The organism is Methylacidiphilum kamchatkense Kam1 (genome assembly GCF_007475525.1).
GTDB lineage: Bacteria > Verrucomicrobiota > Verrucomicrobiia > Methylacidiphilales > Methylacidiphilaceae > Methylacidiphilum > Methylacidiphilum kamchatkense.
Genome location: NZ_CP037899.1, coordinates 692,058 through 922,743, shown reverse-complemented (window position 1 = coordinate 922,743; position 230,686 = coordinate 692,058). Strand labels below are relative to the sequence as shown.

At 39.9% G+C, this 230,686-nt stretch carries 216 protein-coding genes, 7 tRNA genes and 8 pseudogenes (1 of these 231 running past the window's edge); 77 read left to right on the top strand and 154 right to left on the bottom strand.

The window, feature by feature from the left end; translation table 11 throughout:
* Positions 1-1,325 carry the 3' portion of a phosphoketolase family protein gene (locus kam1_RS04355; protein WP_143958276.1) on the top strand. It extends 1,045 nt beyond the left edge of the window, so only the last 1,325 of its 2,370 coding nucleotides appear in the window; the start codon falls outside the window, past its left edge; its stop codon occupies positions 1,323-1,325.
* A gap of 18 nt (positions 1,326-1,343) precedes the next feature.
* On the opposite strand, the gene kam1_RS04350 is transcribed toward kam1_RS04355, so the two are convergent.
* Entirely contained in the window at positions 1,344-2,705 is a 1,362-nt protein-coding gene (locus kam1_RS04350) for an MFS transporter (protein ID WP_244946170.1), read from the bottom strand.
* Between the two features lie 481 nt (positions 2,706-3,186).
* On the opposite strand from kam1_RS04350, the gene kam1_RS10520 reads away from it, so the two are divergent.
* From kam1_RS10520 to kam1_RS04330, 6 genes are all read left to right on the top strand, one after another.
* Positions 3,187-4,035: an MFS transporter gene (locus kam1_RS10520; RefSeq protein ID WP_244946169.1), complete on the top strand. Its 849-nt coding sequence runs from the start codon at positions 3,187-3,189 to the stop codon at positions 4,033-4,035.
* Positions 4,036-4,097: 62 nt separating this feature from the next.
* Entirely contained in the window at positions 4,098-4,430 is a 333-nt protein-coding gene (locus kam1_RS10515) for an MFS transporter (RefSeq protein WP_244946168.1), read from the top strand.
* Complete coding sequence (locus kam1_RS10510) at positions 4,427-4,753, top strand: hypothetical protein (protein ID WP_244946167.1); 327 nt, start codon at positions 4,427-4,429, stop codon at positions 4,751-4,753. The genes kam1_RS10515 and kam1_RS10510 overlap by 4 nt, the downstream gene beginning before the upstream one ends.
* 98 nt (positions 4,754-4,851) lie before the next feature.
* A complete protein-coding gene (locus tag kam1_RS04340) occupies positions 4,852-6,336 on the top strand; it encodes an efflux transporter outer membrane subunit (protein WP_039721757.1) in 1,485 nt (494 codons plus the stop codon).
* Positions 6,320-7,612, top strand: coding sequence for an efflux RND transporter periplasmic adaptor subunit (locus tag kam1_RS04335; protein WP_039721758.1), 1,293 nt, complete (start codon positions 6,320-6,322; stop codon positions 7,610-7,612). Before kam1_RS04340 ends, kam1_RS04335 begins: the two co-directional genes overlap by 17 nt.
* A gap of 81 nt (positions 7,613-7,693) precedes the next feature.
* Positions 7,694-8,584, top strand: coding sequence for a hypothetical protein (locus tag kam1_RS04330; RefSeq protein ID WP_039721759.1), 891 nt, complete (start codon positions 7,694-7,696; stop codon positions 8,582-8,584).
* A gap of 21 nt (positions 8,585-8,605) precedes the next feature.
* Here the strand turns inward: kam1_RS04330 and glcF are convergent, their stop codons facing one another.
* The 3 genes from glcF to kam1_RS04315 are packed head-to-tail and all read right to left on the bottom strand — an operon-like array spanning position 8,606 to position 12,440.
* Positions 8,606-9,853: a glycolate oxidase subunit GlcF gene (gene glcF / locus kam1_RS04325; RefSeq protein WP_143958275.1), complete on the bottom strand. Its 1,248-nt coding sequence runs from the start codon at positions 9,851-9,853 to the stop codon at positions 8,606-8,608.
* Between the two features lie 8 nt (positions 9,854-9,861).
* Positions 9,862-10,938, bottom strand: coding sequence for a glycolate oxidase subunit GlcE (gene glcE / locus kam1_RS04320; protein WP_052250506.1), 1,077 nt, complete (start codon positions 10,936-10,938; stop codon positions 9,862-9,864).
* 17 nt (positions 10,939-10,955) lie between these two features.
* Positions 10,956-12,440 (bottom strand): FAD-linked oxidase C-terminal domain-containing protein, encoded by a 1,485-nt coding sequence (locus kam1_RS04315; protein WP_039721760.1) that lies wholly within the window; start codon positions 12,438-12,440, stop codon positions 10,956-10,958.
* A gap of 234 nt (positions 12,441-12,674) precedes the next feature.
* Between kam1_RS04315 and kam1_RS04310 the strand changes: the two genes are divergently transcribed.
* Positions 12,675-13,145: a hypothetical protein gene (locus kam1_RS04310; RefSeq protein ID WP_039721858.1), complete on the top strand. Its 471-nt coding sequence runs from the start codon at positions 12,675-12,677 to the stop codon at positions 13,143-13,145.
* Positions 13,146-13,262: 117 nt separating this feature from the next.
* Here kam1_RS04310 and kam1_RS04305 read toward each other — a convergent pair whose 3' ends face one another.
* From kam1_RS04305 to kam1_RS04290, 4 genes are read right to left on the bottom strand one after another with little or no spacing between them, the layout of a single operon-like run.
* Positions 13,263-14,807 carry a malate synthase gene (locus tag kam1_RS04305; RefSeq protein WP_143958274.1) on the bottom strand — a complete coding sequence of 515 codons (1,545 nt, stop codon included), beginning with the start codon at positions 14,805-14,807 and terminating at the stop codon, positions 13,263-13,265.
* A 3-nt stretch (positions 14,808-14,810) separates the two neighbouring features.
* The gene (gene aceA, locus kam1_RS04300) at positions 14,811-16,031 is read right to left on the bottom strand and encodes an isocitrate lyase (RefSeq protein ID WP_039721860.1); all 1,221 of its coding nucleotides are present in this window, start codon (positions 16,029-16,031) and stop codon (positions 14,811-14,813) included.
* Positions 16,032-16,051: 20 nt separating this feature from the next.
* On the bottom strand, positions 16,052-18,253 hold the full coding sequence (locus tag kam1_RS04295) for an amylo-alpha-1,6-glucosidase (RefSeq protein ID WP_052250508.1): 2,202 nt from the start codon (positions 18,251-18,253) through the stop codon (positions 16,052-16,054).
* Complete coding sequence (locus kam1_RS04290) at positions 18,243-19,271, bottom strand: glycosyltransferase family 4 protein (protein WP_143958273.1); 1,029 nt, start codon at positions 19,269-19,271, stop codon at positions 18,243-18,245. The genes kam1_RS04295 and kam1_RS04290 overlap by 11 nt, the downstream gene beginning before the upstream one ends.
* A gap of 148 nt (positions 19,272-19,419) precedes the next feature.
* On the opposite strand from kam1_RS04290, the gene pckA reads away from it, so the two are divergent.
* Positions 19,420-20,973, top strand: coding sequence for a phosphoenolpyruvate carboxykinase (ATP) (gene pckA / locus kam1_RS04285; RefSeq protein ID WP_039721761.1), 1,554 nt, complete (start codon positions 19,420-19,422; stop codon positions 20,971-20,973).
* A gap of 352 nt (positions 20,974-21,325) precedes the next feature.
* On the opposite strand, the gene kam1_RS04280 is transcribed toward pckA, so the two are convergent.
* The 8 genes from kam1_RS04280 to atpD are packed head-to-tail and all read right to left on the bottom strand — an operon-like array spanning position 21,326 to position 27,639.
* The gene (locus kam1_RS04280) at positions 21,326-22,210 is read right to left on the bottom strand and encodes a F0F1 ATP synthase subunit gamma (protein WP_039721762.1); all 885 of its coding nucleotides are present in this window, start codon (positions 22,208-22,210) and stop codon (positions 21,326-21,328) included.
* Entirely contained in the window at positions 22,207-23,721 is a 1,515-nt protein-coding gene (locus tag kam1_RS04275) for a F0F1 ATP synthase subunit alpha (RefSeq protein WP_039721763.1), read from the bottom strand. The genes kam1_RS04280 and kam1_RS04275 overlap by 4 nt, the downstream gene beginning before the upstream one ends.
* Positions 23,718-24,464 (bottom strand): F0F1 ATP synthase subunit delta, encoded by a 747-nt coding sequence (locus kam1_RS04270; protein WP_039721764.1) that lies wholly within the window; start codon positions 24,462-24,464, stop codon positions 23,718-23,720. The genes kam1_RS04275 and kam1_RS04270 overlap by 4 nt, the downstream gene beginning before the upstream one ends.
* A gap of 18 nt (positions 24,465-24,482) precedes the next feature.
* Complete coding sequence (atpE, locus tag kam1_RS04265; RefSeq protein WP_039721765.1) at positions 24,483-24,749, bottom strand: ATP synthase F0 subunit C; 267 nt, start codon at positions 24,747-24,749, stop codon at positions 24,483-24,485.
* Between the two features lie 32 nt (positions 24,750-24,781).
* Positions 24,782-25,438, bottom strand: a complete 657-nt coding sequence (locus kam1_RS04260; RefSeq protein ID WP_039721766.1) for a F0F1 ATP synthase subunit A — start codon at positions 25,436-25,438, stop codon at positions 24,782-24,784.
* Positions 25,439-25,452: 14 nt separating this feature from the next.
* The gene (locus tag kam1_RS04255) at positions 25,453-25,731 is read right to left on the bottom strand and encodes an AtpZ/AtpI family protein (protein ID WP_039721767.1); all 279 of its coding nucleotides are present in this window, start codon (positions 25,729-25,731) and stop codon (positions 25,453-25,455) included.
* A 23-nt stretch (positions 25,732-25,754) separates the two neighbouring features.
* The gene (locus tag kam1_RS04250; RefSeq protein ID WP_039721768.1) at positions 25,755-26,162 is read right to left on the bottom strand and encodes an ATP synthase F0F1 subunit epsilon; all 408 of its coding nucleotides are present in this window, start codon (positions 26,160-26,162) and stop codon (positions 25,755-25,757) included.
* Positions 26,163-26,175: 13 nt separating this feature from the next.
* On the bottom strand, positions 26,176-27,639 hold the full coding sequence (gene atpD, locus kam1_RS04245; protein WP_039721769.1) for a F0F1 ATP synthase subunit beta: 1,464 nt from the start codon (positions 27,637-27,639) through the stop codon (positions 26,176-26,178).
* An 89-nt stretch (positions 27,640-27,728) separates the two neighbouring features.
* On the opposite strand from atpD, the gene kam1_RS04240 reads away from it, so the two are divergent.
* From kam1_RS04240 to tatC, 3 genes are read left to right on the top strand one after another with little or no spacing between them, the layout of a single operon-like run.
* On the top strand, positions 27,729-29,075 hold the full coding sequence (locus kam1_RS04240; protein ID WP_039721770.1) for a nicotinate phosphoribosyltransferase: 1,347 nt from the start codon (positions 27,729-27,731) through the stop codon (positions 29,073-29,075).
* Between the two features lie 58 nt (positions 29,076-29,133).
* Positions 29,134-29,829, top strand: a complete 696-nt coding sequence (locus kam1_RS04235) for an epoxyqueuosine reductase QueH (protein ID WP_039721771.1) — start codon at positions 29,134-29,136, stop codon at positions 29,827-29,829.
* Positions 29,830-29,840: 11 nt separating this feature from the next.
* Complete coding sequence (gene tatC / locus kam1_RS04230; protein ID WP_039721772.1) at positions 29,841-30,623, top strand: twin-arginine translocase subunit TatC; 783 nt, start codon at positions 29,841-29,843, stop codon at positions 30,621-30,623.
* Positions 30,624-30,627: 4 nt separating this feature from the next.
* Here tatC and kam1_RS04225 read toward each other — a convergent pair whose 3' ends face one another.
* From kam1_RS04225 to kam1_RS04205, 5 genes are all read right to left on the bottom strand, one after another.
* Positions 30,628-30,924, bottom strand: a complete 297-nt coding sequence (locus kam1_RS04225) for a hypothetical protein (RefSeq protein ID WP_039721773.1) — start codon at positions 30,922-30,924, stop codon at positions 30,628-30,630.
* 59 nt (positions 30,925-30,983) lie between these two features.
* Positions 30,984-31,469 carry an HNH endonuclease signature motif containing protein gene (locus kam1_RS04220; RefSeq protein ID WP_039721774.1) on the bottom strand — a complete coding sequence of 162 codons (486 nt, stop codon included), beginning with the start codon at positions 31,467-31,469 and terminating at the stop codon, positions 30,984-30,986.
* Positions 31,462-31,683 carry a hypothetical protein gene (locus kam1_RS04215; RefSeq protein WP_172616755.1) on the bottom strand — a complete coding sequence of 74 codons (222 nt, stop codon included), beginning with the start codon at positions 31,681-31,683 and terminating at the stop codon, positions 31,462-31,464. Before kam1_RS04215 ends, kam1_RS04220 begins: the two co-directional genes overlap by 8 nt.
* 162 nt (positions 31,684-31,845) lie before the next feature.
* Positions 31,846-35,034, bottom strand: coding sequence for a UvrD-helicase domain-containing protein (locus kam1_RS04210; RefSeq protein WP_143958271.1), 3,189 nt, complete (start codon positions 35,032-35,034; stop codon positions 31,846-31,848).
* Between the two features lie 2 nt (positions 35,035-35,036).
* Positions 35,037-37,835 (bottom strand): PD-(D/E)XK nuclease family protein, encoded by a 2,799-nt coding sequence (locus tag kam1_RS04205; protein WP_039721780.1) that lies wholly within the window; start codon positions 37,833-37,835, stop codon positions 35,037-35,039.
* A 141-nt stretch (positions 37,836-37,976) separates the two neighbouring features.
* On the opposite strand from kam1_RS04205, the gene kam1_RS04200 reads away from it, so the two are divergent.
* Positions 37,977-38,049 (top strand) — tRNA-Gly (locus tag kam1_RS04200).
* A gap of 185 nt (positions 38,050-38,234) precedes the next feature.
* Here kam1_RS04200 and kam1_RS04195 read toward each other — a convergent pair.
* The 8 genes from kam1_RS04195 to kam1_RS04160 all read right to left on the bottom strand — a co-directional run bounded on the left by kam1_RS04195 (position 38,235) and on the right by kam1_RS04160 (position 47,808).
* Positions 38,235-39,305 carry a hypothetical protein gene (locus tag kam1_RS04195; RefSeq protein WP_039721781.1) on the bottom strand — a complete coding sequence of 357 codons (1,071 nt, stop codon included), beginning with the start codon at positions 39,303-39,305 and terminating at the stop codon, positions 38,235-38,237.
* 70 nt (positions 39,306-39,375) lie between these two features.
* Entirely contained in the window at positions 39,376-40,215 is an 840-nt protein-coding gene (locus tag kam1_RS04190) for a hypothetical protein (RefSeq protein ID WP_039721782.1), read from the bottom strand.
* A 62-nt stretch (positions 40,216-40,277) separates the two neighbouring features.
* Positions 40,278-42,068 carry a tetratricopeptide repeat protein gene (locus kam1_RS04185; protein ID WP_039721783.1) on the bottom strand — a complete coding sequence of 597 codons (1,791 nt, stop codon included), beginning with the start codon at positions 42,066-42,068 and terminating at the stop codon, positions 40,278-40,280.
* A gap of 292 nt (positions 42,069-42,360) precedes the next feature.
* Complete coding sequence (locus tag kam1_RS04180) at positions 42,361-42,927, bottom strand: hypothetical protein (RefSeq protein WP_039721784.1); 567 nt, start codon at positions 42,925-42,927, stop codon at positions 42,361-42,363.
* A gap of 188 nt (positions 42,928-43,115) precedes the next feature.
* Positions 43,116-44,141, bottom strand: a complete 1,026-nt coding sequence (locus tag kam1_RS04175; protein ID WP_052250509.1) for an OmpA family protein — start codon at positions 44,139-44,141, stop codon at positions 43,116-43,118.
* Positions 44,141-46,501 carry a tetratricopeptide repeat protein gene (locus tag kam1_RS04170; RefSeq protein WP_039721786.1) on the bottom strand — a complete coding sequence of 787 codons (2,361 nt, stop codon included), beginning with the start codon at positions 46,499-46,501 and terminating at the stop codon, positions 44,141-44,143. Before kam1_RS04170 ends, kam1_RS04175 begins: the two co-directional genes overlap by 1 nt.
* 46 nt (positions 46,502-46,547) lie before the next feature.
* On the bottom strand, positions 46,548-46,976 hold the full coding sequence (locus tag kam1_RS04165; RefSeq protein WP_039721787.1) for an ExbD/TolR family protein: 429 nt from the start codon (positions 46,974-46,976) through the stop codon (positions 46,548-46,550).
* 25 nt (positions 46,977-47,001) lie between these two features.
* The gene (locus kam1_RS04160; RefSeq protein ID WP_143958270.1) at positions 47,002-47,808 is read right to left on the bottom strand and encodes a MotA/TolQ/ExbB proton channel family protein; all 807 of its coding nucleotides are present in this window, start codon (positions 47,806-47,808) and stop codon (positions 47,002-47,004) included.
* A 178-nt stretch (positions 47,809-47,986) separates the two neighbouring features.
* On the opposite strand from kam1_RS04160, the gene kam1_RS04155 reads away from it, so the two are divergent.
* Complete coding sequence (locus kam1_RS04155) at positions 47,987-48,559, top strand: adenylate kinase family protein (RefSeq protein ID WP_039721862.1); 573 nt, start codon at positions 47,987-47,989, stop codon at positions 48,557-48,559.
* A 3-nt stretch (positions 48,560-48,562) separates the two neighbouring features.
* Here the strand turns inward: kam1_RS04155 and kam1_RS04150 are convergent, their stop codons facing one another.
* Positions 48,563-49,330 (bottom strand): glycosyltransferase family 2 protein, encoded by a 768-nt coding sequence (locus kam1_RS04150; protein ID WP_039721788.1) that lies wholly within the window; start codon positions 49,328-49,330, stop codon positions 48,563-48,565.
* Between the two features lie 82 nt (positions 49,331-49,412).
* Positions 49,413-50,543 carry a DNA polymerase III subunit delta gene (holA, locus tag kam1_RS04145; RefSeq protein ID WP_039721789.1) on the bottom strand — a complete coding sequence of 377 codons (1,131 nt, stop codon included), beginning with the start codon at positions 50,541-50,543 and terminating at the stop codon, positions 49,413-49,415.
* A gap of 25 nt (positions 50,544-50,568) precedes the next feature.
* Between holA and kam1_RS04140 the strand changes: the two genes are divergently transcribed.
* The 7 genes from kam1_RS04140 (at position 50,569) to kam1_RS04110 (ending at position 56,443) form a co-directional block, all read left to right on the top strand.
* A complete protein-coding gene (locus kam1_RS04140; RefSeq protein WP_039721790.1) occupies positions 50,569-51,078 on the top strand; it encodes an HIT family protein in 510 nt (169 codons plus the stop codon).
* Positions 51,079-51,191: 113 nt separating this feature from the next.
* The gene (hisG, locus tag kam1_RS04135) at positions 51,192-52,070 is read left to right on the top strand and encodes an ATP phosphoribosyltransferase (protein ID WP_039721863.1); all 879 of its coding nucleotides are present in this window, start codon (positions 51,192-51,194) and stop codon (positions 52,068-52,070) included.
* Between the two features lie 421 nt (positions 52,071-52,491).
* Positions 52,492-53,433, top strand: coding sequence for a D-alanyl-D-alanine carboxypeptidase family protein (locus kam1_RS04125; RefSeq protein ID WP_039721791.1), 942 nt, complete (start codon positions 52,492-52,494; stop codon positions 53,431-53,433).
* A 45-nt stretch (positions 53,434-53,478) separates the two neighbouring features.
* Positions 53,479-54,285: an undecaprenyl-diphosphate phosphatase gene (locus kam1_RS04120; protein WP_039721792.1), complete on the top strand. Its 807-nt coding sequence runs from the start codon at positions 53,479-53,481 to the stop codon at positions 54,283-54,285.
* A gap of 366 nt (positions 54,286-54,651) precedes the next feature.
* Complete coding sequence (locus kam1_RS10505) at positions 54,652-54,885, top strand: hypothetical protein (RefSeq protein WP_244946166.1); 234 nt, start codon at positions 54,652-54,654, stop codon at positions 54,883-54,885.
* 86 nt (positions 54,886-54,971) lie between these two features.
* Positions 54,972-55,760 (top strand): hypothetical protein, encoded by a 789-nt coding sequence (locus kam1_RS04115; RefSeq protein ID WP_244946165.1) that lies wholly within the window; start codon positions 54,972-54,974, stop codon positions 55,758-55,760.
* 14 nt (positions 55,761-55,774) lie between these two features.
* Positions 55,775-56,443: a YrhA family protein gene (locus tag kam1_RS04110; RefSeq protein WP_039721794.1), complete on the top strand. Its 669-nt coding sequence runs from the start codon at positions 55,775-55,777 to the stop codon at positions 56,441-56,443.
* Between the two features lie 161 nt (positions 56,444-56,604).
* Here the strand turns inward: kam1_RS04110 and kam1_RS11230 are convergent.
* The 3 genes and pseudogenes from kam1_RS11230 to kam1_RS04100 all read right to left on the bottom strand — a co-directional run bounded on the left by kam1_RS11230 (position 56,605) and on the right by kam1_RS04100 (position 58,636).
* Positions 56,605-57,865, bottom strand: a pseudogene (locus tag kam1_RS11230) (glutamate-5-semialdehyde dehydrogenase).
* Complete coding sequence (locus kam1_RS10485; protein ID WP_244946161.1) at positions 57,825-58,088, bottom strand: hypothetical protein; 264 nt, start codon at positions 58,086-58,088, stop codon at positions 57,825-57,827. Before kam1_RS10485 ends, kam1_RS11230 begins: the two are co-directional and overlap by 41 nt.
* On the bottom strand, positions 58,085-58,636 hold the full coding sequence (locus kam1_RS04100; protein ID WP_244946160.1) for an amino acid kinase family protein: 552 nt from the start codon (positions 58,634-58,636) through the stop codon (positions 58,085-58,087). Before kam1_RS04100 ends, kam1_RS10485 begins: the two co-directional genes overlap by 4 nt.
* 117 nt (positions 58,637-58,753) lie before the next feature.
* On the opposite strand from kam1_RS04100, the gene kam1_RS04095 reads away from it, so the two are divergent.
* Both kam1_RS04095 and kam1_RS04090 read left to right on the top strand, forming a co-directional pair.
* Positions 58,754-59,593 (top strand): NAD-dependent epimerase/dehydratase family protein, encoded by an 840-nt coding sequence (locus kam1_RS04095; RefSeq protein ID WP_039721797.1) that lies wholly within the window; start codon positions 58,754-58,756, stop codon positions 59,591-59,593.
* 16 nt (positions 59,594-59,609) lie between these two features.
* A pseudogene (locus kam1_RS04090) lies at positions 59,610-60,498 on the top strand (bifunctional 5,10-methylenetetrahydrofolate dehydrogenase/5,10-methenyltetrahydrofolate cyclohydrolase).
* 69 nt (positions 60,499-60,567) lie between these two features.
* On the opposite strand, the gene rpoC reads toward kam1_RS04090, so the two are convergent.
* The 17 genes and pseudogenes from rpoC to glgP form a co-directional block, all read right to left on the bottom strand.
* Complete coding sequence (gene rpoC, locus kam1_RS04085) at positions 60,568-64,740, bottom strand: DNA-directed RNA polymerase subunit beta' (protein ID WP_039721798.1); 4,173 nt, start codon at positions 64,738-64,740, stop codon at positions 60,568-60,570.
* Between the two features lie 22 nt (positions 64,741-64,762).
* Complete coding sequence (rpoB, locus tag kam1_RS04080; RefSeq protein WP_039721799.1) at positions 64,763-68,632, bottom strand: DNA-directed RNA polymerase subunit beta; 3,870 nt, start codon at positions 68,630-68,632, stop codon at positions 64,763-64,765.
* A gap of 27 nt (positions 68,633-68,659) precedes the next feature.
* Entirely contained in the window at positions 68,660-69,049 is a 390-nt protein-coding gene (gene rplL, locus kam1_RS04075) for a 50S ribosomal protein L7/L12 (protein ID WP_039721800.1), read from the bottom strand.
* Between the two features lie 277 nt (positions 69,050-69,326).
* Positions 69,327-69,863: a 50S ribosomal protein L10 gene (gene rplJ / locus kam1_RS04070; RefSeq protein WP_039721801.1), complete on the bottom strand. Its 537-nt coding sequence runs from the start codon at positions 69,861-69,863 to the stop codon at positions 69,327-69,329.
* A 13-nt stretch (positions 69,864-69,876) separates the two neighbouring features.
* A complete protein-coding gene (rplA, locus tag kam1_RS04065; protein WP_039721864.1) occupies positions 69,877-70,575 on the bottom strand; it encodes a 50S ribosomal protein L1 in 699 nt (232 codons plus the stop codon).
* A gap of 46 nt (positions 70,576-70,621) precedes the next feature.
* Positions 70,622-71,047 carry a 50S ribosomal protein L11 gene (gene rplK / locus kam1_RS04060; protein WP_039721802.1) on the bottom strand — a complete coding sequence of 142 codons (426 nt, stop codon included), beginning with the start codon at positions 71,045-71,047 and terminating at the stop codon, positions 70,622-70,624.
* A 63-nt stretch (positions 71,048-71,110) separates the two neighbouring features.
* The gene (gene nusG / locus kam1_RS04055) at positions 71,111-71,713 is read right to left on the bottom strand and encodes a transcription termination/antitermination protein NusG (protein WP_143958269.1); all 603 of its coding nucleotides are present in this window, start codon (positions 71,711-71,713) and stop codon (positions 71,111-71,113) included.
* 55 nt (positions 71,714-71,768) lie between these two features.
* The gene (locus tag kam1_RS04050) at positions 71,769-72,071 is read right to left on the bottom strand and encodes a preprotein translocase subunit SecE (RefSeq protein WP_039721803.1); all 303 of its coding nucleotides are present in this window, start codon (positions 72,069-72,071) and stop codon (positions 71,769-71,771) included.
* Positions 72,072-72,081: 10 nt separating this feature from the next.
* Positions 72,082-72,154: transfer RNA gene (locus kam1_RS04045), tRNA-Trp, on the bottom strand.
* Between the two features lie 35 nt (positions 72,155-72,189).
* A complete protein-coding gene (tuf, locus tag kam1_RS04040) occupies positions 72,190-73,374 on the bottom strand; it encodes an elongation factor Tu (RefSeq protein ID WP_039721804.1) in 1,185 nt (394 codons plus the stop codon).
* A gap of 51 nt (positions 73,375-73,425) precedes the next feature.
* A tRNA-Thr gene (locus kam1_RS04035) sits at positions 73,426-73,498 on the bottom strand.
* 175 nt (positions 73,499-73,673) lie between these two features.
* Positions 73,674-75,026 (bottom strand): exodeoxyribonuclease VII large subunit, encoded by a 1,353-nt coding sequence (gene xseA / locus kam1_RS04030; RefSeq protein ID WP_143958268.1) that lies wholly within the window; start codon positions 75,024-75,026, stop codon positions 73,674-73,676.
* Positions 75,027-75,050: 24 nt separating this feature from the next.
* Positions 75,051-75,659: a phosphoribosylglycinamide formyltransferase gene (gene purN / locus kam1_RS04025; RefSeq protein ID WP_039721805.1), complete on the bottom strand. Its 609-nt coding sequence runs from the start codon at positions 75,657-75,659 to the stop codon at positions 75,051-75,053.
* Between the two features lie 27 nt (positions 75,660-75,686).
* Entirely contained in the window at positions 75,687-76,208 is a 522-nt protein-coding gene (locus kam1_RS04020) for an adenylyltransferase/cytidyltransferase family protein (RefSeq protein WP_039721806.1), read from the bottom strand.
* A 14-nt stretch (positions 76,209-76,222) separates the two neighbouring features.
* Positions 76,223-77,613 (bottom strand): annotated as a pseudogene (gene fumC / locus kam1_RS11030) (class II fumarate hydratase).
* A 37-nt stretch (positions 77,614-77,650) separates the two neighbouring features.
* Positions 77,651-78,502 carry a polyphosphate kinase 2 family protein gene (locus kam1_RS04010; protein WP_039721807.1) on the bottom strand — a complete coding sequence of 284 codons (852 nt, stop codon included), beginning with the start codon at positions 78,500-78,502 and terminating at the stop codon, positions 77,651-77,653.
* Positions 78,503-78,510: 8 nt separating this feature from the next.
* Positions 78,511-80,229, bottom strand: coding sequence for an alpha-glucan family phosphorylase (glgP, locus tag kam1_RS04005; RefSeq protein ID WP_172616754.1), 1,719 nt, complete (start codon positions 80,227-80,229; stop codon positions 78,511-78,513).
* Positions 80,230-80,379: 150 nt separating this feature from the next.
* Here glgP and kam1_RS04000 point away from each other — a divergent pair, with 150 nt between their 5' ends.
* Positions 80,380-81,549, top strand: a complete 1,170-nt coding sequence (locus tag kam1_RS04000) for an exo-beta-N-acetylmuramidase NamZ family protein (RefSeq protein WP_244946158.1) — start codon at positions 80,380-80,382, stop codon at positions 81,547-81,549.
* 120 nt (positions 81,550-81,669) lie between these two features.
* Here kam1_RS04000 and kam1_RS11020 read toward each other — a convergent pair whose 3' ends face one another.
* Positions 81,670-82,029: a CHAD domain-containing protein gene (locus tag kam1_RS11020; RefSeq protein ID WP_268747086.1), complete on the bottom strand. Its 360-nt coding sequence runs from the start codon at positions 82,027-82,029 to the stop codon at positions 81,670-81,672.
* A gap of 74 nt (positions 82,030-82,103) precedes the next feature.
* Complete coding sequence (locus kam1_RS11015; protein ID WP_276507657.1) at positions 82,104-82,550, bottom strand: CHAD domain-containing protein; 447 nt, start codon at positions 82,548-82,550, stop codon at positions 82,104-82,106.
* Between the two features lie 125 nt (positions 82,551-82,675).
* Between kam1_RS11015 and rpmG the strand changes: the two genes are divergently transcribed.
* Positions 82,676-82,843: a 50S ribosomal protein L33 gene (gene rpmG, locus kam1_RS03990; protein ID WP_009059060.1), complete on the top strand. Its 168-nt coding sequence runs from the start codon at positions 82,676-82,678 to the stop codon at positions 82,841-82,843.
* A gap of 28 nt (positions 82,844-82,871) precedes the next feature.
* Here rpmG and ispD read toward each other — a convergent pair whose 3' ends face one another.
* From ispD to kam1_RS03970, 4 genes and pseudogenes are all read right to left on the bottom strand, one after another.
* Positions 82,872-83,567 carry a 2-C-methyl-D-erythritol 4-phosphate cytidylyltransferase gene (gene ispD / locus kam1_RS03985; protein ID WP_039721809.1) on the bottom strand — a complete coding sequence of 232 codons (696 nt, stop codon included), beginning with the start codon at positions 83,565-83,567 and terminating at the stop codon, positions 82,872-82,874.
* A 5-nt stretch (positions 83,568-83,572) separates the two neighbouring features.
* On the bottom strand, positions 83,573-84,388 hold the full coding sequence (locus tag kam1_RS03980; RefSeq protein WP_039721810.1) for an MlaD family protein: 816 nt from the start codon (positions 84,386-84,388) through the stop codon (positions 83,573-83,575).
* Position 84,389: 1 nt separating this feature from the next.
* A complete protein-coding gene (locus tag kam1_RS03975) occupies positions 84,390-85,136 on the bottom strand; it encodes an ABC transporter ATP-binding protein (RefSeq protein WP_039721811.1) in 747 nt (248 codons plus the stop codon).
* Positions 85,137-85,327: 191 nt separating this feature from the next.
* Positions 85,328-85,980: pseudogene (locus kam1_RS03970) on the bottom strand (MlaE family ABC transporter permease).
* A 345-nt stretch (positions 85,981-86,325) separates the two neighbouring features.
* Here kam1_RS03970 and kam1_RS03965 point away from each other — a divergent pair.
* Positions 86,326-86,401 (top strand) — tRNA-Arg (locus kam1_RS03965).
* 212 nt (positions 86,402-86,613) lie between these two features.
* Here kam1_RS03965 and kam1_RS03960 read toward each other — a convergent pair.
* The 5 genes from kam1_RS03960 to kam1_RS10215 form a co-directional block, all read right to left on the bottom strand.
* On the bottom strand, positions 86,614-86,979 hold the full coding sequence (locus kam1_RS03960) for a hypothetical protein (RefSeq protein ID WP_039721813.1): 366 nt from the start codon (positions 86,977-86,979) through the stop codon (positions 86,614-86,616).
* 410 nt (positions 86,980-87,389) lie between these two features.
* Positions 87,390-88,436: a cytochrome d ubiquinol oxidase subunit II gene (gene cydB, locus kam1_RS03955; protein ID WP_039721814.1), complete on the bottom strand. Its 1,047-nt coding sequence runs from the start codon at positions 88,434-88,436 to the stop codon at positions 87,390-87,392.
* Positions 88,437-88,448: 12 nt separating this feature from the next.
* Complete coding sequence (locus kam1_RS03950) at positions 88,449-89,777, bottom strand: cytochrome ubiquinol oxidase subunit I (RefSeq protein ID WP_039721865.1); 1,329 nt, start codon at positions 89,775-89,777, stop codon at positions 88,449-88,451.
* A gap of 318 nt (positions 89,778-90,095) precedes the next feature.
* Positions 90,096-90,620 carry a peroxiredoxin gene (locus tag kam1_RS03945; RefSeq protein ID WP_235277491.1) on the bottom strand — a complete coding sequence of 175 codons (525 nt, stop codon included), beginning with the start codon at positions 90,618-90,620 and terminating at the stop codon, positions 90,096-90,098.
* 348 nt (positions 90,621-90,968) lie between these two features.
* Positions 90,969-91,322 carry a hypothetical protein gene (locus kam1_RS10215; RefSeq protein WP_200885783.1) on the bottom strand — a complete coding sequence of 118 codons (354 nt, stop codon included), beginning with the start codon at positions 91,320-91,322 and terminating at the stop codon, positions 90,969-90,971.
* A 289-nt stretch (positions 91,323-91,611) separates the two neighbouring features.
* Between kam1_RS10215 and kam1_RS03935 the strand changes: the two genes are divergently transcribed.
* Positions 91,612-92,085 (top strand): hypothetical protein, encoded by a 474-nt coding sequence (locus kam1_RS03935; RefSeq protein ID WP_039721815.1) that lies wholly within the window; start codon positions 91,612-91,614, stop codon positions 92,083-92,085.
* A gap of 684 nt (positions 92,086-92,769) precedes the next feature.
* Positions 92,770-92,898 (top strand): hypothetical protein, encoded by a 129-nt coding sequence (locus kam1_RS11010; protein WP_276507656.1) that lies wholly within the window; start codon positions 92,770-92,772, stop codon positions 92,896-92,898.
* 518 nt (positions 92,899-93,416) lie between these two features.
* On the opposite strand, the gene kam1_RS03930 is transcribed toward kam1_RS11010, so the two are convergent.
* The gene (locus kam1_RS03930; RefSeq protein WP_235277520.1) at positions 93,417-94,298 is read right to left on the bottom strand and encodes a hypothetical protein; all 882 of its coding nucleotides are present in this window, start codon (positions 94,296-94,298) and stop codon (positions 93,417-93,419) included.
* Between the two features lie 1,772 nt (positions 94,299-96,070).
* On the opposite strand from kam1_RS03930, the gene kam1_RS03920 reads away from it, so the two are divergent.
* Positions 96,071-97,090: a class I SAM-dependent methyltransferase gene (locus kam1_RS03920; RefSeq protein WP_039721818.1), complete on the top strand. Its 1,020-nt coding sequence runs from the start codon at positions 96,071-96,073 to the stop codon at positions 97,088-97,090.
* Positions 97,091-97,202: 112 nt separating this feature from the next.
* Here the strand turns inward: kam1_RS03920 and kam1_RS11225 are convergent, their stop codons facing one another.
* The 9 genes from kam1_RS11225 to kam1_RS03865 all read right to left on the bottom strand — a co-directional run bounded on the left by kam1_RS11225 (position 97,203) and on the right by kam1_RS03865 (position 110,082).
* Entirely contained in the window at positions 97,203-97,343 is a 141-nt protein-coding gene (locus kam1_RS11225) for a hypothetical protein (protein ID WP_370657540.1), read from the bottom strand.
* Positions 97,344-98,039: 696 nt separating this feature from the next.
* Positions 98,040-99,245 (bottom strand): SIS domain-containing protein, encoded by a 1,206-nt coding sequence (locus tag kam1_RS03910; protein WP_039721819.1) that lies wholly within the window; start codon positions 99,243-99,245, stop codon positions 98,040-98,042.
* The gene (gene hypE, locus kam1_RS03905) at positions 99,239-100,255 is read right to left on the bottom strand and encodes a hydrogenase expression/formation protein HypE (RefSeq protein ID WP_052250510.1); all 1,017 of its coding nucleotides are present in this window, start codon (positions 100,253-100,255) and stop codon (positions 99,239-99,241) included. The genes kam1_RS03910 and hypE overlap by 7 nt, the downstream gene beginning before the upstream one ends.
* A gap of 54 nt (positions 100,256-100,309) precedes the next feature.
* Complete coding sequence (gene hypD, locus kam1_RS03900; protein ID WP_039721820.1) at positions 100,310-101,416, bottom strand: hydrogenase formation protein HypD; 1,107 nt, start codon at positions 101,414-101,416, stop codon at positions 100,310-100,312.
* A 9-nt stretch (positions 101,417-101,425) separates the two neighbouring features.
* A complete protein-coding gene (locus kam1_RS03895; RefSeq protein ID WP_216363795.1) occupies positions 101,426-101,827 on the bottom strand; it encodes a HypC/HybG/HupF family hydrogenase formation chaperone in 402 nt (133 codons plus the stop codon).
* Positions 101,824-104,163, bottom strand: a complete 2,340-nt coding sequence (gene hypF / locus kam1_RS03890; protein WP_039721870.1) for a carbamoyltransferase HypF — start codon at positions 104,161-104,163, stop codon at positions 101,824-101,826. Before hypF ends, kam1_RS03895 begins: the two co-directional genes overlap by 4 nt.
* Positions 104,164-104,218: 55 nt before the next feature.
* Positions 104,219-104,929, bottom strand: coding sequence for a nickel transporter (locus tag kam1_RS03885; RefSeq protein WP_143958266.1), 711 nt, complete (start codon positions 104,927-104,929; stop codon positions 104,219-104,221).
* Positions 104,930-104,973: 44 nt separating this feature from the next.
* On the bottom strand, positions 104,974-105,759 hold the full coding sequence (hypB, locus tag kam1_RS03880; RefSeq protein ID WP_052250511.1) for a hydrogenase nickel incorporation protein HypB: 786 nt from the start codon (positions 105,757-105,759) through the stop codon (positions 104,974-104,976).
* Between the two features lie 1,485 nt (positions 105,760-107,244).
* Complete coding sequence (locus tag kam1_RS03865; protein WP_143958265.1) at positions 107,245-110,082, bottom strand: HypC/HybG/HupF family hydrogenase formation chaperone; 2,838 nt, start codon at positions 110,080-110,082, stop codon at positions 107,245-107,247.
* Between the two features lie 66 nt (positions 110,083-110,148).
* On the opposite strand from kam1_RS03865, the gene kam1_RS03860 reads away from it, so the two are divergent.
* The 3 genes from kam1_RS03860 to kam1_RS03850 are packed head-to-tail and all read left to right on the top strand — an operon-like array spanning position 110,149 to position 112,573.
* Entirely contained in the window at positions 110,149-110,784 is a 636-nt protein-coding gene (locus kam1_RS03860; protein WP_052250512.1) for a DUF6084 family protein, read from the top strand.
* On the top strand, positions 110,781-112,025 hold the full coding sequence (locus kam1_RS03855) for a hypothetical protein (protein ID WP_039721823.1): 1,245 nt from the start codon (positions 110,781-110,783) through the stop codon (positions 112,023-112,025). Before kam1_RS03860 ends, kam1_RS03855 begins: the two co-directional genes overlap by 4 nt.
* Positions 112,022-112,573 carry a hydrogenase maturation protease gene (locus tag kam1_RS03850; protein ID WP_052250513.1) on the top strand — a complete coding sequence of 184 codons (552 nt, stop codon included), beginning with the start codon at positions 112,022-112,024 and terminating at the stop codon, positions 112,571-112,573. The genes kam1_RS03855 and kam1_RS03850 overlap by 4 nt, the downstream gene beginning before the upstream one ends.
* A gap of 29 nt (positions 112,574-112,602) precedes the next feature.
* On the opposite strand, the gene kam1_RS03845 is transcribed toward kam1_RS03850, so the two are convergent.
* From kam1_RS03845 to kam1_RS03835, 3 genes are all read right to left on the bottom strand, one after another.
* Positions 112,603-114,417, bottom strand: a complete 1,815-nt coding sequence (locus kam1_RS03845) for a nickel-dependent hydrogenase large subunit (protein WP_039721824.1) — start codon at positions 114,415-114,417, stop codon at positions 112,603-112,605.
* A gap of 1 nt (position 114,418) precedes the next feature.
* Positions 114,419-115,474 (bottom strand): NADH-quinone oxidoreductase subunit B family protein, encoded by a 1,056-nt coding sequence (locus kam1_RS03840; RefSeq protein ID WP_039721825.1) that lies wholly within the window; start codon positions 115,472-115,474, stop codon positions 114,419-114,421.
* 606 nt (positions 115,475-116,080) lie between these two features.
* A tRNA-Ser gene (locus kam1_RS03835) sits at positions 116,081-116,169 on the bottom strand.
* A gap of 136 nt (positions 116,170-116,305) precedes the next feature.
* On the opposite strand from kam1_RS03835, the gene kam1_RS03830 reads away from it, so the two are divergent.
* From kam1_RS03830 to kam1_RS03820, 3 genes are all read left to right on the top strand, one after another.
* Complete coding sequence (locus tag kam1_RS03830; protein WP_039721875.1) at positions 116,306-116,938, top strand: 2OG-Fe(II) oxygenase family protein; 633 nt, start codon at positions 116,306-116,308, stop codon at positions 116,936-116,938.
* 79 nt (positions 116,939-117,017) lie between these two features.
* The gene (locus tag kam1_RS03825) at positions 117,018-119,006 is read left to right on the top strand and encodes a GNA1162 family protein (RefSeq protein ID WP_172616753.1); all 1,989 of its coding nucleotides are present in this window, start codon (positions 117,018-117,020) and stop codon (positions 119,004-119,006) included.
* 65 nt (positions 119,007-119,071) lie between these two features.
* Positions 119,072-120,004: an HlyD family secretion protein gene (locus kam1_RS03820; protein ID WP_235277499.1), complete on the top strand. Its 933-nt coding sequence runs from the start codon at positions 119,072-119,074 to the stop codon at positions 120,002-120,004.
* Here the strand turns inward: kam1_RS03820 and secY are convergent.
* From secY to kam1_RS03695, 25 genes and pseudogenes are all read right to left on the bottom strand, one after another.
* Positions 119,994-121,483 (bottom strand): annotated as a pseudogene (gene secY / locus kam1_RS03815) (preprotein translocase subunit SecY). The gene kam1_RS03820 and the pseudogene secY sit on opposite strands and share 11 nt — an antisense overlap.
* A gap of 125 nt (positions 121,484-121,608) precedes the next feature.
* Entirely contained in the window at positions 121,609-122,052 is a 444-nt protein-coding gene (gene rplO / locus kam1_RS03810; RefSeq protein ID WP_039721828.1) for a 50S ribosomal protein L15, read from the bottom strand.
* A 43-nt stretch (positions 122,053-122,095) separates the two neighbouring features.
* Complete coding sequence (gene rpsE, locus kam1_RS03805; RefSeq protein ID WP_052250516.1) at positions 122,096-122,734, bottom strand: 30S ribosomal protein S5; 639 nt, start codon at positions 122,732-122,734, stop codon at positions 122,096-122,098.
* A gap of 4 nt (positions 122,735-122,738) precedes the next feature.
* Positions 122,739-123,098 (bottom strand): 50S ribosomal protein L18, encoded by a 360-nt coding sequence (gene rplR, locus kam1_RS03800; RefSeq protein ID WP_370657539.1) that lies wholly within the window; start codon positions 123,096-123,098, stop codon positions 122,739-122,741.
* A 9-nt stretch (positions 123,099-123,107) separates the two neighbouring features.
* Positions 123,108-123,647 (bottom strand): 50S ribosomal protein L6, encoded by a 540-nt coding sequence (gene rplF, locus kam1_RS03795; RefSeq protein WP_039721830.1) that lies wholly within the window; start codon positions 123,645-123,647, stop codon positions 123,108-123,110.
* A 13-nt stretch (positions 123,648-123,660) separates the two neighbouring features.
* A complete protein-coding gene (gene rpsH / locus kam1_RS03790) occupies positions 123,661-124,047 on the bottom strand; it encodes a 30S ribosomal protein S8 (protein WP_039721831.1) in 387 nt (128 codons plus the stop codon).
* 15 nt (positions 124,048-124,062) lie between these two features.
* A complete protein-coding gene (locus kam1_RS03785) occupies positions 124,063-124,248 on the bottom strand; it encodes a type Z 30S ribosomal protein S14 (protein ID WP_039721832.1) in 186 nt (61 codons plus the stop codon).
* 30 nt (positions 124,249-124,278) lie between these two features.
* Positions 124,279-124,869 (bottom strand): 50S ribosomal protein L5, encoded by a 591-nt coding sequence (gene rplE, locus kam1_RS03780; protein WP_079254274.1) that lies wholly within the window; start codon positions 124,867-124,869, stop codon positions 124,279-124,281.
* 64 nt (positions 124,870-124,933) lie between these two features.
* Positions 124,934-125,248 (bottom strand): 50S ribosomal protein L24, encoded by a 315-nt coding sequence (rplX, locus tag kam1_RS03775; RefSeq protein ID WP_052250517.1) that lies wholly within the window; start codon positions 125,246-125,248, stop codon positions 124,934-124,936.
* A complete protein-coding gene (rplN, locus tag kam1_RS03770; protein ID WP_039721833.1) occupies positions 125,245-125,610 on the bottom strand; it encodes a 50S ribosomal protein L14 in 366 nt (121 codons plus the stop codon). Before rplN ends, rplX begins: the two co-directional genes overlap by 4 nt.
* A 22-nt stretch (positions 125,611-125,632) precedes the next feature.
* Positions 125,633-125,926: a 30S ribosomal protein S17 gene (rpsQ, locus tag kam1_RS03765; protein WP_079254275.1), complete on the bottom strand. Its 294-nt coding sequence runs from the start codon at positions 125,924-125,926 to the stop codon at positions 125,633-125,635.
* A gap of 13 nt (positions 125,927-125,939) precedes the next feature.
* Positions 125,940-126,152, bottom strand: coding sequence for a 50S ribosomal protein L29 (gene rpmC, locus kam1_RS03760; RefSeq protein ID WP_039721834.1), 213 nt, complete (start codon positions 126,150-126,152; stop codon positions 125,940-125,942).
* The gene (gene rplP, locus kam1_RS03755) at positions 126,149-126,574 is read right to left on the bottom strand and encodes a 50S ribosomal protein L16 (RefSeq protein WP_009061269.1); all 426 of its coding nucleotides are present in this window, start codon (positions 126,572-126,574) and stop codon (positions 126,149-126,151) included. The genes rpmC and rplP overlap by 4 nt, the downstream gene beginning before the upstream one ends.
* 22 nt (positions 126,575-126,596) lie before the next feature.
* Positions 126,597-127,244 (bottom strand): 30S ribosomal protein S3, encoded by a 648-nt coding sequence (rpsC, locus tag kam1_RS03750; RefSeq protein ID WP_039721835.1) that lies wholly within the window; start codon positions 127,242-127,244, stop codon positions 126,597-126,599.
* Positions 127,245-127,264: 20 nt separating this feature from the next.
* Positions 127,265-127,602, bottom strand: a pseudogene (gene rplV / locus kam1_RS03745) (50S ribosomal protein L22).
* 9 nt (positions 127,603-127,611) lie between these two features.
* Positions 127,612-127,887 carry a 30S ribosomal protein S19 gene (gene rpsS / locus kam1_RS03740; protein ID WP_009061276.1) on the bottom strand — a complete coding sequence of 92 codons (276 nt, stop codon included), beginning with the start codon at positions 127,885-127,887 and terminating at the stop codon, positions 127,612-127,614.
* A gap of 15 nt (positions 127,888-127,902) precedes the next feature.
* Positions 127,903-128,753: pseudogene (gene rplB / locus kam1_RS03735) on the bottom strand (50S ribosomal protein L2).
* An 11-nt stretch (positions 128,754-128,764) separates the two neighbouring features.
* Positions 128,765-129,049, bottom strand: a complete 285-nt coding sequence (gene rplW / locus kam1_RS03730) for a 50S ribosomal protein L23 (protein ID WP_039721837.1) — start codon at positions 129,047-129,049, stop codon at positions 128,765-128,767.
* Positions 129,050-129,067: 18 nt separating this feature from the next.
* Complete coding sequence (gene rplD / locus kam1_RS03725; protein ID WP_039721838.1) at positions 129,068-129,703, bottom strand: 50S ribosomal protein L4; 636 nt, start codon at positions 129,701-129,703, stop codon at positions 129,068-129,070.
* A gap of 69 nt (positions 129,704-129,772) precedes the next feature.
* Positions 129,773-130,378: a 50S ribosomal protein L3 gene (gene rplC, locus kam1_RS03720; RefSeq protein WP_244946156.1), complete on the bottom strand. Its 606-nt coding sequence runs from the start codon at positions 130,376-130,378 to the stop codon at positions 129,773-129,775.
* 103 nt (positions 130,379-130,481) lie between these two features.
* Positions 130,482-130,787: a 30S ribosomal protein S10 gene (gene rpsJ / locus kam1_RS03715; RefSeq protein ID WP_039721840.1), complete on the bottom strand. Its 306-nt coding sequence runs from the start codon at positions 130,785-130,787 to the stop codon at positions 130,482-130,484.
* A 20-nt stretch (positions 130,788-130,807) separates the two neighbouring features.
* Complete coding sequence (gene fusA, locus kam1_RS03710) at positions 130,808-132,979, bottom strand: elongation factor G (RefSeq protein ID WP_039721841.1); 2,172 nt, start codon at positions 132,977-132,979, stop codon at positions 130,808-130,810.
* 71 nt (positions 132,980-133,050) lie between these two features.
* Entirely contained in the window at positions 133,051-133,524 is a 474-nt protein-coding gene (gene rpsG / locus kam1_RS03705) for a 30S ribosomal protein S7 (protein ID WP_172616772.1), read from the bottom strand.
* Positions 133,525-133,735: 211 nt separating this feature from the next.
* Entirely contained in the window at positions 133,736-134,161 is a 426-nt protein-coding gene (rpsL, locus tag kam1_RS03700) for a 30S ribosomal protein S12 (RefSeq protein ID WP_039721842.1), read from the bottom strand.
* A 205-nt stretch (positions 134,162-134,366) separates the two neighbouring features.
* On the bottom strand, positions 134,367-135,248 hold the full coding sequence (locus kam1_RS03695) for a diacylglycerol/lipid kinase family protein (RefSeq protein WP_039721843.1): 882 nt from the start codon (positions 135,246-135,248) through the stop codon (positions 134,367-134,369).
* Positions 135,249-135,377: 129 nt separating this feature from the next.
* On the opposite strand from kam1_RS03695, the gene kam1_RS03690 reads away from it, so the two are divergent.
* From kam1_RS03690 to kam1_RS03670, 5 genes are all read left to right on the top strand, one after another.
* A complete protein-coding gene (locus kam1_RS03690) occupies positions 135,378-136,640 on the top strand; it encodes an AsmA-like C-terminal region-containing protein (RefSeq protein WP_039721844.1) in 1,263 nt (420 codons plus the stop codon).
* Between the two features lie 27 nt (positions 136,641-136,667).
* Positions 136,668-137,216, top strand: a complete 549-nt coding sequence (locus kam1_RS03685; RefSeq protein ID WP_039721845.1) for an RsmD family RNA methyltransferase — start codon at positions 136,668-136,670, stop codon at positions 137,214-137,216.
* A 563-nt stretch (positions 137,217-137,779) separates the two neighbouring features.
* Positions 137,780-138,451, top strand: coding sequence for a L,D-transpeptidase (locus tag kam1_RS03680; protein WP_143958262.1), 672 nt, complete (start codon positions 137,780-137,782; stop codon positions 138,449-138,451).
* A gap of 87 nt (positions 138,452-138,538) precedes the next feature.
* Positions 138,539-139,843, top strand: coding sequence for a molybdopterin-dependent oxidoreductase (locus tag kam1_RS03675; RefSeq protein WP_052250519.1), 1,305 nt, complete (start codon positions 138,539-138,541; stop codon positions 139,841-139,843).
* Entirely contained in the window at positions 139,836-140,291 is a 456-nt protein-coding gene (locus kam1_RS03670) for a hypothetical protein (protein WP_039721849.1), read from the top strand. The genes kam1_RS03675 and kam1_RS03670 overlap by 8 nt, the downstream gene beginning before the upstream one ends.
* Before the next feature lie 82 nt (positions 140,292-140,373).
* Here kam1_RS03670 and ahcY read toward each other — a convergent pair whose 3' ends face one another.
* From ahcY to kam1_RS03610, 12 genes are all read right to left on the bottom strand, one after another.
* Positions 140,374-141,678 (bottom strand): adenosylhomocysteinase, encoded by a 1,305-nt coding sequence (gene ahcY, locus kam1_RS03665; protein ID WP_039721884.1) that lies wholly within the window; start codon positions 141,676-141,678, stop codon positions 140,374-140,376.
* Between the two features lie 107 nt (positions 141,679-141,785).
* Complete coding sequence (metK, locus tag kam1_RS03660; RefSeq protein ID WP_039721850.1) at positions 141,786-142,976, bottom strand: methionine adenosyltransferase; 1,191 nt, start codon at positions 142,974-142,976, stop codon at positions 141,786-141,788.
* Between the two features lie 62 nt (positions 142,977-143,038).
* Positions 143,039-143,500 (bottom strand): acetolactate synthase, encoded by a 462-nt coding sequence (locus kam1_RS03655; protein WP_009061316.1) that lies wholly within the window; start codon positions 143,498-143,500, stop codon positions 143,039-143,041.
* A gap of 65 nt (positions 143,501-143,565) precedes the next feature.
* Positions 143,566-144,801: a pyridoxal phosphate-dependent aminotransferase gene (locus kam1_RS03650; protein ID WP_079254276.1), complete on the bottom strand. Its 1,236-nt coding sequence runs from the start codon at positions 144,799-144,801 to the stop codon at positions 143,566-143,568.
* Between the two features lie 9 nt (positions 144,802-144,810).
* Positions 144,811-145,320 carry an Lrp/AsnC family transcriptional regulator gene (locus kam1_RS03645; RefSeq protein WP_200885785.1) on the bottom strand — a complete coding sequence of 170 codons (510 nt, stop codon included), beginning with the start codon at positions 145,318-145,320 and terminating at the stop codon, positions 144,811-144,813.
* Between the two features lie 10 nt (positions 145,321-145,330).
* Positions 145,331-146,299, bottom strand: coding sequence for a ribose-phosphate diphosphokinase (locus kam1_RS03640; protein ID WP_143958261.1), 969 nt, complete (start codon positions 146,297-146,299; stop codon positions 145,331-145,333).
* A gap of 120 nt (positions 146,300-146,419) precedes the next feature.
* Positions 146,420-147,253, bottom strand: a complete 834-nt coding sequence (locus tag kam1_RS03635) for an MBL fold metallo-hydrolase (RefSeq protein WP_039721853.1) — start codon at positions 147,251-147,253, stop codon at positions 146,420-146,422.
* 75 nt (positions 147,254-147,328) lie between these two features.
* Positions 147,329-147,889, bottom strand: a complete 561-nt coding sequence (gene efp / locus kam1_RS03630) for an elongation factor P (RefSeq protein WP_009061321.1) — start codon at positions 147,887-147,889, stop codon at positions 147,329-147,331.
* Between the two features lie 11 nt (positions 147,890-147,900).
* Entirely contained in the window at positions 147,901-148,872 is a 972-nt protein-coding gene (locus tag kam1_RS03625; protein WP_039721854.1) for a KpsF/GutQ family sugar-phosphate isomerase, read from the bottom strand.
* A 162-nt stretch (positions 148,873-149,034) separates the two neighbouring features.
* On the bottom strand, positions 149,035-151,806 hold the full coding sequence (gene mgtA / locus kam1_RS03620; protein ID WP_079254277.1) for a magnesium-translocating P-type ATPase: 2,772 nt from the start codon (positions 151,804-151,806) through the stop codon (positions 149,035-149,037).
* 140 nt (positions 151,807-151,946) lie between these two features.
* Positions 151,947-152,327, bottom strand: a complete 381-nt coding sequence (locus kam1_RS03615) for a cupin domain-containing protein (RefSeq protein WP_039721855.1) — start codon at positions 152,325-152,327, stop codon at positions 151,947-151,949.
* Between the two features lie 94 nt (positions 152,328-152,421).
* Positions 152,422-153,702, bottom strand: coding sequence for an RNA-guided endonuclease InsQ/TnpB family protein (locus kam1_RS03610; RefSeq protein ID WP_143958260.1), 1,281 nt, complete (start codon positions 153,700-153,702; stop codon positions 152,422-152,424).
* Between the two features lie 18 nt (positions 153,703-153,720).
* Here kam1_RS03610 and tnpA (kam1_RS11220) point away from each other — a divergent pair, with 18 nt between their 5' ends.
* Entirely contained in the window at positions 153,721-154,131 is a 411-nt protein-coding gene (gene tnpA, locus kam1_RS11220; protein WP_039722343.1) for an IS200/IS605 family transposase, read from the top strand.
* A gap of 797 nt (positions 154,132-154,928) precedes the next feature.
* Here tnpA (kam1_RS11220) and kam1_RS03600 read toward each other — a convergent pair.
* Positions 154,929-155,011: transfer RNA gene (locus tag kam1_RS03600), tRNA-Leu, on the bottom strand.
* A 411-nt stretch (positions 155,012-155,422) separates the two neighbouring features.
* Here kam1_RS03600 and kam1_RS03595 point away from each other — a divergent pair.
* Positions 155,423-155,698: a hypothetical protein gene (locus kam1_RS03595; protein WP_039722288.1), complete on the top strand. Its 276-nt coding sequence runs from the start codon at positions 155,423-155,425 to the stop codon at positions 155,696-155,698.
* Between the two features lie 70 nt (positions 155,699-155,768).
* Here the strand turns inward: kam1_RS03595 and kam1_RS03590 are convergent, their stop codons facing one another.
* Both kam1_RS03590 and kam1_RS10470 read right to left on the bottom strand, forming a co-directional pair.
* The gene (locus tag kam1_RS03590; protein WP_244946155.1) at positions 155,769-156,800 is read right to left on the bottom strand and encodes a hypothetical protein; all 1,032 of its coding nucleotides are present in this window, start codon (positions 156,798-156,800) and stop codon (positions 155,769-155,771) included.
* 125 nt (positions 156,801-156,925) lie between these two features.
* On the bottom strand, positions 156,926-157,135 hold the full coding sequence (locus tag kam1_RS10470) for a hypothetical protein (RefSeq protein WP_244946154.1): 210 nt from the start codon (positions 157,133-157,135) through the stop codon (positions 156,926-156,928).
* Between the two features lie 260 nt (positions 157,136-157,395).
* Here kam1_RS10470 and kam1_RS03585 point away from each other — a divergent pair, with 260 nt between their 5' ends.
* Positions 157,396-159,855 (top strand): glycogen/starch/alpha-glucan phosphorylase, encoded by a 2,460-nt coding sequence (locus tag kam1_RS03585; RefSeq protein ID WP_039722290.1) that lies wholly within the window; start codon positions 157,396-157,398, stop codon positions 159,853-159,855.
* A gap of 21 nt (positions 159,856-159,876) precedes the next feature.
* Here kam1_RS03585 and kam1_RS03580 read toward each other — a convergent pair whose 3' ends face one another.
* The 3 genes from kam1_RS03580 to moeB form a co-directional block, all read right to left on the bottom strand.
* The gene (locus tag kam1_RS03580; protein ID WP_039722291.1) at positions 159,877-160,386 is read right to left on the bottom strand and encodes a DUF2017 family protein; all 510 of its coding nucleotides are present in this window, start codon (positions 160,384-160,386) and stop codon (positions 159,877-159,879) included.
* On the bottom strand, positions 160,383-160,688 hold the full coding sequence (gene clpS, locus kam1_RS03575; RefSeq protein WP_009061339.1) for an ATP-dependent Clp protease adapter ClpS: 306 nt from the start codon (positions 160,686-160,688) through the stop codon (positions 160,383-160,385). The genes kam1_RS03580 and clpS overlap by 4 nt, the downstream gene beginning before the upstream one ends.
* A 643-nt stretch (positions 160,689-161,331) precedes the next feature.
* Positions 161,332-162,519, bottom strand: a complete 1,188-nt coding sequence (gene moeB / locus kam1_RS03570) for a molybdopterin-synthase adenylyltransferase MoeB (RefSeq protein ID WP_039722292.1) — start codon at positions 162,517-162,519, stop codon at positions 161,332-161,334.
* Positions 162,520-162,700: 181 nt separating this feature from the next.
* On the opposite strand from moeB, the gene kam1_RS11005 reads away from it, so the two are divergent.
* The 5 genes from kam1_RS11005 (at position 162,701) to kam1_RS03550 (ending at position 167,763) form a co-directional block, all read left to right on the top strand.
* The gene (locus kam1_RS11005; RefSeq protein WP_276507653.1) at positions 162,701-163,099 is read left to right on the top strand and encodes a ribonuclease D; all 399 of its coding nucleotides are present in this window, start codon (positions 162,701-162,703) and stop codon (positions 163,097-163,099) included.
* Positions 163,018-163,836, top strand: coding sequence for a ribonuclease D (locus kam1_RS03565; protein ID WP_276507652.1), 819 nt, complete (start codon positions 163,018-163,020; stop codon positions 163,834-163,836). The genes kam1_RS11005 and kam1_RS03565 overlap by 82 nt, the downstream gene beginning before the upstream one ends.
* Before the next feature lie 98 nt (positions 163,837-163,934).
* Positions 163,935-164,681: a YebC/PmpR family DNA-binding transcriptional regulator gene (locus tag kam1_RS03560; RefSeq protein WP_039722294.1), complete on the top strand. Its 747-nt coding sequence runs from the start codon at positions 163,935-163,937 to the stop codon at positions 164,679-164,681.
* Between the two features lie 30 nt (positions 164,682-164,711).
* Entirely contained in the window at positions 164,712-167,459 is a 2,748-nt protein-coding gene (gene alaS / locus kam1_RS03555; RefSeq protein WP_039722295.1) for an alanine--tRNA ligase, read from the top strand.
* Between the two features lie 91 nt (positions 167,460-167,550).
* Positions 167,551-167,763: a DUF2905 domain-containing protein gene (locus kam1_RS03550; RefSeq protein WP_039722296.1), complete on the top strand. Its 213-nt coding sequence runs from the start codon at positions 167,551-167,553 to the stop codon at positions 167,761-167,763.
* A gap of 60 nt (positions 167,764-167,823) precedes the next feature.
* Here kam1_RS03550 and rpoN read toward each other — a convergent pair whose 3' ends face one another.
* Positions 167,824-169,209: an RNA polymerase factor sigma-54 gene (gene rpoN, locus kam1_RS03545; RefSeq protein ID WP_039722297.1), complete on the bottom strand. Its 1,386-nt coding sequence runs from the start codon at positions 169,207-169,209 to the stop codon at positions 167,824-167,826.
* Positions 169,210-169,302: 93 nt separating this feature from the next.
* On the opposite strand from rpoN, the gene kam1_RS03540 reads away from it, so the two are divergent.
* Positions 169,303-170,091 carry an MBL fold metallo-hydrolase gene (locus tag kam1_RS03540; protein WP_039722298.1) on the top strand — a complete coding sequence of 263 codons (789 nt, stop codon included), beginning with the start codon at positions 169,303-169,305 and terminating at the stop codon, positions 170,089-170,091.
* A 29-nt stretch (positions 170,092-170,120) separates the two neighbouring features.
* Here kam1_RS03540 and kam1_RS03535 read toward each other — a convergent pair whose 3' ends face one another.
* The gene (locus kam1_RS03535) at positions 170,121-170,417 is read right to left on the bottom strand and encodes a hypothetical protein (protein WP_143958258.1); all 297 of its coding nucleotides are present in this window, start codon (positions 170,415-170,417) and stop codon (positions 170,121-170,123) included.
* Positions 170,418-170,538: 121 nt separating this feature from the next.
* Here kam1_RS03535 and kam1_RS03530 point away from each other — a divergent pair, with 121 nt between their 5' ends.
* The gene (locus kam1_RS03530; protein ID WP_039722299.1) at positions 170,539-171,234 is read left to right on the top strand and encodes a DsbA family protein; all 696 of its coding nucleotides are present in this window, start codon (positions 170,539-170,541) and stop codon (positions 171,232-171,234) included.
* Positions 171,235-171,274: 40 nt separating this feature from the next.
* Here the strand turns inward: kam1_RS03530 and kam1_RS03525 are convergent, their stop codons facing one another.
* A complete protein-coding gene (locus kam1_RS03525; protein WP_143958257.1) occupies positions 171,275-172,555 on the bottom strand; it encodes an RNA-guided endonuclease InsQ/TnpB family protein in 1,281 nt (426 codons plus the stop codon).
* An 18-nt stretch (positions 172,556-172,573) separates the two neighbouring features.
* Here kam1_RS03525 and tnpA (kam1_RS11215) point away from each other — a divergent pair, with 18 nt between their 5' ends.
* Positions 172,574-172,984: an IS200/IS605 family transposase gene (gene tnpA / locus kam1_RS11215; protein ID WP_039722343.1), complete on the top strand. Its 411-nt coding sequence runs from the start codon at positions 172,574-172,576 to the stop codon at positions 172,982-172,984.
* A gap of 154 nt (positions 172,985-173,138) precedes the next feature.
* On the opposite strand, the gene kam1_RS03515 is transcribed toward tnpA (kam1_RS11215), so the two are convergent.
* Positions 173,139-174,173, bottom strand: coding sequence for a glycosyltransferase family 4 protein (locus kam1_RS03515; RefSeq protein ID WP_039721100.1), 1,035 nt, complete (start codon positions 174,171-174,173; stop codon positions 173,139-173,141).
* A gap of 212 nt (positions 174,174-174,385) precedes the next feature.
* On the opposite strand from kam1_RS03515, the gene kam1_RS03510 reads away from it, so the two are divergent.
* The 7 genes from kam1_RS03510 to kam1_RS03485 all read left to right on the top strand — a co-directional run bounded on the left by kam1_RS03510 (position 174,386) and on the right by kam1_RS03485 (position 179,470).
* Complete coding sequence (locus kam1_RS03510) at positions 174,386-174,766, top strand: DUF302 domain-containing protein (protein WP_143958256.1); 381 nt, start codon at positions 174,386-174,388, stop codon at positions 174,764-174,766.
* 67 nt (positions 174,767-174,833) lie between these two features.
* A complete protein-coding gene (locus tag kam1_RS03505) occupies positions 174,834-176,669 on the top strand; it encodes a ribonucleoside triphosphate reductase (RefSeq protein WP_039721101.1) in 1,836 nt (611 codons plus the stop codon).
* Positions 176,650-177,342, top strand: coding sequence for an anaerobic ribonucleoside-triphosphate reductase activating protein (locus kam1_RS03500; RefSeq protein ID WP_039721102.1), 693 nt, complete (start codon positions 176,650-176,652; stop codon positions 177,340-177,342). The genes kam1_RS03505 and kam1_RS03500 overlap by 20 nt, the downstream gene beginning before the upstream one ends.
* Positions 177,343-177,367: 25 nt before the next feature.
* On the top strand, positions 177,368-177,808 hold the full coding sequence (locus tag kam1_RS03495) for an SRPBCC domain-containing protein (protein ID WP_039721103.1): 441 nt from the start codon (positions 177,368-177,370) through the stop codon (positions 177,806-177,808).
* 63 nt (positions 177,809-177,871) lie between these two features.
* Positions 177,872-178,006 (top strand): hypothetical protein, encoded by a 135-nt coding sequence (locus kam1_RS11000; protein ID WP_268747062.1) that lies wholly within the window; start codon positions 177,872-177,874, stop codon positions 178,004-178,006.
* A 309-nt stretch (positions 178,007-178,315) separates the two neighbouring features.
* Complete coding sequence (locus kam1_RS03490) at positions 178,316-178,744, top strand: hypothetical protein (RefSeq protein ID WP_143958255.1); 429 nt, start codon at positions 178,316-178,318, stop codon at positions 178,742-178,744.
* A 141-nt stretch (positions 178,745-178,885) separates the two neighbouring features.
* Positions 178,886-179,470, top strand: a complete 585-nt coding sequence (locus kam1_RS03485; RefSeq protein WP_039721106.1) for a beta-class carbonic anhydrase — start codon at positions 178,886-178,888, stop codon at positions 179,468-179,470.
* Positions 179,471-179,961: 491 nt separating this feature from the next.
* Here kam1_RS03485 and kam1_RS03480 read toward each other — a convergent pair whose 3' ends face one another.
* On the bottom strand, positions 179,962-180,810 hold the full coding sequence (locus tag kam1_RS03480) for a class I SAM-dependent methyltransferase (RefSeq protein WP_161792027.1): 849 nt from the start codon (positions 180,808-180,810) through the stop codon (positions 179,962-179,964).
* A 593-nt stretch (positions 180,811-181,403) separates the two neighbouring features.
* Positions 181,404-181,476, bottom strand: a tRNA-Gln gene (locus tag kam1_RS03475).
* A gap of 113 nt (positions 181,477-181,589) precedes the next feature.
* On the opposite strand from kam1_RS03475, the gene ku reads away from it, so the two are divergent.
* Both ku and ligD read left to right on the top strand, forming a co-directional pair.
* Entirely contained in the window at positions 181,590-182,435 is an 846-nt protein-coding gene (gene ku, locus kam1_RS03470; RefSeq protein ID WP_039721107.1) for a non-homologous end joining protein Ku, read from the top strand.
* Positions 182,432-183,394, top strand: a complete 963-nt coding sequence (gene ligD, locus kam1_RS03465; protein ID WP_052250446.1) for a non-homologous end-joining DNA ligase — start codon at positions 182,432-182,434, stop codon at positions 183,392-183,394. The genes ku and ligD overlap by 4 nt, the downstream gene beginning before the upstream one ends.
* A 26-nt stretch (positions 183,395-183,420) precedes the next feature.
* Here ligD and kam1_RS03460 read toward each other — a convergent pair whose 3' ends face one another.
* The 13 genes from kam1_RS03460 to kam1_RS03405 form a co-directional block, all read right to left on the bottom strand.
* Positions 183,421-183,723: a GYD domain-containing protein gene (locus kam1_RS03460; protein ID WP_009060748.1), complete on the bottom strand. Its 303-nt coding sequence runs from the start codon at positions 183,721-183,723 to the stop codon at positions 183,421-183,423.
* Positions 183,724-183,806: 83 nt separating this feature from the next.
* Complete coding sequence (locus tag kam1_RS03455; RefSeq protein WP_039721108.1) at positions 183,807-184,499, bottom strand: endonuclease V; 693 nt, start codon at positions 184,497-184,499, stop codon at positions 183,807-183,809.
* Positions 184,500-184,501: 2 nt separating this feature from the next.
* Entirely contained in the window at positions 184,502-184,843 is a 342-nt protein-coding gene (gene hypA / locus kam1_RS03450) for a hydrogenase maturation nickel metallochaperone HypA (RefSeq protein WP_039721109.1), read from the bottom strand.
* A gap of 4 nt (positions 184,844-184,847) precedes the next feature.
* A complete protein-coding gene (locus kam1_RS03445; protein WP_039721110.1) occupies positions 184,848-185,327 on the bottom strand; it encodes a hydrogenase maturation protease in 480 nt (159 codons plus the stop codon).
* A gap of 38 nt (positions 185,328-185,365) precedes the next feature.
* A complete protein-coding gene (gene mdoH / locus kam1_RS03440) occupies positions 185,366-187,444 on the bottom strand; it encodes a glucans biosynthesis glucosyltransferase MdoH (RefSeq protein ID WP_039721111.1) in 2,079 nt (692 codons plus the stop codon).
* A gap of 22 nt (positions 187,445-187,466) precedes the next feature.
* Positions 187,467-187,844: a hypothetical protein gene (locus tag kam1_RS03435; RefSeq protein WP_143958254.1), complete on the bottom strand. Its 378-nt coding sequence runs from the start codon at positions 187,842-187,844 to the stop codon at positions 187,467-187,469.
* 11 nt (positions 187,845-187,855) lie between these two features.
* The gene (locus tag kam1_RS03430) at positions 187,856-189,313 is read right to left on the bottom strand and encodes a glucan biosynthesis protein (RefSeq protein WP_244946153.1); all 1,458 of its coding nucleotides are present in this window, start codon (positions 189,311-189,313) and stop codon (positions 187,856-187,858) included.
* A gap of 71 nt (positions 189,314-189,384) precedes the next feature.
* Positions 189,385-190,914 (bottom strand): glucan biosynthesis protein D, encoded by a 1,530-nt coding sequence (locus tag kam1_RS03425; protein ID WP_039721114.1) that lies wholly within the window; start codon positions 190,912-190,914, stop codon positions 189,385-189,387.
* Between the two features lie 149 nt (positions 190,915-191,063).
* Complete coding sequence (locus kam1_RS03420; protein ID WP_039721115.1) at positions 191,064-191,873, bottom strand: hydrogenase expression/formation C-terminal domain-containing protein; 810 nt, start codon at positions 191,871-191,873, stop codon at positions 191,064-191,066.
* Positions 191,874-192,105: 232 nt separating this feature from the next.
* Complete coding sequence (locus kam1_RS03415; RefSeq protein ID WP_052250469.1) at positions 192,106-192,876, bottom strand: Mut7-C RNAse domain-containing protein; 771 nt, start codon at positions 192,874-192,876, stop codon at positions 192,106-192,108.
* 23 nt (positions 192,877-192,899) lie between these two features.
* Positions 192,900-193,088, bottom strand: coding sequence for a hypothetical protein (locus tag kam1_RS10465; RefSeq protein ID WP_244946152.1), 189 nt, complete (start codon positions 193,086-193,088; stop codon positions 192,900-192,902).
* Entirely contained in the window at positions 193,088-194,038 is a 951-nt protein-coding gene (locus kam1_RS03410) for a DsbA family protein (protein ID WP_244946151.1), read from the bottom strand. Before kam1_RS03410 ends, kam1_RS10465 begins: the two co-directional genes overlap by 1 nt.
* Positions 194,039-194,074: 36 nt before the next feature.
* On the bottom strand, positions 194,075-194,689 hold the full coding sequence (locus kam1_RS03405; RefSeq protein ID WP_039721117.1) for a hypothetical protein: 615 nt from the start codon (positions 194,687-194,689) through the stop codon (positions 194,075-194,077).
* Between the two features lie 154 nt (positions 194,690-194,843).
* On the opposite strand from kam1_RS03405, the gene kam1_RS03400 reads away from it, so the two are divergent.
* Positions 194,844-196,142: a M48 family metallopeptidase gene (locus kam1_RS03400; RefSeq protein ID WP_039721118.1), complete on the top strand. Its 1,299-nt coding sequence runs from the start codon at positions 194,844-194,846 to the stop codon at positions 196,140-196,142.
* Here kam1_RS03400 and kam1_RS03395 read toward each other — a convergent pair.
* Entirely contained in the window at positions 196,139-197,974 is a 1,836-nt protein-coding gene (locus kam1_RS03395) for a bifunctional homocysteine S-methyltransferase/methylenetetrahydrofolate reductase (RefSeq protein WP_039721119.1), read from the bottom strand. The two genes, kam1_RS03400 and kam1_RS03395, sit on opposite strands and share 4 nt — an antisense overlap.
* 28 nt (positions 197,975-198,002) lie before the next feature.
* Here kam1_RS03395 and kam1_RS03390 point away from each other — a divergent pair, with 28 nt between their 5' ends.
* Complete coding sequence (locus tag kam1_RS03390) at positions 198,003-199,046, top strand: LOG family protein (protein ID WP_143958252.1); 1,044 nt, start codon at positions 198,003-198,005, stop codon at positions 199,044-199,046.
* A gap of 31 nt (positions 199,047-199,077) precedes the next feature.
* Positions 199,078-199,707 carry an HAD family hydrolase gene (locus tag kam1_RS03385; RefSeq protein ID WP_143958251.1) on the top strand — a complete coding sequence of 210 codons (630 nt, stop codon included), beginning with the start codon at positions 199,078-199,080 and terminating at the stop codon, positions 199,705-199,707.
* Here the strand turns inward: kam1_RS03385 and kam1_RS03380 are convergent.
* The 7 genes and pseudogenes from kam1_RS03380 to kam1_RS03350 form a co-directional block, all read right to left on the bottom strand.
* Complete coding sequence (locus kam1_RS03380; protein ID WP_039721120.1) at positions 199,704-200,570, bottom strand: metal ABC transporter permease; 867 nt, start codon at positions 200,568-200,570, stop codon at positions 199,704-199,706. The two genes, kam1_RS03385 and kam1_RS03380, sit on opposite strands and share 4 nt — an antisense overlap.
* Before the next feature lie 8 nt (positions 200,571-200,578).
* A complete protein-coding gene (locus kam1_RS03375; RefSeq protein WP_143958250.1) occupies positions 200,579-201,340 on the bottom strand; it encodes a metal ABC transporter ATP-binding protein in 762 nt (253 codons plus the stop codon).
* Positions 201,321-202,297, bottom strand: a pseudogene (locus tag kam1_RS03370) (metal ABC transporter substrate-binding protein). The gene kam1_RS03375 and the pseudogene kam1_RS03370 overlap by 20 nt, the downstream one beginning before the upstream one ends.
* Before the next feature lie 101 nt (positions 202,298-202,398).
* A complete protein-coding gene (locus tag kam1_RS03365) occupies positions 202,399-202,839 on the bottom strand; it encodes a hypothetical protein (RefSeq protein ID WP_039721122.1) in 441 nt (146 codons plus the stop codon).
* 92 nt (positions 202,840-202,931) lie between these two features.
* The gene (locus tag kam1_RS03360) at positions 202,932-203,747 is read right to left on the bottom strand and encodes an MBL fold metallo-hydrolase (RefSeq protein WP_039721123.1); all 816 of its coding nucleotides are present in this window, start codon (positions 203,745-203,747) and stop codon (positions 202,932-202,934) included.
* 373 nt (positions 203,748-204,120) lie between these two features.
* Entirely contained in the window at positions 204,121-205,137 is a 1,017-nt protein-coding gene (locus tag kam1_RS03355; protein ID WP_235276980.1) for a biotin--[acetyl-CoA-carboxylase] ligase, read from the bottom strand.
* The gene (locus tag kam1_RS03350) at positions 205,118-207,055 is read right to left on the bottom strand and encodes a UDP-N-acetylglucosamine--LPS N-acetylglucosamine transferase (RefSeq protein WP_039721124.1); all 1,938 of its coding nucleotides are present in this window, start codon (positions 207,053-207,055) and stop codon (positions 205,118-205,120) included. The genes kam1_RS03355 and kam1_RS03350 overlap by 20 nt, the downstream gene beginning before the upstream one ends.
* Positions 207,056-207,927: 872 nt before the next feature.
* Between kam1_RS03350 and kam1_RS03345 the strand changes: the two genes are divergently transcribed.
* From kam1_RS03345 to accB, 7 genes are all read left to right on the top strand, one after another.
* On the top strand, positions 207,928-208,710 hold the full coding sequence (locus kam1_RS03345) for an enoyl-ACP reductase FabI (protein ID WP_039721126.1): 783 nt from the start codon (positions 207,928-207,930) through the stop codon (positions 208,708-208,710).
* Positions 208,711-208,744: 34 nt separating this feature from the next.
* On the top strand, positions 208,745-209,437 hold the full coding sequence (locus kam1_RS03340) for an HAD family hydrolase (RefSeq protein WP_039721127.1): 693 nt from the start codon (positions 208,745-208,747) through the stop codon (positions 209,435-209,437).
* A 41-nt stretch (positions 209,438-209,478) separates the two neighbouring features.
* Positions 209,479-210,900: a dihydrolipoyl dehydrogenase family protein gene (locus tag kam1_RS03335; RefSeq protein ID WP_039721128.1), complete on the top strand. Its 1,422-nt coding sequence runs from the start codon at positions 209,479-209,481 to the stop codon at positions 210,898-210,900.
* Between the two features lie 47 nt (positions 210,901-210,947).
* Complete coding sequence (gene cysS, locus kam1_RS03330; RefSeq protein WP_039721129.1) at positions 210,948-212,354, top strand: cysteine--tRNA ligase; 1,407 nt, start codon at positions 210,948-210,950, stop codon at positions 212,352-212,354.
* On the top strand, positions 212,342-212,983 hold the full coding sequence (tmk, locus tag kam1_RS03325; protein WP_039721130.1) for a dTMP kinase: 642 nt from the start codon (positions 212,342-212,344) through the stop codon (positions 212,981-212,983). Before cysS ends, tmk begins: the two co-directional genes overlap by 13 nt.
* A complete protein-coding gene (locus kam1_RS03320; protein ID WP_039721131.1) occupies positions 212,967-213,833 on the top strand; it encodes a DNA replication protein in 867 nt (288 codons plus the stop codon). Before tmk ends, kam1_RS03320 begins: the two co-directional genes overlap by 17 nt.
* A gap of 300 nt (positions 213,834-214,133) precedes the next feature.
* The gene (gene accB / locus kam1_RS03315) at positions 214,134-214,577 is read left to right on the top strand and encodes an acetyl-CoA carboxylase biotin carboxyl carrier protein (RefSeq protein WP_039721133.1); all 444 of its coding nucleotides are present in this window, start codon (positions 214,134-214,136) and stop codon (positions 214,575-214,577) included.
* Positions 214,578-214,607: 30 nt separating this feature from the next.
* On the opposite strand, the gene kam1_RS03310 is transcribed toward accB, so the two are convergent.
* Positions 214,608-215,192, bottom strand: coding sequence for a D-sedoheptulose-7-phosphate isomerase (locus kam1_RS03310; protein ID WP_039721349.1), 585 nt, complete (start codon positions 215,190-215,192; stop codon positions 214,608-214,610).
* A 61-nt stretch (positions 215,193-215,253) separates the two neighbouring features.
* On the opposite strand from kam1_RS03310, the gene kam1_RS03305 reads away from it, so the two are divergent.
* Positions 215,254-216,363 carry an LptF/LptG family permease gene (locus kam1_RS03305; protein ID WP_039721134.1) on the top strand — a complete coding sequence of 370 codons (1,110 nt, stop codon included), beginning with the start codon at positions 215,254-215,256 and terminating at the stop codon, positions 216,361-216,363.
* A 6-nt stretch (positions 216,364-216,369) separates the two neighbouring features.
* Here the strand turns inward: kam1_RS03305 and kam1_RS03300 are convergent, their stop codons facing one another.
* Complete coding sequence (locus tag kam1_RS03300; protein WP_039721135.1) at positions 216,370-217,896, bottom strand: peptidylprolyl isomerase; 1,527 nt, start codon at positions 217,894-217,896, stop codon at positions 216,370-216,372.
* 119 nt (positions 217,897-218,015) lie between these two features.
* Here kam1_RS03300 and lnt point away from each other — a divergent pair, with 119 nt between their 5' ends.
* Positions 218,016-219,599: an apolipoprotein N-acyltransferase gene (lnt, locus tag kam1_RS03295; protein WP_143958249.1), complete on the top strand. Its 1,584-nt coding sequence runs from the start codon at positions 218,016-218,018 to the stop codon at positions 219,597-219,599.
* 124 nt (positions 219,600-219,723) lie between these two features.
* On the top strand, positions 219,724-220,203 hold the full coding sequence (locus kam1_RS03290; RefSeq protein ID WP_039721350.1) for a phosphate-starvation-inducible PsiE family protein: 480 nt from the start codon (positions 219,724-219,726) through the stop codon (positions 220,201-220,203).
* 114 nt (positions 220,204-220,317) lie between these two features.
* Here kam1_RS03290 and hpt read toward each other — a convergent pair whose 3' ends face one another.
* The 5 genes from hpt to ribH all read right to left on the bottom strand — a co-directional run bounded on the left by hpt (position 220,318) and on the right by ribH (position 224,015).
* The gene (gene hpt, locus kam1_RS03285) at positions 220,318-220,881 is read right to left on the bottom strand and encodes a hypoxanthine phosphoribosyltransferase (protein ID WP_052250448.1); all 564 of its coding nucleotides are present in this window, start codon (positions 220,879-220,881) and stop codon (positions 220,318-220,320) included.
* Entirely contained in the window at positions 220,878-221,942 is a 1,065-nt protein-coding gene (ribD, locus tag kam1_RS03280) for a bifunctional diaminohydroxyphosphoribosylaminopyrimidine deaminase/5-amino-6-(5-phosphoribosylamino)uracil reductase RibD (RefSeq protein WP_039721136.1), read from the bottom strand. The genes hpt and ribD overlap by 4 nt, the downstream gene beginning before the upstream one ends.
* A gap of 10 nt (positions 221,943-221,952) precedes the next feature.
* Complete coding sequence (ftsY, locus tag kam1_RS03275; RefSeq protein WP_039721137.1) at positions 221,953-222,801, bottom strand: signal recognition particle-docking protein FtsY; 849 nt, start codon at positions 222,799-222,801, stop codon at positions 221,953-221,955.
* Between the two features lie 25 nt (positions 222,802-222,826).
* On the bottom strand, positions 222,827-223,270 hold the full coding sequence (gene nusB / locus kam1_RS03270; protein ID WP_079254237.1) for a transcription antitermination factor NusB: 444 nt from the start codon (positions 223,268-223,270) through the stop codon (positions 222,827-222,829).
* A gap of 310 nt (positions 223,271-223,580) precedes the next feature.
* Complete coding sequence (gene ribH, locus kam1_RS03265; protein WP_039721138.1) at positions 223,581-224,015, bottom strand: 6,7-dimethyl-8-ribityllumazine synthase; 435 nt, start codon at positions 224,013-224,015, stop codon at positions 223,581-223,583.
* A gap of 95 nt (positions 224,016-224,110) precedes the next feature.
* Between ribH and kam1_RS03260 the strand changes: the two genes are divergently transcribed.
* The 4 genes from kam1_RS03260 (at position 224,111) to kam1_RS03245 (ending at position 226,979) form a co-directional block, all read left to right on the top strand.
* Positions 224,111-225,076: an acetyl-CoA carboxylase carboxyltransferase subunit alpha gene (locus kam1_RS03260; RefSeq protein WP_039721139.1), complete on the top strand. Its 966-nt coding sequence runs from the start codon at positions 224,111-224,113 to the stop codon at positions 225,074-225,076.
* Between the two features lie 81 nt (positions 225,077-225,157).
* Entirely contained in the window at positions 225,158-225,997 is an 840-nt protein-coding gene (locus kam1_RS03255) for a CPBP family intramembrane glutamic endopeptidase (protein ID WP_244946150.1), read from the top strand.
* Entirely contained in the window at positions 225,934-226,632 is a 699-nt protein-coding gene (locus tag kam1_RS03250) for a ComF family protein (RefSeq protein ID WP_039721141.1), read from the top strand. Before kam1_RS03255 ends, kam1_RS03250 begins: the two co-directional genes overlap by 64 nt.
* 5 nt (positions 226,633-226,637) lie before the next feature.
* Entirely contained in the window at positions 226,638-226,979 is a 342-nt protein-coding gene (locus kam1_RS03245; RefSeq protein WP_039721142.1) for a hypothetical protein, read from the top strand.
* Between the two features lie 241 nt (positions 226,980-227,220).
* Here kam1_RS03245 and kam1_RS03240 read toward each other — a convergent pair whose 3' ends face one another.
* Both kam1_RS03240 and kam1_RS03235 read right to left on the bottom strand, forming a co-directional pair.
* The gene (locus tag kam1_RS03240; protein WP_039721143.1) at positions 227,221-227,808 is read right to left on the bottom strand and encodes a hypothetical protein; all 588 of its coding nucleotides are present in this window, start codon (positions 227,806-227,808) and stop codon (positions 227,221-227,223) included.
* 16 nt (positions 227,809-227,824) lie between these two features.
* Positions 227,825-230,491: a TonB-dependent receptor plug domain-containing protein gene (locus tag kam1_RS03235; RefSeq protein ID WP_235276994.1), complete on the bottom strand. Its 2,667-nt coding sequence runs from the start codon at positions 230,489-230,491 to the stop codon at positions 227,825-227,827.
* Between the last annotated feature and the right edge of the window lie 195 nt (positions 230,492-230,686).

The following is a 230,686-nucleotide window of genomic DNA, read 5'->3' as shown; positions in this document are numbered from 1 at the left end:
AGGGAAGCCTTCGAATGGGTGCAAGTCCCTATGCCAATGGGGGTAGTCTTTTAGTCGATCTGGTTTTGCCTGATTACACTGAATACCAAGTTGGTGTCAAACAACCTGGAAATACTGTATCCGAACCCACCCATGTTCTAGGAAAGTATCTTCGCGATGTGCTTCGAAGAAATCCAACGAACTTTCGTATCTTTTGTCCTGATGAAACGGATTCGAATCGGCTTTCAGCGGTTTTCGAGGTAACAAATCGCTGTTTTGTAGCCAAGACCAATCCAGATGACGATCATCTATCTGCTGATGGAAGGATCATGGAAATTTTGAGCGAACACTGCTGCCAAGGTTGGCTCGAAGGCTACCTTCTTAGCGGCAGGCATGGACTGTTGGTTTCTTACGAAGCTTTCGCCATGATTCTTGATTCAATGGCAAGTCAACATGCCAAGTGGCTAAAACTGTACAGGGAAATACCGTGGAGAAAACCTATCGCTTCTCTTAATTATCTATTGTCTTCCCATGTATGGCGTCAGGAATATGATGGATATACCCATCAAGGCCCTGGATTTATCGATACACTGATTAACAAAAAAGGACACGTAATCAGAATCTATCTGCCACCAGATACAAACACATTGCTTTCGGTCATGGATCATTGTTTAAGAAGCAGAAATTATGTTAATCTGATCATAGCTGAAAAGCAGCCAGCTCTTAATTGGCTGAATATGGAAGAAGCCCGTGCTCATTGTGCCCGTGGGGCTTCTATTTGGACCTGGGCAAGTAATGATGAAGGAAGCCCTGATATTATTCTTGGCTGTGCAGGAGATGTCCCAACATTGGAAACAGTGGCTGCTTCTTGGCTCCTACAAAGACATTTTCCTGAGCTTAAAGTTAAAGTGGTGAATGTTGTCGATCTGATGACCCTTTCCCCTCCAGCCTATCATCCTCATGGAATGGATGAACAGAGGTTTATTCATCTTTTTAGTGCAACCCAACCTGTGCTTTTTGCTTTTCATGGATATCCTAGAATGGTCCACGACCTTATTCATGGACGACCTAATCCGGCCAGGTTCCACGTCCGTGGCTACCAGGAAGAGGGAACAACAACAACCTCTTTTGACATGGTCGTTCTCAATAAGATGAGCCGGTACAATCTGGCTATTGATGCAATCAAATATGCTTTAAAAGGAGTCCCCCATCTCCGGACAAAAGGAGAAAATATGATCGCCTTTTTTGAAAGAAAAATAGCTGAACACACTACCTATGTTCGAACTCATCTAGATGATATGCCAGAAATTAAAAATTGGACCTGGAGCGATCCTTCAGCTAGTTAAGGTCCATTTGTGTCAAGCTTATGTTTTTTTAATCTTGGCAAACCATATGAGAAAAGTGATAAACAAATAGAGGATGGCACAAAACCGAAAGGTGTCATCAACCGCTAAAATATAGCTTCTTTGGCTAACTAAGTTCCCATATACTTTTAATGCCTGCATGGAATCAAGTCCCCAATCCCTAAGTCTTTGGAGAAATTCAACCACCTGAGGATCAAACAAGCTACGGGTTTCGACAAGACAAACTTGCTGGAAAGCAGTTCGATGTTCTAAGAGTGTGCCTAAAAGTCCTCCGCCAATAGAAAAAGAAAAAGTCCTTAGCAAAATACCCTCGTTTATCGCCTTTTGCTGATTGCGCTGCGAAAGGCCTTCAATACTTATCCGATTGATTGCTGGCAGTAGCCCAACCATGCCTCCTAATAAGATTTGGGAGAGTAGAATTGTCTGAATAAAAAAAGATCGACGATTGAAAAAGTCATAATTACTTGTCATGTAGCAAAAGAGGGATAACATGGCAAAGCAGAGGCTTGCCACGGGCCTAGGATCAGAACGATTAGAAAGAAACACAGACAGAGGATAAAGAAAAGGAAGGCAGAAAAGCATAGGGAGAAGAGGCAGACTAGAAAGAAATGAGGTATAACCTAATTGCTGGAGTGCTCCAATAAGCACAGAAAAGGCACCATATAGAAGGCCGAAAGAAATCGGCCCAAGCAAGTTCGCGATGGAAAAGTTGGGTTTTAGAAAATGTCGGACATCAAAGAATGGTTTTTTTTCTCCCAATTCCCAGACAATAAAATAAATGAGAGAACTCACCCCTAAAAAAAAGAAACAATTAATAAAAAATGAATTATACCAATCTTCATCCTGACCCCTTGAGACAACTATCTGGAAGGAGAAAAAACAAGTAGTAAGCAATGAAAGACCGATCCAATCCAAAGGAACCCTACGAGTTGTGTCATTCTTTTTTCTTAGAAAAACAAAGAGTACCCAGAAAAGGATCGTGTGCAAAAGGAGGTTAATTAAAAAATAATCTCTCCAATTCCATCGGTATTCTTGCAACACGCCCCCAAAGGGAGGTCCAAAGCCAAATGTTGTCAACAGAAGAAACCCAAAAAGAGTCGTCACAAATGGCCATTTACTGATCGGATAAAAATCCATCAAAACATATTGACAAAGCATCATCACGGCTCCAGCTGCTAAGCCTAAAGGAAACCTAAAAAAAAGAAAAAGATAGAAGTCGGTTGTCAAAGCCAAGATAAAATTACTCAAAATAAGAATGACAATGGCTCCTAAAAGCGAGCGCACTTTGCCATAAACAGTTGATAACCATGGACTGAGAAACATACCCAAAGCCCGGCCAATAAAAAAATGGTCGAAGTCCACATCGCATGACTTGGGCTTTGGCCTAATTCTCCTACAGCATGCCTGTTAAGCACCGCATAAGCAGATGAGCTGTAAACGGCCAGCAAAAATTCTGTGCCCAGCGCTAGATGCAGAAAAAAAAAAGAAACTTTCCTCATTTGCTACCCAAAAGCGAAAATCCTAACCATACTTATAAAAAATATGATTAATATAATAAAAAAGTTAAAATCGAAAAATGTTTTAAAATATAAATATATTTTATATTCTATTTTAGTTAAGAAGTATTAGATAAATTTATTATTTTCCATTACAAAGAGTTTCTCTAGAAACAATAAAGACAATAAGCAAAAATAAAATATTATTATATAAATTAATATTGTTTCTAGAGGTCATTGAATTTTTATTCTTGTAAAAATTTTGTTTAGAAAAAAATTTTAATAGTATTGAATTTAAGTTTTGATTCTTTAGAAAATATTTAAATCGAAGAAACAACTTTTAGGCAATGGCTCTTGAAAGCAAAAAAGAACTTAAGCCGGCTTTGCTTGTTGTGTTACAGGGGCTATTTAGTATCGAATTTCTTTTAGGTACCTATAGTCCTCCTGCTTATGCCACCTTTAATCTCTATCCGGCAGGAGATTTGGGGGTAAGCCCAAGCCATGCCTCCTGGATTTCGACGATTTATTTCGCTGGTCAAGCATTCGGGCTATTTATAGGCCCTTGGTTTGATCGAGCTTTTGGTCGAGTTAAATCTTTGCTTTTATCAATCGGGTTTTTTGCTCTATTCGATTTTCTTGTTGCCATCAGTTCAGACTACTATCTTTCCCTGTTCTTTAGGCTCCTCCTTGGTATCTCTGGCGGTAGTACAATGACACTCTGCCAGCTTAATCTTCTCGACTACTATCCAATTAGTCGATGGCCTTTTGTGACCACTTATTTCGGCTTTCTTCAGGTTTCTGTCTTTGGGTTTGGTCCCGTAGTCGGAGGGTTTATCAATGAATCATTTGGCTGGAGAGCTTATTTTTTGACAAGCTGTTCTCTTCATATCATCTGTGGGCTAATAATAAGCTGGATTCTCCTTGTTCTTACCGAGAAAAGACAGGAAGATACGCCAGTTCCCCATCCTTTTGATTGGATCGGATTTATGCTTTTGCTCTTTGCTGCTCTGTGTTTTCAAACCTTAGTCACGCGTGGACAGGATGAAGATTGGTATAATTCCACCTTTATTGACCTTCTTTTTCTCTTTGGTGGAATATCGCTTCTCTATTTTGTTGTTTGGGAAATGGGTGAAAAAATCCTTTCATCAACCTCAAACTTTTCTTCAAACCAACCTTTCTTATCTCCTCTATCATAACTCCTATTTCCTTTGCGATTGTCTATGGGCTTTTCTCGACCCTAGTTTTTACACTTCAGGTATTGAAAAACCATACGAATTTCTCCTCTTTTCAAGCCGGACTAGCCATGGCTCCCTTATTGTTTTTTCTACCGATTATTTATCCCCTATCCGTTTTTTTATCTCCGAGAATCAATCCCAAAATAGTCGCTTCCATTCTCTTGATTCTCTTAGGCATATTCTGCTATTGGACTGGTTATTACGATTTTTTCAACAAAAGAGCCTTTTTTGATCAATTTTTTAATCAATACATTCTCTTTACTCAAGTCCTCAATGGTGCCTACGTTGGTCTTGTTCCAGCACTCAATGCTATAGCCATTAATGGATTATCAAAAAAAACCAAGAATCCGCAGTGAATACAAGTATTCTATTACGCACTTATTTTCTTACTTGGGGTGGAGGACTCCTTGGAACCATGCTGATGGAGCATAGACGTGATTTCCAACAGACACGACTTGTTGAAACATTTACAGGTCAGAACTCAGAAAGTCTAAGCTTTATAGCCTCACTCCAACATCTTGGTCTGAACAACTTACAGATCCAATCGAAGATGGTAGAACAGGCAGCTAGCCATTCTATTATTTTAGCTCTGGATGACACCTACAGGCTTTGTAGCTGGATTTTTTTTCTGATGGCTATTTTAGTCTGGATTCCAGCCATGAAAAAAAAAGGAATATAATTTTCTTAAAATTTTCTACAATGTGTGTCGAAAAGAGAAGAATGACCCAAAAATTATACTGGCCTTAGCAAAATATTATCATGGAATGTTGTTTATCTATGGAGCCCTTGACAAAAGACAGATTTTGCAACGCTCATTTTCTGCTATTTCTGTCAATGCTTATTGGCATGATGGTTGCAGGCTGTGCTACTCTGCCAAAAGACACACGTGTTGCAGCTCCCCTTGATACTCCACAGATTAAAGAAACCCTTAATGCTCAATTCGACAACTCTTCTGAAAAAATAGTAAAAAAATGGCCTTCGCTTCGCTGGTGGGAGGAGTTTCATAATCCTGAAATGAATCGGATTATAACTATAGCACTGGGAAAAAATCCAGATCTAAAAGCCTCACTTTCAAGGATACATCAAGCATGGGCCATTGCAGCTGGTGCTCGCAGTCGCTACCTCCCTTCCTTTAGTTCCACGCAATTTCTTTTCCCTGTGCCCCTGGGAGTTTTGCAACTTCCTGGGAGTAGTTTTTTTGGTCCGTTCGGAGACAACAGTTTCTTTTTTTGGAGTGTCATTCCTGCCCTCTCAAACTATCACTTAGATCTTTGGGGAGAAGATAAAGCCCGGGTGAGAGCAGCTATTGGCATGGCAAGGGCTTCTGAAGCAGAATATGCCCTCGCCCGACTTTTTCTGAGCACGACTCTTGCCAGTAGATACATTAGATTGGTCTCTGCTGAAGAAGAATTAGGACTGGCAAGGAGTGGACAACAAATCATCAATGAACTGCTTCATCTTGTTCAGATGAGAAAAAAAAGTGGCATAGAAAACTTACTCCCAGTCCATACCATTGAGCAGAGGCTGGAAACAGTAAACCAACTAGTTAACAGCCTCGAAAGAGAAACGCAAATCTTAAGAGATGAAATCGCCAGGCTGGCTGGACAAAGTCCCGATTGGGGTAGAACTATTTTAGTAAAAGAATCGACCTTCCCAAAACGATTTCCATTACCAAAGTCTCTTCCTCTCGATCTTATAGGAAGAAGACCTGATGTAGCTGTGAGCCGATGGAGAGCGGAAGCTCTTGCTCATCAAGTCAAAGTTACAAAAACGGCATTTTATCCAAATCTTGATCTCGTTGCTCTCGTCGGCTTTGAAACTTTGAATTTTGCAACTCTTTTTCTCAATCCCGCTTTACCTTTATTGTATATTGCTGGCCCTGCCTGGAATTTACCTATTTTCACTGCTGGCAGACTCAGTTCGGAACTTGTCGTAGCTCAGGAAGAATACAATATTGCTGTTGAAAGTTATAATAGCACGCTGCTTTCGGCTTTCCAACAAGTAGCCGATGCTTTATCCGTATGGAAAGAAACGGATAAAAATCTGAGTTCGCAGGAACAATCAACAAATTCAGCAAAATCTAATGCTGAACTTTCGGCAAGACTTTTTTCTGCTGGAATTAACACCAAGACTGATCTTTTAGACTTACAGTATACACTTATTCAATCTCAAATCACATTAAGTAATAGAACTGCTGAACATCTGGAAGCAGCGGTCGGCCTTTTTTTAGCCTTAGGGGGTGGATATGAGTCCATCGAATGAAGCAGAAAAAAAAACAACCAATCTCAAGGACCCATGGAAGAAGCTTTTGCGATATTTAAATAGGTCAATCATCGCTTCTACCCCACCTAAATACCGAAGAAGAGTCATACGCAACAGACAACTGGTCCTTGTCACCTTAGGCATTCTCTTTTTAGGGCTTCTCTATTTTATCCTTTGGTTTTTTATTTTCAGTCGAGTAGTAATCACCAATGATGCCTATGTTATAGGTAATCTTGTGCCTTTGAAATCACAAGTCAGTGGTGTGGTCACAGAAGTACTCTATGAAAACACCCAGCTGGTGCATCAAGGAGAGGTCTTAGTCAGGTTGGATAGGCTTGATTCAAGAGTCGCCCTGGAACGGGCAGAAGCTAACCTAGGGGAAACGGTTAGAAGGGTTGAAGATCTCTTCTACCAAGTCCAGGTCAGCAGGAATCGACTGTTAGCAGAAATTGCTAGATTAGATCGGCTCAAACACGATTTAGCACGCTATAAAAGTGTTGTCTCTTATGGAGCCGTCTCCGAACAGCTTGTAGATGATACCGAGCAGCAGGTCAAAGAACTCGAAGCACAAGTCAAACAGGATGAAGCTTCTCTCTATGATGCCGAATCGCAAATCTTCAACACAAAAATAGAGGATCATCCTCTAGTCAAACAAGCCGCCACCGAACTTAAAAATGCCTATCTGGATTATGTCCGAAGGGAAGTTTACGCACCTGTTACTGGCTATATTGCCAATAGAAAAGTCCAGCCAGGGGATGAAGTTCGTCCCGATACTTATCTTTTGTCAATTGTGCCTCTAGACTACCTATGGGTAGAAGCTAACTACAGAGAAAGAGAAATGAAGAAAATTCGTCCAGGTCAACCCGTTACTATTACAGTGGATTATTACGGAAGAAGACTCATTTATCACGGACAGGTAGAAGGATTGCATCCAGGTACAGGAAGCGCCTTTGCTTTGCTGCCTCCTGAAAATGCAACCGGAAACTATATTCATATTGTCGAAAGAGTGCCTGTCAGAATCCGTCTTTCTCCCGAAGAACTAAAAAGACATCCCTTACGACCTGGCCTTTCAGTCATAGCACTGACCCATGTAGACAAAAAAGGGGAGCCTATTTTAAGTTCATTAGTAAAGTTCCCAAAGGAAAAATATGAAGCACATATTTATGAAAGAGAACTGGATGGAGCCGACCAGCTTATCCAGAAAGTCATTGAATCGAATCTTTACAAGAACCGTTTACCAAAACCTATCCATCCAGATAAAAAAGAAAAAGATTAATGAATTTAATAATTTTCTTTGACTGTTGTTTCTATTTTTGTCAAAAAGGGAAAAATATATCTTTGATAATATGGTTTTTATATGCGTCCTAAAATTCACTTTGTAACCTTCCTTTCCCTTTTTTTAATCCTTAATTTTTCCAGTCTTCTTACTTTGCCTCTTGCGGGTGCCGACTTTCGGGATGACAACAGTGTTTCTGTGGAAGATTCTGATCCTAAAGCAAAAGAAGAATTATCAAAAAATTTAAAGAATTTATCTAAAATCGATACCTTTCACTATCATCAAGGAGTTTATGCGGCTCTATATGGTGGTGGAGGGTACCTAGATTCTGGCCAATGGACCTATACAGATACAAAAGGTAACATAGGGATGGGAAATTATGGTGGCTCTTGGGGAGGAATTGGAGGGCTAAAAGTTGGCTATCAATATAAAGGTTGGCAGATCGGTCATTCCCCTTATAGAGTAACTGAAGCCGTGGAATTCGATGGGTTCTATGCTGGCTATTCTAATCCAATGAATGGGTACATAGGGAATTTTTCTGGGCCAGTATTCCATGGTAGCAGTGTGACTCCTGACATGCAATTGAATGTAGGGATTATGACAATTAATTCTTTAACCAAATTAATCACTCCTTATCGGTTTGCTCCATATATTGGATTTGGAGTTGGTGGAGGAATCGTGACAGCTTCTAATATTACTGGACTTGCACCAGCTGGTGGCTTCGATACTTCCCATTCCAGTACAACCGGAGCCTTCGTTCTTGCTGAAATTATGGGGGCAGAATATTACATCACGGATCATTTGAGTGTTTTTATTGAAGGGAAATTCATTTACTTTGATAGTTCCATTTCAATCTTCAAAAATTTGGCTCACTTTAATGTAATGACAAGTACGCCTGGGCAAGCCTCTTTTGCTTTAGGGAACTTTTTCCAATACATTGGTGTGGCCGGTGTCAAATATGTTTTCTGGTAAAACAGTGACTACCCCTTATCCTTATTGAGGCTTATCCAACCGTAATTTATCTAAGTATTCTATCCAATGAAGAACGGGAAGAGTGGTAGCCGATTGCAACTGCAGTCGACAGCCAACATTCGCCGTAAGAATCGCCCCTGGCTTTCCAGAAAGAATATTTTTTATTTTTGCATCCAGTAGGCTTTGAGAAAAATCCTTTTGCAACAAGGCGTAAGCTCCTGCTGCACCACAGCAAATGTGATTATCTGGAATATCTGTTAGGTGAATACCTAATTTTTTTAAAAGGGCTTCTACCCTTCCCCTCATTTTCATCCCATGTTGTAAAGTACAAGGACTGTGAAAGGCCACAGTGGGAAATTGTTCTGCAGTAAGTTTTAAAGAAAACTCCTCTTTTTCTAAAATTTCGACAGGATCAAAAGTCAATGTCGCTATCTTCAAAGCTCTATTTTGATAAACTGGATCATCTTTAAAAACAACTCCATAGTCTTTAATCATCTGACAGCAGGCCGAAGAACAAACAACAATCCCATTTATCCCCTTTTCTAGGTAGCTAGTCCATAAGTCGATATTGTTCTTCATCTGTTCCTTTGCCTTTTTTTTGTAGGATAAATGATAAGCCAATGCCCCACAACAACCTTCATTTTGAACATCAATCAGTTGAATACCCAAACTGCCGAATAGTCTTCTAGTTGCTTCAAAAACAGATGGATACAGCACAGGTTCAACACATCCTTTAAAAAGAATCATTTGAGCCCGCTTTTCCCTAATCCATTGAGGCTTCTCAAAACATCCTTTCTGAATGTTAGAAAGATTAGGTAATTTACGGCGCAAATATTTAGGTAAAAAAGCTCTCAAAAGATTTCCAATTTTAAACAAATAAAAAAACCTTTTCCTTTCTGGCACAAAATAGAGAAGAAGCCAACGAAAGGCTTTGTCCAAAAAAGGTCGTTCTTCTACCTGCTCAACGAGTTCCTTACCCATATCTGCAAGTCTTCCAAATTGCACATTGGAAGGACAAGTCGTTTCACAACCTTGGCATAATAGACAACGATCAAGATGTATTCTGGTCTTTTCTCCAGAAGCCTTACCTTCTAAAAAAGCCTTTATCAAATATATTCGGCCTCGCGGTCCGTCTAGCTCATCACTTATTAATTGGTATGTTGGACAGGTGGCATTACAAAATCCACAATGCACACATGCTTTGATAAGTTCCTTGGCTTCCTTCCCGGCTTGAAGCTTGCTATACTTTAGGTGCAGTTGAGTATCCATGAGATGATTTAAAACTCCTCATAAATTCTACCTGGATTTAAAAGCCCAAAAGGATCAAAAGCCTCTTTAAGCCTTCTATGAATACGCAGGAGGGCCGTATCCAAAGGAGAAGCCAAAGTCACTTCCTTGTCATGGCACCAAGCATATCCTCCTTGATCTCGTGCCCAACGAAAAATGGCTTCCCTATTGTCTTCTTCCCCTTTCCACCATCTCTGACTTCCACCCCAGTCGAAAAACCATTCCCCTTCCATCGGTAGCAAAGGAGCAGCTTGGGGAAGAACCAATCGCCACAGTCTTTGGCTATTTATAAAAAAAGGATGGGTTCTTTCTTTGACGGAGTTCCAAAATTGATGATCGTTTGCTAAAATGTCTCCTCCAATTTCTTTTTCGGCTCTCCTTACAGATTTTTCATAACCAGAAATTCTCACATAAAGTTTATTGTTATAATAACAACTGGCTGAAAGCGGAAAATATTTAGCTGCAATTATTGAAAGAAAACGAAGTGCCTCGGTAGCATTTTTTTCTAAAACTACAGTAGTTGAAAATGGTGGGAGGGGAAGTACTTTAAAAGTCACGTCCAGGATTATTCCAAGGGTTCCCTGGGCTCCAGCCATCAGCCTGAATAGATCAAAACCAGCCACATTTTTGATGACCTGACTGCCAAAGGTTAGAACTTCTCCCTTTCCATTAATGATCCTTACTTTTAAAAGATAATCTTTCAATGCCCCTTTATAGGGTCTTGATGGACCAGAAAGTCCACACGCAACTACTCCCCCCACAGTAGCTTGTTCTCCCAGATGGGGAGGTTCAAAAGGTAGATATTGGCCATGCTGCTTCAAGACTTCTTCAAGGGAGCCGATAGGAGTACCACTCTTTACTGTTACAAATAGTTCAGCCGGATCATATGTAATGATTCCTCTATTTTCTGAAACGTTAATAGGTTTACCAACAACTTTCCTACCTAACCTTTCTTTCGTTCCACCGCCAATGATTTTTATCTTCTCTTTAAGATTGATAACCCTTCTTATTTTTTCTATAAGCTCGTTTGTGATTGAGTCGGTGGCTGAAGAAGGACAGTCTATCATTTTCAATTATTTAAAAATCAAAATCTTTCTATACCTGCAAAAGCAATCTGTCCTTGATGCACATGCATCTTTCCAAATTCCGCACATCGATGAAGTGTAGGAATGGCTTTCCCTGGATTAAGCAAAGCGTCTGGATCCAAAGCTCTTTTTATCCGATGGAACTGCTGAATTTCCTCCAAGGAAAATTGGAGACACATTGGCCCAAGCTTTTCAAGACCTACCCCATGTTCTCCAGTAATCGATCCTCCAACTTCAACACAGAGTTCAAGAATCTTTTCTCCTAAGCTTTCGACTCTTTCCATCTCCCCAACAATACTATTATCATAGAGAATTAGGGGATGTATATTCCCATCGCCCGCATGAAAAACATTTCCAACTCTAAGATTATATTGAGCGGCTAGTTCGGCAATCCTTTTGAGTACAAAAGCTAGACTTTTTCTTGGAATTGTTCCATCCATACAATAATAATCAGGAGAAATTCTCCCTGCGGCCGGAAAGGCTGATTTTCTTGCTTTCCAAAGGAGCAACCTTTCTTCCTCATTCTTAGACCTAATGATCTCCTTAGCTCCCATCTGGATCATTATTTGTTCAACCAGCCTACACTCTTCCTCCACTTCTTCAAACATCCCATCAAGCTCACACAGTAGAACGGCTGCAGCCGAAGTTGGAAAGCCTACTTGAATATAGGATTGGACTGCTTCAATAACCAGCTTATCCATAATTTCAAGTCCTGCAGGCACTATGCCTGAAGCAATAATCTGGCTTACTGTTTTACTAGCCTCAGTGACATCATCAAAACAACCAACAACAAGCTTTGCACATTCAGGTTTTGGCAAAAGACGCAAGGTAGCTTCTATAACTATTCCAAGCATTCCTTCGGAGCCTACTATTAAAGAAAGAAGATCACAACCAGGGCTTTCGCCTCCCACATTCCCTATTGAGACAATCTCCCCTTCTACAGTCAGCATCTTTATCGCAAGCACATTATTGACTGTAAGGCCATATTTCAAACAATGGATTCCTCCGGCATTCTCAGCAATGTTTCCTCCAATCGTACAAGCAATCTGAGAGGAAGGATCTGGTGCAAAATAAAGTCCATAAGGTGCAGCAGACTGGCTTACCTGCATATTAGTGACCCCAGGCTCTACTCTAGCAACCTGATTTATAGGATCGATTTCAAGAATCTGGTTGAACTTAGACAAGCTAAGAACAATCCCTCCCTCCACTGGGGTTGCACCTCCCGAAAGCCCCGTACCCCCTCCTCGCACCACTATGGGCACACCAAATCGCTTGCAAGCAGACAAGATCACAAGGATCTCTTCAATTTTTTGTGGAATCACAACAGCTAAAGGCAATACCCTAAAAGCGGTCAGTCCATCGCACTCATAAACGGAGAGTTCTTCAGGCTCATAGATAACTTCCTCTTTAGGTAAAGAGTGTAAGAGTGTTTTGAGGAACTCAGAATGGTTTTTAGAATTTTTTATTTTTCTTTGCTTAAACATGATATATGTAAAATCTATCCTACTAATACATTAATTGCTATTGCTTCAAGATAACATTGAGATTCGCAAAAGATAAAATTGCATTCATAATAGTTTCGTAGTAGCCCTAAACAGCGTTGCTAATAATTTTATTTTGCTTTGGAAAGCAACGAAAAAAAAAAAGAGAAGGAGTTATTTTATTCCATATTGAGTGATCTTGAGAAATGTCTATTTTTTTGTAATTTATAAATGTCTATGGATTGCTTTTGTTGTTATCTTTTAGCCATCACTCCAACCCCTGATGCTATTTCCTATAGGAATTCTTTTCAAGGCTATATTAGCATTTCTTTATTATTACTTGGATCCTCCATTGCTTCCTATTTTGCCATTCAAATATTGAATGTAAGAAAATTGAAAGCAAAACCAGATACTTTGAGCCTCGTTTTATTTTCTATTTTTGCTTTATTCAGTTTTTTGGGAATGTTATTTTGGAAACCGATCCCTGAAGACTATAGATGGATTGGAATTTTGCTTGGATTATCTTTATTGTTATTACTAATCAAAAGATTCTCTCCAAGAACCATCCATCCCAAAATCCTGCCTTCTGTGCTCATTCCTTCAGGAATTGTTTCCCTCCATTACCTAGTTCACGAAAAAATTGAATTCTTAATTGTCTTCTTTGTTACCATGTTTGCCTTAGGTGTAGTCAAGGAACTTAAAAACTAAAGTATCTCTTCTCTAGAAATCAAAACAATTTAAAGCCAGCTTTTCTTCCGCAGCTTTTCCTCCTACCTTTTTAAAAATGGACTTTCTCAAGCACCCAAAGATAAGATTCAACTTCTCTTATAAATACTCGTAAGTAATGAGTGTCAAAAACTCAACGAAATCTTTTGTTAACACAACTTCTTCAATCACTCGATCCACTTGATCTAAAAAAGGAAGATGTTTGAGTAGCTCTTTTTCTTCTGTTTTCCAGCATAGGAAAAGTTCTTTGTCAAAAGGAATTTCGCTATCCATCTCAGCTTCCAAATGAACCCATTGCCACAGCTGACTGCGAGCAATTTCAGCAGATGAAACATCTTCCTTAAGATTAAAGATATCTACAGCTCCATGACCAGAAAGCCAGGAAGAAAGATACATGAAAAGAAGACTAATATTGCTTCTAACACCTGATTCAGTAATAGCCCCAGGGATCTTAAAATCAAGCAAATCCTCCGGTCGTACTATGAGGCTTTCTGGGTGTTCCTTTGCTTCCGTAATAGCTTCTCTTGAAACATTCTTAAAAGCTTCTCTTACCACAGGGACAAGCTTTGGATGATTGACGATACACCCATCCATTCCAAGAGCAATGTCTCTTTCTTTTTCGAACTTTATTTTTTCGAAGAGCTCTGCATCCTCATAAATCACTGACGGTTCTAACAGAGAGACTCCTCCAATGGCAAGGGCTCTTCTTTTCTGACAGGTCTCAACAAGGAGCTTCCTATAGGCATGCAAGAAGTTTGCATCCATTGTAATTTCCGACCTGTCGGGCATAAGTGCTTCTCTACTCTTCCGGAATTTCTTTATGACACTGAAAACATAATCACGTGGGTCTACGCTCAAAGCCCAGCCATGGTTTTTCATTGAATGAAGGATTTCTTCCATTTCAAAAACCGCTGTAATAGTCTCTATGATGATAGTTGCCCGTATACTCCCAGAAGGAAGAGAAAGAGCGTTTTCAGTAAACGAAAAAAGAGAAGACCAAAATTCGGCCTCATAAAAATTTTCTATTTTTGGAACATAAAAAAAAGGCCCACTTTGTCTTTCTACAAGTAGTTTGGCATTGTGATATACATAAAGACCAAAATCAAAAAGACTTGCCGCAAGGGGTTTGCCATCTACATGAACATGTTTTTCCCAAAGATGTATTCCTCTTGGCCTGACGTGAAGCAAAGGCTGATAGCTTGTATTGCTATCATTTTTTTGCCTTAAGAAGTCGAACAAGAAGATCTGGCTTTCGATGATATTTTCCCAGCTCGGCGATAAAGAATCTTCTAAATCAATAATGATCCCATCGGCACCTGACTCCACAGCATTCTTTAGAAAGTCCAAAGAAGCCGTTCCCAGAATCTCAACTTTTCTCTCTGGCAAGTTTTGAGGCAACGCAGCTACTTCCCATTTATCTTCACGAATCTGACGAGTGTCTGAAAGAAAGTTTAAAGAAAGTCGATTATCATCTATGGCTTTCTGTATTTTTTTTCTTCTTTCCAGTAGTTCCAAACGCAAGGCATCAAACTGCCTATGAAGAGAAGCAACAAAACGGAGCGCCTCATAACTAAGGATCTTTTCCCATTCTTTATGGTAGGTACCTACAATCGTTACTCCTGAAGGTGCTGAATAAATACTCATGTTTTATATCTTACCCACAATGGTATTATAAATCAGTTCAAAATAGCTTGCTCCAACTTCCTGTTGGTGACTGAGCGCAGTATATCCTTCCTGTTGTGCTTCTTTTTCCTTTTCTTGAAATACAGAATAAGCTATCAAGCCTTTTTCTTTAATTTCCTTTGCCATGGTAAACATCCCGTAACAGAGTGCATGAAAACCGGCCAAAGAAATCACTTGTAATTTATAGCCCCAGGAAGCCAACCTATTGTGAAACGATGCCATCTGTTCTTCTTTCATATATTCTTTCCAATAAAAAGATGGAGAACAATTATAAGCAAGCAATTTCCCAGGAAAGGTTCCATGGATGGCTTCGGCAAATCGTTGGGCAGCCAATAAATCGGGCTTTGAGCTTTCAAACCATAACATATCCACATAAGGAGCAAAAACCAGTGCACGCGCTATTGCTAAATCCAACCCTCCTTGAATTTCAAAGAATCCTTCTTCGGTTCTTCGTTTTATAAATGGTCGATCCCTTTCATCCACATCCGAAGATAAAAAAGAGGCTCCATCGGCATCCGTCCGTGCTATAATAATGGTGCTCACTCCTAATATATCCGAGGCAAGCCGTGCCGCTATAAGTTTTTGTAAAGCCTCTCTAGTCGGAACCAATACCTTTGAACGCATGTGCCCACACTTCTTAGCCGAAGGAAGTTGATCTTCAAAATGCACCGCAGCCACTCCTGCTTCTATTAACCATTTTGTTAACTCGAAAGCATTCAATGCCCCTCCAAATCCAGCTTCCCCATCAACAATAATCGGCACAAAATAATGGATGTCTTTTTTGTTTTCGGCAAAGTTGATCGCGTCGGCTCTTCTCAATGAAGCATTGATCCTTTTTACAAGTAAAGGGATGGAATTAGAAGGATAAAGAGAAAAATCGGGATACGTTTCTTGAGCCAAATTAGCATCAGCAGCGATCTGCCAGCCTGAGCAATAAATAGCTTTAAGCCCAGCTTTGACCATTTGAACCGCTTGCATACCTGTTACAGCTCCAAGAGCAATGACTGGTTCTTTGTCATGGAGAAGTTCCCAGAGTAGTGTTGCTCCATGCCTAGCAAGGGTATATTCAATAGAAAGCGATCCTGAAAGTCTTACCACATCTGCTGCGGAATAGGCTCTTTTGACCCCTTTCCATCGATCTGAACAAGCCCATTCTTCGGTTATTTTTTCAACTAGAGAAGGCATAGGAAGAGTTTCAAAAAATCTCAATCGATAACAATGAGTTTCACCTCTCCTTCTTTTTTGAGAAGTCTCACTCCTACATTATGTGGATAACGCGACAGTTCCACATCGATTCTCCAATCACCCACCTTTAAGTCCTGAATAATGACTTTATCCAGAAAGTCAGGTAGTCTTGGTTCCTCAAAAATCACTAAATTTTTGGTGGCATCAATTTTTAATCCAATGGCCGATTGTAAGAGCAGAAAGACCGCCCCACTGGACCAAGCATGGGGGGCACATGCAACTGGATAAAGTGTCGGTCCTTCTTGACCTCTCCTAGCTATTCCTCCAAAAAGTTCAGGTAACCGTTGAAGGTCGAAAAAAAGGGAAGCTTCAAAAAGTCCTTTAAAAAGTTTTATAGCCATCTCTTTCATTCCATAGGACATCATTCCAGCCGCAATAAAAGCGGTATCAAAAGGCCATACCGAACCATTGTGATAGGAAATAGGATTGTAGCGTACTTCTGTAGAAGCCACAGTACGGATGCCCCAACCTGTAAAAAATTTATCACTCATAAGAAGCTTACCAATTAGCTCTGCTTTATCTTGTTTGGCAATCCCTGTATACAGGCAGAGGCCAGCATTTGAAGCAAGAACCTTACATTTTTCTTTTCGCCCATCTAAAGCCAGTGCATAAGAAGAAAGTTCTTCGACCCAAAATTCCTTTTCGAATTTTTCTTTCAATATCTCAGCTTCCTTTAGCAGCCTATCATGCAGCGAGATCTGACCTAAAACAGAAGCAAGATAAGCAATTTTTTTCTTTGCGGCAAAAACGAACCCCTGCACTTCACATAAAGCAATTGGACCCACGGGAAAGGAACCATCCTTCTGGAATACAGAATCAAAAGAATCTTTCCAGCCTTGATTGGTTAGTCCTCTTGAACTTCTTCTTCGATATTCTACAAACCCATCGCCATCAATGTCTCCATAGCGATCAATCCAGAGAAGAGCCAGTTCTATATTTGGCCAGATTTCTTCGATAAATTTTCTGTCCGCGGTCCGCTGATAGTATTCAGCAGCAAGAAGAAGGAACAGACAGGTTGCATCAATGCTTCCATAATATTTACGAAAAGGAATCTCGCCCAGATTGGCCATTTCTCCTTCTCTGGTTTCATGCAAAATTTTTCCCGGCTCAGCATCCGCTTCAATATCAAAGTCTTTTGCTTGATTGGCCGCAAGAAATGACAAGACCCCTTTTCCAAGTTCAGGAGCCAACCAAAGGCATTCAAGAGTGGTAATAATCCCATCTCTGCCAAATGGCGTACAAAACCAAGGCACCCCAGCGTAGGGAAAGGGACCTTGGGGAGTTTCTGTTATTAACATTAAAAGATCAGACAGAGATCGATTAATCCACCCATTGAATTGGCTGTTAGAGGTCCATATTTTGCACCACTTTTTCTCGGATTCTTTGTAAGCCTCAATCGATTTATTGGAAGCCTCTTTATAGTTTAAAAAAGAAGGGAAAGCTCTCTTTTCATGGCTTTGAAAACATTCAACAGATAAATGAATGAGCTTTTCTTTTCTTGGGATAAGTTCTAAAGATACAGCCGCTGACGTAGCACAAAGATTTAGGGGCTTGGGATCGAAAAAAAGCAGAGTCTGACGCAAAATATTATCTAAGCCAAGATATTGAAAAAGGACGCTTTGCTCTGTAACGACGGGATCCAATAATTGTCCTCTTTTTTTTCTTTTTGTTCCACGTACTTCAAACAGATCGACAAAATCAGCATTAAATTTGAACAAAAGGATAACTTGAACTGGAACTTCTCCATAATTACAGATACAAATTTCTTCATAAAGGCATGACTCCCAAATAAACTTCGAACGAGTAATGAGCAAGGTTTGTTGTCGGATAATCTTTCCTTCTTTTTCTATCTCCGGGTTAGATAAATCAATAGTAAACATCGCATTATCTTCTCGAATCGTCGAACTGAGAAAAAGAGGATAGCTTTTTTCAATGAATAGAACACTTTCGTTAAGGTGTCTCGTGCCCCGATAATAGAGTCCCTGATCTCCTAATCCCAAGGGTTGGATATCTCCTCGCCGATCAAAAACGCCAAAAGTTTCTTTGTGTTTCAAAACTCGAGTGCGATCATCTGCAAAAGGAGAACACACCCTAACATAGTACGTATCGCCAATCTGAATAAAATCTTTTCCATTTTTTAAACCTATAATTTTACTCTCCATAAAGCAGATTGTTATATATCGATAAGTAAGATTGCGCCATTTTTCTTGCTGTAAAATGATTTAACACATGTTTTCGACATTCCTTTCGATCAATTCGATCGATATCCATAATTTTTTTTACTCCCTCATTCACCGAATGGATAATGTAGCCTGTTTGCCCATCAACGACAATTTCTGGAACAGATCCATTTCTCCATCCAATAACAGGAGTCCCACACGCCATCGCCTCAATCATAACCAGTCCAAAAGGCTCTGGCCAATTGACAGGAAAAAGGAGCGCAGAGGCATTGCCTAAAAACACTTTTTTTTCTTCTTCTCCAATTTCTCCAATAAATTCAACAGGGGCTTTTTTAAAAAGAGGAAGAATAACTTCCAGAAAATATTGTTTATCCACCTCGTCAACTTTTGCAGCTATTTTTAAATCCATTCCTACCCTCTTTGCTATTTCAATGGCTCTTTCGATTCCCTTTTCAGGAGAAATTCTACCAACAAAAGCCAGATAATTTCCTTTTTCAGGATAAAAAGGATAAAGATCTGCCGGAATGCCATGATAAACGGTACCTACCCAATGGATCCAAGGAAGAAATGAGCGTTGGGCCTTCGAAATAGAGACCACAGGAATCCGATCAAATTCTCTATAAAGAACGGTTAAATCTGGAAGATCAAGTCTTCCATGGAGAGTGGTAAGGTGCTTGGTTTTGCTCCGTTTTGAAAAAGGAAAATGGAAAAAATCGATATGGTAATGAATGATGTCAAAAGATTCGGCCATTTGAAACACTTTTTCTAACATCAAAATGTGATACACCATGGGGTCTTTTTTGTGTTTTTGAAGCCGCAAAGATTCGGGAATAACAGATACAAGCTTTCCTTTTGTGATCGAATCCCCGCTAGCAAAAAGGGTTGTTTCATGTCCAAGAGTAATCAATTCCTCGGTTAAATAGTGGATAACTCGCTCTGTTCCTCCATAAAGTTTTGGAGGAACTCTTTCATACAAAGGAGAAACCTGAGCAATTCTCAATAGAAATCCTCCTTTTTCAAATTCAGAAAGAAGCTCAAAATTTAAAAAAAGAGGTGTTTTAAAAGAAATGAGCTTTTAAAAAGAACAATAAAAAAATATAAAAAATAGACTTTATTTCAAATCCTAATCTTTTAGCGAGAGCCCATTCATGAACAAAGACAGTTTGTTTGAAATGATTCAATTAAAAAACGTTACTCAACTTTACTGGGATCTTTCCGTAGCTGAACTCTATGAACAGGCGATTAAACGGCATGAAGCTTTGCTTTCAGCTTCAGGCTCTCTTGTCTTTCATACTGGTCAATACAAAGGAAGAACGCCTAAAGACAAATTTATCGTCAAAGATCAACAGACAACAGAACAGGTCGATTGGGGAAAGATTAATCAACCTTTTGATCCGCTTTCCTATAAACGGCTTAAAAGCAAAGTGCTTTCCTATCTTCAAGATAGAGATCTTTTTATCCAACGGTGCTATGCTTGCTCCAATCCCAACCATCGCATCAATCTTTGGATATTATCCGAACGGCCTATTTATTCTCTTTTTTCACGAAATTTGTTCATAGTTGAGAAAGATCCAGAAAAAAGAAAGTATCTGCTCCCTGACTTTATCCTTATCCACGCTCCAGGCTTTAGGGCCGATCCAGAAACCGATAAAACACAGTCTGGCGCCTTTATCATTCTTAATTTCGATGAAAAAATGATTCTTATTGGTGGTACTGGTTATGCTGGAGAAATTAAGAAAGCTGTATTTACTGTATTAAATTTTTTATTACCACAGAAAGGTGTATTTCCAATGCACTGTTCTGCCAATTTCGGAAAGGATCCTCAGGATTCAGCCATTTTTTTTGGTCTTTCAGGGACTGGCAAAACGACCCTTTCTATTGATTCTACTAGATACTTGATTGGGGATGACGAACATGGGTGGGATGATAGCGGAGTGTTTAATGTTGAGGGCGGCTGTTATGCGAAAGTTATTAGAATAAGTAAAGAAGGAGAACCAGAAATCTACCAAGCTGCCTTGCGTTTTGGAACCATACTCGAAAATGTCATTATCAATCCACAAACTAGAGAAATAGATTTTAACGATGATTCCCTCACAGAAAATACCCGGGCTGCCTTTCCAATTGAATATATTCCGAATGCTTCAGGTCAACTTGCTGGCGGGCATCCAAAAAATATCATCATGCTTTGTTGCGATGCTTTTGGGGTTCTTCCTCCGGTAGCAAAACTCAATCCCGAGCAAGCCCTCTATTATTTTCTTCTTGGTTATACAGCTAAAATCGCGGGAACTGAAACAGGAATTCAAGAGCCAACAGCTGTTTTCAGCCCCTGTTTTGGTTCTCCCTTTCTTCCCCTCCCTCCAAAAGCGTATGCAAGAATGTTTAAAGAGAAAATTGAAAAACACAAGCCCAATGTTTGGTTGTTAAATACGGGATGGACTGGAGGGCCCTATGGCATTGGCAAAAGAATAGCTCTTGAAACTTCGCGCAGGCTTGTTAGAGCTATTTTAAGTGGAGAACTAGCAAAAGCTGATTTTATCCAAGAGGAATATTTCCATTTTTCTATTCCCCAAAGTTCTCCGGATGTACCAACTGAAATTCTTCATCCAAGTAAATCCTGGAAAGATTTATCCCAATACGAAAAAACAGCAAGGGAACTACAAGCGCTTTTTGAACAAAATTACCATACTCTTTCTCTTACTTAAATTCTGTCTATTTATTCTTTTAGAGCAATCTATCCTGTCCATAGTTGAGAGAAGATATGGAAGATATTGGCCTTAAGATCGTATTTTTTTTAATTAGGACTATAAGATTCCATACCATGTATATTTAATGGTGCCTTTTCTTGCAGGCATTTCCAAGTGCGTTTACTCGAACTCCACTGCCTCTTTTCTTCCCATAGAGCAGAAAGGTGTCTTAAAGGTTCCTCGCCCATTAGCCCTACATTTTTTACAAGATCTCACTACTCTCATCCTCTAAAAGGAGGCTCTCTAAAAGATCCACTTTTTACCAGACATCGGCTTATAGCTCTTTTAAGGGGCTCGTCGAACTACCGGCTTAGAGCAAATTTTTCTTTTCTATCTTCTTCCTCAATGCCTCACTACCCAAAAGGATAACTTCAATTTCTTCTGTGATTTCCTCTTGTCTAAGCCTATTAGCTTTTTTATTCAATTCTTCTACTTTCCTATCAAGCTGGTCTAATGCCGACTGCATATGTTCCATTCTTATTTTGCTTTCGGCCAACAGCGATGAGTAAAAAGCAAAAAATAATCCAACCAGAAGAAAATTATCTACAAGATCCATAAAAAACTCTCTTGGATCTATATAAAGTAAGGGCGTTGAAGGCACTTTTTTCCTAGCAGCTTGGATTTTTTCTTCAGAAACAGGTATTGGGAGCAGAATTTTTCTTGTAATTTCATAATTGTCGGGAAGATGAAAAAATACAGAGACTGAAGTGGGAGGTTCCTCTTGAATCAAAGCTTTCCGTACGAGTTCCAAAAAATCAAAAATAAAAGGAGCGACATCTTCTGCCACGCTTGGTCCTGAAACCGCTTTAATAATTTTGTGCAGGCCGCTTGCACGACTTTCCAGTTTGCTTCCTACTAAAATCAACCCATACTGGTCAGGCAACATAGAAGATCTCTCCATATTTTCCCAGTAGCTTGTCAGAGAGGAGTTGAAGTCTCCACAAAATCCCCTTTCCGATCCAATCAAAATATACAGGGGTCTATCTATTTTAAGTGGCCGACTAAGAAGATCTGGAAAGGAAGGGAAAAAATCATCGGCAATATTCTGCAAGGCATCGACTGCTTGTTTTTGGCTTTCAAAATATTTGGCGATTTTTCTCTGTTCCACAAGAGCCATGTTCTTCATGGCCTTCATGATTTCGCCTATCTCTAGAAGTGCTCCACGATATTTAATTAAATCTCTACGTTTGCTCATGCTACTTTTTGTTCTATTTGCTGAACGGTTGAACTGATAGAGCGAAAAGCTTCCTCTATTTCCTTTAGCCATTTTTCTCTTGGATCGTCTAGAACCAAAGTCGTTGCTTTAAATTTCTTTAAGAGCTCTTCTTGAAAAACCCTCAAATTCTCAAAGGGAACGTCGTCGAATAATCCCTCGTTAAAGGCAATCAACCAACAATATTCCTGTTCGGGTGAAATAGGAGAAAGTCTCTCCTGCTTAAGAAGCTCTCTTAAGATCCTGCCTTTTTTAATCTTTTTTTCTAGAGAGGCTTCCAGTTTTGTTCCAAATCGGGTAAAAACTTCAAGTTCTAAAAATTGCAAATAATCTAGTTTCATCCTACCCGCTTCTTTTCTTAAATGAGGATGCTGTGCAGCCCCTCCAATTCTTGAAACAGATCGGGTTACATCAATGGCAGGGAGAAATCCGGAGGAAAAAAGAAACTGTTCAAAATAAATCTGCCCATCGGTTATGGAGATGAGATTCGTAGGAATATAGGCAGCAAGTTCTCCCTGTTGAGTTTCTACAATGGGTAAAGCCGTCATGCTCCCTCCTCCTTTTAATGGAGAAAGATGTGTAGAACGTTCCAGTAGTCTAGAGTGCAGGTAGAAAACATCACCTGGATAAGCTTCTCTGCCAGGGGGTCTGCGTAAAAGCAGGGATAACTCTCTGTAAGTTTGGGCATGAAGGCTTAAGTCATCATAAATCACAAGGGTGTCTCTGCCTTTTTCCATCCATTCTTCAGCTATAGTGCAGGCAGCAAACGGAGCAATGTATTGAAGTCCTGGGAGTGAAGTCGCTTCAGCAACGACCACAGTTGTATAATCTAAAGCAGAGCATTCTTTTAGCGTATCAATCACATGGACAACGGTTGATCTTTTTTGACCAATAAGACAATAGACACAAAGAACATTTTTATCCTTTTGATTGGCAATGGTATCTAAAGCAAAGGTTGTTTTCCCCAGTCCATTATCTCCAATGAGCAACTCCCTTTGTCCCTTTCCAATAGGAATCATTGCATCCACAATTTTATTGCCTGTATAGAGAGGCTCATTAACGAATTCTCTATCAATGATTGCAGGAGCTTTCACTTCTAGAAGCCGTTGTTTAGAAGTTATCGGTGGGCTTCCTCCATCTAGAGGATTACCTAACGGATCAATCACTCTCCCAAGGAGCGAATCTCCAACAGGAACGCTTAGCCTACGGCCTGTCTTGTGGACAAGGGTTCCAGACATGATGTTTTCGGTTTGAATAAGCATCATGGCTCCTACCAGTTTTTCACTCAGACTGTAAACAAGAGCCACACTGCCATCTTCACATTCCAGCAGATCGTCGATTGCAGCCAAAGATAATCCATCAATCCAGGCTGTCCCATCACCAATAGCCACAACCCTACCAAATTCTTCCACTTTAGGTTCGAATTTGTACTGTTCTACCCAATGCGCCACTTTTTCAATAGGACTAAGAGAACCTGCTGAGCTTTGATTCATCTATTTTCCTCCTGGATAAAAAACTCAAGTTCATCTTCAATGCTTGCTCGAGCTATCCAACTACCTATGATAATTCTTATTCCAGCCATGATTTTTTGATCTTGGACAAATTCAAAAGAAAGCTCTCTTTTTGCAATCTGCTCTAAAAGCTCTTTAAGTTTTCTTTTTGTTGCTTCTTCCACTGGATAAACACTCTTAATGCAGACTGAATGGATCGCTTCTCTTTCGATTGTCTGTTGGATCAATTCAAGGGTTTGTTCTGGTAAGGAACGGAGTCTATCCAGGCAGAGCTCAATAAGCTTCTTTTCGACTGCTTCAGAAGCTAGTTTTGATAGAAAATGGGCAACAAACTTGGCTCCGATCTGAAGAGCTCTCCTTTCAGCTTCAATTTGCATGTCCAATTTTCTCTTCTCTTCCAGCACTCTGTTCCTTTCTTTCTCAAGCTCCAATGCTTTTTGGTTTTCCGCTATTAACTTCGCTCTTTGTATTCTTAATTCCTCCTGAAGCTCTTCTTTTGCTTTCTTTTTTTCCTCTTCCCATAATTTTAATCTATTTTCATAATCGGCTTTCAGTTTTTCTGCAGCCTCTTTGGCCCGTTGAGCTTCATTCCACATGGAGGAAACGACTTCCTTTCTTTGCTTGATGAAGTTTAAGACTGGCTTATACAGGAATCTTTTGAGTAGCCAGACAAAAACAAGAAAGTTAAAAATCTGAAGAATGAAAGTCGTCTTATTCCAGTTCATTCTTTTACTTAAAACGGATTATTTGGTCAGATATTCGAGCATTGGGCTTCGGAAAAGAACAATTAAAACAATAACTAACACGTAAATTGCCAGAGATTCGATCATAGCAAGGCCAATGAGCAACCAGCGAGTAATTGATTTTTCAAGTTCCGGTTGTCTTGCTATGGCTTCTAATGCCTTAGCAATAGCGATTCCCATGCCAAGTCCGGGACCTACGACTCCTAATCCTATAGCCAAGACAGCCATTGCAGTGACCAAAGTTGAAAATAACCCAATATTATTCATTTTTTCCTCCTTTTTTTAGTTCGAAGTTTAATCTATTTTTTTTCTGCCAGTGCCTCCATGCCACTAGCAATATAAATCAAAGCCAGAATACCAAAGATGTAAGCTTGGAGAATCGCTTCGATCAAATGTAACAACATAAAGGCCACTGGAGAAAGAAACCCTGCAAGAAGCAAAAGAATGCCAATGCCAATTTCCATGCTCGACATGTTCCCATACAATCTAACAGCTAGCGTGATGGTGCGGGTAATTTCGCTGATTATGTGAAAAGGGAAAAACCAAAAAAAGGGGACAAAATAGGTCTTTAAGTATGTCCAAAGCCCTTCAGCTCGTATGCCGTAGTAAGGAACAGCAAAAAAAACGATACAGGCTAAGGCCGATGTTATAGAAAGATCTGCCGTAGGAGAATGAATCCCTGGAATAAGTCCGATAAGATTACAAAGAAGGATGTAAATCCAAAGGGTCCCTATCAGAGGAAGCACTTCTTGAGGATTTTTGGGAATAGTATCATTTACAGATTTCTCAATAAAGGAAACAAGCTCTTCTATCACTACTTGGAAATATCCAGGAGATTCCAATTTAAAACGACGGATAGACACAACTGAAAAGACCACTACAACGGTCATGATACTGATTGAAGTCAGGGTAGACTCGCTTAAGAATTTTATGTTGAAAGGATCCGACGGCATCATGACCTCTTTTTAAATTAAATCTTGTTGCGTATAAAAACATACACATTCAAAGCCCCTAGAATCACTCCTAGAATAATGAACGATATGGTCCAGTGTATCGCATAACCTGGAAGCTTTTCATCAAGCCATTTTCCCAGATAAGCGCCAATGATCACCGGAATGATAAATAGCACTCCAAGCGTTCCTAAAAAAACTGTTTGCGACAAAAGAGTTGGCTTGAACTTTTGAGCTTTCTCTTTTTTTTCAACCTCTTGTTGTATTTTTTCAACGAATTTTTTTTTATCCTTTTCCATGCATACTCTATAAGATAAAACTACTATTTAGGGGCTTCTTTTTGCATTTCCCACATTCTTTTAAGCATCTCCTTTTCAAGATTTTTAGCTCTTTCTCTCATCTCTTTTCTCTGCTGTTCTTCCATTTTTAATTCCTGCTCAAGATTTATGGAGATCTTCTGCATATCCTTATCCACGAAAAAATGAGGCGTGACTATCGAAAGGATATTCCTGTTAAAATACAGGATCCCTCCAGACAAAGCGACATAAGTAGGTAGTGGATCATCAATAGTAAAAAACCAGCAGAGACTAAGCAGCAAAGAAGTCATAAAGGTTTGATGTCTGGCCATGATCCCAAATTGCCCACTTCGATCAGAACCATGGAAAAGGGTAACATTGTTAAATCTTAGTTCCTTAGTGGAATCAATCATCACTAGTTCGAAAGTTTGCATCAAAGATCCTATACTATTTTTTCTTAAACTCTTCTTTTAAAGAACCCTTCATATAACATTGATCTTCAGAAAGATGATCATAATCCCCATTAAGAAAAGCTTCACAGTCATCAAGGGTATCAGATAGAGTAACACTGACTCCTGGAATGCCTGTGTGTTCAGCTGTCGTAAAAAAGGGTTGCGTCAAATACCGCTGGATTTTTCTTGCTCTTAAGACAATCTGTTTGTCTTCTTTGGATAACTCTTCCATGCCAAGCAGATTGATGATATCTTCTAGTTCCTTATACCGGGAAAGATATTTTCTGACTTCCGAAGCAATAGTATAATGCCTTTGGCCAAGGAACTGTTTATCCATAATACGACTCGTCGAAACCAGAGGATCAATGGCTGGATAAAACCCTTTGGCTGCTTGAGATCTTGAAAGAATAACCACCGTATCTAGATGAGATAAGATAGCCATCACCGCTGGATCCGTCATATCATCGGCCGGGACATATACAGCCTGAACAGCCGTGATGTTCCCAGTCCTTGTTGACACAATCCTATCTTGGAGTTCAGCCACTTCAGAGAGTAAGGTCGGTTGATAACCAACCATCGCAGGCATCCTTCCCAATAGCCCAGAAACTTCGCTGCCTGCCTGAACAAAACGGAATAGATTATCCATCAAAAAAAGAATCTCCGTTTGGAGCGTATCTCTAAAATATTCTGCATAGCTTAAAGCCGTCAACCCTATCCTAAACCTTACCCCTGGAGACTCATCCATCTGACCAAAAGCCATCAGGGTTTGAGGCATCACGCCTGCTTTCTGCATCTCCTTCCAGAGCTCATGGCCTTCCCGAATCCGTTCGCCCACCCCTGCAAAAACCGAAACTCCATGATGAATCAAACTCACGGCCTTCATGAATTCCATCATCAGAACAGTTTTTCCAACGCCAGCCCCTCCAAAGAGTCCAGTTTTTCCTCCTTTTACAAACGGACAGAGCAGATCGATTACTTTTATTCCAATCTCAAGAATCGATTTTGGACCTAAGGTATTATCCAAGGGAGGAGGATCAGAGAAAATATTCCGGTAGCCATCTGGTTCGATTGGCCCCAATCCATCAAGAGGCTCTCCAAAGATATTAACTAACCTTCCTAGATATTTTTTTGACACGGGAATAGAAACTGCACATCCCGTATCATACACATCCATTCCCCGACGTAATCCTGCTGTTGCATGTAGCGTTATCGCACGGAGATGATGCTCATCGAGATGCTGATGCACTTCAAACACATAACTTTCGTGATCCAGATAGGTTTTTAAACAGCGGTGAAGAGGCGGTAAAATCTGACATTCTATATCAACGACCGGACCATGTACTTCGACCACTTTGCCGATAAGTTTTTCTGAAAAAGGCCATCCAGATTTCTTAGACGCTGGTTCTGGTTGTGAACTTTCCCTATCCCTTTGAGTCAAAGCGGGCTGAGGAGTCATCATAAAAAGTTGGTCAATAAATGAAACACGCTGTCAAAAAATAGGGTTCGATTTAAATTATATCCATACAATAAACTACCAAACACAAAACTATGAAAATAGAAAATAGTCTTCTTTTGACTGATTTGTACGAACTAACAATGATGCAAGGCTACTATTATCATACAATGGAAGGAATGGCGACCTTCGAATTTTTCGTCAGAAAGCTGCCCAAAAATAGGAATTTTCTAGTTTTTGCTGGGTTAGAACAATTGTTAAATTTTGTAGAATCTGCCCATTTTGAAAAAGAAGAAATTGAGTGGTTAGCCAAACAAAACTTCCGGGTAGATTTTCTCAATTACCTCGAGAATTTTAGATTCAGTGGGGATATCTATGCAATGCAAGAAGGAACCATTTTTTTTCCTTTTGAACCGGTTCTAAGAGTCACAGCTCCCATTGCTCAAGCCCAATTATTAGAATCGAGGCTTATGAACATTCTCCACTATCAAACACTTATCGCTTCCAAAGCGATTCGCTTTACATTGGTGGCTCCAGAGAAAAATCTTATAGAGTTTGGACTGCGTCGAGCTCATGGCGCTGAGGCATCCATTTTTTCTGCCCGAGCAAGTTTCATTGCTGGATTTAGTGGCACTTCTAATGTCTTAGCTGGCAAATTGTTCGAAATCCCTATCCTAGGAACAATGGCTCACTCCTTTATCCAAGCGCATGATGTAGAAGAACAGTCCTTTTTTGATTATGCGATTGCTAATCCGCAAAATGTCACATTACTTATTGACACTTACGATACAGAAAGAGCTGCAAAACTAGTCGTAAAGCTTGCTCCTAAATTAAAAGAAAAAGGCATTTCTATAGAAGCAGTCCGCTTGGATAGTGGGGATCTAGAGTTGCTGTCAAAACGGGTCCGGTCGATTTTAGATACTGGTGGACTCAAAGAAACGAAGATTTTTGCCAGCGGCAATCTTGATGAATATAAACTAGAGGCTCTTGTCAAATCTGGTGCTCCAATTAATGGCTTTGGCATTGGAACGTCTTTAGATACCTCCAGTGATGCTCCTTACCTTGATTGTGTCTATAAGCTTCAGGAATATGAAGGGAAACCTAGGAGAAAGAGATCAACAGGTAAAGCCACTTGGCCTGGGACCAAGCAAGTATTTCGATATTTTAATAAGAACGGTTCAATGCAAAAAGACCTCATCGGTCTAGCAACCGAAAGTTATCCAGCCGTTACTTTGTTGCATCCTGTGATGCGCAGTGGAAAAAGAATTTATCCGAAGGAATCTCTCACTGAAATCCAAAAGAGAACAAAAGATAATCTTGCCAGGCTGCCTTCTGAAATTAAAACTTTAGAGCCAGCAACAACGACTTATCCCGTCGAATTTTCTCAGTCTCTTATCTCTTTAAGAGACCAACTAGAAAGAGAAGAACTACAGCCTGAATAAAAATAATAGCTTCAATAGGGTTGCAATCTCCCTATCTATAAGATTTGTTACTTAAAATATGAAAAACTCATTTATCAGAGAAAAACTTGTACCTCCTGGAGGAGTGGACAAAGTTTTACTCCATTCGTGTTGTGCCCCTTGCTCAGCCGAAATAATGGATGCGATTATTGCTTCTGGGATTCATTTAACGGTGTTTTTTTATAACCCCAACATTCATCCACGCGTTGAATACGAAATCCGTAAAAATGAAAACATCCGTTTTGCAAAGAAAAGGGGAATTGAGTTTGTTGATGCCGATTACGATAAGGATCGTTGGTTTGAAAGAGTCAAAGGCCTTGAATGGGAACCTGAAAGAGGAAAGCGCTGCACAGTCTGCTTCGACATGAGAATGGAACGCACAGCCCTCTATGCCTATGAACATGGATTTAAGGTTTTTAGTTCTAGCCTTGGGATTTCCAGATGGAAAGATTTCGATCAAGTAACTTCGGCTGGCATAAGAGCGGCTTCTCGCTATGGCTTGGAATATTGGAGCTATAACTGGAGAAAAAAAGGGGGATCCGAACGGATGATTTTGATTTCAAAAGAAGAAAATTTTTATCAACAACTCTATTGTGGATGTATCTATTCTCTCAGAGATACCAATCAGTGGCGATTGTCCAAAGGCAAACCAAAAATCACTTTCGGGAAAACCTTTTATGGCTTTGATGCAGAAGATTCTAATTCTGCTTCTAGTAACCTCCATCCACCTTCTTAAAATCTATTCCCATGAAATACCATGAAGAAAAACCTTTTCTTGAGCATTTAGAAGATCTCAGATGGGTCATTATTAAATCCCTAATGGCCCTGACGGCAGGAGCGGTAGTTTGCTTTGTTGAAACAAAACCCTTGATGGCTATTCTATTAAGACCCCTTAAAGCCGCTGGAGAGGATCCTCAAAAAGTTTTAAGAGTCTTAGGAGTAGTGGATCCATTAAGCATCCAGCTCCAAATTAGTTTACTTGGTGGATTAGTATTGAGCCTTCCCTTTATTCTTTATTTTATCGCTGAATTCATCATCCCTGGTCTTACCCCTTCAGAATTAAAACTGCTTTTCCCTATTTTCAGTGCTGGAACCCTTCTCTTTGTTGGAGGCATTCTTTTTTCTTACTTTATACTCCTTCCGCAAACTCTGCGTTTTTTTTCCACCTACAATCAATGGATGGGAATACAAACCGATTGGACGCTTCAAAACTACGCAAATTTTGTTGTGCAAATGTTAGTGTCTTTTGGGCTTGCTTTTGAACTACCTCTTATTATTGTCCTATTGGGCCTACTTGGGATATTAAATACTTCTACATTAATTCATTACAGAAGGCATGCAATCGTAGCTATTGTCATAGCTGCTGCCTGCATTACTCCTAGCTCGGATCCTTTAAGTCTACTCTTTCTTTCTTTCCCCATGTATCTGCTTTACGAAGCTTCCCTCTTAGTTGTCAAAAGCATAGAATCAAAAAGGGGAATCTCCCAAAATCGGACGATAGAAAATAGAAAGGAAGAGCTGTTTTCTTAGTTCCTTATCCTAAATATTCAAGAGCATTATTTTTATTTCGCAGAATCACCGATCCTCCAGGGTTCAAAAGAATGGCCTCCACTCTCTTCTTATCATCAAACTCCAAAATCAACTGCTCCTCATTTTCCAAAACTTTTTGAAGGTATTGCCCTGGCCTAATTTCACCAGTAATAGCTCCTCTTGTCTTTATTTGTAACGAAGAACCATCACTAAAATCAATGGATAAAAGTCCTTCTTTAAGCTCCGTTTTGGTTACTTTCCTGCCTGCAATAATTTGAGAGAGCTTTTTATTTAATCCCATATGAGTTAATAACTTGAATCATTCTTTCTAGAAAGCAAGAAAAGAGAGAAGCCAACGGTTCATTTCACCTTCCCATCTCCCATATATTTTTTATAAGCTTCAATCCAATTAGTAGCAATTTCCTTTTGAGCTTCCTTTAAATCGACTATTCCTGCACAAACTAATTGGTGTAACCTATATTCTAGCTTGTCTTTAAGATAAGCGTTCCAGGGATAGGTCCTATAAGATTGAGGCCATAGATTTTTTATGGAATTAGAGCCGCCAAGTCCCAAAGGAATCAAATGATCTATCTCATAATGATGCTTATCGGGATGAATAATGCCATATCTTAAATATACCTTTCTTTTGAGAGCATAGGGAACATCCCTGACAAGCTTGGCATAACCAGGAACACAAATGTCCTCCTTTGTGACATCAAAAGTATCGCCCGGCGTCAACTTAGGATCGGGTAATATAGGATCCTCAATAGCAAAAAGAGAAAAAGATAGGCTAAAAAAATAAAGGCATAAGCAGAGATAAGCACTTTGAAAAAATCTTTTATTCATAGGATCTTTCTCCTTCTGTAATTCCTTGCCTAAAGTTTACAGGAACATAATGTGGAGCAACACCCCGTTCCTTCCTACTAGGGTAGAGAGGATAATTATCTCCATCACCGCAAGACTCCACCCACTTTGAAAGCATCCTTAGTTTTCTTGAACTATCATATCTAAACCTATTAGCTACTTTCAGAGTACCCCCCTTTTGCTTTCCAAGCGCCAAATCCAGTTTCTTATCCAGACTAGTCTGTTCCGCCTCCAAAAAGTGGTATCTAGGAGTTTCGCTCTCAGCATCTTTGATATTCCTCAGAAGCAACGGGTCTCAGCTATACAGCATTTACTTATCCAATGAAATGGCCTTCTTGGCATTGGACTCAACCGAATATCAAGCGTCCTGAAATAGTTCAATCATTTTCTTAAGATGCACCGAAACAAGCAATACTTTCACCTGAGAGGGTTCAATTTGCAAAAGTTTACAGAGGGCTTTTCGATAAAGCATAAGTTGAGATTGGTATTTTTTCGCAAGCTCATACAGACCCTCTAGAGAACAAACAAAATCAGTCTTAAAATCATAAATTTCACTGCTGATTCCTTTGTCTGACTCTACTTTTTTTATATGAACCCTATCAAATGAGCCTTTTATCCAAAGCCCCTCGACTTCGAGACAAAAGTTTTTTTCTATCCAAATGTCAGTATCCTCATTCGGAGTAAATATTTTCTGAATTTCTGGTGTCTGCAAACACTCCAAAACATCTTGAAATGGATTTCTTTCTTTGTCTTCCCCTTTATATTCTAAGGCTAACTGTTGTAACGATTGGACTAACGGGTCGGTTAGTCTCTCTAGGCGTGCAAACAACTCATGAACTTTTCGGCCATACTCTTTATTCTTTTCTCTTTCTAAATTAAAAAGAAAAGAAAGATTTTTATTTTGAGTTTGCTTTTCTAATGAGGAAGGAGAAATAAAGTTGTCTCTTCGAATTGGTCTGGGCAAAAAAAGAAGATCCTGGCTTGAGCAACTGATGGAATCTTTCTGGATTTGATTTCCTTTTTTTCCCTGCGGAATCCAATTTCTTTTACCCGTTTCAAAAATGGTAAGCAAAGGAAAACCATCAAAAAAATACTTTTCTTCTTCCTCTTTCCTATTCAATCCTTCTATGAGAAAATCTTGCCAATAAATTAATCTTTTCTTAAAAGCTTTTTTCCAATCCCCTTCTTTCAATTCTCCAATAATATACAATCCTTGCCTAGCTCGAGTCATAGCGACGTATAGAAGGGAGATTTTTTCTAACTCCTCTTCTCCTAGCAGCTTTTTATAGACAGCATTCAAGCTTGGGATCTTTTCAATGACTTCTCTTTTGGGAAGGAAAAAAATTCTCCTTTCCTTTGCTGGAGACTGATACATAATGGGTTGATCTCTAAGCTGATTCATCGCTATTTTAGATGACCCTTTGAGTTCAGTAATAAGGACAACATCAAATTCAAGTCCTTTGGCGCTATGTACTGTTCTTATTTGAATAGAAGATGGATCTTCAGAAATAGGTATGGAATAATTTTTAAAGTAGTCTAAGAACAAATCGCAATCTCTGCTTCCTGTCATATCGAAAGACTGACAAATTCGAAAAATCATTGCCATTCTCTCTTTATGAAAGTCATCCAACTGTATTTTTTTTTCCAAAACGGCAAAGAGCCAGGAAGCCACCTCCAAAAACCCTCCCATAAAAAGTTTTTCCCAAATATTTTTCCTCCACAATTCTTCTCTAAAAATGTCTCCCACAGGAGTAGCCTGTAGCCATCCTAAGGCCAAAGAATCGTTGGGATGAGCAATGGATTGAACCAAGGCAGAAAAAAACTTTGCTAAGGTATTATCTTTCCCTGGATATATCTTTCCTTCTAAAGAGACCTTAAGGTTAGAGCATGCAGATAAATAATGAAAAATATCTGCTGCTTCCTTATTGGTTTGGACAAGTATAGCGCAACTCACCTTTTTTTCTTGTGGTTTAATTTCATCGATCAATAACCTTTTTATTGCTTCAAATCGAAGGGTAGAGCTGTTAGGAGTTGTTTGTTCGCCTTGTTTTCCTTCTATTTCTTCATTGGAAGCGTTTTCCAGGCCAAATTCCTTTTCTTTAGGGGGTTCTATGACACACAAAAAACAACCATAACCCTCAAAATTGCTTTCAATACAATGTTGAACCGTCCACCTTTTTTTCCAGATTTCCACACATTCCGGGAAAAGCTCTCCTATCACTTCAAAATTTCCAAAAAGCCTATTGACCATATTCAGAATAGGCCATGCCGATCTTCTTGAACCCGTCAGCTCTTGCTTCTCTAGTTGAAAAAGAGAAACGATCGAATCAATTAACTCCCCACAGGCCCCTCTCCAACCATAAATAGATTGTTTTGGATCGCCTACACAGAAAAAAGATCGAGATCCATCATTGTTTTGTAAAAGTTCATCGACAAAAAGTTTAATCACTTTCCATTGTAAAAGACTTGTGTCCTGAAATTCATCGATTAAAAAATGGTCCCATTTTTGGTCCAGATTAAAAAAAAATGGGTTGGGTAGTTCTAAGTCAAAGGCTTCTAGAATAACCCTCGGCATATCCTCAAAAGAAAGAACCGCTTCTGTCTTTATCTTCTTGTGATAATGAGTATCAAAGAGCTGTAGCAGTTGAGCAATGCCTCGAGTTCGTTCATGAGATTTTTCAAGAAAAAAAGCAATGGTTAGCTCTGCAAGCTTCCCCAAGGACTGGGCTAAGGAAGGGCTAAGATTATACTTTTTGCGGTCTAAAGTCAACTGAAAGCATTGACCTAAACCCGGGTCGTAAGCCTTTAAAAGATTTTGGTAGAGTCTAGGAAAAGAACGGATATTTTTTTTCTGTTCTTCCCATAGCCTCGTTGGAATTCCCTCGTTTTTCAATAGGTTTTCGATATGAGCGATTAAAGAAAGAAAATCCTGATTTTTGGTTATTTCTTTGATGCAATAGGAAACATTTGGGGCTCCCCAATACTCCACCTGTGGGAAATCTTGAAAAAAAGGATAATATTTTTCTACTAACGACCAATACTTGGAAAATACGTTTTTAAAATCTTCTCCCACAAATACTTGTTCGAATGCTTCCAGAATAGAATCATCCAATTTTTTTGAATTTAGCACGTTCCAAAGGATTTCTTCACGAAGTTTTAATTGTTGGAAATCATCCAATAAAGAGAAGTTGGCAAAGGTAGCTCTTTTCTCTGGTGGAATCTGATTAAGGAGTTTATAGAAAAAGGAATCGATGGTTTCAAAATGAAGGTAAGGTAAATTATCAATTAATGTTTTTAAGGTACGAACTGCCTTTAAATGCTGAGAAAAAACCAGCTTTTCTTCACAGACTTCAGCAAGGATTTGCTGAGCTAAATTCGAGAATAGGCGATCAACTATTTCTTGTGCTGCTTTTCTTGTAAAAGTGATAATGACAACTGTAGTGGGTGGAATGCCCCTACATAAGAGGTCAATGGCTCGCTTCACCAGCTTATGGGTTTTACCCACTCCAGCCGAAGCAATCACAATCAAATGCCCTAGTTTTTCCATTTTTAAAAGTCTGTCTTAGTAGAGCCAGAAAAAGAAGAAGGGGCAAAAATTTCTGTCGGATTTCTATCAAACCAGAAATCCCATGGAGCATACTGCCAGACGACTGCTTTAGGGTTGGGAGGCCAGAATTTATTCTCTTTTATTGCTCGAATAATCCGACGGATGGCATCCATGCTTTCTTCTAAAAAATTGGACTTATCCTCTGGCCAAAACCATAATCGGCTATTGTCTTCTACTTTAGAGAGGAAATAAAAGGCAGCAAGGATAGATTTTCCTAATCCCATCGATTGGACACCATGATAATAAGCAGGCAGTTGGAAATTTACCCAACGCCACCGTTTTCCTCCTGAAAAAAAATAGGCCTCGGAGGGAGGTAGCTCTTCTTTCCCTCCTCTTGAGATATATAGATGACTGCTAAAAGGATCCTTCTTTATGCCCATGCCAAAAGTCTTGTAGTCGATGATCACCACATTATTCTCTCCTACATAGTCTATACGATCGATCCGTCCTCGAATGTTGAGTCCTTCAATTTGAAGCTCAAATTCCTTCTCTACATCGATAATCTCGGCTCCTTGATTCCTCCAATCAGCTTGAAACAATGAGAAGGCCTTTAATCGTTCAGCTAATGCCTTTTGTTGAAGCTGAAAGCCAATAGTACGTTTTTTCCCGAACCTTTCCGTGAACTCTGCTTCTAGGCGTGACTCTAAAAACGCGTAAATTTGTTCTGGATCATTCCATCCTCTTGCCTCGGTATCTTTACCAAAAGCTCCTAAAACCTTATGTATTAGACTTCCAAAAACAGATTCGTCCATTTCCCCTTTGGAGAGCGTGATTGGTTGCCAACGCATTTTATGCTTTAAATAAAAATAAAAGGGACAGTTTAAATAATCATTCAAGGCACTGACAGAAAGACTTTCTGGAGAAAAGGGCACATCAAAGGGAATTTGTAACAAAAAACAACTTTTTGTTTTTGGTTTGGGACTGGTTTTAGAAGGAAGAGTTGTAAAAAGCAAAGCAGTTCGACGAGCCAATGCCTTTTCGTCAACTTTGAAAAGAAGTCTTGAAGGCAACAAATTTTCTCCTTCATAACTAGTTTTTGATAAAAAAATATCTAGTCTGCCTCTTTTGCTGAGTCGCTCCACTAGAGTGTGAAGTATCACCATGTCTCTTGAAAGACGACTTTCTATGGTCTTCAAACCCAATTGCTTTCTGACTTTTTCAGTCAAAATACAATTAGATTCCAAAGCTTTTGGGATATCCCCTTCTTGGAATCCAGCTAAAATGAGATAAGAGGCATCGTCATAGAGCAATTCCAACCATCCTTTAAGTTCTAACTTCTCACCTTCTTCGGTTAAAAACAGCCTTTCTTCCTTCATTGCCTCAAGAAACAAGGATAAAAAGGCTTCACAGCTCGAAAAAATATTAAAAGGGACCAAACGATTAAACTGATTGAGAGATCCAACAAGAAAAGCACTAAATTTTTCCAGTTGTTCTTCTAAAAGCGAAGAGGAATTTTCTAGAGCTTCAGAGAAAAAACCTAAAAGGGCTTTGGGCCAATGTTCCGATTTTAGTTTGACAAGAAAGTCATTCAAAAGCAAAAAGGCTTTTTTGATCGAATCCTCAGAGGGATTCCTTTCTATAAAATCACTTAGAGTGGATGGAAAATAGGCATTGACAAAAGCATCGAGATTTCCCAAAAACGCATCGGCTTGATCTTGTTGTTTTATTTGAAGCCATGCATAAAACAACGGGTTGCGGACAAACTTTGTTATGGTTGCTAGAGAGGGCTCTTTAAGTAATTCTTTCAAAAGGAAAAAAAAGTCGAAAAAGGGGCTATCGACATAAGAAAGTCCAGAAAAATTAAAAAATGGAATACATTTTTGCTTCAGCTGGAAAGTAAGCAGCGCAGTCAAATGATTTCTGCATATTCCAACTGTTGTAGCTTCATTGCTGTTCACCTTAGAAACAAGCTCAATGATTTCCTCAACCATTTCCGTTTCATCCGCATGCAAATGAATAAATTGCTCTGGTAGAGCTAACACCATCTCCTGCCAAAGGCTTTCCAACGGCCTGCCTTTGGCGTCAAAATAGTGAGCATATTTTTCTGTTACAGGGAGTAGAACATCAACAGTTGATGGTTCTTTCAACTTTTCAAGAAACTGCAATGCCAAAGGATGAGGATCAAGACAGCCCGCAATGACTACTTTTTTAATCTTTGAAGGAAGTTTTGGATTTTTTAATAATTCCTGTTTGCGCCAAAAGGGATCGATAAAACCTAATCGATCCATCGTTTCGAAATATATCGTTTCAAGCACTCCAATCTCTTCGAAAAAATTATCTTCCACAAAAGCCGTTAAATCTTTCAAAACCAAGGACTTCTCTGCGAGTTCTTCCTGTGTTTTGCTAAGAATTGTTGCAAAAGAAAGAAGACTTTCAAAATCTCTATTTTCTTTTAACCATTGCCCACAGCTCCCTTTTTCAATAGCTTCAACCAATGCATTGATCCAAAAGATCTTCTTTTGCAAAGGAGTAGGTTCGACTTTATGATCAAGCTGATAATCCGGATGATTCTCAAAAAGACCCATAGGAGTGATAATCATGGGAGGAAGAAAACTCTCAGCAAGATGCATCTTAAGGGCCCGATGCAGCATTTTTCCAGATAGAGTGGTAGGAACGATCACAAGACAGTCTGAAAGGTCAAAAAACCCAAAAGAATTTTTACTACTTTGAAAAGTAATCCATTCAGCAACAAGAAGAGGGAAAGGATCCTGCCAACCAAGAAAATGGCATTCAAACTCCATTTTTTCATTCTAACTATTTGCTGTTGCGACTACCAGTGAAAAGATATCTAGGAAAAATCAAACAAAGTAATAGACTTAAAACTTGATTTTTTAATGCTTCCGCCTCATTTTTAGACTACCTATCTTTTTAAAATAGATACTGCGGGTGTAGCTCAGTTGGCAGAGCGCAACCTTGCCAAGGTTGACGTCGCGGGTTCAAATCCCGTCACCCGCTCATTTTTAATACAATCTTTCCAATCCTAACCCTAGACGACTATCCCAATGATCCTCAAAGCTATTTGCCAGGTTCCAGGTTTTGAGAATAAAAATAAGGATCAATCGAATAACACCAAATCACTAGATAGAGCCTAAGAAAAAATGCTCAATAAAGCTTCTCTATCGATGATTCAATATGCTGCGTTACTTTTTAGAAATGATATAAAGTAAGGCCGTATCCAAAATCATCCAGAGGAGAGATAAGATAAGGACAATTTCCACCGCAATAAAGAAATTCGTCGCAATAAACTCTCTTGCAGAATTGTAAGATTGTTCCACTCTATCCAACTTCACTTTTACCGCCGAAGCAATATCATCGATATCAAATTCCTTTTCTACATATTTATAAATCGTTCGTAGATGCCAATCGGATGCTATCTGGTTTACATTAGCAAAAACCGAATAGATGGATTCAACAATTGAAAGCTTGTCTTGCACAAAATTCATGCCTTCTTCAGAAAATTTCTGATATCTCTGAGGCATCATCCAAAATTTATACCAAGGAGGCAGATGAGCTAGAATAGATTGAGCTTTATCCAGTTCTCTATCCAATAAAAAATTATAAGAACGTAAATTCCAATATAGAGCATATACCAGTCGTATAATGTTCAAGATGACTTGAGATTCGTAAGAAGAAATGACAGCTCCGAACCGTTTAATCAAAATCAGTTCATTTTCATAATAGCCAAAATTGATTAGCTTTTCATTTTCCATAACAAATTGGGATAAGCTATCGTAATTGGCTTCACCAGATACTATGCCATAAAGCCGTTTGTAATGCTGTTCTAGAAATTTTTCTGCGTCTTTGACACTCCCTGGCTCTAAAGAAAATACAGGAAATAGATCTAATTCCTCCAGCCGATAGACATACTGATAACTAGCAAACACCTTAGCTTGCTCAATCAAACCGTTGACAAAGGTTTTAACCCAAGACAATATGCCCATTGAACCGACACTAATCGATTTTACCTCCGTTGCAAAGAATGTGAGAAACCCCATTTCTGCTTCCATTGGAAAGGATACCTCGATTAGACCAACGCCAAACTTATAGATTTGGGTAACCACTTGAGCTTTTGCCGTCATTTTGTCTTTAAAAGAAATAAGTTGCGTGGTTCTTGTTGAAATTTCTTTCACTATTCTATTAGCTTCCTCTCCCCCAAACTCAAGTTCTAAGCCTAAATCAAAAGGAATAAGAATGGAAACCTCTGATTTCATAGTTGGAAATAACAAAAGGAATTTTAAAAATATACCCCAGTGTGAAGAAAAATGGAAAAGCCAATTGTAATTACAAATCTACGGGTAATTTTCCTTTCCAGCATAAGACAGTAGCAGAAAAAAGTTCCAGGGCAAAAGGCAAATAACCGAGATATCCTAAAACAGGCATTTCAAATATTGGGAAAAACCCCAAAAAGGGAATATGATAGACCCATTTAGGATCTGAATTCCAATTCCAGCTTTCCCAACATAATCCACAAATTAAGACGCCAATAGCCAAAGAAATAACCCCTCTCCATTCACCTTGAGGTAAATCGCCAAAAAGAATCGATCTTTTTTTAAACTTCGCATTAAGTGGCTCTGTTAAAAAGAAAAGAAAAATCCAGCATAAAGGATAAAATAGACGAGGAAAGCATAAAAGAAGCAGAAGAAAACCTAAGCCTAAAACAAAAATCCATCCTTTGGACGGAACGGAAATTGCAGGCCCTTTTTTTAAATTTTCAATCCATCTCCAATGCCTGACCCATTCAGAAGTGGTCAAAACAGCGGGTATAACGGTAGAAAAATTCAAAGAGGCAAACAAAAAATAACTAATAGGGCCAAACTTATGGGAGCCTACGTACTCCCAATTTTGGATTCTGAGATTGATCCCTTCGAATAGCCACCAGAAAGGAATGGACAACAAAAAGAACAAAAGATAAGAAAATCCAGCCCTTGTCAGAGGAGATTCTCCTCTTTTCATAACTAGCAAGCCATCGATCGTTAAAATGTATCCAATCCACAAAAAGAAAAAGAAATAATGAGTTCGAGCTCCTTCAAGGATCCCATTCAGAATCCAAGAAAAAGCCAAGAGGATGATTCCAATATAAAAATGGATCGCAGCCACAGCTTTAGCGCACTCCACTTTCATCTTTAAAAAACAGGAATTAAAAACCCACAATACGAATCAAAGAATCGCTATTAGTCTGCACACTACCGGCTCATTGTAGCCATCTTAAATCTTATTTGCTGGGCAAGACGAGGATCCATACCTTCCAATTTTGACAAATCCTTATCCCTCTGGCTATAATCATGGAGATGGTTTTCAAGAAAAACGAGATTGATTAATGGTCGAATATCACCAGGGAGGGTTTTCTCAGCTTTCCGCCACGCTTCAATTGCTTCAGGATAAAGGTGGAGTTCTTGATACAGACAACCCAAGTTAAACCATCCTATGCCAAAATCTGGATCTAGATTTACAGCTTTTTTGTAAGCATTCATTGCAACCAATCTTTCTCCTGCTCTCTGACTGAGGACACCAAAATTAAACCATCCATCTCGATCTTTAGGATTTAACTCTATGACGCGCATAAAACAAGCTCGAGCAAACTTTTCCTGCTCCATTTTCAACAACACTAGACCAAGGTTATACCACACGGCCTCATTCGTAGGCTCCAAAAGACTCAGTTCCGTATAAGCTTCAGAAGCCTGCTCCCATTTGGAAAGTTCTCTATAAGAATCAGCCATTCCTACCCATGCTCGTATAGATTGTGGATTTAATCTTGCCGCTTTTGTAAAAGCACTGATAGCTTGTTCCCAGTGATGAATCTTTTGATAGATTTCACCCATTAAAATCCAGGCGCTAACATGCCTGGGTCGATTTTCCACATAACTTTTCAGTTCTTCTACCGCTTTTTCGTATTGACCAATTTTATCCAAACATATCCCTAAGGGATAGGCAATTTCCTTCGAAAGGGCCCCTTCTTCTCGTGCCTGAAGCAATGCATCAATAGCGGGATTCCACTCCTTCTTCCCAATTAATATTTGAGCAAATAAAACCGGATAATGATAATCGGAAGGATTCATGGCAATAGCTTTTCTGGCAGCAAAATCTGCCTTATCCCATAAAGATAACCTTAAATAATTTGCTGAGGCAGCAGCCCAGGCGACATCTAATTTTGGATAGAGCTGAATCAAAATATCAGCGTTCTTTTCGATCTCATTTTTTTGAATTCCTTGCCATAAATTTCTCCAATAGGTAGAAGAGGAGAGTAAGGAATTTTGCTCTCCTTTTTTCCTAATCGCTTCTAAGTTTTCTTGCCAAAAGGCAAACTCAACAAGCCGATCTGCTTTATCTAAGATTTCCAAAGGACCATCAAGCACTCTTACCCTAACTAAGCCATTTTGAAGGTCGATCCAATCAACGATTCCAATAGTTTGACCTTTTTCATTGATGATGGGACTACCAAGCAACACGCTTGCGGTTGGACCCTCAAAAAAAATATGCTCGTTATCTTTTTGTGGCATTTCTTTTGGAACATATTTTGCAATTCTTCTAGGTTCCTCAGGGGTAGGAACAGGAATGTAAAATTCATTTCCTCCATTGGCAGGCCAACTTTCTCTTGAAACTATTCTTAGCGCCGAAAGGGATTTGCCTTCGACTTGAAGCAAGAGAAAGTTTTTTTCTGGATCCTTCACAATCCATCCTAGATATTGCACAGGTCGAAAGTCCCATCTCTTTACCTCTTTAATTTTCCCTTCCCCATTAAAAACATCAGATAAGGTTAGCACTTTACCATCCGCGGAGAGAACTATGCCTCTGATCCAATGAGTCATTCCATTCGAATTGACAAGAGAGAAATCAACAATTCTTGACGTCCAAAATTCGGAGTCAAAAGAGGATTCTTCTTCGGACTTAAGGGTTGAAAAAGATAAGACACTCAAAACGAGATAAAAAGAAAAAAGATAGTGCCAATCATAAATACGAAAACAGGATAGTTTCACAACAGACTAGGTGATGAAAATTTATACCCATATAAACAAAGCCAAGTTAAAAATAAAGAAAAACTTATTATTAAAATTAAAAGAATGAATCGAACTGTTTTTAGTTTTCCATCCACCGATAAAGTCTGCAAGTACTTCCTTATGGGAAAAGAAGGTGGATTCCATCCTTCTCTGGTCTGCCTCGCCTACAAATCAGTCTTATCCAATCCTCACATATCGTAAAAAAGAAAGGCATAAAGAATCTGCTCATGTCCTACAAAAAATTTGTCTAAGTGCTTAGAGCAAGCTCCCATCACTTTCGATGTGAATCTAACAAAGGCCCAACAGCCTGAACAATCTTTTCAAGGGCAGGCCGCAATGCATTAATATAATCTTCATTAAAGTCTCGATACCCATCATAAAGCCAAACATGGGCTCTTTGAACATTCCCAAAGGAACCTAAGTGAATAGCTTTTGAGTCTTTTGAAGGATAAAAGTCAGCAAAAAGTCGAACAACGATATCGGTAGCAGCATTCGTACCAATAAAAGAATATCTCCAGCGTCCTAAATCCACCCTTATAATTGGTATGCCTTCCTGAGCCTGACTAAGTTTATCGATCCTCTTTACCTCCAAAGAAGGATAAGCCTTTTTAAAGGCAGCAATCGTTTCTTGATAAAGAATATCCCTTTGTGAGAGATAATCATACCTCGATAAAACAAACTCCGGCGGCCTGTTAAACCATGCTTCATGAACAACTAAAACATAGATGGTTTTATTATAGGCGTTCTTTGAAGTTTTTCCTATGCTTTTGGGAAAAACATCAAAGAGAAAAACAAAAAAGAATAACAGCAAAAAACAAGGTTGAGCCTTTCCTCGCACTTATTAAATTAGCCTCTTTTTTTTAGAAAAACAACCTCAATGGAGGATAATTCCTCCCCAGAGATAACATTTTCTTGTTTGTCCATACAAGCAGCTCATTCCTACACCTTTATTGAAAACTAAGAGTAATTGGTGTGGTAAATCATAAAAGAGCAAATTGTATTGGGATGGCTAATCAAGAGGCCCGCTCATTCTTCAACTAGTGCTCGGATGACTATTTCTACTCTGCGATTTTTGGCTTGTTCTTCAATCGATCCCCTTGGATTCACAATGGGATGACTTTTCCCATACCCAGTAGAATGGAAATTATACATTCCTGCAGGCAGATGAGCTTCTAGCCATTGTTGGACAGCAAAGGCTCTTTGTTCGCTTAACTGTAAATTATACATATTATCACCGAATGTGTCCGTATGCCCACCGATTTCAACATCGGCCCGATGATATTTTTTTAAGATTTCTAGCACTTGGAAAAGAAGTGGTTCCGCATCGGCTTTTATGTTTGCCGAATCGAAATCAAAAAGGATATCGCTTGGCAAACGCAAAACTACGGGCTGTGGAATCCTTGGATCAAAATTAGCAGCCGCTTTGAACTGTGTTTGAATGTCATCCACTCCTGGTATGCCTTCTCCTCCGCTTGTCCCTGTTGGATGCGTCCCCGCTTGACCAGCTGCACTCGCTCCTGGAATTGGATCATGTCCAAGACCTGAAGGTAGAATATTATTTGTATTTGGCACACCGGATGAGGAAGGCCCGGTTATGAGATGAGAGATCATGGATTGAAGCTGAGATTTAGCATCCTCTTCATAGGGGCTTACGGCCGTAGGAGGAGTCGGAGATAAAACAGCAACTTCAGGCGCTCCCCCAGGAACAACCGATGGCATTGGGATCCTAACCGGATTGGCTTGTGTGATGTCTTGAACCAAAGGATTAATAGCCTTGATCTGTTTCGGAGCTTCCAGAGCAGGAATGGGAGTAACCGATGGGCTTTTGGTTTCGGCTCTGGCTTGAAAAATGGAAGCCGGCAACTCAGCCCTTTTTAGATCTATCCTCCTATTGAATTTTTTCGTCGTATAAGGCACAGAGAAATTTTTAATCCGCAACGGACCGACTGTTAAAATTAGACCTAAATGCACGAGCAGAGAGAGAATAACAGCTAAGGTGACCGTTTTCCTATCTAAGATTAGGGAAATGGAATGGAATGGTTCTGTTTTCATTAGGCGTCCGGTTTGAACTGCGGGTATTTTTCTTTTAGTTTTTTTTCCCAAAAAGCGGCCTGATCATTGTCTCCAGCCTTAGAAAAAGAAAAAGCAGCTTTTTGCATGGCTTTGGGAGTAATCGTATCGTCTTGATAAATCAAACTCAAAGTCGTGTAGGCTTTTGCTGCTTCCCGATAATTTTTTTGGGCCAAATAGTTATCTCCGATAAGCATCCTAGCTTTGGCATTATTTTCTCCTTCAGGTTCCTTTAACAATACCTCTTCTAAGTTTTTCTGTGCCTCGGCAAATTGCCCTAGAGCAATTTGTGTCTCAGCTAAGCCTAAGAGGACAGGCGAATTGGAAGCGTTTTGAGGATCTGCTTTCTGGAATTCAAGATAATAAGCATTTGCCTCTTTCCAATTCATTAGCTTGCGTTCTGTTTCAGCTAGTTGCCAAAGACTTGAAATATAATATTTATCTTTAGATGGAGCAGTTTGAATGACTTTTTTAAAATAAAAAACGGCTAAATCGAGTTTTCCTTTTTGTAAAAGTCGAGAAGCGATCCAATAGTAAAGCTCGGTTGGGATTGCTTCAGCCCCTTTTTTATAATTGTCTTCGTAAGATTGGACATAGGAGCACACTTTCTCAACATCGTCTTGGTGATAGGCAATCCAGGCAAGCATCAGGGTAGCTGCCAAGTAGAGTTTTTCAGGTTCCGCTTCTCTAGCTAAAGAAAAATACTCTTTTGCCGCTTCATACTGTTTATTTTCATATTTTGATTGTCCGACAATCCAGGCTGCAACACCACGATAAGAAGAATGTGGATATTCGCTTAAAACTTTCTGCATAGTCTCCGCAGCCAAGCTATTTTCTTTTAGATCGTATGCTAAAATGCCGATTTGCTCAAGGCAACTTTGCCTTTCTGGATCAGTTCTTTTAACGGCTCCAAGAGCTTCCTGCCAGTATTTCAATGCCTCTTTCTTTTCTCCCACTTTCTCGAGGACACTCGCAAGATGCATCTTCACATGAACCATTTCCCTCGATTTGGGATATTCGGTTAAGAACTTTTTAAAAAGCTCTGCTGCTTCACTCCACTTTTCAAGACCATACAAAGAATTAGCTCGCCCAAGCAGAATAGCTTCTTTGGGGACTAAGTCCGAATGGGCAGATTCCAACTTTTCCCATATCGGAAGAGCCAAAGCAAATTTTCCGGTTCTGTTATATTCTTCTGCTTCCAAATAAAGTAGAGGATAAATATAAGGAGAGGAGGGATATTGTGAGAAAAATTGCTGGGCATTTTTTTCCAACGAACCTTGCTCTAGATAATAATTAGCTACAATTTTTCTGTATACAGCCAGATCAACCAAGGAGGATTTGGGATAATTGGCAAGAAATAAGTCAATAATCGAAAGAGCTTTCGAATAGTCTTTCGTCTCTATATAGGCAGTTGATAAATCTAGAAGAATTTTTTCTTTCTGGTTTTCTATAAATCCTTCCTTATGTTTTTCATAAAATTGAATAGCTTCCTTATATCGGTTTTGAGATAAGTAAAATTCAAAAAGACCGCTGTTAGCTATCCTATTCCATTCCGTATAGGGAGGTCCTCCTGAAGCTTGAGTGAAATAATGTTCGGCTTCTTTTGGCTGTCCAGATTTCCAAGCTGCCCAACCACAACGTGTCAAAGCTTTTGATTTTGTTTGAGGATCTTTACTTTCATGTAAAACAATAGACCAAAATTCTAAAGCATGTCCCCAATCGAAAATAGATTCATAATATGTTGCCAATACCGCAGCAGCCTCAACCCTTAGATCTGCGGATTTCTCAACCAATTCTCTGAGTCTACACACTCCTTTTTCTTCTTCACCTATTCGAAGTTGACACAATGCAAGAAGAAAACTAGCAGCATTGGCTGTCTGAGGATCGGCTTTTTCCACTGCTATTTTAAGCGCTGCAGCCGCTTGTGCAAAATTACCTAATTCTGATAATAACTTGCCTTCCCAAAAATAGGCTGTGGGTGCAAAAGCACTTGATGGATCGCTTTGAACAAGCATTTGATAAATTTTGATTGCATCCTCTTTTCTTCCAATCAGCCGGTAGCAATCAGCCATTGAATAAAGTGCTTCAGTTTTTTTCCCTGGAGATAATAACGGCAGTATTCTATAAAATATCTTTATTGCCTCTTCATACTCACCTTGCCTATAAAGCGCTATCGCTCTATCTAAATCAACATCAGCCGTAGGAATGATTTCCACACTCTGAGCCTGTTTCTCAGTACGAGCCAAAAGCATTGCATTCGATATCCAAAAAAGAAAGAGGATAACAAAGAAATACAAGCTGATAAGAAGCGGTCTGTTCCAAGATCTTTTACTACATTTCATTCCTTTACATCTTCGGAACCTTTATAAAATTTTAACCATCTTTCTTTCATTGTGAAGAAGTCATATCGGGTCGGTTTGTCGCAAAGGCAATATTCCAGGCATTAACCGCGCGACAAACATCCAATACTTTGATCACTTCTTTGTAACTTGTTTCTTCATCAGCACGAATAATTATTGCCTGATCAGGGTATTGCTGAATCACTCCTTTGATAATTTCTTCTAGTTCTTTGGCTGAAACAACCCTATGATTTAAATTGACTTGCCCATCTTTGGTAATATTGATGATCACTTCTCCAGGTAACCTCTTGGGTAACTCTCCATTTTTCGCTTTGGGTATTTTTACTTCTAGATCAGCTTCATAGCGGGCTAAATTCCAAGTCAAAAGGAAAAAGGAAAGCAAAAACAAAATTACATCAATCATGGGTGCCAGCTGTAAGCCGATCTGTTCAACCCCTACTCTTTTTCTGAAATTCATACGTTAAACTTCTCCACTCCGTTCCTTATCCTTCCTTATTTTCTTCCCTCGATTCTTCACTTGATTCATCCACATCATAAGATCCAGCAGCAAAAGCTTTGACTTCTGGTGCAGGCTTATGCTGGATTTTCTTATTCAAAAGGTAAATTTCTTGAACCCAAATGACTGATCGCTCTTCAAACACAGAGATTAGATATTGAACTCTTCCCCTAAAAAAAGAATAGAAAAACATTGCCGAAATGCCAACAATCAATCCAATAGCAGTAGAGACAAGAGCTTGAGATACCCCTCCAGCAAGCAAAAGTGTCCGCATTGGCGAAGGCTCGGCAGCGATCGATCCAAAAGATCTTAATATCCCAATGACCGTTCCAAAAAGACCTAACATTGGAGCAATCACTCCTGCGTCAAGCAAATAAAGTATTCTTTGGTTAAGTAGAGAGGAAAATCCGCTTCCAAAAGCTTCAGCTACGGAAGTCACTGATTCAAGATCTGCATCTTTATGCTTAGATAAAAAATTCAATACTTCTTTTAAAAGACGGGCACAGCCTTCGGATCGGTTTTTTATTACTTCTGCAACTAAAAAAAGATCCTGTTTCTTAAGAGCATTCTCTATCCTTCTGTCAAGATCCTTTGTCCAAACAGCTGATAGTCGTATAGAAGCAAAATAGTAGAAAATTAAGGCAACAACCAAAAAAGAAATTAAAAAAAGAGGCAGTATAACCCAACCACCCGATTTTAGCAGATCCAATACAGTAATGGGTTTCGACGCTCCCTCTTCTGCCAATACACCTAAAAAAGGAAAAACAACATCCAACAGATAGGTAATTTTCATAGATAACAACTATTTATACTCGCATAGGCTTCTTGATAATTAAAAAGAAATTACAAGGAAAAGTCATGAATTCTTTCTTTTTTAGTTTATCAAATAAGATTCCTTTGGCAATCTTGATTGAATATTGAAAAAAGCTAGTATTTTTTTTATTGGCTTTTAAATAAAATTGAAAATCAACGTGAAGTACAAATCTCTTTTACTTATTGGTGCTCCTGGTTCTGGAAAAGGAACCCAAGGAAAAATCTTAGGAACGATTCCTGGGTTCTTTCATTTTTCATCTGGAGAGCTTTTTCGATCCGTGGATAGAAATAGCGCTATCGGCAAGACATTTTTGGAATATTCTTCAAAAGGCCTACTTGTCCCAGATGATATTACTATCCAGCTTTTTAACTCTTATATTGATCAAATGATATCGGAAGGCAGATTTCGGCCGAAAGTGGACTATTTGGTATTAGATGGTCTGCCAAGAAATGTTCGTCAATGGCATATTCTGTCTGAAAAAGTAGAAATTCTTTTTGTCTATCATTTGTACTGCTCGGACCGTAGTATCCTTGTTTCCAGACTTAAAGGTCGAGCTGTTCAGGATCATCGAGTGGACGATACAGAAGAAGTCATTAGAAAACGTTTCGAGATCTATGAAAGAGAAACAAAACCCCTCCTGCAACTTTTTTCCCCGAATCAACTCAAAGAAATCGACTGTTCTGCTTTACCCTACCAGGTTTTACGTCGGATCCTAGAACCCTTACCCTGACTCTTAATTGGGTATCTTTTTAGCTGGATTGATGGCTGAATGGGAAGTAAGTCGACCTTTAAATTGTCTCTTACAAAACCAGATCATTCCTATTAAATCGACAGTAGCTTGAATGGCCCTTTTCCATGAAATTACTTTGCTTTTGCCTGCTCTTCTTGGACGATGATTTACGGGGCATTCCCCTACCCTATACCCCATTGCTTGGGCAAGAGCCGGAATAAACCTATGCATGCCATTCCATCCAGGAAGTCTTTTGGCTAATTCAGACCTCATAACTTTCAGCGAACAGCCTGTATCACGCGTGTTATCACCTAAAAGAGAGGACCGTATTTTGTTGGCTATTTTCGAAGAGATTTTTCTAAACCAACTATCTTTTCTGTCGATCCTTAAACCGGTTATTAAATCTAATCCCTCCTCATTCAGCTTATAATATAATTTTTCCAGATCCCTTGGATCGTTTTGAAGGTCCGCATCCATAAAAGCTACATATCGACCGGAAGCTTGACTGATTCCAAAATACATAGCAGCACTCTGACCGCTTCTTTCTGTTAAATCTAGCCAAACGACTGGAAATCTAGGTGTTGCTGCTGGACGCTCATAACAATCCGTACTAGCATCGTTCACCATGATAATTTCGACATGAAGACCCAAAGCTGGAAGGCATTGGTCAAGCTCGGTCAGCAAAGCTGGAATATTTTCCGCTTCATTATGAAATGGAATAATAACCGATAGATCTACCGGTTCCGATCTCTCATTGGATGTCGTCATCATTTTCTATGGCCGCTCTTGGATCTTCCCCATGATATCCATGGCTACAATTTTGCTTTCAACAATATTAAAAGTAAAAACTGTTTTAAACGGAGTCTTTAGACTTTTCTATTACTTTTTCATAATATATTTTTAGTTTAATAAGTAGCCTTTCAAGCATTCTCCCCCTAAGATCTGGAGAAATATTTCCAGAAACAAGTATTTTATTTGTTTCATATGTGTGTCGAAGGGCCCATAACCAAAAAGGTAAGTCTATGTTTTGGGCTAGTTGCAAATTCTGCCCAAAAGCCCATTGATTCACAAGCTCCCCAGATTTTTTTTTGGGGTATAAAAAATAGCCCTCTTCTTTCAACATAAGCTTCAAATATTTTCCTTTACTTTGAACATCCAGCCAACCGTTCTTCAATAAAACCAATCCAAGACAAGCCCAGAAAATCCTTTGTGCTAAAGCAAGGAGGATTCCCATTTCTGAACCTCCCTCTTGCATCAAAATTTGCAATTCCACAAGAGCCAAATCGAATTTTGCGGAAATCACTAGATCACAAAGTCTCCAGATCACTGTTTCTCTTTTTCCACAAAGCAAATCGGAAATCTCTTCAGGTTGAATCTTTCCCTTTGTTCCGAGGAAAAGAGATAACTTTTCAATTTCCATGTCAAGTAACGAACGCTGAGCCCCAGCCTCCATTAATAATTGTTGGCCCAAACTTTGATCTGCCTCGATTCCTCTTTCTTCCAACTTCTCCATCACTTCCAATAAAGAGGAGGGATCCAAAGGATCTAGTTTATCAGTTAGTTCCACATGGAAATGAGTCTTTAGCTCTTGAAAAAGCTTCTTTCTTTTGTCGATCGACTCAGCAAGAATGACCACAATGAGTTCCTCAAGGGGATTTTCTTGTAGTAAGTTAAAAAATTGACGAATATCCTCTTCTATTCTTTTATCTGCCAAACCATTGGCAGCTAAAAAATTAGCCCCTTTCCAAAAAATTAGTTTCGTTGTAGCAAACAAAGAAGGAGTTACTATTTCCTCACGCAATCGCTCAAGCAAGGGTAATATTTCACTCTGACTCTCTCCTTCTTCTGCAATGTGAATAATCTCTAGATTAGGATCTTTAGCTCTAAAGGATTCAATGAGAGCCCTTGCCTTTTTTTGGGCTTCATAGAAATCCTCGCCACCAAAAATAAAAACTCGACTGTTAGCCTCTGTTTTGCTTTTCATAAATCAATAGATACATTTAAAAAAAATGGAACATCTTTGGGCTCCTTGGAGAAAAGCTTATTTCGAACGAGACTCTTCGGCTATTGATCATCTTTTTGAAATCATCGCTCAGAGTAGCGATGACGAAAAGAATTTTGTTTTAACAAGAGGAAAAACAACTTTTTCCCTGCTCAATCGTTATCCATATAATACCGCCCATTGTATGGTCGTTCCATATAGAATAATTAAAAGTATCACGGAATTAACTGACACAGAAATGCTAGAATGTTTTCATACTTTAAATAGACTTTGTAAAAGTATTCAGAAGCTTTTTTCTCCTCATGGTTTTAATGTGGGCTTAAATGTTGGTGCAGCTGCTGGAGCAGGTATCGAAAGTCATCTTCATTGGCATCTTGTCCCTCGCTGGAAAAATGACACGAATTTCATTACCACCATTGGCAATACCCGTGTCCATCCAGACGATCTTCCTACTGTCTACAGACTCCTTAAGGAAGATCTTTGCAAAGATTCCACCGCTCAAGAAGAAATTAAATAGCCCTATGAGTCCCTATTCTCTTTTCTTGCCTTGTCCATTTTGGCCTTACTTATCAAAAGGAACAAAAAGATCTTTACAAAATCAAAAGATTGGATAGAGTTGAAGCTTTTCCCATGAGTGCTTTGAAATTAAGATTTGGACTACCAAAAGGAAGCTTGGAAGAGGCGACAATCGATCTGTTCGCAAAAGCTGGTTATGTTGTCGCTCGGAACAGTCGTGATTATCGGCCTGCTATAGATGACGAGGAGTTAGAAGTCAGACTGGTTAGGCCTCAAGAAATTGCTCGATATGTAGAACAAGGTTTTTTGGATTGCGGTATTACAGGCAGAGATTGGATATTAGAGAACCATGCGGACGTCCACATTATTTGTGAACTCAGATATAACAAAACAACATCTGCACCGGTAAGGTGGGTTCTTGCTGTTCACGAAAACTCTCCTATTCAAAAGCCTGCGGATCTCCAAGGTAAGTGGATAGCCACGGAAGCCGTTAATATGGTCAAGCAATACTTGAAAAGAATTGGGGTTGAAGCTCATGTGGAATTTTCATGGGGAGCCACAGAAGTCAAAGTCCCAGAGTTGGTCGACGCCATTGTCGACATAACGGAAACAGGCTCTTCCCTAAGAGCAAACCATCTACGGATAGTGGATACGATATTAGAAAGCTATCCTCAATTCATCTGTTCTCATGCGGTATGGGAAAACAAAGAAAAAAGAAAAAAACTTACTTCAATGGCTCTTCTCTTACAATCTGCTTTAAATGCGCGGAATAAAGTGGGTTTAAAGATGAATGTACCCAAAGAAAATTTAAATGCGATATTAAAAATTTTACCAGCTCTCCGAAATCCCACTGTATCTCCCTTGGCCGATTGTCAATGGGTAGCAGTGGAAACGATTTTGGATGAAAGCTCAGTAAGGGAACTTGCCCCACGACTAAAAGAAATGGGAGCAGAGGGAATAATAGAATATTCGTTAAACAAAATCATTTACTAAAAATTTGTTGGACATGGGATCACTTAAAAAACGCCGCAAGGCAAAAATGAATAAACATAAGCGCCGGAAACGAAGGCGTGCAAATAGACATAAAAAGAGGCTTCGATACAAAGCTTAAATTGGCTTTTCCATTCCAAAGAGAATGGTGTCCAGTATTTGCTAGCAAATAGTCGGACTCAAGTGGCAAAGAGCAGTGGATTGATTCCAACTTGTTGGGATCGAAAGCCACAAAAGGAGTGGAGTTATTGGAGCTATTCTAGCTAGTCTTCTTAAGGGGTGCCTTTTAGAAAAAAGGTAGAAAAAACTGATCTGGCCAATCTTAAGTCTCTTTTTGCAGGCTGACTCATAAAAGGGTATAGGCCTCTTGCCAGGCTAAAAAATTCTGGACAGCAGCCAATGCTTGTTCTTATAATTTAACATCATGAGTTGTTTTTATATATCTCACAGAAGATTTTTAAAAAAAATATACGGCTACTATTACCTTTCTTCCTTTTTATCCCTTCTCTTTTTAATTATTTCAATTATTATCCCTCCTAACCAACTTTTGGCAAGAAGCAGATCGCATCATTCCTATAAAGGAGGGATTAAAGATCTTAGTTACGAGCAAGTTAACTCTCTTGTCCAGGCCAGTGGAGTCCTCCTCTACGACGCTACCTCTCACAAAGTACTTTTTGCAAGAAATGAGGATGTTCCCTATGCCCCTGCTAGTACCACCAAGCTTATGACTGCTTTGGTCGCTTACGATAAAACAGCATTCAAAGGTAGCGTACGGATCAAAAGAGAAGACACACTGGTGCAACCGTCTCATGTTCCTCTTATTGCAGGAGAAGTTGTTCCAGTCAGTCAACTGGTAGAAGAACTTCTAATCGGTTCCTGTAATGATGCCGCTTTAGCCCTAGCTAGATATAGTAGTGGCTCCGTTGAGAAATTTGTTGAAGAGATGAATCAAAAAGCGGCCTCTTTAGGCTGTCGGAATACCCATTTTGTTAATCCTCATGGGCTATTTGAACCTGGACAATACACAACAGCTCAAGATCTCATGCGAATCTTTCAAGCGGCCATAAAGAATCCAATTATTAACCAAATCTGTCAAACTAAAAAAATTCATTTTCAAAATGGAGGCATATCTAGAGTTATGTATAACCACAACCGATTACTGGGCAGTTATATGGGCATGGGACCAGCAAAGACAGGATGGACAAGAATTTCCTTACATACTTATGCAGCTTCTTGTGAAAGAAACGGCCATACTCTTTATCTGACCTTACTGCATAGCCCTGACAAATGGTATGACGCTCGAATCCTATTCGATTATGGATTTTCTCAAACTAAGCCACAATATACGGTCGAGGAGAAATTCTAACGCTTTTAAAGAAGCAAAGACCCTGATTATTAACTGTCTTTCCTTATGAATGACATATGGCAGACTGTTCTTTTAGGGATTATCGAAGGGGTCAGTGAATTTCTTCCCATATCAAGTACCGGTCATCTCCTTATTGCGGAGCATTGGATGGGAGAAAAATCTGAAACTTTCAACATTTTTATCCAGCTTGGAGCTGTCTTGGCCGTTTGTCTTATTTATAAAGAACGGGTTTCTAGTTTTCTTTTCTTGTGGAAGAACAAAGAAAAAATTCCCTACTTTTTGAAACTCACTTTAGCTTTCTTCATTACTGCGTTACTTGGATTATGGGTAAAAAAAATGGGGTGGGAGCTTCCTAAAGATCTTGGACCTGTAATCATTGCTATTTTTGGTGGAGCATTTTGGATCTACTTTGTCGAAAAAGTGTCTTGTCGCAATCAATCTGCTGTGGAAGATATTAGCTGGTTAACTGCCATAGCTGTTGGGGCAAGTCAGGTGGTGGCAGGGGTTCTACCAGGTTTTTCAAGATCGGCCGCCACCATTCTGATGGCTGTACTCTTCGGAGTATCACGACCTGCCGCTACTGAATTTGCCTTTCTGCTAGGAATTCCAACTATGTTTGCCGCAAGCCTTTTTTCTTGGATAGAACAGACTAATTTTTTAAAAGTACCTCCTACTGACCCTCCTCTCACCCTTTTGCTTGGATTTTTCGTTTCAGCCGCTGTTGCTTTCATTGCTGTCAAATGGCTTCTTTCTTTTATTCAAACCCACACATTTATTCCCTTTGTCTGGTATCGAGTTGGACTTGGGCTTGTCCTCTTGGTGATCTTTGCAATCGAATGGAAATCCCATTAACCGCTCTTTAACTCAAAAGAGCTTCTAGACAACAGAACTCAGGCTCTCACTCCATCCTCAGTCAAGCCAGAAATAACCGCGCGCTTTCCAAGAACCCATTTGACCACAAAGAGTATAGATAACTCTGTTGCAATAGTTTCTTCTTTTTAACTGCTTCTGGCATTCAAACTCCGTTAGATAGGCCTTTTTCGGCTCTACTAGCGTTCATTTAGTCCACTGAGCAATAGCGGAGAGCCTACAATGTTCTCCATAAGAGGAAACTACCAGTAAATTCATAGCTTTTTCAATCCTCTTTTCAAAAAGGGTTTTTAAACAAAAACCTCTTTATATTTTAACGCCCTTTTCTTATCGACCCACTCCTTTTTTATGAAAAAGAAAAGGAGTCTATTAAGAGATTCTAAAGGGAACATTATTCCCTCAAAAGAGATGGTCTTAAAAGTGGATCGAATGCTTAAAAACCTTGATGGCCTTGCTAGCCCTTCATCAATACTTCAGGGTTGTCCAGAAGCCCCCGGAATAGTCCTAGAAAAATCGATCGTTACACCACTGGACAGGGAAAGTAAAAATTACAAAAAAATTGTTAAAGAATATGAAAAATAAGGCCTCAATTCTTAGCAGCCCTTGCATCTCATCCAGTGGGCAAATCGCTTAGTCTCCTTGCTGTTGGTAAGGAGGGACTAGAACTTATGAAAAAAGGAAAGGTTCCTAAAAGAAACTTAGGAACCATCCTAGATGAAGATGGTATTCGGCGTAATGCCGTTGCTTTTTATAATGTCAAGAGGCTGCGTCAAAGCAGATTGGAAACTATCCAAGACAGTTATAATTGTCATCATATCATTCAGAAAAGTGTCCTGTCCAAAAATCATCCTTCGCCAAATGATCCAGCTAATCTTGTGCTTGTTCAAACTTTTAAAAGCAGCAATAACCAAATGAATCCACACCATTTCTGGCATGCCATTTTTCTTCACCCACAAATAAATGGGAACACCCAAACCCCACAACCATATTATGCAGTAAGACCTCTTTTTCCTATTTATCCTCCCATTCAAAAACCGATCCATTCGGTCGAACAATTGCGTAAAGAATTAAAAATGCTTGATCCACATGCAACTCTCCCACTTTCTTGGGAAAATAAGATTGTCGCCTTCTCTCGTCTTATCGGAGAACAACCATACCAAATTGATCAAAAATATAGAAAAGCTATAAAGCTTTTCCAAAAAATACATTCCAAAGAAAACAAGGAACCTTCACAAAATATTCATATAAGAAATTTGGCTGCAAAAGAAGGAGGTTGTTTTGCAAAAGACTGGCTACCTGCAGGCGCCATTATCAATGGGATCAAGCTTCCTTCGAACCATAAACCAAAATTTATATTGCCAATTATTAACAGTGAAAATAAAATGAATTGGGCAGTCGCAACGTCTAAATTTTATACAAAGGACAAAGAACTAAAGAACCAAGCGTTATATCGCTAATCAAAGGCTATGTTATGAAATACCTCGAATATTTAGAAATGGTCAATAAAGAAGAAACCGATGCAGGCTTCGAGCCTTTTAGAGGGAGACCAGAAGAAAAAATTTTGGCTTATAGAGATCAGGTTAAGGAAAAATACGGTATAGAAATCCCAGAGGATTATCTTGATTTTTTAAAAGTTGCCGATGGTTTTGCCCATAATGGGGTCGTCTTTTTTTCCACAGACCACGAAAGAGATGAATTTCAGGTAATTCCAGGATTAATATCTGAAAATCTAGCCCTTGGGACCTTTGAACAAAACAAGGATTATCTCATATTAGGCTATTCCAATCTTTTCTGGTATGCCTATCATTTCCCTACAAACAAATATTTGGCTTTGGATGAGGAGGATCTTCAGGAAGTAGTCGAATTTAAGGATTTCGATGATATGATGACAAGTGTTTTAAAATATGAAGCTTTAGAAATGACTGACGAAGAAGACGAAGAAGACGAATCCGAAGAAAGTCTCTACACTGAAGAAATTCTCATTGAAGAGTGGGAAGAAGAGGAAGAAGAAGAAGAAGAAGAAATAGATGAGAAAGCAGAAACAGGCAAAGAAAAATTAAAAGAAGAAGATTCTTCAAAAGAACAAGAAAAACAAAACAAACAAGAAAAGAAAAATGGCAATGGGAAACAGCATGGATAAGTTCAAAAGAAATCCGCTAAGCCTTTAAGTTAAGAATACCTATCGGATTAAAACTTGCCTTTCAACAGAATCAATGGTTTTCTATAGCCATCAAGAGAGTTAATAAGCCAATGCGTATTGTTTTTGTTTTAATATCCTAATGCTTTTATCTCACTTGTCTTTCAGTTTCGAACCTGACCATTTCCATAAATAATGTACTTATAGGAAGTAAGCTCTTTCAGCCCCATGGGACCACGAGCGTGAATTTTGTCCGTGCTGATACCTATTTCGGCTCCAAATCCAAATTCAAATCCATCAGTAAAACGTGTGGAAGCATTCCAGTAAACCGCAGCGGAATCGATTTTGTGTAAAAAAGCCTCCGCTGTGGCAGGGTCTTCCGTTACAATTGCATCGGAATGATTAGACCCATATTTATGGATGTGATTGATGGCCTCGTCAAGATTGCTAACAATCTTTATCGATAAAATAAGATCCAGATACTCTGTGGACCAGTCCTCTTCCGTAGCGGTGCTTATTCGATCTCCCATTATGTGAAGGCACTTTTCATCACCACGAATTTCTACTCCTCTATTTTGAAGCTCATTGACAATCAATGGAAGAAAATCAGGCGCAATTTTTTCATCCACCAAAAGCGTTTCCATAGCATTACAGACAGCCGGCCTTTGACATTTAGCATTCAGACAATGTCCAAGGCTTTTTCAAAGGAAGCTTTACTGTGGACATAAACATGACAGATCCCCTGGTAATGCTTAATGACCGGTACTTTTGCATGGTTTATTACCGTTTCAATCAATCCTTTTCCTCCTCTGGGTATTAGCAGATCGATGAAATCTCTTTGTGCGCAGAGAATGGGGATAGACTGCCGATCCATTGTAGGAATGAGAATGACAGCGTCTTCTGCAATATTCGTTTTCCTAAGTCCTTCGCGTATAGCAGTAACAAGCTCCTTATTTGTGTTAAAAGCTTCCCTACCTCCTCTAAGAATAGCCACATTACCTGATTTTAAACATAAGGCTGCAGAATCAACAGTGACATTAGGTCTTGATTCATAAATGATTCCAATGACTCCAATTGGAACTCTCACTTTTTTAATCAACATTCCATTAGGCCTTTTCCATTGCTCGATAATTTCTCCAATTGGACAAGGAAGCAATATTATGTCTTCCAAGGATTTTAGAAGGGCTGTAAACCTTTTTTCCCCAAGATAAAGTCTGTCTATGATCGCCTCGGAAAGACCCATATTTTTGCGTTATCGATATCCCTATCATTAGCAGCAAGAACGGTAGCCTTTCTTGCCAGAAGCTCCTCTCCTATAGCAATCAATGCTTGATCAATCTTTTTAGAAGAAAGCTCAGACAAGAAGCGACTTGCCTCTTTGGCCTTACGGCAAAGACACTGAATTTGTTCTGACAGTTCTTTCATTATTTTTTTTCGTTTCAAAAATTGTGCCCAATGGCTCCCCATTATAAATGCGAACTAAAACATTCTTTTCTCTTCCATCAGCAATCTGTGTTAGAATACCACTTGCTTGAGCTATTTTAGCTGCTTCAATTTTTGTTATCATCCCTCCCACCGATCTCTCGCTCCTGGTTCCTTCTGCTAGCTTTTCAATCGTGCTGTCGATTTCTTCCACATAGGAGATCATTTTATTTCTCCATTTCTACAATCCATCAGCCCAGCAACATTGGAGAGAATAATCAGCCTTTGCGCTTCTGCTAAAACTGCAATATGAGAAGAAAGCCGATCGTTGTCCCCAAACCGAATTTCTTCGTAAGAAACACAATCGTTTTCATTAATGATAGGGATAATGGTTTTCTTGAGCAATAAATTCTCTAAAAGTTTCTGAATATTCTTACGCAAAGAAAGACTATCTAGATCAAAATACGTCACAAGGAGTTGGGCAACATGAAACCCATGAGCTGAAAAGAGTTGTTTGTAATAATGCATGAGATAAGGTTGACCTAGCGTAGAACAGGTCTGAAGTTCCTCAATGCTCTCCGGCCTTTTGGAATAACCTAAAATATCCATTCCACAGCTTATAGCGCCAGAGCTAACAATAATCACATCAATATTTTTCTTTTTGATTTCTATGAGCTGCTTTGTAAGATTCTCCATTTGAGGCAAATCAAGAGAACCTTCCCTGGTGCTCAACACTCCTGTTCCTAACTTGATCACCCATCTTTCTGGTTTCATGTCTTAAACAATGAAATAATTTAGGATAGCAGAAAAAAGACAATAGAAAATAATAAAACGGGCATTTTCTCTCTCTCTATTTTGTATTTTGTCATTAAACTATACTAAAAAAAACAAATGGATCATCCAGTATTAATCATTGGCTGTGGATATATAGGAAAACTAGTAGCTAAAAGCTTACAACAGAAAAATCAAGAGGTGATCGGCTTAGTAAAAAGCCTGGAGAGTAAAAACCGTTTGCAACAGCTGGGAATTCCCGCGGTAGCTTTAGATATTACCGATCATGATTCTATAAATTCTCTACCCAAAATCTCAGCCGTCATTTTTTCTGCTTCTTCAAATAGGAGTGGGCCTTTAGCATTTGAAAAAATCTTTTCAATTGGACTCGACAATGCCTTGAAAATAGCCAAAAATTGCCCTTTCCTATTAGTTTCTTCTACTTCACTCTATACGCAAACAGAAGGCCAGTGGGTAGATGAAGAGTCTCCAGCAACTCCGACAACTTCCTCTGGAGAAATTTTAAAAAAAGCTGAAGTAAAAGTTTTAGACAGAGGTGGTACCGTTCTAAGAGCATCCGGAATTTATGGACCGCAAAGAGTTTATCGGGTCACTGGATTGCTACAAAATACCGTTCGAATCGATCCTCGGAAAAAATGGATTAATCAGATCCATGGACGGGATTTAGCAACTGCCATTGTTCATTTTTTAACTATTCCTGGCTTATTTAATATCACAGACGACCTTCCCACCCTCGAGGAAGACTTTTACCACTGGCTATGTCAAAGATTTGACCTTCCCCTTCCTCCCATTGAACCCAAAGCTCATCATCCCAAGAGAGGATATTCCAATAAAAGGGTCTCCAATAAAAAAGCTAAAACTTTTGGTTTTATGCTTGATTTCCCAACCTTTAAGGAAGGATATTCTGAACTCATCAAATTTTTTAAATCCATTGGTTGAATTAGGATAAGCTGCAATGAAAGAAGCCAATTTGCTGGACGGTAGGCTAGTGGCACAACAGATTCATAGAGAAACAATGGAGATTGTTCAGAAGTTGCGACAACGTGGAGTTCAACCTTCTGTCGTTTTATAAGAGCTGGACAGTTCCCACCATCTGAACTTTATGTTAGAATGAAACAGAAGAAAGCTCAAGAACTTGGGATCAAATCCGAAGTTATTTCTTTTGCTGAGGATGTATCACAAAACGAAGTCTTAGAGAAGCTCTATCAATTAAATCAAGATCCTTCCATCCACGGCATCCTTGTCCAACTCCCACTTCCCAAACATCTTTCTGAGAAAGAAATAGCTCTTGCTATTGATCCTAAAAAGGATATTGATGGATTTCATCCTTTGAACCTTGGAAAAATGCTCCTTGGAGAAAAAGACTGCTTTTATCCCTGCACTCCCTTGGGTATTCAAGAACTGTTGAAGCGCTATAACATCGAGATCGAAGGAAAAGAAGTGGTTATCCTTGGAAGAAGCAATATTGTTGGAAAACCAATGGCAGCTCTACTACTCCAAAAATCGAAGTATGCGAATGCAACAGTGACTATTGTCCATTCCTTCAGTCAAAACATTAAAGAACATTGTCAGAGAGCCGATATCCTGATAGCCGCAATGGGCAAAGCCCGGTTTGTAACAAAAGATTTTGTCAAAGCTGGTGCAGTGGTTGTTGATGTTGGAGTTAGCAGGGTTGCTGATGCTTCCTCACATAAGGGATTTAAGATTGTTGGAGATGTTGATTTTGATGAAATAAAAAAATAGCCTCCTGGATTACGCCAAACCCAGGAGGAGTTGGTCCCATGACCATAGCAATGCTTTTATCCAATACCGTTAAGGCCGCTGAACTTTCTCTCTTTTCATAATTCCCCATTTTCTGCTTCTGCAATATCATGCATATTCATTACACTGCTGAGATGGCCATTCCATGCCACTTATGTCCCAGCCTGAGGAATCCATTTTTCTTCTAGAGTACTACCCTCTCCATTTTCAGAAGCCTTCTGCTCCTTTTGTTCTTCTTTGCTTTCAGCAGGTCGGAGCTCCACTAACCGGATATTCCTATACGCTCTGAATCCAGTACCCGAAGGGATTAAATTCCCCATAATGATGTTTTCCTTAAAGCCTTTGAGAGGGTCTACTTTTCCCAGGGTAGCCGCATCCGTTAAAACCCTTGTTGTATCCTGAAAGCTGGCAGCCGCTATGAAGCTGTCCGTATCCAAGGAAGCTTTGGTAATTCCAAGAAGGACTGGCACCCCAACAGCGGGCTTACCTCCCTTAGCTTCAACGATTCTATTTTCTTCTTCAAATTTTAATCGGTCGACCTGTTCTTCCCACAAGAAAGAGGTATCTCCGGAATCAAGAATTTTTACCTTTTTAAGCATTTGTTTGATGATAATCTCAATATGCTTATCATTGATCTCGACTCCTTGTAGTCTATAGACTTCTTGCACTTCATTGAGTAGGTATTCCTGTAATTCCTGAATACCGCATACTTCGAGAATTTCTTGGGGCACAATCGGCCCTTCTGTTAATTGCTGGCCCTTTTTAACAACATCCCCCTTATAAACAATCAAATGTTTAGAAAGGGGAATCAGATGCTCTTCTTCTATCCCCGTTTGTATGTCCCTAATCAGTATCCTTCTTTTGCCACGGATAATTCCTCCATCTTCCACAATCCCATCTATTTTGGCAATCTCGGCGGAATCTTTGGGTTTTCTTGCTTCAAAAAGCTCTGCAACTCGAGGTAACCCTCCAGTTATATCCTTTGTTTGAACCATCTTTCTAGGAGTTCTAGCTATTCTTTGTCCAGCTACGACCTTATCTCCTGGCTTCACTTCGATTCTTGCTCCAGCGGGAATACCATAAAAAGCAATAACTTCTCGAGTGTTTTCGTCCAGGATGAGTAACTGAGGATGAAGATCATGTTTGTGCTCAATGACAATCGTGCTAATCTGTTTGGTCGTTTCATCCAACTCCTTTTTCACAGTTACCCCTTCAATGATATCCCTAAATTCAACAATGCCTCCTTTCTCCGTCAAAATTGGAACATTATAAGGATCCCATTGAACAAAAACCTGTCCCTTTTTCACCATCTCTCCATCTGGAATCAAAATAATCGACCCAACAATAACCGTATGTCTTTCCAATTCCCTGCCTGAGGGATCCAGAACAGCAAGATAACCGCTTTTACTCAACACTATGAAATGGTTTTCAGCTGTTTTAACTGTCCGAAGATCAATGTATTGGACGATGCCATCGTTTCGAGCTCGAATCTGAGGTTGTTTGAAGACTTGGGAGGCGGTCCCTCCAATATGAAAGGTTCGCATGGTCAGCTGTGTGCCTGGTTCTCCAATAGATTGAGCAGCAATTACTCCAACTGATTCACCAAGCTTTGCCATTTTATTTGTAGCCAGATTCAACCCATAACACATGGCACAAACGCCCCACTTGTTTTCGCAGGTTAAGACAGAACGAATCTTTACTTTTTCAACTCCAGCCTCTTCGATCTCTTTAGCTTTCCTTTCATCGATGAGTTCTCCAGGTTGGATGATTTTCTTCCCAGTCATTGGATCGAAGATTTCATCACAACACACCCTTCCATAAATTCTTTCGGATAATTTCACAATTTCTTCGTCCCCCTCATAAATCGCTTTGACGATAATTCCCTTATTCGTCCCACAATCTTCAGCAGTAATCACAACGTCTTGGGCAACATCATGCAATTTTCTTGTCAAATAGCCCGCATCAGCCGTCTTTAAAGCTGTGTCAGCAAGTCCTTTCCTTGCCCCATGGGTACTAATAAAATATTCCAAAACAGAAAGTCCTTCTCTGAAATTTGAAATAATAGGTCTTTCTATAATTTCCCCGGAGGGCTTGGCCATGAGTCCTCTCATTCCAGCAAGTTGCCTGACCTGTTGCCGATTCCCTCTGGCTCCCGAATCCACCATAAGATAAAGAGGATTGTACTCCGGTCTTCCTAGATTACTCTCTAAAGTCTTGTAAATGACACTAGAAATTTCTTCAGTAGCTTGTGTCCAGATATCTACAATTTTATTATATCTTTCTCCATCAGTTATAGCCCCTGATCTGTATTGTCGCTCCACAACATTGACCATCTCATAAGCTTTTGCAATGATCCTGGATTTCTCAGTGGGAACAATCATATCATCCATTCCAATGGAAATGCCAGCTTTTGTGGCTTCAGAAAAGCCTAATTGCTTGAGCTTATCAAGACATTGAACCGTTTTTTCCCTGCCAACCTTTTGATAGCACTTCAGGATTATTTCTCCAAGCTGCTTTTTGCCAGCAGGTTTATTGTAAAAGCCGAGTTCTTCAGGCCATATTTGATTAAAAATGACTCTGCCAGGAGTGGTCTCAATTACTTTTTTGTTTTTATCACCAAAAATCGTTTCTTTTCCATAATCAGGATTTTTAAGAAAAATGAGATCATGTACCTGCAAATTTCCATCATTGTAAGCAAAGATGACTTCCAAAGGATCGGAAAATAGCGGCTTTCTTTTTTGTTCCTGAGCTTTGATCTTCAGGGGAGCTTGCGTTATGTAGTAACAACCAAGCGTGATATCTTGGGAGGGCGTAGTGATCGGCTTACCGCTGGAAGGCGAAAAGATGTTCAATGGAGCAAGCATTAAAAGTCGAGCCTCCAACTGAGCTTCTATGGAAAGTGGAACATGGACTGCCATCTGATCCCCATCGAAATCTGCATTGTAGGCAGTACAAACCAAAGGATGGATACGAATCGCATCTCCTTCGATAAGGATCGGTTCAAAAGCTTGAATAGAAAGCCTGTGCAATGTCGGAGCCCTGTTTAAAAGAACTAAGTGTCCGGCAGTTACTTGTTCAAGCACGTCCCATACCAGTGGATCCTGTTTTTCAATCATCTTCTTGGCCGTTCGCACCGTATGGACATGCCCCAGCTCTCTCAGTCTTCTAATCATAAAAGGCTCAAAAAGAACAAGAGCCATTTTTTTAGGAAGGCCGCACTGGTGGAGCTTTAACTCTGGGCCGATAACGATGACTGATCGGCCGCTGTAGTCAACCCGTTTGCCTAATAGATTCATCCGGAACCGCCCCGTTTTTCCCTGAAGCATGTCCGATAACGATTTTAGTGGTCGATTCCCCGCCCCAGTTACAGCCCTTCCATGCCTGCCATTATCCAAGAGGGCATCTACAGCCTCCTGCAACATCCGTTTTTCATTTCTGATAATCACATCAGGAGTCTTCAACTGTAGAAGGGTTCGTAATCTGTTATTTCGATTTATGACCCTTCGGTAAAGATCGTTCAAATCTGAAGTGGCAAATCTTCCTCCTTCAAGAGGAACTAAAGGCCTTAAATCTGGAGGGATCACAGGCAACACCTCCAATATCATCCATTCAGGCCTCGTTTCCGAGCTTATAAGTCCTTGCACTAGTTTCAGCCTTTTCGAAAGCTTCTTTTTAAGTTGTTTGCTTCTCGTTCCTTCAATTGCTCTGGCTAGATCACTTGCAAGGGATTCCAAATTGATTTGCTTTAACACGTCTCTTACAGCTTCAGCTCCCATTTTCGCTACAAAGGAACCCTCTCCGTATTGTGCCAATGCGTCTCGATATTCCTGTTCTGAAAGAAGCTGTTTAAACTTCAAAGGCGTTTTCCCTGGATCTACCACAAGATAATCTTCATAATAAATCACCCGCTCAAGATCCTTTGCGGTCATATCCATCATCAAACCCAGTCGACTAGGCATGCATTTTAAAAACCAAATATGAGAAACAGGCACAGCCAGTCGGATATGACCCATCCGTTCTCTTCTTACCCTTGATAAAGTCACTTCTACGCCACATCTATCACAAATAACCCCCTTATATTTGATTCTTTTGTACTTCCCACAAGCACACTCCCAATCTTTTGTTGGACCAAAAATCCTTTCGCAAAACAATCCTCCTTTTTCGGGTTTAAAGGTCCGATAATTAATAGTTTCCGGGTTGCGTACTTCTCCCTTACTCCATGACTCGATCGTTTCAGGGGAAGCAATGGAAATTCTTACCTCATCAAATCCTATTGTTTTTTGAAAACCAAGCACCTGGCGAGCTGTTAAATTATTTGCTTCCATATCATCTTACTCCTTCTTTATTTTAAGCTGCTTCACCCCCATTTAAGGCTTTCGAAGAGGTTGGTTTCATATGTAAGCCAAACGAATCCGATCGCTGGCCGATGGTGACTTCAAGACACAACCCTTGCATTTCTTTGACAAGCACATTAAAAGATTCTGGTGTTGTCGTCTCTAAATAATTTTCCCCTTTAACAATGCTCTCATAAATTCTGGTTCGACCTTGCACGTCGTCTGATTTAACCGTTAACAACTCCTGCAAGACATAAGCAGCGCCATAGGCTTCCATTGCCCAAACTTCCATTTCACCAAACCGTTGGCCACCATACTGCGCTTTGCCTCCCAAAGGCTGCTGCGTTACTAGGGAATAAGGTCCAACAGCACGGGCATGGATTTTATCAGCAACCATATGATTGAGTTTCATCATGTAGATCACTCCAACAACCACTCTTTGATTAAACCGTTCTCCAGTTCGACCGTCATAAAGGATGCTTTTCCCATCTTCATCCATACCCGCCTTCACCAAAAATTCCCGTATTTTCTCTTCTTTCACTCCATCAAACACAGGAGTGGCTACATTGAAGCCTAGCTTCTTTGCAGCTATCCCAAGATGGGTTTCAAGCACTTGCCCAACATTCATTCGAGAAGGAACTCCCAGCGGATTAAGAACAATATCTACTGGGGTACCATCGGGAAGATAGGGCATGTCTTCTACGGGAACAATTTTTGAAACAACTCCCTTATTCCCATGCCTTCCAGCCATTTTGTCTCCAACCGAAAGCTTTCTTTTGTTAGCAATAAATACTTTTACCTGCTTGATGATCCCAGGTTCTGTATCTTCCCCACTTTCTATTTGATCAAGTTCTAACTCTCTATCGTTTCTTAGTTGTTCAAATTTGGCTTCAAAATTACCAATAATATCAAAGATCTTGGAACGGATTGGACTTGGATCAATCTCAATCTTATCGTAGGCTTGAGCCATTTTCCTTAAAAGAACCTTTGTGATTTTCCGGTTAGCAGGGATGATAATCTCTCCCGTCTCCACATTCACCACATCCAGTGGAATTTTTTCGTTCAGTAAGATATTGGAAAGAGCCTGCGTCAGTTCTTCTCGAAGCTCTTCTTCTTTTTTATCATACCTTTCTTCGATCTCTTTGATTTTCTGTTTCGCTTCCGAAGCACTTATCTTTTCTTTTCTAACACGAGCCGTCCCTGAACTGACCCGTACATCCATTACGATGCCATAAGTGCCCGATGGGACCCTCAAAGATGAGTCTTTCACATCAGCAGCTTTTTCTCCAAAAATAGCTCTTAAAAGCCTCTCTTCTGGAGCCAGTTCGGTTTCGCTTTTAGGCGTTATTTTTCCTACAAGGATATCCCCAGGCTTAACTTCCGCCCCAACTCGAATGATTCCATCAGGGCCAAGGTTTTTTAGTGCCTCATCTCCTACGTTAGGAATATCTCTAGTGATTTCTTCCGGTCCCAATTTCGTATCCCGAGCCACTATCTCAAATTCATCGATATAAATACTTGTAAAAAGGTCTTCTTTGACAATCCTTTCTGAAACAATGATAGCATCCTCAAAGTTATATCCATTCCAAGGCATAAAGGCCACAAGCAGATTTCTTCCCAGAGCAAGTTCTCCATTCTGCGTACTTGGACCGTCGGCTAGAATATCTCCTTTTTTAACTGCCTGTCCTTTTTTCACAATGGGTTTTTGATTGATACAAGTCCCAGCATTAGATCGCATGAACTTGTTAAGCTTATATATACCAACTTCCTTTTCAGAACCTTGTTTGATTTTCTTTTTCTTAAGATCGGCAATAGATCCAGTCGGCGTTACAATGATTTCATTTCCCGTAACCGATGCTACCACACCGTCTGTTTCACTAACCACCACAGCTTGAATGTCCCTAGCAACTCTTTCCTCAATTCCTGTACCCACAATCGGTGCTTCTGGCTGGATGAGGGGAACAGCCTGCCTTTGCATATTAGAACCCATGAGTGCCCGATTCGCATCATCATGTTCAAGAAATGGAATGAGCCCCGCAGCTATAGAAACTATCTGCTTGGGAGAGACATCAATGTATTCTACTTTTTCTCGTTCCACTTCCATAAACTCTCTGCGAAAGCGGACAGCAACTCGCTGATCTAATATCATTCCATCATCAGAAACCGCCGTATTGGCCATGGCTATCACGTAATTTTCTTCCTGATCAGCTGTAAAATAAACGATTTCATTGGTTACCTTGCCATTAACAACCTTACGATAAGGCGTTTCCAAAATGCCGTATTCATTAAAGCGGCTATAAGAAGCCATTGTGGCAATAAGCCCAATATTTGGTCCTTCTGGAGTTTCAATAGGACATATCCTTCCATAATGGGAAGGGTGCACATCTCTGACCTCAAAACCGGCTCGTTCTCTTGATAAGCCCCCTGGACCTAAAGCCGAAAGCCTTCTCTTATGAGTCAGCTCTGAAAGAGGATTAATTTGATCCATTAACTGAGAAAGCTGGCTGCGAGCAAAAAAATCTCTTATTGTAGCCGATAACGCCTTAGGATTAATCAATTTTTGAGGGGTCATTCCTTCCGTATTGACATCAAAAAGCGTCATCCGCTCCTTGACGAGTCTTTCGGTTCGAGCTAGTCCCATTCGACACTGATTGGCTACAAGCTCACCAACTGCACGCACGCGCCTGCTCCCTAAATGATCAATATCATCAGTAATCCCTTCCCCTTTTTTAAGTTTTATTAAATAACGGGTGGCAGCTACAAGATCCTCCCAAGTCAATATGCGAATCTCTGGATCTACTTGAATGTTCAATTTTTGATTGAGTTTATACCTGCCAACTCTTCCTAAATCATATCTTTTTGGATCCAGTAGAAGCCTTTTCAAAAGGAGTTTTGCATTCGATTCAGTTGGCGGGTCTCCAGGCCGCAGCCTTCTATATATTTCTTTTAAAGCCTCAATTGGGTCTTTCGTTGGATCTTTCTTTATACACTTAATCAGCGTATCATCATATTGCACATCGACCACCTGAATCGTCTTAATGCCCAAATCCAACAGCTGCCTAACCACACTTCTTGTTACTGGCTCATAAGCCCTAGCCAAAACCACCTCTGGGTTATTGGGATCTCGGACTTCGTTAACGAGTACTTTGGTGGCAACTTTTTCTTCTTCGATACCCTCCGAAAGATTGATTTCCTCAACCGTGTAAAAAAGTCTGATAATTTCTTCATCCCCACCTGTCCCCAAGGGAGATGAGGTCCCAGACAATGCAGCGGCAAGGGCTCGTAACAAGGTAGTAATAAGAAATTTTCTTCTCTTTTTCCTTCTGTCCAAGTAGACATAAAGCAGATCGTTGGAATCAAAGGCAACTTCAAGCCAACTGCCTCTGTCAGGAATGATTCGAAAGGAATAGAGCGTCTTTCCATTACTGTGAAAAGAAGATTCAAAACAGATCCCAGGAGATCTATGTAATTGGTTGACTATTACCCTTTCAGCCCCATTGATGATGAAACTTCCCTGAGGAGTCATCATTGGTAACTCACCCATGTAAACCTTCTCTTCTTTTACCCCTTCCTCATCTTTAAGCCGAAATGTAACATGCAAAGGGGCTGCATAAGTTTTTCCATCCCGAAGACAATCGATGGGACTAAATTTAGGTTCGCCAATTTCGTAATTGACATATTCCAGCCTGACTTTCCCATCGTAACTTTCTATCGGAAAAACTTCCTGAAAAACTCCATGCAACCCCTCAGGTTTCCTATCCTGTGGAGCTACCGAGAGTTGGAGAAAATCGGCATAAGATTTTGTTTGATGTTCAATAAGATTAGGCAAACTCAATCCTTCCCGAATTTTCCCAAAATTGATTCTCTGCATTTTCTGATTCATATCCTAAGCCCCACAATGACGCAGTTATTATTTAATTTCGACTTTAGCTCCAGCAGCCTCTATTTTTTTCTTTATCTCTTCAGCTTCCTCCTTTGATACCCCATCTTTTAGAAGTTTTGGAGCCCCTTCGACAAGCGCTTTGGCTTCTGCCAGCCCAAGTCCCGCAATCGCCGCCCTCACCTCTTTAATCACGGCAATTTTATTTGGCCCAATTTCTTTCAGATAAACCGCAAAGGTTGTTTTCTCTTCAGCAGGAGCTGCTGCAGCTTGCTGAGCTCCAGCCGGGGCTGCTGCTGCCACTGCTACAGGAGCTGCAGCACTAACCCCCCACTTGGCTTCCAACTTTTTTACTAGCTCAGAAGCTTCCAATATCGTCAGTTTACTTAATTGATCGACAAGCGCATCCAGATCAGCCATTGTATCCTCCTTTCATTCCACCTAGAGACAGGCACCCGCTCTGTCAATTCTCCTTGGAGGGCTCCAAGGCTAGGTGGACATTTCGCCCTCTTCTTTTTATGTTCCTTTGTCCCTATTTTTCTTGAATGTTTTCAAAAAAAATACTTTACAAAGGATAAACTTTTCTGACATATAAAATCCAAAAATTTTCTCCGTTTTTCTCTTAGTTGGAAGAGGTGTCTTTTCCGTGATAAACAAATTTATTTTCCATTCTCTATAATAAGACAATGCACGGTTTTTAATTTTCTTTCTTTGAATAGATCTCTACTAATCGTGCAAGGGCAGCAGCTGGTTCGTTAATTAATCTCACCAATCTTACCGCAGGTAATTGAAGAGTCCCAAGAATTTGTCCCCTTAAAACTTCCAAACTAGGCAACTCCGCCAATTTCAGAAAATCATGCTCGCTAATAAGGGCGTTGTCCATGAAAGCGCCCTTAACTTTTGGCAGTTGAAACTCAGCAATAAAATTTTTCAAAACTTTGGCCACCCCAGCTATATCTTTAGCTTCCGAAAACAGAATCGCCGTTGGACCTTTCAATAAGCTCTCTACAGTAGAATCATTCTGCTGAGGCATAATCATTTTGGCTTCTTCTAATGCAAGCCTTAGCAATGTATTTTTCAAAACAAGGCAGCGACAATTAACCGCTCTTAGCCTTTTTCTTAATTCAGAAAAAACGGCAACCTTTAGCCCCGTAAAATCGATCAAAACGATCAATGAAGAAGCCTTAACAATTTCAGAAATTTGTTCTTTTAAAGCTATTTTTTCTGTTCTCATAGAAACTTATTCCTTATTTGACAACCAAGTAAGGATCAACATGAATACTTGGCGATTGGCTTAAAGATATGGCCATAGACTGAAAGTATTTGCCTTTTGAGGAATGTGGTTTGGCTTTTGCCACTGCTTCCACTATAGCTTTTATATTGTCTTCCAAAGCCTCTTTGGAAAAAGAAGCTTTCCCAGCGACTACATGGAGGTTAGCCGTCTTGTCCACCTTAAATTCCACTCTTCCCTTCCTAAACTCCTTTATAGCTCCAACAACATCTTCTGTGACTGTGCCCGTTCTAGGATTCGGCATGAGCCCTCTAGGTCCAAGAATTTTTCCAAGTTTTCTAACCTCTTGCATCGCATCGGGTGTCGCAATAGCCACATCAAAATCAGTAAATCCTTCCTGCACTTTCTTTATCAAATCCTCATAACCAACATAATCCGCCCCTGCCTCTTTTGCACTTTCAGCTGCACTGCCCTTGGCAAAAACAGCAATCTTCATTGATTTTCCTGATCCATGTGGTAGACTCACCGTCCCACGAACCATCTGATCACTTTGCTTAGGATCCACCCCTAAATGAAAAGCCACATCTACTGATTCGTCGAATCGTGCTTTTGGCATGTTCTGTAATAGCTCTAATGCCTCAGGCAAAGAATAGATCCTATTCTTTTCGACTTTTTCAGCAGCCAACCGGTATCTTTTGCTTCTTTTCTTCGCCATGAGTTTCTCCTCCCCATCCATCTTTGATTCTCCATTAAATTATCCACTAATCTACAACCTCTATTCCCATATTCCTTGCAGTCCCCTCGATCATTCTCATTGCTGCCTCTTCGGTCGAAGCGTTTAGATCTTTCCATTTGATTTTTACAATATCCTTAATCTGAGCCCGAGTTACTTTTCCCACTTTCGTTCGGTTTGGCTCTTTAGAACCACTAGCGATGTTGGCGGCCTTCTTAAGTAATACAGAAGCGGGTGGGGACTTCGTTATGAAAGTAAATGTCTTGTCTTTATAGATAGTAATTACCACGGGCAATATGTTCCCTGCTTCCTTCTGAGTTGCCGCATTAAATTCCTTACAAAATGCCATAATATTAACCCCATGCTGTCCTAAGGCCGGACCAACTGGAGGAGCAGGATTAGCCTGGCCAGCAGGTATCTGCAACCGAACAATAGCACTCACTTCTTTAGCCATAATTTTTCCCAATTTTTAAAATGATTCCTTGCAATAGAATGAGCTTTGGATCAAAGATAAATTTTAAGTTGCCTTTTCTACTTGCCAATACTCAAGTTCCACTGGGGTAGAACGCCCAAAAATATTAACAGAAACCCTCAGTTTGCCTCTTTCCAAATCAACCTCCTCAACTACTCCCTCGGAATTCAAAAACGGCCCATCTCCCACTTTAACTCGATCTCCAACGGAGAAAACAGTTTTGGGTAAAATACTTTCTGTCCTTTCCTGAACTTGCCTCAACATCCCCTCGACTTGTTCCTTGGGCATAGGTAAAGGATTTTCTCCATCCGCAAATCCTATCACGCCAGGAGTATCTCGAATAAAATACCAACAGCGCTCAATTAACTTTCCAGAACTATCCCTTAATTGAATCTGGATAAATACATAGCCTGGATAGAGTTTTCTATTAACCTCAATTCTTTTCCCCTTTCGGACTTCTGATACTCTTTCTACCGGAATAATCACCTCGCCAACAAGATCCTGCATTTCTTCGGTCTTGATCCTCTTTTCTAAATTTTTTTTAACTTTTTCTTCCTGTCCAGAAAGAACATGTAAGGCATACCATTGCATTTTCTGAGATTTTGCAGCAATCTCATCTATTGGCGCATTAGAATATTCCACTTTCATCCTTACTGTACTTGTTCTCTAATTAGAAGAGATCAAAGACTCCCCTCCATTGCAACTAAAAATGTAGTGTTATTATAAAATGCACTACTCTTACTAATATAAAATCAGCAGAAGTCACTATTGCCGCTAATATAATGGAATATATGGACACAGCCAACGTCGAATCAATCAATTCTTTATACTTTCTTATCCCCTTTTCCTTTGGATCCCATGGCCATGTACACTTTTTAAGCTCAACGATCACCTCTCCAATAAAAGCTCGAATCAAAGTCCCCTTTTTCTTCCAGAGCCAGACTAAGAGAGCTGCACTCAAAAAAAGGACAACAATGTTAACAACCTCGATCCAAGAAATAGCCATTTTTATATTACAGGGCAGGAGGGACTCGAACCCCCAACCGACGGTTTTGGAGACCGCTACTCTACCAATTGAGCTACTGCCCTAATTTACTGTTTTTGATCAGTTTTTCAAGCCCCTTTTATTCAATAATTTCAGTCACAACTCCCGCTCCTACCGTCTTTCCTCCTTCGCGAATGGCAAAGCGCATTGACTTTTCCATGGCGATAGGAGAAATCAACTCCACCGTAAATTCAACATTATCCCCTGGCATGACCATCTCCACGCCTTCTTTCAATGTAACCGTTCCGGTCACATCGGTTGTCCTGAAGAAAAATTGCGGCCTATAGCCATTGAAAAAAGCGGTATGTCTGCCTCCTTCTTCTTTCTTTAAAACGTAGACCTGCGCCTTAAATTTATGATGGGGAGTTATTGTACCAGGCTTAGCAACGACCTGTCCTCTTTCCACATCATCCTTTTTAATGCCTCGAAGCAAGATCCCAACATTATCCCCTGCTTCCGCTGTATCCAAAGTCTTCCTAAACATCTCTATGTCTGTCACCACTGTCTTGATCGTTGGCCTAAGCCCCACAATCTCTACTTCTTCCATCCGCTTTAATGTTCCTCTCTCGACTCTACCTGTGACCACGGTACCACGACCTTCAATGTTGAAGACATCTTCGATCGGCATCAGGAAGGGTTGATCCTTAGGTCTTTCTGGAATTGGAATATAATTGTCCATCGCTTCAACAAGCTCAAGAATGCTCTTTTCGTATTCAGGATCGCCTTCGAGAGCCTTCAAGGCACTCCCTTTGATAATCGGAATTTTATCTCCAGGAAACCCATATTGAGTCAACAACTCTCTTACTTCGAGCTCGACTAGTTCCAGCAATTCCTTATCATCGACCATATCCACTTTATTAAGGAAAACAACGATATAGGGAACCCCAACTTGCCGGGCTAAAAGGATATGCTCTCTTGTTTGAGGCATCGGACCATCAGCCGCACTTACCACCAAGATCGCCCCATCCATTTGGGCTGCCCCAGTAATCATGTTTTTGATATAATCTGCATGACCGGGACAATCCACATGGGCATAGTGTCTTTTGTCCGACTCATATTCAACGTGAGCCGTGTTGATGGTAATGCCACGTTCTTTTTCCTCTGGAGCTTTGTCGATCTGCTCATAAGCCATTTTTTGTGCAAGCCCTTTTTTGGCGAGCACATATGTTATAGCCGAAGTTAAAGTTGTTTTACCATGATCGACATGACCAATTGTTCCCACATTAATATGGGGTTTTTTTCGTAAAAATGCCTCCTTTGCCATTGACCTTCCCTCTTTTTAGTTCAGTTATTCCTAAGTTATTATTTTTTTACGAGCCCATGACCGGGATTGAACCGGTGACCCCGTCCTTACCAAGGACGTGCTCTACCAACTGAGCTACATGGGCAAAAAACAATATTTTTCCATTATTGTATTATAAATCAATCCAATGCTTATTAAAATAATATATACTATATTCCTGATATACTCTTTTGTTTCAATGAATATGAAAAGAGTTAGCAATATAATACAAGAATTTTCTTTTAGTCAAGAACTCCTAGCAAACAAAAAACCTTTCTCCTTCAAAGAGGAAAATCTTCCTGGTTGTTTCGAACTGTTTTCTCCACTATCCCTAACAGCTTTCCTTTCGAAAGAACGACAATGACTTTTTCTCCACTGACAACATTTCCAGCATCTTTTAGTAGTTGGCCCTGTTGATCAAAGGCCATTGCATAGCCTCTGTCAAGAACAACCTGAGGGCTAACCGATTCTAGCCTTGCTGCCCAAAGTTTTAATGCCTCTGCAAGACTACGAATATGCTGCAGAGGATCGTAGGACTGGAGACGTAATCGCAGTTGAGTGTGTTTTGTCCGCATTCGTTCGACAGCCATCATGGCCGATTTTTCAAGGGATTGTTCAAGCATATCCACATTTTGCCGAAGCAGTCCTACGTATCGGGAAGGTTCCGCAAGACTAGAACTGTTCCTGATTTTTTCTAACCTTTCTTTCCATATTTCAATAAATTGGAGAGAAAACCGATAAATTCTCTGGCGCAAATGCTCAAGCTCTTGCCTCCATTCTTCCCAATCCCGGGATACAATCTCTGCCGCCGCCGAAGGCGTTGGAGCTCTCACATCAGCAACAAAATCGGCGATTGTAAAATCCGTTTCATGTCCAACAGCAGAAACCGTTGGTATCATACAGCGAAAAAGCGCTCTTGCCACTTGCTCCTCATTAAAAGCCCACAAATCTTCCAGACTGCCGCCTCCTCGAGCTAGAACCAAAATGTCAACCTCACGAGCTACACTAAATTCATCTATTGCCCTTGCTATTTCGACAGCCGCTCCATTTCCTTGCACTCTTACATCTCGAACATAAATTCTTATGCCTGGAGCCCTTCGTTGCAAAATTCTGGAAAAATCTTGAATCACCGCTCCTTTTAAAGAGGTTATAATTCCTATTTTTTCTGGAAAAAGAGGGAGCTTTTTTTTCCTAGATAAATCAAAAAGGCCTTCTTGAGAAAGCTTTCGTTTCAATTCCTCGAACTTTTCTAACAGTGATCCAGCCCCTTTTTTCTTAGCTTCTAGCACCCTGAGTTGATACTGTCCCTTTGTCTCGTAAACCGTTAATAACCCCCTGACCACAACAGAAAGCCCATCTTTTAACTCGAATGTGAGCTTTTGGGCGTCACTCCTAAAAAATACAGCGTTGATCACAGCTGTTTCATCTTTCAATGTAAAATAACAATGTCCAGAACTAGGAATTCTGAAGTTGGAAATTTCCCCAAGTACCCAGACTTCTCCAATTTGCCCTTCCAAAAGAAATCGAATTTTTTTTGTCAACTCACCAACCGTCCAAGGGGCACTGAAGCCATCATAAAGAGCATTTTGCCGTGCCACATCGCTCTGCCATAGATCCAATTCCGTTTCTTTCATTACTGATTTTAGTGGATAAAGAAATTATTTCGCATATTTTTTGATCCAATCCAAGCAGAGATCTTTCAGCACCTTGGGATACAATTCATGCTCTGCTTGTTGTATTCTAGCATGTAGACTTTCCGGGGTATCCCCTGGCAGAATAGGAACCCTAGATTGGGCAATGATTTTACCCCCATCCACCTCTTTGCTTACCCAATGAATGGTGCAGCCAGTTTCCGCAACGCAAGCCTCTAACGCTGCTTTCCACGCTTCCTTTCCTTTGAAAGCAGGTAACAAAGAAGGATGAATATTTACTGTCCTGCCTTCAAAGGCGTTAAGAAAAGTCTCTTTTAAAACACGCATAAAGCCAGCTAAGACAACTAACTCAGTATGATACTCTTTTAAAATACGAACAAGTTCTTCCTCAATCCATGGCTCAAGCCAAGTTTTGTATTTTCCACAAGGCAACACTGCTGTAGGAATACCCAGCTCGTTTGCTTTTTTTATAATCAAAGCCTCAGGATTGTCTGAAACTACCACACAAATCCTAGCAGGGAGTTCGCCCATAGAGACCGCTTTAGCAATTGATAAAAAATTGCTGCCTTTGCCTGAACCAAGCACAGCAATGTTGACTAGCTTAGAGTTTGACATGAGAATGCTTGCCTTTCACATTCTTCATTAATCTACAGATTGTACTCCTCTTCGTATTCTTTCAACTATTCCCGAAGTCGATCGACCTGGATATAAAGGAACAAATTTGATGAGCGACTGGTGTCTTTCTAGAACTTCTTTTTCCTCCTGGTGGATCGTTTGGGAAGAATAGTCTGCGCCCTTAACATAAATCACAGGCCTGACTAAAGAAAGAAATGTCGTCGCTCGTGCTTCTGGAAAAATAGTCACGGCATCCACATACTTTAATGACCCAACAATCGTTGCCCTTTCCCACTCAGAAAAGTAAGGTCTTTCCGCCCCTTTTAATTCTTTTACCGACTGATCCCCATTGATGCCTACCCAAAGAAAATCTCCCAATTTTTTTGCCTCTCTGAGGAGGGTCAAATGTCCAAAATGGAATAGATCAAAACATCCATTGGTTACGACAATGCTTCTGGTTTCTAGAAACTGACGAAAAGCAACCACTTTATCCATGGGTACAAACCAAAAACTTGTTTCCATTCCCAAAAAAGCACCTCGAGTATTCATGTTTGTGCTTTGAATTATTCACTACCGATCATTTTTTCAGGTTGCACATACTGGTCATATTCCTCTGCAGTCAATATTCCCAACGCTATAGCTGCTGTTTTCAAAGAGCAGTTTTCCTGATATGCTTTTTTGACGATTTTTGCAGCCAAATCATATCCAATTTTAGGGGTCAGCACTGTGATGAGCATCAAGGAATTATCAACATATTCTTTCAATTTCTTAACATTGACCTGCAAACCCTCGATACAAAATCGTCTAAAGTTCTTACATGCATCAGCTAAAAGACGGATGGACCGAAGGACATTCCATATAATAAGAGGCTTAAAAACATTCAATTCAAAATTCCCCTGGCTGCCCGCTATGGCTACAGCTGTATCATTCCCCATGACCTCAATGCAGACCATGGAGAGCGCCTCCGCTTGCGTGGGATTCACCTTGCCAGGCATAATAGAAGAGCCGGGTTCGTTTTCGGGAAGGATTAATTCAGCAAGACCACATCGTGGGCCAGATCCCATTAAACGAATATCAGAAGCAATTTTAAACAGAGAGGCAGCTAATCCTTTAAGAGCCGAACTCAATGCTAGAAGTGGTTCGTGACCAGCTAGATAAGCAAACTTATTTTGAACCGAAAAAAAGGGAAGATTCGTCCATTGGGCTATTTTTTTTGCTACCTCTTCTCCAAAAAGCGGATGTGCATTGATACCTGTGCCTACGGCTGTACCGCCAATAGCCAATCCATAGACTTTCTCTAAGCTAGATCTTATATGAGATATACCCATATCAATCTGAAAAACATAACCACTGAATTCTTGTCCAACGGAAATCGGCGTCGCATCCATCAGATGGGTACGACCAATTTTTATAATGTGAAAAAATTCCTTTGATTTCGATTCTATAGCATTCCTTAGCTTCGAAACTTCAGGCAAAAGAAGATTGTGAATTGATAAAGCGGCAGCAATATGCATAGCCGATGGGAAAACATCATTAGAAGACTGGCAGCGGTTCACATCGTCATTAGGATGTACTGGACTTTTCGATCCAAGAGGGAACCCAGCCAATTCGTTTGCTCGATTGGCAATGACTTCATTGCAATTCATATTTGTTTGAGTGCCACTGCCAGTTTGCCACACATGGAGTGGAAAATGATCATCCAACTGACCTTGATAAATTTCATCACAAGCTTTCAGAATCCATTTTTTTTCTCTTCGGAAAGCAACTTTAATTCGGCATTGGTTAATGCAGCAGCTTTCTTGATCAAGGCCAAGGCTCTAATCACCTCAATGGGCATTTTTTCTTGACCAATTGAAAAATGGATCAAGGATCTAGCCGTCTGTGCTCCATAATATTTATCTGAAGGAACATCAATAGTTCCAAGAGAATCTGTTTCTTGTCGGTATTTTACCATAAATTTCCTTTTTGTTATTTTTAACAATCGCAAAAGGTTAGTTGTAAAATAGAGCTTTTAGCTTTTCTTTTTCCTCTTCACTTAATTTAGGATACTCTAGTTGTAAGGCTTCCATTTTTTCTACGAGTATGCTAGCAGCCAGCAGTTGGCTGTACCACTTGTGATCTGCCGGTAAAATGTACCAAGGACAGTGTTTGGTAGAAGTCTCAGAAAGCAGCTTTTCATAGGCAGACATATAATCATGCCATTTTTTTCTTTCCATCAGATCCGAAAGAGATATTTTCCACTGCTTATCTTCCCTTTCGATTCTTTCCGCCAATCGCTTATCCTGCTCTTTTTTTGATAAATGAAGAAAAAATTTGATAATCAACAGCCCGTTTTCTACAAGAAACTGTTCAAAGTGGTTGATGGCCGAAAATCTTTTTTCCCAGAATTTTTCATCAAAAGTCTCTTGAGGAAGCCTTTCTTTTTCGAGGAGTTCTGGATGGACTCTGGTCACCAGAAGTTCTTCATAATAAGATCTATTGAAAATTCCGATGTGACCTTTGGCAGGTAATCTTTTCCAACATCGCCACAAAAAGTCATGTTCTAATTCCTCAACTGTAGGTTTTTTAAAACTATAAACCTCTACCCCCTGCGGATTTAATCCAGACAAAACATGTTTAATCAGACTATCCTTTCCCGCACAATCCATTCCTTGTAGAATAATCAGTAAAGAATAGGTATTCCGGGCATAAAATCTATCCTGCAAGCTGATCATCTTTTCTATGTCTGCCCGCAGCTTTGTTAAAGCTTCTTCTTTACTCTTAAAATGCCCTGTATCGGCAGGATCAAAATCCGCTAAAGAGACCTTTTGCCCTTCTTTAATTAGATAAGAAGCCGTTTTCATCAGACTTTTCAATAATAGGCTTTTATTACATACTGCATGAGCATCCGTTGTGCATTAAAAAAAGAACCATTAATGGCGATGCAGGAACGCATAATCAAAGAATAAGCTTCCTTATTTTTATAAAAAAGGGGCATAACTACTTTTTCTAGCTTGTCATAGAGAGCATCAGCATCACGATCAGAGCTATAGCCATTTTCTATTCCTTCTTTTCTTTGAAAATGATCCATCCCAATAGACCATCCCGTCATCCCCTCAATGCAGCCTTCTATCCACCATCCATCCAGAACGCTCAAAGAGGGAACACCGTTGATAGCCGCTTTCATCCCACTCGTTCCAGAAGCTTCTAATGGCGGCAGCGGATTGTTTAACCAGAGATCGACTCCAGCCACAATCCTTTTAGCTAAAGCCAAATCATAATTTTCTAAAAAAACAAGTTTTACTTCCGGACTCAGAGAGGAATGGATAGCATGTATTCTTTGGATAATTTTTTTTCCCTCCTCATCTTTAGGGTGCGCCTTACCTGCAAAGACTAATTGCAGCGGTCCTATTGCTTTTGCAATAGACTTGAGCCGATCAAGATTCGAAAAAATAAGCTCAGGTCTTTTGTATGCGGTCATTCTTCGAGCAAAACCAATTGTAAAATTATCAATTTCCATACCAATGTTTTTCTGTCTATTCACAAAGTCCAACAAATGCCTCTTGTTAATCAAATGGGCTTCCCAAATTTGCTTTAAAGGAATAGCAATAGCATAACGAATACTGAAAATATCCTCTCTCCAGTGAGGAATATGTTTATCAAAAAGTTCCTGAATTGGCTGACTAACCCAAGAGGGCACATGGACCCCATTAGTGATAGCATCTATTTCATAATGGGAAAAGAGCATGCGAGAAACTTCCGAATGTCTTTTGGCAACGCCGTTAATGTAATGACTAAGATTTAAAGCTAGATAAGTCATGTTTAGGAAGTCACCACAACAGAAAATATCCCTGAGCTCTCCATAAGAAAAAGGGAAGAAAGGCAAAACTTCTTTTACAAGAGAAAGGGGAAATTTATCATGACCGGAAGCCACCGGTGTATGCGTTGTAAACACACAAAGGGCTCGAACCGCTTCAATATCTTCCCAAGTGATAGGCTCATGCTTTGCTTCAGATATTTCCCTAAGCAACTCAAGAGTCAAGAGGCTAGAATGGCCCTCATTCATGTGAAATCTGTCTATTTTCTTATAGCCTAAAGCCCGAAGCATCCGTACGCCTCCAATCCCTAAAACAGCCTCTTGGCATAATCTATAGCGATCATCTCCCCCATACAAAAAACCACTGAGACTTCTATCATAAGGATCGTTTTCTGGAAGATCGGTATCCAAAAAATAAACGGGAACTTTATGCTCATTCTGCTCAATTTCATAGAGCCAACATCGAACCGTCACCTCTCTATTTTCCAGTTGAATTTTTATTCGGGGTTGCTGTTCGACAAGAAAATCATCAACAACCCATTCTACCGGTTCTTCTCTTTGAACTCCCTGCTCATCAATCTTTTGAAAAAAATACCCTTTGCGATAAAGCAGACTAACTCCAACCATGGAAAAGCCGACCGAAGCAGCGGCACTTAATGTGTCTCCAGCCAAAACACCAAGTCCCCCACTATAAGTGGGAATGCGCTCATCAACAGCGATTTCCATTGAAAAATAAGCAATAATGCGGGAGAAAGAATTTTTTAGATGATTCATTTTGTGGGGTATGGCTTTACACCCAGAGGACTATGCTTAGACTTTTGATTCTATACTTAAGAATAGATAATAATCAAGTTTTATTCCCAACTCCTATAAACAAAAATATTGTCTTGCTTACTTTGTTCTCATGCTTAAAAATTAAAAAGAATGAAAAGATCCCTGCTGGGTCCATTTCTTTTCATTCTTTTTGTTTCAATTCACAACTTCTTCTCCTGTCTTAACGCAGCCGTTCTTCTTGGGATTGATGTGTTAAGGGAAGAAAATTTTGCCTCCTTAAGAGGGAAAAGAGTAGGACTGATTACTAATCAAAGTGGCGTAGATTCCCATGGAGTGCCTACGAGACTGATACTCCAAAAGGCACCTGGAGTCAAACTGGTCAGCCTTTTTGCCCCAGAGCATGGCATAGATGGAAAAATCAAAGCCGGAGAGGAAGTACCATCTCATCGAGACAGACTGACGGGTTTAAAGGTTTTTTCCCTTTATGGAGAAACAAAAAAACCCACACAAGCAATGCTAAAAAATCTTGATTGTTTAGTTTTCGACGTTCAGGACATTGGCTGCAGAAGCTATACTTTCGTAAGCACTATGGTGGCAGCGATGGAGGCTTGTGGAGAAGCTGGCATTCCTTTTTATGTTCTGGATAGGCCTAATCCTCTTGGTGGGCTCAGGGTGGAGGGACCACTGGTTAATCCCAACTGGAAATCTTTCGTCAGTTTTATTCCTGTACCTTATGTTCATGGAATGACAGTAGGAGAAATAGCCCAGATGGCTAATGGGATGGGGTTCATCTCGCATCCCTGTAAACTTTATGTAATTCCCATGAAAGGATGGAATCGATCCATGGTATGGCAAGACACTGGCTTGCGATGGATTCCTACTTCTCCCAATATACCAAGAGAAGACACCCCTGTGTACTATGTCGTCACAGGTCTTGTTGGCAGTCTATCTGGACTTGAGCTTGGAACAGGCACAACAGAAGCCTTTAGGGTAATAGCTGCCAAAGGACTGGATGGTTATCAGTTGGCAAGAGAAATAAATGGATTGAATCTTCCAGGAGTCCTTGCTGTTCCTAGACCTATTAATGGACTTATTGGATTAGAATTGCAGATCGATCCTAAAACTCCTGCAAATCTCACCGCCCTTGCTGTCTTTCTTGCTTCTCGAATCCACAATATGGCCCATCCTAGTCCTTTCCAAAGATCTTCTGTTGCCCATAGAAACCTTTTTTTCAAAGTCTATGGCAGTCCTCTCATTCGGACAGAGCTCGATACCTACCGATCCCCCAATCCATTGCACGAAAATGGGCTCATGACCTAAACGCTTTTTTATTAGCCAGAAACAGTTATTTACTCTACCCAAGTAAGGAAAAAATCTTAGAAAACAAAATTCCCATCAAAAAGGCACAGAAGGTCAAAAGGACTGAGGACTCTGAATCTTTTAATTAAAAATCTGTTGAATGTTTTTTTCAAAATCAGCCGTTACAACTTTTTTAGCCACTGATAACGCTTTTTTTTCCTTTTCCTTTTCAAGAGTATCCAGTAGTAAAATAAAGTTTTTAAAAAATTTATTCTGTCCTTCTTTAAGATATTTCCTGTTCGTAAGAAAGGAGGCGAGCACATGAAAATCATGTGCTTGACCAAGTAGTTGTTCGATCTGTTTAAATTTTTTTAGGACTTTGCTTAGCTCTTTAGAAGAGTTTTGCCGCATGCAAAGATCAAGAAGATAGTAAAATCTCTTTGTTTTGAGTCTCCAACGATGAAATGAATCAGCCGATTCTTCTTTTATAGCTCTTTCCATTGTTTTTTTTACAGCTTTAAAACCTTTTGTTAGCCTTTCTAAGATTATTTTTTTTCGATTGCTCGGTTAGATAGTTAACTAAGCAGATTTTCTTTGGCTTCCAAAAGCACTTCCATAGCCAAAGCAAGCTTTTTAGAAGCATCCATCTTATCCCCATTAGAAAAAGATTGGTTTTGGTTTCCTTGCAAGGATTGTTCTTCCAAAAGACGATTAATTTTGTTGGGAATTTCCAATTGAGGATAATCTGTCTTAATCTTTCTAAGAATATCTAGCGATACATGCGAGTCTCTTATAGAACCTAAGCTTGACATAGCCATCTTGACTCGATGCTTTTCTTTTTCTAAAAAACGGCTATCAAGCACAGGCTTAAAAAAATAAAAAAGGGCACGCAATTTTTTGCCTAATACTCTCAGATCATGGATCTGTTCCTCAAAGTTTTCTGGATTTTTCCATTTCAAAAGGTCCTTGGAGGCGGTATCCCATAAATCTAGGCATTCCTGCTGATTGCTTACTCTCCTCATTAGCTTTTCCATAAGAAAAGATCGGTTAAAAAATATCTATCAGTTTAAAAAGAAAAAAAAGGGCCAATTTATTCTCTTTTATTCTTTCCATTGACAATATTTTTTTAAGAAATAAAGTTTAAAACATGCCTAGAGAACAGATCATCCTTGAATGCACGGAAGCGAAGGCCGAAGGCAAACCTGCTTCTCGGTACTATGGAACAAAGAACAAAAAGTTACAACAAGGCAAAATTGAACTCAGAAAATATAATCCTTTTCTTAGACGGCATACCCTACATCGAGAAATTAAATAAAAAAGCCATACAACAATAGGCTAATGGATTAGTTAAATTTTTCCTTTTGCAAAAGGAGATTTGCTATATCCCAATCCTCTTGCAATGTCATCTTCATGTTATTGCCTTTATAGAAAACGATTTTTACAGTTCCCCCAATCCGCTCAACAGCGGAGGCATCATCGGTTACTATATCCCCTTGGTTTTGTAATGCCTTATAGGCCTTTTCCAATAAAGACCTTTTAAAAATCTGAGGCGTCTGGACCGTCCAAATTTTGCTTCTGTCCAAGGTCTTTAGGATTTTTCCATCCATATCCACTTCTTTTAGGGTATCCGAGCAAGGCTTGCCGCAAACAGCTGCTCCCATTTCTCTTGCTGCCTGGAAGACTACTGAAATAAGTTCTTCTCTAATAAAAGGTCTAGCCGAGTCATGAACCATTACATATTCCCAAAGAGGATCCAAAGCCAATAATCCTTGATAGACCGAATCCTGCCTTTCTTTTCCCCCTAATGCAATTTTTACATCTTTACCATGACAAAGGGTTGAAATTTTTTCTGTCGCTCTTTCGAGATTTTCTTTCGATACAACCACTACAATTTGTCCCACTAAAGGAGAGCTCAGAATTCTATGCAAACAGATTTCCAAAGGACATAGTCCATTGGCAAACGGTTTGAAGATCTTGTCAAAACCCATCCGCTTGCTTTGTCCAGCTGCAACAAGAATGGTTCCTATAAAAGCATTCATCGGGTCTATTTGGCATTGCTTTTTCCCATTTTTGCCTTTAGAACCGGGCCTTTGGTTTTTGCCCCTTCTCGGGATTGCACCGATTCTTCTTTAGCTTCTTCTTTGGCAGCAACATCCGAATAAAAAAGAATACCTTTTTTCCGGAGATTAAAAACGAAAGCGGACAGATTTTCTGAAATTTCAGGATCGTTAAGAATCTTTGCTAGTGGTCCTTTACCATACTGAGCGTCTGCAAGTAGCTGATCAGTTCGACTCAGAACTAACCGCAATTCCTTTATAGTAGCTCGAAGATCAGCTGCGGTTTCCTCTGTCAATACATTCTGATTGATCCTGTTTACAATGGTTCCCGCCCCTTCAAGTAATTGAGTCGCCGAATTTATTAAAGGAGTAATCTGACTCGTCACATCACTCAGGGTCGAAGCTCTAGTTCCCCTAACCTTATCCCCATTCCGTAAAAAAGGAGCCGTTACTCCCTTAGGGGTAATCGCAATAGCTTTATCCCCTAGCATCCCCACATCAACAATTTGGAACAAAGCATCCTTACGGATTTTAGCATCAGCGTTAACCTTTATATCTACCTCTACTGCTCTCCCTTCCCTAATTTGCCGGGGAGTACTGATCACTCTACCAACTGGAGCGCCTGCAAAATAAACAGGAGCACCCTTAATCAATCCATAAGCATTAGGAAACTCGACAGTAATTTGATAAGAAGGACGAAATTTTTCCCCATACCGACCGAAATAAATGATCATTGCCCCTAAAATCGCCAGCCCTATCAAAAGAAATAAACCCACCTTCAATTCCAAATTTTTTGGTTCCATTTCAATTACACCTCACTTCGGATTCTATAATCCCATGTACAAAATTACGAATCACAGGATCCTTTGAAGCCTCAAACTCTTGGGGAGTCCCTATCCTGTAAATTTTACCATTATAGAGCATGGCTACAGTGATTCCCAGTTGTCGAACCGCCTCCATATCATGGGTAACTATAACAGTAGTCACATTAAATTCCTTATTTAAAGAACAAATAAGAGCGTTAAGTTCCGAAGAGGCTATAGGATCAAGTCCAGCAGTTGGTTCATCGAAAAATATGATCTTTGGTTTAGCTATAACTGCACGAGCCACGGCTACTCTTTTTCGCATTCCTCCACTAAGCTCAGATGGCATCTTCTTTTCCTGGCCTTTTAATAATAGCCTTTCTAAAAGTTCACTCACTTCTTTCTTAATCTCTTTTTCACTCATTCCTCCTTTTTCCCGCAAGGCAAAAGCAACATTTTCTTCAACAGTCATAAAATCAAATAGGGCACCATTCTGAAAAACCATTCCCATATCTCTCCGTAAGGGAGCAAGTTTTCTTTCCGAAAGGGTTACAATATTTTGACCCTTATACCAAACTTCTCCAGAATCTGGCTTTATTAAGCCAAGAATAATGCGTAAAAGGACACTTTTACCCCCTCCGCTCCTTCCAATAATCATGAACCGGTCTCCTTCAAGGACTTCAAAATTGACTCCATCTAAAACAACAGTTCCATTGAAAGTTTTTTTGATATTGACTACCTTCAGCATCTTTCTGCTACCTCTTTGTGCGATTCAAGAACAAATAAGTTCTTTTCCCTGCTCTCTTTCCTTGTTTCTCTAGCCTTCTCCATCATTTATCAGTTAAATCAGACATAAACAATAGCTCATAGAGCCCACATATTTTTATTTTCTTACAAATCCCCATTCTTATAAGCATTTCTCATTTATCTATCTCTTCTTTATCCTGTAAACAGGATATTCATAAGAAAACTAAAGAAAAAGTTAGAAATAAGAATGGATATCGAAGAATATACCATTGCCTGCGTCGCAGCAATTCCTACTCCTTCAGCACTCAATTGACAATTAAGTCCTCGATAGCAGCTAATTAATACAATCAGTCCCCCAAAAAACATCCCCTTTAATTCTCCCATCCATACATCATCAAGAGAGGTAAACCTGATTGTATTTTCCCAATAATAAGCAGGCTCCACCCCAACAATGGCACAGAGACCAAATAGCCACAGAGGATACCTATCCCAGAAGTAATAGCCACAAGCAACGGCATAGAAACAACCAAGCCCAAAAAACGTGGCACAACCAGATATTGGGTCACATATACTCCCAGAGCCCTCAAGGCGTCAATCTGTTCGGTCACTCTCATTGTTGAAATTTCTGCAGCCATTGCCGACCCTACTCGACCCGACACCATTAGAGCACAGAGTACAGGCCCCAATTCCCTTAACATGGCTAAAGTTACGACTGGGCCCGTAGCTGAACTCATTCCAAGTTTTCCAAAATGAAACTGCACTTGGGCTGCAAAAACAGCACCTGTAAAAGCCCCGGTTATTAAAACTATAATCTGGGATTTTGCCCCAATAGATAAAATCTGCATCAAAAACAGCTTCCAACGCAATGGAAAGCTAAAAAAGGAATAAATGGTATCGAGGAGGAGGAAAAAAATTTCACCCGTGCTTCTTAAAAATTGAATACACTGATGCCCAAGACGCTGTATCAATTAAGTCCTCCTTTTTCTATAACTGGATAGTGCTTTATTTTTTCGTTTTAATAAAAAGAAAAAAAAAAGAAAAAATTAAATTCCTAAAAATAAAAGAAAAATCTTATTCACTCTTTTTGAAGATAAATAAGATATTTGAACTATCCTTTCCCAAAAGGAAAACAAATTTAGCAAAGGTTGGAAATTCCTCTAGGAATGAAGCTATAGTATTATGATAGCTATGCACCCGTAGCTCAGTGGATAGAGCAGCGGATTTCTAATCCGTTGGTCGCGTGTTCGAATCACGCCGGGTGCGCCAATACAAATAGCTGCAAATCAAGAATAGACCAAGATTGTAAGTTAAATCAAAAAAACACATCAAAAAACCCCAATATTCATGCTATAAAATGAGAGAAAAATCCTAAATCTTTACTTATCCTACAAGGATTTTTAAAATTTTTGCTCTACCGTCTACCTCAAAGGGAAGAAAGAAAGTATTCCGTTTGAGGTTTTCGAGAAAAGGGATAACGATCAAGAAGACTTTTTAAGTTCTTCTACGTCCAACCGAACGGCTTTAGCCAGAATTTTTTCTATTAACTCTATTCTTTTCCCTTGCTCGGCAAACCTCGCGTTCACCGCTTCAAACCTGGAATTCATTTCTGAGCGAAGGTCATCCAGTCTTTTCTCCATCGCTTCAAACCTAGAATTCATTTCTAACCGTAGGCTGTTCATCTCTCCCCGTAAATTGTTCATCTCCCCTCGAAGGCTGTTCATCTCTCCTCGAAGACTATTCATTTCCCCACGAAGGCTGTTCATCTCTCCTCGTAGACCGTTCTGAAACCAGACCACAGCCCCTATAACAGTAACGATTACTGTAATTGTTTGAACCCACTCCACTACTTAAGATTATCCAGTGTTTTATCTTTTTTGCAAGAAAACTAACGCCCTATGCTCATACTGAGAGCAAGCATCTTAGTTTTCTTAAAAAAAAAATAGAATAGCAGATAATCTTGTGTCATGGAGAGGATTCAGACAAGTCTACTGGCGTTACTTACTGTTACTAGAGAAGTAGTTGCCTTTCATAATAGCCTGCGATTGGGAATGGAATTACCATTGAGGTTCCATTTTAAACGAGCTACAGAAGTTGTCATGTTGCTTTGTTCATAAAGTACATACTCTGGTGAACTCAACATGTGTTTGGAAAAAACGGATTCTTTCTAGTTCCTCTACTTCCTCTTTTTGATACGGCTCCTTAATTGGTTTAAGGGGCATATAATAATCTAAAGACAATTTTAGCCATTTTGCCCTCAGTAACTTATAACATCTTGAGAATTCATTTTTCCTTTAAATGCCCGATATACAATAATCGTATAGAGAAGAATAAGTAGAAAACCAAAAGGAAACCAAAAAAGGCCAATTTTCAAGGTTTCTTTTGAAGCAGCTGAATTGAATATGGTGAGGCTTCGGAGAAAAGGATCAATAGAAGAAATTAAAAGGTAAGGATATAAAGCTACAGCCGAAGACCCCAACATCATGCATACAAAGAATGAAGAACAAAGAAACGCAGAGAATGATTTATGGTATTTTAAACTTAGAAAAATGCTTAGTAAGCATACAACAGCTCCAATTGGAAAGATTAGATAAATGGGAAATTCAACAAAATTTTTTAAGAAGAAAGTTTGGACCTTTGAAGTCCAAAAAAAACTGATAAAGCTTAATAAGGCTAGTAATAAAAGAAGACTACTTGCAATCCGTTGACATTTTTTTTGAAGTGCATGGCTCATTTTCAGGTTTAAGAATAGAGATCCATGAAGGGCAAAAAAAACAGAAGATAAAAAACCAAAGAGTAAAGTATAAATATCCACAATTCCAGCATCTATTCCTGGTAGAAAATACGTCCACAAAGGCAAGAAAAAATTTCCGTTTTTATTAATAGGTACTCCTCGAAAAAGATTGCCCAATGCGATACCAAGAGTGAAAGAAATGAGATAGCTGGAAAAAGAAAAAAGAAAATCCCAAAATTTTTGCCACAATTCATGGTTAATCTTTGAACGGACTTCGATCGATATACCACGTAATATTAAGAGCCAAAGCAATATGATAAAAGCAAGATAAAAGCCACTAAAGGCAACGGCATAAGCTCTAGGAAAAGAAAAAAAAAGAATACCGCCTCCTGCAATTAGCCAGACTTCATTGCCATCCCAAACCGGAAGAATCTGTTGATAAATGAGCTTCCTTTCTTGAAGATTTTTACTTATAAAAGGTAAAAGCATTCCTACTCCAAAATCCAAGCCGTCAAGAATTACATATCCAGAAAACATTACCACTAAGAGCCAAAACCATATGGTTTCCATATTTTTATTTTTTTAAACGTTTTCCATGTGAACGTTTTTTTGAGGTCCTCTACTGATTTCTAAGATAAAAAGAAAAAGAAAAAGCACTCCCAAGCAGACATACAGGCCTAAAAAACCAAGCAAAGTAAAGAGAGCATTCCCAGCATTCACAGCTTGAGAAGTACCATCCGCCGTTTTTAAAATCCCAAAGATTACCCAAGGCTGTCTTCCAACTTCGGTTGTAATCCAACCAGCCGTATTGGCAATAAAGGGAAAAGGAAAACTAAGAAAAAGGAGCCAAAGAAGCCATTGTTGCTTGTCTAAATTTCTGGCCAGAAGAAAACAAACAGCAACCGTCATCAAAGCTACAAAATAGGTTCCAAGCCCAACCATTATATGATAGGCATAATAGACAAGAGGAATGTTATCTGGCCATTGGTTACGATCAAAATGATCCAATCCTTTTACTTCAGCAGCAAATCGATGGTAGGTCAAAAAGCTCAGCATTCCAGGAAGATAAAGCGGATTGTCAAGAGTCAAAGTTTGAAGATTAGGCTGTCCAAAAATAATTAAAGGGGCATTTTTCTCAGTGTGAAAGATACCTTCCATGGCTGCTGCTTTTGTTGGCTGATAAGTAAAGACTTGCTTACTCTCTCCATCTCCCGTTGGAAAAATTACGAAGATAGTGGCAAGTAATCCAACGACTATTCCATGTTTAAGAAAAATAGCAGCAAAAGGAATATGTTGATTAGATAGTTTGTAGAAGGCCCCAACAGAACATACGACAAAAGAGGAGGTTACCACTGCTGCAACCATGTTATGAAAAAACTGCCAAAACAGCCATGGATTAAACAGTAGATTGCGGATATCAATCAATTCTAGATTATTATTTGCATTTAGTCTATAACCGATGGGATGTTGCATCCACGCATTTGTAGTTAAAATAAAATATGCCGAAAGCCAACTTCCAAGAAAAACTAACCAGGCTGATAATAGATGTATTTTTTGCCCTAGTCGTTTTTCTCCAAAAAGAAGGATTCCCAAAAAAGAAGACTCAAGAAAAAAGGCAAAAACTCCTTCCATCGCCAATGTCTGCCCTATAACTGAACCACAATATTGAGAAAATCTTGACCAGTTAGTACCAAAGAGAAATTCCATCGGAATGCCTGTTACAACACCAAAAATAAAACTCAGGGCCAGGAACTTGACCCAAAACCTACTGCTTTCTAATAACAATTCTTTTTTCAATAAAAGTCCGAATGTTTTAAAAAGCACTACAAAAAAAGAAAGACCCATGGTTAATTGAGGAAAGAGGTAATGAAACATTGCAGCAAGGGCAAACTGCAATCGATGATACTCCATAGAAATCAATTAATGAAAATTGGTAGGAATAATCCAAGAAAAAAAAGAAAAATGATGGCTCTTTCTTTCAACCTAAAAATAGTCAGAAAGGACATAGACACGATTTCAGTTTCCAGCTAAACCTAAAGTCGTTCTGTTATGCTAAAAATACAAAATAAAACGATATAAGACTATTCTAGGAAAATTTGGAAACTCCATAAAAGTTATCCACTTAGGTCCAAGGAAAGTTTTATTTCTTCGTGAGATAAAAAGAAAAGAACCAATTCACAAGATGTCGTTATATGGTACCAAGATTAAAATAATATAGAAATAATATAGCTAAGAGGATTCTTTTATCTTTTTGACCACTTCTAAAACTTCTTGAGCATGCCCATCAGGATTAACATGCAAGTTAAACCAAACAATCTTTCCTTCTTTTGCCAAAAATGATTGTCGTGATGCCATCCCATATTTTTTAGGTACACCAAATTTATCAACAACTTTTCCTTCCGGATCTGCCAAAAGAGTAAACGGAAGTTGATGATTCTCTTTGAATTTCTTTTGTGCTTCTACTGTATCCATACTAATCCCATAAACTTTGATTCCATTATCCAACAATTGTTTGTAGTTATCTTTTAGGCTATGTGCTTCTCTAATACATCCAGGAGTTTCCGCCTTGGGATAAAAATAAAATAAAACCCATCCGTTTTGGGCCACTTTGCGCAATGAAACTAAATTACCATCTTGATCTACTGCTGTAACATCCGGAACTTCCGAGCCAATTGGAAGAGCTGATAACTGATTCAGAACAATCAAATAGCATAAATAAAAGAAAACAAAAGCAGGAAATGGTATTTTCTTCATTCTTCTAATGAATTTAAACAGTATAAAAAACTATTACATTAATTTAATTTTTTGAAATCTATTTCATTCAAAAATGACCTTTGCAATTACAGCCAAGTAAATCTCTTTTTACACAATAGCTTATGATTAAATCTTATATTTTCTGCAGGAACACGCCTGAACTGCTTCTCATTCTTATACAATACCACCATTCCATTATTTATTTATCTATAACGTACAAACGCATATACTGCCATTTACCACTTTTCTATTTCAAATCTTTCCTAAATTTTCAGAAACATATATGTAACCGTTCTTGAATGCGTTATATTTATTCATTAATATGTTTTAATCTACTTACAATCATGCTCAAGGTTTCTTATCATGCATGTTTGCTTCTTCTTTAGCTGCAGCCTCGGCATGAGCTTGAGCATGTTTGGCATGCCCGTGAGCTATATGAGCATGATGACCTGAATCTGCATGTTCACCAGCTCGATGATGTTCTGCAGCTTTTCTGTAGTGCACTGCTGCATGTTCGTGATGCATCGCGGCTTTTTCATGTTCTTCAGCAACCGTATCGGCCATAAGATCCTCCTTTATAGAATGTGTGAGATGACCTTTTTTATGAGCTTCTATTATAAGAATAAGAAACTTCCCATCATCGATTATCTTCTTTGAGTCTTGTAAGGGAAGCTCTTTATCCTTTAACCAATACAAAGCCACCTCATCAAAGCTGTTTATTAGCCTATTCTATAACTTTACTTGTGTCAAATATATCTTCTTTTATATGGAAATGATTACAATTATTACATCTAAAATTTTTAAAATAAAATAGAATCGCCTAACAGCAGATCTTCAAAGACCGTCTTTTTTTCAAATTGTTTACAATGGACAGTCTCTCTATGCTGTGAGAAAAAACAACATAAGTTTGCATCCGCTTTCTCCTATTCTTTTAGGGGGAATAGAAAAGCTTTGTCCTAGCTAAGAAACTTATGGTTCTATATTTTTCCATATGAAAAAGTTTACTTTTCTTTCCTTTGCTGTTGGAATAATGGTATTTGCTCTTAGCAGTTATGCACAAGTTTACCCTATTCCTGATTTTCCTAAACGACCAAATATTAAAGAACCATCAATTCACCCTCCATTTGGGACACCCTTTGTGCAGACTTTCTGGTCTACTTGGGAACTGAAAGGCCATCATTTTCAACAAGGAATGCCTCAAGAACAAGTTATTAAAATCATGGGCGAGGAATATGAGCGGTTTGATGTCATGAATCTCCACTACCGAAGAGGGCGTATAATGTCAGGATATATAGCAACGAGTAACAAACAAAATGGGAATTTAATCCGAGCCCATGTATTGAAATGGAGCTACAAAGATCCTTCTCATTATGTTTATGAGACATACTTTATTTTTTCTGATGAAGATAACCGTTTAAATCGGATATTTTACCAACAGAAGCCACTTGATCTTATTGCTCAATAAAATATTGTAGCAGTCTTTATCTTTATAGCGATTTGAGAGTTGCAATAAAGCAGTATCTAACTTTATCTTTTGCTTGGATTATTTCTACAATGTTAATATCTTCCATAACCGTATCATTGAGACGTTTGACTGGACAAGTTTAAGAAACATTGGATGCGCATATAAAGAAGCTCTATAATTTTAAATAAACAAATAATGCTCGATGCTATCCCTTTCAGTACGGCAGGGTCAATATATAATCTTATCGACCGTCTGTAATGTCCTCTTATCAAGCTGGACAAGAGATATGCCGCATTTTACTTTCGAAGAAGGGTGATATGTAGGATTAGTTAAACCCTAAATGCTCTGAACAAGAGCCTTGCGCTGGAAATTTCAGAAAAGTTTGATGAAGACCATCTGTTAGATCTTTTGGATGATTTACCTAAGTATTGTCGTCATGGAGGGCAAGGTTGTCAGTGCTAACGGAAGACCAAAGCGGCAGGACAGTCTCTTGAACTTCTCGAGGAATTCTCCTCTCCGTCCTGCTCAATGAATACGGAGAATGAGGAATGTCTCCTGCTAATGAAAAACATCAAAATAAACTCCACTGATGATGCGATGAGCTTTTCATTACTGCAAGCAATATGGCATTCCTAACAAAGTGAAATCTGAAAGGGAAATATTATAGTATTCAGGTCCTATCGAATGGACATAACGTATTATAGCAAGGAGAGGCTGGCTTCGACCATTCAACCCATAGAAATAAAAAAGCAGCATTATGCGGTAGAAGATTTTGAGCTGGCATTGGAAATCATTTCTTATGTTAATTTTTGAAAATCTGAAATGGGAGAATGAGAAGAAACTGTGGGAAACAGGAAGGTATCAAAGTGGTCATCGATACATTGGGAACTGATAAAGGATTGGGGCATAAGAAAAATAGCCGTTAACCTGAACTTAAGTTGTACGAGGCAACGAAAATTAAAGAAGGATGGAGCATCGGAGAAAAGGAGAACATGCAGTCATAGAAGTTAAAAATATACAGGCTTATTTCCAGCAAATAGCAGAAAGCCAGGAAGTTCCTACACTGGGAATTGTTTACTATTCCGCTTTTTTCGAACCTTGCTATCGACCCGTAGTGGAGTAACCAAGGTGTGCCTGAGATTTTCCATGAGCTTGTATTTATTCTTGTAATATGAACAAAACATATCGTAAATAAGTTAGAATATTCTTCAGAAGAGAAAGCAAAGCTCGTGGAACGCATGAATGCTTTCTTCAAAAAAAAGAACTCAGAAAATACATGTTTAAAGATTTTGAGCAAGATCAAAAGCTTTGGTAACTCAAACGAAAACATTTTAAGAATTTATTTTAAGAGATATAGATTTTTGATTTTGGAAGAACGATAACATATATAATCCTACAAATAGTTGGATAACATCATACAAAAGAATTACAAATATTGCCCTTGGATGATTTGACAAAGCTAAGTTGGCTAAAACCAAAGCACTACCAGTATTACTCATTCCTGTTCCAAAAACGAGTGACTTTCTCACGTCTTCCTGATAATGAAACAACCAACCAATAATATTCCCAACATAGAAACGAGAAAAACAATAAATAAAAGAAAAACATAAAACTGTTAATAAAAATAAAAAATTTGCTTGTTGAAATATTTTCGGTAAAGAAGCCGTGCTATTTGCATAGCAAAGAAGAAGTAAAAAAGTATTTTCTATATAGTGAACTGAAGTCAACTTTAGGTCTTTTAAAACACAACGACATAATGAACCACTTACGGTAGGAAAAATAACAAACAATAAAAGAAAAATTCCTATTCTTTTAGCAATTACTGCATGAAGGTCTAGTGCATAGGAACCACTAATCATCTTTTCCATCCACTGCAATACCCAAGGAGAAAAAAGGGGACTGAGGAAAGTAGTAAAAAGAACTAATTGGAGAGAAAAAATCACATTTCCTCCAGCATATTGTGACCATACCGTTGAGAATCCTGCCACAGGCATTGCTGAGACAATGGCTAATCCCAAAAAAATACTCTCAATAAGCTCGTATTGACTAAAAGGAATTGAAAAGAACTTAAAAATGAACAAAAAAAATGGAGGGAAAATGATCGCTGCACACAATCCTATTACAGTTCTTACCAAAGATGTAGGTGAAGAAAAGATCGATGAGAACTTTGCATGAATACCACTAAAAAAGAGAACTATAACTAAAAGGATCATTGCTATGTTGATAGACAGCGATTGCATGAAAAGATGAATTTTACAGATTTGGGTTTGTCTCATCCAATTTCCAAATTCAGGAAAAAGACCTCCGAACAAATAAGCTGCAAGAATCATCCAAAAGAATTGATGTTTTTTTAGATTTACTACTAAAGGGCGCATATAATAAGGAATAAAGGTTTTCCAATATTGAGAAAAATTCTTTTAAAAGAGAAAACTATAAGACAAAATAAAATAAGACAAATTCAATATTGGAATTTTTAAAATCAAAAAATCCCAATTTTTGTAACTACATTAAGGGGTATTGAGTAATCCCTTTGATGATAAAGCTGGAAGGTCTGCTTAAAAAGATTTTACCTGGTTTTTAACGGTAGCTTAACAGAACAATCGTATTCCTCATAAAAAATATTAACTCTATTTTTAAGAGGTTTTGAAGAATCACTGTTTTTTTCCAGCAAACAGGTCGTTCAGAATCTCCACCACAATCACATTATCTTTTGCATAGAGTAATGATCCGGAAAACTTCTGCATTAGAATGCTGTACATTCGAATAAGCAATCCGAAGTATGGTAAAAATAATGAAGCAATAGAAAAAAGGACAACTAATTTTTGTTCAGCAATGAAATCCAGATGAGATAACCAAAGTAATAGAATGAATAATTTGCTTTCTAAAATGCATCGCTCGTTTCTGAGACCAGGAAAAATGAATTGAATTGGTAGAAAAAATTTAGCTAGAGCCGTCATAGTCGACTTCAAAGAATTAAAAAAGAATAAATATGTTATAACAAATAAAGAGCAACACTAAAACTGTATCCTGCAGCCATACTACTTTTATCTCGTCAGCTGTTAATCCCCCATTAAAAATATACCTCTCGAAAGTATCCACTAGGTAATTATCTGGGGAGAATCCGGTTTGGCAGCTCGGCTAATACAGCGTGAATGGGTTCGAAGTATCCAATACCAGTGCCTTGCCCCTGCGTCGCGCTCTTTTTCAAGCCGTAGGGATGTGTCTGAAAGAATAAAAATGGAAGAACCATTGACCAAAAAGTTATGATGAAATGCCAGTTTTTAAATATCGTGAATACGCTTCTATTTTTTAAATATTAACCAAATACTTGTGATGTTCTATTTACTCTCGTCAAATTAATACTTTGTATTATGCTCAAAGCCTAAATTCACTGTCGTACTGCATAGATTCCTGTCGATAAACCTTATGCAATGATCTATCTTCTATATTCTAGGATTTGATTCGCTAATGTAAAACGCTATTACCTTAGAACACAATGTATGCAGGAATATAAAGAAATATCTTTGGACCTCGTAGGATTTCATCATCTCCTGTAATGCTGAAAAGCCTTTATTGTGATAAATGCCTAAGTTCAAGGCTGACTTGCTGGACATTGTTGGCTTGAGACAGACTATAGCTATCAAAGGAATGCCTTATGCCCTTATTGTTCCACAACATACCTGCTTCCTTAACAACGCGCTCTTTTTTTCTTTCTGAAATTTACTGACATAATTTTTCCTTTTTCCTTCCGATACATCTCTAACAAAATAGCCAAATTAGAAAGTTCCTGAATGATCCTCTGTCTTGCTGTTTCGACCTACATAACCAATTTTATATTTCTACTGTTTTTGTTATGCTAGATAGTATCTGAGGCAGAAGTATTTTGCACAAGTCGTTATCGAATAGGTTCTTAAAAATATAAAGAGACTAACTGAGTTTCGAAATTTCCTTTACAGGACATTTATGACTATATATAAAAGCTATCATGCTTAAAAACACCTTCGCCCTTGATTTTAACTCTTCAACTCTTTTTAACTTCAACTTTCTGTCTGATATTAGAATTTTTCATATTATAAAATCCGCTATCGATCTTTCTATTTTCCGGATATTGAACAGCCACGCAATGACAGTTAGGGATATAACTGAAAAATTGGGAGCTAGTCAAAGAGGTGTGATTTTTTTTCTGGACAGTCTTACGGCCTTAGGACTCCTCGAAAAAGAAAACCACCTCTACAGCCTTTCTGCCCTTTCCAAAAATTTGTTTATTGAAGAAAGTCCAGATTATATAGGTAACTTCTTTATAGATTCTTTCTTAAATAAGAATTGGGAAGCCTTAACCACAGCCATACTGAAAGGAGGACTTTCAGAAACAGTGGATGATAAGACTAAAGCCGAAGAGTTTTTCCCAAAACTCATTAACTTTCTCCACATCTTTCATCGTAATCCTGCAATAAAAGCAGCGGAAACAATAGGAGCCGGCCGTACAAGCAATGGACTTCAAGTGTTGGACATAGGCTGTGGCTCGGCTGTATGGAGTATTGCCGTTGCATTGGCAGATAGAAATTCAAAGGTCACCGCCGTGGATTACCCTGGCGTTCTTGAATATACCAGAAATTATGTTCAAAGATATGGGCTGCTTGATCGCTATGAGTTTTTAGCTGGAAATATTGATGAAATAGATTTTCCTCATAACAATTTCAATCTTGTGATTTTTGGCCATATTCTGCATATGGAAGGCGAAAACAAAAGCCGACAACTGTTTAAGAAGATCGCTAAAGTTATTGCTTCGGATGGACGCATAGCCATTTTAGAATTTTTACCGAACCGACAGCGGACAGAACCCTTGGAAGCCGTCCTTTTTGGGTTACAAATGCTCTTATACACAAAAGAAGGAGGAGTGTATTCCAGGGAAGAATATGAAGATTGGCTAAAAGATGCCGGATTTTCGAAATTTGCCTATCACGACATCGGGTACCATTCCCCACTGCTATTAGCTTCAAAATAATGGTCGGAGAAAAGACTCAAAGATAAACGAAGCAGCTGTTTGCCGTTCTATAAGACCTACTCGTATCCGCCTAATCCTGCTTTAAGCTGACTTCTTGCTTCACAAGGCGGTTTTACTCCAGTCTTAGAACGAAACCACCATGCTGCTCAGCCTTGTATTCCAGTTGCCGCCGAAACATGAAAAAACTCACATCGGCAATGGACCGGGCCAGGTGGCGGTTCTTCAGCATCCCGCACACATTCAAGTCCTCGATGACGACCGTATAGAATCAACCCTGGAGGTCAGAGATGAGCTTGTGCAGGGCATCTTGTAGTATATTTGCAACTTGGACATGGAGCCGGGAGAGCTTGGCTCTGAACTTTCTTGTTTTCTTCGACACCGGTATCCATTTGCCTTTGGGAATCTGCGAATCGTCTGCAAAGTTGAGCTTAGCTCTATCAGCCTCCAGCTTGCGCAGCAGACTGCGGGAATAACGACTGCTGTATCTGCATTCCGAAACTGAGTTGGGTACTTATGCATGAGTCGTTGGGTTTTACAGGCAAGACCTGTCTGTTACTCTCTCCGGGGTGATCGGTCTTGAGCCTGTTCGTAAAGGATTATTTTCTAACTATTATTCAGTTCTGCTAACCTCACGCCCACAAAGAAGATTAAAGCAAAAACAATAAAAACATTATTTTTTCTATTTGAATACCGCTCTTAAAGATTGCCTAGACTCCTTCAGACTGCACATTTCTGTATTGGTAGACTATATTCCCCCAATTTTCTCCATTCGATAATCCTCTTGAGAAGCCTTTATTCGTACATCACCACCTAAAGAGAAATTCACAGGACTTCAACCAAAGCTTGCTGCCTTTCTTTTTGTCCTTGAAACCCATTCCCCCAGAACCACTGACTCTTTGTGGTCTAGCTTTTCTTCTCTAAAAGACTTATGTTGTCATCAAATATCTACCTATTCTAGACTCTTTCCTACTGGTTCCTCTTCTATTAAAAGCTCACAGATCAAATGGTAAACAGTAGCCTGCACTTCCTGAATTCGAGGAATGTAGTCAGAACGAACGATAATCGATAGGTCCGCAAGCCCTCTTCGAACGATCTCCCCTCCATCGTATCCTAAAATGGCGATAGTAGAAAGCCCCTTTTTTCTTGCTTCCTCAAAACAGGCCAAAACATTGCGTGATCCACCACTTGTTGAAATTCCAACGACTACATCCCCAGATTCCAAATGAGCCATCAATTGACGCGAAAAAATGACTTCTGCTCCAACATCATTTGCTAGTGCAGAGATCACCGCTGGTTCCATAGATAATGAATAGGCAGTTAAAGGTTTGGGCCATTCCACAGAGATACTCAGTAAGTCTAAAGCAAAGTCATTGGCATCCGTAGCTGATCCTCCATTGCCAAAGAGAATAATTTTAGCCCCCTGTTGACCTTTTTCTTTAAGTAGTTTAGCTGCCTGAAGAATCTTTTCGCCCTCTTCTTCTACCAACTTTAATCTCAATCTTTCATCTTCTTTGGCTTTTTCTCGTATTGACCAACTCACCTCCTCAATAACCCCTTCCTCTGGTTGTGCATCCCTACCCAAAAAGGGATAGAGAAAATGTGCTTCTCCTCCTGATTGTCCCAACTGACGGCGTTCAAAAAAAAGATGCACCGTTTCCCATAAGGTATGATAAAGGATTTCGACGATCTCTTGAAATATAAAAGGTTCTTCAGAAGGATTTTCTATAAAATAACTTCCCTTCTTTCCAGGGAGCGCTAAAGTCAAAGCTCCCCTTTCTAATGCTAGGTCAATGGCCTTTTCAACTAAAACATCTCCTTCAATTCCACTAAATCCAAAAACAATATCATTAGCCTTGCAGATGGCCTTAAGCCAATTAAAAAAATCCGCTGAGATATCTAAAGCCGGCAGCGCTCGTTTGCCAACAATTACAGGATGGACAAACTCTACCGAAACATGCTGTGCATCAGTTTGAGAAGAGCCTCGACCAAAAGCCAAAATTCTACCTCCATTCAAAAACCGGCTAGCAATTTGCTGGCAGATTGTAGCCAATGATAGAGCTTCTTTTTGGAAAAACAGGGTTGAGAGCTCGTTCCGCTTTTCAACCCGTTGCCTTATCCAATTAAGCTCTTTTGGTAATTTTTCTTTTCTTAACATATCCTTGGCAAGGGATCTCCTATAAGCATATCAACCATCCGACTCCCGCCATATTCAGAAAGAGCAACCACTTTTCCAGAAGGTTTGTCAGAAATTACCCCAATAATTCTGGCTTCTTCTCCTCCAGGGGTATCATTTAATAGCTTTTGAAAATCAACGGCCTTCTTCTGATCCACAACAGCAACAAATTGCCCTTCAGAAGCTATGTGCAGGGGATCCAAACCCAAGATCTCACAAGCTCCCCGAACTTCTTGACGAATTGGGATCAACTCCTCTTCGATCATAATTCCAAAGCCAATGTCATGGGCAAGTTCATTAAGGACTGAAGCCAAGCCTCCCCTTGTCGGATCCCGCATCCACTTGATAGCCGCTGGCTCCAATCTAATCATGGGTTCAATCATTGGCCAAAGAGGGCGGCTATCTGTTTTAAGAGTTGCTTCCAGTTCTATTTCTCCTCGAGCTAAAAGAACTGTAATCCCATGGTCACCGATAGGACCTGAAAGTAAAATTTTATCTCCAACTTCCACTCTATGAGGACCTAAATTCACCCCTGGCTCCACAAGCCCATATCCAGTCGTTGTAATATAAAGCCCGTCTCCTTTTCCGTGCTCAACGACTTTTGTATCTCCTCCAGCAATAATAACCGAGGAAGCTTTGGCAGCCCGAGCCATGGCTTTGACTTCCCGTTGAAAAACCTCCATAGAAAGCCCTGCTTCCAGAATCCAACTGGATAAAATAACAAGCGGCTTTGCTCCCGAAACGGCCAGGTCATTAACTGTCCCGTTGACCGCAAGTTCACCAATGGACCCTCCCGGAAACGCTAAGGGGCTGACCACATAACTGTCTGTTGTTAGCGCAAATCTTGTTTTATCCCATTCGATAATCGCAGCGTCAGCAAGAGGTTCTAAAAGTGGGTTCTTGCATTCAGCTAATATCACCTGTTCAATTAACTTCCTACTCGATTTGCCTCCCGCCCCATGAGCTAGTTCTATGCACTGTTCCTTTTTCATTTTCCAATTCCATTGCAAAACCCATTGAACTTGGAAGCCCTCTTGTCCCTATGCCTAGACCTCTGTTTTCTGATAGACGTGATGAAAATAGGCTGCACAAGCTCCTTCAGAAGATACCATCAAAGCTCCTACTGGATGTTCTGGATTGCAGCTTCTCCCAAAGAGCTTACACTGATAAGGCTTAAGCACTCCTTTAAGGACTTCTCCACATTGCGCTGCCTTCGGATCGGTAAGAGTTATCCCTTGAGTGCCAAAACGTAGTTCAGCATCCCAATAGGAAAATTCCTTTTTAATTTTGAGGGCCGACTGAGCTATGAATCCCAGTCCACGCCATTCAAAATAGGAACGAAGCTCAAATACCCGTTCAAGAAGTTTCAACGCCGTACGGTTTCCTTCCCAAAGGACAACGCGGCCATACTGATTTTCCACCTCGCTCTTTTTTTCTTTCAACTGGCGCAAGATTCGTAGAATGGATTCTAAAATATCCAAAGGCTCAAAACCTGAAATCACTATTGGTTTCTTATAATTTTGGGCAACAAATGCATATGGCCGACAACCAATCACTGTAGACACATGACCAGGGCCAATAAACCCATCAAGCCGCATGTCGGGCGAATCTAGAATCGCTCGAATGGCAGGCAGAATCAATACATGATTACAAAATACAGAAAAGTTTTTTATTCCCCATTCCTGTGCCTTTAAAAGCGTTAGAGCCGTTGCTGGAGCTGTAGTTTCAAAACCAATTGCAAAAAAAACAACCTCTTTTTTAGGATGTTCTTTAGCCAGCTTCAGACTGTCTAACGGGGAATACACCATTCGAATGTCTCTGCCTTTTGCTTTCAGGACTAGAGGACTGCCTGTTTGACCTGGCACTCGCATCATATCCCCAAAAGCGGTTAAAATCACTTTTGGATCTTCAGCAATTCTCAGCCCCTCGTCAATTCTTCCCATCGGCAATACACATACAGGACATCCTGGACCATGGATCAATTCAACATTTGAAGGAATAAGATCATGTAGGCCAAATCGGTAAATAGAAAAAGTATGGCCTCCACAGACTTCCATGATCCGGTAATGTACCGTAGGATCAGCTAGCTGTTGAATCATTTCTATTGTCTTTTTAATAAGTCGGCTGTCCCGAAATTCATCCACATATTGCATCTGTACTTTCTAAATCAGATTCTTCAAAATGGTATCTTTTATGTTTTTTTTTTCTTCTTCCATAGAATAACCTTGAAGCTCTTCCATTGCCTGTTTATCTTCTCCAAGCATTGAAAGAATCCGCAACTGATCCTGAGCTTCACGTTCAGATATTTTCGCCAATGCAAAACCGACATGAATTAATACCCAATCCCCTGGTTTCAGCTCTTCGTCCTTTATTAATTCAATGTTGATCCTCCTTCTCACTGAAGAAACCTCAACAAGAGCCGTTTGAACAAAAGGTGTTTGGTCGTTAGGATCCATTTCAACTATTTTTCCAGGAATTGCTAAACACATATCTTTTTGTAGGCTATTCTTTTTCCCATTGATGTCAATGCCAAGTAATAGCTTTAAAAGCGGAAGAGGCTTCACAGCTTCTTCCTTATCCAGTGATTTTCATAAGCAAGGGCAATGAGCTGACCAAAACTAATATTCTCGTCATTGGGACAAAGAGCCGAATGAAAGAAGAGTTCAAATTTTTCTCCCCATAAAAGCTTCAAAAGATCAACTAATAAGCCATTTTGAAAGACCCCACCAGAAAAAGCTATTTTCCGCACTTGAAACTCCTTCGCTAATCTTCCGACAAGCTGGGCTAGCCAATAGTGTAGGCCAAAAGCGATCTCTTCCTTCGGTCTTTTGTCTTCTGACATCTGCTTTATCCATTGAACCAACTGACCAAGTTGAACAACCCTGTCATAAAGCTTAACTTCAGGAACTTTCCAATTTTTTATTGCAAGCCAGTTGTTCCAAAGATCTACAGATAAAGCGTATCGAGTGGCTTGCTTTTGCAACTCTATGGCTGCTTGACCTTCAAAAGTAGTATAATCGCAAAGACCAAGTATCGAGGCTACTCCATCAAAAATTCTGCCAACACTTGAACTTAAAACATATTTTTTTGCTCCAAGCATCTTCAGATAAGTTCTCCATTCGATAGCAGAAAACTTCGGTCTTAAAAAATTCAGTTCCTCTAATGCTCCAACCTGTGATGACCACATGCCAAGAGCAGAAATACGCGGTTCTTTAATGCCCTTGTCAGCTAAGAGAAGTGGGAAATATTCGAAATGAGCTAGCCTCTTCATTTCTTGATTCTTTTGAAAAAGAAAAAATTCTCCCCCCCAAATTCTTCCGTCTTCCCCATATCCAGTCCCATCCCATACGACACCCAATACAGGCTGCTGTTGCCAAAGAAGGTCGTTTTCGGCTAAAACCGCCCAAAAATGGGCTTTATGATGCTGTACAAAAAAAGGGTTGAGATTATAGCTCTTTGAAATCTCCAGCCCCAATTCAGTTGAATGATACCGAGGATGAAGGTCAACAGCGACAGCTGTTGGGATAAAATCAAAAAGTTTTGTAAAATGAGACAATACGTTCTGATAGGTTGCATAGGCATTCCAGTTGCCTAAATCCCCTAAATATTGAGAAACATAAACGTTTGATTCGTGACAAAGACTGAAAGTAGCCTTGAGATCCGATCCCAAAGCCAACAAACAAGCTGATTGTGAAAATTCGTAAGAGTCTAAACTATAAAATGGAGCAAAAGAACGACTTCTTCGGAGCAAAATCGGCGTCTTCGTCACTGGGGAACATGCCATGACCGAATCATCCTGAGGAACAGCAATGTCTCTGTTATGACTAAGAACTTTATCAACAACCCCTTGGAGTTGAGAGAATACTTCTTCTTCTGTAGTTAGTATGGGTGAGCCGGAAATGTTCGCGCTGGTTGCTACCACTGGATGTTGGATGAGATCAAGAAGCAAAACGTACAAGGGAGCGTAAGCAAGCATGATCCCAAGAGTATCTTGAAAAGGGGCAATGTGCTCAGAAAGGGCCGAAGAGAAGTTGGTTTTTTTCCTTAGAAGCATAATTGGCTTTTGGCGGGATGTCAGCCATCTTTCTTCTTCACAGGAAATTTCAGTATATTCTTTAACCGTCTTGAGGTCTTGAAACATTAAGGCAAAAGGTTTATGAACCCTTTTTTTGCTTTCTCTCAGGCGTAAGACAGTCTGATTGCTGTAGCCATCTGCAACAATTAAAAATCCTCCAATACCCTTAACAGCAACAATTTCTCCTGCTAAGATTCCTTTAGCTGCCTCCTCAAGCGCAGCCTGATTGCAGGTTAATTCGTTTCTTTGTTTATCATAAAGTCTTAGGGTTATCCCGCAGTCTTTGCATGAATTGGTTTGAGAATAAAATCGGCGATCCAGTGGCTCCTCATACTCCCTTTGGCATTCATCACACATCCTAAAAGAAGCCATCGTCGTCCTCTGCCTATCATACGGTAACGAAAGGGTGATGGAGAAACGTGGTCCACATTGCGTGCAGGTTATGAACGGATAACCAAAGCGCCGATTAGTTGGTGAACGAAGCTCCACCAGGCAGTCCTCACAAAGATCAAGATCAGGCAAAAGAAGGACCGATGGTTTCCCTTCTTCTTGACTTTGTTCGATGGTAAAATACTTATAATTTTTGATTTCTGTTTGTTCGAAGACCGACGAACTAATAAACGCAATAGACGGAGCTTGATCGATAAGATCACGGCAGAAAGTCTCAACATTTTCTTGAGTCCCCTCGACATGGATGTGTACTCCACTTGTCGTATTGTTGACCCAACCCTGCAATCCAAGTCTTTGAGCAAGCCTATAAACAAAAGGCCGAAAACCAACACCTTGAACTTTGCCTTTTAAATGAATGCGTAAGGCTTTTTTCATTACAGATGCTTTGACATCAGCTAAGGTGTTAATTAAAAAGCTGAGTTTTTTATCTTCACTCTCCTCCTCCAAACAACCAGAACAAACCCACTCCTATAGCCAAGCTGCCAAAACAGATATTTAACCATTTCCCTTTCCTTTTCGTATCTAATAGTCGACTAAAAACCATCCTGGATAAAAAGAATGAAAAAACGATCATTCCCAGTATAGCTCCTAACCCAAAACCTAAAACATAAAGAGCTGCAAGTGTTTGAGTGGGAAATGCCAAAACGGGAAGGGCTCCGAGAAAATGGTTGGATCCCGCAACACCATGCAGTAACCCTATCCCTAATGATGCATGCGTATGATAATGTGGGCTATGCTCGTGTAAAGGGGAAGTAGAGGAGACAGCCGGAGTTTCTTCGTGGTAATGAATATGACAATGTTCTATCCCATCATGATGATGGCTATGGATATGAATTTTCTTTTGAAAGACCCGGCGAATGCTCCAAATCCCTATCCCAATCAAGACAATCCCAACCGCTTTTTCCGACCACCGTGAAAGCTGAGCGATCGGGAAGAGGTTACGAAAAAAAAATAAAATAACTGCTAAAATCCAGATTCCTCCGCTATGTCCTAGTCCCCAGAACAAACCAATTTTCCAGGCTGCCTTCCTACTTTCAATAGCCAAGGGAGCAATGGCGCTCAAATGATCTGGTCCCGTTAAAGCATGAATGAATCCTGCAACTAGGCCAGTAATCAAAACAAGTTCTGGGGATAAATCCACGAAACGCCTCTTATCGAACTGGTAAAAATTCAACAGATAGATACTTATCCTCTAACAGTGGCCAATTGTTGACTAACCCAATGCAACCACTTTTCTATTCCTTCTCCTGTTTTTGCTGATAAACCAACAACTTCCATTCCTGGACGAATCCTTCGAAGACCATCCATACATTTTTCCACCGAAAAGTCGACATAAGGGAGTAAGTCGATCTTGGTCAAAACCAATAAATCAGCTCCATAAAAAGCTTCAGGATATTTAAGGGGTTTATCATCTCCTTCAGCTACAGACAAAAGCAATACTCTTTTTGTTTCACCTAGATCGAAAAGAGCAGGACAAATCAAATTGCCTACGTTCTCTATCCATAAGATCCCCTCTGAAGGTAAATGGATCTCTTCTAGAGCATGACCAATGGAATGGGCATCCAAATGACAACCTTTACCTGTTTGGATTTGTACCGCTTCGACACCGGTCTGCCGAATCCTTTGGGCGTCTATTTCACTCTGCTGATCCCCTTCAATAACCCCTTGAGGGAATTTCCCTTGAAAGGCCTCAATGGTTTTCACTAAAAGAGAGGTTTTTCCTGAACCTGGGCTTGAAATTACATTTAGAGCCAAAATTTTCTGGGCAGAAAACAAAGAGCGGTTCGCCTTTGCAAATCGGCTGTTTTTTTCAAGAACATCCATTTGAAGTTTTACCTTCTCTCTTGGTTTCTCAGCCTTATTCTCTTTGTGATCATTATGATCATGGTGAGCATGGATTATCTCCGGATGGTGGTTTACTGACTGAGCTGATTGATGAGAAGCAGGCTGACAACCGCAATGTTCGCACATAAGTCTATCCTCCCCGCAATAAACAATAGTTGTTTAGAATATGAGTATAAAGTATAGGTCATTTTCTTTTTTTCTAAAGTGAAATTTGTGGCTATGGAGATTTTGATGGCCACACCCAAGCTTTATATCCTTCTAAGGATTCAGGGCAGAAGCTAAAAAACAAGTGAAAAAGACCTAGAGATTTTCAGCTCTTTAGCTTCTTTCAAATCAATTGTCGAAGAACAACCTTACCTTCTAAATAAACTCAGCGCTCTTTTTTTCTTCAGTTTTTGGAGAACTGGCTTCCATCATTCTGAAAGTGTTGCTCCTCATCCATAGGCAACATCAAGCTGGAAAATATACTCTTCAATCTAATTCAACCGTTCTCGAAGAACACTTTGCCAATGGCACATTTTCTCACAATATTTTGCCTGAAGTGATGGATCGATCAGTCAATCCACCGATAAATCAAAGTTCACATAAAACTAATGACTTCTAATTTTTGCTCGAGCAATTTCATTACGCCATCAGAAAAACATGTTCTAGTCACCACATCATCAATGAATTATAAAAGTTTAGATTCAATATTGTTAAAAAACAGTTCTAAAAGTTTTTAGGTATTCTTAAGAAAAACTGATTACTCACTATAGGGCTATTCGTGAAAACGTAATAAAGAAAAAAAACGGCGTTAACTAGCTGCTGGCGATTCCTTCTCCTTGGATGGACCTTTAGAAGCCTCTGGTGATGTCTTGGAATCCGTTTTGTGACTATCTTTCACTATTATATTCCATAATTGTTGAAAAATATAATAGAAGAAACCGATTCGGATTATTTTGGAAAGAATCCACCTAAGAGAATATAAGAGAAGTCCTATAATAATTCCTATGATCAAACTGATCAAAAGGATGTATTCATCAGGTAAGTTTTTACTAACACGCTTTAATGATTCCAAGAAGCGAGTTTGAGCTTCTTCTAGCCTTATTTTAACATTCTTTGAGCTATTTTTCGTATGGTCCATAAAAAAATCCAGACAATAACATTAAGAAGGCGCCGCAAAGAAATGCTCCTCCAATTTTTCCTAATCCTGCACTAAAAAGAAGACAAAGACTCCACATATTCCATAGAGAAATCCAACAAGAAAAGAAATTACAGAAAATATAATAAAAATTAAACTGATTAAGAGAAGAATAAGAAAAGCCCAAGCCTTACTACCAAAATAGTTTAGCTCCGATTCCAAAAATTTGAAAAAGTGCAGAACAAGTAGACTAACATCCCAAAATGGCTCTTTTCTTTCTGAAGTCTCGCCTTCTTTATTTTCCATCAAAATCTTGATCAATCGAGAAGTATTTTACAAAAAAAAAATAACTATTTAAAGATTTCTTTCAGGAAACACACTCATTATTTTGGGTTTCCACAGATAATTTGTGAAACAAATGATAAACTAATAAAGTCAGACTCTCATATTTAACTAGAGTGCCCAAATTTTTCTAGAAATGACAATGATTCTTAAAAAAAGATTTGCAAAGTTGCCTGAATCCAAAAAGGCATTTGCAAAGCGGCATAATCATAATCTAAACTTGCAGCTGAAGTAAATCCAGCTCCTCCTGCCAGCCAATAATGGTTGTTGGTCAGATTATAAATCCAAAGACTAGCTTCCCATCTTTTTGCTGTATAAAACAATCTACCATTAAGCGTATACCATGAAGGGGTGCGTAAAGCATAATTAAATCCCAACCACTGACCTGTTTCCGCAATGACCCATAGCGAAATACCAAATCCATTATCCATTTTGTATGTTGCCATCCAATTAGCATAGTTGGAAGGAAATCCTGGGAAAGGATAAAGGCCAGGAGCCAGAGAAACAATAGGATCAACAGGCAAATGGTACAATGCTGCCACACGGGTAGAATAGGGTTGGTTAACTGTTGGTCCGGTAGGATCCGAAGCCCAGTTTTCAAAACCATCGATATGATTGTATCCGAAGTTGATCCACCAGTGTTTGCTGGGTTGGTAACTGCCTTGAATCTGAAAGCCTCTGACCGTAGCTGAAACTGTTGGGGTTATTCCGCTAGGTAAAACAAAAGCCGGAACAAAACCCGTCTGATTATAGACAGAAAGAGCTAAGAATAATCGATTGTTCAATAAATTGCATTTGACACCAATTTCCTCTAGCTCATTAAGCTGATGGTAATAAGATCCAGTGAATTCTGGAGCAAAAGCTCCAAATTGTGATTGAGCAGTAGTCTGTCCAAAAAAGCCTGTTGCATAAAGACTCATCCACGGAAAAGGTCTGTAGGTAGAGCTGAAAGTTAACTGTGGTAATATGGCTGTCAATTGAGTACGGTCGTAGGGTTCAAAAGGTTCAAGAAGAATGGCTGGCGTTCCATCTGGTGGACTAGCATCAACATGGTAAAAATCCATCCTTCCACCAAAAAGCATAGAAAACTTGTTACCAATCTGAATTTGATCTTGAAAAAAAGGAGAAATTTCAAAAAAACGACATTGAGTAGAAAGAAAATTATCAACATTAAAAAAACCTCCAGGAAATCCAGGAATAGGAATGTCTGTTAAAAATGGATTACCATAGGCAACTGCCGTAGCATAAGAAACAAGAGGAGGATCATCCTGCCCTCCACTAAAAGGCCTGGTCATATCCACCTGATTTGCAGGGCCATGCCATGTTCCAAAGTATTCCAGATCGGATAAAAATCTAAAAGCCATCCCAGAATCAATCAGTTGTTTGATTTTATTGTCTTCCAAGGTAGTTATGACTTCGAGACGATCGGCTACATTATAGCCATAAGGCAGGAAAGCCCAGGTGTCCATGGGCACCGGTTGGCCAATTTCCGTTCGGAAATACTCGATCATCAGGTTATTAACAATCCGCAGCCGATCGTTAATCTCCAACCGGATAATCGGTTGAAACACTCCATAGGTTTGAAGTGTAAAATTCAAAGGACTATTGAAGATATTGTTTCTACCGCTAATCGGAACTTCAGGCCCAAAATCTATCACGTATCCTCCAGAAGGAGGCGGGGTGACATGACCGGGAATAAAAGCTCCTGTGGGACCTATTGATCCAATCCAACTTCCTGTCTGGTAAAGCCCATCATGGATAAGAGCCGCAGTAGGTCGATTAAGTCCTGCATAAGGAACAAAATTATTGAGATCCACTTCTCCATTACAGTCGATCCAAAGATTTTCCCATGGATGGGCACTAAAAGCCAAATAGAAAGCCTCCCTTTGCATATATGCCCCATCGTAGTAATTAAATGGTGCATAACCATCCTGCCCAAAATAATCTATTCTGAAAGCGGCTTTTTTGGTTTTCCCGACTGGACCTCCTAAATCTACATTCCAAAAGCTATCCCCATACATGCCAAAAGTATAGGAAGCATTGCCATGAAACCGATCAAAGTAAGGCTGTTTAGTTAGCTCATTAACATAACCCCCAGCAAATTCTTGAGGGCCGAATATAATACTTACTGGACCAGTCACTATATCCAAAGAATCATAAGCCATCATGTTCATTAAAGGACCCCAATTCCCCCCACTGGAGAAGCCCACTAACATTCCATTACGAAATACAGTTCCTGGTAGGCCTCGGATGACAGGTTCACTAACAATATTACCCGTCGCTTGGGTAGGATTTATCGAAGGGCTAAACGCGGCTAAATCATTAACAGTTAAAGCCATGACCGTTTTCATCTCCTCTTGACTTACAGGACGAATATCGCGAGGAATTTCTATGATGTTCATTTCAGGACCATAAGAAGAAATCTGTCGGCTGGTAGGCAAAATAGTAGGCTCGGAAGGAGCAGTCTGAGCGCTGACGGTAACTTCAGGTAGTGAAATAGTCGGAATGCTTCCTGGATGTTCATTTGAATCTTTTGAATGCTTTTCTATGGCCCCGTCGATCGGATCATCCACTACTTGTGCCCAAGCAACAGACTCAAAATGAATTGCCAGCTTAAAGAAAAGAAAGATTAAAAAAACCAAGCAAAAAAAGAAAGGGGGCAGAGGATCCAATGAGAAAGATCCATAACAACAAGCTTCCGCTTCAATCCAAGACTCTTCACCTAAAAAGGTGGCTAGTTTTCTAAGCAAAAGAATTTCGTATGCAGAAAACTTAGAGAAATCCACTTTGGTTTTGGCAAAACCAAACTGTACAATAACCCAATCACCTACCTGGATTTCGGGTATAAAAGAAAAGTTAATCCTGCTTTTTGTATCTCCACACTGAACCCAGCCAACCAGATCCTTTTGAACAGGATCATAAGTAATGGAAAGAACTTGAGCAAAAAAAGGACAATTTCCAGGATAAAACTCTTTTATAAATCTCATCTTCCAGTAGAATAATATCTTGAAAGAATATCAATATAGTAAACTATAAGAAAAATTAAACCAACAGTGTACCTTCATTTTGAAATCCTAAATGCTCATCCTAAAACGCAATGTTTGTCTCCTACGCTAAATTTTTTAGTCCAAGTGCATTATCTTGGAAAAGAACGTCTTGATTCAGCTCTTTTGCAAGTACGAGTTATGATAGATCCGAAAATCAAAGATTACAGTTTGTCGGAACTAAAAAGGATAGAGCGTCGTTTTGGTCCACCCGAATCGATCAATAATATTGTGTGGTGTGAAAAGATGCTGCTTTTAAATCGGACCGATTCGATCCAGACTATAGATCTACCGATTGAGATTAGAGATGATCATGAATCGGCTATATGGTATTATTTTTCCTCGCTTGAAGGAGGAGAAATCTTTTTAAAATTTTTTTTCAATGGAATTTGTTATCTTTTAACTGAAGACAAAATATCAGTCCGATCTATTCCTTGGAGCTCTGAATGCAGCTATCTGATGCCCTACGAAATCTGGAAAGAAACAATTTTTAGATACTATCCAGATTCCCTTTGGATCCGATTGGATCATAGCCTTTATAAAAGACTTCAGGATTATCAATTATCCCATGGACTTCCTTCGCCGCAAACGGCCTTAGAAAGGCTATTAGATAAAGAACAAACTGAAACAAGGAGAATAGTTTGACAATAGAACAAGCCCGTCTTTTATCTCAAACTCTTCTCTACGAAGGCTACATTCTATGGCCTTATCGAGCCAATGCTTTAAAAAACAACCCGGCAACCCGCTTTCAGTTTGGGGTTCTGATGCCACAACTCTCTGATCCTCAATTCCAACAGGAACCATATTCTGCCTCCGCTCACATCCTTATTGAAGCCCCACAGTCTTCAACATTGACTCTATATCTTCGATTCCTTCAACTTCAAAGTAGAACAGTAGAAAAAAAACAAGAGGATCAATTTGTTTCTGTTGATCAACTTCAAGAAGGCAAAAAATTATTGATTCCTTGGGATGAAGCGATTGAACACGAATATTGCTTCTGCTTCCCTCTAAACGGTTTTTCCAGGGGTGGGGAACAACTACCCATGGAAATACCAGCAAAAAAAGTTTACGAAGAATTTTCTTCTGGCAGAATTATGAGATCCTCAGAAACCTTACAAGGACTGGTCCAGCTTTTTTCAAGGCAAATCGACCAGTATTGTCTTCTGAAAATCCAATGGCACAACCTTAAAGTCCTCAATTCTTCTTTGGCTTCAAAAAGAGAGATCCTCCTCAAACACGCTTTTCTTTCCGTAAACATTCTTTGCCAGCTTTCTACCGGGAAATTCATTTCATTAGCTAATCCTCCTGCTGCTCTTCACAATCAAGTCCAAGCTCTTAAAAACCAAGGACTATGGCCAATTCTTCTAACTGATCAACTCCTACTGGTTTCTCCCATTATTATTGAAGATTATCCTAAGCTTGCTCCTGAAAGCCATGGCCAGGACTTTGATGCCACAGAAATCGAAGAACTTCTTGCACTAAGCACACTATGCCTAACTCCCGAAGAAAAACAATGGGCAAAAGCTACCGATCCAAAGGCTAATGAATTAATTGAGCGATGGTCGGATTTTAATATTCGTTCTCTGACAGAGCTCCATGGAACTATTCGAAAAATGGAAGAGGTTTCAGAAGACTACATCGAATCGCTGTGTATTGAGAACAAACTGGTCAAAACTGGCAGCCTGGTCAAACTTCAACCTCAAGGCAGGGCGGATGCATGCGATCTTTTTTACAACCAAAAAATAGCACGAGTGGAAGAAATTCGAAAGGATGTCGAAGGAAACTATTTCATCGGGGTGACTTTAGTAGAGGATCCTGGAGCAGAAGTATTCCGATGGTATGGCCGATTTCTTTATTTTAAGCCTAACGAAATCCTGCCTTTATGAAAGGATTAATAGGAGGAGTCGGGAATATTTTTTTTGGAGACGATGGATTTGGAGTAGAAGTGATCCGGTCATTAAAAAAAATCTACTATCATCCATCGGAGTCCCTCTCTATCATAGATTTTGGCATTCGGACAGTTGACCTGGCATTTGAACTGACCAATGGTTACGATTGGTCCGTCATTATTGATGCCGTCTATTTAGGCAATCTTCCAGGCCAAATCTATCTGCTCCACCCCGAAGATTGTTCTTCCAACTCATCTTTTCATCCTCATCAAATGGATATTCCTTCGGTGTTAAGATTTGCTGGCCAATTTGGATCCATTCCCCAACAGACCTATCTGATTGGATGCGAACCAGAAACAATTGAAGAAAAGATCGGTCTTTCTGCTTGTGTTCAACAAGCTGTTAGTCAAACAGCAAATGTTTTAAGCAAGGCTATTGAGAGTTTGTTGGTTGATCAATCTTGCATTCCAACAAAAGATTTTTGGGCTAAATTTTTTTCTCAAGAAGATAATTTTTACATCGAAAAGAATTCATCCTTCACCTAACTAGTAGTTCGGTGGACTTCCATTACTTTTTACTTTTTCCACTGAGTCGCTGCAAAAGTGGGTGAATGATAAGCTTCAACAACTTTCCCTTTTGGTAAATACATATGCACTCCACAAGGCAGACAAGGATCGAAGCTTCGGACAGTTCGCATAATATCTATTCCCTTGAAATGCTCTTCACTATTCTCCTCAAAAATCGGTGTATTCTGAACTGCATCTTCATAAGGACCAGGTGTCCCATAGATATCCCGGGGATTGGCATTCCAAGGAGTTGGCGGCCAAGGTTGATAGTTGGCAATCTTCCCATTTTCTATAATCATATGATGAGAAAGGACCCCCCGAACCGCTTCAGTAAATCCGCAACTGATTGCTTCCTTTGGCACTTCAAAAGGTGTCCACGTTTTTGTATGCCCTTTTCGAACCTCTTCTAAGGCTTTTTCAACGAAATATAGCCCTAAACCCGCTGCATAGGCTTGGAAATAACTTCGAGCTCGGTCCCTTTCAATCGTGTTAGACCATTGAGGAACTTTCCATTCTAGACTCAGTGGTCCCCGCGCAGCTGTTTTGGGTAAATGGATCTTCACCGAATTACCTGTAGCTTCGACATAAGGAGTCTTTACTAAACCGGCCAGAGCAGTAACCCAAAGACGAGCCAATGGACCTCCTCCCGTATCTAAAGCTAAATAGTTGTGCTTGTCAAACCATCGAGGAGACATTACCCAACTATATTTGCCTTTAAAATCCCTTTTTTGAGGTTTAGGCAAAGTGTCCACATTCCAAGGATGCCTTGGGTCAACAGGATTCCCTAAAGGATCTCGTGTTACCCTATAATGTCCATTGCTTTCCACCCAGTCGTCATAATAGGAACTCCCCAGCAATATTCGGATTCCCAAGTTAATTTCTACCAAATCTGTAGTCAAAAGCTTCCCATCTACCACAATTCCTGGAGTTACGAAAGATTTTCTGGCCCAATCAGTCATCGTTTCATACCGAAAATCACAAAACTCAGGATCTGGCAGCGAACTCCAACACCCAAGTAAGATTCGCCTTTTACCTACTTCTTCATAACCAGGGAGAGCTTGATAAAAAAAGTTAAATACATCGTCATGCATGGGTACAGCTTTCTTCACCCAGTCTATGTATTTCATCAATCTTGTTAAATAATCAGTAAAAAGCTGTACCGAGGGAACAGTTCCAACCCCACCAGCATACAAAGTAGAAGGATGAACATGCCTTCCCTCCATTAAACAGAACATTTCTCTAGTGACACGGCTCATCAATAAAGCCTCGCGATAAAACTCTCCTTCAATGGGATTGAAAGCTCGCATAATGTCAGCAATCGTCTTATACCCATGAATATGACCATTGGGGGCTTCTGTCCGCGTGGCTTTTTCCCATACTCCAGGATTGGTTTCCTTGACCATTTTTTCGCAAAAATCCACAGCCACTAGATTCTCTTGAAAAATACAATGATCAAACATATACTCAGCTGCTTCGCCCAAGTTACAGATCCATTCTCCAAGATGCGGTGGTCTGACTTTGAAAGCCATGTTTTGATTGTAAACTGAACAAGCAGCATGATTGTCGCCACAAATCCCACAAATACGACTAGTGATAAAGTGGGCATCTCGAGGATCTTTCCCCTTCATAAAGATGCTGTAGCCACGAAATATCGAAGAGGTACTAAAACACTCCACTACTTTCCTTTGAGAAAAATCTATTTTCGTATAAATTCCTAAGCTACCCACAATCCGGGTAATAGGATCCCAAGACATTTCCACAATCCGGGAATTTCCTTTGGAAGAGACTTCTGCTTCAAACTCTGTAGTTTTTGTATCAGCCATATCATGCTCCTTGTTGCCAATGAGGCTTATAACCAGTCGTCAGTTCTTGGCGATTGTGTCTCCACTTTGGTTCTTTTTCAACGGTGTGTTCCGTTATCGAACGAAGCTTCCGAATAAGCTTTCCATAATTTCCACTTATCATTGAAGAGACCATTCCCCCAGGAGGCTCATCCATAAAAGGCATAAATTTATCTGGGAACCCGGGCATGGTGCATCCAATGCAAATCCCTCCGACATTAGGACATCCTCCAATACCCCCTATCCATCCTCTCTTTGGTACATTGCACTTTACCACCGGCCCCCAACAACCAACCTTTACTAGACATTCCTTTTCCCCATACTCGTTAACAAATTGTCCTTGCTCATAATACCCTCCCCGATCACAGCCTTCATGAACGGTTTGTTCAAAAAGCCAACTAGGTCGCAGGTTTTCATCAAGAGGGATCATTGGTGCTTTCCCAGCAGCTTGATAAAGGAGATAAAGAAAAGTTTCAGAAAGATTATCGGGCTGGATAGGACAGCCGGGGACACAAACAATAGGAATTCCTGCCTTCGATTTCCACTCCCATCCTAGATAGTCTGGAAGACCCATCGCCCCTGTCGGATTGCCAGCCATCGCATGAACTCCACCATAGGTCGCACAGGTTCCCGCAGCAACAACCGCCCATGCCTTAGGAGCCAACCGATCAATCCATTGGCTGGTCGTCATGGGTTGACCGGTGGAAGGATCATTTCCAAATCCAGCCCAGTATCCCTCAGCCTTTATTTTTTCGTTCGGAATGGAACCCTCAACCACTAAAATAAAGGGGTCAACTTCCCCACGGTCCGCTTTAAAAAACCATTCGATAAAATCATCGCCCGTGTGATAATCTATAAGCGGCCAATGAAACTGTACTTTAGGAAGAGCCGGGAATACCCCAAGCACTAAGTCTTCTATGGAAGGCTGGCTAGCAGCAGTCAAGGCAACAGAGTCTCCGTCACAAGAAAGTCCAGCATTGATCCATAATATATGAACCTCAAGCTCCTTTGATTGAACAGACTGTTCAGTATTGTTCATTTCTTTTTTTTCTCCTGTTCGTTCGGCTTGGGTTTCTATATGCCCCGTGTAGCCGAACTTTTCTTTTTTTCTCCTGCTTCACATTTGTCGTATTCTTAAATATCTAACAAACCCAGGAAAAGACGGAATCACAATTGCAACGATCACCCACGCAAACAACACTAAAAAAGACAACGCCACAATTTCATCTTTGAATTTCTCCTTTTTTTGACGCACATACCGTTCACTTCCGTTTCTGATTTTATTCTTGAGGAGATTTTATGTCAATTGATATTTATTCTTTTGAAAAGCTTTGCCTTTCCCTGACAACCTAAATCAGTTCGCCTTACTTGACCTGCACAGGAATGCTATTTGTGCTATATGCCAAAAAAATTTTTTGCAGAAATTTTTGCAGAAAAAATCTTAGAATTTTTTTAAATGAAAGAAAAAAAAAGTACAATACCCGTTTTGGCTTTTATTTGTCTGAATAAATAGAATTACAATTATTTAAAATACAACCAAAAGGTTCTCAAAGACTACGGACAGAGAAGAAAGAGAACAAAAAAAGAGGCGTGTTGATATAGAGAGTGCTCACTTTTTGAGTCCATCTAAAAAAATAAACGGCATCGGAGCCGGAGGGATTCGAACCCTCGAAGGGATTTTGGTCCCTTAGCGGTTTAGCAAACCGCTGCCTTCAGCCACTCGGCCACAGCTCCAATTTTATCCATAAACTATATTTTAAGCTTTTAGACTAACAACAACTATCTTAAACTTTAAAAAAACTTCGAAAAAGAATGAAGCATTAAATACTCAAAAAATTTAACTTTAAAAGAAACAAGGAAGATGAAGCCTATGAAATACCTTTTATTAGAAAAGCTATCGTCGGCACCAGTCATTACGGATCCTTTTGAATACGTCATCGTCAAAGGTTTCGTTAATATCGAAACCAAAGAAACTTTGCTTGCAGATTTTCCGAAAATCCAAAAACCTGGTGTTTTCCCTCTCTCTGAGTTAAATTATGGTCCTGCCTTTGCTTCTTTTATAGAAGAACTGGAAAGCCCGCAACTGACTGAAATCATTCAGGAAAAATTTAGAATCAATCTTCAAAATAGACCCATTTTAACAACAGTAAGAGGTTGGTGTTCAAAAGACAGAGATGGCAATATCCATACTGATTCAGAATGGAAACTCGTTACGCTACTTATTTATTTGAATGAGGAATGGGAACCTCAAGGAGGGAGATTACGCCTGTTAAGAAGTAAAAATATCAATGATTTTGCAGCTGAAGTGCCTCCAGATTGGGGTTCACTGATTATCTTCAAAAGATCCGACAATTCTTATCATGGCCATTTGCCATTTGAAGGAGAAAGAAGAGTGGTTATGCTCAATTGGGTAACAGATCAAGAGAAATTGAAAAAGGAATTGGAAAGACACAATTTTTCCAGTTTATTTAAAAAACTAGTGCCTTTTACGATTAAACGTTAAAGTCTTTTTTGTTTAATAGTATTTTTGAATTGCGCAAGCAAGAGCTATTTGTTCTTTGTTCTTGCTTTTCAATAAGTTAATGTCAAAATTATTCGACCTTTCCAACTATGCGCAATTCCATTTGCATCCTTGCCGTTTTTTTCTTTTTTTTGGGTGCTCTGGTATTCGAACTCCTCCCGAAGAACAAAAACTTTTTGTAAAAGAACCTTCCATTTCCAATCATGGGAGAAAAACTCTTTACGATCATGTAGTTGATATAGATCCTGGACGTATAAAAAGTAAAACAAGTACCTTATTTTACGAACTTCCTCCCAAAACAATTGCTGTTCTACCTTTTGTCGACAAAGATAGTGGGAATTTTTATCTAGACAAAGTTGCCGTGACTAATCGAAATCCTCAATGGAAAGAACAATATCGGTGGACAAGAGCGCAAAGAGTTAGAAAATTAATCTACGGAAACCTAGCTCAAAGAGAATATTATCCCATTAAGTTAGAAAAGATCGATACGGTATTAAAAGAACATGGAATCAAAAATAGCACCGATCTTTCTAAGATATCTCCTGAAGTTTTAGGCTCATGGCTTAAGGTAGATGCAGTGATATACGGGATAGTCAAAAATTATGAAAGTTATTATGCGGGAATTATTTGTGGTTACAGTATTGCTACAGATGTCCAAATGCTCTCAACAAAAACAGGTGATCAGCTCTTTTATTCTTCCGCCTCCAGAAACCAATTAGGATTCGATTTTGGATTGAATCCAACAGACTTAGCTCTAAATATGATTGCCAATGGGACCTATTTAAGAGATGTGGTCTTGAGGCGAGCAGAAGAAGATATTTCAAGAGAAATTGTTTTCAGAATTCCAACTAGAAGGCCATTGCCCTATTTTCCTCAAACAGAAAAAACAAAGCTTTCTGAAAATCAAACTAAAGCAAAAAAAAAGAAAAAAGAATCTCTTGGCCATTCTTCAAATTCCAACAGTCAATTGTTAGCTAATAAAAAAAGTGAGCAGCCTCCTATTATGAGACATTCTTTTGGAAATATTCCACAGAATGATGCGATAACAATGGATCATCCTACCTTTTCTGCCCATCTATTCAGAAAAGAAAAAGAAACAAAAAATGAAACAAAAGAACAGATTAAAAAAGCTGATTTTGCCCTTGCCCCAATAGAAGAAGCAAGGATGGACCACCATAACAAAAAGGAACTAGCCTTGCCATCAAACCTTCTCAGTTCCGTCCCTCAACAAAGTTTCTTTCTGCCAGAAATTGCTGAAAAACAACATGGAAAAAAAACCATGTTTGATCGGTTAATTGAAATGGACATTCAAAAACCTGAGGTAATTGTTCATCCCAGCTATTCCAGTAAAACGTGCGGTACCATTGCTATCCTTCCTTTTTCAGATCAAGCAACCGGAGGCAACTTACTTATAAATCGCATACCACTTTTCCCCAAAACAAAGGAACAAAAGGAAAATTGGAGATGGATAGTAGGAAATAGAATACGCAAAGCAATTGCATGCTATCTTGCACAAAGGGATTTTGACATTCTTAATATTGGCGAAACAGACACAATTTTAAAATCTCATGGTCTATCTACTATGAAGGATCTACTTAGAGTTCCTGCAAAAACTTTAGGCAGATGGCTTTCAGTAGACAGTCTAATTTATGGGGAAGTCACGAACTATGAAGGATTCTATTCCATCGTATGGGCGGCATGGCGGGTTGGGGCGAAACTTAATCTTGTATCTACCCATTCTGGGATCACACTTTTTACTACACAAGCCACAAGAACCTCTAATCGTTTCATTCCAGCCATTACTCCTATTGATCTGGCTATAGCAGGGGTAACTACCATGACCACTATGATGCGCGATTACAAATTACGACAGGCTGAAGAAGAATTATCACGGGAATTGGTTTTGAGTTTCCCAAAGGAAGATAATATTTCTGAAGAAAAAGAGCCACGAAAGGTTCCAATAAATAAAGCCCATAAAATTTCATTTCTAGAAAATTCCTCAAGCAAAAGAAAAAATCCTTTTTTAGCATTAAAAGATAACAAAATCTGATCCTAGTCAATGGCTCGTTTGATAGTATAGTAAGCAATTACTTACTTATGAAATTAACAAAAAAAATGCCATTGTTCATTATTCTCATGGCTTCCATTCTTTTAGAAGGGATATTATTCATTTTTTGGAAATATTTCTTAGAGAGAGGTTGTTATCAAAAAACCAGAGATGCGTATGTAGCAGCCCATGTTGTTCGAATTGCCACGAAGGTTTCTGGTTACATTGAAACACTCCTTGTTCAGGATAATTGGGAGGTAAAAAAGGGAGAACTTTTAGCAAAAATTGATAGTAGAGATTACATGTCCAGAGTAGCTGTGGCCGATGCCATTAGAAAACTTGCTCAAACTGAATGGTTAAGAATCCGCCAACTAAGCGTGATCAATGCTTTAAGTGCCTTCAATTATGATCTAGCCTTAGCCACTAACGTAATTACTCGTTCTATCTTGCGCCTAGAGAGCCTTTCTCTTGGTTATACCAATATCTATAGCCCAGTAGAAGGAAAAATCACAGCCCGAGGTATTGAAGAAGGAGACTACGTAAGTGAGGGCCAGTATCTTTTGTCCATTATTTCTGGAAACCACTACTGGATTATTGGTAATTTTAAGGAGAACCAATTAGAGAATATTCATCAAGGGCAACAGGCTAAAGTCAGAATCGATGCCTATCCTAAGAAATGGTTCAGAGCACATGTTGATAGTGTGCAAAGAGGGACCAAAGGAGCCTTTAGCCCTTATCCCTTGGAAGATCTTTCCCTTAATTATGTGAAAACTACACAACGAATCCCAGTCAAAATCCTTTTCGATGAGAACCAAAAATTCGATGCTTCTAATATTGGCCCTTGGATGACCGCAACAGTAGAGGTAAAAACAAAGGACTGCAAAGCCGTTTATATATTAAGTGGAATATATTCTTTTCTAACTCTTGTTGCTTTTGTCATCCTTGTTAAGATTTTTAGAAAGAATATTTTTAAAAACTCACAACCAACCACTACTTTTTAAACAGAGACACAGTAATTCCAGCAATTACAAGAATACCAATAAAAGTATAAATCCACACCAATGTTCCTTCTTTTGTAACATTAGCTACAACTGGGCTTCCAGCCACTTTCCCAACCTTTTTCTTTCTAAGAAATCCATCGTAATTTCTTTGAAGTAAATAGGTTTCGGCTTGGCGCATTGTATCCAATATTACTCCCACAACAATAAGCAAACTTGTACCTCCAAAAAATTGTGCTGTGATCGCAGGGATGCCCAGAAGATTTTGAACTACCATAGGTAAGACAGCTAAAATAGATAAAAAAATAGCTCCCGCTAAGGTCAATCTTGTCATCGAGTAGTCAAGGAACTCAGCGGTTGGTGCTCCCGGTCTAATTCCAGGAATAAAGCCACCATGTTTTTTTAAATCATCAGCAATTTGCACAGGATTGAATTGGGTAGCCACCCAAAAATAAGAAAAGAAGAAAATCAAAACCACTGAAAGGGCATAATAGAGACCTCCAGCAGATAAAGAATTAGCAATCCTGGCAGCAACAGCAGAATTGGGGACTACAAATCCTATTATAGTCGATGGGAATAACAGAATAGCCTGAGCAAAAATGATCGGCATCACCCCTGCATAATTCACTTTCAGAGGCAAAAAAGAAGTCTGGCCACCATAGACCCGATTCCCCCGTACCTGCTTAGCATAATGAATAGTGATTTTTCGCATAGCCTGAGTCATTGCCACTGTTGCAGCAATGACACCAAACAAAAAGAGGAGAAGCAGTGCGATTAAAAAGGGACTTGATGCGGTAATGCTTGAGGGGGATACTAGTTTTGACCATCCTTGAACAAGTCCCGCAGGCAATCTGGCTAGAATCCCTATGGTGATAATCAAAGAAACCCCATTACCAATTCCTTTGTCGGATATTTGTTCCCCCAACCACATGAGCAATAATGTCCCTGTGGTCAAACTGATCATAGTGATAAATCTAAAGCTCCACCCTGGTTCAGGAACCAGCGGACTTCCCAGTTTTTCTATTATCCCGTGTATTCCATGAAGCAAAGGGATACTTTCAGGATTTTCAAAACCTATGGCAAGTAAATATCCTTGGAAAAGACATAATAGAACGGTTAAAAGCCTGGAATATTGGGTTAATTTCTGCCTACCCCTTCTTCTCTTGCCAGCTTGCCAAGAGTCGGAACAACTGTAGTCAACAGTTGCATCATAATGCTTGCACTTATATAAGGCATGACGCTTAAGGAAAAAATGGCGCAATTTTCAAGTGCTCCCCCACTAAAAAGATTCAGCATCCCCACAACCGACCCCTGAGCTTGTTGGTCAACAACGGTCCGGAAAAATTCTCCTAGGACATTAGGATTGACTCCTGGACAAGGTATAGCTGAACCAAGCCTTATAATTATGATAACTCCCAAAGTAAATAGGATTCTAGATCTTAGTTCAGGTATTTTAAAAATATTGACAAAGGCGTTCAGCATGGACTCTTTTTCTTTTCATCAATAGAATTTTAAAGAATTTTACAATTCCACAGTTTTTTATTCATTTTATCCCGAGAACATTCTAGACAATTCCTCCGGATTATAGATAATAATGGAATAAAAACCTATTGAATCAATTCAATCTTACCGCCTACTTTTTCGATTTTTTCTTTTGCAGAAGTACTCACGGCATGGACTTTAAAAACATAGGCTCTACTAATTTCTCCTTTTCCTAATATCTTTATCCCGTCAACTCTGCCTTTGACTAATCCCAATTTCCTTAACAAGTTTTCGTCTATTATCTCCTCGGTAATTCCCTCGATGGAGCTAAGATTAACAGGTGCATACTGAATATGAAACCGCTTATTATTAAATCCTCTTTTGGGGATTCTTCGGATAAGTGGCATTTGACCGCCTTCAAAACCTATTCGTATCGATCCCCCAGAACGCGCTTTCTGGCCTTTATGCCCTTTGCCACTAGTTTTGCCATGACCTGAACTTTCGCCGCAGCCAACCCTTTTTTTTCTCTTTTTGGCTCCTATTGCAGGCTTGATATCATTAAGCATCATAACTCGTTCCTTATAAAATCATTCTCATTGTCAGCTTACATTGTTATTTTTTAGAGGAAAGATTTATTTCTTTTCCCCTTCTCTGAAAAACTTCGTCTCGAGATTTCAATTGAGCTAATGCTTTACAAGTAGCTTTAGCCACATTGTAGGGATTCTTAGAACCTAACGATTTCGTTAAAACATCCTTGATACCTGCTGCTTCCAATATAGAACGAACCGTAACCCCAGCAATAATCCCAGTGCCTGGAGAAGCAGGCTTTAACAACACTTTGCCTCCACTAAATTCCCCTATCACCTCATGTGGGATGGTATCACCGTTTCTCATTATTTGTTTCATATTTTTCCGTGCATTTTCTGTGGCCTTCTTGACAGCATCAGTTACTTCATTTGCCTTTCCAAAGCCTAGTCCAATCTGTCCAGCCCTATCTCCAACAACTACTAAAGCCCCAAAACTATACCGTCTACCCCCCTTTACTACCTTTGCACACCGGTTCACATAGATGACTCTATCCATCAACTCTTCATGGAAAGACTCATCCTGTTTAAGATCCTTCTTTTCAAAATGACGCCGAATCCTTTTTTTAGATCCTTTAGGCTCTAAAGCCCCTTCCTCTTCTTTAGGAATATAGGAAGACTTTTCCTCTAAAATTGCAGGTGAGATGGTATTTTCTTTTGAATTCATTCTTTTAAAACTCCAATCCTTTTTCTCTTGCAGAATCTGCTAAGGCTTTGACTTTCCCATGATATAAGAATCCCCCACGATCAAAAACCACTTTACTTATTTTCTTTTCTTGCGCTCGTACAGCAATGGCTTCCCCCAATTTTACTGCCCCATTGATATTTGGTTTTAGTTCGGAAAATGCTTTTTCTCTAGTCGATGCACTAACAAGCGTTTTCCCTTCTTCATCATTTATTAGTTGGACATAGATATGCTTATTAGAAAAATGAACACTCAGCCGTGGTCTTTGCAATGTACCAAAAACTTTTTTTCTTATTCTCTGATGACGAATCTTTCTTGCTTCCAACCTATTTTTTTTCATAGCCAATTTCTAGTACTATTTTTGAGCTGTCTTCCCAGCTTTTCTTCGGATTTGTTCACCAGCATATCTTATTCCTTTTCCCTTGTAGGGCTCCGGAGGATAAAACCCTCGAATATCCGCTGCCACCGCCCCTACTAAACATTTATCAATCCCTTCTACCGTCAACTTTGTATTATCTTGAACTTTTACCGTTACACCTTCAGGTATTTCATAAACAACTGGATGAGAAAAGCCTAATTGCATCACTAACTTTCTTCCTTCAACCGCAGCTTTAAAGCCAATACCGTTTATTTCCAATTTTTTTTGAAAACCCTCCTGAACCCCTACAAGGGCATTATATAGTAGGGACCTATGCAATCCATGCATCGCCTTCGCCTCGCGACTTTCTGATGTATTTTCCACCACTAAAGTATTATCACGCTTATGAACTTTCAAAAAGTCGGGTAATGGATGAGAAAGCTTCCCCTTTTTCCCTTCAAAAGTTACAACATTCTTATCGATGGTCACTTGTAACCCCGCCGGCAATTTGATAGGCATCTTTCCAATTCTTGACATTTTTCAACCCCCCTTAATAAATCGATAACAAAAGTTCTCCCCCCATTCGCATTTTCTTTGCTTTATGACCCGCCATTATTCCTTTCGATGTAGAAAGGATGCAAATTCCTAAGCCCCTTAATATATTGGGAATTTCTTTAAATCCAACATATTGCCGTAATCCAGGCTTACTTATTCTTTTGATTTTGGTTATAAGAGCCGGATCTTTGATAGTTATCTTCAACACAAATATATTTTTACCAATTGCTATTTTTTCAGATTTTTCTAAATAACCCTCATCCAGCATGACTTTAGCGATCTGCTCTTTAATCCGAGAATAAGGAACAGTTAATTCTTTTTTCTTCGCATATGCAGCATTTTGCAATGCAGAACAGAAATCAGCAATAGGATCCGTTGTCATATTTCCTTTCCCTGTTTACCAACTAGCTTTAATTACCCCAGGAATTTCTCCCCATGACGCTAATTCTCTAAATTGAATCCTGCTAAGCCCAAATTTCCTCATATAAGCTCTCCGCCTCCCGGAGATTTTGCATCGGTTATACTTTCTTGTACTAAATTTTGGTTTTCTCTTTTGCTTTGCTATCCACGCTTTGGTAGCCATATTGCCTCCCCTTATTACTATTAGTCTTCTTTAAGCAGATAAAGCAGATAAAACAAGTGGTTTATTCTTTTCTCCAATGAACGGAAAACCCATCGCCGAAAGAAGATCGATTGCCTCTTTCTTTGTCTTCGCAGTGGTGACAATCGTCAGATCAAATCCTAGATTCCTCTTAATGTTTTCAATATCTACTTCAGGAAAAATTGTATGATCTTTTATACCTATTGTATAATTACCTTGAGAATCAAAGGAACGAGTAGGAAGACCTCTAAAATCCCTGACTCTGGGTAAAGCCGCCCAGACAAATCTTTCCAAAAACTCATACATTCTGGCTCCCCTCAATGTAACCATACAGCCAATCTCTTGACCTTTCCTTAACTTAAAATTGGAAATACTTTTTTTCGCTCTCGTCTTTACTGGCTTCTGTCCTGTTATTAATGCAAGCTCCTTGACTGCTTCCTCTAAGGCCACTTTTATATCCCCAGAGGAACCCACACAACAATTTATGGTGATTTTTACTATTTTTGGCACCTCATGGATGTTCTTATAGTTATTTAAAGAAAGCAGATGAGGAACCACTATTTCCTTATACGCTTTCCAAAAGGTGGGCATATTACTTTTCATTTTCTTTCGGTACTTCCTTTATATTAGCCAACATGCCATCATACCCTATTGCAAGGGTTATCTTTCATGCTTCGGTTGTTGAAGCGCTCTTCTTTTTTTTCTGTCTCTCTTCCCATCTTGAAAAAAGCATAACGTTTGAAATTGAAATGGGCGTTTCTTTTTCAATAATACCTCCTTGTGGATTGTCTTGGGTAGGTCGTAATGCTTTTTTCATCATCCTAATTCCTTCCACTATGACTTTACTTTTTTCCCTGAGAACCTGCAATACTTTCCCCTTTTTGCCACGTTCACTGCCCGATATAACGATGACCTCATCGCCTCGTTTTACAGGAAATTTTTTTAATGGAACAATGCACTTTTTTTGTCCCCTTTTCTTCATACTACCTCCGGCGCAAGGGAAAGAATTTTTATAAAATTCTTTTCGCGCAATTCTCGAGCTACAGGACCAAATATTCGAGTTCCTTTAGGATTAGATTCTTTATCGATGATGACGATAGCATTATTATCAAATTTAAGATACGAGCCATCGCTTCTCCTAATCGGGCTTTTAGTCCGCACCACCACCGCTCTCACAACCTCTCCCTTTTTTACCGATCCATTAGGAATGGCATCTTTCACCGAAGCAGTAATAATATCCCCTACTCTGGCAATCAATGTTTTTCTACCAATAACTCCAATCATGGTCGCTTTTTTTGCTCCTGTATTATCGGCGACCTCTAACCAACTACGTACCTGAAGCATTTCTACACCCCCTTCCCATTTACTACGATTTTAAAACCTCTACAACTTTCCATCTCTTCAAGCGACTCAGTGGGCGACACTCTTGAATCCGAACTTTATCTCCTTCTTTGGCAATACCCTCTTCGTCATGTGCATAAAACTTTTTTCTCACCAAAACAACCTTTTTATATAAAGGGTGGGACTTATGCCTAGAGACAAGGACTACAGCAGTTTTCGCCATTTTCGTCGACACCACCGTGCCTATCTTCTCCTTCGGTTTTCTTTTAGCTACAGCTTTCTCATTGGCAACAGCTTTGAGTTCCATGTTGTCTTCCATCTTAATCCCCCTTTTACTTGCCTTCTTCTGCGAACTTTTGCTTGGATATCGTCTTAATTCGTGCTATCATCTTTTTCAATTCCTTGATGCGTGATGGCTTTTCCAGCTGAGCCGTTGATTTTTGCATTCGCAACCGAAAAAGTTCTTCCCGGCATTCCTGTTCTTTAACTAAAAGCTCCTGCTTTCCTAGCGATCTTAATTCAGTGAGCAGATTTTTGCTTTTCATACTTTAATCAACCTCTCCCTTGTTATAAAACGGGTGTGAATAGGAAGCTTTGCTGCAGCAAGCCTCATAGCCTCCTTAGCCACTGATTCAGGTAGTCCATCCAATTCAAAAAGTACTCTACCCGGCAGGACAACAGCTACCCAAAATGCAGGTTGGCCTTTCCCTTTACCCATACGAGTTTCAGGGGGGCGCGCCGTTACAGATTTATCAGGAAAAATTCTAATCCATAACCTACCTTTCCTTTTTACATTGCGCATGATAGCAACACGAGCTGCTTCTATTTGGGTGTTGGTGATCCAGGCTCTCTCCAGAGCCTGCATTCCATAGGATCCAAAAGCCAATTCAGTTCCTCGCGTCGCATTCCCTTTTCGGCTGCCACGCTGACTTTTCCTATATTTTACTCTTCGAGGCAATAGAGGCATATATCAGTCTCCTGCTAAGCTATTAAACGACTACCGTCGCTATATCTTCCTTTCTACAAATCCATACTTTAACCCCAATTTTGCCAGCCACCGTCAGAGCTTCTGCAAACCCATAATCAATATCTGCTCTGAGAGAATGAAGTGGAACTTTGCCTTCATGATAACGCTCAGCCCTAGCAATCTCAGCGCCACCTAACCTTCCTGCACATCTTACTTTAATCCCCATGGCCCCAGCATCCATAGTCAGTTGTATCGCCCTTTTAATTGCCCTTCGATAAGCCACCCTTCTTTCAATCTGAAGGGCAATATTTTCAGCTACCAGCTGGGCTTCAAGTTCTGGATGTTTGACTTCTTTAACATCAATTAAGACTTCTCTTCCTTTTTCAACAATATCAGCAATTTCCTCTTTGATCTTATCGAGTTCAGCCGCTCTTCTCCCAATTACCAATCCTGGCCGAGCTGTATGAATATTGATCCGTACACGGTTTCCAGCTCTTTCTATAACGATCTTCGATACAGCAGCAGATTCTAACCGTTTTTTAATAAATTTCCTAATCTGATAGTCTTCCCAAATAAATCTAGGAAAAGTTTTTTTATCAGCGTACCAAATCGATCGCCATTGTCTATTGACTGGCAGCCTAAATAGAATTGGATTTACTTTTTGGCCCATAAAAATACCTTATTTTCTTCTTATTTTTCTTTTTCTTCCAAAATCACCTGAATATGACTCGTTCGCTTCCTTATAATCCCAGCACTCCCCGAGCCTTTGGTTGATACCTTCGAAAGGTTGGTCCTTCATCCACAAAGACCCCTTTGACATAAAGATCTTGGACCCTCAAATTGTGATTATTTTCCGCATTGGCAATTGCCGAACCAAGCGTTTTTCGTATAATCCGAGCCGCTTTCTTAGGATAGAATGCCAGCAGATTAAAAGCCTCTTTAGCATCCATCCCTTTTATGGAACGTGCAACATCTCTAGATTTAAACGCTGAAATCCTAGCCATTTTATATACCGCCCGAACTTCCATATGAATCTCCTATTTCACTGAAGCCTTTTCTGTATGTGCACCATGCTTTCTGAAGGTGCGGGTCGGAGCAAACTCACCCAACTTATGACCAACCATATTCTCTGTCACATAGACAGATTGAAAGGTTTTTCCATTATGCACCAAAAAGGTATGCCCCACAAAATCGGGTATAATCATCGATCGTCTTGACCATGTTTTAATAGGCTTTTTTGCTCCTTTTAACTTTTCTATTTTTTCTAGTAAATGCGCATCTACAAAAGGACCCTTTTTAAGACTTCTACCCATATTAGCTCCCTCCCTTTACTTTTTCTTCTTTTTCTTAGGCCGTCTTTCTACAATAAACCTCGAAGAATTTTTCCTTTTTTTCCTTGTCTTTTTGCCTTTGGCCGGTTTCCCCCATGGAGATTCCAGCTGTTGCCATCCTCCTCCTCCTTTACTTTTTCCTTGTCCCCCTCCATTAGGATGATCTACTGGATTCATGGCAACCCCTCTGACTCGAGGTCTCCAACCAAGCCATCTTGTTCTACCGGCTTTTCCAAGAGATTTGTTAAAATGATCCGGGTTGCTGACTTGTCCAATCGTTGCATAGCATTCAGACAAAATTTTTCTTACTTCGCCAGAAGGCAACTTCACAATGGCATATTCTTTATCTAAACCCATCATTCGAGCACTGCTTCCAGCAGAGCGAACGAGCTGTCCTCCTTTTCCAGGTACCAACTCTATATTGTATATCGGAAGACCTGAAGGAATGTTCTTTAGAGGCAAAGCATTCCCAACTTCTGGTGGAGCCTCTGGACCACTAATCACTCGACTACCCACTTTCAGTTCCTGTGGAGCAATAATATACCTTTTTTCTTGATCTTCATACTTCAGCAAAGCAATTCGAGCCGTTCGTATTGGATCATATTCTATACTCTCTACTACGGCTGGTATTCCAAACTTGTTCCTTTTAAAATCAATAATCCTATAACGTTGCTTATGCCCCCCCCTCTATGACGAGCCGTAACCCTTCCATAGTTGTTTCTTCCACCCGTCTTTTTGTATGGTTCGGTTAGAGACCATTCGGGCTCCCAATTGGTAATGTCTGAAAAATCATCCAACGCTGTAAAACGCAAAGTTGGTGTCAAAGGTCGAAAACTTTTTATTCCCATACTCTTTCCTTTCAAACTGTAATGTCTATTTTTTCACCAGGATATAACTGAACAATTGCCCTTTTAATCCTTGGAGTCTTGCCTGGCCTGCCTATTCTATTCCATTTTGTCTTTGACTGGACATTATATAAATTAACTTTAAGAACTTTTTTCCCAAAAGCCTTTTCCACCGATCTCTTAACATCAATTTTCGTTGCCCTTGGATCGACATCAAAAATATATTTGTTTTGTTCACGAAGCATTGTAGCTTTTTCTGTCACTCTAGCTTGTCGGAGGATAGAAAACGGATCATTCATAAATTGCCTCCATTATGGTTATTGGCTATTGGTATTGCCAGTTTGATGATGCTTTTTAACTCTTTCAACAAGGATATTAATGGCTTCTTTTTCAATAAAAATTTTCCTAAAGCTCATCAAGTCCAAGGCATTCACATCCCAAGCCGTAACTATATCTAAATGAGGAATATTTCTTCCAGAAAGTAAGACATTCCTATTGGGAGATTTTAAAATCAACAAACAACTCTCCTTACCATCCCATCCATCAAGTAATGAAAATATATGTTTTGTTTTAATCTCAGCTAGGTTCGCATTATCTATGCATAGAACAGATTCATTATTTATTTTCGCAGCCAAAGCTTTGACTAAGGCTAATTGTTTAACCTTTTTGGGAATTTTTTTAGAAAAATCTCTTGGCTGTGGCCCAAAAACCACTCCCCCTCCTACCCATATTGGTGAAGAAACATATCCAGCCCTAGCTCTACCTGTTCCCTTTTGCCTCCATGGTTTTTTACCAGAAGCCTTAACGGTTGCCTTTGTTTTTGTAGCTCGAGTGCCACTCCGGATATTCGCAAGATAGCCACAAAGGGCATCATGCAACACCTGATCCCTTTCTTTAACCTGAGGGACAACCAATCCATACTGTTCTGCTTTTTCTCTACTTAGCAATTCCATGGCGAAACCTTTGGTTATCTACTTACTTGTTGTTCGATGCTTGCCCTTTTATAGCTTTGCGAACAATGACTACATCCCCCTAGCCCCAGGGATGCTCCCAGTCACCAGAAGCGCATTGTCTTCAGGAAGAATTTTAAAAAGATCCAAATTTTGTATGGTTACCCGTTTTCTTCCCATATGGCCTGGCATCCCTTGGTTTCTAAATACTCTTCCTGGGAAGGATCTCTCCCCAATAGCCCCATTTCTCCTATGGGTTTTGGACCCATGAGAGGCAGGTTGACCTGCAAATCCATGTTTTCTTATTACTCCTTGAAATCCCTTCCCTTTAGTAATTCCAATAACGTCTACTTTTTCACCTTCTTCGAAATCACTTACAGAGAGTGTTTGGCCAGGCTGCCACAGTTTTTCTGACTCAAATACAAATTCTTTTAGGAACCTCCGAGGGCTGATCCCGTTTTTCTTATAATGTCCCAAAAGAGGCTTGCTTACCTTTCTCTCTGCTACTTCTTCAAAACCCACTTGCAAGCGGACAGTATTATTATCCTCTTTATTAAATCGTACCACCACGTTTGGTTCTACAACCAGAACCGTCAGAGGACATAATCTACCTTTAGAATCAAACAGTTGGGTCATTCCCACTTTCCTTGCCATTACCCCAAATCCATTGATGCTCATATTAAACCGTTTAGTTTTTTTCTCTCTCTTTCCTCTATAATTTGAAAACTCTGGTAAATTCTTCCCTCAATGTAAAACTCTAATAACTCTATCTTTTCCCACACTAAATTCTAATGCTAATATCAACACCTGCAGGTAAATTTAATTTTTTTAATTCATCTACCGTCTTAGAGGTTGGTTCTTTGATGTCAATCAGCCTCTTATGGGTTCTTATTTCAAATAGATCCATGCTCTTCTTATCAACATGTGGTGACCGATTCACAGCCCACCGTTCTATTTTGGTAGGTAACGGAATGGGACCTGATACTGCAGAACCTGTTCTTCGCGCAGTTTCTGCAATTTCAGAAGCTGCCCTATCCAGCAGACGATAATCGAAAGATTTTAAACGAATCCTAATTTTATTAGCCATATGTCACATCCCCCCTATTCCTATTTTTTCTTTTGATCCAATAGTGCATTATAAATATGAACGGGGACTTCTTCGAAATGAGAAGGCTCCATCGAATAGGCTGCCCGCCCCTTAGACATCGAACGGATATCATTAACATATCCGAACATTTCCGCCAGCGGCACCTCTGCATTAATAATAGAAGTATTGCCTTTGGTTTCAACATTGAGAATCTTGCCTCTTCTTCGAGTTAAATCCCCAAGAATATCCCCTTGGAATTCAGAAGGTGTGGACACTTCCACTTTCATGATTGGCTCAAGTAAATAGCAATCGGCTTTTTTAAGAGCATCTTTAACGGCAAATATAGCAGCCATTTTAAAAGCCAGTTCACTCGAATCCACTTCATGATAACTTCCATCAATAATTGTTATTTTAAGATCTGTTACGGGACTTCCGTAGAGAATACCTGCATTTAATGCTTCTTGAATTCCTTTAAAACAAGCCGGAATATACTCTTTGGGGATGGTCCCTCCAACAATTTTGCTTTCCCATTCCACTCCTTTGCCCCGTTCCAAAGGTGCCATCTCCAGTATCACATGTCCATACTGCCCACGGCCACCACTTTGCTTAATCAATTTTCCTTCTCCTACGGCATGTTTTCTAATCGTTTCTCTATAAGCAATCTGAGGAGCTCCCGCATTAACACTGACTCCAAACTCCCTCCTTAGTCTATCGGTAATAATATCGAGATGAAGCTCCCCCATTCCCGATATAATAGTCTGGCCAGTTTCAGGATCCGTATGAACTCGAAAAGTAGGGTCTTCTTCCATTAACCGTTGCAAAGAAAGAGAAAGCTTTTCTCTATCTGACTGAGATTTAGGCTCTACAGCCATTGATATGACAGGCTCAGGAAAGACAGGAGGCTCCAAAGACACTTCAAAGCCTTCTGCAACAAGCGTGTCTCCAGTAGCCACATCTTTAATTCCAACAAGAGCTGCAATATCCCCGGAATAGACCACTTCAATATCTTTTCTTTCGTTAGCTTGTATTTGAACTATTCTACTGATTCTTTCTTTTTTTCCAGTCCGGACATTATAAACGCTGTCTCCTTTTCGCAAAATCCCAGAATAAACCCTAAAAAACACCAGCTTACCTACATAAGGATCAGACCATATTTTAAAGACAAGAGCACAAAATTTAGAGGCATCACTTACAACGACTTCAACTGGAGCATGGGTATAAGGATGCTGTCCTTTGGGGGGATCAATATCTAAAGGACTTGGCAGATAATCGATAACGGCATTGATCAAAGATTGCACGCCTTTATTACGAAAAGCAGAACCTCCTACGACAGGTACAAATTCATTTTTAACAACTAGTCTGCGAATAGCCTGCTTTATCTCAAGGGGAGTAGGTTCTTTTTCTTCTAGAAAGAGCTCAGCCATTGCTTCGTCCCGATCCGCCAAAGCAGCTATAAGTTTAGCCTTAGCCTCACGTGCAACAGCTTGATACTCTTCGGGGATATCCGTTATCACATAGGTGGAACCAAGTCTGTCATTATCCGTATATACTATAGCCTTTTGACAAATGACATCTATCTGCCCTCGAAGTTGATCTTCTTTTCCCAAGGGAAGTAGCACTGGCCAAGCATAACCATCAAGCTTTGTCCGAATCTCTTCGACGACTTTATCAAAATCGGCCCCGATCCGATCCATTTTATTGACAAAAGCAATTCGAGGTACTTTGTACCGATTAGCTTGTCTCCAGACCGTTTCGGATTGCGGCTGTACTCCCGCCACTCCACAGAATACTACAATCACCCCATCTAGCACTCGCAAAGATCTCTCCACTTCTGCAGTAAAATCGACATGCCCCGGCGTATCAATGATGTTAATTCTAAATTTTTCACCCTCGAACAACTTCACTAAGCCTGGCTCCTTTTTCTCAGGCCAGAAACAAGAAATAGCCGCAGCCGTAATAGTAATCCCCCGTTCTCTTTCCTGCTCCATCCAGTCCGTGACAGTTGTCCCTTCGTGAACTTCTCCCATCTTATGGATCATCCCAGTATAAAAAAGAATCCTTTCAGTAAGTGTCGTCTTTCCCGCATCGATATGAGCTGCAATCCCAATATTCCTCGTTCTTTCTAAAGGGAAAGTTCGATGAGGGGAATTTACTGCTGCACTTTTTACAGTTTGTAGTAGCTCGCTACTCATAATAAATCCTTTATTTTTAAACTATTGCTTCCAAATGCAATATTCAACCATATATCAAATCATCCATTCTTTTAAAAACGAAGATGCGCAAAAGCTCTATTTGCCTGTGCCATTTTATGGACTTCATCCCTTTTCTTAATTGAACTTCCCTGGCCGTTGGCCGCATCCATGAGCTCCAAAAATAATGCTTTGGACATAGGAACTCCCTTTCTAGCATTGGCATAGCGCACAATCCAACGCAATGCCAGAGAGACTTGGCGATGCGGGTTGACTTCAACTGGCACTTGATAGGTTGCCCCTCCCACTCTTCTGGATTTCACTTCCAGCTTTGGTTTGACATTGTCCACCGCTTTTCTAACAATCTCAACCGGATCTCCTTCCTTGTTGTCTTGATTCAATGCTTCAATGGCATTGTAAACTATTCTTCTGGCCACACTTTTTTTTCCTTTTCTCATCACCGTATTGACCAGCTTTGTAATAAGTTCAGAACCATATTTCGGATCCGGCTCTAGTTCCCTTCTCTCAGCTCTTCTTCTTCTCATAATACATTCCAAACCTAATCATCGACTTGCCTTTTTAGTAAAAAAATCCACTCCACAATAAAAACATTTAAAAACGATGCATCTATGACAAAGGAGCACCGATAAAGACTAATGATCCTCCAATAGTCCCTTCTAAACCCTTTTCAAAACATAATATATATTTTCAATAACCCATGTAAATTCGATTATTTTCCTTCTGGATTGAATGCTCTGGTTATTTGGTTTTAGCTGCAGGTTTTGCACCAGCCTTAGGCCTTTTAACTCCATACTTACTTCGTGATACATTCCTATTCATTTTGTTTGTATTACTTGGACCAACAGCTCCAGAAGCATCCAATGTACCTCGAATAATATGATAGCGTACACCTGGCAAATCCTTTACTCTTCCACCCCGAACAAGAACAATAGAATGTTCTTGCAAATTATGTCCTTCTCCTGGAATGTAGGCAATAATTTCCTTACCATTGGTTAATCTTACTTTTGCAACTTTTCTTAAAGCGGAATTTGGCTTTTTGGGAGTTCTTGTCATCACCTGAACACAGACACCCCTTTTCTGTGGACAACTGTCCAAAGCCGGCGCTTTGGTTTTTCTTTTTAAAGCTTCTCTACCTTTTCGTACAAGTTGATTAATCGTAGGCATACACTTACCAAATCCTGCTTTTTTAAATAAAGCTAGTTCTTCTTTTCTCTCAATATTTTTATTATTCCAATGGAGCCTCTCTTAAGGCTTGCTGCTCATTGTCCCTCAAGCCCAACTCCGAAGAGAATATCCCGCCAACACAACCGGGAACTTATAAAAATGGAAAAAAAAGAAAAAAAATCAAGTCTTTTATTTCAAAAAACCTTCAACATGTTGCCTTTTCAGATGGAGGAACAATCACTTTTAACTTGTGTGGCTCGCAGCTGAAGCTCACTGGTGTATACCCATAAAAATCTCCATCGAGCTCTACTGGAATTTCTTCTGGAGAGCTCACCTGGAATTGCTTTGACTGAAAGTGAATGACCTCGCAGTCCGTAGGCATTTTGTTAAAAAAACTTTTGAAAAGGCATTTTAACAATATCGTTGAACTCACACGCGAAAATAGGCATCCATCAAGAATCCCGTCATCCAATCGAGCCTTGGGAAAAACTGAGAATGGTCCCCCATAATACTTCCCATTGCCCACCAAAAGAAAAGAGCCGAAAAACCGTTTACCTTCTTTTAATCTTACTTCTATCAAGGGTTGTGGTTCCTTCAACAGTTTTGTGACGGTAAAAACATAGCTTAGAGGACCAAAAGTCTTTCTTATATCTTTATGGGTGACTTGCAGCACCTTAGCATCCAATCCTACCCCTGCAAGCTGTACGAAAGGATGGTCATTGGCTTTGGGTAAATCTATTATTTTTACATTTCCTTGTAATATCATTGTCCAAGCTTTTTCTATCGATCTAGGCAAGCCAAGTTCCATTGCAAAAACATTGATCGTTCCTAAAGGAATGATCCCTAGTGTCACCTCTCTGCCGTTAAAACCATTAACTACTTCATTGATTGTTCCATCCCCACCCGCAGCAACAATCAGGTCATATCCTTGCTCGATAGCCCATTCCGTTTTCGCTTCTGCATCTCCTGGATATTGGCTAATTTTAATTGGAACTTTCCCTACGACGCTGTGAAGCTTAGTAAGGAGATTTTTAGCTTTTTCTCCTCGAGCCGCCGGATTGAAAATTATACAAATCTTATTCTGCACTAGCCTTTACCTCAAATACATATACACTATTTCTTTGTGCGCGTTATTCTGAAGCTCGTCGAATTTTTTATCTTACTTCTCGCCACATTGCTATTGTTATTTCTATGCTTCTTCTTGATTTTGCAAAAAATGGAAAAAAAACCGGCTATGGTCCATTTTATCGAATCGTTTTTAACCGATGCTTTTGGTATTCCCACAACTATCGAAAAAGTTCATTTTTCCTTTCCCTTTACCGTAAGTCTGGAAAAATTGAAGGTTGAAAATTCTCTCTCTAAAAATTGTCCTCTTCTTTTCGAATCCACTGCCATCAAATTAAAAAACGGATTCTCCCCTTTTAGCCATGGTATATTCTATGATGTCTTTTTAATGGACCCTAAAACATCTTTTGAACTCAATCGAGGACGCCATCTTCTTCTACCTTTGATAGAGGAAGGAAGCAATGGGGAAGAGCTTCCTTCCCTTTTTTCAGGAAAACTGGCAGCTTCTCTACCAATTAGAAATATTCTAATCCGTAATGGAATGATAAAAATTTTTTCTGGCAATCAAACTCCGTTGTTCATTCTTCAAGGAATTGAAGAACAAGAAAGCCTAGATCTAAAAAAACAGAAAGCCTCCTGCTCTGGAAAAGCTGCTCTGGCATTTGTTAATTCGGTTCCATTGCTTCATGATGTTCATTTTAATTACATTTTTTTCCATAAAGTTTTTCAACATTTAGATCTTGATGCCTTGCTCGCAGGTGGCAAATTACATTTAAGTCTATCGAACATCACTAACAATCAGGATAAAGAAAAGAAGCTCCAGTGGAAAATTATTTCCTCTGGGTCAAAAGTTGAAGAGCTTTTCAGTTTGTTTGATCCCCATGGTTCTTATTCGATCTCTGGGTTGTTAAGTTGTAAAGCTGATGGATCTATCAATAAGGTGGAGCTTAATGCCATCGAAGGAAATGGCACTTTTCAAATTGAACAAGGAAAGATACAAAATTTAGCTTTGTTTCAAGAACTATCTGGATTGCTTAAAAATACCAATTTGAAAACTCCCGAGTTTGAGAAATGGTATGGTTCTTTTAAGATCAAAGAAGGAAAAATTTTATTATCAGATATGTCTATTTTATCAAATTCTTTTTCAATGATTGGAAACGGCCTTCTCCGTTTCGATAGTTCTATAGATATGGATCTAAAGATATTACTCAATAAAACGTTTTTTAATGGAAAGCTTCCAGATGCTCTTCTAAGCAAACTAAATGTTCCTTCCAATGCTTTGACTGCTATTCCAGTCAAAATTTCTGGCACTTTGGCTAACCCCAAAGCTGCCTTCATACAACCAAACCCCTTGCCTAGGCTTTCTCCTTCCGGCTCATCTCTTCTTTCTCCTACTCTAATTTTCACCAAATAACCTCCTAGCCTTCATTGCCTTCTTGCTATGTCTCTAAGAATCATAGGTGGAATTGCCAAAGGAACCCTACTTCAAGTGCCAAAGAAAACCGTTGTTCGCCCGGCTCTATCGAGAATGAGAGCTGCCATCTTTTCTTCCCTTGGAGACTGGATAGAAGGCAGAAGCGCCCTTGATCTATTTGCAGGTTCCGGCTCTCTTGGAATAGAGGCTTTGAGCAGGGGAGCTTCTTCCTGCACCTTCGTTGATCTATCCAAAGAATGCATTGATTGCATAAGTAACAATCTTAAAAAAGCCCATTTAGAAGGGAAATTAATTCTGATGGATGTCTTTAAATTTCTACAAAAGAACAAAGAGAAATTTGAACTTATTTTTGCCTCTCCGCCTTATGTCAAAGCATCGAAGCCTGTCGATAGCTCCGCCTTACTCTCTCTGGTGCATCAGAATATAGACTCTGAAGGACTGTTCGTCTGGGAGTTTTATTCCAAAAACCTACTTCGTTTGCCTGATTTTTGGTCAATTCATTGGGAAAAAACAACTGGAGAAACAAAAGTGTGGATTCTAAAACCATTGTTTTAAGTCCATTTAAAAGGCTTTTGGCACATTATTTGCTTTTTCATTTTTACATGAGCAAGCAGTATAAAAAAACAGAAGAAAAGAAAAAGGAATATAAAAAAGGATGTAAGGCAATGGATTTCCCTTTTCATCAACAAGAAAAGCTAAGAACTTTGGAGCACCACGAGCTACATAGTTTTATCCCTTTTCGATACAGTAGATACATTGAATGAATCTTGCATGAGGGAACCGTTTGGCAACTTGTGGACACATGGCTCGTGAGATCCTTTCAGGTTGTTTTCTGCTCTATTCTTTAAACCACAGTGAGGAGCCTGAAGGCTAGTAAGTTTTGATGTCCACAGACTGCATTTCCTGCTGAAGTATCAGTAACTTGGCGATTTCTGCTCCTACCAAGACAATAACAAGATGGTTCCTTGCTACATGCAAGGCAGTTGGTATGTGCCCATGTCCTACTAAGGCAGTTTGAATCCATGATATCCTTCTCTTACATAAATTTTTAAAACCCAATCTTATACAATCGTTTTTTTTCTTTCCGATCCTCAAAACTCCTAGTATATTCCCATCCTGTGGGAAAAGAAAAAACCTTTATTAACACCCTTTCTTACATTTATTGGCTCTATTTTTTTTTCTTTTATCTCTCTTCTTCAGCCTTAGCTTTAAACGATATCTCCGGCTCGAATGAGGAAAATTCAACAGTTAGTAAGGAAAGAATCGTTAAAGTTTCCCTACAGAACCAAGCTGTTTATGTGCTCGATAGAGGTAAGGTTATTTTTGTAGCCCCCTGTACCGTAGGGAAAAGTGGGCACCCGACCCCTAAAGGAGTATTCCACATTATTGCAAAATCAATAAAAAAACGCTCTCATAGTTATGGATTCTGGGTAAAAGGCAATGATATAAGAGCCACTGAAAACCCATCCCAAGCACCTCCTGGAGGTCCTTGGGAATATGTCGGCTATCCTATGCCTTACTGGGTAGAATTTGCTCCTGGGTATGGTTTTCATGAAGGCTTTGTATGGACTACGCCACGGACACATGGCTGCATCCGTCTTCACGGAAAATCGGCCATTGAGTTTTTTAATCTTGTAAGCATTGGAACAAAAATTCAGATTGCTGACTCTTTTCCTGAAGACCTTACTATTGGAAAACATCTCAAAAGGCCAAGAGATGAACTTCTTCCTGATCCACCTCCTCAATTTATGATTTCAGAAGAAGCTTTTGAAAAGCCATGGGAATTTTAAGGCTGGACTGATATCAATTTATTAAGAAAAACTTTTGCTTTTTATTCTGTTTATTTATATAAACAGAATATTACAGGATATTACATAATGCATAAAGAGTTTTTAAAATACTTTTTGAATTTTCCTGTTATTACTAGAAGAGACTGGCTGAAAATTTTTGGATTTTCTACCCTCTCCAGTTTAGCTTTCCAAAAATCCTTTGCTGGAGAAGAAACAAGAAAGATCCATCTATCTACATCCAATCCCAGTCCATATTGGACAAGCCAAAATCCCTTTGCCTATGAGCCACAAAAGCTTCCGCTTATTCGATTAAACGATAGACCGATCGTACTTGAAACCCCACGGGAATTTTTCCAGTTTCCTTTTACACCAAATGCAGCATTTTATGTAAGATATCATCTCGATGGCATTCCGAACTCCATTGATCTTTCTAAATGGCGGCTGTACCTTGAAGGAAATTTCGCTAATCCTATTTCTTTTTCTTTTGCAGACCTACTGACTCAATTTGATCCCGTATCGGTTGTAGCTGTCAACCAATGTTCAGGAAATTCTAGAAGCAGGTTCTTTCCTAGAGTCCCTGGGGCTCAATGGGGCAATGGTGCTATGGGGAATGCAAAATGGACCGGAGTTCGGCTCATGGATGTCTTGCAAAAAGCAAAAATAAAACCCAATACCGTTCAAATTCAATTCCAAGGGTTCGATTATGGCCGATCTCCAGAAGGAACTCCCGCTCATGCGTTTATCAAATCGCTTGATAGAAATGATCCTATTTTAGAAGAAACGATTCTTGCTTATGCCATGAATGGAGAGCCGCTTCCCTTATTAAACGGTTTTCCATTAAGGCTGGTTGTCCCAGGAAAGTTCGCCACATACTGGATTAAACATCTGACCTGGATTCGAGCGTTGGATACTCCAGACACAAACTTCTGGATGAAAACCGCCTATCGAATCCCAAAAACCAATAGGAACTCCATTGCATTTGAGGAATATCAAAAAAACACTCCTATTGAGACTATTCCCATTGGGGATATCCAGATGCCTGTCAGATCTTTTATTATTCAGCCAACTGGGGATGTGAAATTAGTCGAAAAAATGGAAGTGCAAGTCAAAGGGATAGCCTTCAGTGGGTATGGAGGAATCGTCAAAGTAGAATTTTCTGCAGATGGCGGTTCTCACTGGCAAGAAGCAACACTAGAGAGGGATTTAGGAAAATATTCATTCCGGCTTTGGCATTTAAACTGGACCCCAAGCAAGCCAGGAGAATACTTACTTGCTTCCAGGGCCTGGGATGTGAAGGGAAATACTCAACCGACTACACCCATATGGAATCCTGGAGGCTATTGTTGGAATACGATTGAAATTCAAAAAGTTTGGGTTGGAAAATATGCATAAAATGAAGCGCCATTATCGTTCAAGGCTATTTTTTTTCTCCAAAATACCCATTTTTTTAAGCCTTCTTATTATTTCCACATCTTTCTCTCAAGCCTCTATTGATGTAAGTGAAATTGGCGAGGCTGGATTATATACTCTTGATTCATCTGGAGTAATCTTTCCTTTTATCCCGTATCCGCAAGATTCTAGCTCTGTCTATGCGGTAGGTGCTTATCCTCTTACAACCGAGCCTTTACCAACGGGGGAAAGACAAGAAATAGTGCAGAGTTATTGTTCCATGTGCCATAGTACAACCATCATTAGCCTCCAACCGAAATTTTCTATAAAAACTTGGAGGCATGAAGTGGAAAAAATGAAACAACTTGGGGCTCAAATCCCTGAGGATATGATCTCCCATATTATCGAATTCCTTGAAAAGAGTTGTTCCGTTAAAGAGGAAAAAAAATAAGTCCCATAGAACAAAAAACCTCAATCTAGGCTTTTTGTTCTGAATTCCCTCCTCTTCCCTTCAAACCTGTCTAGAAGAAATTTTAATAGCGATAATGATTAGGTTTATAAGGTCCTTCAATTGGAACACCCAAGTAATCTGCTTGCTCTTTTGTCAAGCGGGTTAGTTTTACACCCAGCTTATCTAGGTGTAACCTTGCCACTTTTTCATCGAGGATCTTGGGTAGGGTATAGACTTTACCCCTTTTATATTCCCCACTGTGGCGTTTGGTCCATAATTCAATTTGAGCTAAAACTTGATTGGTAAAACTGGCACTCATGACAAAACTTGGATGTCCGCTAGCACACCCTAAGTTTACAAGCCGTCCTTCAGCCAATACATACAATTTTTTTCCATTGGGCCAAATGAACATATCTACCTGTGGCTTTATTTGGATCCGTTGCAAATTCTTATCCTCATATAGTGATCTTACTTCTATTTCTGAATCGAAATGTCCAATATTACATACGATGGCTCCAGACTTCATTCTATCCATATGTTCTCTTCGGATGACATTAATACACCCAGTCGCTGTTACAAACAGATCAGCTTTTTCTACCACATCCTCCAAAAGAGTTACTTCATAACCATCCATTGAAGCTTGCAAGGCATTAATAGGATCAATTTCTGTAACGATAACCCGCGCTCCCATCCCTTTGGCTGATTGGACACAGCCTTTCCCAACATCCCCATACCCACAAACAACGACAATTTTCCCTGCAATCATCACATCGGTAGCCCTTTTTACACCATCAAGAAAGGATTCCCGGCAACCATAGAGATTATCGAATTTGCTTTTTGTGCAGGAATCATTAACGTTCATACTTGGAGGCCCCAAGGTCCCTTTGGCCTCTCTTTGGTACAATCTATGAACTCCTGTTGTTGTTTCTTCAGAAATACCTACAATCCCATCTAGTAGTTCTGGATACTTCTGGTGCACAAGTTCAGTCAGATCGCCACCATCGTCTAAGATCATGTTTAAAGCTTGACCATCGGGCCATCTTAACGTTTGTTCAATGCACCACTCATATTCCTCCAATGTTTCACCTTTCCAAGCAAAAACTGGAATGCCCCTAGCAGCAATCGCCGCAGCAGCATGATCCTGAGTAGAAAAAATGTTGCAGGAACTCCATCTGACCGATGCCCCAAGCTCAACCAAAGTTTCTATCAAAACGGCCGTCTCAACGGTCATGTGAAGACAGCCAGCAATCCGAGTTCCTTTTAATGGATATAACCCCTTATATTCTTTTCTAAGAGCCATCAGGCCAGGCATTTCATCCTCTGCCACTTCAATTTCCTTTCGGCCAAAATCGGCAAGCTCCATGTCTTTTACTTTAAAATCAGCCATATTAACTCCTTCCATAAGCATGCTTCTAAAACTATCCTAGTATGATTGTTGGTTTATTCATGAAGAAATAGACAAGGGTCTAGTAATTGATTGGCGTTTTGAACTGTCTACACCAACCCTACGGCAGTAAGCAAATCATTTACTTTATCAGTTTTTTCCCAGCTAAAGATATCAAACTGGTCGTTTCTACCAAAATGGCCATAATTGGTGATTTTACTATAAATAGGTCGAAGTAAGTTCAGTTCTTCAATTATTTCAGCAGGCTTAAGCCGAAAAACCTCACGAATTGCCCTTTCTATTTTTTTATCTTCCACAAGTCCTGTTTCAAAAGTATCAACAGCAACCGAAACCGGATCAGCTTTTCCAATAGCATAAGCTATTTGAACTTCGACTTTGGTAGCAATTTTTGCTGCCACAATATTTTTGGCAATATATCTAGCCATATAAGCAGCACTTCTGTCCACTTTCGAAGGATCTTTCCCACTAAATGCACCTCCCCCATGTCGCCCCATGCCTCCATAGGTATCAACAATAATTTTTCTCCCAGTAACTCCAGAGTCGGCATCTGGCCCCCCGGCAACAAACCTACCAGTTGGGTTAATGTAAAAAACCGTTTTTTTGTGGAGAAATTCTTCAGGTATGGCCTTCTGAATGACTTCTTTCTTTATGATTTCTTCTATTTCTTTGTTAGAAACCTCTTCGGTATGCTGTGTCGACACAACAATGGCCTCAACGCGCAATGGTTTATTGTCCTCATAATAAAGAGATACCTGCGTTTTCCCATCAGGCCGCAACCAAGGACACCCTTCTTTTTTCCTTAATTCAGTTAATCTTCTAGAAAGTCTATGAGCAAAAGTAATTGGTGCAGGCATAAGTTCAGGAGTCTCAGTACATGCAAAACCAAACATTAGTCCTTGATCCCCTGCACCCTGATCAAGATTTTTTCCTATATTATGACGTTCTTTCTGCCCATCAACCCCCAAGGCAATGTCTGAGCTTTGTTTGGAAATCGCACAAACGATATGTAATTTTTCAGGGTAAAATAGGCTTTTGGGATCATTATATCCTATTTGCCGAACCGTATCTTTGACAATCTTTATATAATCTAGATTAGCCTTGGTGGTAATTTCTCCTGCTAGCACGACCAGGTTTTCCTTCACAAGGGTCTCACAGGCCACTCTACTGAACTTATCCTGCTGAAGGCAATGGTCCAAAACGGTATCCGAAATGGTATCGCATACTTTATCTGGATGGCCTTCCGTCACGGATTCAGAAGCAAAAACATAAGACTTAGACATAATAGCTACAATGAGAATATAAGAAAAAAAAACAATCTTTTTTAAAATAAAAAAAACTTTTTCTACCTGCTAATATCTTTTTGAAAGAGCACCCGATAATTGTTTCTTAAAAGTACGGATATGGCTAATTCTTCATCTTCAACCCTAAGTGCCAATACCGCTTTCCCATAGGGTCTTGTCAGGAAAGGATAGCTAAAATAAATATTGATTTCAGCTTGAAGCAGCACTGTAAGGACTTTTCTTAGATCTTCAGCTGATTGCGGAAGCTCCAAGGCAATGAGAGAGCATTCCGTATAAGATATTCCATTTTCAGCAAGAATCTTTCTAGCATTTTGAGGGTCATCAACCACCAATCGAATGGTGGAGGCTTCAGAGGTGTCTAAAATAGTAAAACCTATGATGTGGATTTCATGACTTTCCAAAAGACGCACTAACTCTAAAAGTCTTCCCGCTTTATTCTCCATGAAAACGGTAAATTGGCTAATTTTTTCCGGCTGCCTATCTTGCGTTGTCTGAATACCCACAAGTCTCCTTGATCGCTATTAAATATTTTTCTAAATACTATAAGCTTTCTTTCCTAACTATTCATTTATTGTTTCTTCCCTTCTTTTTCAATTTTTTTTAACCAACTTTCGATTCTTCGGACAGCTATTTCGAGATCTTCAAAACGGGTGGCAAAACTACATCTCACATATCCTTCTCCCCCCTGTCCAAAAGCAGAACCAGGAACCAGTGCCACTCCTCCCTCCTGGAGCAGTCGATAACAAAATTCTTTTGATGACAATCCAAAATGTCGAATCGAAGGAAAATAGTAAAAGGTCCCCTTGGGCAGATTCCCGACAAGACCTAAGGAAGAAAGATGTTTCCACAGAAAGTTCCGACGCAATCTATATTCTTCAACCATTTGTTCCATATCTTTCTTTCCATGCAATAAGGCTTCTATAGCTGCTTGCTGGGCTATGGAAGAAGCACAGAGAATCGAATATTGATGAATTTTCATCATCGCCTCAATCCACTCCTTTGGGCCACAGGCATACCCTATCCTAAAACCTGTCATAGAGAACGCCTTAGAAAACCCATGTAGAAAAAGGCTCCTTTCTTTCATTCTATCAAGAGCGACTATCGAACGATGCGTGCCTTCATACATCAGTTCCGCATAAATTTCATCACTGATTACATAAAGATTATGCTTACAAGCTAATTGAGCAATGGCTTGCAGTTTCTCTTCATTTTCAATGCTTCCTGTAGGGTTCGTGGGGAAGTTTAGAATAATTGCTTTGGTTTTTGGGGTAATTTTTTTTTCGACCGCAACTGGATCAAGTTGAAATCCGTCTTTTTCTAATGTTTCAACAATGACAGGCACGCCATAGGCAAGAACCACCAAAGGAACATAAGACACATAAGAAGGCTGATGGATTATGACTTCGTCAAAAGGATCGATTATCGCTCTTAAAGCACAATCAAGCCCTTCTGAAACCCCTACCGTTACAAGGATCTCTTCATAGGGGTTGTAGTCGACACCGATTAGTTTCGATACATATTGGGCTATTAATTTTCGGAGTTCTATAAGGCCAAGATTAGATGTGTAGCCTGTCTCTCCCTTTTCAAGGGAATAAATGGCTGCTTCTCTAATCATCCAGGGAGTATCAAAGTCCGGTTCACCAATCCCTAAGGAAATCACATCCGTTTGGTTCTGGACAAGTTCGAAAAAATCCCTGATTGACGATTTTCCAATTGAGGAAAGATGTTTGGCTATTGGTAGCTTAGTCCGAAAATCAAAAGGCACTATTTTTTCGGTAGAATTGATAACGGGATGTTTTTTCATGAAAGGAAATTACGGACTTACAGGCAGACGAAAATGGGATGGAGTAGAAAAAATGATTCCTTGTTCTTTGTAAGTTTTTAGCATAAAATGAGTTGCTGTAGAAATAACCCCAGGTAGCGTAGCCAATTTTTCTGAAACAAAAAGAGCAACCTCTTTGAGACTTTCTCCTTCTAGGAAAACAAGTAGATCATAGCCCCCACTCATTAAGAAACAAGAAGTAACCTCTTCAAAACCGGCTATTCGCTTGGATAGCTTATCAAAACCACCTCCTCGCTCAGGAGTAATTTTGACTTCAATGACGGCACGTACTCTGTTTTTCTGTATTTTTTCTGGATCAAAGATGGTCTTATACGCCAAAATGAACTTCTCTTTTTCCAGCTCTTTCAAAAGAGCTGCCGTTTCCTCAACGGATATTCCTAACGCCGAAGCTATATCCGATAGGGAAAGACGAGCATTTTTTTCTAACAGTCTAACGATATCGCCAATTAATTGAGGATTAGCTTTCAAAAAGTTATGCACACAATTTTTTTTAAAGATTAATTTTCTTTCCGTCAACCTCGAATAGAGAGGTTACGGACATCCCTGTATGAATTCTTTTAATGGCTTCTCCCAAAAGGGGGGCAACATCTAACACCGTTACCCGAACTCCTTCAACTACAGGAACGGGAACGCTGTTAGTAGTAATTAATTCTTCAAGATGTGAACTTCTCAGCCTGCCTATACCAATCTGATTAAGAACGGCATGAGAAATTCCAGCATAAATCCTTCTGGCTCCCATTTTTTTTAAAATCGTTGCCGCAGAAACTACAGTTCCAGCCGTTTCTGTTAAATCATCGACAATCAATACATCCTTTCCTTCCACATCACCAACAACGAAATCCGCTTCCGTATGATAGGCATCCACCCTCTTCTTAACCACTAAAGTAAGCCCTTTCCCCAACAATTGAGCATAGGTAGAGGCCATTTTTATCCCTCCTACATCTGGAGAGACAACAACAAGATCGAGTAGATTGTTTGCCTCAAGAAACTTATAAAAAACAGGAACAGCTGTAAGATGATCTACGGGAATGTCAAAAAAACCTTGAATTTGTTGGGCATGAAGATCCATTGCCAGCACTCTGTTGGCTCCAGCGGCTACGAGGAGGTTCGCAACCAGTTTAGCCGTTATAGATACTCTTGGCTGATCTTTCCGATCTTGCCGGGCATAACCATAAAAAGGAATTACGGCTGTAACTCTTGCTGCACTTGCTCTTTTGGCAGCATCAATCATAATCAATAATTCCATTAGATTATGATTAGTCGGAGGACAGGTAGGCTGCACAATAAAAACATCTCTGCCTCGAATATTTTCGTTAAATTTTACAAAGGTTTCTCCATCAGGGAATGATGAAATGGTTGCTTGCCCAAGAGGTATGCCGACATACTGAGCAATTTTTGTTGCCAGAGCCGGATTCGCTCTGCCAGAAAATATTTTTAATAATTTATATTCGTCATTCATTTAACCGCAGCTCCGACAAAATTTAACCTAAAATATTTTGCATTTCATAAAAAAACAAAAAATTGTTGTGCTTTAAAACCATTGGATTGCCAATCATAAAACAAAGCGTCTTGGATTTTCTTAAATTTCGGTAAGCAGTTGAAAAGAAGAATAAATCTGGTATTCAGGAAAAAAAGGGTTATGTCCTTTTTCAAAGCCCACGGTTGATAGGGGGCCAATCCTTGGACAAATGATGGTTTCATCCGGAAATCCAAACAGCGTAGATCGAATCAGTTCAAGAGTCTTATAATAACCGGTTTCTTCATAGGAAATAGATCCAGAAATAAAATATTTTCCGACAAAAACCAATGGAGGAGATTCAGGAGGATGGACAAAGTAAAATATTTTATCGATTAAAGGAATAAGCTCCACTTTGAACGATCCAAACCATTCCTCTTTCCTTACTAATTGCCCCTCTTTAGAAGGAGCTGAACAAGCCAAGGAAAAACTTTTTAGAACATCGGCTAATTCCTGAATTTGTTCCAAAGAAAAAAGAAAGACATGATCCAGTCCATACTCCCTATCATTGACATAATTTTCGATCAATTGCTTATTTGGAGGATCTATCAAGAATGTTTTGTTAGTTTTCTTGTCTATTAATAGATAAGATTTTTTTTCAGGTGTCTCTTCTATCGATATTTTTTTTAAAAAGAAGGGAAGAGACAACGGTTGAGGATTACATTTTCCAGTAGCCATTGATAGCAAAATTTCACCACTCAAGGAAAGAGCCTGAGCAACTAAAAAAAGAGCCTTTTCATTAAGCACCCCATTTTTCAGTTTTCTTAAATCCTCTATTTTGACTCCTGCTTTTCGTGCCAGCTCCGTATCGGTCAATTCTTGACCTTTTTGAGCTTTGAGCAAAATCTCATTCCACAGATCTGTCCAATCCAAATCTTCAACAAGACCTTTTCCCATATAGACCGCCACAGGCTTTTAAAAGTATCTTTTAAAAGTATATTTCTAACAGCAAAAAAAGCCGGAAAATATTTTTTACGCCCGGCTCAAATACTTTCCATCAGTAGTGCTTACTTTTACCAATTCTCCTTCCTTAATAAAAAGCGGAACCTGAATACATAACCCCGTTTCAAGGATAGCTGGCTTCATCACATTAGTTGCAGAATCACCCTTCACTCCTTCTGGAGCTTCCACGACTTTCAACACCACACTTTGGGGCAGTTCTATAGCAGCTAACGTATCATCAGCAAACAGCAGATCAACAGGTTGATTCTCCTTTAAAAAATCCTTGGCTTTTCCTACCATCTCCTCCGGAACAGAAAAGGTCTCATAAGTTTCAGGATCCATAAAAACAAAACTATTGCCTTCTCTATAACTATACTCGCAACGCCTTCGGACTAAAGAGAGCAACTCCACTTTGTCTTGAGAGCCAAATCTTTCAACAAAAGACTTCCCCGTTTTCAAATTTCTCAAAGTCATCTGTACAAAAGCTCTTAAATTACCTGGGGTTCTATGCATTGTATCTAAAACAAGACAAATAGCTCCGTTATGCCGTATCGCTTGACCTTTTCCGATGTCACTCGCATTCACAAACATAACCAATCTCCTTATAACAATCGATGGATCGCTAAATCCTGAGAATCTATTAAACCTACCACTTTGTAAGCTTCATCCACAACAATTAAATCTTCTATTTTATTGTGTTCAAAAACATTAAGAACTTCAACTGCAAGTTTATCGACTCGCACTGTTACTGGATTTTTGGTCATCACATTTCCTAATGATACTTCGCCAATTTTGGGATTCAGCTCGTAATTCCTTACGAAATCTCCATGGGTAAAGATCCCAATGACTTTTCTCTCTGAATCTACCACCACCACAGCTCCCGCTCTTTTTATATTCCACAGCTTCAGAGCCTCTTTTACTTTCGCCTCCGCTTCGAGAACTACAATTTGAGGCAAAGGACGCATTATATCCCCTACCTTTAAGAGTAAATTCCTACCCAGTGTTCCTCCAGGATGAAAGCGGGCAAAATCCTCTTTTTTAAATCCTCGTTTTTCAAGTAACACCATAGCTATTGCATCCCCTAAAACCAGCATTGCTGTGGTACTCGAGGTAGGAGCTAAGTTCAAAGGGCAAGCTTCCCTACTGACCCTAACATTCAAAATAAGATCAGAATTTTTCGCTAATGTCGAATTTTCATTGCCAGTAATGGAAACCAAAGAGGTTGCAATTCTTTTTAAATGAGGGATAAGCCTAAGAATTTCTTCCGTTTCTCCACTATAACTTAATGCAATAACAGCATCTCCCTTATTAACCATTCCCAAGTCTCCATGGAACGCATTAACAGCATCAAGCACCACGCTTGGGGCTCCAGTGCTTGTTAAAGTAGCTGCTATTTTTCTACCAATATGGCCTGATTTTCCAACTCCGGTAATGACAATTTTTCTATTAGCTAAGATCGTTCTTTCCAAAACCTCAATGGTTTGTTCAAAAGAAGAGTCTAGCTGTTTTTGAACAGAACGCAGAGCGTCCATTTCTAGATCAAAAACTTTTTTCGCTAAACTAATCAAATTCATTGTCGTCCACACAAAGGAAAAAACAGCTTAACTGATTTGATGGCATTATTTCAAGGCTATTTTAACACAATCAGCAGCAAGCCTTCTCTATTGCTTGGTCTTTTAAAAAGTAATGTGTTTTTAGACCATTAACTTTGTTGCATGGATAGCAGCCAGGAGAAATCAGAGCCATTCTCCATGAAATCTCTTTATATACCAATTTTTGACTGTCTGTACAGTAATGCAGTAGGTAAGTAATATACCCCAAAGCCATAGATAATAACTAAAAGGTAATGGAACAAGTCCCGCTGCTTCTCCAAAAAAACTATATGGTATTAAATGACCAATGACAATGACGACAGCAGTAGCCAAAACCAGCGGTTTTGTGGCAATACTTTGGATAAACGGAATTTTTCTCGTTCTTATCATATGAACGATCAAGCTTTGTGAGAGTAAAGATTCAACAAACCAACCGGTATGAAACAGACTTTGATTTTCGATGGAATTTGCTCCAAAAACAAACCACATGACTCCATAGGTTACATAATCAAAAACTGAACTAATCGGTCCAATGATGAACATAAACCTAAGAATCCCCTCAGCCTCCCATTTCCTAGGCTTGGCAATAAAGTCCTCGTCCATTCTATCCCAAGGAATCAATGTTTGCGAAAGATCATAAATCAAATTAAGAATTAAGATTTGAAGGGGACTCATGGGTAAAAAAGGGAGTAAAATTCCTGAGCCTAGGATACTCAATACATTACCAAAATTAGAACTCACAGCCATTTTTATGTACTTCACCATATTGCCAAACATTACCCTGCCTTCAATAACGGCTTGTTCTAAAACGATCAGGCTTTTTTCTAAAAGAATGATGTCAGCCGACTCCTTAGCTATATCAACAGCCGTATCCACAGATATTCCCACATCTGCTTCTCTCAAAGCTTGAGCATCATTGATCCCATCCCCTAAAAATCCAACAATATGTCCCCCAGTCCTTAAGGCTCGAATCACCCGTGCTTTCTGTAGAGGGGACATTTTGACAAAAATATTTGCTTTTTCAGCTGCTGTAATCAATTCATCATCGGTTAAGTTTTCTATTTCAGAGCCACGCATGACTCCTCTGACTTCCAATCCAATCCAATCGCAGATCCTTCGTGTCACTAATTCATTGTCTCCAGTAATAATTTTAACTTCCACTCCATAGTTCTTCAGTGCCCGCACAGCATCTTCAGCATCATGCTTTGGAGGATCCAGAAAAGCAATAAAACCGCAAAGGGTCATCCCCTGTTCATCGTTCACTGAAACAGGTCTATTCATTTCAAGAGGCAACTCCCTAAAAGCAACCGCAAGAACTCTTAATCCATCACTATTTAAATCATCCCGAAGAGCTAGAGCCTTCTTCTTAATGTCTGGAGTTAATTCTATTACTTTTCCATCCTTTAATAGGCTCCCACAGATAGCAATCATTTCCTCAACGGCTCCCTTCGTTATCAAAAGATCTTTTCCTGTCGTAATTTCCCTTGCCACTACAGACATTCGGCGCCTTGTAAAATCAAAAGGGATCTCGTCAACTTTTGTATAGTGAAATATGAATTTTTTACCTTCTTCCTTTTTATCCAAAACGGCCTGGTCAAGAAGATTACGTAAACCGCTTTGATAATAACTATTGATATACGCATATTTCAGAACCTCTTCGTTCTCGTTACCTTCCGGATCAAGATATTTTTCCAAAATTATCTTATTATGGGTTAAAGTTCCTGTTTTATCCGTACAAAGGATATCCATCGCTCCTATATTCTGAATCGCATTCAGTCTTTTCGTGACGACTTTATTTTTTGAAAGTAAAAGGGCACCTCTAGCCAGACAACCGCTAACGATCACCGGTAGCATTGTTGGCGTGAGACCAACACCAACTGCCAGAGAAAAAAGGAAGGCATCCATCCAACTGCCTTTGGTAAAGCCATTGATGAGAAAAATCACCGGTATTAATGTTCCAATGACCTGAAGCAGTAACCAGCTGATCCGGTTTACCCCAACATCAAAACTGGTCATTGTCCTATAACCCCTGAGACTTTTCGAAAAGGCACCAAAATAGGTATTTTCACCTGTTGCTAAGACTACGGCCGTCGCCGTTCCGCTAATAACATTTGTACCCAGATAGGCAATATTAGGTAGAGAAAAGGGATCTGTTCTTTTTTGTTCATTGAAAGAAGCAGGATAAACCGTGTCATATTTTTCTACAGGCATGGATTCGCCTGTGAGAACTCCCTGGCTAACAAAAAGATCTCTTGTAAAAATCAGTCGAACATCGGCAGGGATCATATCTCCTGCAGACAATTGGAGAATGTCCCCTGGAACAATCTGGCTAATGGGCACCTCTCTTACTTGGCTTGACTCGAGGCTAGGGACTATCGATGTTTCTTGATCTTGTTCCTTATTCCATAGCCTCTTTACCGATGCAGTTGTCCTTACCATGGCTTTGAGTCTTTCGGCAGCTCTGCTTGACTGAAACTCTTGACTAAATCGTAATACCACACTCACCACGACCATAATCATCATGATAAGGACGCTTTCTTTTTCTCCCACCGATCCTGCAACCAAAGCAAGAAAAGTCAAAAGAAGAGCAAAAGGATTAAAATAACTTTGCAGAAGCATAATGAACCAACTAGGTATTTCTTCTTGTTTGATCTCGTTATAGCCGTATTTTTCTAGTCGTTCTTCAACTTCCTTCTCAGTGAGGCCTTCTGGACGCGTCTTTAATTCAGCATAGAGATCGGAAAGAGGTACCTGGCTTGCTTTCTTGAGCCTTTCAAATATGCTTGCTTCCTTTTCTTTCAGAAAAGCTTCTTTTTTCCTTTCTCCAAGGCGTACCTTCCCAAGAAAGAGCTCAAAGAAAATAGCTCTCCAATTCCTTTTTTCGATAAGCTTTTTGTCTTTCCTTGTATTTCTCATTATCAAAAGATACGAACCTACCGAATATTTTTTTGAATCTCCGAAATTTTAAAGACCAAACAAAGATGAAAAACAATAAAATGAAAAAGGAAGGAAAGCCATACTATGGATTTTATTTTTTTTCAAGACAAAAAGCGATTTCACACACTTTCTTCTTTTTCCCACTCCGCTTTCCAAGGGGGACTAACAATACAAAAAAAACAAAGAGGGCTCTCTGCTGTATTTTCTATCCATTGAATGAAGCCAGGAGGAACATAAACAAGACTTAAAGCTTTTACTGGATAACTCCTCTGATTGTTTGTCTTAAAAATCCCTTCTCCACTTATAAAAAGGTAGATTTCTGGTTGGCTGAGGCTATGAGGCTTTGTTGATTCCCTCGGCTCTAATTTCCCGTAGGCAATAGAGAAAGGCAGACTTAATCCTATTTTGTCAGGATGAAACAGTTCATTCAATAAAGAGCCGTCTTGGGCAACAAAAAATTCTTCAGCATTGAGCTGTTTGACAAAGAAATGATTTTTCATTGTCCATCTTGTTTCTTTGCTAGTTAGATTTGCTCAAAACAATAAAGCTATTTGAAACAGTGACACTCCCATATCCCCTAAAGGGGATGGGCTTCTAACCACATATCGCAAGCCGTGGGCTGCTCCCGGAGGGAACCCGCGCCGTCTCCGGCGTGGTGCTTGACGCTTGCGATTCGGCTAGACAACGTTGGCCCGTGTCCGGGCTACTACTACGCCGGAGATTCCCCAGACGTAGATACGTGATGCGTTGAGGGAACGGCACTCCTTGACCGAAGGCGATGGGGTGCATGTTTACAGCGCCCACGATATCCCTGTGGCCTTCAAATCCACAGGTTTTGCATCGCCAGATCCGCCCTTTGGGCTTGTGGCGATGGCCGCATACGGGACACCGGCTGGACGTACCTCTTTCGCTCCCGGTGAAGCACGCGATGCGGTCTTGTTCCGACTTTTGTTCCAGATACTGGATATCCTTGCCGTACTCCCACTGGCTCATACGCTGATTGTGGTGGCGTCCAGCATGCTTGCGGCGAACCCCGTCCGGGTTTCCGACAAAAAGGGCTTCGATGCCACGGTCCTCGCAGAAGTCCACCACCGCCCGGGTGCCTTTGTGGCGCAGGTCGCGGACGCGGCGTTTATGGCGCAGGGTGAGCTTCGCACGTGTCCGTCCGAGCTTGCGCCAGCGCCGCGAGCCTTTTTGGCAGTTGGCTCGCTTTTTCTGGATTTCGCCCAGTTGTTTGCTGTGCAACCGCTTGAGGGAACGGATGCCTCTGCCGGATACCACCAGCGCTTCGCCGGTATTCGTGACGACTGCGGCTTGGTGGATTTGTCCAAGGTCCACCGTGGCGTGTTTTTCGGCGGGCGCTGTGGTATCCGGCGGTCCACCAGTCTCCGGTATGCTGACATGCAGTTCGTCGTGAACACCATTCCAGACGATTTTGCAGGCGCGAGGACTTTCCAGCCACGCTGGACGAGGAAGCACCAAAGAGTGACGCCCGCGCCCCATCGGGAGCACGATGCGCTTCTCTTCCAGACACATGGCCTGGGCCGGCCACATCAGCGGGTAAAAGCGTTTGTCCTTGTATGGATAGCGGATTTCCCGGCATCCAGCTTTGCGATTCTCACGGGTTGACTGTACCGCCGCGTCAAATGCCCGGAACACCTGCTGAACACTTTGGGAGTGCAGGGCGAATTTGCCACCTCTGGTGGCTTCGTGAAACTCCCTTTTGCCAGGCCAAGGTTGGTTTTTCTGTCTGGCCGCAAGGTGCATGTCCCGGCACAGGGTCCAGACGCGAGCAGACTCCGCCTGCCCATCCCGGATGAGGGCTTGCAAACGCCTGGAAATTCCCTTGAGAGACAGGATGCGTACCCGTTCCATGCCTGTTATTCTAGGTACATGAGCGATACATTGCAAACCGGAAAAACCAGATGGACGCACTATCAAATTGCGTACCACTTCGTATGGATTCCGAAGTATCGTCGGAAAGTGCTCACCGGCAAGGTGGAGAGCGCCTGCAAGAGATTCATCGCGGAGTGTTGCGTCCAACACGGATTTACACTTCTGGCCATGGAAATGGACATCGACCATGTGCATTGCTTCGTATCCGCGCCGCCTCGATGGGCGCCAGCCACCATCGTGGGCCTGCTGAAAGGCTATACGTCGAGGAAGTTGCGTGAGCAATTTCCCTGGCTCAAAAAGGCATGCGGACGAGAGCAGCTTTGGACGCAGGCGTACTATGTGGGTACGGCGGGAAGCGTGTCAGCAGAGGTTATCCGACGATACATACATGAATGCCAAGGTAAATAGGCGCTTTCATCACATCCCCTGAAGGGGATGGGTATTCCCGCGCCGCGCTATAATTGAAAGCGCACCTACGTTCTTTTTTAACTTTTCTTTTTTTAATTTATCTGATCTTTTTTCGTAAAAAACTTTGTTGATTTTATCTTTGTAGAAATAATCTCTCCACAACCATAGCCCCATCGTCTGCTCTTCTCATTGCTATAGCTTTTTTTCTTCTTCCAACAGAGCTTCCCATCCCAACTAAATAATAGAAGAAGCACTAGAAGCTATATAATGGCAGCTAAACGAGATTCTTTTTGATTTTAAGTAATGCCTATTGCGATGTTGAGCCTCTATTTGAACCTCATGAGTGAACGATAGGACAAGAAAATCCATTCCTGCCTATTGCAACAGAAAAATAAATGCACATAGCAATGAGAAGATTGTCTAATCGCCTGAAAATGAATGTGAAAAAAAACCATCTTACGTTTATAAAGATCAGACCCCATTAATCCCAACCTCTCAAGATCCCACCGTTTCATTATTATGAGCCACTACAGAGAATCTAGCAAAGATTAGCACACAAAAAGAAATGTCAGATCTATAGATTACTACCAATAAAACCAATAGCACTCATTTAAAGATCTTCCCCTTTGCTTTCTTAAGCCAGCGCTCTTTAAAGCATTGCATCTATAGTCAGCAAATAGAGAAAAAGAAAGAAGCAATTTACAGATCAAAGCTAAAAAGATTGACACTCCATTATTCCACAAACCATTGTGGAGAAACTTTTGAATAATTTTAAAATAGCAAAAAACCATGGGTTGTGCGCTCGGGGAGATTTGAACTCCCATGGGGGATACCCACTAGAACCTGAATCTAGCGCGTCTGCCAATTCCGCCACGAGCGCAATAAAATGATGAAAAGATTAGTTTAAATCTATAAAAAGTGATAAAAAAAGAAAATAATTTTTACTTAGCTCTCCAGATTAAAACAGGAACACCTTCTCCAGGATGAATGAGGAACAGCCATATGCAAATGGATGCTTTCAAATTGGCCACCACATAGGTAGGTGAGCCTGATGTTTTCAGTTTTCTCCTGGCCTCCTTAACTCAGCCTAAACAGGTATAAAGCTAACTTCCTGTTTTGCTATGGCTGGTTACACGCGCGCCAGAGTCCTCATCTCCACAGGTTCAAAATCATGGAACTCAGGGACCAGATTCTTTAGACCTACAAAGCAAAATTCTAAAACGCCGCCGTCAATGATCGCCATCTGGAACATGTTCTTGATTATATCCATTCTGGCCTATAGCAATAAAGTTTGCCTAGCTTGCTTTTGCCAATCCAAGTCCCCTTTCTAGTCGTAGTCGAAGAGGAGGCCGTAGCCAATCATCCAACGGTTCATACTATCCGCAGCAGAAAACCACTCTGGACACAATTTCGCCCAATCAAAGTGTTGAAGGTTGCATGGTCTGTTTGGCAACCACCCTGTTTTCTGTTTTCCATCCCCTCCCAGGCTAGGGATGAAAAGGCCCAAGGCTTTTGCGGCTGCTCCTCTATACTTATGAAGCTTTCCTTTTTAGAGAAAAGAGAATAGATTGGTACAATCAATCAGCTTGAGGCCTTCTAAACGAATCGAGTGGAATTTTTGTCTAACTTACAGCTTTCTAAAATTTTGGAGAGCTATTAGATATCCCTTGATATTGAGCCTGCCTTGCTTGAATTTTTTCTTTTAACTCTTCTTCATATTCCTTGACTAATTTATCTCTATAGGCTTCAACCTTTTCATTCACTTCTCTAATTTTTTCCCTTCGTTCAGCAAGCTTTCTTCTATAGATGCTTTTTCTTCGTTCATGACTATACAGATAACCACCAAGCCCTCCACCTAACAGTCCCAGACCAGCTCCAATGCCTGCACCCAGACCTCCACCCGCCAATCCTCCAATAAGTGCCCCTCCCAAAAGACCAATTCCGGCACCCTCAAGTGTCGTAGTCGGAGTACCTGAACCTGAAGCAAAAGGCTTACCCATTTGAGGAACCCCTGGAATATCCTTTATAAGCTGATTGCGATAATCGATCACTTGATCACGAATCTGATTAATTCTTGCAAAAAAAGCCTGCCAGCTCTGATCCTGTTCTTGCATCAATTGATTCATAACCGGATCGGATTTAACCGAATAAAGCTCTTCAGCTTCAATGGATTTTTGAAATGGTTGCAAAAGGCTTTCCGGCCCTTCAAATGGAGTCGGTGCCACCTCAAGAATGCGCCATAGCCCACCTTGCACGACAGCTCTTTTAACTGTCCAAGAAAATTCAAAAGGTTCTTGGGCTTTCGCCAAAATTTTCTTTTCTCCAAAAAAATAAATAAACCCTGGGGGCAAATCATGGGTAAAAAGAACAAGGCGGACTAGCTTCTTTTGGATTTTATCCTCATTTGAGGCAGGTAGCATGGCCTTGCCCCTAGGTATAATCCATTCTGTATAGGATGGAAGCACTCTGACATTATAAGTGACCTGAACATAATCCTTTGTTCTTTCGAATTGGACTGGATCTATTTTAAGTAGTGCAACACCAGCCGGAAGATGCCTCAACAATGCAGCTTTCACAGCTTTGCCGTTAGGCAAATCATGATAGATTTGCCAGAAATTTGGCCGATTAAACTCCTTAAGAGGTTGAAAAGGAGTAATATTAGACTGCATGTAGCGACTTATCTGTTCATTCCAGAAAAGGTATTTTGAATAGGCGATCTCAGAAGAATTTATCTCATCGTTTGTCGTAGACCCCGGATAAGGCTTCGTAAAAATATAAATCAAGAAAGATACTGTCAGAACGAAAAGACAAAATCCGATAACCAAAAACAATATTTTTTTAGTTCCTCTTTTTGAAAAGACCTTTTTTCTTCTTTTATAAACCCAGAAGCGGCCGATTTATGGCCATTTCCACGATACTCTTCAACTGGGATAGGAGGTGGTTCAGGCTTTCTTTCGAAAAAGTTTTCTGTTTTACCCATAACAATAAATAATAATTCAATCATTCTTGTTAAAACAATGTATAAAAAGAAAGGACAAAATAACAAAAATATCTGATTATTTTTTTTAATAAATATATTACTTATGTTATGTCTATTTTTCTTGATTTTGAAATCATAGAAAAAAAATTTACAACCTGATGTAAACAGGGAAAAAAATTCAATAGAAGAAAGAATCCAAAAAGAAAACTTTTGAATATTTTAAAAAATTATTAATTTATTTTATTGAAATTTAAAAGCAACTCTTCAGAAAATATTTTTTTACGATGACCTCTCATAATGGGCAATGGAGATTTGCCACAGATACTACTCCTGAAGGCATACGAGAATCCATCCTTACTCACCTTAGGCTCAGTCTGGCTCGATCTCCTGACACAGCAACTCCTTTTGATTGGTGGATTTCAACAGCCATGATGTGTCAAGATCATATTGTTGATCGATTTCTTGCTGCCTACAGAACGCAGAAGATAGAGAAGGTAAAAAGGCTTTATTTTTTATCACTAGAGTATTTTTTGGGCAGGCTTTTGCATCAAAATCTAATCAACCTTGGGATTGTGGAACAAACCAAGAAAGCTTTAATCGGACTTGGACTAGATATAGATCAAATCTTTGAAGAAGAACCTCAAATAGGTCTAGGGAATGGGGGATTAGGAAGGCTTGCCGCTTGTTTCCTTGATAGTTTATCGACTTTGCGTTACCCGGCCTTTGGGTATGGTCTACACTATGAATTCGGGCTCTTTCATCAAGAAATCATCAATGGCTATCAAGTAGAAAGACCCGATGACTGGACAAGATTTGGAGTTCCGTGGGAGATTATTCGGCCACGATTATCTCAAGTTATCAGACTCTATGGAAATATAGATTGGAACGGGCATAAGCCTGTATGGGTGGGGGGAAAGGATATTTTAGGAGTCCCGTATGATTATCTCATACCTGGTTATAATAGTCCTGTTGTTAATGTCTTACGCTTATGGAGATCAAAATCTACCGTTGAGTTCGATCTGGAAGCTTTCAACCGTGGTGGATATTTTGAAGCGGTTGCAGAAAAAAACTTTTGCGAGTCGATCTCCAAAGTTCTCTATCCCAATGACAAAACAGAGATTGGTAGAGAGTTACGTTTAATTCAACAGTATTTTTTTGTTTCCTGCTCTCTCCATGATATCGTCCGAAGATTTTTGAAGGAGCATTCTAATTTCAACGACTTTCCTTCAAAAGTGGTAATTCATCTTAATGATACCCATCCTTCTATTGCCGTTGCGGAGCTAATGCGTATTTTTCTTGATGAACACAACTTACCATGGGATCAAGCTTGGAAGCTGGTATCTCAAAGCTTTGCTTATACCAACCATACTTTATTGCCTGAAGCTCTAGAAAAATGGTCTGTTCCACTCTTTGAGAGAGTATTACCTAGACATCTTCTAATTATTTATGAAATCAACAAGCATCTTTTGGATAATGTTCCCATAGACCTACCAGAAAGAGACAAAATTATCCGTCAGATATCAATCATCGAAGAAACCTATCCAAAGCTTGTCCGAATGGCTAATCTAGCAATTTGTGGGAGTTATTCTATCAATGGGGTATCCTCCCTTCACAGTGAGTTGCTTAAAAAAAGTCTTTTCCACCCTTTTTATCTTTTGTTTCCACAGAAATTCCGAAATGTGACCAATGGCATCACCCCACGACTCTGGTTATTAGCCTCCAACCCCAGGCTTTCTAACCTTATCACTAAAGCTATAGGAGACGATTGGCCCGCCGATTTAGAAAAACTAAAGGCGCTTAAAGCCTTTGTTTCGGATCCTGAGTTTCAAGAAGAGTACAAACTAGTCAAGCAAGCCAATAAAATAGAATTGGCAAACTTGCTGAAAAGCCGCTACAATTTTATTCTGGATCCAGATGCTATTTTCGATGTTCAGATTAAACGAATTCATGAATATAAAAGGCAACATCTCAATTTACTACATATTCTTTCTCTTTACCGTAGGATACTAGATAATCCTAATCTGGATATCCATCCACGAGTTTTTCTTATTGCTGGGAAAGCCGCTCCAGGATACGATCTTGCCAAGTGCATCATCAAAGGGATCAATGCCGTTAGCTATAAAATTAACAACGACCCCCGGGCGAATAAAAAAATTAGAGTCTATTTCGTTCCTAACTACGGTATTTGGTCAGCATGCAAAATTATTCCTGCAGCTGATGTTTCCGAACAAATATCGACAGCAGGCAAAGAAGCTTCTGGAACAGGAAACATGAAACTTGCCTTAAATGGAGCTCTGACAGTTGGGACACTGGATGGAGCAAATATTGAAATTCGAGAAGCAGTTGGAGAAGAAAATATTTTCATCTTTGGTCTTAAAGCTGAAGAGATTGCTCAATTAGCTGCTGCCGGGTATTCTTCAAGAAAAATTTATGAGACAGATCCAGAAATTAAATATCTATTGGATTGGTTAGGAAGTGGAGAATTTACGCCCATGGAACCCCCCTCTGTGCTTCATCCTATCGTTCATAGTCTAATTGACGGAGGGGATCCTTTTTATGTTTTAGCTGATTTTCATTCCTACAAAGAAACCCAATCGAAGGTGGATCAAGAATACAAAGACCAAAAAACATGGGTTTCAAAAGCTATTATCAACACGGCCTCGGTGGGTTGGTTTTCTAGTGACCGCTCCATTAAGCAATATGCCACAACCATTTGGAATCTTTCACCTTGTCTTCCTAAATAATTTTCAAGAACCATTCCACCGTTAACCCATTAAATACGAAATACAATTTTCTTGAAGATAAGCTAAAAAATGAATTTCCCAAATTGCTTGCTGCAAGGGCTTGGATTTGATTAAAAATGGATCCCAGTCCATTTGTTCCTCAGTGATTCCATGGATTATAGCTAGAGTTAATCGGCGATCATTTAATAGGCATAAAAATTGATCGATATCCTTTTTAGCAATCCGCAAATATCCTTTGGATGGATTACGTAAGGGGCTTTCCCTAGAAAGCCATTTTTCTAACAAACGAAGTCTTTCCGAACGCAACTCGATTCTTTCGGATGATAAATCTTCTATGAGGTCATCAAATTCAGACTGAAGCTGTGGATCTCGGCTGAGCTCACCCAACCAAAACTTTTTTAAAGGTTCAGGAAGTTGCGAAATTTCTTGCTGATAATGTTTCCTGAGCTCAAAAAGAGAACTTAAAAGCAATTCTCTTTCGGTCGGTTCGAAAAGAATCACCAATTCCTCATTTTCCTCCCTAATCTTCACGTTTTCTCCATTGTTGCTTGCAAACCAAACCCTTGTAATTGGTGAACCAAAAGCTCAGCTTTTTCTTTGGTTTCTTTTGCTACCATACTTTTCCCTTTATTATGCACCTCCAGCATATGACGTGTAGCGTCCTGCTTGCTCATCTTAAGCACTCTCTGAAAAACATAAACAACATAACTCATTAAATTAATTGGATCATTCCAGACAATTACTCCCCAAAGTTGATCGAAGGCCTCCTTAACCTTCTCTTCGACTGACTCTTCTTTTATTACATCAGGACTTGTTAATTGCTCAACCGCCATTAACCACCTCCCTTCAGTCATTCATTGGAATGGTTATGAAAAAAAAATAGTATTCGCATTCGTTAAATAACAAATCAAAAATCATTATGAAAAAAAACGAACCTTTTATCCCCCCCTTTTTCACAGAAAAAGGCCCAAGTTTTACTGTTTTCCGTTTTCCCAGCTAGGATAAAAGTATCTTTTTTCTCGATCATTTATCTGTTATTTCAATTATAAGCAGGAATGACGAGCCAATCAATAATCACAAAAGATAAAAATTAAAAAAGGCAAGCATCCCTTTATTTATAAAAGAACACTAGAACCAACTGAAAGTTCAAAAAAGGTCTTATTCTTTTGATACCGTTTTATCCTAGGGATAGCCAAAGTGACTTTGCGCTCCAATCGACCCATCAATGGCCATCGGTTTGGCAATAGTCAGTTCTTCATACCATCAACAACTATTTCAATAGAGCCACAGTCTACTTATCCATGGAGGATCTTCAAAAGTTTCAATCGAAAGTCTCTACGACTCAGAAAAAAAAATTTTGCCCTAGACATCACAGGCGATTACTCAACCATGCAAGGCCCACTGCCGACACCTTCAATAAGCAGTGGTAGTAGATATGATGATGAGTTCCGGGTAAGAAATGGCTCTTATTTCTTATTAATAGCGAGGAACCGTCGGGTCAATCAACTGACTCCATGCATCGATGCCTCCATGAACATTCCAAATGTTCTTAAAACCAGCGTTTAAAAGCATACGACAAGCTTTCATGCTTCTTCCGCCCAATTTGCAATGGACAACAATTTTTCTAGAGCTATCTAATTCATGAAGCCTAGCATGCAACTGTCCTAACGGTATAAGTTTAGCATTGGGAATTCTTGCTATCTGATATTCATGCTCTTCTCGAACATCAATCAAAATAAAATCTTCCCCATTGTCCAATGCCCGTTTCAGTTCCTCAACCGAAATGGAAGGGACGCCATTATTAAGATCCAGAGGCGGTTGATTGTTTAAGCCACAAAAAGCTTCATAATCAATCAACTCTTTTATGGTTGGGTTCTTCCCACATAATGGACAGTCAGGATCTTTTCTTAGGACATATTCCCGAAAACGCATTTGCAAAGCATCAAAATGGAGTAAACGACCGATTAATGGTTTGCCTATGCCCAGAATTAATTTGACGGTTTCAATGGCCTGCAAAACCCCTATAACTCCCGGCAATACTCCTAATACTCCTCCTTCAGCACAACTTGGAACCATTCCAGGTTCAGGGGGTTCTGGATAAAGACACCGATAACACGGCCCCTTTTCAGCCCAGAAAACAGTAGATTGTCCCTCAAACCGGAAAATCGAACCATATACATTAGGTTTACCTAAAAGCACACAGGCATCATTCACTAAGTAACGGGTTGGAAAGTTATCGGTACCATCGACAACACAATCATATTCCTTAATTATCTCTAAGGCATTTTCAGATCTTAATGCCATCTCATAGGGTACAACTTTGACATTTGGATTTATTTCTAAAATAGTCTCAATAGCTGATTCTATTTTTGGTTTTCCTACATTTTTTGTTTTATGAATGACCTGTCTATGCAGATTCGAATGATCGACAACATCAAAATCCACAATACCTAAAGTTCCAATCCCAGCGGAGGCCAGATAGAGAAGCAGAGGAGAGCCTAGTCCCCCTGTTCCCACAGCTAACACTTTTGCTGCTTTCAGTTTTTTTTGACCTTCTAAAGTTACCTCCGGCATGATCAGATGACGACCATAGCGTTTGATTTCTTCAAGAGATAACTCCATACTAGAAAATGTCTTTTCAACTCTCGGTATAAAACTTTTCATCTTTATCTTTCTTATCTTCCCTATTTGTTTTATTATTGTTCAAAGCCCAAAAAAAAGATTCACCCCGATTCAACAAGTCGTTTTATTCCTTGATAAGTGATCTAAATCTATAGATATTTTTTTATAAAGAAAAGAAATTTCTTTTTCTTAAAATGGCTCCTCTTTATTTTATAAGATAATAATGGAACAAAATAAGCAATTAGACTTGCTCTCTTTCTCAACCACGAATCGAAAGGTACGATGGATTGAGGATAACAATTCGCTTCAAGAATATTTATCCATATTAGATCCTTTAAAACCAATCGCCATCGATATTGAAGGGGATAGTCTTCATCATTATCCAGAAAAACTTTGTGTTATTTCCTTATGCCAAGAGGGCTTTCTTGCCGTTGTCGATTGCTTAAAAGGCGATCTCTCATCTCTTTGGAGACTACTTAGTGGCTGCGAATGGATTTGTCATGGAATGGATTATGATTTAAAGATGCTAAGAAGGGCCGGATGCCCTCAACCACAAAAATCTTCGATACCCATATTGCTGCTAAGCTTTGCGGATTTGATTCTGTTGGTTATGCTGATTTAGTTTCCCTATTCTTTCAAGTTAAATTATCCAAAGAACATCAAAAAGCCGATTGGTCCAAGAGACCCTTACCCACATCCCTTGTTCATTACACGGCCAAAGATGTCCTTTATCTTGAAAAGCTTAAGGATATTTTATCAAAACTTCTTAAAAGTTTAGGAAGATCTGAATGGATGGAACAAAGCTGTGAAAGAATTCGGAGAAAAATTGAAAAATCTCTTTCTAACCCACCATATAAAGATCCGGAAAGAATCGAAGGATTTCAAAGACTCGACCCTCTTGGTCAATCTATTCTGCTTGAAATACAGCGATGGCGTCAAGAACTAGCCCTATCAAAAGGCATTCCGCCTTTTAAAATCCTAAAAACTGAAGACCTCATCCAAATAAGTTCTATCTCCTCTCAAGGAGAATCAGTTTTAAAAATTCCTGCTGTTAAACAGCTAGAAAAAAACACCCGTTATAGCCTATTGCAAGCAATTGAAAAAGGAAAACAAAATGGTCCTCACAAAGAACCGCTCGTCTCAAAACCGTTTTACTTCATGGATAAAGAATCTTCCAAAAGATTCGAAGAACTAAAAAACAAACGTAACAAGATTGCTTCTTCGCTTGGCTTAGATCCTGGTCTAATAGCCTCAAAAGCCCTTTTAAGCGAAATGGCCATGGACCCTAAAACGATTCGACAAAGATTAATTGAAAATGATAAGCTTTGTCCCTGGCAAGCGGAACTGTTAGGATTATAAAACTTTCATCTAATATCCTTGTAGGTTAATATATAAAGGTTAAATACATTTAAATGATAAAAGAAGTGGTTTAAAAAACAACGCGCTATTGATCAAATATGGCAGGACATAGTCACTGGGCAAAGGTCAAGCATCAGAAAGGTTTATCTGATATAAGAAAAGGAAAGCTTTTTAGTAAGCTCTCCAGAGAAATTTCTATAGCGGCCCGAATTGGAGGAGGAGATCCAGCATTCAATTCGAGGCTGCGGAGGGCTATTGCAACTGCTCGCGACGAAGGAGTTCCTCAAGAAAACATCCTTCGAGCTATCCAAAAAGGAACAGGAGAAATATCGGGGAGTCACTATGAAGAAGTGCTTTACGAAGGCTACGGCCCAGGAGGTATAGCCATTCTTGTTGAAGCAGCAACAGATAACCGAAACAGAACCACCTCCGAAATTCGAAATCTTTTCTCTAAATATGGAGGCAATCTGGGTGCCGCCGGAAGCGTTAGTTGGTTGTTTCAAAGAAGGGGCAAGATTCTTATTGAAAAGGATAAATGCGATTTTGACAAGGTGTTCGAAGTTGCAGTAGAAGCTGAGGCTGAAGAAGTACAACAAAAAGATGGTGAAATTGAAGTGATTACTTTGCCTGAGAAATTAGACGAACTGCTCAAATGCTTGGAAAAGGCTGGAATTGTTGTTAAGTCCTCTCAAATAGTTTATTTGCCCAAAAATTCAATTCTTCTAAGCGATAAAGAAATAGCCAAATCCCTTTTTCGCCTTCTAGAAGTTCTTGAGGATCAAGATGATGTTCAAAATGTGTATGCCAATTTCGATGTGCCTCAAGAATTTTTAGAACTGAATTAACAATTAACTTTTTGAGAAAATAAGAAGTTGATGAATTCGAATGAAATTCGACAAAGTTTTCTTGATTTTTTTAAAGAAAGAGGACACACAATCCTTCCTTCAGCCAGTCTTGTACCAGAATCTCCTAATCTTCTTTTTACTAATGCGGGAATGAATCCTTTCGTTCCCATTTTTTTAGGCAAACAGAAATGCCCTTACGTTCCTCCCCGAGTAGCTAACAGCCAAAAATGCCTCCGTGCGGGGGGAAAGCATAACGATTTAGAAGAAGTTGGTTATGATACCTATCACCACACTTTTTTCGAAATGCTGGGGAATTGGTCTTTTAATGATTATTTTAAAAACGAAGCCATCCATTGGGCGTGGGAGCTTTTGACTGAAGTATGGAAAATTCCAAAAGAAAGGATTTATGCAACAGTTTACAAACCTGCCCCTGAAGAACCTGCCGAATTTGATGAAGACTCCTTTAGAATTTGGTTTGGGCTTTTTCAAAAATCCGGGCTTAACCCGCTTGTGCATATCCAGTTTGGGACAAAAAAGGATAATTTTTGGATGATGGGAGAAACAGGACCATGTGGGCCCTGTTCGGAAATTCATATTGATCTTACGCCAGAGGGTAACTCTGAAGGAACATTAATCAATAAAAACAGTCCCTACTGCATTGAAATATGGAATTTGGTCTTCATACAGCTGGATGCTAAAGAAGATGGATCCTTTTCTTTGCTTCCCTCCAGGCACGTAGATACAGGCATGGGACTAGAACGCGTTTGTGCCATTTTTAAAGGAACCTCTTATTTTCAAAAGTTTGATGCTCCCATTTCTAACTACAATACAGACCTTTTCATTCCTCTTATCCGAAAACTAGAAGATATTTCAAAAATTTCCTATAAAGGCACCATTCCAACTGAGCATACTGTTCAGGACTTAACAATCCGGCAAGATATTGCCTTTCGGGTTATCGTCGATCACCTTCGTGCAATTGCCTTTGCTATCGCTGATGGCATCCTTCCGAGCAATTTGGGTAGAGGCCATGTCCTGCGGAGGCTTTTAAGAAGAGCCACTCGATTTGGTCTTATTCTTGGACTGAATCCTCCTTTTCTTTTTGAACTCGTCGATCCCCTTGTCCAGACTATGGGGCATCACTATACGGAGCTGATCGACAAACAACGACGCATTGAAGAAGTTATTAGTTCAGAAGAAGAACTTTTTGCTAAAACTCTCTCCCATGGCATGGCTGTATTCGAGGAGATAAAGCAAAAGATGCTATCCGAAAACAGAAAAGAAATACTTGGTAAAGAGGCTTTTGTCCTTTATGACACCTATGGTTTTCCCTTGGATTTAACTCAACTCCTAGCCAAAGAACATGGCTTTAGTGTCGACACTAAAGGTTTTGAACAATACATGGAAGAACAAAGACAAAGATCGATTGTAGCACATGAAGAAGACATTGTCAGCTTGACAAAAACTTCTGAATTTGTGGGCTATGAGGAGTTGGAAGCAGAAGCCGAAGTTGTCGCCTTGCTTTCAGCTAACCGTGCTATATTCGATCGCACTCCCTTTTATGCTGAAATGGGAGGACAAGTAGGTGATAAAGGATTAGTATTGGTCAATCAGAAAAGCATTGAAGTGCTTGACACCATTAAATCGGCTAGTGGGGCTCATCTCCATAGACTAGCCTTTACTGACGATCTCAAACCGGGAAGTCGCGTATTCCTTCAAGTCGACAAAGAAAGACGACAGAATATTGCTGCGCATCATACGGCTACTCATCTTCTCCATTGGGCATTGCGTAAAGTCCTCGGACCTGAAACTCTCCAAAGAGGCAGTTATGTAGGACCCGATAGGTTAAGATTCGATTTTGCTCATTCTGGCCCTCTCAGTAAAGAAGAACTTAGAGCGATCGAAGAGCTTGTTAATGAAAAAATTGAGCTTAATGATCCAGTCTATTGGGAAGAAGAAAATTATGAAAAAATTAAAAATGACCCAAACATTTTACAGCTCTTCGGTGAAAAATATGGGGAGCGGGTAAGGATTGTATCCATTGGAAATTATTCAAAAGAGCTATGCGGAGGAACGCATGCTAAATCAACCGGTGAATTAGGCTACTTTAAAATACTGAGTGAATGTGGAGTTTCTGCAGGCATAAGGAGAATTGAAGCAGCATGCGGCAAAGCTCTTTTAAAATTTTTAAAGGCACAAGCACAAGAACAAGACAAAAAATGGAATCAGCTTTTTAGTAAAGATCCTTCTTTACGTAAGCTTCCAAAGTTTACAGAGTCTTTGGATTTTCAATCCTTGATTGAGCTCTTCCAGAGGAGGAGCGAAGAAATTGCTGAACTTGAAAAAAACATTCGAGAAAAAGAAAAACTGAAGGCAAAAAAACAGGAAGAATCTTTTAGATTGGAAGCCAAAAATCAAGTAATGGAGCTCCAGTCTAGAGCAGAAAAATTTGGCTCGGTCCCTGTTATATTCTATGATTGTGGAATAAAACCTCCTTCCTATTTGCCAATCCTCTGGAATGAGCTAAACAAAAGAGTCGAAGGTATAGCTGTGCTCTCTTGCCGGTGGGAAGAGAAAATAAATTTTTTTGTTGGAATTTCTCCTTCCTTAACCCAAAAGATACAAGCAAAAGCGGTCCTTTCAAAGATTCTCCTCCCATTGGAAGGAAAAGGAGGAGGGTCAGCCACCATTGCCCAAGGGGGTTGCAAAGACGCAAAAGATCTCAAGCTCAATCTTATCTTTGAAAATGCCAGAAAAGCTATTAAGGAGTTTTTAGGATAAAGATCCGTATCAATGTTTTATTTCGGTTATTCGAAAGAAGCATGATGCAACGCAGTTGATAAAAAGTGGGTTTATAAATATTTTTATAAATATGCAAGAAATCGGGAAGATCCTTGTTTTTCTTGGAATTTTTCTCATTGTTACAGGCTTAATCATTGGACTTGGATTTGGAAAAGGATGGATAGGCAGATTGCCTGGAGATATTAAAATTGAAAAAGGCAATTTTACTTTTTATTTTCCTCTCACTACTTCCATTCTTATTAGCATTATTCTAAGTTTTATTTTCTGGTTGATTAGAAAATAATTACAAAGCTGCAGGCAGAAAAAATTCTACGTTTGAATAACAAGCAAAGCATCCCTTTCTTTAGCTTTTTCGTCTTAAATGACTGGGTAAGATTTTCAAATGCGTCCTATATTTTGCGATAGTTCTTCTGGCCATTTTTATTCCCATCTTTGCTAGAGCCTCGACGATCTGTTGATCAGACAGAGGGGCCTGAGGATCTTCGTTGCGAATAAGTCTTTCGATCGCTTCTTTAATGGTCTGATTGGCTACAAACTCTCCAGTTGTTTTTTGAAATCCAGAATTAAAGAAATATTTTAGCTCAAATATTCCATAAGGAGTCTGAACATATTTGTTAGCAATCGCACGACTGACTGTTGTTTCATGGACACCAGTTTTTTTTGCAACTTCACTCATCGTTAATGGCTTCAAAAACCCAGGTCCATGTTGAAAAAATTCCTGCTGACTCTCTACGATCGCTTCGGCTACCCTTAAAAGAGTATTTTCCCGCATCCTTAAACATTTGATCAAAAAGAGACCCGAACGCATTTTTTCCTTCAAATAATTTCTCAAGCTGGGGTCTTTGTCTTTATCACTCAACAAGTTTTTATAATAATGATTCAATCGTAACCGAGGCAACAATTCCTCATTGAAGTATACCTTCCAATTTTCTCCTTCCCTTACGATAATAAGGTCTACCTGAATAATCTTTTCTTTTTCATCGTTCCCAAACTTTGAACCAGGGAAAGGTTCTAGGGAACGAATCGTAGCCACCGCTTCTTGAACCTGTTTAAGACTTACTTTTAGCTGTTTGGCAATTTCATTAAATTTTTTCCTTTCTAAAAGTGGCAAACATTCTTTAACAATGCGGAACTCCAAGGAGTTTTCTTTCCCTTGAGCTTTTAGTTGCAATAAAAGACATTCGGAAAGGTTTCTAGCAGCTATACCAGGTGGATCCAAAGATTGGACTAAAGATAAGGCTTCTTCAATTAGACTATATGGCATTCCTAAATCAGTCGCTATTTCTTCTAATTCCGCCCTCAAATACCCTTTTTCATCCAAATTGCCAATAATATGGTTGGCTGCTTCTAAAAGGGTTCTATCAGTACAAACTAAAGCAAGTTGCTTCGATAATTGCGTACTCATGGATTCTGAAGCGGTCTGTGAATCGAAAAAAAACTGACGTTTTTTTTCATCTTCAATCGAGCGTTGGAACCCTTCGAAATTCGAACCCAGATATTCGTACCATTTTTCCTCTTCCTGAATCCACTGATCAATCGACAATGCATCTGGATTTTCTAAAGGCTTTTCTTCTGAAATTTCAAGCATCGGATTGGCAAGCAACTCTTGCTGGATAAGAGTAGAGAGTTCTACAGCAGGAGCCTGCAATATGCTCAAAGAATGTTGCATCTGTGGCGACAATGTCTGATGCAACTTAACAGATTGATATAAACCTAAAGATGTTGACACAGCTTATCCTACATTAATTTGAAGCATTTTCCAGGCCAATTTTTTTTCTTTTTTTTTCTGGAGAAAAATTTTTTAACATGAAATAGTCAAAAAATGGTTAGCCTAAGAGTCCTTGCTAGCGGAAGCAAAGGCAACGCTTATTTGTTGGAAACAGAAAAGTTCCGATTTTTATTGGACCCCGGTATTCGTTTTAAGCATTTGGCTATTCAGCTTGCAAATTTAAATATTCCATTGGAATCCATAAATGGAATTTTCATTACTCATGAACATTCCGATCACGTTATCGGACTGCCAGTGCTTTTGAAAAAAATTCCTTTTCCCCTTTATTGCAACGAGCTAACCTGGAAAAGCTTAAAGAAAATGATGGACTTGAAAGAAAAAGCCGTCGATTGGAAACCCTTTGAGCCAGGCTGCAACATTGTTCTAGATGAAATAGAGATCGAAAGCTTTCCTGTTCCCCATGACGCTGCGGATCCTGTGGGTTTTCTTTTTCACCATTCCAAAGGAACTATTGGCCTGCTCACAGATCTAGGTTACATTACAAAATTGGTTAGAGAAAAGATCCTAGGCGTTCATACCATGATCTTGGAATCTAATCATGATTTGTCTCTACTTCAAGCAGACACAAAAAGACCGTGGTCGGTCAAACAAAGGATTATTTCCAGGCACGGGCATCTTTCCAACGAGGCTACAGCAGAAATAGCTACTCAATTAGTAAAAGAAGGGATACAAAACCTGTTTTTAGCTCACTTAAGTGAGGACTGCAACCGAACGGATCTTGCCGAATCAACTGTTAAAAACAAAATCCTTTCTGCTGCTCTTCCTCTGCCTTATATTCAAGCAATAAATCCAGCTAATCCAGCGTTGCAAGTAGTTCTCTAATAACTAATTATGAAATATCCCTGATCGATTCAGAGCCCTTTTTCTATCAGAGAGAGAACAATTTCCTTCCATTCGGAATCAAAATCTTTTCCCATGGCCTTTCCTGCTCTTGCATACCAATATTTGCTGTTAGGTATATCCCCTTCTTTACGATGAAGAAAAGCATGGACCCAGCAGGAATCAGTGTCTTCATGCCGTTGGATTAAGTTGTGCGCACGTGCCCATTGGCCTTTTTTTTCGTAAAAAAGAGCTTGAAGTGGCGCTGAAAGCGATGATGGAGGAGTGTCCTCTTTTTCTATTAGTTCGAGAAATTCTTGGAATGTCATACCCATTTTAAGTTTAAAGGGAAATCATAATTTAAAATAAGAAAAAATCTTTAAAAAAGATAAAATTTGAATCCTTTACAAAAAATAATTCATAGCTATCCATTAGTGTTTATTCGTTACCATGATGAAGTCATCCATAAAGATTCTTTTTATTTTCTTACCACTCTTTTTTTTCTCTTGTTTTTCTCTGAGGGCATCCAAAAATTCCGAACCTGTTCCTTCTACTCCTCTTCCTCCTTTGCCCCCAGAAGGAAGATTAAAACTGCTTAAACCCCTATCTATTGACTGGATCCAGGGAGATAGGAATGCTCCAGTTGTGATCATTGAATATATCGATTTTGAATGCCCAATTTGTGCAGCCTATTATCCTATCCTCCAAGAACTAAAAAGAAAATATGGAGATAAACTCTCCTGGATCATCCGTCACAATCCTTCCATCTCTCATCCTGAAGCCTTTCCAGCTTCCATGGCCGCTGAAGCTGCAGGCAGACAAGGAAAATTCTGGGAAATGGTTAATTTACTCCTCACCAATCAAAAAGAGTGGTCGTTCAAATCTTCCTGTACTGAAGCCTTCCTCCAATATGCCAAAAAATTGGGACTAAACGAAGAACAATTTAAAAAAGATCTCCAAGGAGTAGAAGGAATCCCTCTTCGAAAGAGGATTCTTGCCGACTGCCTTTCTGCTATTAGAGTTGGAGTGGATGGCAATCCAAATTTCTTCATCAATGGAGAAAAAATTCCCAATCCCTCCAATCTAGAAGAATTCTCTACCTTGATCGAAGCTGAGTTAATTAAAAGAAAATCGGACAAATCCTAGGGCTAGTGACACTCCCATATCCCCTAAAGGGGATGGGCTTCTAACCACATATCGCAAGCCGTGGGCTGCTCCCGGAGGGAACCCGCGCCGTCTCCGGCGTGGTGCTTGACGCTTGCGATTCGGCTAGACAACGTTGGCCCGTGTCCGGGCTACTACTACGCCGGAGATTCCCCGGACGTAGATACGTGATGCGTTGAGGGAACGGCACTCCTTGACCGAAGGCGATGGGGTGCATGTTTACAGCGCCCACGATATCCCTGTGGCCTTCAAATCCACAGGTTTTGCATCGCCAGATCCGCCCTTTGGGCTTGTGGCGATGGCCGCATACGGGACACCGGCTGGACGTACCTCTTTCGCTCCCGGTGAAGCACGCGATGCGGTCTTGTTCCGACTTTTGTTCCAGATACTGGATATCCTTGCCGTACTCCCACTGGCTCATACGCTGATTGTGGTGGCGTCCAGCATGCTTGCGGCGAACCCCGTCCGGGTTTCCGACAAAAAGGGCTTCGATGCCACGGTCCTCGCAGAAGTCCACCACCGCCCGGGTGCCTTTGTGGCGCAGGTCGCGGACGCGGCGTTTATGGCGCAGGGTGAGCTTCGCACGTGTCCGTCCGAGCTTGCGCCAGCGCCGCGAGCCTTTTTGGCAGTTGGCTCGCTTTTTCTGGATTTCGCCCAGTTGTTTGCTGTGCAACCGCTTGAGGGAACGGATGCCTCTGCCGGATACCACCAGCGCTTCGCCGGTATTCGTGACGACTGCGGCTTGGTGGATTTGTCCAAGGTCCACCGTGGCGTGTTTTTCGGCGGGCGCTGTGGTATCCGGCGGTCCACCAGTCTCCGGTATGCTGACATGCAGTTCGTCGTGAACACCATTCCAGACGATTTTGCAGGCGCGAGGACTTTCCAGCCACGCTGGACGAGGAAGCACCAAAGAGTGACGCCCGCGCCCCATCGGGAGCACGATGCGCTTCTCTTCCAGACACATGGCCTGGGCCGGCCACATCAGCGGGTAAAAGCGTTTGTCCTTGTATGGATAGCGGATTTCCCGGCATCCAGCTTTGCGATTCTCACGGGTTGACTGTACCGCCGCGTCAAATGCCCGGAACACCTGCTGAACACTTTGGGAGTGCAGGGCGAATTTGCCACCTCTGGTGGCTTCGTGAAACTCCCTTTTGCCAGGCCAAGGTTGGTTTTTCTGTCTGGCCGCAAGGTGCATGTCCCGGCACAGGGTCCAGACGCGAGCAGACTCCGCCTGCCCATCCCGGATGAGGGCTTGCAAACGCCTGGAAATTCCCTTGAGAGACAGGATGCGTACCCGTTCCATGCCTGTTATTCTAGGTACATGAGCGATACATTGCAAACCGGAAAAACCAGATGGACGCACTATCAAATTGCGTACCACTTCGTATGGATTCCGAAGTATCGTCGGAAAGTGCTCACCGGCAAGGTGGAGAGCGCCTGCAAGAGATTCATCGCGGAGTGTTGCGTCCAACACGGATTTACACTTCTGGCCATGGAAATGGACATCGACCATGTGCATTGCTTCGTATCCGCGCCGCCTCGATGGGCGCCAGCCACCATCGTGGGCCTGCTGAAAGGCTATACGTCGAGGAAGTTGCGTGAGCAATTTCCCTGGCTCAAAAAGGCATGCGGACGAGAGCAGCTTTGGACGCAGGCGTACTATGTGGGTACGGCGGGAAGCGTGTCAGCAGAGGTTATCCGACGATACATACATGAATGCCAAGGTAAATAGGCGCTTTCATCACATCCCCTGAAGGGGATGGGTATTCCCGCGCCGCGCTATAATTGAAAGGAAGAAAAGTCCTCAAACTTTTAAAAAAATGGTTCTGCTAGCAATCCAGTTCTTGGAATAGCCTACAACCCGCAAAAATATCAACTTGAAGCACCTACTGTGAGGGCCCTGCAATCAGCTTTTGATATAAAGTAAGATACGATTCGGCCATTTTTCGAGCAGAAAACCTCATTTCGAACCTCTGCCGACACTTCTTTCTGTCTATTTTGTGAATCTGGCGTAAAGCATCAACCGCCTCCTCCACATCTTTAACAATCCAGCCTGTAATCCCATGATCGACTACTTCTGGAATTGATCCACATGGATAAGCAATGACTGGAGTGCCGCAAGCCATTGCTTCAATCATTGACAACCCAAATGGTTCAGGCCAGCAAACAGGAAATACCAAGGCTAGCGCTCCACCCAATAATTCATTTTTTTCCTTATCCGTGATTTCGCCTAAATATTCTATATTTTCTTTTTTAAATTCAGGTAATAGTTTTTCAAAATAAGCATCATCTCCAAGCCCAACACGAGCAGCGATTTTCAACTTTACTCCCGCCTTCCTTGCTATTTGCAAGGCATCATCTACCCCTTTTTCCGGAGAAATCCTCCCTAAAAAAACAATATAATCAGATGGATTTTCGTTTAATTGATAAAGAGACAATGGAAGACCATGATGGACTGTTCCGATCCAACGGGCAAGAGGTAATGGCTTTTTCTGCGAATAAGAAATCGAAGAAAGAGGCATATCGTTAAAATTAGAAAAAAAACGGATATATTCCGGGAAATCCATTCTTCCATGAGGAGTCGTTAAATGAGGAACATTCATCCTTCGAAAAATTGGAAAATGAAAAAAGTCCGTATGGAAATGAATAATATCAAATTCTTCCTTATGCTTAATTACTTCCTCAAGTAAAAGGATATGATATATAGAGGGGTTGGCACAGGGAGTAACATCTTCCCAAAGGGCTCTAGGAATTATAGAAATTAAACGGGCTGAGGTTTTTGAATCCCCACTTGCAAAAAGGCTTACATCATGTCCTTGGCTGACAAGTTCTTCAGTCAAATAGGAGATTATCCTTTCTGTACCTCCGTACCGTGGAGGAGGAACAGGCTCATAAAGAGAGGCAACCTGGGCTATCCTCAATGAATCTTCTCCTGTTGATCTTTATTGGTTGAGTTTCTATTTGCTAAAAAAACTATAAAATATGCAAGTATTTATCTTCACTGCTTGAAAATAATCATTGAAATTAGTTTAGAAAAATAATTTATCCAGCGATTTGATAAAAAGACGACTTCCCTTCTACAACCATATTGAAAAAAAACCGGTAAGGATTAATTTTTTAATAAGGATCCATTATGCTGATTGAATACGAAAGTAGTAAAAGCATTGAAGCATTAAAAGAGGCATTGGAAGAAAAATCCAAAGCCAAAAATTTTGGAGTTTTGACAGTCCATGATATCTCCAAGACCTTAGAAACGAAGGGCTTTCCTATATCCTACAAGTGTCTTATCTTAGAAATTTGCTCACCAAAGTTTGCAAAAATAGTCCTGGAGAAAAATCCTGAAGTTTCAACTGCACTTCCTTGTAGAATAGCCATTTACGAAAAAAAAGACAAAAGGATAGTCGCTAGCCTTTCTCCTCGCCTTTTGATCGAAATGTTTCAAGCTCCTCAATTATACAAAATAGCAGAGGAAGTTGAAAGTATATTAAAAGAGATTATGCAGGAAGCCCTCTGAGAGCTTAGCCTTAAAACAGTCTCAAAACGATGTTTTTGGAATATCCTCTGGGCACATTAAAAAGGTAATGAAACAGCAGCCAAGCCCCATCTTGAGTGAAGAAATAAATCTTGTGGACAAATATCTTTCCAAAGAGGACTGGGAGGTTAAGGAAAACAGCAACATGACTTATTCCCTTCAAGGGCTCAACTTTTATATTTCTTCAAAAATTTCCAAAAGCTATTGGTTACATAAAATTTATCCTCATGAGGTCAAAGAAGCCTTTGAGCAAGGGGATATTCATATCCATAACCTTCAAGTCCTTGGCGTATATTGCATGGGTTGGGATCTTATAGACCTTCTTGAAAAAGGATTTATGGGGGCTGAAGCCAAGCTGGAAAGTGGTCCTCCCCTACATTTGAGCTCAGCTTTAAACCAGATTGTCAATTTTTTTTATACTTTACAAGGAGAAGCTGCGGGCGCACAGGCTTTATCGAACTTCGATACGCTTCTTTCTCCTTATATTCGTTATGATAATCTTAAAGAAAAAGATCTTAGACAACAACTCCAACAATTCCTATTCAATTTAAATGTCCCGACACGAGTAGGATTTCAAGCTCCTTTTACCAATTTGACAATAGACTTACGTCCGCCTCATTTTTTGCAAAACGAGCCCGTTCGGATAGGTGGAAAAACTAGAAGAGAAACCTATGGAGAATTTCAAGAAGAGATGGATTTTTTCAATCGGGTATTTTGTGAAATGTTTTTGGAAGGAGATGCTCGAGGAAGGGTTTTTACCTTTCCTATACCCACATACAATATCAGTTCTGAATTTCCCTGGGACTCTAAAGCCACTCAGGCTCTTTGGAAAATGACTGCAAAATACGGCATTCCTTATTTTGCCAATTTCATCAATTCGGAACTAAAAGTCGACGAAGTCCGAAGCATGTGTTGTCGATTAAGACTAGACTTAAGGCAACTTGCACGAAGAGGAGGAGGCCTTTTTGGTTCCAATCCTTTAACAGGATCTATCGGTGTGATCACAATCAATTTACCGCGGATTGGATATCTTTCTAAGAATGAATCTGATTTTTTTTCAAGGCTTCGAGACCTCATGGAATTGGCAAAAAAGGCACTTGAAGCCAAGCGAAAGGCTATTGAGGGGTGGATGGAAAAGGGATTATATCCATATAGCAAGTTTTACTTAAAAGGGATTTATCAACGGTTTGGCTCCTACTGGGCCAACCATTTTTCAACCATAGGGCTTGTGGGGATGAATGAAGCTTGCCTTAATTTCCTTGGGAAAAGCATTGCCGATCCTGAAGCAAAAGTTTTTGCCATAAAAGTTCTTGATGCGATGAGAGAAATTTTACTCTCTTTCCAAAAAGAAACCCAAAACAACTACAACTTAGAAGCGACTCCCGCCGAAGCAACAAGTTATCGATTGGCTCAAATCGATAAAAGAAAATACCCCCAGATCCTCGTTGCCAACGAAGAGGCTGTTAAAAAAGGCGCCGCTCCCTTCTACACCAACTCAACCCAACTTCCCGTGAATTTTACTACTGACCCATTTGTCGCCCTGGAGCATCAGGAAGCACTTCAGACACGCTATACTGGTGGCACCGTCCTTCATTTTTTTCTTGGGCAAAAAATTGACGAACCAGAATCAATTGGCTCCTTTGTCCATACTGTCTGTTCAAAGTATAAGATTCCGTATTTTACCTTAACTCCCACTTTCTCAATCTGTCCAGAACATGGGTATCTTTCAGGAGAACAATCCCATTGTCCACGTTGTGGTAAGCCTTGCGAAGTCTATTCTCGAGTTGTAGGTTATTTAAGACCGGTTGATCAGTGGAACCCTGGAAAGCAGGAAGAATTTAAACTTCGGAAAACTTATCTACTAGATGAAAGTCGGTGGCATTGATGCATTCAGTCTTATTGATTTTCCAGGCAAAACAGCAGCCGTAGTTTTCACTCAAGGATGTAACTTTCGCTGTCCCTATTGTTATGTACCCCAGCTTGTTATTCCAGAACAATACGGGACACTTGTTCCCATGGCTAAAGTTTGGCGCTTTTTAGAAGCTAGGAAAGAGAAGATCGATGGAGTCGTTATAACGGGAGGAGAACCAACCATTCAGGAAGATCTAGAGGAATTTATATGGAGCATAAAAAAAATGGGGTTTTTGGTTAAGCTCGATACCAATGGAAGTCATCCTGAAGTCTTAGAAAAACTGATGAAAACTATCGATTATGTGGCAATGGACTTCAAAGCTCCTCTTGAAAAGTATACAGAAAGCACTCGATCTACGATTGAAAAAGAACAAATAACTCAAAGCATTTCCTTACTTCTAAAAGGGAATGTAGATTACGAATTTCGAACAACATTTGTCAGCGAAGACATAACTTTTGATGATTTTAAGTCCATGGTAACAACTATCGCAGGGGCAAAAAAATATGTTCTTCAAAAATTTCTTCCTGCCTCCCCACTTGTCGATCCATCGTACAGTACAAAACATCCAATCGACTTGGACATAATTGAAAAATGGAAAAATTATGCCCTTAAGAAAATAAAAAAGGTAATTATTAGAAATTATTAAAAGATACGGATCTTCTATATAATCGATGTATACAATCTCAACAGAGATTGAAATCAAGGCAAAAAAAGAAGCTCTTTGGGACTGTCTATCTAATTTTTCTGCCTATCCATATTGGAATCCATTTATAAAGAAAATATGGTTCAAAAAACTGGAGTCTGGACAACCTCTTAGATTGCTAATTCAAGCCCCATCTTCTTTCCCAGTCTTAATGACTGGAAAAATCACGACGGTTTCTTTCCCTTCCCTTATTCGCTGGGAATGTTATTTGATCCATCCTTTTTTCCTGAAGGGCATTCATACTCTAGAATGGACAGAACATCGACCCCTTAGCGTTATCTTCCTTCATCATGAAACATTCGATGGATTCCTTTTACCTATACTTTGGAAAATGATGGAAAAAAGAGTGAGAAAAGGGTTTGAATCGATGAACCATGCCCTTAAAAATAAACTAGAATCCCTTTCTTAGATTATGAATGTTTTAATGCTCTAAATCCTCACCCCTGTCTCAATCCATACCAAGGCTAAAAGAATGCAAAGACTTAAAGAATATTTATGCAAACTTTCTTCTTTTCCGATTCATGCTCGATTGCGACTTCTCTGTAACAAGATCCATTATGGACAGCAAAGTTCTTCCCATAGCAACTGTCATAATGCTCTCACCTAAAGCTGCTACAGGACAAATGTCCATCATCTATTTTCTGGCAGGTTTTAAAATAATGGATCATATACTCACCTTGTTGATTTATAATAGATTCAAATAGGTTCATTTCCCTTTTTTTAATTGCTAAGCATCTTTATCTAGTTAATGAATCTAATGGATTGTTAATCAACTCGAAGTGTAGGTAAACCTTATTCAAAGGATTCTTCCTTCAATGCCATTGACATTCACAACTCTAAATTTTATAGACAACATGATTGTTAAAAGAAGAACATTCGTATCATACTTTGAAGCCAACCAATGTATCATAGATAGGTGAAAAAATTAATCCTTATTTTCCTCTTAGCTCCGATATCTCTTTTGATGGCTACCGACAAATGGTTAGATTACTATCCATTAAAAATAATAAAAGGTCAGGGGGGAGCCTTTTACATAGAACCCAAGACAAAATTTAAAATCTATGTGTATGGGTCTCCTGAAAAATATATACCACAAGGAATCATAATTCATAAGGGAAGCTTACTAGACGCCTTTCGAAGTAACAATGGCATCCTGAGAGATTTTATCAGGACTGCTAAGCAACACCACAGTAATGCACTGATTATTATCGACAAAAATAAGCCCATGGTATTTGCTGTTGCCGGATTTTGGCCTGCCTTTGCTTTTCCTGTAGGTGGAGGTAGTCTAATGGTTCTAGCTATACAGGACTGTTCTACGGGAACAAAGCACCATCTTGCCAATTAAAAAATCCCAAACCTAAAAATTTATCAAAAGCATGTGCTAGAAATACTTTTTTAAAAATTTTGCTTTCATTTTTGAATTAAAAAGTGCAATTGATGTTATTACATGAAAAGAGTATGTATAACCAGTTAAAGGAGAAAGGTTATGAGTCAAATATATCAAGAAGTGTTAAAGGCAAATGAGCAATATGTAGCAACTTTTGGAGATAAAGCACAATTGGCCATGCCGCCTTCGCGGCATTTTGCAATTCTTACTTGTATGGATGCAAGATTGGATCCGGCAAAGTTTGCTGGCTTAAAAGAAGGAGATGCCCATGTCATTAGAAATGCTGGAGGCAGAGCCAGTGATGACGCCATCCGTTCTTTGGTTATTTCATATAAATTATTAGGAACCAAAGAATGGTTTATTATTCACCATACAGATTGTGGCATGGAAACATTTTCAGATAGTATCATGGAAGATCTTTTAGAAAAAAGCTTGGAAACGGCTGTCCTTGAAAATGGACAATGGAAGGACGTTGGCAAGGGAAAGGGTTCTCCAGAAGGAAAATATATTCGTTGGTTAACAATAAAAAACCTATCGCAAAGCGTTGTTGAAGATGTTCTTAGGGTACGCCATCATCCTTTAGTCCCATCGTCTATTCCAATCTATGGATTTATCTATGATGTGAAATCTGGAAAGCTTGTCGAGGTGAAAGAAGCTAATGAAGTTGGGAAAGCTAAAAGCTAATTAGAGGTTGCTTTAGAATTTCCTTACAAAAGAAAAGCTCATTGGCACAAAAACTTTCCCTAAAAGCGGGCCCGTTCCCGTTTGGATTTACAAGGATGGAACGGGCTCCTTTCCCAAATTCATTCATTACAGAGGATGGTAACGTCCCGAGTTTGGGAACCATTTCATAACTTATTGTAAATCAAGCTTCGAATTTTCAAATTAGTACTACGTTCTTTCAGTTGACATCTTTGAAAAGCTTATCCGATTTTTTCCACTGCGTTTTGTATTTCGTTTTCAACACTCAATTAGAGAAAACTATAGGATGTGCTTCTGGATGGCTAAGATGGTCAAAAATATAGTTCGATGAATCTTTAAAGAGAAATACTACCAGCAGAGCATCTTGTAGTTTAGAAGATCCTCACAATTTTTTGATTTTTCCGACTCCACTGCAACGCTAAAATCTGTAGGGAAACGAAAGTCAAAGGTGCCACATACTCAGCAATTTTGACTTATAAGGGTTTTTGACAAACCGCAAGTATTGTCCAATGAATAATTTTAATTCCTTTCGAAGAACGTAGCCTTTCCAGCCTTGTTTCGATTTTTGATAAAATGGAGGCTCGCTTTGTTTGAGGGATATCTTCTAGTAAATTTCCATTACTACTTGCTTTAAAAAACTGAACAACATCCTTAGGACTTGGAAAGTAGTCTGCATATTCTTTTTGCTCAAAGTGGATGATAAAAAATCCACTTTCTTGAAGCAACTCCTTAAAGTCTTCTTTACTAAAAGAATCTTCATTCATCATTCCTTTGCTTGCAAATTCTTTACCCATCACTTCCATGATGGCATCATTAACAATTTTCAGTAGAGGAGAATTTTCAAATTTATAACCAGAAGTTATACCCAATTTCCCTCCAGGTTTTAAAATCCTATAAATTTCGACTAAGGCTGTTTCTTTGTCTCTAATCCAATAAAAAACACTGTTTAAATATACAAAATCAAAAAAATTGTCCTTAAATACTCCCAGATCCTCACTCCGGCCAAGTTGAAAGGAAAGTCCTTCTTTCATTCTCTGTTTAGCAATCTCTATTCGATAAGGGGACGGATCCATTCCAATTACCCATCCCTTAGGACCAACGAGTTCTTTCAAATAGGCAGTAAGTCTTCCCGTTCCACACCCTAAATCAAGAACAAAACTCCCTGGGGTAACCTTTAAAAGTTTGATAAGTTCTTTTCCTTGAATGTATTGAGGAGTACTCAGCTTATCGTAGAGCCTAGCAAGTTCAAGAGAATCATTCGCTACAGGATCATAGGCAGATAAATTTAAAGAAAAAAAATTAAAACTCCATGAAATCAACAAGATTATATTTAAATACGTTTTTGTCCTTTTTTTCTTCTGCTTTTTTAGCAGTAGAAAAGAGAGTGCTTTTTTGTTTTGTTGGTTGTGTTTTAAAAACATAGAGTATCCTATTTTCTTTAGTCTTCCCTCTTCTGCTTGAGCTTTCCAAAGTCTTTTAGCGATTCTTCATTAATAAGAAGTGTTTAAAGGGGTTAAAAACAATCCTGAATTGATTGAATGGTTTTATTACTTTTATAATTAATAAGGATCTGGGATAAATGAAAGATATGGTTTCGATAACTGATGCTCAACAACTCATGGAGTAGCTGAGATCTGCACTCTAATGAGAACAGCAACAGGGCTAAGCTTCTTCTTGCACCAACTAGCTCTATCACTCCCCAAACTCTTCTTCCATCCAAAGAAGAAAAATCCAGTCCTAATTTTCATCGTGTAAAAGAGGATGGTCTGTAAATGTGGTAACACTTCCACCTTTCGGACTGCTTCTTGGTCCTAATCTAATTGATTGGCTTATACCTCCTAGTGCTATGGGTTGGGAAACATTGGAGGGAAAAAGAATTGGCAAAAGTCTTGAAAAAAAACTTTTTCAAATCCTGCTGCCGCGCTAGGATTCGAACCTAGAACACTCAGATCCAGAGTCTGATGTGCTACCAATTGCACCACGCGGCATAATTTGTCTCTTCTTCCTTATTCAGCTTTTGAAGAATTGCAAGCATTCCTTTTCATCTTTTTTATTCCAACTGGTTGTTGCCTCCTCTATTGATAGAACTTATTATTAATTCATGCGAGCCCTATGGAAAGGGACCATCAGTTTTGGGCTTGTGACGATTCCGGTCAAGCTGTATCCTGCCATAAAAACCGAACCATTGCGGTTTAAATTCCTTCGACGCAGTGATCTTTCGCCTATAACGAACAAACGGGTGGCTGTGACAGATCAAAAAGAAGTGCCCTGGGATCAAGTAGTTCGTGGGTATGAATATGAAAAAGGCAAATTTGTGATTCTGAAAGATGAAGACTTTGATCGAGTCGATGTAGAAGCCATTCATACTGTTAAAGTTTTAGATTTTGTTGCGCTTTCTGAAATTGATCCCATTTACTTCGAAAAACCCTATTATTTGTTTCCAGATAAAGGTGGAGAAAAAGCCTACCAATTATTCCATTATGGTTTAATCAAGACTGGGAAAACTGCCATCGCCAAGATTATATTACACAACAAGGAGCATTTGGCCGCATTGAAACCAAAAAATTCCTTCCTGACTCTTGAACTGATGTATTTTCAAAGAGAAATTGTTGATCCCAAAGAACTAGGCTCTCCACCAAAAGTCGAATTGGATGAACGTGAAAAGAAAATGGCAATAGAATTGATCGAAAAAATGTCTGTACCTTGGGATCCAAGCAGGTATCAAGACGAATATTCGAAAGCTATTGAAAAACTCATTAAAGAGAAAATCAAAAAAGGATATACAGAAGTATCCAAGGAAAGAAAGCCTCAAACTATAGGAAAAGAACAAAAGGATCTTGTTTCTCTGCTTGAAGAAAGTTTGAGAATGGGGAATGGTCGATCAAGGATTTCTACAGGCTCTGGGTTAAAGCAGGAGAATAAAAAAGGAAAAAAGGGAAAAGAGTGAACTTAGATCTCTTAAAGTTACCTAAATTGGAACCTATGTTTTTAGAGCCGATGCTAGCCAAAAGCAGTCATTGCCAGCTTCCTTATCCGGGCTGGATTTATGAACCTAAAATTGATGGGATGAGGATTATTGCTGTCAAATTCGACAATCAAAAGACTATTCTTTTTTCTCGAAGGAAGTTATCAGAAAATGAAAAATTTCCCGACATTCTTAAAACTTTAAGTTCTTCTGAAGAATCCACATGGGTTCTAGATGGAGAAATTGCTGCTCTCGACCAACAGGGCAAACCTTCTTTTAATCTTCTTCAAAGGGCTAGAGACAAAGTTTTGACCGTTTTTTATCTCTTCGATCTGCTTTCTTTAAGGAAGCGCGACCTGCGCAGATTGCCTCTTAGCACCAGAAAAGATCTTCTTTACCACTTCTTTTCTCATCTTCCCTCCCCTGTCCGCTTGATTCCCTATTTTTCTGAAGAACCAAAGAAGGTCGCCGCAAAAATTAAAGAGTTAGGTTTTGAAGGAGTCGTTGCAAAACGTGCTGACTCTGTCTACACATCGGGGAAAAGATCTTCAGCGTGGTTGAAATTCAAGTTTTTAAAGCGACAGGAGTTTGTCATTATAGGTTGGACAGAGCCAAAAGGCTCGCTAAAGCCTTTTGGCTCTCTTCTTTTAGGTTATTATCAAAATAATGTTCTCTGCTATGCCGGTAGGGTAGGCAGTGGGTTTTCAGAACAAACAGCTCTGGAGCTTTATACGCTCCTAAAAAAGCTTGAAATTTCTTCTTCCCCATTCAGTCAGACACCACCCATTCAATTTCCTAGATCTCTTTCTATCCACTGGACAAAACCAATGATTCTTTGCGAAGTTGCATTTAGGGAATGGACGGCACTTGGTAAAATCCGCCAGCCCATTTTTGTAGGAATCCGTACAGACAAAAGTCCTTTAGAAGTCACTCGCGAATAAAACAAAAGCCCTCTTCTTTTAATCAATCATTTCTTATGAATAGCCATAGAGGAAACAAACTCATCCCAGGGGACAGCTGACATCGTTTCGGTGATTTCTTTTCCATATCCCCGGAGTATCATTGCTGCTTTTTCTACCTCAGCTACATCTTTTGCCTCAACAATGTCCACAATGTCATATTCTCCTAGCGTCGCATAGCTTTCTTTCCATTTTATCCCCGGGCATTCCTCTTTGATCTTACTGGAAACTACCTTTGATAAATTTTTGATTTCTGATGGCTCTTTCATACTCTCTGGAGTTAAACGGCTAAGGATAATAAAAGTGGGCATAGGTTCGCTCCTTTTCTAATAATTGTAACTTTTTTTCTATCAGAAACAACCTGTTCTTCTGAACAAAATACAAGAATCCATGATCACAGAGGTGAACGAACGAATTCGGCACGACATAACCTAGCAGCTTGTCTAGCAAGTCTTAATGGTTCTGGCGTCCTATATTTTCTGGTATAGCAAAGCACAATTTCTATCGCTGTCTCCCAATCAAGTCGGTAGCCTGGATGCACAACAAGCGGGGCTTTGTTCTCTTGAGTTCTAAGCCAAAAGGCAACAGTTTCGTTCTCGATTCGAAGTTCAGATCTATCTCCTCTGTTCTTTCCAGGAAGAGCGCCTGTGGCTATTAAAGGTTTTCTTGTGATCCCCACCGTTGGAATATCCAGCTTATAACCCAAATGCAGAGCCAAACCCGCTCTGTGAGGATGATCCCTTGAAGTTGCATTCACAAAAAGAAGCTCAGGGCGAAGATTAAGTCCAACGACAGCTTTTTCTAATAACGGTCCATCTCTTAAAGCAAGCAACCCTGGAATATAATCGAAAGAAGCTCTTTCAGAAATAGTAAAAGTCTTTACTTGTCCATCTGGGAAAAGAGCAATGGCAGCCCCCCACCCTTGATCGGATTTTTTACCGGGTCCACTTGTTTGTCGTAAATAACAGATAAAGACTGCAGCACAGACAAATGGTTTAGAAGGTTTTTCCCAATTTGAAACAGAAAGCCTGGCTATTCGTTTCTGTTCTGAAATCAACTCTTCTATGGTTGTAGGCCACCCATCCACCTTTACTCGACCTCTATACTATCTACTGTTAATTCTTTGCCCTCTTCGGATAAAATCATGACTCCCTCACAGTCAGGACAGCTCTCGCCAATTTTTCCTACAAATCCTTCCTTTTGACAACTTAAGCAGTAGGCTTTGACAAGAATTTCTTCAATATGAAGTTCAGCTCCTTCGGCAATTGTTCCTTTAGAAGCAATCGAAAAGGAAAACTTCATTGCCTCTGGTTCAACAAGGGCTAAGGGACCTGTCTTTAAGACAATTTTTTTGACCTTTTGAAATCCTAATTCTAGAGACTTTTCCTCAAGCAAAGAAACCAATGATTCGCACAGGGAGAGTTCATGCATAGCTTTAGGTAAGCTCGGGTTCTTTTGAACTAAACTCTTTTTTGAACATTTCTACAAGTCTCTCAATTGCTTCTTTTACTGGTTCTGAAAGACCAATCCCATAGCCCACCTCTTTAACCTCGACTAAATAGATTTTGATGTTTTTAGGAAACCTTTCCTTATAAAGCCATTTACCCCATTTCAAGGCATCATCCCAGCGGAAAGAATGAAGATCGGCATAGGAATCTGTTTCTAGCAATTTTTCAAACTGCTCGCCGTCAACCATAAAAATTGTTCCAGGGATAGATCCACTCTTTATTCCATCGATCACAATCAATGAATCATATTCCTCCAGATCATCTAAAAGAGAAAACCCCGATGTTCCATAATCAATGAGTTTTACAGGCAGGGGTGGATGCAATGAAGCAAGCCTGCGGATCAACTCAGGTCCAAGCCCATCATCTTTTCTAAGCAATTGACCACAACCAATAATAGTAATAGCCATTAAGAAGTATTCTAACACGGTTCGTTTTGTTTTTCATCTTACCTTTCGGCATCTCCCACCCAGAGCTTCCAGATGGGTGGATCGGCAGTCCATATTTTCTTATGAAGAAGGCTCAAGCTATAGGGATCCCTTAAGAGCGCTTTTTTTTCGAAAGAGGATAAAGACTCAGGGCCATTTTGAAGAGAACGTTCAATTAATTGGTGTTTCCATTCTTTAATCTCCCTAGACTCCTTTTTGCATTTTGACAAGCCAATGCAGGCGAGATGGAGTGCATGGATCAACGGATCCACGACTGCAGATCTAAAGCCATAAATTGAGAGTCCTCTTCTAACATAAGAAGCCTTTTCGTTTAGCGCTTTTTTTAGCGCAACGATGACAGGAGTTGGATCTGACTCGACAGGAACCGTAAAGATTCCTTTTTCTTTTGCCTTTATTCCTAAAGAGATCCTACTGGAAAGCACAGCTAGAGGAATGGAAAGCAAAAAAGAAAAAATAACAGGTAAAAGCCACCAGAAACTCGAAGGATTTAATAGGTAGCTACCAATCCCAAGAGCCATGCCAATAATAGTCACAGGAAAAAAATGATAAAATCCGTCTTTCCAAGAAAATTCAGCTCCTTCCCGTATCTGTTTGCCCCAGCTGACCCTCTTCCCCAAGAAAGCAGATAAAATAAAAAGTCCATGGAATAGTGCTTTGATAGGAGCAATCAAGGTCGAAAACAGAATTTCTAGGAATACACTTTCTAGAAGATTTTTCAGCCCTCCATATTTTCCCAATTCCCTAGCCCAAATCACAAGAAGCACCCCTAAGAGCTTCGGCATTAATAATACCAAAAGAGTAAACAGAAAAAGCAATGCTGCCCAATCAGCATGAAAAACAGGCCAGCTAGGGAAAAGACTTAACCCTTGAGGAAAGTAGTTTGGAACGATAAAAATATGAAGCAGACTTTCCAGAGTAGTAAGCACTAGAAACCCTCCCCAAAGTACCGCTGAACCATAGGCCATCACACCGTTAAGGAAAAGAAATCGATTAAAGATAAACAAACCTTTAGAAAAGATGAGTCGAAGATGTTGAAGATTTCCTTGACACCACCTCCTGTCTCTTTTCAATTCATCAAGAAGGGTTGGAGGCAGTTCTTCATAGCTATCCTCAAGCTCGTAAGCTAACCAAACCGAATAGCCTGATTTTCTCAAAAGGGCCGATTCGACGAAATCATGGCTAAGGATTTCTCCGCCAAATGGCAGCCTATCCGATAGTTTTGGCAAGCCACAATATTTTATGAAGGGCTCGGTCCGGATAATTGCATTATGTCCCCAATATTGGCCATCTCCAAGCTGCCAATAATGAATGCCAGCAGCAAACATGGAACCCAAAAGATGGCTTGAAAACTGTTCTATCCGAGAAAAAAGAGAACTGGCACCAAGCGCTTTAGGAACTGTTTGAACCAATCCAACAGATGGATTGGATTCCATGATTTCCACAAGCCTTATCATTGTTTGCCCTCCCATAAGACTGTCCGCATCTAGAACAATTAAGTATTTGTAATAAGCAGCCCAGCGCCTACAAAATTCAGCGATATTCCCACTTTTCTTTTTTAACCGTACTCTTCTTATCCTATAAAGAATTTTGCCTATGCCGTTGACTTTTCTGCAAAGATTCGCCCAGCCAATCTCCTCTTCTATCTGGTTGTCTGGACTATCCGAATCGCTAAGGATAAAAAAATCAAAAAAAGAAAGTTTCCCATTTTCTTCTATGGACCTATAAATGGCCTCGATCCCGGCACAAATCCTTTCAACTTTTTCACAATAAATGGGCATTAAGACAGCCACTTTGGTTTCGGCCATAATAGATTTGGATTCATCCCGCATTGCTTTCAACTTTTCTTTATTTCCAACAAGCAGCAGAAACCCTGCAATCGCCGTCCATAAACCGATCGATATCCAACCAAAAAGAATTCCAAAAAGAATAATGATGGCTATTTCCAGGGGATTGGACCCCTTGTATGGAAGAATTTCCGCCATGAACTCGCTGGCTATTATGGTGGGAACGATTACCAGAAATAGTAGTAGAATCCTTCGCCTCAGCGCAATCTTTTCCCAAAAGCTTTGCTGTATCATCGAGGTTTTTCGTTATATAAAACTAAGCAGACTTCCTTTGTAACCGACCCAAAAATGCAACAATCTTCAAAAACTGGTTTGGTTCCAAGAGTACAGAAGCCGTCATTGATTTTCTTTTGATCGGCAGCATCGCTGCTACTAAGGGCTTAGAAAAAGTTGGATCAAAGCAAAACCTATTTTCTTTGACCTCAAAGAACTGTTGCAGCTCCATCTCAATCCACTGCCTAAGAAAGGCTTCATTATTTTTAGCACCAGAACAAAAAAATCTAAATGTATCAAAAACTCCTTCAGGATTATCCGCAGAGCTAAAAGCCTCCTCTAGAGCTTGCCTAGCCTCCTTTTCTTCACAAGCACAAAGGCTCGCATAGAAAAGAAGCCTCTCTTTTAGAAAAGATGCCATTTGATTATCCTTCATTTGAACAATTCTTGATACCACCTTTCGGTCAGTTTTTTCCCTGTATTTTCTAGCCAACCTTCTACTCGCAGTGGTTCTCTACCGTTCTCCTGGATTTGCACTTCTAGCAGCGCCGTTTTTTCTTGAGCCTCCCATCCAACAGTAGCGTAAAGGAGCTCTCCTCCCGACAGAACATGAACCACTGGATTAAATCCTAAAGCAGCATTCTCTTCCAGTAATTCTCCCTTAAAACTGAGTAGCATAGCTGTTTTACCCTGAGATGTCTTTGTTCGATCCACTCTTGCCGAAATGACTTTGCCCAATTTTCCCTCTGCTGGCACCTCTCCTTTGAGCCAACAGACTGAATAACTAAAGCTCAGTGACTGACCAGCAAAAGGGGTTTTGGATGGCGTCCAGAAAAGCAGAATGTTTTTGTTCAAATCATCTTTGAGTGGAACCTCCACCAATTCAACTTCTCCATCTTCTAGAAATCCGCTGTTTAACTGTACCCAAGCAGAGGGCATATCCTGAAAGCTTCTATGGATATCCTGGTAATGATCATAAAGTCTATTCCTTTGAACTAATCCGAATCCCAAAAGTTGGCCTTTAGCTATTTCTTTTACAACCAAGCGTGAAGGATTTTCCAAAGGGCTCCATGTCCAATCTCCAGTAGCCGACTCAATTAGTAGTCCGTCAGCCTCATGAACCTGAGGTCTATAATCCGACAGGACTTTGGGACCATTTTCTCCATACTCAAACATGGCAGACAGAGGAGCTATCCCAATTTTTTTTGGAGAAGAACGAAAAAAGAGTTGTGTATCAATTTTGCACACCGTAGAGAAGCCCTCAGATAGAATAATAAACCGACAGGCTTGAGTGATACTAGGGGAATCCACAATTGAGTAGAGTTCGAGCTCAGAATCCTCTTTTTTTGGCTTTACAAGCCAAAACTCTCTAAAAAAAGGAAACTCCTCGCCTTCGGCTAAAGCCGTATTGATAGCTATTGTTCGAGCTGTTATTCCAGGGATTTGTCCACAAGTGAGTCCCTGGAAAAAACAGGCGCCAAGAAACTTTGCAATCATACAATATTCTTTTTTCTGCCAGTCTGTACTATAAACTGAAAAGCCAGCAAAACCGATATCTCTCTCAATCGGCTTTTTTTCTATTGAAGGCCCATAAAAAAAAGATTTTTCCAAAAATTCAATTTTCTTTTCTTGCTCATGTACTACTTCAAAGATAGTAACGGGCACCCTGAAAATGGAACCCAAGTGATAAAACTGAATCTCAAAAGGAAGTTTTTCTTCTCTCCAAAGACTGTTATTGGCATCAAATCGGATCGCTTCCCATTGGCCATAAGAGAGTTTTTCTAACCAGCTAGGAAGGCGGCTCCGTGGCTCACGAAAAGGTAGATTCGATAGCCCCCTAGCCTTTGTTTTGATTTCTTCCCAGAAGTTCGGTTGAGAAAAACCTTCCAAAGGAAAAAAGAAAAGAAATGTCAGGTAAAAAAAATAATCCCAATCCAGCCTTTCATTTGTCTTTCATTTGTTTATGGAAAATCGACATAATCCCAAGTCTCAGTCAAAGGAAAGTCTTTTGCTTCAAGATAAGCTTTTAGTGGGATGGGTCCTGCTTCTTGCCTTTGAATCTTAAAAGTTAACCGAAACCCATTGACATACGAATTTCTTTCTATTCTAAGTTCAATCAATTTAGCACCCTGTCCAACAAGCAGAATAGGCTGTGGATCCAACCCTTCAGAAGATCCAGGAATGGAGAAATCCACAACATACTCTCGGATGGTCTTGTCAAGTTGTGCGTAGCGAGTAGAAACTACACGGCCAATCTCCGAACCAGCTATCACATCCCTACCCCAAAAAATCGTATAAGCATAGTGAAACTGCTTCTGTGAAAGGGCAGGGGTATTGGAAACAAAGTAACAGACAATGTTGTCTTTGGTTTCTGTTGTCGTGGGAAGCTCGACAAGTTCCACATGTCCCTCTTCCCATCCTTGACTTGGGATAATCCAAGCACTAGGCCTAGATTCATAATGAAGAAGGAGCGATTTATAATGGTCGAAATTTCTATCTCTTTGCATCAATCCAAACCCAAGTAGCTTTCCACGAATCGGAAATTCAAAGGAAGAAAAGAAGGGTGGATTTTGCAAAGGTCTCCAAATCCATTCACCAGTATCCAACTGAATAGAAAGCCCATCGGAATCGTGTTCTTCTGGATGCAAAGGATTATAGAGAAGTGGGCTATTTTCACCCTGTAGAAACATGCTCGTTAGAGGGGCAATTCCCAATTTTTCCACTGTTTTTCTTAAAAAAATGTAATTTTCAATCTCCAGTTTACTCGTTTCTCCTGGACTAAATAAAAAATGAAAGGCTCCTGTAAGACTTTCTCCATCGAGTAACGCATAAAAAGAAAGGGACCGATCCTCTTTTTTCGGTTCTTCAATCCAAAATTCCCTATAATACGGAAATTCTTCTTTACTGCTTCCTGTAGTATTGACAGCTATAGCCCGTGCTGAAAGGCCCCAGGTCTGTCCCAGTCCCAAGCTGCGAAAATAGCTGGCCCCAACAATCGAAAAAAGTTCCAACCATCCCCCTTTTTCTTTCGAATCATAAAATACTCTAAAGCCAGAAAATCCAAGATTTTTTGGCAATTTCCCAAGCTCCACGTTCTTAAAATCAAAAAGTGAAGGTTCAAAATCATAGTTCTTTTCTTCGCCATTGGCAGTGATCAGATGGAGAAAAACTGGCTGACAGAAAAGATATCCTAAGGGAAAAGGCTTAATCACAAACCGACTTTCATTGGGAATGATTCCTCTTGGATCTTTAAAACTAATACCAAACCACTGGTCATAACTAAGATTGGAAAGTTGGGCAGGAACTGGTGGAGGCTGCAGATAAGAAGTGAATGAAAGTTCTTTTGCTTTCTTTACAAGCCTAGAGAAAAAAGAAACATTCTCTTTAGCTTTAGGTTGTTTTCCTGTGGTTTTGTATTTAGAAGCACCAAAGAAAACAAAGAGTAGAAAAAGGCCTAGAGAAAGGGGACAGAGAAAAACAAATTTTTTCATTCAGCATTAAAGCTAGTCATTTCATAACTATTTTTGCCTCTCCGTCGATTATTTCCTTACCAGTAAGGAGGACTATGTTGCCCTAAAAAGTAAGATGTGGCTAATACTTTAGAGCATAGGGAAAAGGGAAAAAAGAAAATTTCGTGAAATTATGGTTTTAGCTGGGCAGCTATTTTTTCTAGTCTTCGAGCGCTTATTCTAAGTTCTGAGCTAACAGGAAACAAGGAATAAGGAAATTCGCAGACAAGTAGGCCTAACTCCCTCCTATTTATTGCTACATCGGTAAGCTCTTCAATCCACCAGATATTTTTCCATGGAGTCCCAAAAACCCAAGCCTGCTTTTGTTGAGAATAAATTGTAATTGCAGTTTTTGGTAACAGGCTAAACAACGTTTTTTTATCCTGAGGAACTAGGGGAAGAAGATTCAATTGAATCTTTTTTTCGTTCATAGCCAAATGGTTTCCTTTCGTATCCCTCACTAAAGAACTGATGAGTGCCTGAAATCCTACGCTCGTTGATTTGAGGGATGGAAGCATAGTGTCAAAATCCAAGTTTTGTAGACGTTCTTCTCGTTCGGCAGATACAAATCTAGGGATTAATCCGATTTCAATACTCAAATTAGAAACTTTGTCAGAAATGATTTTGTTTTCTACCCACCAGACACCGGAAAACAAGGTTTGCTGAGCAGCAAACACAGCTCCAGCATTAGAATAAAAAATACAGAGCTCACCCAATCCTAGAATCCGGAAAAATTCTTCAATCTCATTTTGGACTACAACTGATAAATCATAAACGATGTTCTTTTTACTTTCTATTAAGACTGCATAAAGGGCTTTGATAATATCACTTATTAAATTAAAAGAGCGAAGATTCCCTTTCAGATATCCAGGACAAAACATACTTTTCAATTGGGATAGAAGATCAAAGAATTTTTTATACTTATCTAACTTTTTTTTCAATGTATCCCTCTATAAACTAAAGACTTAAACTTATAATTCTATTCCCAAAAATAACACAAAACACAACCCAACAATATCATATTTTAGTCAAGAAAAAATATACGAATTTTACCTTCTTAACAATCCCTTAATTTCCCTAAACAAGTATATTTTTATGGAATATCCCTTCCCTTTCTACAATTCATTCATACTTTTAAGGGATAAGCATAAAATCCTGGCATACCCAAAGAAGTTAGTAAGCATGAATCTGAAGCCAAAGAACTAGTGACTTCATCCGATGATAATGACTCCCCGGCCAATAAATTTTAGCACAACATTGACATTTTAAAAAAGAATTATGTATTTCACAGACTTTTGGAGGAACAACATTTTTAATTTCTACTTTGTTTACAGATTGAAGTAGGCCATTACAGCGGAGGCACCTTCCAAAAGGACTAAGATTTTCTTTTAAATGGAACTCCCTTAGGATTTCTATGGCTTGCAGTCTGGGCTCAATGGCTCGGACAAAATAGCCTTGCTTGACTTTTTTTCTTTTCAAAAGTCCTGGATCTCTCGTTAATAAAATTCTTTCCTCTGCATAGGCAATATCTGCCAGTTGCGCATCAGAATAGGTATTGTTGTAGAGAGTATCAAAGCCAAGCAGTCGCAAATATCGAGCTAGGGTCCCTAAATGGACATCAAGAATAAATTTAAATTGTTTTGGCCTTTCAAAAAGAATTGGAGCTAATTTTCCAATGTCGATCGTTTTAAAATGAGGGAAAACGCTCACAAGAGCACCCTCTATAACTTTTTGTTCGAAACTAGCAGGAAGACTATTACAGAGGATGAGTCCAATTTCGGTATGGGGCACTCCAAAAGACTCAATGGCATCTTTTAAAGTGGTATGTTTGCCAAAGGCTTTTTTTATTTCTTTTTGTCTTTTCCAGACTGGAAGAAAATCATTCAGCAAAGAATAAAAGCGAAAGGTTAATTCAAACTCCTTGGCAGCATCGTCTGCTGCCATTGAGAGAGACTCAGAATTTTTTCTCATTGACAATCCGAACCAAGTTGCCCAGTACATTCTTCATCTGGAGGCATTCCTCGTTGCGGGCATTTTAAAGAATAAATGCAGGCCTCATCACTCACAAGAGCCAATTCCTTAGCAATCAGTTCCTCTGAATTTGGTCCAAAATAGAGAAGAATTCTATCAAGATCCTTAGGTTCATAAGCATCCATTAAGGGTTCTTTTCGACCATTGACAAAAAGCAGGAGAACTTTATTGCCACTGGGCTCAAATCTCTTACCTGTATCCAAGCTAAAATGATCTTTTCCAAAATCCATACCAAGGGTTTTAAAAAATACCCGAGGTTAATCCCATTTTTATGTTTATGGAGCACCTTCCCATTGCCATGATGCAAATGGACATAGGGATCTAGCTCCTGACCGTATTTCGACTGAAATTTAGGCAACGAAAAATCCACTGGCTTTCCATCAAGCACCACTCTAATATCAGCATGCTCATGAACTTGCGTCTTTTTAGATTTAATAAGAGAAGCCTCAATGAGTATTTTAAAATCTTCGTATGACTGAGGATTTGGAATCCTTTCAGCATTCAAGAAAAAAGAGGGAATCGTCGTCGCTCCTAAAGCAAGAGAACTCTGGATATCCTTCAAGATCTTATTTTGCTGCTGTGGATCTTTCAGGTTCCTTAAAAAGCGTTCTTCGGCTATGTTTAAAGAGTGGGCATATTGTCTAAATAATTTCCATGGATCTTGGGCATTGGCCCATTCATCTTGTTTTTCAAAAAGCAGATCAGCCATTTGCCAAAAACATCCTTCTTTGCCAGCGGCTTCAGCGCTTAATGCAGCTATAAAACTGTAAGGATGCGTCGGAGAAGGTTTATGTCTATAAATGATCAATAGCCTTCCTTGATAATCTTTCAAAAGTTCTTTGTTGATTTCATTATACCTTTTACACACCGGGCATTGAAAGTCGACATATTCGATCAAAAAAGCAGGTGCTCGAACAGGACCCTTCATCCAATCTCCTACTAAGGGGAATAAGTATTTTCTTGGGCCTTCGGCGCTGGCTCTCTCTCTATTAGAAAGAGTTTCGGCTGGATGTCCCCAAAGCATTGCTACAATGGTAAAAAAACAAAATAAAAAAAGGAAAAATATCTTATCCATTGCTAAAAAAGCTACTAACCCTCAACATCTAAAGGCTCATTTTTTTCTTTGATGAAACTCCAAAGGAATGCCTCCTCCCGCCCCTGGACCAAAATTGCCTCCTCTATTAAACAATCGGGCGGCAGTCTCAAGATCATCGTTTAACCCCTCATATTGCGCAGGCCACCAACAACAAAAAAATTTCCAAAAACCAGATCCAATCTCTTGTTGAAGTTCTTTTGAAGGGGGATCCAAAACTGCCATCTTCCCTAAGGCTTCTCTCAAACATTGTTCTATCAAATCAGCCATTTCTCCAGAGTCGATAAAAAACACTTTTTCAGTAATCACCCCCAAAGGGCTAACATAGAAGCCAAGAGCTACAAAACCATGTAAGGGAGTAAAGCTAAAAGGCAAAAGATGCATCCTCTTTTTTGCTGCCGACCTTTGCACGTAGGTATCAAATGTGCGTGAGACTTTTTCCATATATCGATCGACATTGTTCTGGAGATTTTCTGGAGGAAGTTTTGGCCCATATTCGGCCACTACAAATATTTTTGCTGTAGGAGCAGGAGATTTGCCCTCCTTTTTCTCTTCTGTGGACACTGCAAAAGAATTAGCAATGAGCCAAAAGTAAAAAAAAGAATAGAGCAAAAAACTAATTTTCTTTGCCATTTGTTCTGTTCTAGACCGTTTTTCCTTTAAGAATTAAGAAAGTACACAAATAAATCTATTAATTTATAAGCCATCTTTTTTATTTTTAGTTCGTCTAAATTTATTTTATCATAATTATTGGTAAAGAAATTGCTTAAAATTCCTTTATAAAAAGATGCTTATCCTTGGGCAAAGTTTTGTTTGGTTGGTTGTTCTTATTGCCAGTGCTGAACTCGCTTGGGACTACTGGCTAAGCAGTAGACAACTCAAATATCTCTCGAAAACAAAGAATTCACAAAACTCCCCCTCTTTCAACAATACTTCTTTTGCCTCTTTGAGTTCTTCATCCGATTCTTACCTTTATGCCAACCAAAAAATCAAATTGGCGCAACTTCGTTCGGTCTTTTTCTATCTTTTGTTCCTTTTTTGGATCCCTTTTGGGGGACTGAGAATGTTTGAAGAATTTTGGAAGATTTTTCCTTTTCCAAAGATCTGGTCAGGCTGCTGTTTTTTGATCTCCATCCTCTGGCTAGAAGATACCCTAAGAACCCTATTTTCTGCCATTAGGACTTTTGGGATTGAATCTCAATTTGGTTTCAATCGAACTACTCCAATTTTATTCCTTTTTGATCAGGTTGGCCATTGGATTCTCTCTCTTTTCTTCTTATGCCCACTTTTTCTATTATTTCTCTGGATAAAAGAATTCTCTTCCTTGTGGTGGCTATACTGTTGGGTCATTTGGATTATAGCCCTTTTTCTTATAGAATGGATGCTTCCCGTGTGGATTATTCCCCTTTTCTACCGTTTAAAACCCTTGGAAGATAAAGACTTAAAAGATAAAATAGAAAAAATATTCAAAAAAAATGGTTTTCCCATTCATCAGATCTTTGTTATGGAAGGAAGCAAACGCTCCCTCCACAGCAACGCTTTTTTGACAGGTTTCGGGAAACACCGCCGTATTATACTCTACGACACGTTGACCAATCAATTAGACCGGGAGGAACTTATTGCAGTACTTTTCCATGAATTGGCCCATTACCGGCTAGGTCATCTTTGGAAAAGTCGACTTGTAACCCTTTTGGGAGGATTGGTCATGTTTCTTTTCCTTAATCTACTTGACACCCATAAAACTTGGATAGCTGCATTTAGCCTGGATCCAAACTGGTCTCCATCCACTTTTGGACTGGCAATCGTGCTCTTGCCTATTTTACTTTATCCGCTAGAACCTTTAAAAAACTGGCTTTTGAGAAAGGCTGAAAAAGAATCAGATGCCTTCGCTGCCTTGAAATGGGCCGCAGAACCGCTGATCGAGGCACTGAAAAAAATCGTTTCTACAAATTACTTAACTTACGATTCCGATCCCCTCTATTCCATGTTCTACGAAAGCCATCCATCCGTTTTCGAAAGAATTCGATGGATCGAAAAAATTTCCATTCACCGCGGAGAGCCTCCAGCCATTCCTAGTCAGCACTAAGATTTTTTCCTACTAAAGAGCAATTCCAAAAGCCTGACCGAAATATCATACCGGAGAAAAGGAGTGATTAGATAAATGCCTTTGAAAAGCGAAAGAATTTCTTCCCCAAGTACTTGTGCAAATCCCACACCTACCTCCATAGCTTTTTCCCCATCTACTGCTTTCAATTTTTCACGTACAGCTTCAGGTATAGAAATCCCCGGTACCTCATTATGAAGGAACTCGGCGTTTCGGTAGTTTAAAAGGGGCATTAGCCCAATAAATACGGGAATGCCCAAAGGTTTTAGATAATTATAGGTCTTTTTGATAAGCTGGATATCGAATATGGGTTGTGTCATAACAAACTGCGCTCCAGCTGCCAGCTTAGCCTCCAATTTTTTTACCTGGGCTTCAAACTGGGAAGTATTCGGATTAAAAGCACAGCCAATGATAAAATCCGTTTTACCTTTCAGATCTTTTCCAGCGGCATTAAATCCTCTATTTAAACTAGCAAGCAGTCGGATTAATCCAATAGAATTAAGATCATAGACTGATGTAGCTCCCGGATGATCGCCAGATTTTGCTGGATCTCCTGTCAGGGCCAGTATATGTCTGAACCCTAAGGTTCCCAGCCCCATCAACTCCGATTGCAATCCTAAAAGATTCCTATCCCGGCAAGCTATATGGAGGATAGGAATCATTTTGGAAACTCTTCTAACATGAATGGCTGCTGCAAAGTTACTGATCCTTAAAATCGCAAGTGAGTTATCAGCCAATGTTATCGCATCAGCCCCAGCTTTTTCAATTGCCTTGACTCCCTCAAGGAACTTTCCGATTGCTAAAGTCTTAGGAGAATCATACTCGACCATGAAAACAGGCTTTAGGGCTAACAGATCAAGAAGGGATGGTTCAATCTGCGGCAAAACCTCCTGTTCGGAAACCAGATAGCGAGGCCTTCTTTTAGGTGGTTTTTCTTTGAGGGGCTTAATCGTCGCGGCTCTTTGAGCCATCGCCGCTATATGCGCTGGCTCCGTGCCGTAATCCCCTCCAAGCAGGCAGACTCCTTCTTCAGCAAATCTTGCAACATTCTCTCCAAAATACGAAGGACTGGCGGAGTAGGTAAATGTCCCATCATAAAATTCAGGTTTACCAGCATTCGGATAGGCACCTAGAAACTCCCCGGCCTTTAGCTCAATCTCCTCTAAAAGATGAATCGAAGCTTGGACACCGCATGCGCCATTGATCCCCACAAGGGTAGCCCCTGCATGTCTGAGTTTTGAAAAAGCCTCTCCAAGGGTCTCCCCACTCGACAATTTTCCTTCTTCAAAGGAGGCGATAAAAGCAAAGAGCTTGTCTGCTCCTTTTTTGCGAGCAATATCTAGTACAAGCAAAAGTTCGGAAAGCTCGGTAAAAGTCTCAAAAAAAAGAAGATCTACTCCTTCCTCAATTAGAGAGGCAATCAACTCTTCATAGAGGCTTTGTCTTGTAGCCATATCGATTGGCGATTCAGTAGGCTTAGTCCAGATAGGACCCACTGTGCCCGCAATCCACCCTTCTCTGGATCCAAGAGCTTTCCTGGCTAGCTGCACGGAGCGGCCAACGATTTCTTTGAGCTTCTTTTCCAATTTGAAAAACGACAAGTGGTAGGCATTCGCTTCGGCCGTATTGGTTCGGATAATTTTTGCCCCCGCATCGATATAGTCTCGATGAACCTTTTCCAATAAGTTAGGATGAGAAAGACTTAATTCTTCAATACAATAGCCTCTCGGAATGCCAAGAGAATAAAGATAGGTCCCCAAAGCACCATCGCCAATAAGCAGAGATTCATTAAGCCGATCTATTAGAGTTGCCATTCTTTTTTAACAAGGCATTATAGATAAAGTGACAGAAAAAAAAAGCTTTGTATACAGTTCAGGTAAACCGGAAATCGACAAAAAAATAGAGGAGTTGCTCCAAGCTGCAGGAGTCATAGAAAACCGTCGTGAATATTTCGAAATGATCGCTACTGTGCTTCGCTTTTCATTCCAAAACACTCCTTATGCTGACGTCCGTCTTGTCAATCAATCCTTAAAAGAAATTCGATATGCGGAGTCAATTTTTCAACCTTATCGCTCTTTTAAAAAAGTCACCATTTTTGGTTCAGCCCGCATCAAACCGCAAACCCCTGAGTGGCTCAGTGCAAAAGATTTTGCAAAAATCATGGTAGAGAGCGGCTTTATGGTTATCACTGGAGGTGGAGAAGGGATCATGGAAGCAGCTCAATTTGGAGCCGGTAAGGATAAAAGTTTCGGGCTTAACATTCGTTTACCCTTCGAACAAAAACCCAACGAAGTGATCGATGGTGATCCGAAACTCATTAGTTTTAGATATTTCTTTAACCGAAAGCTGCATTTTGTCAAAGAATCCCATGCCATCGCCCTGTTCCCCGGTGGGTTTGGAACTATGGATGAATGTTTTGAAACTCTTACTCTTCTGCAAACAGGAAAGGCTCCTCTTGTCCCTTTTGTGTTTATTGATGTCCCCGGAGGGACCTATTGGAAAAACTTTGTCGACTTTCTTTCAAATAATCTCTTGAAAAGAGGACTTATATCTGCAGAAGATTTTAATTTATTCTTGGTCACTGAAGACATACATGAAGCCAAAAAAGAAATCCTCTCTTTTTATCATAACTTTCATTCTTATCGGTTTGTTGGGGATAATCTAGTCTTGCGTATCTTCAGAATCCCTCCAACAGAAGCTCTTGAGTCGATCCGAGAAGATTTTTCTGACATCATTTTAAAACCAAATGCTTTTTCTTTGTCTTCTGCCTTACCACAGGAATCAAATGAACCGGAAATAGCCCATCTTCCCAGAATCGTTTTCCCATTTGACAAACGATCCTATGGCAGATTGAGATTATTGATTAATCGATTGAATTTGTTTTGATTGTTTACTGTCTTTTCAAAAATCAAAAGCGATGAAAAAAATTCAAACTGTGTTTTTGGATTGGTCGGGCACCCTTGCTAATGACTTGCCCTTTGTCTTGAAAGCCTCGAATTTTATATTTGGCTTATACGGAAAGCCTAAACTTTCGATTGAAGAATTCAAAGAAACGTTTTTTTTACCACTCAAGGAATTCTATAAGAGTTATTTACCAGAAGTTTCTTTCATGGAGATGAACGAACATTACCATGCGATCTTTCAACTGTTTCAGGTTAAAATTCCACTATTGCCCTATGCCCTTGAATTTTTAGAATTTTGTCAAAAGAAGCAATACCAAGTAATCCTTTTAAGCACTATCCATCAGGGTCATTTTATAAAACAAGCCAAGCGGTTAGGGATCGAACAATACTTTGACCGCATTTATACAGAAATTGATGACAAGAGAATTGCTATCAAACAGATCATCGAAAAAGAAAAGATCGATCCTCAAAGTACGATATTTTTTGGAGACATGGTTCATGATATCGAAGCGGCCCATGCTGGCGGCATTCTCTCTGCAGCAGTGTTGACTGGTTACAACTCCAAAAAAAAACTGTTGTTGGCCAATCCTTCTTTTCTGTTTGAAAATCTAAAAGAGGCGATGGATAGATTAGAAAGCCTCTAACTATTCCGTATAGTTTTTAAGTTTTTTTTCTTAAAGAGATTTTTAAACAATAGAGCCAAGAGTAACAAAAAAATATCACATCCCACAATGGTTGGACCTGTCATCGCATCCATATAATAGGAAAGAACGACCCCTCCAACAGCCCCTAAAAACCCATTGACTAGGGAAATCAACAAAAGAGAACGGAAATTCCATGCCCACATTTTTCCCGATGCTGCTGGAATAACGATCATTGCACTTACTAGGAGTGCTCCAAGCAGTTTAAGGCTCAAAGCAACCACTCCTCCAATTAGCAGCACCGTCCAATAGTTAAGTTTTTTGACTTCGACCCCTTCGCTTATCGCCATATTTTCATCGATCATGGTAAGCAAAAGAGCAGGCATATTAAATAGAAGGAAAGAAAAGGTCACCACAGCAACCATTCCCAGAAGACCAATATCGGTCCAAGAACTTGCATTGATGTCTCCAAAAAGCAGGGATTCGATCAAAGGATAGCGAACAAATTTAGTTAATAGAAGAATGCCAATGGCTACACTTCCTGTAAAAATGATCGAAAGTAGAGTATCCGATTCCAGTTTGGATTTATTCAAAAAATAAGCAAAACAAAGAGAGATTCCAAGACAATAGAGAAAAAGAAAAGCGGAGAGGAAATTCTCAGGGAAACTCAGGTTGAAGTATCTAAAAGCAAATAGTTCAATAAGCAGCCCCAAACCATAGCCTGCGATGGAAGCATGGGAGAGAGAATCACTGAAGAAGGCTTGTCCGCGAGAAGTTGTGATAATTCCTAAAAGAGCACAGGTTGGCCCGGCTAGAGCCGCCCCTAGTAAAGAACGCCTTAAAAAATCAAAAGAAAGAATTTCCATCTTCTTTTCTATCTGCCATGAATAAGATTGTATACAGCGGCAAGTTTTTCTTCCTGGAGTACATCGGAAGGTTTACCTTGGGCAAGAACCCGATGGTTCAAAAAAAAGATCCAATCGGCTATATGCGAGACCAGTTGTAAATCATGACTCACAAGCACTGTGCCTATTTCTTTTTTTTCTTTAAGCTCATGAAGTAGTTGATCAAATTCGATGCCACCAGTTGCATCTATTCCAGTTAACGGTTCATCTAATAGGAGCAAGTCAGGATTTTTTGCCAGGGTAGAAGCAACCATTACCTTTTGCATTTCTCCTCCCGAAAGCTCTTGTAGTCTTCTTTCGAGTAAATCTTCAGCCTTAAAGCATTTCAAAAGCTCAGCGATCTTCTCTTTCCTTTCTTTTCCTCCAAAAAATCCATTAAGCAATTGATAGTTTCCAAGCCTCAGCGATATAAACTCTTCAACCGTTACCGGCAGATACCGCGGAATAGATGGTCTTTGAGGCAAATAACCAATGACGAGCCCAGGCCGGCGCCAAATGCTCCCCTTTTTGGGTTGAATGATCTCAGCAAAACATTTCAGTAGTGTTGTCTTCCCTGCCCCATTCGGGCCAATGAGAGCCACAATCTTTCCTCTTTCTATTTCCATGCTGACATCCTCAACGGCCGATTCTTCTGTATAAACAATCGTAACGGAGTCAGCCTTTAAAAGAAGCTTTTGTTGGCTAGGGAAGAAAGAAACTGACTCAGGGGCTTTAATTCTGCTCTTTTCCATCGGCACAGACCTCAAAGTTATGGAACCAAGAAAGGTTCTTCTTTCCAAAAACGTCTACCAAAACCGATAAATTTTTTTTTGCTATCGTCTCATAGACAGATGGATCAGGATTGGCGCTCTCCATCGAATCGATTTCTCCGCTGCGAGTTTGACTTTCTTTGATGATTTCCATGACAAGAGCTTTCTTTGAAAAAGGAGTATAAAAGAAAGGTATCTTTTCTTTCCTCATTGTTTCAATGGCGGTTGCAAGTTTTCTAGGAGACAGGCCTTCTCTTTGGCCGCACTCTTCAAGAATACCAGCTACAAGGATATCGTAACGCTTTGTCAGATACATAAAAGAGTCATCAAAGAAATAGGCTTTTTTTTGTGCGATCTCTTGAAGCTTTTCTCGATACATCCGATCGATTTCTTTTAATTTGAATATATAGGAAGCGGCATTTTTTTCGTAGGCTTCTGAATGGAGTGGATCCCGTTGGCATAACGCATTTTTAATGTTCACCACTTGCTGAATAGCCAAGTTAGGATCAAGCCAAACATGCGGGTTAAAAGAATAAGGGCTATTGGCTGGAAGTTTATTAAGAGAGCCAACAGAAGGAATAGGTTCTATCCCTATTGTGGAAACAACAATTTTTTTGCTTTTTCTTCTGAACTGAGCCCCTTTTCCAACCAACTTTCCATTCCCAATCCATTAATAACAATCAAATCCGAATCTCTGATTTCTTGCATCTGCCGTATAGATAGCGAAACTTCGTGCGGCTCTGCGCCAAAGAAGATCAAGTTTTTCACTGTGACATAATCCCCTCCAATGTTGACACAAAAACAATACAGGGGCGCAATAGATGTAAGAATTTTCAGTTTCTCCACTCCATAAGACTTAAAAGACAAAAACCATAAGCCAATTCCTATTCCCCACAGACAAAACAAAACCTCAAGCCCTTTTTTTTGCAATGATCGCATGATACTATTGATAATGAATTATTAATATAAACAATAAAAATAAAAAGGCTAAGAGAAAAGAGCTCTTAGCCTTTCTTAGCCTCTTAAAGAAGCTTATAGGTTTATTGGCTTTTTAGCCATTTATGGAAACAGGTAAAATCATCGATAGCGTTCAAAGTCACGGCATCTGGCATAGAGCCATCGTCTTTGAGACCTGCTTCCTCCAAAATGGCTTTCTTTGTCTCCGCGTCATGATGATACTGCAAAACAGCCCTATTGTGAGCGGCAACCTTGGCTCCATCAATCTTTCCACCATTTTTTTGTACGATCCAAGCTTCAAATTCCGTATAGCTTGGCAGATTGGTTCTAATGTAATTTCGCACTTCATCTTCAGTGAGATTAAGAGCACTCATGGTCATCGCATCAAACCCTTTACCTAGGTCGGGATAACCATCAGCTAGCATGCCTTTAGCAGCCAGGATACATTTCAGCCACATTCTTGGCAAATGCAGCACACCAAGCGGACCGGCAACTCCAGATCCAATTAAGGGAACTAGTTTCATTGTACCTCCTTTTTTAAGTTTATATTCATTATTTTTCTTTCTTTAGGAAAGAAAACCCTTAGATGCAACTGCATCATTTCATAACTTTCTAATCAATTGAAAGCAAAAAAAGGATTATGAACTTTTTCTTCACCTACCGTTGTCAAAGGCCCATGACCAGGACATATAATCGTGTCGTCAGGCAGGGTTAAAATTTTTTCTCGGTTGTTCTTTAAGGCCTCTGTGTAGGAATAATTACCACCTCCCATCGAGCCAGCAAATAACGAATCACCCACAATGACTAGATTTCTCTTGCCTCCAGTAACATAGTAAGAAACCCCTCCGGGGGAATGACCATTAGTAAGAAAAGAGCTAATGGACAAACTACCTAATTGAAAGGTCTTGCCTGGAGAGAACGGCTCGGCTCCAGGAATAGTTTCAAGTTGACAGCAATAAGCAGGAGCCTCTACAGCCCGTTTCAACCTTCCTAGCTCAGCGATGTGATCAGCATGCGTATGCGTCAACAAAATGAATTTTACGCGCAACCCATGGACTTTAATCGCATCAAGCATTTCGGTGCAATTGCCTCCCGTATCAAAAGCCGCGGCCTCTTTTGTCGTCGTATCCCATAAAAGATAATTATTAACAGTCATATCTTCCCATCTCGTATTAAAGTGAAAGAAGCCAGGAATAACCCCTTGATCTTTTGGGTAATATAACCCTTTAGCTAGATCCAAAAGCGCCTTCTTCCCAAGACCAAGCACTGGAGCAATTCTTGCTAAAACCTCCTCATCCAACACTCCTTCTTTCACCTTCTGGAGTTTTTCGAAAGGCACAGCCGCCCTTTTTGCTAGCTCTTCGTCACTGATGTTTAGCCCTCTCTGCGCTTTCCCAATCACATCGATATAGTTGTCTTCCAGTGGAATCATAGGCATTTTCTCCTAGTGCTGTTTAGCTTTAAAAAAAAGAAATTCAAATAAAGAACATTTGTCTAGCCATTTAAAACTCGTATCCTACCACCATCCAAACGTTCTCCATATTCGAAAAAATAGCGCCGACATGTAAAGAATAAACAAAAATAAAAAGATAAAAATTATCGTTTTATTCTCTTTATCCCATCTGCCACCAGGATCTCCTCCACCGGATCCTGGCCACCTTTTGGGATTTGCAACCATGCTATTATTCTATTTTAATTCTAGAAATTAAAAAAGGGCATTTTTTACTTTTGGTGGACCTTTTTTTTATTCTTTCTGGATCATTAGCCCCTATTCTAAGACCATATCTTGACCGACATGCACCAGCTCAAATTGAAAAAATTTTCTGGATGCTTCCACTTTCACTCTCAATAAGCAAACAACCTGTTTCATCAATACCTATCATTCGTCCTACCATTTTTTGACCATTTGCTTCGAAAACAACCTTCTCATTCCACTGCACCATTCTTTTTTCCCACAATGACTTGATTGCGCCAAAAGATCGCTGCGAATTCCGATCTAGTTGACTGAGGATTTCAATCAAAAGCTCCACTCTCCGCACCTTTTTCCCTGTCTCCAAGTAAAAGGAGGTGGCTTTTGCTTGCAAGGATTCTGAAAAGTGGATTGTGTGTTGATTCAGGTTAATTCCAATGCCTATTGCAGCAAACCAATTTCCACCTTCATCCCGATCGATTTCTATCAGTATTCCTCCAAGCTTTTTAGCACCAACAACGATATCATTAGGCCATTTAATAGCCACAGTTTTCAAACCCATTTGAAATAAGGCTTCCGCCGCAGAAAGAGAGCTTAAGATAGCCAATTGTTGAGGATTGGCTACTGGCCACTTTGGTCGCAATAGCGCTGTCATATAAAGACCTAAGGGAAGGAAAGATTCCCATGATCGACCTTGTCTTCCTCTTCCCTTCAGTTGTCTATCAGAGACGACAACAAGCCCTTCCTTAGCCCCTCTCTTTGCCTGCTTAATTACTTCGTCATTTGTCGAACCAATTACTTGGAAAATTTCTGGTTTCCAACGGATGTGAAACTCCCGCCTTTCCAACAGAATCTGGAGTTCTACCGGATGGAGGATATCTGGTAAAGGATCCTCAAGAGATATCCCCACTACAGGAGAGCAATTAATGACAAACCCTTGTTCTTGCAACCTGCAAAGACTTTCCCACACTTCCTTTTCATCTGATTGAACTGCTGCTAATAGATCACGGAAAGCAAGCTTGCAATTCCTATTGGCAAGCAGCCGTTTTAATAGTTGGAATTCGGTGGAAGAAGGAGCGCAAGAAGGCAATATCATTCGACTCAACGAAGCGTTAGGCAATTTCCAGCTCAATATCCTTCTTTTGAAAGATCGTGCCGAACTTGTGATCCCGGTAAAGGGTTATGGCAACATTCCTATTGGAACGAATACATTCTTTGATTTCATCCGCGTCTTTTGCACAATGGAGGATTGTTTTCCAGGAATGGATGTGCTTTGGCTTATGAAAATCACTGTTGGCAATAAAAGGCAGTTTTTTTAAGCCTATGGGAGAAAATAGATCATACCGATTTGCCACCTCCCAGGCATCAAGCAATGGAGCATATTCTTCCTGATTTTCCCATAAAAATAGAGTGTTCGGCCCCCAAACACTTTGGAAAATGTGTGGATGAGAGGCAACAGCAAGGCCGTTTTGTTTATGGATCTCAGCAATAATGTCCTTTAACGAAAGGCATGGATCAATTGGGCTTTTAAGATCGATCCCCAGTAGATGCGCAGAGGTTTTTGGACTATATCCGTCTTTGTTAAATTCTATTCCGCAGAAGAGAATCATTTCATATTTTTTCCATGCTCTTTTCTTTTCTTTCTCTATCGTTTCGAAATACTCTCCGACTTTAGTCGGTGTCAATACAAGCCCAGTGAGTTCGCAGAACTTACCGATCAATCTTTTTCTATCAACCAGATGATCGGTCACACAGATACAATCAAAACCGCGCTGTCCATAAAAATCCACGATCTCTCCTATGGATAACCTCCCATCAGAATAAGTGGAATGAATATGAAAATCGCACAGTAACGCTTGAGAGCTTTTCGCTTGGGTCACCGAAAAATGGATATTTTCAAGCCTTTTCCCAGGAAAAGGGAAAACCCTCGAAGAAGCTATTTCCAAAACAGATTGTTCTAGGACAAACTGAGCTATTTTAAGAGAGCTGTCTGGCTTGCTAATTTTTTTAAGATTATTCTTTAATTTTTTCCAATGCTTAGCCTCGTTTTCAAATAAAAAGTCCAGGGCTGATCCGATATCCGATGGCTTTTCAGCAAAACAAGCCACTTCGTATCTCCGTAAAAATTCATAATTTCCTTCTTCTTGACCAGGAACAACTTGTGGAATAATCATTGGGCAACAAGCTGCGATAGCTTCCTGCACCGTAGCACCACCTGCTTTGCTAATAACCACATGATGACTGAGCAAAAGCTCGGGAATTTTATCTGTCCATCCCAAAACTTTAATCCGTTCTTCAAAGCCTTTAACATGATCAGCAATATTGCAAAAGAGCTTTTCGTCTTTTCCCACAACGATCGTTGCTTCCCAATTCTTCCTGGATAAGAGTTGATCAATAATTTTTGATGCTTTTTTCCTTCCCGAATTGATTATATATAAAATCTTGGGCTGTTGTAGGGGTTCTAAAGGCATGGAGTTTTGAGCATACTCCAAAAATTCAAGTTGGACAGGAAAACCAAATTCAAGAATCCTCTCCTCAGCTATGCCTGCTGATTTTAAAATGCTAGCCGTATCTTTATTAGGCACTACAAAATAATCGCTCCAACTCCTATACCAAAAAGAATTGACGGTGATTGAATCAGTGATGACGGTTATTTGAACAAAGTTTTTTTCCTTCCCGTCCTTAAAGATCTCTTCTATCAGAAAATTATAGAAAGGATATGTCGACAGCACGACGTCAGGTTGCATTTCTCTCAGCAACCAGTCCAAGGCCTGCTTCATTTTGGCAAAAGCCACCAGTACGTCTTCTATAAAACTCGTACGATCAAAGATGGAATAAATCCCTCTCCAAATTAATGGGGCACGATTAATGGCTGTTAGATAGCCTTGTCGCAACAGATCGCTGAACTTGCCATAACAGGTATCAAAAAGATCAATCCGATCAACAATCGCCTCGTCCGGCTCCAGATGTTCAATGGCTTCCTGTATATTCCGTGCCGCAGTATTATGACCTTCTCCAAAACCAGCCGTCAAAATAAGTATTCGTTTCATTACTTTGCGATCCAGATCAATAGACCTGAATCTCTATCACTTTTTGATTCTTCACCAAAAGCGCCATACTACTAATAAATGAAATGCATTCAAAAGACAATGATAAATCTATATAATCTCCTAATATAGAAAATATATTGAAAGATTTTTTGGAAAGAGAAGTATTAAAAAAATTAACAGTTTTAACCTATTAATTAGCTTCTGTATGAAGCTAGGAACGACCTTTGCTAACATTGTTCTAGCATGGCATGCGTTGCTCCTACTTTCAAAATGATCTTCCTCTCCATCCATTTCCGATTGTAAACAGTCAGAACTTTTGGACAATTCGAGCCACAGCAAATAAACAAACCTCTTTCTCATTTTTTATCTTAGAGTAGGCAAGGAATGCATAAGGATAAAAGCAAAGACCGCTACTAAACCAAACCTGCTAATGAAAAAAATCAAAGTATTTTCTTATTATTTCTTATTATATGTGGTAGGCTCGCAGTCTGTCTCTAAACTAATCTAATACTAGCTCTTCCCATTTTCTTTCCTATTCCTGAGAAGATAAATTTCTGAAGATCTTTACTTCCATTGACCAAGGAAAATCTGTAGCAATGGCGTAGATTCAAATAATTATGGCTATTAATTGGAAAGTAGGGCTAGTTTTAGGAAAGATTTCTGATATAAATAAATAGCCAATGATTTGAAATGAACGTTCCATTTGAAATGCTGAGAAAAAAGAATGGACGAACTTCGTTCAGAAATTAGTTCTAGATCTACATCTCAGAAAAAATATCGAACGACTCGTTTGAAAAAAGACGGGATTGTGCTTACTGATTTAAAATTTGCTCTTTATATTTTATTTTGTTTTCTTCATTAAGGATCCTATTATGAATTATAAGCCTCTATTAGGAAAAAATGCACTTGTCTTTGGTGTTGCTAATAAATGGAGCATCGCCTGGGCCGTTGCCAAAACCTGGCATGAGGCCGGAGCCAACTTGATCGTTGGATACCAAGGAGAAAGACTAAAGAAACCAGTGGAAGCTCTCCTTTCTGAACTCCCTCCTAGTCCTCCTTCTTTTGCTTTTCCCTGTGATGTCAGTAATGAACAAGAAATCAAATCTTTCTTTTCGCAGGCTGTAAAACATTTTCCTAAAATCGATCTCTTACTCCACTCTATCGCTTTTGCTCCAAAAGAAGCGCTAGAAAAAAACTTCTATGAGACCACTCGAGAAGATTTTTTAAAAACTTTTGAAATCAGTGTTTATTCTTTTATAGCCTTAGCAAGGGAAGCCAAAACCTTATTCAGAGATGGAGGCAGTATTCTGACTTTATCCTATTATGGTTCGGAAAAAGTTATATCAAATTACAAGATTATGGGGCCCGCAAAATCGGCTCTTGAATCCTCCGTGAGGTATCTGGCCTATGAGTTTGGCAAAGATCAGATACGGGTCAATGCTGTAAGTCCTGGGCCAATAAACACATTAGCTGCAAGAGGAATCAGCGGATTTACAAAGTTTTTAAAAGAATGTGAAACTAAATCTCCATTGAAAAGAAATGTAGAAGCCAAAGAAGTGGCATCGGTTGCTTTATTTTTAGCATCAGATGAATCCAGAGCCATTACAGGACAAACGATTTACGTTGACTGTGGATACTCTATCCTTGGATTCTAAAAGCTTAAGGCTGCAATTATAACATTACCATCTCATGCCAAAAACAAAGCATATCATTCTATGGGATATCGATGGCACTCTTATCCATTCTAGTGGTAGCGGAGTAAGAGCCATTTTTCGGACTATCAATGAACTGTATAATATAGAGGTGCATCCCAAAGAACTAGACTATCGGGGAAGAACAGATCTCATGATCGCAAAACAAATTTTGAATAGATGCCAGGTGCCATGGACCCCTGAAAACCTTTCCATTTACAGAAATCATTATTTGAAAGTTCTCCGGGAAGAACTTACTAGTCAGGATACAGGGAAGCTTTGTCCAGGAATATTAGATATTTTGCAAACAATAAGTACTATCTCTTCTGTCAAAATGGGGCTTTTGACAGGTAATTTCAGAAAAGCTGCTCAGATCAAACTTTCCTATTATAGGGTATGGACCTATTTCTCTTTTGGGCTGTTCGGTGATCTTCATGAATCAAGAAATTATTTAGCCAGTATGGCTGCTGAGCTTGTTATGGCAATGTTCGGTCAAGTCATTGAAAAAAAGAATTTTTGGGTAGTGGGAGACACTCCCCATGATGTTCTTTGCGCTAAATTTGCAGGTTTTACTTCGATTGCTGTGGCTACTGGAGGCTTCAGCAAGGAGGAGCTTGACCAATACAAACCTGATTACTCTTTTAAAGACCTTGCTTGTGTAAAAGATTTTTTCTCTCTGTTTACCGATTAGCCCTGAAGAAAGATTGCATAAAAAAAAATTTAGGATTTTCAATGAAGGGATCATACCAGTTGGCCATCATCGGTGCAGGAACCGCGGGTTTTGCTGCTGCTTCTATAGCCGCAAAACAGGGAATCAAAGTCGCCCTGATCGAAGGAGGAGAAAAGATTGGGGGTCTTTGCATCCTCAAAGGCTGTATGCCTTCAAAAACATTAATAGAATCAAGTCGAAGATTTTGGGATTTGCAACAAGCCAAATTTTTTGGATTGAAAGTAGAGGCTATTTCAGCGGATATGCAGCAGATTCAATGGAGAAAAAGAAAACTCGTCGAGACGTTTGCTAAATATAGAGAAGAAGAGATCCTTTCATTGCCAGTAGACTTCATTCGAGCCCAAGCTTCTTTCAAGAGCTCAAACGAATTGGAAATAATAGGAAGAGATGGGGAAAAGCAACTCCTCTATGCAAATGTTATCATCATAACGACTGGCTCAATCATTGATCCACTGCCCATTCCAGGCTTAATGGAGTCTGGATTCCTTACAAGTGATTCAGCACTTGAACTGGAGCATTTGCCAGAAAGCATAACCGTTTTGGGCGGTGGACCTGTTGCTTGTGAATTTGCCCAATTTTTTTCTCGACTCGGTTGCAAAACGACAATCATTCAAAGAAGCCCTAGGCTTTTGAAACAATTTGATCCAGAAGTTTCCCAATGCCTCAAGGATTGTTTCACAGCCGAGGGCATTACTGTTTTTAGCGATACTCAAATTGAAGCGGTCTCTACTGTAAATGGGTTGAAAAAAGTTTCTTTCTTTTTTAAAGGAAAAAAGAAGGAAGTTTTCTCTAAAGAAATTTTCTATGCGCTTGGAAGAAGGCCGAACCTAAAATACCTTGGATTAGAAAAGATAGGGATTCATACTGATTTTCAATCGCTTGAGGTCAATGATAAAATGCAGACTTCCATCCCCCATATTTTTGCCGCAGGGGATGCTACGGGCAATTTTGGAATCGTGCACATTGCCAGAGAAGAAGGAGAAATTGCAGCTAAAAACGCTCTTGAAATCCTTGCGGGTAAAGAACCTTCCCATGTCATTTCAAGACGTTTGACAATGGAAGTTGTTTTTACTGATCCAGAAACAGCAATGGTAGGTCTTTTACCTCGAAATGGTGAAACAATAAACGCTAAGTATTTTTTCCAAGATCATGGAAAAGCCATTATCGAAGGGAAAGAACAAGGGTTTGTGAAAATCTATGCTGAGCCTTCCACTGGAGAAATTCTTTGCGGTGCCATTATAGGTCCTCATGCTTCAGAGTTGATTCATATAGTAAGTACGTGCATGTATTTTAGAGGGAAAGTTGAGGATCTTTTGCATATGCCTTTTTATCATCCTACCCTTTCCGAAATCTTGGGATACCCAGCCGAAGAAATCTTTTATGTGCTCCAGAAGCGAAAAGAAATGAACCAATCTGTTGTTTAATGAGGAACAAGATTGAAAAAATAACCTTTTTCAACAACAAAAAAAAAATGAAATTCTCTTTTCCCCTTCCTCCTTTTCTTTTGTACAATACCATTTCACGCAAACTAGAGCCTATTGAGCCGATCAATCCTCCGCAGGTAACCATGTATGCTTGCGGACCAACCGTATATAACCTAGCTCATATCGGCAATTTTAGAACCTTTCTCTGTGTGGATCTTCTTCGAAGAGCTCTTGAATTATTCGGATATAAGGTGATTCACACCATGAACTATACCGATATTGACGACAAGACAATTGCGGCTTCTCGTGCCGCAGGCCTTTCTCTAGTCGAATATACTCAAAAATATATCGATGCATTCGAACAAGATATGCAAACTCTTCATATGCTTAAGCCGCATTATCAACCAAAGGCCACTGAGCATATTGAGAAGATGATTGAATTTATCCGCCAACTGATAGACAAAGACCATGCCTATATTGGAGAGGATGGATCAGTTTATTTCCGCATCTCTTCATTTCCCGACTATGGAAAACTTTCTCATTTAGAAAAAGACAAATTAAAACCTGGATCTCACATATTGGCTGATGAATATATAAAAGAACATTATGGGGATTTTGCCTTATGGAAAGCCAAAAAACCCGAAGACGGGGAGGTCGGTTGGATTTCTCCATGGGAAATAGGAAGACCAGGGTGGCACATAGAATGCTCCACCATGAGTATCTGTTATTTAGGCAAGGAAATAGACATTCACTGTGGAGGGGTAGATCTTATTTTTCCTCATCATGAAAATGAAATAGCGCAGAGCGAGTCTGTGACAGGACAAAATTTCGTTCGCCACTGGTTTCATGTAGCACATGTACTGGTTGAGGGCGAAAAGATGTCTAAATCTATTGGTAATACTTATACTATCCGAGACATTTTAGAAAGAGGATTCAATGCTAGGACGCTTCGGTATCATCTTTTAACGGCTGCCCATTATCGACAGACCCTTAATTTCACATGGCAGGGCATGGAAGCCTCACGTGAAGCTGTCAAAAGAATCGACCAGTGGTTAAGCCGCATCCAAAGCCTTCCTAAATCTCAGTTCCAACTGCAAGAATATGAAGAAGAGACTCGTTTTCTTCGCTGCTTTGTTGAGGCTTTAGCGGATGATCTAAATATTACAGAGGCAATCGGTCATCTTTTCGATTGGATCAGACACACCAATCGTATGATGGATAAAGGAGAGCCTTTACCACCACTCCAAAGAAGTTGGCAAATTGTTGATTCGATCTTAGGAATCGGAGAGTTTAGCGTGGAAATCCCTCCTGAAATTAAAACTTTGCTTCAAATGCGATCTGAAGCCAGAAAGAAAAAGGACTGGGCTACAAGCGATAGGATCCGACAGCAGCTCCATGAAATGGGTTGGATCGTCCAAGATACTCCAGAAGGACAAAAAGCATGGAAAGCGTAAAAAGACGGTTTATTAGTTTTGAAGGCAGTGAAGGCTGTGGAAAAACAACCCAGATTCGTCTACTAAAAAAACGATTAGAAGAGCGGGGACAGAAGGTTATCCTCGTTAGAGAACCTGGGTCCACACCACTTGGAGAACGATTACGCAGGCTTTTAAAACATTCGGCTATAGGCTTCTGCCCGCTTGCCGAACTCTTTTTGTTTGAAGCAAGTAGAGCAGAGCTAATAAAAAAAATCATTGAGCCTGAGATGGCACAGAATACATGGATTCTTGCCGATCGTTTTACTGATTCGACGCTTGTATACCAAGGAATAGTCCGCGGCATTCCTCTAAAGACCATTGAAGAACTCAACCAACTGGCCACTGCCGGTATACAGCCAACTTTAACGATTCTATTGGACATTCCAGTGACAAGTTCTCGGTTTAGGATTAAAAAAAGAGATGGCCAAAAACCAAGCATTGACAAGCTGCAGGCTGACTTTGAGAGGTCCTTGGAGATGGTCCGAAAGGCTTATTTAGAGCTTGCAAGCAGAGAACCAGAAAGATTCTATATCTTGGAAGCCACAGGAAGTCCTAAGGAAATCGCAACTCTTGTATGGGAGAAGATTAGCCATGTCTTTGAGCTATGAAAGTTGTATTCAACTATTCAAAAAAGGGATTCTGAACCAAAGGATCGCCTCAGCTTATCTCTTCAGCGGTTCCAATGCTTCCTTGTTGTTTAACGTAGGGATGGCTCTCTCCAGAGAACTGCTCGAAGGAGATCCATTGAAGCACCCTGATTTTTACTTCGTCCGTCCACAAACGAAATTAAAGCGCATTAGCGTTCAGCAAATAAAGGAAGTCTGCCAGCAGCTCTACTTAAAAGCTTATAAAGAATCTAGAAAAGTTTGCCTCATCTTAGAGGCCGAATCTATGTGTTTAGGAGGAGGAGAAGCGGCCAATGCCTTTTTAAAAACCCTTGAAGAGCCTCCTTCGCATACCACCATTCTTTTAACTTCGACAAGGCCTTCGTCTATATTTCCAACCATTCTTTCCCGATGCATTCGGGTTTCTGTCTATAATAGTTCTCCTTTTGAAATTTCGCCCGAAGACCAAGAGCTTTTGGCCGAAGTGCAAAAATGGATGCAAATCGACAATGGAGAACCAATCGCAGGGTTCAAAAAGATGGCGTTGCTCAATGAGTTTGTCCAAAAAACAAAAGCAGAACTGGAAAAGGAAAATGAAGAAGAACAACCCCTAGAAGAAACCCAAACAGTAATCCATATCAAGATCATGGATAAAAGAGAACGGTTCTTGCGCCATCTTGAACAGGCTTACTGGCAAAAGATCCAAGAAGAACTAAAGAAAGAGTCCCCCAAAAAAAATTTCTGGAGATATGTGGAGGCAATAAGAACCATCGAGCAGCTCCACCAAGATCTTAGACATGCAGTAGATGAATCGCTAGCTATTGAAGCCGCATTCCTTCCTCAAACTTTTTAAAAGGAAAAGAGAAAAAACAGAGTCTAAAAAGCAAACAAAGGCTAGCAAAGGAAACAGAAGGAACCTTATTATTTTCAAACAGGAAACAAGAGTACAAAAGAAGGGAAAAAAATTGACAGAATTGGAGAAAAACAAGAGAAAAAGAGGAAGGATGGAATACCTAAGTTGAATGTTTAGTTACCGAACATTTTTTCAGCCAAGTAAGAACCAATACAATAGAATTAACGAAATGAATTGATTGGAAAGAGATTTTGCACAAAATGAGAAGCATCGGTTTAAGAAAAAAGGGGAACAAATGATATGGATATAGCTAAAATTGCTGAACTTATCGAACTGATGGTAAAAAACAATCTAAATGAAATAGAGATCGAAGAAGAAAACATCAAACTGAGGCTTCGAAAAGACTTTCCTCCACATCCTCCATTGGTCTCTGCTCCTCCTTCTTCTGGCGGACATCTGGTCGAAGTCAAAGACAAAGAACCATCTTTACTTGCTTCTCCCAAGTTTACAGAAATTCGCTCGCCTATGGTAGGCATATTTTATCGATCCCCTTCTCCCAATGCCCAGCCCTACGTAGAAGTTGGGCAAGAAGTCACAGAAGATACTGTAGTATGCATTATAGAAGCGATGAAAGTCATGAACGAAATTAAAGCGGAAGTTCATGGGATCATTACAGAGGTGCTAGCAGAAAATGGTAAGCCTGTAGATTTTAATAAGCCTTTGTTCAAAGTAAAACTGCTCTAATCTGCCTGTATAATAAAGTTTATCTAGCTATTAGATACTGATTTTCCAAGATTCAATAATCTCTAAAAGGGCATGCACAGCCCAACAATGCATTTCTTGTATTCTTGAGGGATTTTCACTCGGTACGATCCAGGACAGATCGACCTGTCTGCATAGCTCTCCTCCTCCGTTTCCCAGAAAAGCAATTGAAAACATACCCCTATTCCTGGCTGATTGCGCCGCCTTAATGAGATTTCGAGAATTACCGCTTGTAGAAAAAAGGATCAACAGATCTTCTGGATATCCAAGAGCTTCTATTTGTCTTGAAAAGATTTCTTCAAATCCAAAATCATTTGCAATACAACTAAGCGTGGATCCATCGGATGCTAAAGAGATAGCCGCTAAAGGCGCTCTTTTGGTTCGAAATTTTCCCAAGAGTTCTTCTGCAAAATGCATAGCTTGAGCAGCACTTCCTCCGTTGCCAGCACAAAGGAGCTTTCCATTTTTTTTGAAACATTCGAGCAGTTTATCAGCAATTCTAGAGAGAATATCCACAGAATCCATCATCATATTGGAAGCTAGCTGGCGTAGCTGCTCTAGTTCTCTTTCTATAATTTGGGTTGAATTGACCGACATTTTTTCCATATTCTTGTAAAAAAAGGGTTAGCTTGTCCATCATAATTCAAGTGGTTCCATAATGAAAAAAATTTTGTTCCGCTATCTTTTTAAAGGTTTCCTCTATCCCTTACTCTTTACGATCCTTGCGTTTTGTTCGCTTGTGATCATTGCCGATCTTTTTGGATCATTAGAAGATTTCATTCAAAACAAAGCCACGGCGCGTCAGATTTTTAATTATTATGTAGCTTATCTTCCAGCCGTAGTGATCATGATTGTTCCGCCTGCTTCCCTTTTTGCTTCTCTTTATTTTCTCATGCAGCTTCACAGACATGGTGAATTTGTTGCCATGCAAGCCTGTGGTGTTCCATTGCAAAAAATCTTTTCCCCTTTTTTGATAATCGGTCTTATTATGACGGTCTTTCTTATCGCCCTACAGCTTGGTCCAGGTGGCAATTCACAGGCAAAAAGAGATCAAATCATGGAGGATATCAAAGGAAACAAAGGATCGGTTCATGCTGTCCGTGGCATCATTTACAGGGAAAAGGCAGAAAAAAGAATATGGTATTTCCGCCAGCTAGATTTTGTCAAAAATCAGGGAGAAGACGTTGAAGTCGTTGTTCAAGAAGATTCTGGGAAAGACTTGAAAAAATACTTTGCTCGTACAGCCATCTGGAAAGATGGCCACTGGATCCTTAACGATGTCAATCGCATCGACTATGACAGCTCAAGTAATTTTCTTCAAAGCACCTATTTTGAGTCTCTTTCCCTTATTTCCTGGACAACGCCTCCCAGACAAATGGTGGCGCTTGAAAAAAAACCGCGTGATCTAAATGCCTCAGAGTTATGGAAACTGATTGAGAATCCAGGAAATATCCAAAAAACACTCCTTGCTCCCTATCAAGTCCAATTCTATACTCTCATTGCCGAACCTCTATCAGTCCTTGTCCTTCTTCTTATTGGGTTAGCAGAAGGAGGAAGACTTAGTAGCAGACATCCGGCTGCAGGAGTTTTTAATGCCCTTTTTATTCTTATCGCCTTTTATTTGATCTTCCACTTTTTTCAGATTTTAGGTCAAGGCATGAGAATTCCCCCAGCTATTGCAATTTTTACCCCGTTATGTGTTTTTGCTACCATTTCTCTATTTAGAATTGCTCCTCTTTTTGGAATCCGGCTATTTGAGAAAAGCTAAAACAACTTACTGATCTTGTATACTAGCGGTTTGCAACAAAGAAGCAGGAGGCATATAACCTGGCTGTTTGCTTCTCCATAACACCCATTCCTCTAGGAATGCTTGCCTTCTGCTCATAAGCAGATCTTTTTCAAGCTTGTTTTTAATTTCCATCTCATTGGGCAATGCCGGAGCAAAACGGTTCTGTAGATACACAAACACCCCACCTTCCGGTGTAGGCAGAAAACGACTTAACCGCGATGGTTCCAATAGCTGACAAGCAAATCCTATTTCAGCAGCGGCTTTTAAGTCTTTTGGAGGATCAACAGGAATAAAAGAAGGAGGCTTTTCTATCAAAAGTCCTTGAGCCCTAGCTACTTGTTCGATGTCCCTCCCCTCTTTCAGCGCCTTATTTAGCTCTTTTTCAATAGCGGTCGATTTTTCGAAAAGAGCTTCTAAGGCTTTCTTTCGCTTAAGCTTTTCTTCAATGATGGATTTTACTTGCTCAAAAGGCCGCAACACCCCTTTTTCTACTCCAAGGAGAACGATGACATAATATCCTTTGGAAGTTTCAATCGGATCACTAACAGGCTTTTCTTGAGAGAGTTCAAAAACGGCTTTGGCAAATTTTTCAGGTTCCTCTACCTCCGTAGGAGGATGATCTAAAGAAAAAAAGGGAGTAAGGCGGTAAGAAAGATTTTTTTCCTTAGCTATCTTTTCAATCTCAGCAGCTTGAGAAGATTCCATTAGTCTCACAGTATCTACTGAAAAATCTTCGGCTTTTTCTAAAAGCTTCCTTTTGGCCTCTTCAAGGTCTTTTCCTTTTAGAGATTGCCATTCTGGAGGAAAAGGAAAAAACACATAGCCCGCTTTTCTTTTTTCTGCCGTATAATATTCCGGATCCTTGGAATGGCTTTTATATTCTTTTTCAATTTCTTCGGGTTTCACTTGAAGACCTTGCATAAAAGGATCGATGTTGAGCCTGAATAGAACCACCTGCACAGCCCCAAAAGTCATATTATAAATTTCATCTAATTCCCCTGAAACAACTTCTACAGGGGCAACTAAAACTTTTTTAACCTCTCCAATCAAAAGCTCTTCATGCATCACCTGCAGAAATCTTTCTTCAGTTATACCTTGTGGAACCAAGAAGGAAGAAACAAAACGTTGATAAATTGCAGGATCATATTTTCCCTCCTTCTGAAGAAAGGGAAGCTGCTGAATGAATTGAACCACTTCTTCTTCAGGAACCAAGCAATGCAACTCTTTTGCGGCTTGTAGGAAAAGCAATCGCGTCCAGGCCATTTGATCGAGTATTTGCTGGAGATTTTCCCCATAAGGTTGATTCCCAGAACTCAAGGCAATCTCTATCGAGCTGGCTTGCCTAGCTAATCTGAACGTTTCTAATGAAATGCTCTTGCCGGCAATTTTGGCAACTGACGGATTTTTTAATCCGCTCATTGCGGGTATGTTAAAAAACAGCAAGAAGGAGACGCCAATGACAGCAAGCACAACTACAAGCAACCACGAATGCGTACGCAATATTTTCAACATATTTCGTTCTTATCCTCATTAGCTATATTTCTTTGGAATACGCATAAAAGAGAAAAAGGAGAAGAAAAGAAAATTCCTTTTTTCATTCACTTTAATTTTCATAAGTTTTAAAACCATCCATGGAAAATCTTAAAATAAAAGAAAAAAAAACAAAACAGATCTTCTCTGCGAGAATTTTCTTCTTTTTCATTGTTCCATCTTTATCTGGGGTTGGGATGGCTTTTTCTTTCAGTCCTCATGTTTCTTTTCTTTTCAGCTGGATTAGCCTTATTCCGCTTTTTGCCGCAGCTGATTACTATAAGGAAAAGCCCTGGACAAGATTTTGGAGTGGTTATCTTAGTGGCATATTCTTTTTTTCTCTGTCTTTCTGGTGGATTGGTTATGTCACCATTTTAGGAACGGCTGCTTTGGTTGCTTACCTCTCTTTCTATCCAGCTCTCTGGCTTTTGGCCTTAGGAAGACCGATTGTTCAATTTTCTTCCTACTCTTCAAAAACCAATCTCCTCAATGCTTTAAACGGTGCTAGTCTGTGGATTCTATTGGAATGGGTCAGAAGTTGGCTATTCAGTGGTTTTTCATGGAATGAACTAGGAGTGAGTGCTTATAAAAGTCCCCTTCTTATCCAAATCTGTAGCCTTGGCGGCGTCCTGAGCCTTTCTTGGCTTATCGCTACCATTAATGGACTTATCTTCTTTTCCTTCCGATCGCTTTATCGACAGCTTGCCTCCCATTCTTTTTATTTTCCAAAACTAGAATTACTGTCGTTGCTGCTACTTTTAGCTCTTTGTATTTTTTATGGAGCACATCGCTTACATCCTCCTTCGGAACAGCCAGCTTTTAAGCTCCGGTATGCAGCCATTCAACCGAACATCCCTCAGGATTTAAATATTACGATCGACCCCGAAGCGGCTTTTCTGGAAGAAATCACTTTAAGCAGACAATCTTTAAGCTATTTTCCAGATCTTATATGCTGGCCAGAAAGCCCGTTTGGCTTGGATTTTTTTTCATCTCCAAAACTTCTTGAACCAATTCGCAAGCTGCAGCAAGCACAGCCCTTTTCTTTTCTCTCTGGATCCTTTAAAGCCACAGGTGAAGAACTTTTCAATGTAGCGGTCCTACTCAAATATCCTCAAGAAGAGCTAGAACTGTATGCAAAAAATCGGCTTGTTCCCTTCGGGGAATTTATTCCCTTTGCTAACATTTTTCCATTCCTGCGCAAACTCGTTCCTTTCCAGGTTGATCTTACCCCAGGGAAAACATCCAATATCTTTTCTTTGGATAATCCTAAACTCAAAATTGCTCCCCTTATCTGCTTTGAAGATACGATCGCCAGTTATGTACGAAAAATGGCCGTTCAAAAACCTGATCTTATGATCGATATCACAAATGATGGATGGTTTAAGGACTCACCAGGTGCCTTTCTCCACATGATTAACGCACTATTTCGAACAGTTGAACTGGATACTCCCTTACTCCGATGTACAAACACCGGGGTATCTGTATGGATAGACCAACGAGGAAGAATAATTAATATTCTTAAAAAAGATGGGAAACTTGTCGAATGTAAAGGAATAATGCTAGGAGAAGCTCGCTGGCATCAACCAGCCGAAACTTTATATAAAAAGTTTGGAGACTGGATCGTCGCTTTGGCCTTATTAACCTTGAGTTTTTCTTCTTTTTCTAAAATAAGAAAGGTTTCTTGAAATCCAAACCACCTTTGAACTCTTGGTATTCCATTTGACAGATGATGCTACTCAGCTTATTATTACAATTTCTTGTAGATCTTCCATAGTTTGTTTCCCAAATTTAGAACAGGAACTCACTGGAATGCAAAAAGTTCTGCTCCACTTTTTTCGGATTTCGGTCGCAATTGCTTTTAATCTCATCATTTTTTTGCTTCTTATTGGATTGGCGGTTGAGATCGTTCGTAGCGTATGGGAATTAGCTCCAGGTTTAGCAAAAAACAGGGCGAATTTAAATTTTCGCGATCTTGTTGAACGGACTCTTTCTCTAGTTGTTATCCTCGAGCTATTACGCGCTTTTGTCGAATATTTCCAATTTGACCGTATTCGACTTCACGTGCTTTTGGAAGCCGGAGCGGCCTTTGTACTTCGGGAGCTCATGCTCCTACTATTCGATGAAAAGATCTCGGGAATCCATATTTTGATATGGAGTCTTGCGGTTCTTATCCTTGTCTTGGCACGAACCGTCGCCCTTTTTTTCCCCCCTGTCCTCATCTCTTCCACTAAGCGAATGCTTTCTAACACCCAACAAAAAGAGCCAAAAGAAGACCAAACCAGTTATTAAGCCTAAAGCATTCCAGTGTTATATTGAGTTGATACCTATCATACAGAGTGGGCACCTCAAACAAGAATACAACTTCTAGAGCCACGCATAAAACATGCACATTCCAGCTTATGTCTATTTTTGGATTAGAGAAAAAGATCGTATCGATTTGAGCCCCCTATACATCCCCTCAAAATCTAGTCCATATCCTACGACAAAAACATCCGGTATTTCGAATCCTACCCATTTTGGTTGGATCGGCTTTTGCTCTTTTTTTAGCTTTTTTAAAAGCACACAAAACTCAACATTCAATGCCCCTGAATCATAAAGTTTTTCTTTAACTGCACTTAATGTCTGGCCTGAGTCAAGGATATCGTCTATGACAAGAATGTTTTTTGCTTCAAACTTTTTTTTGTCTATCCATTCTAGTCCTTGAATACGTCCTGTGGAAACTGTTCCAGTATAGCTTTTAAGCTGTAAAAACTCGACTTCTGTCCGCAACGGTAAATTTTTAAGGAGATCTGCAACGAAAAAGAGCGAACCATTCAAAAGCCCTAAAATCATAAAAGGCCTTTTTCGATACGCTTCTCGAATTTCTGACGAAAGTTCGAGGATTCTCTTTTGAATTTTTTCCTCTGAAAGTAACACACGCCCAATTTTATAGGATAACCTAGCGTTTGGCTTATTAAATGTATTCATACATTAGCAGGGTTAATAGCTTGATTGCGAATCTCTTCAAGGAACTGAGCGCCCTTTAATAAAAGTCCGTGACAATAAATATCCCCTTTTAAATCTTCCCAAGATGGATTGATCAAAGGAATAGGACTAGACAAAGCCTTTGATGCAATCATAGAATTGCTCCATTCGGTGTGATGGGCTTTGCCTATAATCAGTGGAGAAAGAAAAAATGCCACCTCATGCATGAGTCCTTTAGAAAGAAAAGCCTGAAAAATCGTTTTTCCTCCTTCCACAAGTAAAGTGGCAACGGTCCTTGAACCCAACTCTTCTAAAACCATCTCTAAAGGAACTCTAACAAAGAGTAAGGTTCTTTCTTTAAAAGAATCAGTAAAAAGAAAAAGTTCTTTCGGCAGGCTTCCCGAAAGACTCACAATGGCTCTCCAAGGTTGGACTTTGTATTTTTTATCTACATGCCGGATAGTCAACAGAGGGTTATCATGCCTGGCTGTCTGAGCGCCAATTAAAATACCGTCGGAAACCATCCTTAGTTTATGAGCAACTGTTCGTGCTGGAAGCCCAGAAATCCATTTCTCATCTCCTATCCCAGCAGAAAAGCTTCCATCAATAGCCATAGCCATCTTGCCTATCACCCAGGGCGTTCCAGTTACAATCCAATGATAAAATCCTCGATTAAGAAAAATTGCCTCTGGAAGGATTTCCCATGAAAAATCGATCCCCTGAGCACGAAAAATCTCCATGGCTCTCGGCTTATTTTTAGGATTGGGATCCGGAGAACCAGCCACAACCCGACTTATTTTCTCTTCAATAATTCGCAAACTGCAGGGAGGGGTTTTTCCCCAGCATGTACAAGGCTCCAGGGTTACATACAAAGTAGAGCCACTGACTGAGTAGCCATGCCTCTTGGCATCTTCTATAGCTTCGATTTCTGCATGAGGAGCTCCAGCTTTTTTATGATAACCCTTTCCAATGATTCCCCCATTCTTTACAATCACAGCACCCACAGAGGGATTAGGGCTAGTTAAACCTTCCCCTAAAAGAGCCAGTTTAAAGGCTTCTTGCATCCAGTAACGATCATCGAGAGAAAAACTCTTCAATAAAACCCTCCGGACTAAATGCTTCCAAAGCCTCTAGGTTTTCTCCACGACCAATAAACAAGGTTGGTATACCTAGTTCATATTTAACAGCAGCGATCATTCCTCCTTTAGCGGAACTATCGAGTTTGGTTACAACCATTGCGCTTAGTCCTAAAGCCTCGTGAAATTCTCTGGCTTGAACTAAGACATTAGATCCAGAAGTCCCATCGACAACCAATAAAACAAAAAGTGGGACCTGGCCAGATGCTTTTTCTAATGTCTTTTTAATTTTCCCTAATTCCAACATGAGGTTTTTCTTGTTTGCTTGTCTGCCTGCCGTATCAACAATCAAATAATCAGCCTGAGATTGGGATGCTTGGCTATAAGCTCTAAAAGCAACACTGGCAGCGTCTGCTCCTTCTTTTGCTGAGATGACTGGTAGCTCAAGCTTCTCAGCCCAAATTTTCAGCTGTTCGGTTGCTGCAGCTCTAAAGGTATCACAGGCAGCCAAATAGACTTTTTTTCCTTCGCTCTTGAACTTATATGCGAGTTTTGCCGCTGTAGTCGTTTTGCCCCCTCCATTAACCCCTACAAGAAGAATCACACCTGGCTGGCCAATAGGAAAAGAAAGGTTACCGTTGCCAAGAATAGCGATAAGCTCATTGCGGATTCTTTTTTCGGCTAGATCCGTTCTATTCAATAATTTTTCTTTTTCAAGCAAACTATAAAGCTTTTGGGATAGATTTATCCCCAAGTCTGATTCGATCAGTATAGCTTCCCAATCTACCTGTTCTTTTTGACCAATAAGTGTTGTAAATTTTCCTACTAAGTTTTTCCAAAATGACATAACTTCATCCCATTATCCATGCCTTCTAGCTACTTGTTACCCAAGCTTGTCTACCAGATTCCTTGCGGATCGCATCAAGTACCCCATTAACAAATTTTCCAGATGCCTCTGTACTATATTTTTTGGCAATTTCAACCGATTCGTTAATAGTTACCGCTGGAGGAATATCTTTTCTGTAAAGAATCTCATAGATGCCTAGCATGAGGATACACTTATCCACAATAGCTAGCCGGTCGAGACTCCAGTTTTTGATATAACTGTTGATCTTTTCTTCAATCGTTTTTTTCCTTTTTATAATATCTCTAATCCATTCTTCTACAACTTTTTTATCCTCCTCCTTTATCTCTGCCACATCCCAAAAAAGGCTAAGTATCTGTTCAAAAGGACTCTCTTTGTTCATTTCCCACTGATAAAGAAATTGAATAATAAGTTCTCGAATTTTACGCCTGCTTGTCATTTGAAGAATCATTCCCTTAAGGTTTAGTTAAAATGATAGCAGAAGATTGTCAGACACGGGATCATAATATTCTATTTAATTCCAATAAAAACAAAATAATCCTCCTTTGGCCGACATAGAAAAAAAACACGGAAGAATAAAATGGAAAATTAGAATGCTTCTAAAGAAGAAAATAAACACTGAAAAAGAAGGGAAAAATTAAACAGAAAATGGAAGCAAAAATAAAAGAGAGACAATGAGAAGGCTATCTCTTCAAGGAAAAAGAAATGGGCTAGTTATTTAAGCAGACCTGATCGTGACTTTCAATATCTTAAAACTGAAACTATGCTTCGGGGTTGTCAAATTTCAGTGACAATACTTCCAAGGCCGTTTTTGCTCCTTCTATTCCTCGGTTGAGCTTGCCCATTGTCCGTGCCTTAGCCTGGGATTCAGTACGTATCGAAAGCACTTCGTGAATGACTGGAAGATCGTTTTCAAGCCCTATCCTCATCAAAGCATCCGTACAAGCTCGAAGGATTTCAGCCGCATGTGCTGTCTTTCCTTGCCAGACGATCCCAAAGCAGAGAATGCAGTCATAAATTTTTTTGCGGGCAAGTCTTTGGGCCTGCAGTGGAATTTCGAATGCCCCCGGCACCCAAAGGACATCAACTTTGTGTCCTTGAAGGATATCCAAAGCTGACTCAACAAGCCGACTAGTATATTCCTTATGATAGGAACTAACTATTATAGCAAAACGAAACAGTGCCTTCTGATCCATATATTGTTCTAGATTCTATGAAAAGACATGATAAAATATAATCACATTTGGAATTTTATTACTGTTTGCTAGCAACAATATAAATCTATCCTTCTATGCATTCTAACGGCTATTTGGATTTCGAAAAGCCCATTGTTGAAGTAATCGAACAAATTGAACGATTAAAGATCAACAATGGTTTATCCGCTGAAGAACTTGAAAAACAAAGAAATATTCTAAATACCAAACTCGAAGAACTAAAAAAAACGATTTATTCTAGTCTAAGTCCATGGCAAAGGGTTCAAATTGCTCGCCATCCTAAAAGACCCTATTTTCTAGATTACATCAAAAGGTTATCCTCCGATTTTTTTGAACTTAATGGAGACAGACTCTTTGGCAACGATTTGTCTATCGTCGGGGGCTTACTGACCATTGATGGAATAAAAGCAATGGCAATAGGCCAAATGAAAGGAAGAACACTCAAAGAAAACCTAGCCAGGAATTTCGGTTGTCCTCTTCCCGAAGGTTATAGAAAAGCCTTAAGACTGATGAAACTAGCCAATAAGTTTCATCTTCCTATTATTACATTCATTGACACAGCGGGAGCTTACCCTGGAATTGGATCAGAAGAAAGGCATGTTGGAGCGGCCATAGCTACGAATCTTATGGAAATGTCAGGTTTAACAGTGCCCATTGTTTCGGTGGTTATTGGCGAGGGAGGGAGTGGTGGGGCTTTAGGTATAGGGGTTGCTGACAGAATTTTGATGATGGAAAATGCCTATTATTCGGTGATCTCTCCTGAAGGATGTGCAGCTATTCTATGGAAAGATAAAAAGCATGCTCCACAAGCCGCAAAATTACTGAAACTAACTGCTCAAGAGCTGCTTGAACTTGGGATTATAGACCAGATCATTCCTGAACCTCAAGGAGCTGCTCACTGGGATTGGGATCAAGCCACCGAAATCCTTAAGGAGTATATTCTTTCAAATATAAAAGCGCTAAAAGCCCTAAGCCCTAAGGAACTGTTAGAAAAACGATACCTCCGTTATAGGAAAATAGGTCAGTGGATAGAAAAGCTCTAGAAAAAGGAGGAAGCGTTTCCTTTCTCTTTTTTCTTTAAAGTCCTTTCGTTTTTCCTTTACCTTATCGAGGTGGTTTTTTTATTGGTCCTGATTTTTTTTTCTTTTATCTTAGCAGCAGCCATAAGTCCTTTTGCCTATCTTCTTTTTTCCTCGATAAGCGGCCCTCTTTCTTTTGTCCGTTTTTATCACAAAATCCTCGAAATCATTTTGCTGGCAGGAGTTTTTCTTTTTCGAAAGCGTCTTGGCCTCTACCGCTGGGAAGATATAGGTTTTAAAAGACCAGTCTTTAGGCCCCTTTTGTATGGCTTAGGATGGGCCATAGGCATAGTTGGCTTTTCTTTTGTTATCGAACCAGATATTCTTGGCAACATCAGTCGTTTTCCCCAAGCCACAGGTTCAATAGAAGATAGTCTCAAAATTTTCTCCAAAGCGGCCGCAGTAGCCTTGATTGAAGAGGTAATGATGAGAGGAATACTGCTTGGAGTTTTTCTGAGATCCATTGGAGAGCTCCCTGCTCTGGTTGCTAGTTCAGGAGTTTTTGCTCTTTCCCATTTTTTGAACAATCAACCGCAAAATTATCCTGATTTCCATCTCAACCTGGGGAGTGGTTTCCGAGTCCTACTGGAGATGTTTCAACCAGTGCTACGCCTAGAATGGATTTCTATTCAAGGACTCATTTTATTTTTGCTCGGCCTCCTTTTAGGAATAGCCTATATAAATGGGAAAAACATATGGCAGCCCATTGGAATCCATGGGGGCATTGTTTTTTTGGTACATTCCCAAAGTTGGATAGAACCTGAAAGGCTACTATCTGATAGTAAAGAAAGTGTCATACTGGTAATTTTTTCTGCTATATTATGGATCTTTTACAGAAAATACTCTGGGAAATCCAAAGGGAAGCTCAATGTTTTCTTTCTTTAATTTATCCACCACCCAAGCTTCCCAACATGCCTATCTACCCTCTGGATCCTCCTTTTTGTTATCACTGTTGCCAACCCTTTCCTAAAGAATTACCTAATTTTAAAAACTGTAAAATTTGCTCGGCCCAGCCTAGGTCTTTTCTTTTTGCAAGAGCAGGATTTGTCTTCAGTGGACTTGTCCAAGAAGTGATTCAGCGGGTAAAATACCGCAACGAATACTATCTTATTGGTATTCTTGAAGAATGGTTAGAAAAAGGGTACAAAAAGTATATTGGTGGCTGGCGTTGTCATGGAGTTGTTCCAGTTCCATTGCATCCTAAGAAATTCAGAAAAAGAGGGTTTAATTTGGCTGAAGAACTCGCAATCTCCCTTTGCCGACGTCAACAGTTAGAATACTTACCAGCTTTGAAAAGAGTCAAGTTTAGTCAGCAACAAACGGGTCTTTCTTTTCTAGAGAAATGTACTATCACAAGAGATAGCTTTAGACTGAAAAGGGGTTTTGACTTATTGGCCAAGAACTTATTGATTATAGACGATATAATGTTTACCGGGGCAACGGTTGAAGCATGCGCGGAAGTCTTGAAAAAAGAGGGCAGAGCTAAGGAAATAGCAGTTTTGACCGTTGCTAGAAACTGAGGAGCTTGAAAAACAGCAATCAGAAAAGACAACAACCACAAATTTCTTCTGGAGACAAAGTACTTGACATAGCAGAAGGGCTATGGACAAAAGGCCTTTCTTGTTGTTATTTGCTTTTCCATAACCTTCTTGTCACAATGGATGCGACCTCCAAAGGGAACATCCTCTTGCCTCAATCCGTTTCCGTAAGAGAAATTCCCTACATCCAGAAAGCATTGATCTTGATCATCGCCTTTTTCTCGTTCGAATTCCCTTCGATGGTCTTCTTCTTGTCACCATCTTCAAACTCTTCTGCTCTTCTTCAGCATCAGCAAGAGATCCTCGGCCATCTGAAGTGTACAGGCTGAAGCTTTTTTTATTAGGAATTCATACTTGATTACTAATTAGACATATCTTCAATCTAACTACCATAACAGTTTGCAGGTCTGGGATACCAACAAAAATGTCGCAAAGTACAATTAGGAAACACTCCAGTGTTCCATCGAATACAGGCAAACACAGGCTATTTAAAATATGGAGGTCATAGTAGTTCAGAAGGAAGAAGAACCATCCATAGGCGTTTTCGATACGGTATGAATCTGAAGGAAACTAGCGATCGGAAGCTGGTAGCGGTAAGTTAGGATCAAGGATATGTGCTTGGTGCTCTAGAGATGCTGCCTCAGCCATTTTCCCTTCCATCCGAAATGTAGCGGCATTATTCATAAGACAGAGAGCCAGTAGTTTCTTTTGCACCACAACCCCTTTGCCTCCACCGGCTCCCGCTTGGCGGTAAGTAGAACCAGCGCTATATCCACTAGACATTTCTCCCTGGCTTACCGCAGCACGACCAAGACCAATAGCTCGAGCAAACATCTTATGAGCTTCAGAGTATTTGCCTTCGGTCGCATAGACCACTCCAAGATTGTTATAGGGAAGGAGCAGACTGAATGAGCCAAAGCTAGCTCTCGCCATCATCGTATGAAGATCAGCTTCCGCTGCTTTTTCGGCATCTGCCACATGCCCTGAATGCAAAAGAGCCTGAGCCTGTTTACCCTCTCCATTAGCTCCAAGGATGAACTGTAGCTGCCATCTGGTGGAAGTGGACTTCGTCTCTTGCCTAGGGAATAATCCACAAAGAGGAATAGCAAAGAGAAAAAACAAAACCAAACCTCGAATTAGGAATCTGTGTGAGCTCATTGTATCTCTTTTCCGACTAAAATTGGTAACTCACTTGTCCTTGGATCCAAAATGGCCAAGAAACCATCAGTTCGTCATAATTAGCAAAGGAGGTTGCAAATCCACTACCGAGTGTCATCCAGTTGTGTTGGTCAGTGACGTTCCAAAACCATACTCGGGCTGTCCAATGCTTGTCAGGACTCGTATAATTAATACCAAGATTAAGCGTATACTGCCAAGGAATCCTAACTTGGTAATCATAAGCGAGATATTGCGGGCTTGTAGCGTTAAATGATGCAAAAAAACCAACCCCACAATCCAATGTATAGGTCGCCATGAACGAGGTTTGGAAATTAGGCCAGCCAACATAGTTATATGTCCCAAATGGAAAGTAACCAAACCGGTCGAATGGATATTTCGCTGGATTAAGAAGAACATAATTGCTTGGATAAGGCTGATCCATGCTCGGACCTGTAGTAAGAGGTGGACCGTAGTCGAATGTACCCATGATATACGATGCATTGGCTACAAGCCATAAATGACGATCCGGCTGATAGACAACTTGCATTGTTCCTCCGACCACATCGATTGGTACCGGAACAAGTAGGACCTTCTTGAAAGATTCTAATTCCTGAAATACCTGATCAAAGGCTGCGGTCAAAATGTTCAGCTTGCCGTTGAGCAGGCTGAAATTAATTCCTCCGCTGTAGAGTCGCTGATGGAGATGAAGATCGAAATTGCTTGTCAAGGGGGACAGGCCGTAAAAGGCTCCAGTTTCAGCTAAATAGGCCTGTTGAAAATCAAAATAGACAGTTGTCCACTCATTTGGCTTCCAACGAGGGCTGAAGTCAAAATTAGGGATAACAGTAGAAAAGTAATTTCCGGTAGGATGGAGCGCCTCGCCGAAGTCATAATAGGTGCTGGGTGTCCCTACTGGATTCTGCGCTGTGCCCATAAGGCTCAAGACACTTGCTCCCATGAAAATAGAAAAGTGTTCACCGAAATCAATCTGATGCTGCCAGTAAGGTCGCAAGTACCAGGTCTCGGAATCAGTCGAACTAAAATTGCCAGGATTAAACACCTGACCGGGACGGCCAGGAATCGGAACATCCTGATAGAGGTATTTGGTAAACCAAGGCCTACCAGGCAGGTTATACTGAAAATAGGAAGGGTAGACCGCATCTGCCAATGGACCCATATTCCACGGATTAAAAGTCTGTTCGAAGTCGCCCTCGTAGACAATCATATTGGCATAATCGACTTCAAATCCTGTATTAACTGTATGGTGAATCCGGAACGGTTGCTTTTTCTTTAGGGGAAGATTTTTTTGGTCGCTCTGATCCCCTTTTTCTTCTGCTAGTGTTTCCCTGTCACCTCCGATAGGAGTGTCGAAGTTAAGGAGAAATGACGTATTGTTTTGTCCTACCCAAGAGCCAGGTGTATAGATATTATAAGGCGTAAAATTTTGATAATTATAGGTGAACCATTCAAAGTTGCTATTGTTGATGACCTGAAATCCTTCATCGATGTTAATCCTCTGAATAATCTGACCCCTCTCACTGACTACGAATCCTCCAGAGCCAGGATTTAAAAGATTTGCGCGATAGCCACCAATTGCTGATAAAGGAACATAGTGAATGGTGTTATAATACTTTGGTAGAACAGAAACCCCATAGTTATACAACTCCGGTCCAATATTATAGTTGACCTTATGGTGATCAACAAAAACTGGTGGGCCTAAAAATACGTTCGGTATAAAAGCAGAAAGATATTCATGGTTGGAGATAAGCTGCTGAGTAGGCCGGTTAATTCCACCAATTTCGTTATAGCCCTCTGTGTAGAATGAATTATTGAAGAAGATCTCGTAGTTTTCGTAAGGACGGAAACTCAATGCCCCATAAAAGGCCTGATTATGAAGATAATCATTATAATAATAGTTACCCGAGTAATTGCCCAGATAGCTGAACCGAAAGGCAAGCTTATCATTGATAGGGCCTCCCACATCGGCCTGCCAGAGGTTTTGGTCATACATGCCCTCCATAACAGTCGCATAACCGTGGAATCCATCCCAGTAGGGCCGTTTGGTCTGAATGTCGAGATAGCCACCAGCAGCTCGAATAGAGAGAAGGCTCGGCATGGTCGGTCCCTGAACGATATTGATCTGATCAAAGTCGTTCATATTCATAGGGCCACCCTCGTATCCAGTTCCAGGCAAGAAGGAGAGCATCCCGTTGATATATTTATTGGCTGGCATGCCGCGGATGTTGGGAACAGAAAACTCTCCGAACGTGGTTCCCATATAAAGTCCAGGAGCCATATACATGAGGGACATGACATTTTGAGAAATGAAAGCAGACTGCTGGATTTCTTGCTGAGTTATCACCTGAACACTTCTCGGCGTATCGATAATGTTTATTGGCATTCCGTATACTGAGTTGATCTCATAGTTAGATGGAAGAACCGAATCGTTTGTCGTCGATACAATGGTTTCGGGCATAGTGACGGTTTGACCTCCGGAAGAGGTTGAAGAGGAAGAAGAAGGAGGTGGGGTTGATTGGTTTTGCGCAAGTAATGGTTGGAGGTTTCCTAAATCACTTACCTGCAGATTCGTGTCACCATAAGGTGAGGATGCCGAATGTGGATCTTCCGGGATACTATCCCAATTCCCAGGACCACCACCTAGCGTAGATGAAGGATTCTGCACACCTTCGTTCAACAATGAAGTCGATCTGTTATTCTCTAGTAACTCTGTCTCAGTGGCAACTACACAATAAGTGCTACCAAGTAGGAAAAAAGTAAGACATAGACAACGTATGTGCATAAAGTGCTTATAAGAATGCACAATATATCGTTTCAAGCTTTACTATGTTAATTTTATATGTCGTTTTTATTACATATA

What these genes read in the sequence shown, in the direction of transcription:
- kam1_RS03565 (WP_276507652.1), top strand. Translation starts at nt 163,018, where the DNA reads ATGCCCTCAACCACAAAAATCTTCGATACCCATATTGCTGCTAAGCTT.
- kam1_RS04340 (WP_039721757.1), top strand. Translation starts at nt 4,852, where the DNA reads ATGGAGCCCTTGACAAAAGACAGATTTTGCAACGCTCATTTTCTGCTA.
- ahcY (WP_039721884.1), bottom strand. Translation starts at nt 141,678, where the DNA reads ATGGCTGATTTTAAAGTAAAAGACATGGAGCTTGCCGATTTTGGCCGA.
- rplW (WP_039721837.1), bottom strand. Translation starts at nt 129,049, where the DNA reads ATGAATGATCCGTTTTCTATCCTCCGACAAGCTAGAGTGACAGAAAAA.
- kam1_RS03980 (WP_039721810.1), bottom strand. Translation starts at nt 84,388, where the DNA reads ATGGAACCAAAAAATTTGGAATTGAAGGTGGGTTTATTTCTTTTGATA.
- hypE (WP_052250510.1), bottom strand. Translation starts at nt 100,255, where the DNA reads ATGAAAAAGGAACAGTGCATAGAACTAGCTCATGGGGCGGGAGGCAAA.
- kam1_RS10470 (WP_244946154.1), bottom strand. Translation starts at nt 157,135, where the DNA reads ATGATTGAATTATTATTTATTGTTATGGGTAAAACAGAAAACTTTTTC.
- kam1_RS03910 (WP_039721819.1), bottom strand. Translation starts at nt 99,245, where the DNA reads ATGTTAAGAAAAGAAAAATTACCAAAAGAGCTTAATTGGATAAGGCAA.
- nusG (WP_143958269.1), bottom strand. Translation starts at nt 71,713, where the DNA reads ATGAAAGTGGAATATTCTAATGCGCCAATAGATGAGATTGCTGCAAAA.
- kam1_RS03525 (WP_143958257.1), bottom strand. Translation starts at nt 172,555, where the DNA reads ATGGAACGGGTACGCATCCTGTCTCTCAAGGGAATTTCCAGGCGTTTG.
- kam1_RS03250 (WP_039721141.1), top strand. Translation starts at nt 225,934, where the DNA reads ATGGATCTTTTACAGAAAATACTCTGGGAAATCCAAAGGGAAGCTCAA.
- kam1_RS03320 (WP_039721131.1), top strand. Translation starts at nt 212,967, where the DNA reads ATGTCTTTGAGCTATGAAAGTTGTATTCAACTATTCAAAAAAGGGATT.
- kam1_RS04110 (WP_039721794.1), top strand. Translation starts at nt 55,775, where the DNA reads ATGAAATACCTCGAATATTTAGAAATGGTCAATAAAGAAGAAACCGAT.
- kam1_RS04210 (WP_143958271.1), bottom strand. Translation starts at nt 35,034, where the DNA reads ATGGAAAAACTAGGGCATTTGATTGTGATTGCTTCGGCTGGAGTGGGT.
- kam1_RS03550 (WP_039722296.1), top strand. Translation starts at nt 167,551, where the DNA reads ATGCAAGAAATCGGGAAGATCCTTGTTTTTCTTGGAATTTTTCTCATT.
- rplK (WP_039721802.1), bottom strand. Translation starts at nt 71,047, where the DNA reads ATGGCTAAAGAAGTGAGTGCTATTGTTCGGTTGCAGATACCTGCTGGC.
- kam1_RS11015 (WP_276507657.1), bottom strand. Translation starts at nt 82,550, where the DNA reads ATGAGGAGAGTAAGCAATCAGCAGGAATGCCTAGATTTATGGGATACC.
- tmk (WP_039721130.1), top strand. Translation starts at nt 212,342, where the DNA reads ATGGAAAGCGTAAAAAGACGGTTTATTAGTTTTGAAGGCAGTGAAGGC.
- kam1_RS04095 (WP_039721797.1), top strand. Translation starts at nt 58,754, where the DNA reads ATGGATCATCCAGTATTAATCATTGGCTGTGGATATATAGGAAAACTA.
- ftsY (WP_039721137.1), bottom strand. Translation starts at nt 222,801, where the DNA reads ATGTCATTTTGGAAAAACTTAGTAGGAAAATTTACAACACTTATTGGT.
- pckA (WP_039721761.1), top strand. Translation starts at nt 19,420, where the DNA reads ATGAACAAAGACAGTTTGTTTGAAATGATTCAATTAAAAAACGTTACT.
- kam1_RS03535 (WP_143958258.1), bottom strand. Translation starts at nt 170,417, where the DNA reads ATGACATTCCAAGAATTTCTCGAACTAATAGAAAAAGAGGACACTCCT.
- kam1_RS03920 (WP_039721818.1), top strand. Translation starts at nt 96,071, where the DNA reads ATGCTTAAAAACACCTTCGCCCTTGATTTTAACTCTTCAACTCTTTTT.
- ku (WP_039721107.1), top strand. Translation starts at nt 181,590, where the DNA reads ATGCGAGCCCTATGGAAAGGGACCATCAGTTTTGGGCTTGTGACGATT.
- metK (WP_039721850.1), bottom strand. Translation starts at nt 142,976, where the DNA reads ATGTCTAAGTCTTATGTTTTTGCTTCTGAATCCGTGACGGAAGGCCAT.
- mgtA (WP_079254277.1), bottom strand. Translation starts at nt 151,806, where the DNA reads ATGAGAAATACAAGGAAAGACAAAAAGCTTATCGAAAAAAGGAATTGG.
- kam1_RS03640 (WP_143958261.1), bottom strand. Translation starts at nt 146,299, where the DNA reads ATGAATGACGAATATAAATTATTAAAAATATTTTCTGGCAGAGCGAAT.
- rplO (WP_039721828.1), bottom strand. Translation starts at nt 122,052, where the DNA reads ATGATGCTTAATGATATCAAGCCTGCAATAGGAGCCAAAAAGAGAAAA.
- kam1_RS03500 (WP_039721102.1), top strand. Translation starts at nt 176,650, where the DNA reads ATGAAAGTCGGTGGCATTGATGCATTCAGTCTTATTGATTTTCCAGGC.
- kam1_RS03865 (WP_143958265.1), bottom strand. Translation starts at nt 110,082, where the DNA reads ATGAGATTTATAAAAGAGTTTTATCCTGGAAATTGTCCTTTTTTTGCT.
- purN (WP_039721805.1), bottom strand. Translation starts at nt 75,659, where the DNA reads ATGTCAAACTCTAAGCTAGTCAACATTGCTGTGCTTGGTTCAGGCAAA.
- kam1_RS04305 (WP_143958274.1), bottom strand. Translation starts at nt 14,807, where the DNA reads ATGAGTATTTATTCAGCACCTTCAGGAGTAACGATTGTAGGTACCTAC.
- kam1_RS03360 (WP_039721123.1), bottom strand. Translation starts at nt 203,747, where the DNA reads ATGATTCCACTGGAAGACAACTATATCGATGTGATTGGGAAAGCGCAG.
- atpE (WP_039721765.1), bottom strand. Translation starts at nt 24,749, where the DNA reads ATGAATAATATTGGGTTATTTTCAACTTTGGTCACTGCAATGGCTGTC.
- kam1_RS03675 (WP_052250519.1), top strand. Translation starts at nt 138,539, where the DNA reads ATGCATAAAGAGTTTTTAAAATACTTTTTGAATTTTCCTGTTATTACT.
- kam1_RS11000 (WP_268747062.1), top strand. Translation starts at nt 177,872, where the DNA reads ATGCAAAGACTTAAAGAATATTTATGCAAACTTTCTTCTTTTCCGATT.
- kam1_RS04010 (WP_039721807.1), bottom strand. Translation starts at nt 78,502, where the DNA reads ATGAAAACGGCTTCTTATCTAATTAAAGAAGGGCAAAAGGTCTCTTTA.
- kam1_RS03505 (WP_039721101.1), top strand. Translation starts at nt 174,834, where the DNA reads ATGAAACAGCAGCCAAGCCCCATCTTGAGTGAAGAAATAAATCTTGTG.
- clpS (WP_009061339.1), bottom strand. Translation starts at nt 160,688, where the DNA reads ATGGCGGTTGAGCAATTAACAAGTCCTGATGTAATAAAAGAAGAGTCA.
- kam1_RS03585 (WP_039722290.1), top strand. Translation starts at nt 157,396, where the DNA reads ATGACCTCTCATAATGGGCAATGGAGATTTGCCACAGATACTACTCCT.
- kam1_RS04050 (WP_039721803.1), bottom strand. Translation starts at nt 72,071, where the DNA reads ATGGCTATTTCTTGGATCGAGGTTGTTAACATTGTTGTCCTTTTTTTG.
- kam1_RS03375 (WP_143958250.1), bottom strand. Translation starts at nt 201,340, where the DNA reads ATGGAAAAGAGCAGAATTAAAGCCCCTGAGTCAGTTTCTTTCTTCCCT.
- kam1_RS03930 (WP_235277520.1), bottom strand. Translation starts at nt 94,298, where the DNA reads ATGATCCTTTTAGTTATAGTTCTCTTTTTTAGTGGTATTCATGCAAAG.
- kam1_RS03825 (WP_172616753.1), top strand. Translation starts at nt 117,018, where the DNA reads ATGTCAAAATTATTCGACCTTTCCAACTATGCGCAATTCCATTTGCAT.
- kam1_RS03785 (WP_039721832.1), bottom strand. Translation starts at nt 124,248, where the DNA reads ATGGCTACCAAAGCGTGGATAGCAAAGCAAAAGAGAAAACCAAAATTT.
- kam1_RS03845 (WP_039721824.1), bottom strand. Translation starts at nt 114,417, where the DNA reads ATGGCTGATACAAAAACTACAGAGTTTGAAGCAGAAGTCTCTTCCAAA.
- kam1_RS04125 (WP_039721791.1), top strand. Translation starts at nt 52,492, where the DNA reads ATGAGTTGTTTTTATATATCTCACAGAAGATTTTTAAAAAAAATATAC.
- glcE (WP_052250506.1), bottom strand. Translation starts at nt 10,938, where the DNA reads ATGATAGACTGTCCTTCTTCAGCCACCGACTCAATCACAAACGAGCTT.
- kam1_RS10485 (WP_244946161.1), bottom strand. Translation starts at nt 58,088, where the DNA reads ATGATCTCCTATGTGGAAGAAATCGACAGCACGATTGAAAAGCTAGCA.
- cysS (WP_039721129.1), top strand. Translation starts at nt 210,948, where the DNA reads ATGAAATTCTCTTTTCCCCTTCCTCCTTTTCTTTTGTACAATACCATT.
- ribH (WP_039721138.1), bottom strand. Translation starts at nt 224,015, where the DNA reads ATGGATCAGAAGGCACTGTTTCGTTTTGCTATAATAGTTAGTTCCTAT.
- kam1_RS11005 (WP_276507653.1), top strand. Translation starts at nt 162,701, where the DNA reads ATGGAACAAAATAAGCAATTAGACTTGCTCTCTTTCTCAACCACGAAT.
- kam1_RS03840 (WP_039721825.1), bottom strand. Translation starts at nt 115,474, where the DNA reads ATGAACAATACTGAACAGTCTGTTCAATCAAAGGAGCTTGAGGTTCAT.
- kam1_RS03460 (WP_009060748.1), bottom strand. Translation starts at nt 183,723, where the DNA reads ATGCCCACTTTTATTATCCTTAGCCGTTTAACTCCAGAGAGTATGAAA.
- mdoH (WP_039721111.1), bottom strand. Translation starts at nt 187,444, where the DNA reads ATGATACAGCAAAGCTTTTGGGAAAAGATTGCGCTGAGGCGAAGGATT.
- kam1_RS03830 (WP_039721875.1), top strand. Translation starts at nt 116,306, where the DNA reads ATGAAATACCTTTTATTAGAAAAGCTATCGTCGGCACCAGTCATTACG.
- rplL (WP_039721800.1), bottom strand. Translation starts at nt 69,049, where the DNA reads ATGGCTGATCTGGATGCGCTTGTCGATCAATTAAGTAAACTGACGATA.
- kam1_RS04165 (WP_039721787.1), bottom strand. Translation starts at nt 46,976, where the DNA reads ATGAATTTCAGAAAAAGAGTAGGGGTTGAACAGATCGGCTTACAGCTG.
- kam1_RS03950 (WP_039721865.1), bottom strand. Translation starts at nt 89,777, where the DNA reads ATGGAGTATCATCGATTGCAGTTTGCCCTTGCTGCAATGTTTCATTAC.
- rplA (WP_039721864.1), bottom strand. Translation starts at nt 70,575, where the DNA reads ATGGCGAAGAAAAGAAGCAAAAGATACCGGTTGGCTGCTGAAAAAGTC.
- rplX (WP_052250517.1), bottom strand. Translation starts at nt 125,248, where the DNA reads ATGAAGAAAAGGGGACAAAAAAAGTGCATTGTTCCATTAAAAAAATTT.
- kam1_RS03540 (WP_039722298.1), top strand. Translation starts at nt 169,303, where the DNA reads ATGGTTAGCCTAAGAGTCCTTGCTAGCGGAAGCAAAGGCAACGCTTAT.
- kam1_RS03935 (WP_039721815.1), top strand. Translation starts at nt 91,612, where the DNA reads ATGAAAAAGTTTACTTTTCTTTCCTTTGCTGTTGGAATAATGGTATTT.
- rplD (WP_039721838.1), bottom strand. Translation starts at nt 129,703, where the DNA reads ATGGAATTGCTAAGTAGAGAAAAAGCAGAACAGTATGGATTGGTTGTC.
- kam1_RS03310 (WP_039721349.1), bottom strand. Translation starts at nt 215,192, where the DNA reads ATGTCGGTCAATTCAACCCAAATTATAGAAAGAGAACTAGAGCAGCTA.
- kam1_RS03380 (WP_039721120.1), bottom strand. Translation starts at nt 200,570, where the DNA reads ATGGAAATTCTTTCTTTTGATTTTTTAAGGCGTTCTTTACTAGGGGCG.
- kam1_RS03400 (WP_039721118.1), top strand. Translation starts at nt 194,844, where the DNA reads ATGCTTATCCTTGGGCAAAGTTTTGTTTGGTTGGTTGTTCTTATTGCC.
- kam1_RS03635 (WP_039721853.1), bottom strand. Translation starts at nt 147,253, where the DNA reads ATGGGAAAAGGTCTTGTTGAAGATTTGGATTGGACAGATCTGTGGAAT.
- kam1_RS04250 (WP_039721768.1), bottom strand. Translation starts at nt 26,162, where the DNA reads ATGCAAACTTTCGAACTAGTGATGATTGATTCCACTAAGGAACTAAGA.
- rpsQ (WP_079254275.1), bottom strand. Translation starts at nt 125,926, where the DNA reads ATGGAAGACAACATGGAACTCAAAGCTGTTGCCAATGAGAAAGCTGTA.
- kam1_RS03610 (WP_143958260.1), bottom strand. Translation starts at nt 153,702, where the DNA reads ATGGAACGGGTACGCATCCTGTCTCTCAAGGGAATTTCCAGGCGTTTG.
- kam1_RS03385 (WP_143958251.1), top strand. Translation starts at nt 199,078, where the DNA reads ATGAAAAAAATTCAAACTGTGTTTTTGGATTGGTCGGGCACCCTTGCT.
- kam1_RS04255 (WP_039721767.1), bottom strand. Translation starts at nt 25,731, where the DNA reads ATGGAAAAGGATAAAAAAAAATTCGTTGAAAAAATACAACAAGAGGTT.
- kam1_RS03820 (WP_235277499.1), top strand. Translation starts at nt 119,072, where the DNA reads ATGCCATTGTTCATTATTCTCATGGCTTCCATTCTTTTAGAAGGGATA.
- hypF (WP_039721870.1), bottom strand. Translation starts at nt 104,163, where the DNA reads ATGAAAAAAGCCTTACGCATTCATTTAAAAGGCAAAGTTCAAGGTGTT.
- tatC (WP_039721772.1), top strand. Translation starts at nt 29,841, where the DNA reads ATGAAATACCATGAAGAAAAACCTTTTCTTGAGCATTTAGAAGATCTC.
- kam1_RS03530 (WP_039722299.1), top strand. Translation starts at nt 170,539, where the DNA reads ATGATGAAGTCATCCATAAAGATTCTTTTTATTTTCTTACCACTCTTT.
- kam1_RS03415 (WP_052250469.1), bottom strand. Translation starts at nt 192,876, where the DNA reads ATGGCAGCAGACGATGCTGCCAAGGAGTTTGAATTAACCTTTCGCTTT.
- kam1_RS03240 (WP_039721143.1), bottom strand. Translation starts at nt 227,808, where the DNA reads ATGAGCTCACACAGATTCCTAATTCGAGGTTTGGTTTTGTTTTTTCTC.
- rpmC (WP_039721834.1), bottom strand. Translation starts at nt 126,152, where the DNA reads ATGAAAAGCAAAAATCTGCTCACTGAATTAAGATCGCTAGGAAAGCAG.
- rpsJ (WP_039721840.1), bottom strand. Translation starts at nt 130,787, where the DNA reads ATGGCTAATAAAATTAGGATTCGTTTAAAATCTTTCGATTATCGTCTG.
- kam1_RS03410 (WP_244946151.1), bottom strand. Translation starts at nt 194,038, where the DNA reads ATGGATAAGATATTTTTCCTTTTTTTATTTTGTTTTTTTACCATTGTA.
- glcF (WP_143958275.1), bottom strand. Translation starts at nt 9,853, where the DNA reads ATGGATACTCAACTGCACCTAAAGTATAGCAAGCTTCAAGCCGGGAAG.
- kam1_RS03335 (WP_039721128.1), top strand. Translation starts at nt 209,479, where the DNA reads ATGAAGGGATCATACCAGTTGGCCATCATCGGTGCAGGAACCGCGGGT.
- kam1_RS03305 (WP_039721134.1), top strand. Translation starts at nt 215,254, where the DNA reads ATGAAAAAAATTTTGTTCCGCTATCTTTTTAAAGGTTTCCTCTATCCC.
- kam1_RS10505 (WP_244946166.1), top strand. Translation starts at nt 54,652, where the DNA reads ATGAAAAAGAAAAGGAGTCTATTAAGAGATTCTAAAGGGAACATTATT.
- kam1_RS04000 (WP_244946158.1), top strand. Translation starts at nt 80,380, where the DNA reads ATGAAAAGATCCCTGCTGGGTCCATTTCTTTTCATTCTTTTTGTTTCA.
- kam1_RS04100 (WP_244946160.1), bottom strand. Translation starts at nt 58,636, where the DNA reads ATGAAACCAGAAAGATGGGTGATCAAGTTAGGAACAGGAGTGTTGAGC.
- kam1_RS03650 (WP_079254276.1), bottom strand. Translation starts at nt 144,801, where the DNA reads ATGAAAAAACATCCCGTTATCAATTCTACCGAAAAAATAGTGCCTTTT.
- hypD (WP_039721820.1), bottom strand. Translation starts at nt 101,416, where the DNA reads ATGCAATATGTGGATGAATTTCGGGACAGCCGACTTATTAAAAAGACA.
- kam1_RS03365 (WP_039721122.1), bottom strand. Translation starts at nt 202,839, where the DNA reads ATGAAACTAGTTCCCTTAATTGGATCTGGAGTTGCCGGTCCGCTTGGT.
- tnpA (WP_039722343.1), top strand. Translation starts at nt 153,721, where the DNA reads ATGAGCGATACATTGCAAACCGGAAAAACCAGATGGACGCACTATCAA.
- kam1_RS04330 (WP_039721759.1), top strand. Translation starts at nt 7,694, where the DNA reads ATGCGTCCTAAAATTCACTTTGTAACCTTCCTTTCCCTTTTTTTAATC.
- aceA (WP_039721860.1), bottom strand. Translation starts at nt 16,031, where the DNA reads ATGCCTTCTCTAGTTGAAAAAATAACCGAAGAATGGGCTTGTTCAGAT.
- rpsC (WP_039721835.1), bottom strand. Translation starts at nt 127,244, where the DNA reads ATGGGCCAAAAAGTAAATCCAATTCTATTTAGGCTGCCAGTCAATAGA.
- kam1_RS03300 (WP_039721135.1), bottom strand. Translation starts at nt 217,896, where the DNA reads ATGTTGAAAATATTGCGTACGCATTCGTGGTTGCTTGTAGTTGTGCTT.
- holA (WP_039721789.1), bottom strand. Translation starts at nt 50,543, where the DNA reads ATGAAAAGCAAAACAGAGGCTAACAGTCGAGTTTTTATTTTTGGTGGC.
- rplP (WP_009061269.1), bottom strand. Translation starts at nt 126,574, where the DNA reads ATGCCTCTATTGCCTCGAAGAGTAAAATATAGGAAAAGTCAGCGTGGC.
- kam1_RS10465 (WP_244946152.1), bottom strand. Translation starts at nt 193,088, where the DNA reads ATGGATGCTTATGAACCTAAGGATCTTGATAGAATTCTTCTCTATTTT.
- rpoC (WP_039721798.1), bottom strand. Translation starts at nt 64,740, where the DNA reads ATGGAAGCAAATAATTTAACAGCTCGCCAGGTGCTTGGTTTTCAAAAA.
- lnt (WP_143958249.1), top strand. Translation starts at nt 218,016, where the DNA reads ATGGAAAATCTTAAAATAAAAGAAAAAAAAACAAAACAGATCTTCTCT.
- kam1_RS03340 (WP_039721127.1), top strand. Translation starts at nt 208,745, where the DNA reads ATGCCAAAAACAAAGCATATCATTCTATGGGATATCGATGGCACTCTT.
- efp (WP_009061321.1), bottom strand. Translation starts at nt 147,889, where the DNA reads ATGTTTGTGAATGCGAGTGACATCGGAAAAGGTCAAGCGATACGGCAT.
- rpmG (WP_009059060.1), top strand. Translation starts at nt 82,676, where the DNA reads ATGCCTAGAGAACAGATCATCCTTGAATGCACGGAAGCGAAGGCCGAA.
- tuf (WP_039721804.1), bottom strand. Translation starts at nt 73,374, where the DNA reads ATGGCAAAGGAGGCATTTTTACGAAAAAAACCCCATATTAATGTGGGA.
- kam1_RS03615 (WP_039721855.1), bottom strand. Translation starts at nt 152,327, where the DNA reads ATGAAAAATCATTTCTTTGTCAAACAGCTCAATGCTGAAGAATTTTTT.
- kam1_RS04150 (WP_039721788.1), bottom strand. Translation starts at nt 49,330, where the DNA reads ATGATGACGACATCCAATGAGAGATCGGAACCGGTAGATCTATCGGTT.
- kam1_RS04315 (WP_039721760.1), bottom strand. Translation starts at nt 12,440, where the DNA reads ATGTTTAAGCAAAGAAAAATAAAAAATTCTAAAAACCATTCTGAGTTC.
- kam1_RS03495 (WP_039721103.1), top strand. Translation starts at nt 177,368, where the DNA reads ATGTATACAATCTCAACAGAGATTGAAATCAAGGCAAAAAAAGAAGCT.
- kam1_RS04275 (WP_039721763.1), bottom strand. Translation starts at nt 23,721, where the DNA reads ATGAATCAAAGCTCAGCAGGTTCTCTTAGTCCTATTGAAAAAGTGGCG.
- rplN (WP_039721833.1), bottom strand. Translation starts at nt 125,610, where the DNA reads ATGCTTCAGGTACGTAGTTGGTTAGAGGTCGCCGATAATACAGGAGCA.
- hypA (WP_039721109.1), bottom strand. Translation starts at nt 184,843, where the DNA reads ATGCATGAACTCTCCCTGTGCGAATCATTGGTTTCTTTGCTTGAGGAA.
- kam1_RS04115 (WP_244946165.1), top strand. Translation starts at nt 54,972, where the DNA reads ATGAAAAAAGGAAAGGTTCCTAAAAGAAACTTAGGAACCATCCTAGAT.
- accB (WP_039721133.1), top strand. Translation starts at nt 214,134, where the DNA reads ATGGATATAGCTAAAATTGCTGAACTTATCGAACTGATGGTAAAAAAC.
- kam1_RS03850 (WP_052250513.1), top strand. Translation starts at nt 112,022, where the DNA reads ATGAAAGGATTAATAGGAGGAGTCGGGAATATTTTTTTTGGAGACGAT.
- kam1_RS03405 (WP_039721117.1), bottom strand. Translation starts at nt 194,689, where the DNA reads ATGGCAAAGAAAATTAGTTTTTTGCTCTATTCTTTTTTTTACTTTTGG.
- hypB (WP_052250511.1), bottom strand. Translation starts at nt 105,759, where the DNA reads ATGTGCGAACATTGCGGTTGTCAGCCTGCTTCTCATCAATCAGCTCAG.
- ispD (WP_039721809.1), bottom strand. Translation starts at nt 83,567, where the DNA reads ATGAATGCTTTTATAGGAACCATTCTTGTTGCAGCTGGACAAAGCAAG.
- kam1_RS04020 (WP_039721806.1), bottom strand. Translation starts at nt 76,208, where the DNA reads ATGAATACTCGAGGTGCTTTTTTGGGAATGGAAACAAGTTTTTGGTTT.
- kam1_RS04195 (WP_039721781.1), bottom strand. Translation starts at nt 39,305, where the DNA reads ATGAAATCAGAGGTTTCCATTCTTATTCCTTTTGATTTAGGCTTAGAA.
- kam1_RS03560 (WP_039722294.1), top strand. Translation starts at nt 163,935, where the DNA reads ATGGCAGGACATAGTCACTGGGCAAAGGTCAAGCATCAGAAAGGTTTA.
- kam1_RS03485 (WP_039721106.1), top strand. Translation starts at nt 178,886, where the DNA reads ATGAGTCAAATATATCAAGAAGTGTTAAAGGCAAATGAGCAATATGTA.
- kam1_RS04140 (WP_039721790.1), top strand. Translation starts at nt 50,569, where the DNA reads ATGGAACATCTTTGGGCTCCTTGGAGAAAAGCTTATTTCGAACGAGAC.
- kam1_RS04280 (WP_039721762.1), bottom strand. Translation starts at nt 22,210, where the DNA reads ATGAGCAAACGTAGAGATTTAATTAAATATCGTGGAGCACTTCTAGAG.
- kam1_RS04260 (WP_039721766.1), bottom strand. Translation starts at nt 25,438, where the DNA reads ATGATGCCGTCGGATCCTTTCAACATAAAATTCTTAAGCGAGTCTACC.
- kam1_RS03435 (WP_143958254.1), bottom strand. Translation starts at nt 187,844, where the DNA reads ATGGCATCTTTTCTAAAAGAGAGGCTTCTTTTCTATGCGAGCCTTTGT.
- rplF (WP_039721830.1), bottom strand. Translation starts at nt 123,647, where the DNA reads ATGTCAAGAATTGGAAAGATGCCTATCAAATTGCCGGCGGGGTTACAA.
- kam1_RS04240 (WP_039721770.1), top strand. Translation starts at nt 27,729, where the DNA reads ATGAAAATAGAAAATAGTCTTCTTTTGACTGATTTGTACGAACTAACA.
- kam1_RS04235 (WP_039721771.1), top strand. Translation starts at nt 29,134, where the DNA reads ATGAAAAACTCATTTATCAGAGAAAAACTTGTACCTCCTGGAGGAGTG.
- kam1_RS04270 (WP_039721764.1), bottom strand. Translation starts at nt 24,464, where the DNA reads ATGAACTGGAATAAGACGACTTTCATTCTTCAGATTTTTAACTTTCTT.
- kam1_RS03395 (WP_039721119.1), bottom strand. Translation starts at nt 197,974, where the DNA reads ATGGCAACTCTAATAGATCGGCTTAATGAATCTCTGCTTATTGGCGAT.
- kam1_RS03690 (WP_039721844.1), top strand. Translation starts at nt 135,378, where the DNA reads ATGGAAAAAAAACCGGCTATGGTCCATTTTATCGAATCGTTTTTAACC.
- cydB (WP_039721814.1), bottom strand. Translation starts at nt 88,436, where the DNA reads ATGGAAACCATATGGTTTTGGCTCTTAGTGGTAATGTTTTCTGGATAT.
- atpD (WP_039721769.1), bottom strand. Translation starts at nt 27,639, where the DNA reads ATGATGACTCCTCAGCCCGCTTTGACTCAAAGGGATAGGGAAAGTTCA.
- kam1_RS04175 (WP_052250509.1), bottom strand. Translation starts at nt 44,141, where the DNA reads ATGAAAACAGAACCATTCCATTCCATTTCCCTAATCTTAGATAGGAAA.
- glgP (WP_172616754.1), bottom strand. Translation starts at nt 80,229, where the DNA reads ATGAATCATCTAAAAAATTCTTTCTCCCGCATTATTGCTTATTTTTCA.
- kam1_RS04220 (WP_039721774.1), bottom strand. Translation starts at nt 31,469, where the DNA reads ATGAATAAAAGATTTTTTCAAAGTGCTTATCTCTGCTTATGCCTTTAT.
- kam1_RS03685 (WP_039721845.1), top strand. Translation starts at nt 136,668, where the DNA reads ATGTCTCTAAGAATCATAGGTGGAATTGCCAAAGGAACCCTACTTCAA.
- kam1_RS04170 (WP_039721786.1), bottom strand. Translation starts at nt 46,501, where the DNA reads ATGAAATGTAGTAAAAGATCTTGGAACAGACCGCTTCTTATCAGCTTG.
- rplC (WP_244946156.1), bottom strand. Translation starts at nt 130,378, where the DNA reads ATGAGCATCAATGGATTTGGGGTAATGGCAAGGAAAGTGGGAATGACC.
- kam1_RS03945 (WP_235277491.1), bottom strand. Translation starts at nt 90,620, where the DNA reads ATGAAGAAAATACCATTTCCTGCTTTTGTTTTCTTTTATTTATGCTAT.
- kam1_RS03670 (WP_039721849.1), top strand. Translation starts at nt 139,836, where the DNA reads ATGCATAAAATGAAGCGCCATTATCGTTCAAGGCTATTTTTTTTCTCC.
- hisG (WP_039721863.1), top strand. Translation starts at nt 51,192, where the DNA reads ATGAGTGCTTTGAAATTAAGATTTGGACTACCAAAAGGAAGCTTGGAA.
- rplE (WP_079254274.1), bottom strand. Translation starts at nt 124,869, where the DNA reads ATGAAAAGTAATATGCCCACCTTTTGGAAAGCGTATAAGGAAATAGTG.
- kam1_RS03425 (WP_039721114.1), bottom strand. Translation starts at nt 190,914, where the DNA reads ATGAAAAAATTTGTTTTTCTCTGTCCCCTTTCTCTAGGCCTTTTTCTA.
- kam1_RS04310 (WP_039721858.1), top strand. Translation starts at nt 12,675, where the DNA reads ATGGATTGCTTTTGTTGTTATCTTTTAGCCATCACTCCAACCCCTGAT.
- xseA (WP_143958268.1), bottom strand. Translation starts at nt 75,026, where the DNA reads ATGAAAGAAACGGAATTGGATCTATGGCAGAGCGATGTGGCACGGCAA.
- ribD (WP_039721136.1), bottom strand. Translation starts at nt 221,942, where the DNA reads ATGCAAGAAGCCTTTAAACTGGCTCTTTTAGGGGAAGGTTTAACTAGC.
- kam1_RS04205 (WP_039721780.1), bottom strand. Translation starts at nt 37,835, where the DNA reads ATGGAGTTTGAATGCCATTTTCTTGGTTGGCAGGATCCTTTCCCTCTT.
- kam1_RS04190 (WP_039721782.1), bottom strand. Translation starts at nt 40,215, where the DNA reads ATGAAAGTGGAGTGCGCTAAAGCTGTGGCTGCGATCCATTTTTATATT.
- kam1_RS03625 (WP_039721854.1), bottom strand. Translation starts at nt 148,872, where the DNA reads ATGAATTTGATTAGTTTAGCGAAAAAAGTTTTTGATCTAGAAATGGAC.
- rpsH (WP_039721831.1), bottom strand. Translation starts at nt 124,047, where the DNA reads ATGACAACGGATCCTATTGCTGATTTCTGTTCTGCATTGCAAAATGCT.
- kam1_RS04295 (WP_052250508.1), bottom strand. Translation starts at nt 18,253, where the DNA reads ATGGAGAGTAAAATTATAGGTTTAAAAAATGGAAAAGATTTTATTCAG.
- kam1_RS04120 (WP_039721792.1), top strand. Translation starts at nt 53,479, where the DNA reads ATGAATGACATATGGCAGACTGTTCTTTTAGGGATTATCGAAGGGGTC.
- kam1_RS04335 (WP_039721758.1), top strand. Translation starts at nt 6,320, where the DNA reads ATGAGTCCATCGAATGAAGCAGAAAAAAAAACAACCAATCTCAAGGAC.
- kam1_RS03590 (WP_244946155.1), bottom strand. Translation starts at nt 156,800, where the DNA reads ATGCAGTCTAATATTACTCCTTTTCAACCTCTTAAGGAGTTTAATCGG.
- kam1_RS03345 (WP_039721126.1), top strand. Translation starts at nt 207,928, where the DNA reads ATGAATTATAAGCCTCTATTAGGAAAAAATGCACTTGTCTTTGGTGTT.
- kam1_RS03350 (WP_039721124.1), bottom strand. Translation starts at nt 207,055, where the DNA reads ATGAAACGAATACTTATTTTGACGGCTGGTTTTGGAGAAGGTCATAAT.
- rpoB (WP_039721799.1), bottom strand. Translation starts at nt 68,632, where the DNA reads ATGAATCAGAAAATGCAGAGAATCAATTTTGGGAAAATTCGGGAAGGA.
- nusB (WP_079254237.1), bottom strand. Translation starts at nt 223,270, where the DNA reads ATGATTCTTCAAATGACAAGCAGGCGTAAAATTCGAGAACTTATTATT.
- kam1_RS03975 (WP_039721811.1), bottom strand. Translation starts at nt 85,136, where the DNA reads ATGCTGAAGGTAGTCAATATCAAAAAAACTTTCAATGGAACTGTTGTT.
- tnpA (WP_039722343.1), top strand. Translation starts at nt 172,574, where the DNA reads ATGAGCGATACATTGCAAACCGGAAAAACCAGATGGACGCACTATCAA.
- rpsS (WP_009061276.1), bottom strand. Translation starts at nt 127,887, where the DNA reads ATGGGTAGAAGTCTTAAAAAGGGTCCTTTTGTAGATGCGCATTTACTA.
- moeB (WP_039722292.1), bottom strand. Translation starts at nt 162,519, where the DNA reads ATGAAAAGTTTTATACCGAGAGTTGAAAAGACATTTTCTAGTATGGAG.
- rpsE (WP_052250516.1), bottom strand. Translation starts at nt 122,734, where the DNA reads ATGAATTCAAAAGAAAATACCATCTCACCTGCAATTTTAGAGGAAAAG.
- hpt (WP_052250448.1), bottom strand. Translation starts at nt 220,881, where the DNA reads ATGAATACATTTAATAAGCCAAACGCTAGGTTATCCTATAAAATTGGG.
- rpsL (WP_039721842.1), bottom strand. Translation starts at nt 134,161, where the DNA reads ATGCCTACGATTAATCAACTTGTACGAAAAGGTAGAGAAGCTTTAAAA.
- kam1_RS04225 (WP_039721773.1), bottom strand. Translation starts at nt 30,924, where the DNA reads ATGGGATTAAATAAAAAGCTCTCTCAAATTATTGCAGGCAGGAAAGTA.
- kam1_RS04160 (WP_143958270.1), bottom strand. Translation starts at nt 47,808, where the DNA reads ATGAAAATTACCTATCTGTTGGATGTTGTTTTTCCTTTTTTAGGTGTA.
- alaS (WP_039722295.1), top strand. Translation starts at nt 164,712, where the DNA reads ATGAATTCGAATGAAATTCGACAAAGTTTTCTTGATTTTTTTAAAGAA.
- kam1_RS03290 (WP_039721350.1), top strand. Translation starts at nt 219,724, where the DNA reads ATGCAAAAAGTTCTGCTCCACTTTTTTCGGATTTCGGTCGCAATTGCT.
- kam1_RS11010 (WP_276507656.1), top strand. Translation starts at nt 92,770, where the DNA reads ATGGACATAACGTATTATAGCAAGGAGAGGCTGGCTTCGACCATTCAA.
- fusA (WP_039721841.1), bottom strand. Translation starts at nt 132,979, where the DNA reads ATGAGTAGCGAGCTACTACAAACTGTAAAAAGTGCAGCAGTAAATTCC.
- kam1_RS03445 (WP_039721110.1), bottom strand. Translation starts at nt 185,327, where the DNA reads ATGGCTATTACTATTATTGGTTGTGGTCAATTGCTTAGAAAAGATGAT.
- kam1_RS11020 (WP_268747086.1), bottom strand. Translation starts at nt 82,029, where the DNA reads ATGGAAAGAGCTATAAAAGAAGAATCGGCTGATTCATTTCATCGTTGG.
- kam1_RS10520 (WP_244946169.1), top strand. Translation starts at nt 3,187, where the DNA reads ATGGCTCTTGAAAGCAAAAAAGAACTTAAGCCGGCTTTGCTTGTTGTG.
- kam1_RS03260 (WP_039721139.1), top strand. Translation starts at nt 224,111, where the DNA reads ATGCATTCTAACGGCTATTTGGATTTCGAAAAGCCCATTGTTGAAGTA.
- kam1_RS03510 (WP_143958256.1), top strand. Translation starts at nt 174,386, where the DNA reads ATGCTGATTGAATACGAAAGTAGTAAAAGCATTGAAGCATTAAAAGAG.
- rplJ (WP_039721801.1), bottom strand. Translation starts at nt 69,863, where the DNA reads ATGAGAACAGAAAAAATAGCTTTAAAAGAACAAATTTCTGAAATTGTT.